The organism is Nonomuraea sp. NPDC003707, assembly GCF_053587055.1.
This window is the reverse complement of the sequence record NZ_JBSFNK010000008.1, coordinates 1-227100: the sequence shown is the minus strand read 5'-3', so window position 1 is coordinate 227100 and position 227100 is coordinate 1. Positions and strand designations below refer to the sequence as shown.

200 protein-coding genes, 2 pseudogenes and 1 riboswitch (1 of these 203 only partly in view) are annotated in these 227100 nt (G+C 71.8%); of the genes and pseudogenes, 106 read left to right on the top strand and 96 right to left on the bottom strand.

Features of this window, described 5'->3' with window-relative positions:
* Positions 1–302 carry the 3' portion of a PP2C family protein-serine/threonine phosphatase gene (locus ACWDRB_RS22855; protein WP_449896614.1) on the top strand. It extends 970 nt beyond the left edge of the window, so the window shows 302 of its 1272 coding nt (coding positions 971–1272); its start codon lies beyond the left edge, outside the window; its stop codon occupies positions 300–302.
* Positions 302–1195, top strand: a complete 894-nt coding sequence (locus tag ACWDRB_RS22850; RefSeq protein ID WP_449896957.1) for a 5'-3' exonuclease — start codon at positions 302–304, stop codon at positions 1193–1195. Before ACWDRB_RS22855 ends, ACWDRB_RS22850 begins: the two co-directional genes overlap by 1 nt.
* Here ACWDRB_RS22850 and menD read toward each other — a convergent pair.
* The gene (gene menD / locus ACWDRB_RS22845) at positions 1192–2853 is read right to left on the bottom strand and encodes a 2-succinyl-5-enolpyruvyl-6-hydroxy-3-cyclohexene-1-carboxylic-acid synthase (RefSeq protein ID WP_449896612.1); all 1662 of its coding nucleotides are present in this window, start codon (positions 2851–2853) and stop codon (positions 1192–1194) included. The genes ACWDRB_RS22850 and menD overlap by 4 nt on opposite strands.
* Complete coding sequence (locus ACWDRB_RS22840) at positions 2850–3743, bottom strand: o-succinylbenzoate synthase (RefSeq protein ID WP_449896955.1); 894 nt, start codon at positions 3741–3743, stop codon at positions 2850–2852. The genes menD and ACWDRB_RS22840 overlap by 4 nt, the downstream gene beginning before the upstream one ends.
* An 81-nt stretch (positions 3744–3824) precedes the next feature.
* Here ACWDRB_RS22840 and ACWDRB_RS22835 point away from each other — a divergent pair, with 81 nt between their 5' ends.
* The 3 genes from ACWDRB_RS22835 to ACWDRB_RS22825 all read left to right on the top strand — a co-directional run bounded on the left by ACWDRB_RS22835 (position 3825) and on the right by ACWDRB_RS22825 (position 6870).
* On the top strand, positions 3825–4970 hold the full coding sequence (locus ACWDRB_RS22835; protein WP_449896610.1) for an AMP-binding protein: 1146 nt from the start codon (positions 3825–3827) through the stop codon (positions 4968–4970).
* A gap of 44 nt (positions 4971–5014) precedes the next feature.
* Entirely contained in the window at positions 5015–5329 is a 315-nt protein-coding gene (locus ACWDRB_RS22830) for a hypothetical protein (protein ID WP_449896608.1), read from the top strand.
* A 167-nt stretch (positions 5330–5496) separates the two neighbouring features.
* Positions 5497–6870 (top strand): RNA polymerase sigma factor, encoded by a 1374-nt coding sequence (locus ACWDRB_RS22825; protein WP_449896606.1) that lies wholly within the window; start codon positions 5497–5499, stop codon positions 6868–6870.
* 213 nt (positions 6871–7083) lie between these two features.
* On the opposite strand, the gene ACWDRB_RS22820 is transcribed toward ACWDRB_RS22825, so the two are convergent.
* A complete protein-coding gene (locus tag ACWDRB_RS22820; protein WP_449896604.1) occupies positions 7084–7461 on the bottom strand; it encodes a hypothetical protein in 378 nt (125 codons plus the stop codon).
* A gap of 135 nt (positions 7462–7596) precedes the next feature.
* Here ACWDRB_RS22820 and ACWDRB_RS22815 point away from each other — a divergent pair, with 135 nt between their 5' ends.
* Both ACWDRB_RS22815 and ACWDRB_RS22810 read left to right on the top strand, forming a co-directional pair.
* Entirely contained in the window at positions 7597–8157 is a 561-nt protein-coding gene (locus ACWDRB_RS22815) for a TetR/AcrR family transcriptional regulator C-terminal domain-containing protein (RefSeq protein ID WP_355198945.1), read from the top strand.
* Between the two features lie 200 nt (positions 8158–8357).
* Entirely contained in the window at positions 8358–8549 is a 192-nt protein-coding gene (locus ACWDRB_RS22810) for a DUF5999 family protein (protein WP_185074362.1), read from the top strand.
* A 1-nt stretch (position 8550) separates the two neighbouring features.
* Here the strand turns inward: ACWDRB_RS22810 and ACWDRB_RS22805 are convergent, their stop codons facing one another.
* Positions 8551–9141, bottom strand: coding sequence for an alpha/beta hydrolase family protein (locus tag ACWDRB_RS22805; RefSeq protein ID WP_364241438.1), 591 nt, complete (start codon positions 9139–9141; stop codon positions 8551–8553).
* Between the two features lie 82 nt (positions 9142–9223).
* Here ACWDRB_RS22805 and ACWDRB_RS22800 point away from each other — a divergent pair, with 82 nt between their 5' ends.
* Positions 9224–9574, top strand: coding sequence for a hypothetical protein (locus ACWDRB_RS22800; RefSeq protein ID WP_449896601.1), 351 nt, complete (start codon positions 9224–9226; stop codon positions 9572–9574).
* Positions 9575–9720: 146 nt separating this feature from the next.
* Here the strand turns inward: ACWDRB_RS22800 and ACWDRB_RS22795 are convergent, their stop codons facing one another.
* The 13 genes from ACWDRB_RS22795 to ACWDRB_RS22735 form a co-directional block, all read right to left on the bottom strand.
* Complete coding sequence (locus ACWDRB_RS22795) at positions 9721–10518, bottom strand: tetratricopeptide repeat protein (protein WP_449896599.1); 798 nt, start codon at positions 10516–10518, stop codon at positions 9721–9723.
* Between the two features lie 49 nt (positions 10519–10567).
* Positions 10568–11158 (bottom strand): hypothetical protein, encoded by a 591-nt coding sequence (locus ACWDRB_RS22790; RefSeq protein WP_449896597.1) that lies wholly within the window; start codon positions 11156–11158, stop codon positions 10568–10570.
* A 141-nt stretch (positions 11159–11299) separates the two neighbouring features.
* Complete coding sequence (gene gcvP / locus ACWDRB_RS22785; protein WP_449896595.1) at positions 11300–14125, bottom strand: aminomethyl-transferring glycine dehydrogenase; 2826 nt, start codon at positions 14123–14125, stop codon at positions 11300–11302.
* A gap of 168 nt (positions 14126–14293) precedes the next feature.
* Positions 14294–14393, bottom strand: a riboswitch (glycine riboswitch).
* Positions 14394–14511: 118 nt separating this feature from the next.
* Positions 14512–15132, bottom strand: a complete 621-nt coding sequence (locus ACWDRB_RS22780; RefSeq protein WP_350734655.1) for a MerR family transcriptional regulator — start codon at positions 15130–15132, stop codon at positions 14512–14514.
* Positions 15133–15279: 147 nt separating this feature from the next.
* Positions 15280–15750: a bifunctional nuclease family protein gene (locus ACWDRB_RS22775; protein WP_090771501.1), complete on the bottom strand. Its 471-nt coding sequence runs from the start codon at positions 15748–15750 to the stop codon at positions 15280–15282.
* 132 nt (positions 15751–15882) lie between these two features.
* Positions 15883–16509, bottom strand: coding sequence for a transcriptional regulator FtsR (gene ftsR, locus ACWDRB_RS22770; RefSeq protein WP_364241452.1), 627 nt, complete (start codon positions 16507–16509; stop codon positions 15883–15885).
* 73 nt (positions 16510–16582) lie between these two features.
* Entirely contained in the window at positions 16583–17095 is a 513-nt protein-coding gene (locus ACWDRB_RS22765; protein WP_185074355.1) for an FHA domain-containing protein, read from the bottom strand.
* A 271-nt stretch (positions 17096–17366) separates the two neighbouring features.
* Entirely contained in the window at positions 17367–19871 is a 2505-nt protein-coding gene (locus ACWDRB_RS22760) for a sugar phosphate nucleotidyltransferase (protein ID WP_449896590.1), read from the bottom strand.
* Between the two features lie 4 nt (positions 19872–19875).
* Entirely contained in the window at positions 19876–20457 is a 582-nt protein-coding gene (locus tag ACWDRB_RS22755; RefSeq protein WP_449896588.1) for a CDP-alcohol phosphatidyltransferase family protein, read from the bottom strand.
* Between the two features lie 88 nt (positions 20458–20545).
* Positions 20546–21370 (bottom strand): GNAT family N-acetyltransferase, encoded by an 825-nt coding sequence (locus ACWDRB_RS22750; RefSeq protein ID WP_449896586.1) that lies wholly within the window; start codon positions 21368–21370, stop codon positions 20546–20548.
* Complete coding sequence (locus tag ACWDRB_RS22745; protein ID WP_355198959.1) at positions 21360–21956, bottom strand: phosphoribosylanthranilate isomerase; 597 nt, start codon at positions 21954–21956, stop codon at positions 21360–21362. The genes ACWDRB_RS22750 and ACWDRB_RS22745 overlap by 11 nt, the downstream gene beginning before the upstream one ends.
* A gap of 116 nt (positions 21957–22072) precedes the next feature.
* The gene (locus ACWDRB_RS22740) at positions 22073–22747 is read right to left on the bottom strand and encodes a response regulator (RefSeq protein WP_192783287.1); all 675 of its coding nucleotides are present in this window, start codon (positions 22745–22747) and stop codon (positions 22073–22075) included.
* The gene (locus ACWDRB_RS22735) at positions 22744–24336 is read right to left on the bottom strand and encodes a sensor histidine kinase (protein WP_350734663.1); all 1593 of its coding nucleotides are present in this window, start codon (positions 24334–24336) and stop codon (positions 22744–22746) included. The genes ACWDRB_RS22740 and ACWDRB_RS22735 overlap by 4 nt, the downstream gene beginning before the upstream one ends.
* A gap of 128 nt (positions 24337–24464) precedes the next feature.
* On the opposite strand from ACWDRB_RS22735, the gene ACWDRB_RS22730 reads away from it, so the two are divergent.
* A complete protein-coding gene (locus ACWDRB_RS22730) occupies positions 24465–25055 on the top strand; it encodes a class I SAM-dependent methyltransferase (protein WP_449896583.1) in 591 nt (196 codons plus the stop codon).
* Between the two features lie 190 nt (positions 25056–25245).
* Here ACWDRB_RS22730 and ACWDRB_RS22725 read toward each other — a convergent pair whose 3' ends face one another.
* The 5 genes from ACWDRB_RS22725 to ACWDRB_RS22705 form a co-directional block, all read right to left on the bottom strand.
* Positions 25246–26028 carry an enoyl-CoA hydratase/isomerase family protein gene (locus tag ACWDRB_RS22725; RefSeq protein ID WP_350734667.1) on the bottom strand — a complete coding sequence of 261 codons (783 nt, stop codon included), beginning with the start codon at positions 26026–26028 and terminating at the stop codon, positions 25246–25248.
* Positions 26022–26939, bottom strand: a complete 918-nt coding sequence (locus ACWDRB_RS22720; protein WP_449896581.1) for an alpha/beta hydrolase — start codon at positions 26937–26939, stop codon at positions 26022–26024. The genes ACWDRB_RS22725 and ACWDRB_RS22720 overlap by 7 nt, the downstream gene beginning before the upstream one ends.
* A gap of 9 nt (positions 26940–26948) precedes the next feature.
* A complete protein-coding gene (locus ACWDRB_RS22715) occupies positions 26949–27635 on the bottom strand; it encodes a gamma-glutamyl-gamma-aminobutyrate hydrolase family protein (protein WP_363968746.1) in 687 nt (228 codons plus the stop codon).
* 379 nt (positions 27636–28014) lie between these two features.
* Complete coding sequence (locus ACWDRB_RS22710) at positions 28015–28314, bottom strand: ubiquitin family protein (protein ID WP_192783282.1); 300 nt, start codon at positions 28312–28314, stop codon at positions 28015–28017.
* 3 nt (positions 28315–28317) lie between these two features.
* The gene (locus tag ACWDRB_RS22705; protein ID WP_449896578.1) at positions 28318–29397 is read right to left on the bottom strand and encodes a WD40/YVTN/BNR-like repeat-containing protein; all 1080 of its coding nucleotides are present in this window, start codon (positions 29395–29397) and stop codon (positions 28318–28320) included.
* A gap of 139 nt (positions 29398–29536) precedes the next feature.
* Here ACWDRB_RS22705 and ACWDRB_RS22700 point away from each other — a divergent pair, with 139 nt between their 5' ends.
* On the top strand, positions 29537–30343 hold the full coding sequence (locus ACWDRB_RS22700) for a helix-turn-helix domain-containing protein (RefSeq protein WP_449896576.1): 807 nt from the start codon (positions 29537–29539) through the stop codon (positions 30341–30343).
* Between the two features lie 12 nt (positions 30344–30355).
* Here ACWDRB_RS22700 and ACWDRB_RS22695 read toward each other — a convergent pair whose 3' ends face one another.
* Together ACWDRB_RS22695 and ACWDRB_RS22690 are read right to left on the bottom strand one after the other, a co-directional pair.
* Positions 30356–31795 carry a sialidase family protein gene (locus ACWDRB_RS22695; RefSeq protein WP_449896574.1) on the bottom strand — a complete coding sequence of 480 codons (1440 nt, stop codon included), beginning with the start codon at positions 31793–31795 and terminating at the stop codon, positions 30356–30358.
* A gap of 66 nt (positions 31796–31861) precedes the next feature.
* Positions 31862–32980: a globin domain-containing protein gene (locus ACWDRB_RS22690; RefSeq protein WP_449896572.1), complete on the bottom strand. Its 1119-nt coding sequence runs from the start codon at positions 32978–32980 to the stop codon at positions 31862–31864.
* Between the two features lie 306 nt (positions 32981–33286).
* Here ACWDRB_RS22690 and ACWDRB_RS22685 point away from each other — a divergent pair, with 306 nt between their 5' ends.
* On the top strand, positions 33287–33577 hold the full coding sequence (locus tag ACWDRB_RS22685; protein ID WP_449896570.1) for a hypothetical protein: 291 nt from the start codon (positions 33287–33289) through the stop codon (positions 33575–33577).
* A 7-nt stretch (positions 33578–33584) separates the two neighbouring features.
* Here ACWDRB_RS22685 and thyX read toward each other — a convergent pair whose 3' ends face one another.
* The 3 genes from thyX to ACWDRB_RS22670 form a co-directional block, all read right to left on the bottom strand.
* Positions 33585–34319: an FAD-dependent thymidylate synthase gene (gene thyX, locus ACWDRB_RS22680; protein ID WP_350734682.1), complete on the bottom strand. Its 735-nt coding sequence runs from the start codon at positions 34317–34319 to the stop codon at positions 33585–33587.
* Between the two features lie 87 nt (positions 34320–34406).
* Entirely contained in the window at positions 34407–35567 is a 1161-nt protein-coding gene (locus tag ACWDRB_RS22675) for an amidohydrolase family protein (protein WP_350734684.1), read from the bottom strand.
* Between the two features lie 50 nt (positions 35568–35617).
* Complete coding sequence (locus ACWDRB_RS22670) at positions 35618–37756, bottom strand: anthranilate synthase component I (protein WP_364241494.1); 2139 nt, start codon at positions 37754–37756, stop codon at positions 35618–35620.
* 311 nt (positions 37757–38067) lie between these two features.
* Here ACWDRB_RS22670 and ACWDRB_RS22665 point away from each other — a divergent pair, with 311 nt between their 5' ends.
* The 6 genes from ACWDRB_RS22665 to ACWDRB_RS22640 all read left to right on the top strand — a co-directional run bounded on the left by ACWDRB_RS22665 (position 38068) and on the right by ACWDRB_RS22640 (position 46900).
* Positions 38068–39258, top strand: coding sequence for a cytochrome P450 (locus tag ACWDRB_RS22665; RefSeq protein WP_449896567.1), 1191 nt, complete (start codon positions 38068–38070; stop codon positions 39256–39258).
* Positions 39255–40085, top strand: coding sequence for an oxidoreductase (locus ACWDRB_RS22660; protein WP_449896565.1), 831 nt, complete (start codon positions 39255–39257; stop codon positions 40083–40085). Before ACWDRB_RS22665 ends, ACWDRB_RS22660 begins: the two co-directional genes overlap by 4 nt.
* Positions 40082–40705, top strand: coding sequence for a TetR/AcrR family transcriptional regulator (locus tag ACWDRB_RS22655; protein WP_449896563.1), 624 nt, complete (start codon positions 40082–40084; stop codon positions 40703–40705). The genes ACWDRB_RS22660 and ACWDRB_RS22655 overlap by 4 nt, the downstream gene beginning before the upstream one ends.
* A gap of 129 nt (positions 40706–40834) precedes the next feature.
* Positions 40835–44329, top strand: a complete 3495-nt coding sequence (locus tag ACWDRB_RS22650; protein WP_449896561.1) for a S8 family serine peptidase — start codon at positions 40835–40837, stop codon at positions 44327–44329.
* Between the two features lie 58 nt (positions 44330–44387).
* A complete protein-coding gene (locus tag ACWDRB_RS22645) occupies positions 44388–45974 on the top strand; it encodes a CocE/NonD family hydrolase (protein WP_449896559.1) in 1587 nt (528 codons plus the stop codon).
* On the top strand, positions 45956–46900 hold the full coding sequence (locus tag ACWDRB_RS22640; protein ID WP_355198988.1) for a helix-turn-helix transcriptional regulator: 945 nt from the start codon (positions 45956–45958) through the stop codon (positions 46898–46900). The genes ACWDRB_RS22645 and ACWDRB_RS22640 overlap by 19 nt, the downstream gene beginning before the upstream one ends.
* Positions 46901–46907: 7 nt before the next feature.
* Here the strand turns inward: ACWDRB_RS22640 and ACWDRB_RS22635 are convergent, their stop codons facing one another.
* Complete coding sequence (locus ACWDRB_RS22635; protein WP_449896556.1) at positions 46908–47798, bottom strand: SDR family oxidoreductase; 891 nt, start codon at positions 47796–47798, stop codon at positions 46908–46910.
* A 78-nt stretch (positions 47799–47876) separates the two neighbouring features.
* Between ACWDRB_RS22635 and ACWDRB_RS22630 the strand changes: the two genes are divergently transcribed.
* The 3 genes from ACWDRB_RS22630 (at position 47877) to mctP (ending at position 50730) form a co-directional block, all read left to right on the top strand.
* On the top strand, positions 47877–48425 hold the full coding sequence (locus ACWDRB_RS22630; protein ID WP_449896554.1) for a VOC family protein: 549 nt from the start codon (positions 47877–47879) through the stop codon (positions 48423–48425).
* A 488-nt stretch (positions 48426–48913) separates the two neighbouring features.
* Positions 48914–49123 (top strand): DUF3311 domain-containing protein, encoded by a 210-nt coding sequence (locus ACWDRB_RS22625; protein ID WP_350734699.1) that lies wholly within the window; start codon positions 48914–48916, stop codon positions 49121–49123.
* Positions 49120–50730: a monocarboxylate uptake permease MctP gene (gene mctP / locus ACWDRB_RS22620; RefSeq protein WP_449896552.1), complete on the top strand. Its 1611-nt coding sequence runs from the start codon at positions 49120–49122 to the stop codon at positions 50728–50730. The genes ACWDRB_RS22625 and mctP overlap by 4 nt, the downstream gene beginning before the upstream one ends.
* Before the next feature lie 43 nt (positions 50731–50773).
* Here the strand turns inward: mctP and ACWDRB_RS22615 are convergent, their stop codons facing one another.
* A complete protein-coding gene (locus ACWDRB_RS22615; protein WP_350734703.1) occupies positions 50774–51118 on the bottom strand; it encodes a DUF6285 domain-containing protein in 345 nt (114 codons plus the stop codon).
* Positions 51119–51179: 61 nt separating this feature from the next.
* Here ACWDRB_RS22615 and ACWDRB_RS22610 point away from each other — a divergent pair, with 61 nt between their 5' ends.
* The 5 genes from ACWDRB_RS22610 to ACWDRB_RS22590 are packed head-to-tail and all read left to right on the top strand — an operon-like array spanning position 51180 to position 55763.
* Positions 51180–51974: a CPBP family intramembrane glutamic endopeptidase gene (locus ACWDRB_RS22610; protein WP_350734705.1), complete on the top strand. Its 795-nt coding sequence runs from the start codon at positions 51180–51182 to the stop codon at positions 51972–51974.
* Positions 51975–52026: 52 nt separating this feature from the next.
* Positions 52027–53217 (top strand): acyl-CoA dehydrogenase family protein, encoded by a 1191-nt coding sequence (locus ACWDRB_RS22605; protein WP_449896549.1) that lies wholly within the window; start codon positions 52027–52029, stop codon positions 53215–53217.
* The gene (locus tag ACWDRB_RS22600) at positions 53214–54179 is read left to right on the top strand and encodes a phosphotransferase family protein (protein ID WP_449896547.1); all 966 of its coding nucleotides are present in this window, start codon (positions 53214–53216) and stop codon (positions 54177–54179) included. The genes ACWDRB_RS22605 and ACWDRB_RS22600 overlap by 4 nt, the downstream gene beginning before the upstream one ends.
* A 22-nt stretch (positions 54180–54201) precedes the next feature.
* A complete protein-coding gene (locus ACWDRB_RS22595; RefSeq protein WP_449896545.1) occupies positions 54202–54921 on the top strand; it encodes an ABC transporter ATP-binding protein in 720 nt (239 codons plus the stop codon).
* Positions 54918–55763: an ABC transporter permease gene (locus ACWDRB_RS22590; protein ID WP_449896543.1), complete on the top strand. Its 846-nt coding sequence runs from the start codon at positions 54918–54920 to the stop codon at positions 55761–55763. The genes ACWDRB_RS22595 and ACWDRB_RS22590 overlap by 4 nt, the downstream gene beginning before the upstream one ends.
* Here the strand turns inward: ACWDRB_RS22590 and ACWDRB_RS22585 are convergent.
* Entirely contained in the window at positions 55717–56346 is a 630-nt protein-coding gene (locus tag ACWDRB_RS22585; protein ID WP_350734713.1) for a TetR/AcrR family transcriptional regulator, read from the bottom strand. The two genes, ACWDRB_RS22590 and ACWDRB_RS22585, sit on opposite strands and share 47 nt — an antisense overlap.
* 33 nt (positions 56347–56379) lie before the next feature.
* Positions 56380–56925 (bottom strand): hypothetical protein, encoded by a 546-nt coding sequence (locus tag ACWDRB_RS22580; protein ID WP_449896540.1) that lies wholly within the window; start codon positions 56923–56925, stop codon positions 56380–56382.
* Positions 56926–56986: 61 nt separating this feature from the next.
* Here ACWDRB_RS22580 and ACWDRB_RS22575 point away from each other — a divergent pair, with 61 nt between their 5' ends.
* The 4 genes from ACWDRB_RS22575 to ACWDRB_RS22560 are packed head-to-tail and all read left to right on the top strand — an operon-like array spanning position 56987 to position 61582.
* A complete protein-coding gene (locus ACWDRB_RS22575) occupies positions 56987–57757 on the top strand; it encodes a hypothetical protein (RefSeq protein WP_350734717.1) in 771 nt (256 codons plus the stop codon).
* A complete protein-coding gene (locus tag ACWDRB_RS22570) occupies positions 57754–58884 on the top strand; it encodes a hypothetical protein (RefSeq protein WP_355199011.1) in 1131 nt (376 codons plus the stop codon). The genes ACWDRB_RS22575 and ACWDRB_RS22570 overlap by 4 nt, the downstream gene beginning before the upstream one ends.
* Positions 58885–58886: 2 nt before the next feature.
* Positions 58887–60308 carry a hypothetical protein gene (locus tag ACWDRB_RS22565; RefSeq protein ID WP_397368500.1) on the top strand — a complete coding sequence of 474 codons (1422 nt, stop codon included), beginning with the start codon at positions 58887–58889 and terminating at the stop codon, positions 60306–60308.
* Positions 60305–61582 (top strand): AAA family ATPase, encoded by a 1278-nt coding sequence (locus ACWDRB_RS22560; RefSeq protein ID WP_449896537.1) that lies wholly within the window; start codon positions 60305–60307, stop codon positions 61580–61582. The genes ACWDRB_RS22565 and ACWDRB_RS22560 overlap by 4 nt, the downstream gene beginning before the upstream one ends.
* Positions 61583–61594: 12 nt before the next feature.
* Here ACWDRB_RS22560 and ACWDRB_RS22555 read toward each other — a convergent pair whose 3' ends face one another.
* Both ACWDRB_RS22555 and ACWDRB_RS22550 read right to left on the bottom strand, forming a co-directional pair.
* Positions 61595–62539 (bottom strand): GNAT family N-acetyltransferase, encoded by a 945-nt coding sequence (locus tag ACWDRB_RS22555; RefSeq protein WP_449896535.1) that lies wholly within the window; start codon positions 62537–62539, stop codon positions 61595–61597.
* Positions 62540–62621: 82 nt separating this feature from the next.
* Positions 62622–64247: an MDR family MFS transporter gene (locus ACWDRB_RS22550; protein WP_449896533.1), complete on the bottom strand. Its 1626-nt coding sequence runs from the start codon at positions 64245–64247 to the stop codon at positions 62622–62624.
* A 50-nt stretch (positions 64248–64297) separates the two neighbouring features.
* On the opposite strand from ACWDRB_RS22550, the gene ACWDRB_RS22545 reads away from it, so the two are divergent.
* Positions 64298–64843 (top strand): TetR/AcrR family transcriptional regulator, encoded by a 546-nt coding sequence (locus tag ACWDRB_RS22545; protein ID WP_449896531.1) that lies wholly within the window; start codon positions 64298–64300, stop codon positions 64841–64843.
* A gap of 93 nt (positions 64844–64936) precedes the next feature.
* Complete coding sequence (locus ACWDRB_RS22540) at positions 64937–65368, top strand: ATP-binding protein (protein WP_449896529.1); 432 nt, start codon at positions 64937–64939, stop codon at positions 65366–65368.
* A gap of 18 nt (positions 65369–65386) precedes the next feature.
* Here ACWDRB_RS22540 and ACWDRB_RS22535 read toward each other — a convergent pair whose 3' ends face one another.
* Genes ACWDRB_RS22535 through ACWDRB_RS22525 form a run of 3 tightly spaced genes read right to left on the bottom strand, consistent with a single transcriptional unit; the run spans position 65387 to position 68003 of the window.
* Positions 65387–65746 (bottom strand): hypothetical protein, encoded by a 360-nt coding sequence (locus tag ACWDRB_RS22535; protein WP_449896527.1) that lies wholly within the window; start codon positions 65744–65746, stop codon positions 65387–65389.
* 58 nt (positions 65747–65804) lie between these two features.
* The gene (locus tag ACWDRB_RS22530) at positions 65805–66767 is read right to left on the bottom strand and encodes a Ppx/GppA phosphatase family protein (RefSeq protein ID WP_350734730.1); all 963 of its coding nucleotides are present in this window, start codon (positions 66765–66767) and stop codon (positions 65805–65807) included.
* Positions 66768–66782: 15 nt separating this feature from the next.
* On the bottom strand, positions 66783–68003 hold the full coding sequence (locus ACWDRB_RS22525; protein WP_449896524.1) for a cytochrome P450: 1221 nt from the start codon (positions 68001–68003) through the stop codon (positions 66783–66785).
* A gap of 154 nt (positions 68004–68157) precedes the next feature.
* On the opposite strand from ACWDRB_RS22525, the gene ACWDRB_RS22520 reads away from it, so the two are divergent.
* Positions 68158–68973, top strand: a complete 816-nt coding sequence (locus tag ACWDRB_RS22520; RefSeq protein ID WP_449896953.1) for a formylglycine-generating enzyme family protein — start codon at positions 68158–68160, stop codon at positions 68971–68973.
* Between the two features lie 4 nt (positions 68974–68977).
* Positions 68978–70108 (top strand): UDP-N-acetylglucosamine--N-acetylmuramyl-(pentapeptide) pyrophosphoryl-undecaprenol N-acetylglucosamine transferase, encoded by a 1131-nt coding sequence (locus tag ACWDRB_RS22515; protein WP_350734736.1) that lies wholly within the window; start codon positions 68978–68980, stop codon positions 70106–70108.
* 177 nt (positions 70109–70285) lie between these two features.
* Here the strand turns inward: ACWDRB_RS22515 and ACWDRB_RS22510 are convergent, their stop codons facing one another.
* The 4 genes from ACWDRB_RS22510 to ACWDRB_RS22495 all read right to left on the bottom strand — a co-directional run bounded on the left by ACWDRB_RS22510 (position 70286) and on the right by ACWDRB_RS22495 (position 74625).
* Complete coding sequence (locus tag ACWDRB_RS22510) at positions 70286–71170, bottom strand: hypothetical protein (RefSeq protein ID WP_449896522.1); 885 nt, start codon at positions 71168–71170, stop codon at positions 70286–70288.
* A 21-nt stretch (positions 71171–71191) separates the two neighbouring features.
* A complete protein-coding gene (locus tag ACWDRB_RS22505; protein ID WP_350734739.1) occupies positions 71192–72100 on the bottom strand; it encodes a hypothetical protein in 909 nt (302 codons plus the stop codon).
* Between the two features lie 23 nt (positions 72101–72123).
* Positions 72124–73011, bottom strand: coding sequence for a hypothetical protein (locus ACWDRB_RS22500; protein ID WP_397368392.1), 888 nt, complete (start codon positions 73009–73011; stop codon positions 72124–72126).
* Between the two features lie 186 nt (positions 73012–73197).
* Positions 73198–74625, bottom strand: a complete 1428-nt coding sequence (locus tag ACWDRB_RS22495) for a phospholipid carrier-dependent glycosyltransferase (RefSeq protein WP_449896519.1) — start codon at positions 74623–74625, stop codon at positions 73198–73200.
* A gap of 152 nt (positions 74626–74777) precedes the next feature.
* On the opposite strand from ACWDRB_RS22495, the gene ACWDRB_RS22490 reads away from it, so the two are divergent.
* Together ACWDRB_RS22490 and ACWDRB_RS22485 are read left to right on the top strand one after the other, a co-directional pair.
* Complete coding sequence (locus tag ACWDRB_RS22490) at positions 74778–75434, top strand: response regulator transcription factor (protein WP_350734744.1); 657 nt, start codon at positions 74778–74780, stop codon at positions 75432–75434.
* 2 nt (positions 75435–75436) lie between these two features.
* Positions 75437–76597, top strand: coding sequence for a sensor histidine kinase (locus tag ACWDRB_RS22485; protein WP_449896517.1), 1161 nt, complete (start codon positions 75437–75439; stop codon positions 76595–76597).
* Here ACWDRB_RS22485 and ACWDRB_RS22480 read toward each other — a convergent pair whose 3' ends face one another.
* Both ACWDRB_RS22480 and ACWDRB_RS22475 read right to left on the bottom strand, forming a co-directional pair.
* Positions 76598–79423, bottom strand: a complete 2826-nt coding sequence (locus ACWDRB_RS22480) for an NACHT domain-containing protein (RefSeq protein WP_449896515.1) — start codon at positions 79421–79423, stop codon at positions 76598–76600.
* Positions 79424–79497: 74 nt separating this feature from the next.
* Complete coding sequence (locus ACWDRB_RS22475; protein ID WP_449896513.1) at positions 79498–81375, bottom strand: propionyl-CoA synthetase; 1878 nt, start codon at positions 81373–81375, stop codon at positions 79498–79500.
* 45 nt (positions 81376–81420) lie between these two features.
* Here ACWDRB_RS22475 and ACWDRB_RS22470 point away from each other — a divergent pair, with 45 nt between their 5' ends.
* Genes ACWDRB_RS22470 through ACWDRB_RS22460 form a run of 3 tightly spaced genes read left to right on the top strand, consistent with a single transcriptional unit; the run spans position 81421 to position 85618 of the window.
* Positions 81421–82059 carry a nucleotidyltransferase domain-containing protein gene (locus tag ACWDRB_RS22470; RefSeq protein WP_449896511.1) on the top strand — a complete coding sequence of 213 codons (639 nt, stop codon included), beginning with the start codon at positions 81421–81423 and terminating at the stop codon, positions 82057–82059.
* Entirely contained in the window at positions 82056–82805 is a 750-nt protein-coding gene (locus tag ACWDRB_RS22465) for a nucleotidyltransferase domain-containing protein (RefSeq protein WP_449896509.1), read from the top strand. Before ACWDRB_RS22470 ends, ACWDRB_RS22465 begins: the two co-directional genes overlap by 4 nt.
* Positions 82802–85618 (top strand): ATP-binding protein, encoded by a 2817-nt coding sequence (locus tag ACWDRB_RS22460; RefSeq protein WP_449896507.1) that lies wholly within the window; start codon positions 82802–82804, stop codon positions 85616–85618. The genes ACWDRB_RS22465 and ACWDRB_RS22460 overlap by 4 nt, the downstream gene beginning before the upstream one ends.
* 1 nt (position 85619) lies before the next feature.
* On the opposite strand, the gene ACWDRB_RS22455 is transcribed toward ACWDRB_RS22460, so the two are convergent.
* Both ACWDRB_RS22455 and ACWDRB_RS22450 read right to left on the bottom strand, forming a co-directional pair.
* Complete coding sequence (locus tag ACWDRB_RS22455; protein ID WP_355199043.1) at positions 85620–86393, bottom strand: arylamine N-acetyltransferase family protein; 774 nt, start codon at positions 86391–86393, stop codon at positions 85620–85622.
* A gap of 36 nt (positions 86394–86429) precedes the next feature.
* Entirely contained in the window at positions 86430–87365 is a 936-nt protein-coding gene (locus ACWDRB_RS22450; RefSeq protein ID WP_449896505.1) for a GNAT family N-acetyltransferase, read from the bottom strand.
* A 130-nt stretch (positions 87366–87495) separates the two neighbouring features.
* On the opposite strand from ACWDRB_RS22450, the gene ACWDRB_RS22445 reads away from it, so the two are divergent.
* Positions 87496–88422 (top strand): hypothetical protein, encoded by a 927-nt coding sequence (locus ACWDRB_RS22445; protein WP_449896503.1) that lies wholly within the window; start codon positions 87496–87498, stop codon positions 88420–88422.
* Positions 88423–88557: 135 nt separating this feature from the next.
* Entirely contained in the window at positions 88558–89073 is a 516-nt protein-coding gene (locus ACWDRB_RS22440; protein ID WP_449896501.1) for a hypothetical protein, read from the top strand.
* Positions 89074–89187: 114 nt separating this feature from the next.
* Here the strand turns inward: ACWDRB_RS22440 and ACWDRB_RS22435 are convergent, their stop codons facing one another.
* Entirely contained in the window at positions 89188–89982 is a 795-nt protein-coding gene (locus ACWDRB_RS22435; protein WP_449896499.1) for a class I SAM-dependent methyltransferase, read from the bottom strand.
* A gap of 146 nt (positions 89983–90128) precedes the next feature.
* On the opposite strand from ACWDRB_RS22435, the gene def reads away from it, so the two are divergent.
* From def to ACWDRB_RS22410, 5 genes are all read left to right on the top strand, one after another.
* Positions 90129–90668 (top strand): peptide deformylase, encoded by a 540-nt coding sequence (gene def / locus ACWDRB_RS22430; protein ID WP_355199052.1) that lies wholly within the window; start codon positions 90129–90131, stop codon positions 90666–90668.
* A gap of 7 nt (positions 90669–90675) precedes the next feature.
* A complete protein-coding gene (locus ACWDRB_RS22425) occupies positions 90676–91296 on the top strand; it encodes a helix-turn-helix domain-containing protein (protein WP_449896497.1) in 621 nt (206 codons plus the stop codon).
* Positions 91289–92710: a pyridoxal phosphate-dependent decarboxylase family protein gene (locus ACWDRB_RS22420; protein ID WP_449896495.1), complete on the top strand. Its 1422-nt coding sequence runs from the start codon at positions 91289–91291 to the stop codon at positions 92708–92710. Before ACWDRB_RS22425 ends, ACWDRB_RS22420 begins: the two co-directional genes overlap by 8 nt.
* 85 nt (positions 92711–92795) lie before the next feature.
* Positions 92796–93212: a CBS domain-containing protein gene (locus ACWDRB_RS22415; RefSeq protein ID WP_350734769.1), complete on the top strand. Its 417-nt coding sequence runs from the start codon at positions 92796–92798 to the stop codon at positions 93210–93212.
* A gap of 10 nt (positions 93213–93222) precedes the next feature.
* Entirely contained in the window at positions 93223–93570 is a 348-nt protein-coding gene (locus tag ACWDRB_RS22410) for an MmcQ/YjbR family DNA-binding protein (RefSeq protein WP_355199057.1), read from the top strand.
* Between the two features lie 15 nt (positions 93571–93585).
* On the opposite strand, the gene ACWDRB_RS22405 is transcribed toward ACWDRB_RS22410, so the two are convergent.
* From ACWDRB_RS22405 to ACWDRB_RS22395, 3 genes are read right to left on the bottom strand one after another with little or no spacing between them, the layout of a single operon-like run.
* On the bottom strand, positions 93586–93813 hold the full coding sequence (locus tag ACWDRB_RS22405) for a tautomerase family protein (protein WP_350734772.1): 228 nt from the start codon (positions 93811–93813) through the stop codon (positions 93586–93588).
* A gap of 33 nt (positions 93814–93846) precedes the next feature.
* Complete coding sequence (locus ACWDRB_RS22400) at positions 93847–94788, bottom strand: phosphotransferase family protein (protein WP_449896492.1); 942 nt, start codon at positions 94786–94788, stop codon at positions 93847–93849.
* Positions 94788–95642: a D-alanyl-D-alanine carboxypeptidase family protein gene (locus ACWDRB_RS22395; RefSeq protein ID WP_350734776.1), complete on the bottom strand. Its 855-nt coding sequence runs from the start codon at positions 95640–95642 to the stop codon at positions 94788–94790. Before ACWDRB_RS22395 ends, ACWDRB_RS22400 begins: the two co-directional genes overlap by 1 nt.
* Before the next feature lie 88 nt (positions 95643–95730).
* Between ACWDRB_RS22395 and ACWDRB_RS22390 the strand changes: the two genes are divergently transcribed.
* Genes ACWDRB_RS22390 through ptsP form a run of 8 tightly spaced genes read left to right on the top strand, consistent with a single transcriptional unit; the run spans position 95731 to position 102228 of the window.
* Positions 95731–96492: a DeoR/GlpR family DNA-binding transcription regulator gene (locus ACWDRB_RS22390; RefSeq protein ID WP_350734778.1), complete on the top strand. Its 762-nt coding sequence runs from the start codon at positions 95731–95733 to the stop codon at positions 96490–96492.
* On the top strand, positions 96489–97445 hold the full coding sequence (gene pfkB, locus ACWDRB_RS22385; RefSeq protein ID WP_449896490.1) for a 1-phosphofructokinase: 957 nt from the start codon (positions 96489–96491) through the stop codon (positions 97443–97445). The genes ACWDRB_RS22390 and pfkB overlap by 4 nt, the downstream gene beginning before the upstream one ends.
* A 32-nt stretch (positions 97446–97477) precedes the next feature.
* Complete coding sequence (mtlA, locus tag ACWDRB_RS22380; protein ID WP_449896488.1) at positions 97478–98587, top strand: mannitol-specific PTS transporter subunit IIC; 1110 nt, start codon at positions 97478–97480, stop codon at positions 98585–98587.
* A 3-nt stretch (positions 98588–98590) separates the two neighbouring features.
* The gene (locus ACWDRB_RS22375) at positions 98591–98899 is read left to right on the top strand and encodes a PTS lactose transporter subunit IIB (protein WP_225963163.1); all 309 of its coding nucleotides are present in this window, start codon (positions 98591–98593) and stop codon (positions 98897–98899) included.
* Entirely contained in the window at positions 98892–99320 is a 429-nt protein-coding gene (locus ACWDRB_RS22370) for a PTS sugar transporter subunit IIA (protein ID WP_449896485.1), read from the top strand. The genes ACWDRB_RS22375 and ACWDRB_RS22370 overlap by 8 nt, the downstream gene beginning before the upstream one ends.
* Complete coding sequence (locus ACWDRB_RS22365) at positions 99317–100321, top strand: zinc-dependent dehydrogenase (RefSeq protein ID WP_350734785.1); 1005 nt, start codon at positions 99317–99319, stop codon at positions 100319–100321. The genes ACWDRB_RS22370 and ACWDRB_RS22365 overlap by 4 nt, the downstream gene beginning before the upstream one ends.
* Before the next feature lie 10 nt (positions 100322–100331).
* Positions 100332–100613, top strand: coding sequence for an HPr family phosphocarrier protein (locus ACWDRB_RS22360; RefSeq protein ID WP_449896482.1), 282 nt, complete (start codon positions 100332–100334; stop codon positions 100611–100613).
* Positions 100606–102228, top strand: a complete 1623-nt coding sequence (ptsP, locus tag ACWDRB_RS22355) for a phosphoenolpyruvate--protein phosphotransferase (RefSeq protein WP_449896480.1) — start codon at positions 100606–100608, stop codon at positions 102226–102228. The genes ACWDRB_RS22360 and ptsP overlap by 8 nt, the downstream gene beginning before the upstream one ends.
* A 55-nt stretch (positions 102229–102283) precedes the next feature.
* Here the strand turns inward: ptsP and ACWDRB_RS22350 are convergent, their stop codons facing one another.
* From ACWDRB_RS22350 to ACWDRB_RS22340, 3 genes are all read right to left on the bottom strand, one after another.
* On the bottom strand, positions 102284–104767 hold the full coding sequence (locus ACWDRB_RS22350; protein WP_449896478.1) for an ATP-dependent Clp protease ATP-binding subunit: 2484 nt from the start codon (positions 104765–104767) through the stop codon (positions 102284–102286).
* Positions 104768–104849: 82 nt separating this feature from the next.
* Positions 104850–105884, bottom strand: a complete 1035-nt coding sequence (locus ACWDRB_RS22345) for an aldo/keto reductase (protein WP_364241630.1) — start codon at positions 105882–105884, stop codon at positions 104850–104852.
* A 5-nt stretch (positions 105885–105889) separates the two neighbouring features.
* Positions 105890–106528: an SDR family oxidoreductase gene (locus tag ACWDRB_RS22340; RefSeq protein WP_449896476.1), complete on the bottom strand. Its 639-nt coding sequence runs from the start codon at positions 106526–106528 to the stop codon at positions 105890–105892.
* Between the two features lie 24 nt (positions 106529–106552).
* On the opposite strand from ACWDRB_RS22340, the gene ACWDRB_RS22335 reads away from it, so the two are divergent.
* From ACWDRB_RS22335 to ACWDRB_RS22325, 3 genes are all read left to right on the top strand, one after another.
* Complete coding sequence (locus ACWDRB_RS22335; protein ID WP_350734796.1) at positions 106553–107245, top strand: HAD family hydrolase; 693 nt, start codon at positions 106553–106555, stop codon at positions 107243–107245.
* A 63-nt stretch (positions 107246–107308) separates the two neighbouring features.
* The gene (gene gndA, locus ACWDRB_RS22330; protein ID WP_449896473.1) at positions 107309–108733 is read left to right on the top strand and encodes an NADP-dependent phosphogluconate dehydrogenase; all 1425 of its coding nucleotides are present in this window, start codon (positions 107309–107311) and stop codon (positions 108731–108733) included.
* A gap of 271 nt (positions 108734–109004) precedes the next feature.
* Positions 109005–109355: a VOC family protein gene (locus ACWDRB_RS22325; RefSeq protein ID WP_449896471.1), complete on the top strand. Its 351-nt coding sequence runs from the start codon at positions 109005–109007 to the stop codon at positions 109353–109355.
* A 27-nt stretch (positions 109356–109382) separates the two neighbouring features.
* On the opposite strand, the gene ACWDRB_RS22320 is transcribed toward ACWDRB_RS22325, so the two are convergent.
* The 3 genes from ACWDRB_RS22320 to ACWDRB_RS22310 are packed head-to-tail and all read right to left on the bottom strand — an operon-like array spanning position 109383 to position 112248.
* Positions 109383–110483 carry a helix-turn-helix domain-containing protein gene (locus tag ACWDRB_RS22320; RefSeq protein ID WP_449896469.1) on the bottom strand — a complete coding sequence of 367 codons (1101 nt, stop codon included), beginning with the start codon at positions 110481–110483 and terminating at the stop codon, positions 109383–109385.
* Between the two features lie 42 nt (positions 110484–110525).
* Positions 110526–111299 (bottom strand): acyl-CoA thioesterase domain-containing protein, encoded by a 774-nt coding sequence (locus ACWDRB_RS22315; RefSeq protein WP_449896467.1) that lies wholly within the window; start codon positions 111297–111299, stop codon positions 110526–110528.
* 4 nt (positions 111300–111303) lie between these two features.
* On the bottom strand, positions 111304–112248 hold the full coding sequence (locus ACWDRB_RS22310) for a helix-turn-helix transcriptional regulator (RefSeq protein ID WP_449896465.1): 945 nt from the start codon (positions 112246–112248) through the stop codon (positions 111304–111306).
* Positions 112249–112299: 51 nt separating this feature from the next.
* On the opposite strand from ACWDRB_RS22310, the gene ACWDRB_RS22305 reads away from it, so the two are divergent.
* Positions 112300–113376 carry an epoxide hydrolase family protein gene (locus ACWDRB_RS22305; protein WP_449896463.1) on the top strand — a complete coding sequence of 359 codons (1077 nt, stop codon included), beginning with the start codon at positions 112300–112302 and terminating at the stop codon, positions 113374–113376.
* A 13-nt stretch (positions 113377–113389) separates the two neighbouring features.
* Here the strand turns inward: ACWDRB_RS22305 and ACWDRB_RS22300 are convergent, their stop codons facing one another.
* Positions 113390–113635 (bottom strand): hypothetical protein, encoded by a 246-nt coding sequence (locus ACWDRB_RS22300; RefSeq protein ID WP_449896461.1) that lies wholly within the window; start codon positions 113633–113635, stop codon positions 113390–113392.
* 13 nt (positions 113636–113648) lie between these two features.
* Positions 113649–114761, bottom strand: a complete 1113-nt coding sequence (locus tag ACWDRB_RS22295; RefSeq protein ID WP_449896459.1) for an anion permease — start codon at positions 114759–114761, stop codon at positions 113649–113651.
* Between the two features lie 179 nt (positions 114762–114940).
* Between ACWDRB_RS22295 and ACWDRB_RS22290 the strand changes: the two genes are divergently transcribed.
* The 4 genes from ACWDRB_RS22290 to ACWDRB_RS22275 are packed head-to-tail and all read left to right on the top strand — an operon-like array spanning position 114941 to position 118421.
* Entirely contained in the window at positions 114941–116050 is a 1110-nt protein-coding gene (locus ACWDRB_RS22290) for a glycosyltransferase (RefSeq protein WP_449896457.1), read from the top strand.
* Positions 116047–116916 carry an SGNH/GDSL hydrolase family protein gene (locus ACWDRB_RS22285; protein ID WP_449896455.1) on the top strand — a complete coding sequence of 290 codons (870 nt, stop codon included), beginning with the start codon at positions 116047–116049 and terminating at the stop codon, positions 116914–116916. Before ACWDRB_RS22290 ends, ACWDRB_RS22285 begins: the two co-directional genes overlap by 4 nt.
* On the top strand, positions 116840–118006 hold the full coding sequence (locus tag ACWDRB_RS22280) for a glycosyltransferase family 4 protein (protein ID WP_449896453.1): 1167 nt from the start codon (positions 116840–116842) through the stop codon (positions 118004–118006). The genes ACWDRB_RS22285 and ACWDRB_RS22280 overlap by 77 nt, the downstream gene beginning before the upstream one ends.
* Positions 117990–118421, top strand: coding sequence for a type II toxin-antitoxin system PemK/MazF family toxin (locus tag ACWDRB_RS22275; RefSeq protein ID WP_350734816.1), 432 nt, complete (start codon positions 117990–117992; stop codon positions 118419–118421). Before ACWDRB_RS22280 ends, ACWDRB_RS22275 begins: the two co-directional genes overlap by 17 nt.
* Positions 118422–118437: 16 nt before the next feature.
* Here the strand turns inward: ACWDRB_RS22275 and ACWDRB_RS22270 are convergent, their stop codons facing one another.
* Together ACWDRB_RS22270 and ACWDRB_RS22265 are read right to left on the bottom strand one after the other, a co-directional pair.
* Entirely contained in the window at positions 118438–119247 is an 810-nt protein-coding gene (locus ACWDRB_RS22270) for an alpha/beta hydrolase (RefSeq protein WP_449896451.1), read from the bottom strand.
* A gap of 358 nt (positions 119248–119605) precedes the next feature.
* Positions 119606–120604 (bottom strand): LacI family DNA-binding transcriptional regulator, encoded by a 999-nt coding sequence (locus ACWDRB_RS22265; protein ID WP_449896449.1) that lies wholly within the window; start codon positions 120602–120604, stop codon positions 119606–119608.
* A 378-nt stretch (positions 120605–120982) separates the two neighbouring features.
* On the opposite strand from ACWDRB_RS22265, the gene ACWDRB_RS22260 reads away from it, so the two are divergent.
* Positions 120983–121564, top strand: coding sequence for a peptidase (locus ACWDRB_RS22260; RefSeq protein WP_449896447.1), 582 nt, complete (start codon positions 120983–120985; stop codon positions 121562–121564).
* Positions 121565–121657: 93 nt separating this feature from the next.
* Here ACWDRB_RS22260 and ACWDRB_RS22255 read toward each other — a convergent pair whose 3' ends face one another.
* Positions 121658–121960 carry a hypothetical protein gene (locus ACWDRB_RS22255; protein ID WP_449896445.1) on the bottom strand — a complete coding sequence of 101 codons (303 nt, stop codon included), beginning with the start codon at positions 121958–121960 and terminating at the stop codon, positions 121658–121660.
* Positions 121961–122398: 438 nt separating this feature from the next.
* Positions 122399–122731, bottom strand: a complete 333-nt coding sequence (locus ACWDRB_RS22250; protein WP_449896443.1) for a hypothetical protein — start codon at positions 122729–122731, stop codon at positions 122399–122401.
* Between ACWDRB_RS22250 and ACWDRB_RS22245 the strand changes: the two genes are divergently transcribed.
* Positions 122730–123005: a hypothetical protein gene (locus tag ACWDRB_RS22245; RefSeq protein WP_449896441.1), complete on the top strand. Its 276-nt coding sequence runs from the start codon at positions 122730–122732 to the stop codon at positions 123003–123005. The genes ACWDRB_RS22250 and ACWDRB_RS22245 overlap by 2 nt on opposite strands.
* 616 nt (positions 123006–123621) lie before the next feature.
* On the opposite strand, the gene ACWDRB_RS22240 is transcribed toward ACWDRB_RS22245, so the two are convergent.
* Both ACWDRB_RS22240 and ACWDRB_RS22235 read right to left on the bottom strand, forming a co-directional pair.
* Complete coding sequence (locus ACWDRB_RS22240; RefSeq protein WP_449896439.1) at positions 123622–124920, bottom strand: UDP-glucose dehydrogenase family protein; 1299 nt, start codon at positions 124918–124920, stop codon at positions 123622–123624.
* Positions 124921–125122: 202 nt separating this feature from the next.
* Positions 125123–127765, bottom strand: coding sequence for an NACHT domain-containing protein (locus ACWDRB_RS22235; protein ID WP_449896437.1), 2643 nt, complete (start codon positions 127763–127765; stop codon positions 125123–125125).
* 221 nt (positions 127766–127986) lie between these two features.
* On the opposite strand from ACWDRB_RS22235, the gene ACWDRB_RS22230 reads away from it, so the two are divergent.
* Complete coding sequence (locus ACWDRB_RS22230) at positions 127987–128583, top strand: hypothetical protein (protein ID WP_449896435.1); 597 nt, start codon at positions 127987–127989, stop codon at positions 128581–128583.
* A gap of 6 nt (positions 128584–128589) precedes the next feature.
* Positions 128590–128817 carry a hypothetical protein gene (locus ACWDRB_RS22225; RefSeq protein WP_449896433.1) on the top strand — a complete coding sequence of 76 codons (228 nt, stop codon included), beginning with the start codon at positions 128590–128592 and terminating at the stop codon, positions 128815–128817.
* Here the strand turns inward: ACWDRB_RS22225 and ACWDRB_RS22220 are convergent.
* On the bottom strand, positions 128808–129854 hold the full coding sequence (locus ACWDRB_RS22220; protein WP_449896431.1) for a LacI family DNA-binding transcriptional regulator: 1047 nt from the start codon (positions 129852–129854) through the stop codon (positions 128808–128810). The two genes, ACWDRB_RS22225 and ACWDRB_RS22220, sit on opposite strands and share 10 nt — an antisense overlap.
* 124 nt (positions 129855–129978) lie before the next feature.
* Here ACWDRB_RS22220 and ACWDRB_RS22215 point away from each other — a divergent pair, with 124 nt between their 5' ends.
* From ACWDRB_RS22215 to arfA, 5 genes are read left to right on the top strand one after another with little or no spacing between them, the layout of a single operon-like run.
* Positions 129979–131319 (top strand): ABC transporter substrate-binding protein, encoded by a 1341-nt coding sequence (locus ACWDRB_RS22215; RefSeq protein ID WP_449896429.1) that lies wholly within the window; start codon positions 129979–129981, stop codon positions 131317–131319.
* Entirely contained in the window at positions 131319–132230 is a 912-nt protein-coding gene (locus ACWDRB_RS22210) for a carbohydrate ABC transporter permease (RefSeq protein WP_350734839.1), read from the top strand. The genes ACWDRB_RS22215 and ACWDRB_RS22210 overlap by 1 nt, the downstream gene beginning before the upstream one ends.
* Positions 132227–133036 (top strand): carbohydrate ABC transporter permease, encoded by an 810-nt coding sequence (locus tag ACWDRB_RS22205; protein ID WP_355199121.1) that lies wholly within the window; start codon positions 132227–132229, stop codon positions 133034–133036. Before ACWDRB_RS22210 ends, ACWDRB_RS22205 begins: the two co-directional genes overlap by 4 nt.
* 3 nt (positions 133037–133039) lie before the next feature.
* Positions 133040–135163 (top strand): family 43 glycosylhydrolase, encoded by a 2124-nt coding sequence (locus ACWDRB_RS22200; RefSeq protein WP_449896426.1) that lies wholly within the window; start codon positions 133040–133042, stop codon positions 135161–135163.
* A 3-nt stretch (positions 135164–135166) separates the two neighbouring features.
* Complete coding sequence (gene arfA, locus ACWDRB_RS22195; protein ID WP_449896424.1) at positions 135167–136633, top strand: arabinosylfuranosidase ArfA; 1467 nt, start codon at positions 135167–135169, stop codon at positions 136631–136633.
* Between the two features lie 104 nt (positions 136634–136737).
* Here the strand turns inward: arfA and ACWDRB_RS22190 are convergent, their stop codons facing one another.
* Complete coding sequence (locus ACWDRB_RS22190) at positions 136738–137721, bottom strand: alpha/beta fold hydrolase (RefSeq protein WP_449896422.1); 984 nt, start codon at positions 137719–137721, stop codon at positions 136738–136740.
* Positions 137722–138029: 308 nt separating this feature from the next.
* Here ACWDRB_RS22190 and ACWDRB_RS22185 point away from each other — a divergent pair, with 308 nt between their 5' ends.
* Together ACWDRB_RS22185 and ACWDRB_RS22180 are read left to right on the top strand one after the other, a co-directional pair.
* On the top strand, positions 138030–139670 hold the full coding sequence (locus tag ACWDRB_RS22185; protein WP_449896420.1) for a serine hydrolase domain-containing protein: 1641 nt from the start codon (positions 138030–138032) through the stop codon (positions 139668–139670).
* 113 nt (positions 139671–139783) lie between these two features.
* Entirely contained in the window at positions 139784–140566 is a 783-nt protein-coding gene (locus ACWDRB_RS22180; protein ID WP_449896418.1) for a MerR family transcriptional regulator, read from the top strand.
* A 33-nt stretch (positions 140567–140599) separates the two neighbouring features.
* Here ACWDRB_RS22180 and ACWDRB_RS22175 read toward each other — a convergent pair whose 3' ends face one another.
* On the bottom strand, positions 140600–141433 hold the full coding sequence (locus tag ACWDRB_RS22175) for an oxidoreductase (RefSeq protein WP_449896416.1): 834 nt from the start codon (positions 141431–141433) through the stop codon (positions 140600–140602).
* 251 nt (positions 141434–141684) lie between these two features.
* On the opposite strand from ACWDRB_RS22175, the gene ACWDRB_RS22170 reads away from it, so the two are divergent.
* The gene (locus ACWDRB_RS22170) at positions 141685–142683 is read left to right on the top strand and encodes an AraC family transcriptional regulator ligand-binding domain-containing protein (RefSeq protein WP_449896414.1); all 999 of its coding nucleotides are present in this window, start codon (positions 141685–141687) and stop codon (positions 142681–142683) included.
* Positions 142684–142740: 57 nt separating this feature from the next.
* Here the strand turns inward: ACWDRB_RS22170 and ACWDRB_RS22165 are convergent, their stop codons facing one another.
* Positions 142741–143637 carry a hypothetical protein gene (locus ACWDRB_RS22165; protein WP_449896412.1) on the bottom strand — a complete coding sequence of 299 codons (897 nt, stop codon included), beginning with the start codon at positions 143635–143637 and terminating at the stop codon, positions 142741–142743.
* A 149-nt stretch (positions 143638–143786) separates the two neighbouring features.
* Between ACWDRB_RS22165 and ACWDRB_RS22160 the strand changes: the two genes are divergently transcribed.
* The 4 genes from ACWDRB_RS22160 to ACWDRB_RS22145 all read left to right on the top strand — a co-directional run bounded on the left by ACWDRB_RS22160 (position 143787) and on the right by ACWDRB_RS22145 (position 148066).
* A complete protein-coding gene (locus ACWDRB_RS22160; RefSeq protein WP_449896410.1) occupies positions 143787–145025 on the top strand; it encodes an NAD(P)/FAD-dependent oxidoreductase in 1239 nt (412 codons plus the stop codon).
* A 206-nt stretch (positions 145026–145231) separates the two neighbouring features.
* Complete coding sequence (locus ACWDRB_RS22155) at positions 145232–145822, top strand: DUF3152 domain-containing protein (protein WP_350740345.1); 591 nt, start codon at positions 145232–145234, stop codon at positions 145820–145822.
* A 162-nt stretch (positions 145823–145984) separates the two neighbouring features.
* Positions 145985–147106 (top strand): MBL fold metallo-hydrolase, encoded by a 1122-nt coding sequence (locus tag ACWDRB_RS22150; protein WP_449896408.1) that lies wholly within the window; start codon positions 145985–145987, stop codon positions 147104–147106.
* 45 nt (positions 147107–147151) lie between these two features.
* Complete coding sequence (locus tag ACWDRB_RS22145; protein WP_350740339.1) at positions 147152–148066, top strand: pirin family protein; 915 nt, start codon at positions 147152–147154, stop codon at positions 148064–148066.
* Here the strand turns inward: ACWDRB_RS22145 and ACWDRB_RS22140 are convergent.
* The 6 genes from ACWDRB_RS22140 to ACWDRB_RS22115 form a co-directional block, all read right to left on the bottom strand.
* Entirely contained in the window at positions 148063–150624 is a 2562-nt protein-coding gene (locus ACWDRB_RS22140) for a protein kinase domain-containing protein (RefSeq protein WP_449896405.1), read from the bottom strand. The two genes, ACWDRB_RS22145 and ACWDRB_RS22140, sit on opposite strands and share 4 nt — an antisense overlap.
* Before the next feature lie 87 nt (positions 150625–150711).
* Complete coding sequence (locus ACWDRB_RS22135; protein ID WP_350740333.1) at positions 150712–151665, bottom strand: ABC transporter permease; 954 nt, start codon at positions 151663–151665, stop codon at positions 150712–150714.
* Positions 151662–152621 carry an ABC transporter permease gene (locus ACWDRB_RS22130; RefSeq protein ID WP_192783201.1) on the bottom strand — a complete coding sequence of 320 codons (960 nt, stop codon included), beginning with the start codon at positions 152619–152621 and terminating at the stop codon, positions 151662–151664. Before ACWDRB_RS22130 ends, ACWDRB_RS22135 begins: the two co-directional genes overlap by 4 nt.
* Positions 152614–154326, bottom strand: coding sequence for a sugar ABC transporter ATP-binding protein (locus ACWDRB_RS22125; protein WP_449896402.1), 1713 nt, complete (start codon positions 154324–154326; stop codon positions 152614–152616). The genes ACWDRB_RS22130 and ACWDRB_RS22125 overlap by 8 nt, the downstream gene beginning before the upstream one ends.
* Before the next feature lies 1 nt (position 154327).
* Positions 154328–155404, bottom strand: coding sequence for an ABC transporter substrate-binding protein (locus ACWDRB_RS22120; protein WP_449896400.1), 1077 nt, complete (start codon positions 155402–155404; stop codon positions 154328–154330).
* A gap of 269 nt (positions 155405–155673) precedes the next feature.
* Entirely contained in the window at positions 155674–158205 is a 2532-nt protein-coding gene (locus ACWDRB_RS22115; RefSeq protein ID WP_449896398.1) for a PA14 domain-containing protein, read from the bottom strand.
* Between the two features lie 162 nt (positions 158206–158367).
* Between ACWDRB_RS22115 and ACWDRB_RS22110 the strand changes: the two genes are divergently transcribed.
* Complete coding sequence (locus ACWDRB_RS22110; RefSeq protein WP_350740321.1) at positions 158368–159168, top strand: DeoR/GlpR family DNA-binding transcription regulator; 801 nt, start codon at positions 158368–158370, stop codon at positions 159166–159168.
* Between the two features lie 266 nt (positions 159169–159434).
* Positions 159435–159734 (top strand): annotated as a pseudogene (locus tag ACWDRB_RS22105) (hypothetical protein); the annotation flags it as partial.
* Between the two features lie 81 nt (positions 159735–159815).
* On the opposite strand, the gene ACWDRB_RS22100 reads toward ACWDRB_RS22105, so the two are convergent.
* Both ACWDRB_RS22100 and tnpA read right to left on the bottom strand, forming a co-directional pair.
* Positions 159816–161105, bottom strand: coding sequence for an RNA-guided endonuclease InsQ/TnpB family protein (locus tag ACWDRB_RS22100; RefSeq protein WP_449896396.1), 1290 nt, complete (start codon positions 161103–161105; stop codon positions 159816–159818).
* 6 nt (positions 161106–161111) lie between these two features.
* Positions 161112–161522: pseudogene (gene tnpA / locus ACWDRB_RS22095) on the bottom strand (IS200/IS605 family transposase).
* Positions 161523–162082: 560 nt separating this feature from the next.
* On the opposite strand from tnpA, the gene ACWDRB_RS22090 reads away from it, so the two are divergent.
* Positions 162083–163564: a sugar ABC transporter ATP-binding protein gene (locus ACWDRB_RS22090; RefSeq protein WP_449896394.1), complete on the top strand. Its 1482-nt coding sequence runs from the start codon at positions 162083–162085 to the stop codon at positions 163562–163564.
* A 59-nt stretch (positions 163565–163623) separates the two neighbouring features.
* On the opposite strand, the gene ACWDRB_RS22085 is transcribed toward ACWDRB_RS22090, so the two are convergent.
* The 9 genes from ACWDRB_RS22085 to ACWDRB_RS22045 form a co-directional block, all read right to left on the bottom strand.
* Positions 163624–164634, bottom strand: a complete 1011-nt coding sequence (locus tag ACWDRB_RS22085; RefSeq protein WP_449896392.1) for an aldo/keto reductase — start codon at positions 164632–164634, stop codon at positions 163624–163626.
* A gap of 12 nt (positions 164635–164646) precedes the next feature.
* Entirely contained in the window at positions 164647–165645 is a 999-nt protein-coding gene (locus ACWDRB_RS22080; protein WP_449896390.1) for a coiled-coil domain-containing protein, read from the bottom strand.
* 113 nt (positions 165646–165758) lie between these two features.
* Positions 165759–167417 carry a protein kinase domain-containing protein gene (locus tag ACWDRB_RS22075; RefSeq protein ID WP_449896388.1) on the bottom strand — a complete coding sequence of 553 codons (1659 nt, stop codon included), beginning with the start codon at positions 167415–167417 and terminating at the stop codon, positions 165759–165761.
* A 137-nt stretch (positions 167418–167554) separates the two neighbouring features.
* The gene (locus tag ACWDRB_RS22070) at positions 167555–168607 is read right to left on the bottom strand and encodes an NAD(P)-binding domain-containing protein (RefSeq protein WP_449896386.1); all 1053 of its coding nucleotides are present in this window, start codon (positions 168605–168607) and stop codon (positions 167555–167557) included.
* A gap of 37 nt (positions 168608–168644) precedes the next feature.
* Positions 168645–172139, bottom strand: coding sequence for a protein kinase domain-containing protein (locus tag ACWDRB_RS22065; protein ID WP_449896384.1), 3495 nt, complete (start codon positions 172137–172139; stop codon positions 168645–168647).
* A 37-nt stretch (positions 172140–172176) separates the two neighbouring features.
* Positions 172177–173190, bottom strand: a complete 1014-nt coding sequence (locus ACWDRB_RS22060) for a LacI family DNA-binding transcriptional regulator (protein WP_355199178.1) — start codon at positions 173188–173190, stop codon at positions 172177–172179.
* Positions 173191–173231: 41 nt separating this feature from the next.
* Positions 173232–173369 (bottom strand): hypothetical protein, encoded by a 138-nt coding sequence (locus tag ACWDRB_RS22055; protein ID WP_449896382.1) that lies wholly within the window; start codon positions 173367–173369, stop codon positions 173232–173234.
* Between the two features lie 99 nt (positions 173370–173468).
* Entirely contained in the window at positions 173469–174038 is a 570-nt protein-coding gene (locus ACWDRB_RS22050; RefSeq protein ID WP_364241799.1) for a hypothetical protein, read from the bottom strand.
* Positions 174039–174040: 2 nt separating this feature from the next.
* Positions 174041–174829 carry a bestrophin-like domain gene (locus ACWDRB_RS22045; protein WP_449896379.1) on the bottom strand — a complete coding sequence of 263 codons (789 nt, stop codon included), beginning with the start codon at positions 174827–174829 and terminating at the stop codon, positions 174041–174043.
* 536 nt (positions 174830–175365) lie between these two features.
* Between ACWDRB_RS22045 and ACWDRB_RS22040 the strand changes: the two genes are divergently transcribed.
* Both ACWDRB_RS22040 and ACWDRB_RS22035 read left to right on the top strand, forming a co-directional pair.
* On the top strand, positions 175366–178047 hold the full coding sequence (locus tag ACWDRB_RS22040) for a helix-turn-helix transcriptional regulator (protein WP_449896377.1): 2682 nt from the start codon (positions 175366–175368) through the stop codon (positions 178045–178047).
* A 448-nt stretch (positions 178048–178495) separates the two neighbouring features.
* Positions 178496–179770, top strand: a complete 1275-nt coding sequence (locus ACWDRB_RS22035) for an MATE family efflux transporter (RefSeq protein WP_449896375.1) — start codon at positions 178496–178498, stop codon at positions 179768–179770.
* A 5-nt stretch (positions 179771–179775) separates the two neighbouring features.
* Here the strand turns inward: ACWDRB_RS22035 and ACWDRB_RS22030 are convergent, their stop codons facing one another.
* A complete protein-coding gene (locus tag ACWDRB_RS22030; RefSeq protein WP_449896373.1) occupies positions 179776–180435 on the bottom strand; it encodes a GNAT family N-acetyltransferase in 660 nt (219 codons plus the stop codon).
* A gap of 298 nt (positions 180436–180733) precedes the next feature.
* On the opposite strand from ACWDRB_RS22030, the gene ACWDRB_RS22025 reads away from it, so the two are divergent.
* Together ACWDRB_RS22025 and ACWDRB_RS22020 are read left to right on the top strand one after the other, a co-directional pair.
* Positions 180734–181513, top strand: coding sequence for a hypothetical protein (locus ACWDRB_RS22025; protein WP_449896371.1), 780 nt, complete (start codon positions 180734–180736; stop codon positions 181511–181513).
* A gap of 96 nt (positions 181514–181609) precedes the next feature.
* A complete protein-coding gene (locus tag ACWDRB_RS22020; RefSeq protein ID WP_449896369.1) occupies positions 181610–182122 on the top strand; it encodes an NUDIX hydrolase in 513 nt (170 codons plus the stop codon).
* Positions 182123–182434: 312 nt separating this feature from the next.
* Here the strand turns inward: ACWDRB_RS22020 and solA are convergent, their stop codons facing one another.
* Genes solA through ACWDRB_RS21990 form a run of 6 tightly spaced genes read right to left on the bottom strand, consistent with a single transcriptional unit; the run spans position 182435 to position 188682 of the window.
* Positions 182435–183625: an N-methyl-L-tryptophan oxidase gene (solA, locus tag ACWDRB_RS22015; RefSeq protein ID WP_449896367.1), complete on the bottom strand. Its 1191-nt coding sequence runs from the start codon at positions 183623–183625 to the stop codon at positions 182435–182437.
* Complete coding sequence (locus tag ACWDRB_RS22010; protein WP_449896365.1) at positions 183622–185154, bottom strand: NAD-dependent succinate-semialdehyde dehydrogenase; 1533 nt, start codon at positions 185152–185154, stop codon at positions 183622–183624. Before ACWDRB_RS22010 ends, solA begins: the two co-directional genes overlap by 4 nt.
* Positions 185129–186391 carry an aminotransferase family protein gene (locus tag ACWDRB_RS22005; RefSeq protein ID WP_449896363.1) on the bottom strand — a complete coding sequence of 421 codons (1263 nt, stop codon included), beginning with the start codon at positions 186389–186391 and terminating at the stop codon, positions 185129–185131. The genes ACWDRB_RS22010 and ACWDRB_RS22005 overlap by 26 nt, the downstream gene beginning before the upstream one ends.
* 53 nt (positions 186392–186444) lie before the next feature.
* Positions 186445–186858: a hypothetical protein gene (locus ACWDRB_RS22000; protein WP_350740211.1), complete on the bottom strand. Its 414-nt coding sequence runs from the start codon at positions 186856–186858 to the stop codon at positions 186445–186447.
* The gene (locus ACWDRB_RS21995) at positions 186842–187423 is read right to left on the bottom strand and encodes a GNAT family N-acetyltransferase (RefSeq protein WP_449896361.1); all 582 of its coding nucleotides are present in this window, start codon (positions 187421–187423) and stop codon (positions 186842–186844) included. The genes ACWDRB_RS22000 and ACWDRB_RS21995 overlap by 17 nt, the downstream gene beginning before the upstream one ends.
* 5 nt (positions 187424–187428) lie before the next feature.
* Positions 187429–188682 (bottom strand): cation diffusion facilitator family transporter, encoded by a 1254-nt coding sequence (locus tag ACWDRB_RS21990; protein WP_449896359.1) that lies wholly within the window; start codon positions 188680–188682, stop codon positions 187429–187431.
* Between the two features lie 454 nt (positions 188683–189136).
* On the opposite strand from ACWDRB_RS21990, the gene ACWDRB_RS21985 reads away from it, so the two are divergent.
* From ACWDRB_RS21985 to ACWDRB_RS21935, 11 genes are all read left to right on the top strand, one after another.
* Positions 189137–189811 (top strand): haloacid dehalogenase type II, encoded by a 675-nt coding sequence (locus tag ACWDRB_RS21985; RefSeq protein WP_449896357.1) that lies wholly within the window; start codon positions 189137–189139, stop codon positions 189809–189811.
* Between the two features lie 16 nt (positions 189812–189827).
* Positions 189828–191108, top strand: a complete 1281-nt coding sequence (locus ACWDRB_RS21980; protein WP_350740199.1) for an NAD(P)/FAD-dependent oxidoreductase — start codon at positions 189828–189830, stop codon at positions 191106–191108.
* Between the two features lie 37 nt (positions 191109–191145).
* The gene (locus ACWDRB_RS21975) at positions 191146–192090 is read left to right on the top strand and encodes an ABC transporter permease (protein ID WP_350740196.1); all 945 of its coding nucleotides are present in this window, start codon (positions 191146–191148) and stop codon (positions 192088–192090) included.
* Complete coding sequence (locus ACWDRB_RS21970) at positions 192077–192997, top strand: ABC transporter permease (RefSeq protein WP_449896354.1); 921 nt, start codon at positions 192077–192079, stop codon at positions 192995–192997. Before ACWDRB_RS21975 ends, ACWDRB_RS21970 begins: the two co-directional genes overlap by 14 nt.
* 113 nt (positions 192998–193110) lie before the next feature.
* The gene (locus ACWDRB_RS21965; protein ID WP_449896352.1) at positions 193111–193914 is read left to right on the top strand and encodes a GntR family transcriptional regulator; all 804 of its coding nucleotides are present in this window, start codon (positions 193111–193113) and stop codon (positions 193912–193914) included.
* On the top strand, positions 193911–194915 hold the full coding sequence (locus ACWDRB_RS21960) for an ABC transporter ATP-binding protein (protein ID WP_350740187.1): 1005 nt from the start codon (positions 193911–193913) through the stop codon (positions 194913–194915). Before ACWDRB_RS21965 ends, ACWDRB_RS21960 begins: the two co-directional genes overlap by 4 nt.
* Complete coding sequence (locus ACWDRB_RS21955; protein WP_449896350.1) at positions 194912–195940, top strand: oligopeptide/dipeptide ABC transporter ATP-binding protein; 1029 nt, start codon at positions 194912–194914, stop codon at positions 195938–195940. The genes ACWDRB_RS21960 and ACWDRB_RS21955 overlap by 4 nt, the downstream gene beginning before the upstream one ends.
* Positions 195937–197430: an aldehyde dehydrogenase family protein gene (locus ACWDRB_RS21950; protein ID WP_449896348.1), complete on the top strand. Its 1494-nt coding sequence runs from the start codon at positions 195937–195939 to the stop codon at positions 197428–197430. Before ACWDRB_RS21955 ends, ACWDRB_RS21950 begins: the two co-directional genes overlap by 4 nt.
* 126 nt (positions 197431–197556) lie before the next feature.
* The gene (locus tag ACWDRB_RS21945) at positions 197557–199092 is read left to right on the top strand and encodes an ABC transporter substrate-binding protein (RefSeq protein ID WP_449896346.1); all 1536 of its coding nucleotides are present in this window, start codon (positions 197557–197559) and stop codon (positions 199090–199092) included.
* Positions 199089–200186 (top strand): tartrate dehydrogenase, encoded by a 1098-nt coding sequence (locus ACWDRB_RS21940; protein ID WP_449896344.1) that lies wholly within the window; start codon positions 199089–199091, stop codon positions 200184–200186. Before ACWDRB_RS21945 ends, ACWDRB_RS21940 begins: the two co-directional genes overlap by 4 nt.
* On the top strand, positions 200183–201460 hold the full coding sequence (locus tag ACWDRB_RS21935) for an amidohydrolase (RefSeq protein ID WP_449896342.1): 1278 nt from the start codon (positions 200183–200185) through the stop codon (positions 201458–201460). The genes ACWDRB_RS21940 and ACWDRB_RS21935 overlap by 4 nt, the downstream gene beginning before the upstream one ends.
* Positions 201461–201511: 51 nt before the next feature.
* Here the strand turns inward: ACWDRB_RS21935 and ACWDRB_RS21930 are convergent, their stop codons facing one another.
* Together ACWDRB_RS21930 and ACWDRB_RS21925 are read right to left on the bottom strand one after the other, a co-directional pair.
* The gene (locus ACWDRB_RS21930; protein ID WP_449896340.1) at positions 201512–205012 is read right to left on the bottom strand and encodes a S8 family serine peptidase; all 3501 of its coding nucleotides are present in this window, start codon (positions 205010–205012) and stop codon (positions 201512–201514) included.
* 8 nt (positions 205013–205020) lie between these two features.
* Positions 205021–207624: a M4 family metallopeptidase gene (locus ACWDRB_RS21925; RefSeq protein WP_449896338.1), complete on the bottom strand. Its 2604-nt coding sequence runs from the start codon at positions 207622–207624 to the stop codon at positions 205021–205023.
* A 290-nt stretch (positions 207625–207914) separates the two neighbouring features.
* On the opposite strand from ACWDRB_RS21925, the gene ACWDRB_RS21920 reads away from it, so the two are divergent.
* Positions 207915–210797 (top strand): choice-of-anchor L domain-containing protein, encoded by a 2883-nt coding sequence (locus tag ACWDRB_RS21920; RefSeq protein WP_449896336.1) that lies wholly within the window; start codon positions 207915–207917, stop codon positions 210795–210797.
* Positions 210798–210898: 101 nt separating this feature from the next.
* On the opposite strand, the gene ACWDRB_RS21915 is transcribed toward ACWDRB_RS21920, so the two are convergent.
* The gene (locus tag ACWDRB_RS21915) at positions 210899–211885 is read right to left on the bottom strand and encodes a polyprenyl synthetase family protein (protein WP_449896332.1); all 987 of its coding nucleotides are present in this window, start codon (positions 211883–211885) and stop codon (positions 210899–210901) included.
* A gap of 499 nt (positions 211886–212384) precedes the next feature.
* On the opposite strand from ACWDRB_RS21915, the gene ACWDRB_RS21910 reads away from it, so the two are divergent.
* From ACWDRB_RS21910 to ACWDRB_RS21900, 3 genes are all read left to right on the top strand, one after another.
* Complete coding sequence (locus ACWDRB_RS21910) at positions 212385–213146, top strand: phosphotransferase (protein ID WP_449896330.1); 762 nt, start codon at positions 212385–212387, stop codon at positions 213144–213146.
* 193 nt (positions 213147–213339) lie between these two features.
* Positions 213340–214458 carry a HesA/MoeB/ThiF family protein gene (locus tag ACWDRB_RS21905; protein WP_449896328.1) on the top strand — a complete coding sequence of 373 codons (1119 nt, stop codon included), beginning with the start codon at positions 213340–213342 and terminating at the stop codon, positions 214456–214458.
* Between the two features lie 54 nt (positions 214459–214512).
* Entirely contained in the window at positions 214513–215241 is a 729-nt protein-coding gene (locus ACWDRB_RS21900; RefSeq protein WP_449896326.1) for an NAD-dependent epimerase/dehydratase family protein, read from the top strand.
* 6 nt (positions 215242–215247) lie between these two features.
* On the opposite strand, the gene ACWDRB_RS21895 is transcribed toward ACWDRB_RS21900, so the two are convergent.
* Positions 215248–216999 (bottom strand): ABC transporter ATP-binding protein, encoded by a 1752-nt coding sequence (locus tag ACWDRB_RS21895; protein ID WP_449896324.1) that lies wholly within the window; start codon positions 216997–216999, stop codon positions 215248–215250.
* A complete protein-coding gene (locus tag ACWDRB_RS21890; RefSeq protein WP_449896322.1) occupies positions 216996–218774 on the bottom strand; it encodes an ABC transporter ATP-binding protein in 1779 nt (592 codons plus the stop codon). The genes ACWDRB_RS21895 and ACWDRB_RS21890 overlap by 4 nt, the downstream gene beginning before the upstream one ends.
* 300 nt (positions 218775–219074) lie before the next feature.
* On the opposite strand from ACWDRB_RS21890, the gene ACWDRB_RS21885 reads away from it, so the two are divergent.
* From ACWDRB_RS21885 to ACWDRB_RS21855, 7 genes are read left to right on the top strand one after another with little or no spacing between them, the layout of a single operon-like run.
* On the top strand, positions 219075–220808 hold the full coding sequence (locus tag ACWDRB_RS21885; protein WP_449896320.1) for a condensation domain-containing protein: 1734 nt from the start codon (positions 219075–219077) through the stop codon (positions 220806–220808).
* Positions 220805–222268 carry an AMP-binding protein gene (locus ACWDRB_RS21880; RefSeq protein WP_449896318.1) on the top strand — a complete coding sequence of 488 codons (1464 nt, stop codon included), beginning with the start codon at positions 220805–220807 and terminating at the stop codon, positions 222266–222268. The genes ACWDRB_RS21885 and ACWDRB_RS21880 overlap by 4 nt, the downstream gene beginning before the upstream one ends.
* Positions 222258–223277, top strand: coding sequence for a MupA/Atu3671 family FMN-dependent luciferase-like monooxygenase (locus ACWDRB_RS21875; RefSeq protein ID WP_449896316.1), 1020 nt, complete (start codon positions 222258–222260; stop codon positions 223275–223277). The genes ACWDRB_RS21880 and ACWDRB_RS21875 overlap by 11 nt, the downstream gene beginning before the upstream one ends.
* Positions 223277–224245 carry a phosphotransferase family protein gene (locus ACWDRB_RS21870; RefSeq protein ID WP_449896314.1) on the top strand — a complete coding sequence of 323 codons (969 nt, stop codon included), beginning with the start codon at positions 223277–223279 and terminating at the stop codon, positions 224243–224245. The genes ACWDRB_RS21875 and ACWDRB_RS21870 overlap by 1 nt, the downstream gene beginning before the upstream one ends.
* A gap of 13 nt (positions 224246–224258) precedes the next feature.
* Positions 224259–225458 (top strand): radical SAM protein, encoded by a 1200-nt coding sequence (locus ACWDRB_RS21865; protein ID WP_449896312.1) that lies wholly within the window; start codon positions 224259–224261, stop codon positions 225456–225458.
* 5 nt (positions 225459–225463) lie between these two features.
* Positions 225464–225721, top strand: coding sequence for an acyl carrier protein (locus ACWDRB_RS21860; RefSeq protein ID WP_355199297.1), 258 nt, complete (start codon positions 225464–225466; stop codon positions 225719–225721).
* Positions 225718–226779: a hypothetical protein gene (locus tag ACWDRB_RS21855; RefSeq protein WP_449896310.1), complete on the top strand. Its 1062-nt coding sequence runs from the start codon at positions 225718–225720 to the stop codon at positions 226777–226779. Before ACWDRB_RS21860 ends, ACWDRB_RS21855 begins: the two co-directional genes overlap by 4 nt.
* Before the next feature lie 37 nt (positions 226780–226816).
* Here the strand turns inward: ACWDRB_RS21855 and ACWDRB_RS21850 are convergent.
* Positions 226817–227100 (bottom strand): hypothetical protein (locus tag ACWDRB_RS21850; protein ID WP_449896308.1); only part of this gene is annotated, 284 nt, incomplete at its 5' end.

Below are 227100 nucleotides of genomic sequence, written 5' to 3'. Positions count from 1 at the left end.
TCGGCGCCGCCTCGGGCCGCCCGTACGAGCTGGCCACCACCCGGCTGCTGCCCGGGGACCTGCTGCTGCTGTTCACCGACGGGCTGGTCGAGAGGCGCACCCGCGACATCGACGTCGGCCTCGACCTGGTCCTGGCCGCCGCCCGCGACGTGCCCGCCCGCGACCTGGACGCCGGGCTCGACCACCTCCTGGCCGACATCGGCGGCCCGAACCCCGAGGACGACGCCTGCCTGCTGGCGGTCTCCATACCGGCACAGAGCACGGAACCGCTCGTCAAGAGTGCGACCATAGACCCGTGCTGATGCTTCTCGACACCCCGTCGCTCTACTTCCGCGCCTTCTTCGGCATACCGGAGTCGATCAAGGGCCCGGACGGCTCTCCGGTCAACGCCGTGCGCGGACTCATCGACATGATCGCCACTCTTGTCCGCCAGCACTCCCCCACCGAGCTCGCGGCCACGATGGACGCCGACTGGCGGCCCGCCTTCCGCGTCCAGGCGATCCCGACGTACAAGGCCCACCGCGTCGCCCACGGCGACACCGAGGAGGTCCCCGAGGCGCTCGTCCCGCAGATCGCCGTCATCCAGGACGTGCTCGACGCGCTCGGCATCGCCCGCCTGGAGTCGGCCGGCTACGAGGCCGACGACGTCATCGGCACCCTCACCCACCGGGCCCCGGGCGCCGTGGACATCGTGACCGGTGACCGCGACCTGTTCCAGCTCGTCGACGATGCCCGTCCCGTACGCGTCCTCTACACCGCCCGCGGCATCCGCAACCTGCAGATCGTGGACGAGGCGTTCGTCACCGCCAAGTACGGCATCCCCGGGCGCGCCTACGCCGACTTCGCCACCCTGCGCGGCGACCCCAGCGACGGCCTGCCCGGCGTGTCCGGCGTCGGCGAGAAGACCGCCGCCGCCCTCATCACCCGCTTCGGCTCGCTCGACGCGCTGCTGCAGGCCCTCGACGCGGGCGTCACCGACGGCTTCCCCGCGGGCGCCCGCACCAAGCTGGGCGCCGCCCGCGACTACCTGAGCGCCGCCCCCGCCGTCGTCAAGGTGGCTCCCGACGCGCCGCTGCCCGACGCCGACCTCACCCTGCCCGCCAAGCCGCGCGACCCCGAGGCCCTCGTGGCCCTCGCCGACCGCCACGGCCTCGACGGCCCGCTCAACCGGCTGCTCGACGTGCTGAGCCGCTAGCTTTCCAGGTAGGAACGGAGGGCCTCCTGCGCGGCCTCGCGCAGGCGGGCGTGCATGACGACGTTCTGCTCGCGGTCGGTGCGCACCTCGACCACGCGCGGCCCCTCGCCGCGCATCGCCTTGGAAAGGTCGGAGATGTCCTCCACCAGCGTGTACGGCGTCCGCGTGGCCGCCGCCACGTAGGCGAGGTCCACCCCGTGCGGCGTGCCGAACACCCGCTCGAACGGATCGCGCACCGCCGCCTGGGGCAGCAGCGAGAAGATCCCGCCCCCGTCGTTGTTGACGACCACGAAGCACAGGTCGGGCCGGGGCTCGCGGGGCCCGAGGATCAGCCCGTTCTGGTCGTGCAGGAACGACAGGTCGCCGATCAGCGCGTAGGAGGGGCCGTTGTGCGCCAGCGCCGCCCCCATCGCCGCGGACACCACGCCGTCGATGCCGGAGGCGCCCCTGCTGGCCATCAACCTGATGCCGCGCCGCGGCCGCATCGCCTGGTCGAGGTCGCGGATCGGCATCGAGGAGCCGCAGAACAGCAGCGCGCCGTTGGGCAGCGCGTCCACCAGGTCCCTGGCCAGGCGCGGCTCGCTCGTGCCCGAGGCGTCCAGCACCGCGTCCGTGGCTGACCGGACCACCGCGTCCGCCTGCCGCCAGGCGTGCAGCCACGAGTCGTCGCCGGCCGCCACCGGGATCTCCACGGCCTGCGCCACCTGCGTGGCCGAGCGGGTGGGGTCGGGCCAGCGGCCCAGGTCGGGCGCCACCACGATGTGCTCGCCGGCCCGCTTCAGCCACGACAGCAGCGGCCTCGACAGCCCCGGCCGCCCCAGCGTCACGATCACGTCGGGCCGGTGGGTGTCCGCGAACTCCGGCATGCCCAGCAGGTAGTGGTAGGTGGAGATCGCGTGGTCGCCGTAGCGGCCGCCGCCGTTGGGCTCCGAGAGCACCGGCCAGCCCGCCATGCCCGCCGCCGCCACGTACCGGCGCACGTTGGCCGCGCCGTCGCCGACCACCAGCACGCCGCGCCTGGTCGGCGCGATGTGCAGGGCGACGGGCGGGGGCGCGACCCGGGCGCGCACCCACGGGCCGTTGCCGCCGCCGTCGAGCGGCTCGGACCAGGCGGTGTCGCCGTCGGGGATCAGCGGCTCCCTGAAGGCCAGGTTGAGGTGCACGGGACCGGGGTCGGACGGGCCCGACGCGCGCTGGTAGGCGCGGCAGGCCAGCGAGCGCCAGTAGGCGACCTGCCCGGGACGGTCCTCCGGCACCCCCACCTCGGCGAACCAGCGGGTCGACGAGCCGAACAGCTTGATCTGGTCGATCGTCTGGTTGGCGCCCGTGCCGCGCAGCTCGGGCGGCCGGTCGGCGGTCAGCAGCAGCAGCGGCACGCCCGACTCGCTCGCCTCGATCACGGCGGGGTGGAAGTTCGCGACGGCGGTGCCGGACGAGCAGATCAGCGCCACCGGCCGCTCGCCGCGCTTGGCCAGCCCCAGCGCCAGGTACGACGCCGACCGCTCGTCGATGCGCACGTGCAGGCGCACCCGCGACTCGGCGTGCAGCGCCAGCGCCAGCGGGGCGGAGCGCGAGCCGGGGGCCAGCACCACGTCGGTGAGGCCGCAGCGCACCAGCTCGTCGACCAGGACTGTGGCCAGTGCGGTAGCGGGGTTCAAAGTGACGCCTCCTGCATCCGGCGAAGCCACTGGGGAGATTCAATCTCAAAAGCCGACAAATGCTGAAAATCCACCGGGGGGCGCCGTACCGTCAGAGATCCCTCCACCGGCACCAGGGAGTCGTCCACCACGTCGCCCGCCAGCAACGCCATCGTGCCCAGCCCGCACGCGTACGGCAACGCCGACAGCGCCGCCGCCAGCGCCAGCCCCGCGGCCAGCCCGACGGACGTCTCCACGGCGCTGGAGACCACGGCGGGCAGCCCGCACGCCTCCACCACCTTGAGCGCCTCGCGCACCCCGCCGAGCGGCTGCACCTTGACCACCGCGATGTCGGCAGCCTCGGCGGCCCGCACCCGCAGCGGGTCCTCCGCCCTGCGGATGGACTCGTCGGCCGCGATCGGCACGTCGCAGGCCCGCCGCACCGCCGCCAGCTCCTCCAGCGTGGCGCACGGCTGCTCCGCGTATTCCAGGTCGAACCGGTCGAGCCGCTTCAGCCGCCGCACCGCCTCGTCCACGTCCCATGCGCCGTTGGCGTCGATCCGCAGCCGGCCGCCCGGCCCGAGCGCGTCGCGAACGGCCTCCACCCTGGCCACGTCGTCGTCGAAGGTCTGGCCCCGCTCGGCCACCTTGACCTTGGCCGTGCCGCAGCCCGAGCGCCGGACGATGTCATGGGCCTGCTCGGGCCCCACGGCGGGCACGGTCGCGTTGACGGGGACGCTGTCGCGCACCGGCTCCGGCCATCCCTCGAAGGCCGCCTCGCGGGCACACGCCAGCCAGCGGGCGCACTCGCGCGGGCCGTACTCGGGGAACGGGGAGAACTCCCCCCACCCGGCGGGACCGTGCAGCAGCACGCCTTCCCTGACGGTCTGTCCACGGAACCGGGTGCGCATGGGGATGCGGAAGACCACGGGAGAACGCGTCACGACCCTCCCTGCGCCTCTGTCCGACCTGTCGCCACTAACCTTACGAGCATGTGGAGGAACCCGTCGCATCCGGACCGTCCGCTGCATGCCATTGTGCAGCCTCCCGGACCCGCCCTGTACACGGCGATCCGCGACGCGCTGAGCGGCGAGGGCCCCGCCGTCCTCCCCCTGGCTCCGGGCCAGTCCGAGGCCGCGCTGGCCGCGCTGCGCCCCACGCACGCCGACGGCGCGCTCCAGAGCGACGGCGAGGGAGTCCCCTCCGACGTGGCGGTCGTGATCGCCACCAGCGGCAGCACCGGCGCCCCCAAGGGCGTGATGCTCTCGGCCGCCGCCCTGCGCGCCTCGGCCGCCGCCTCCCTGCGCCACGTGGCGGCCTCCAAGGGTGAGCGCTGGCTGTGCTGCCTGCCCGTCTCCCACATCGCCGGCCTCCAGGTCCTGGTACGCGCCCTGCTGTCGGAGAGCGAGCCGATCATCCACGCCCGGTTCGACCCGCACGAGGTGCTCGGCTCGGGGGCCGACCACGTCTCCCTCGTCCCCACCCAGCTGCACCGGCTGGTCGAGCTGGGGGCGGACCTGTCGGTGTTCCGCACGATCCTGCTCGGCGGCGCCGCGCCCCGGCCGGGGCTGCTGGAGCGGGCCCGGGGCCTCGGCGCCCGGATCGTGACGACGTACGGGATGAGCGAGACGTGCGGCGGCTGCGTCTACGACGGCCGGCCCCTTCACAACGTGGAGGTCAAGATCGGCGAGGACGGGCTGATCAGGATCGCCGGCGCGGTGCTGTTCTCCGGCTACCGCTTCGGCGCCGCCGACCCGTTCGACGGCGACTGGTTCCGCACCTCCGACCTGGGCGAAATGGCCGGCGGCCGGCTGCGCGTGCTGGGCCGGGCCGACGACGTGATCAACACCGGCGGCGAGAAGGTGGTGGCCGCCGCCGTGGCCCAGGTGCTCGGCACCCACCCGGAGGTGGCCGATGTGGCCGTGATCGGCACGCCCGACGCCGAGTGGGGCGAACTGGTCACCGCCATCGTGGTGCCCGCCAATCCCGACACGCCACTCACGCTTCCTCAATTGAGGGCGTTCTGCCGCGATAGGCTTCCCCCTCATGCCGCCCCGCGCAGCCTGCGCCTGGTGCCCCAGCTGCCGCTGCTGCCGAACGGGAAGACCGACTTCGTCCGGCTCCGGGCAGGAACCTGATGAGTTGCGGCTGCGTCTTAGTTGGGGAGAGGGAGGGAGCCTTCATGGATCAGACCCGCAAGATGTGGGCATCCGCGGCCGTCGTCGGCGCCATCGTCGTCGGAGGCGCCTCAGTCGCGGCGGCCGCCTCGGCGGGCAAGCTCGACCAGGTCGCGAAGGAGACCCGAGCCGTGGTGGAGAAGGCACCGCCGACTTCGAGCCCGACGCCCACGACCAGCGACGGCGGCATCGTGGTCTCCCGCGATGTCAACCCCGACCCCGGCGCGGTCGTCGACTACTGGACGGACCAGCGTCTGCAGGACGCCCAGCCGATGCCCATGCCCGAGGTGTCGCCCGGGGAGATCAAGATCCGGGAATAGGACTGACGGGAGGGGCGGTTCGTCTATCGGGCGATCCGCCCCTTTTTCGTCCCACCGGGAACAAATGACAGCGATTGGCGTTATTGATACTGGTGCGCCGTGCGGACCGAAGCCGCCCCACCACAACCTGCCTGATCGCTTCGACTCCGTACGGAGGAGGTGTCCTCATGCCCAGAACCGCCGTAGCGACCCCATCTGCGACTCTCGACCAACTCATTGAACGAGGGCGAGCCCAGGGTCACCTTTCTCTCGCGGAGCTGCGTGACGCGTTCGCCGACGCCGGCATCAGCCCCTCTGAAGGCCGCACGATCCTGCGCGAGCTCTCGGAGAGCGGTGTGAGCCTGGCCGCCGAGAACGAGCCGTCTCTCAGCAAGACCGCCCCGAAGAAGACCCCCAGGAAGCCCGCGCGTGCAAAGACTACCGGCCGCAAGGCGGCGGAGGCAAAAACCGCCCCGTCCAGGAACGGCACGGTGAAGAGCGCCCCGGCCAACGCCACCGAGGCGGCCGCCAAGGCCGTGACCCGCCCCGAGCCCAAGCCGGAGCACGAGGAGGACGTGCCGGAGGACCTCGAGCTGAGCGCCGAGGACTCCGAGATCGAGAACGAGCAGATCGACCTGGACGACACCCAGTCGGCCATGGGCGACTCCGTGCACACCTACCTCAAGTCCATCGGCCGCCGCACGCTGCTCACCGCGGCGCAGGAGGTCGAGCTGGCCCGGCGGATCGAGGCGGGCCTGTACGCCGAGTACAAGCTGGAGACCGAGCCCGACCTGTCCGTCTCCGCCCAAGATGACCTCCTCCTGGTGATCGAGGACGGCAAGCGGGCCAAGGACCACATGCTGGAGGCCAACCTCCGGCTCGTGGTGTCGGTCGCCAAGAAGTACACCGACCGCGGCATGTCGCTGCTGGACGTGGTCCAGGAGGGCAACCTGGGGCTGATCAGGGCCGTGGAGAAGTTCGACTACACCAAGGGCTTCAAGTTCTCCACGTACGCCATGTGGTGGATCAGGCAGGCCATCCAGCGTGGTTTCGCCGACTCGGCCCGTACGATCCGGCTGCCCGTGCACGTGCTGGAGATGCTGTCCAAGCTGTCGCGCGTCGAGCGTGACATGCACCAGCGCCTGGGGCGCGAGCCCACGCCCGAGGAGCTGGCCGTCGAGCTGGACAAGACGCCCGACCAGATCGAGGAGCTGCTGCGTACCAGCCGCCAGCCGATCTCGCTCAACGCCACGATCGGCGAGGACGGGGAGACCACGATCGGCGACCTCATCGAGGACGTGGACTCGCCCGAGGCTTCGGAGATCGTCGACCGTCAGCTGCTGGGTGACCAGCTGCGCGGCGTGCTCGAGAATCTCTCGCCCCGGGAGGCGAGGATCATGGCGCTCCGCTTCGGCCTGGTGGACGGCAAGCCCCACACGCTGGACGAGATCGGCAAGCACCTGGGGCTGACCCGGGAGCGGATCCGCCAGCTGGAGAAGGAGTCGCTCTCCAAGCTCCGCCACCCCAGCAACACCCGCCCGCTGCTGGACTGGGCGAGCTGAAAACCGAAGCCCCGGCACAACGAGGGAGGCTGTGCCGGGGCTTCTTCATGCCCGTGTTCATGCCCGTGGGTTTTATGCCCGTGGGTTTATGCCCGTGGGTTTATGCCCGTGGGTTTTATGCCCGTGGGTTTTATGCCCGTGGGTTTATGCCCGTGGGTTTTATGCCCGTGGGTTTATGCCCGTGGGTTTTATGCCCGTGGGACGGGCAGGGCGTCAGAGGGTCGCGGGCACCGGGCGCGGCACGCGCGGGATCCCCCACATCCGGTTGTCCTCGCGCAGCGTGCGCAGCCGGTCGACCTCGGCCGTCCACATCGACCCGGCGGGCGTCGCCTTGGCCTTGCGGCGCGCGATCCGGTCGTCGTAGGCCTTCACCCCGAACGTGGCCCGCTGCCCCGCCTCGGCGGCGCGCAGGGCGTCGGTCAGCGCGCGGTCGAAGGCCCGCCCTGCTGCCATCAGCTCGATCTCATCCGCCGCCGCGGCGCGCAGCACACGCAGCGTCTCCTCGGCTTCCCGGGCCTTGTCGAGCAACTCGGGGAAGCTCTTGGAGATCTCCTGGTCCGCGTGGTAGCGAACCTCGGCCTCACGGCTCACCCGCGGACGGAAAAACGCCATCGACCCTGCCCTTTCACACTGCCGGTACTCGTTCAACCGCCAAGGGTACGCCGTCGTACGACACAGCGGGAAATCGACCCGGCGCGACCGGCTTTACGAAGTAAGATGATCTCCATGCCCGCCAAGAGACCGCCCGTACCGCTCTCCCGCGAGCGCATCATCGAGGCCGCACTCCACATCGCCGACAGCCAGGGCCTGCGCCGGCTCACCATGCGCCGTCTGGGCGACGCCCTGGAGGTGGAGGCCATGGCCATCTACCACCACCTGCCCAGGGGCAAGGAGGCGCTGATGGACGCCCTGGCCGAGCACGTCACCGCGGTCCGCGTCGAGCAGGCGGCCACCTGGCAGGAGACGGCCAAGGCCTGGTGCCGGGCGGGGCGGGAGCTGCTGCGCGAGCATCCGGGCGTGCTGGCGCTGGCCCTGACCAAGCCCCCCAAGGGCGCCACGGCCATCGCCATCAGGGAGCAGACCGAGCAGCTCGCCGACGGCGGGCTGACCGACGCCGCGGAGGCCGTACGGGCGCTGAGAGCCTTCGTCTTCGGCAGCGTGGCCGTCGAGGTGCAGCAGTCGGGCTGGGCCGATCCTGAGGTTGATGAATGGGTCAGGCGGGACGAAAGGGCCGATATCGATTTCGAGCGCGGACTCGACGCTCTGCTCAAGGGATTGCAAACGTAGTGCGCGTGTCGCGCTTGGACCGTTATCCTGCATACGGCACGCTGTGTCGAAGGTCACACGAACGGGGATCCCTTCTGTAACAGTCCTGATGGACTATGTCCGGGAGTGTGACATCCGTCGCACACTTGCCAGAACAATTACCCGAGCCGGCTCCCGCCCCTCCCAACGGGAGCATCCCACGAGATATCGGAGGCACGCCGATGTGCCCGCACGACCCGGCCTGTCCGGATGCCGAGGCGCCCGACCGCGAGAAGGCACGCACTCTCGCCTGCCACCCCGAACAGGGGTGGAGCCTGCTCTGCAACGGTGTCGTCCTGTTCGAGGACACCGGGGAGCTGCTGCCCAGCGGCGCCGCCATCGCACCACACCGACCCGTGGTCGGCGCGGCGTGAACTAGGCGTAGTGGACTATCCACTCCGCCACGACCTCGCCCACTCGGGCGGGGTCCTTCTTGAGGTCGTGTCCCTCCCCCGGCAGCACCACCAGGCGTGCCGCGTCAGCGGCGTCCGGCACGCCGAACGGATCCCGGTCCCCGTTGACCACCAGCACGTCCACTCCGGCGCCGCGTAGCTCGTCGGCCCTGGAGCGTTCCGGCTTCCCGGGCGGGTGCAGCGGAAAGGCCAGCGCCACCACGGCCGCCGCGCCGACCGCCCCGGCCGTACGGCAGGCGACCCGCGCCCCGTTGCTCCGCCCTCCCTGCACCAGCGGCAGCCCCGGCCAGAGCGTACGCACCTCCTTGAGGACGATCTCCCACGCCTCGTCCTGTTTGACCGCCGACCCCGGTGCCCGCGCCCCCGCCACCCTGAACGCCTGCGTCACCCTGGCCACGACGGCCCCGGCCTCGATCGCGGCGTCCCGTACGGCGAGCAGGTCGGGAGCGTCCACTCCCCCGGCCGAACCGTGGGTGAGCACCAGCAGCAGCCGCGGGTCCGCCACCTCGTCCACCTGGACGAGCGCGGGCCCTCGCGGGGTCATGACCTCCATGCCAGCACCGTACCTGGGGAGGATCGCGCCTTAGCCCTCAGGTTGGATGACGGCGTGGCGCCGGCGATGGATGATTGCTGTCATGCCAGATAAGCGCCCCATCCGGGATGATCTCCAGGCGACCCTGGACGCCCGCCGGGACCTCGGTCCCGAGTACGAAGCCGCGCTCGTCGAGTCGTTCGTGGAGCGGCTCGACGCCACGATCTCCGCCCGCGTACGTTCCGAGCTGGACCACCACGGCGCCACGCCGCACCGGCAGAAGAGCCCTCCGGGCGCGGCGATGATCCCGATCGCGCTGGGCTCGCTGGGCATCGGCATCCCCTTGACGGCCATCGCGGCCGGCAACGCGGGGCTGGTGGGGCTGACGATCGCGTGGATCGCGATCGTGGTCATCAACGTGGCCTCGGCCGCGGCCATCATGCGCCGCAACTGACCCCGGCGGAAACGCGGCGGAAACCCGGCGGAGGCCTACGGGAGCGCCCCCGCCCTTTCCCCTGCCCGGACGCCTCTCTCCGGTCGGGGGCGCCGAACGGGCTCAGCAGTCGGGTGTGCGTCAGGCGGGCACAGCCGGCCGGCGCGTCAGGCGTCGCGGTGGTAGCGGAGGCGGACCTCGGCGGCGAGGGTCTCGTCCTCGTGCTCCAGCCCGTACGACCACACCCGCCCCGCGTCGTCGGCGCGCCCCCGCAGCGGCAGCGTCCGGGCCAGGAGCTCGATGGCCAGGGCGCTGGTCTGCGGGTCCGCCCCGTACTCGACGGTCTCCGCGAACTCCGCGCAGGCCAGCTCCAGATGCGTGATCCCGAGCTGGACCCGCAGCCCCGGCACCTCCTCGGCCGGTGCGTATTCCAGCGCGTCCAGGAGCACATCGGCCGCCGCCCCCGGCTCCCCGTGCTCCAGCAGCAGGTCGGCCAGCTCCTGGGCCGCCCGCGCGCCGACGCCCGGGTCGCCGCCCTCCATGGCGGCCCGCAGCTCCTTCTCGGCCTCGTCCAGGTCGCCGACGGCCGTCGCGAGCCGGGCCAGCGCGAGGTGGGCAAGCGGCACATATGCGGCCGTTCCGACCCCCAGGACGGCCTGCCAGGCGGCCCTGGCCTGCTCGGCGCGGCCCTCCCGTTCGAACCCCTGGGCCAGGTGACAGGCGGCCTGGGCGGCGTACTCGGGGTGCCCGGTGGCCAGTGCGGCCCTGGCGGCGGCCCTGGCGGCCTCCACGTCGCCGCGCTCCTCCAGCACCACGGCGAGCCCCACCGCGGCCTGGGCCCGATCCGGGCCGTGGGGGTCGGCGGCCAGCTCGGCGAGGATGGCGGCGGCGCCGTCGAGATCACCGCGTTCGGCCAGGCGGCGGGCGGCGTCGAGGGGCGGGGTCTCCAGCTCTGAGGACGTCAAGAGAGCTCCTTCTGGCGACGGTCGCACCGAGCCTAACCATTTCTGTCGATCATGTCTGCTCAGTTGACGCGGAAGGACTGACCGGCTTCGGACCCCTGCGCAGCAGCAGGCGGACGGTCCTGATCATGACCAGCCCGAACGCGAGCTGGAACACCGCCTGCCCCACCACCAGCGGCCCTTCGGCCAGCACGACCGACACGCCGGCGGCCACCCCGGCGGCCACCTGTAAGCCGACCAGCATCGCCCCGGTGGACGCCCACGACACCATGCGCACCGCCAGCACCAGCTCGTGCAGGAACAACGCCGCCCCGAACGACCTGTGAACCCAGTGCACGCCGCTCCCGAGGGTGTAAGGCGTGAGCAGGATCCCGACCAGCAGCACCGCGAACGAGTCCCCGGCCACCGCCACGAACCGCGGCGCGGGGAGGGCGGGCGCGGCGGCCCGCAGCGCTCTCCGGGTGTAGAGGGCCGCGCCGAGGAACCCGACGGCGTACGGGACGACCGTGCGCCAGTGGACGCCGAAGTCGCTCATCCCGCAGTTGAAGGAGAGGCACCCGGGCATGATCACCAGGCAGACGGTCAGCCCGGATAACAGGGACACCTGCCCCTTGACCAGGTCGCCCACCACGCCGTCGCCCATCACCGGCCTCCCAGCCGATGATCCCACGCCAACCCGACCCCCGCGATGCCCGCTTCCGGCGCCCGACGCGGGCATGCGACGCCGAGGGGCAACCGGACGGACGACGGACGCCCGCCCGGCAGAAGAGCCCGCGGGGAGCTCCTAGTCCTCGTAAGCCTCCAGCGGCGGGCAGGAGCAGACCAGGTTCCGGTCCCCGTAGGCCTGGTCGATCCGGCGCACCGGCACCCAGTACTTCCCGTCCCGCACCGACGGCAGCGGATAGGCGGCCTCGCCGCGCGTGTACGGGTGGGTCCACTCGTCGGCGCTGACCGACTCGGCCGTGTGGGGCGCGTTCCGCAGCGGGTTGTCCGCCGGGTCGTAGGCCCCCGACGCCACCTTGTCGATCTCGCCGCGGATGGCGATCAGCGCGTCCACGAACCGGTCGAGCTCCCCGAGGTCCTCGCTCTCGGTCGGCTCGATCATCAGCGTCCCCGCCACGGGGAACGACATGGTCGGCGCGTGGAAGCCGTAGTCGATGAGCCGCTTGGCGACGTCGTCCACGGTGACCCCGGTCTCCTTGGTGATCTGCCGCAGGTCGACGATGCACTCGTGGGCCACCAGCCCGCCGCGCCCCGTGTAGAGCACGGGGAAGTGCGGGGCGAGCCGCCTGGCCAGGTAGTTGGCCGACAGGATGGCCTGCTCGGTGGCCGCCGTGAGGCCCTCGGAGCCCATCATCCTGATGTACGCCCACGAGATCGGCAGGATCCCGGCCGAGCCGTACGGGGCCGCCGATACGGGGCCCACCGGCGTGCCGTCGTGCAGCGGGTGGCCGGGCAGGAAGGCCGCCAGGTGGCCGCGGACCGCGACGGGGCCGACGCCCGGTCCGCCGCCGCCGTGCGGGATGCAGAACGTCTTGTGCAGGTTGAGGTGGGACACGTCGGCCCCGAACTCGCCCGGCTTGGCCAGCCCGACCAGCGCGTTGAGGTTGGCCCCGTCCACGTAGACCTGGCCGCCGGCCTCGTGCACCTTGGCGCACACCTCGGTGATCGTCTCCTCGTACACGCCGTGCGTCGAGGGGTACGTCACCATGATCGCGGCCAGCGCGTCACGGTGCTTGTCGATCTTGGCGTCGAGGTCGGCCAGGTCCACGTTGCCGTCGGAGTCGCAGGCCACGACCACGACCCGCATGCCCGCCATGATCGCGCTGGCGGCGTTGGTGCCGTGGGCGGAGGACGGGATGAGGCAGACGTCGCGCTCGCCGTGGCCGTTGGCGCGGTGGTAGGCGCGGATGGCCAGCAGTCCGGCGAACTCGCCCTGCGAGCCGGCGTTCGGCTGGATGGAGACGCGGTCGTAGCCGGTCACCTCGGCCAGCCAGCCCTCCAGCGTGCCGATCAGCTCGCGGTAGCCCTCGACCTGGTCGTCCGGCGCGTACGGGTGGATCGCGGCGAACTCGGGCCAGGTGATCGGCTCCATCTCGGTGGTCGCGTTCAGCTTCATCGTGCAGGAGCCGAGCGGGATCATGGAGCGGTCGAGCGCGATGTCCTTGTCCTGCAGCTTGCGCAGGTAGCGCAGCATGGCGGTCTCGGAGCGGTGGCTGTGGAAGACCGGGTGGGTGAGGTAGCCGGACTCGCGCGCCAGCGAGGCGGGCAGCGCGTCCGCGTCCAGGGCCACGTCGGCCCGCTCGACGCCGAAGGCGGCCCACACCTTGGCGACCTCGGCGGCGCCGGTCTTCTCGTCGCAGGAGATCGACACGTGGTCGTCGTCGACCCGCCAGAGGTTCACGCCCTGCTCGACGGCGGCGGCGACCACCTCGGCGGCCCGGCCGGGCACGCGTACGAGCACGGTGTCGAAGAACTCGCGGTGCACGACCTCCAGGCCCGCCTGGCGCAGCCCGCCGGCCAGGGCCACGGCGTGGCGGTGCGCCCGGTGGGCGATCCGGCGCAGCCCCTCGGGGCCGTGGTAGACGGCGTACATGCTCGCGATGACGGCGAGCAGCACCTGCGCGGTGCAGATGTTGCTGGTGGCCTTCTCGCGGCGGATGTGCTGCTCGCGGGTCTGCAGGGCCAGCCGGTACGCGGGGTCGCCGTCGGCGTCCACCGAAACGCCCACCAGGCGGCCGGGGAGCTGGCGCTGCAGGCCCTCGCGTACGGACATGTAGGCCGCGTGCGGCCCGCCGAACCCGAACGGCACCCCGAACCGCTGCGAGGAGCCGATCGCGATGTCGGCGCCCAGCTCGCCGGGCGCGGCCACGAGGGTGAGGGCCAGCAGGTCGGCGGCGGCCACGACGAGCGCGCCCGCCTCGTGCGCGGCGGCGGCCACGACGCGGAAGTCGCGCAGCCGCCCGGACGCGCCCGGGTACTGGACGAGCACGCCGAAACACTCGGGCAGCCCGCCCTCGAGGGAGTGCTCCACCAGCGTGATGCCCAGGGGCTCGGCCCTGGTGGCGAGCACGGCCTTGGTCTGCGGCAGCGCGTCGGCGTCCACCACGAACACGCTGCTCTTGGACTTGCCCGAGCGGCGGGCCAGGGTCATCGCCTCGGCGGCGGCCGTGGCCTCGTCGAGGAGGGAGGCGCCCGCGACGGGCAGGCCCGTCAGGTCGGAGACGACGGTCTGGAAGTTCAGCAGCGCCTCGAGGCGGCCCTGCGAGATCTCCGGCTGGTACGGGGTGTAGGCGGTGTACCAGCCCGGGTTCTCCAGCAGGTTGCGCCGGATGACGGCGGGGGTGATCGTGTCGTGGTAGCCCAGGCCGATCATGGAGGTGAGCACGCGGTTGCGCCCGGCCAGGGCGCGCAGCTCGGCGATGGCCTCGGCCTCGCCGACGGCGGCGGGCAGCTGGAGCCGGTCCTTGGCCCTGATGGCCTCGGGGACGGCCACGGCCACCAGATCCGCCACGGACTCGAAGCCCACGGCCTCGAGCATGCGCTGCTGCTCGGTCGCGGATGGGCCGATGTGCCTGGACGAGAACGGCGGAGCTGACAGGTCGGTCATGGACAGTGCCTCCCGAGGCTATGGAGACCGGCGCCGTGGCGCGGGCGAGTGCCGGATCTCCCCCTCTGTCAGCGCGGCGACGCCGCGACCTGAGAGCTTCACCCCGGGAATGGGGCTTGCACCGTCGGTGAGGCGCGCCTGGCGGGCGCGCCTGCTTTCCAGAGTTGCCTCACCCGAGCGGTACAGGGTGCCTGAGAGATTCCGGGGAGGGTTGCTCCTTCGGCGCCCTGAGACCCGCGGGTCCCAGGGACTCTCCCGCACGGGGTCGTCAGCCTTGCTGTCCTAGATTACAACCCTCCGCGTTACGCATGAATTTCCCCGTCGATGCGTTATGTGCGGATTGCCCGGTGGGCCGCGTCCGGCGGCCCACGGCAGAAGGGGGTGTGCTAGCTGAGGCGCCGCGCGCGGCGACGGCGGGCGAGCTCGTCAGCGGGGTGGTCGGCCGGGACGCTGTCCTCGACCGCCGCTCGTTCCCCCGGCAGCTCCGCGAGGGAGCCCTCGACCTCTCGCCAGACCCGGCCGAGCGCGATGCCGAACACGCCCTGACCGCCTTGGAGCAGGTCTATCACCTCGTCGGCCGAGGTGCACTCGTAGACGCTGACGCCGTCGCTCATGAGCGTGATCTGCGCGAGGTCGGCGACCCCGCGGTCACGCAGATGCTGGACGGCCGTACGGATCTGCTGCAGCGACACCCCGGTGTCGAGGAGCCGCTTGACGACCTTGAGCACCAGGATGTCCCGGAAGCTGTAGAGCCGCTGTGAGCCCGAGCCCTGCGCGGCTCTTATCGTGGGCTCCACGAGGCCCGTGCGCGCCCAGTAGTCGAGCTGCCTGTAGGTGATGCCGGCCGCCGCGCAGGCCGTCGGCCCGCGGTAACCGATGTCCGCCGGCAGCGACGCCGGCTGTTCGTCGAAGAGCAGGCCCTGCTCTCCGGCACGCTGCCGCGCGCTCTCGCGCCGAACCGGATCTTCCTGGCCGGCCGTCTTTCCCTCGCCGCTGCTGACCGCCACGCGGACCTCCGGCTTTCTCTCATCCCGCGGCCTGATCTGGGGGTTCGTAAAGGGCGACCACGGGTTTCACTTGCACCGTAGGACCGTGACCATGCTCAGTCAACGATCCGGCTCGGCGCGTCGTGAAGCGTAAATGCACCGAAATACCTACCCCGCCCTGCCGAAGTCTTCGGGAGTGATCGTGTCAAGGAACTCTCTGAACTTCTCCACCTCGTCTTCCTGGTCGTCCGGGATGATCACCCCGGCCTCCTGGACGACCTCCTCGCTGGCGAAGATGCGTGCTCCGGTGCGCAGGGCGAGCGCGATCGAGTCGGACGGCCGCGCGCTCACCTCCACGCCGTTGGAGAAGACCAGGTCGGCGAAGAAGATGCCGTCGCGCAAGGCGACGATGTTGACCGCTCGCAGGCCGACGCCCAGAGCGCTCAGCACGTCTCGGAAGAGGTCGTGGGTGAGCGGACGCGGCGGTGGCTCCTCCGCTTGGGCCAGCGCGATGGCCGTCGCCTCGGTCATGCCAATCCATATAGGAAGGAACCGCTCCCCGTGTGCCTCCTTGAGCAAGACGATCGGCTGATTTGTGGGCATTTCAACTCGAACGCCCACGACCTCCATCTGCAACACGGGCTGCTCCGTATTCCTGACCGGTCACCCGGCACAGCTATTTGCGGGTCGCTACTGCTGACTGGCTACTGCAATTCAACGTAACACCCGGCGGGCATGGAATGCGCCTCCGCCTCCCAGCTCGCCAGGGTCTCAACGCCCCAGTACGGACCGGATCCCCGACCGCACAAGGGATGCGTGCAGGTCGAGCAGGAGTGTGGAAAGCTCCCTGGCGACCTCGTCGGCCTCCCCGATGGCGCCGGGGGCCCGCCGTTTGAGTATGGGCGCGACCGCCTGCTCGACGAGCCCGCACTCGCGCTCGGCCGCGGCCTTGACCGCCCGCAGGTGGCGGGCGCGCAGGCCGAAGCGGGCCAGCGCGCCGATGCTGCGGGCCACGTTGAGCGCCTCTTCGTCGTAGCGCCTGGCCACCGGGGCGAGCAGGCCGTAGTCCTCGAGCTCGGTGAGCGTCTCGTCGTCGATCTCCGCCGCCTCGAGCAGCTCGGCCCGGCTGAGCCGGACCTCCGTCTTCTCCTGTACGGCGCGCGGACGGCCGAAGCTCTCGGCCATCCTGTCCTTGATCACCCGCAGCGGCAGGTAATGGTCGCGCTGCTCGCGCAGGATGAAGCGCAGCTGCTCCACGTGCAGGTGAGTGAACTTGCGGTAGCCGGACGGGCTGCGCTCGGGCTCGATCAGCCCCTCACCCTCCAGGAAGCGGATCTTGGAGATCGTCACATCGGGGAACTCGCCCTGCAGGAGCGCGAGCACCTCCCCGATGCTCATGTGAGAGCGTGCCGCCTGGGAGGTCATATGACCTCCCGGGACGGCGCGTCCACGAGTCGCTCGCTCGGCTCGATCATGCGCCGGCGTGGGTCCGCATCAGGAAGACGAGGCGGAACTTGCCGATCTGCACCTCGTCTCCGGAGTGCAGGGGAACCTCCTCGATGCGTTCCCTGTTGACGTAGGTGCCGTTGAGGCTGCCCACGTCACGCACAGAGAACTGACCGCCGGGGTGGCGGTAGAACTCGACGTGGCGGCGGGAGACCGTGATGTCGTCGAGGAAGATGTCGCTCTCCGGGTGGCGCCCGGTCGTGGTGAGGTTCTTGTCCAGCCGGAAACGGCTCCCCTGGTTGGGGCCCCTGGTCACCGTGAGCAGCGCCGTGCCGGGCGGCAGCTGCTCGACCAGAGCCCGCTCCGCCAGGAGCATGTCGCCTGCCTCAGCCTCGTATGCCTCGATTCCCGCGATGGAGATCGTCGACGTGGTGTCCCCGGAGACCTCGGGTCTGGTCAGCGGTGACCCACAGCGGGAACAGAAACGGGCATCCTCGGGGTTGGCGTGCCCGCACTGCGTGCAGTAGACGCTCGGCATCGATCGGCTCGGCCTCCTACCGCGAAGACGCGGCGACGGTGCTCAAAGACGCGCCTCGCTTCGCTTTTTCAAGTTTGCGAATGCCGCAAGATACGCTGATCAGCGGCAAAGGTCAAGGCGGGGCACTGGACTGTGGTTTGGACGCAGACAAAGTTACCGCCGCTTCCGCCCCGTGGTCCATGCCGCCGCGCGTTTCTACATTACGATCTTGCGGCACTGTCTGGGCACGTCAACCCTAATGGCTTTTTTCCTCACCCTCCGCGACGATTGTTCACATGGCGGCCTGCTCCACGATGCGGGCCCACCGTTCGAGCAGGGCCTGGGCGCCGTCCATGTCACCCGCCTCGGCCCACAAATCGGTCACGGGCTCGGTGGCCGCGGGCAGCACGAGCACCCAGCTCCCGTCGTCGTGGGCCACCCGCACGCCGTCGGTGGTGTCGACGCGCCGGCCCTCGTGCTCGGCCTCCGCCGTCTCGATGACCGAGCGCATGACGGCCCCCTTGGCCGCCCACGGCGTGGGGATCGTGCGCTTGAGCATCTTGACCTCGGGGATCCTGGCGTCGATCTGGCTGAGCGACAGGCGGGTGCGGGCCACCAGCCCGAGCAGGCGCATGAACGAGGCCAGCCCGTCGATGGCAGGGCTGAACTCCGGCACCACGAAGCCGCCGCGCCCGTCCGCCGCGAAGATCATGTCGGGGCCGGCGGCGGCCGAGGTGAGGGCGTCGAGCGCGGTGGAGGTCCACTGCACCTGTACGCCGTGGAAGCGGCAGACCTGCTCGGCGACCCTGGTCGTGGTGACCGGCAGGGCCACCTGACCGCCCCTGCGCTCGGCGGCGACGAGGTCGAGGACGACGAGCAGGGAGCGTTCGTCGTTGATGAGCTGGCCCATCTCGTCCACGAGGGCGATGCGCTCGCCCACCGGGTCGAAGCGGACCCCGAACGCCGCCCGTGACGAGCTGACCAGCTCCGACAGGCGCTGCAGGTCGCGGCGGCGCTCGGCGAGCGTCTCGGTGGGCGAGATGTCGTCGAGGCGGGCGTTGACGGTGAGCACCTCGACCCCGACGCGGCCGAGCAGCGTGGGCAGCACCAGCGAGGAGGTGCCCCCCGCGCAGTCCACGACGACCTTCATGTCCCTGACGTCGCCCACGTCCACGTGCCGCAGGAGCTCGTGGGTGTAGTCCTCGACGGCCCTGGCCGGATACGTGAGCTCGGCGATCTCCCCCGGGAACGCGCGCCGGAACTCCTGCCGGGAGAAGACCCGCTCCAGCTTGCGCTGCGCGGCCGGGGGCAGGTCGGCGCCGCGGCCGTCCATGATCACGATGTCCACGCTCTGCGGGTCGCCCGGGGTGGTGCGCAGGGTGATGCCGCCCGCGGCCGACTCGCGGGCCGTGTGGAAGCGCGTGACCGGCAGCGGGGCGGCCTCCAGGTCCAGGACGTTGATCGCGCCCGCGGTGAGCGCGCCGATGACGGCCCGCTTGAGCGCCCTGGCGGCCAGGGAGCAGTCGCGGGAGGTGACGACGTACTCGCCCTTCTTGAGCGTGGTGGCGTACGCGCTGGCCAGCCGGACGCACAGCTCGGCGGTGATCTCGACGTTGACCAGGCCGCTGACGCCCCTCGGGCCGAACAGGTTGCGCTGGCCGCGCGACTCCCAGATGACGCTGGTGTTGACGACCGCGCCGGCCTCGATGGTCTTGAACGGGTAGACCTTGACGCCGCTGGAGACGTACGCCTCGGGCTCGATGACGCACTCGTCGCCGATGACGGCGTTCTCCTCGATGCGGGCGCCGGCCATGATGTCGGTGCTCTTGCCGATGACGCAGCCGCGCAGGTGGGCGCCGGGGCCGAGGTAGACGTTGTCGTGGACGACCGCGCGGTGCAGGAAGGCGCCCTCGCGGACGACGGCGTTGTTGCCGAGCACGGTGTACTCGCGCAGCTCGGCGCCCGCCTCGACCTTGGCGTAGTCGCCGATGAGCAGCGGGCCCTTGAGCACGGCGTCGGGGTCGACCGAGGCCGAGTCGGCGACCCAGACGCCCGGCGAGAGCTCGAAACCGCCGATCTCCAGGTCGACCCGGCCGGACAGGGCGTCGGCCTGGGCCTTGAGGTAGCTGTCGTGGGTGCCGACGTCCTCCCAGTAGCCGTCGGCCACGTAGCCGTAGATGGCGGCGCCGCTGTCGAGGAGGGCGGGGAAGACGTCGGAGGACCAGTCGACGGGCTCGCCCGCGGCGACGGCGGCGAGGACCTCGGGCTCCATGATGTAGATGCCGGTGTTGACGGTGTCGGAGAAGACCTGGCCCCAGGTGGGCTTCTCGAGAAAGCGCTGAACGCGTCCCCCGTCGTCCACGATGATGATCCCGAATTCGAGAGGGTTCGGGACGCGCTTGAGGCCGATTGTCACAAGTGCCGAATTTTCACGATGAAACCGGATCATGTCGGTTAAATCGATATCCGTCAGGGCGTCGCCGGAGATCACCAGGAAACGGTCGTCGCGGAGCCGGTCCTCGGCGTTCTTGACGCTGCCCGCCGTGCCGAGGGGCACGTCCTCGGTGGCGTACTGGAGGCTCATGCCGAGCTCGTCGCCGTCGCCGAAGTAGTTGCGGACGAGCGCCGCCAGGAACTGGAGCGTGACCACCGTCTCGGTGATGCCGTGGCGCTTCAGCAGGCGCAGCACGTGCTCCATGATCGGGCGATTGACCACGGGCAGCAGGGGCTTGGGCTGGTTGGCGGTCATGGGACGCAGCCGAGTTCCCTCTCCGCCTGCCATGACGACCGCCTTCACCCGATCACTCCTTTTTGGCCGAGGTTACGAGTTGCAGCACCTGTACCACATACAACACGCCTGCCCACCAGTACAGGCCCGTTCCCCAAAGCGCGAATGCCCACCCGACAATTCGTGCTATATCGGCATACCACCCCGTATGGGAGGCAAGGAAGAGGAGAGGGAAGGCGTACATGAGGTTGAACATGGCAGCCTTGCCCAGGTAATGCACCTGAAGTGCCTTGTAGCCATGTTTGCGAAGTACGGGGATGAAACAGGCGACGAAGAGTTCGCGCCCCAGGATGACCACGACCAGCCACCACGGGATCACGTCGCGTAGCAGCAGACCGATGATGGTGGCGAAGACGTAGAGCTTGTCGGCGGCGGGGTCGATGATCCGGCCGAGCCTGCTGGTCTGGTTGAAGGCGCGCGCGATCTTTCCGTCGAGCCAGTCCGTGAAACCGGCCACCGCGAGGACCGCGATGGCCCATCCGTCCGCCTTGGGCCCGAGAACCAGCCAGAGGAAGACGGGGACGCCGAGGAGTCGCAGGAAGCTCAGCAGGTTGGGAACCGTCCAGATACGGTCCTCGGCGGAAGTTTCGCTCACGAGCAGACCCTACTGCGTGGAACTCTGACACAGCGGTCCCGCATGGGGCGCTCACATTTCCGCCCTTCCCGCCCACCCCGGAGTGAGGTCAGGTGCGCAAGAAGGCGTGGGTGCGGCCCAGCGCCTCGAAGCCGAGCTTGGCGTAGAAGTCCTTCGGCCAGTCGGCCGCGTCGGCCACCAGGAAGATCAGCTCGGCCTCCGCCGCCTTGGCGAGCAGCGCGGTCATGAGGGCGCGCGCGTGCCCCTTGCCCCGATGATCCGCGCCGGTGAAGACGCTCTCGATCTGGGCCACGCCGCCGTGCTCGTACAGGTCGGCCCTGGCGGCGACCTCCCCGTCCGGGGCGCGTACCCCCCAGAAGCTCACCGCGTCGGCGCCGCGCAGCCGGCCCTCCACCCGCAGGGCGAGCCTGTCGATCACCTCGTCCGGCGCCTGCGGCAGCGTGTGGCGCCAGTCGCGCCGCAGCACCGGCAGCAGCTCGGCCAGGGAGAGCTGCCCGGCCGGCGCGGAGCCGGGCGGGGTCGCGCCGCGGAAGGCCATGATCAGGTTCGTCTCGTGCTCGTAGCCGGCGGCGAGGAACGCGGGCGCGAGCGCCGTACCGAGCCGGTCGTCGTCCACGCACACCAGCCGGTGCTCCCGCTCCGCGAGCACCTCGTCGGCCGCCCGCAGCAGCCGCTCCGCCGCCTCCCGGGCCTCCTCCGGCGTCTCCGGGACCGGCCCGGGGCCGACGATGAGCTTGTTGTCGTCGTGGGAGCCGGGATAGCGCCCGTCGATCACCGCGAACCCGCCCGGGACGGTCACCTCCCGCGGCGCCCTGCGACGCGCGAAGGCGTGCTGGAAACCCACCGCGCGAGCCAGGTCCGCGGCGCCGGTGTCCAGGTCCGCGTCCAGGTCCGCGGCGGGCTCAGCCGGCACGCCGCGCCGCTTCGAGGAACGCCCGGATGAGCGCCGAGTCCTTCACCCCGGGCGAGGTCTCCACGCCGCTGGACACGTCGACGCCCCACGGGGCGGCCGCCGCGATCGCCTCCGCCACGTTCGACGGGGCGAGCCCGCCGGCCAGCAGCCACTGCCCCGACGCGCGGCCGCGGACGGCCGCCCAGTCCCACGCCTGCCCGGATCCGGCGTGCGGCGCGTCCACGAGGAGCAGGTCCTCGTCGTAGGCCCCGCAGCGCAGGTCGGCCTCCGCGTCGACGGCCCTGATCAGCCGGAGGCCGAGGTCCTTGAGCGCGGTGAAGTCGCCGTGCGGGTGCTTGCCGTGCAGCTGGATGGCTCGTACGCCGGACGCCAGCGCCGCCGCGCGCACCGTGTCAGGGTCCTCGCCGCGGAACACCCCCACGGTCAGCACATGGGCGGGCACCAGCGCGGCCAGCTCCGCGGCCCGCTCGGGCGCGATCCTGCGCGGGCTCCGGGTCATGACGAACCCGATCGCGTCCGCGCCCGCCTCGACGGCGGTGGTCACATGCTCGGGCTCGCTCAACCCGCAGATCTTCACATACACCACACCCCCGACCCTAGCGGCGGCGGGGGCCACCGGTGACCATGCCCACGCCGGTCCACCCGGAGGATGAGCGGCCGTCCCCCGTCCGGCGGACGAGCGGGGCGGGGTCAGGGGCGGGGTCAGGGGCGCGGCAGGCGTACCGGGCGGAAGGAGGCGTCCACGAGGCCGGTGCGGTGGGCCACGACGGCGGCCTGGATGCGGTTGCGCAGCCCCAGCTTCTCCATGGCCGCCGCGATGTGGGTCTTGACCGTAGTCACGCCCACGTGCAGTTCCTCCGCGATCTCCGCGTTGGACAGCCCGGTGCCGACCAGGGCGAGCACCTCCAGCTCGCGTTCGGTCAGCCCGGCGGGCGGGGGTGCGGCGGCCTGCTCCTCGGCGTCCAGGAACCGCTCCACGACCCGGCGCAGCACTGACGGCGCCAGGAGCTGCTCCCCCGCCGCCGCCCGGCGCACGGCGTCCACCATGCGCTCCGGTTCGTCGTCCTTGACCAGGAATCCGACCGCGCCTGCCCGCAGCGCCGCGTACACGTTGGCGTCCTCCGCGAACGTCGTCAGCACCACGATCCGGGCGCCCGGCCGGGCGGCGAGCACGCGTTTGATCGCCTCCAGCCCGTCGACCCTGGGCATGCGCAGGTCCATGAGGATCACGTCCGGCAGGTGGCGCTCGGCCAGGCGGACCGCCTCGGCCCCGTCCACGGCCTCCCCCACGACCTCCATGTCGCCCGTGGCCTGCAGCAGCATCCGCACGCCCGCCCGTACGAGCGCCTGGTCGTCGGCCACCAGCACACGGATCATGCGACGCTCCTGGCCGGGAGGCTGGCGGCCAGGAGCCAGCCGCCCTCGCCGTCGGGCCCGGCGGAGAGGGTGCCGCCGAGGGTGCGGACGCGTTCGCGCATGCCGGCCAGGCCGCGCCCGGACGAGGGCAGGCGCTCGACGACGGTGGGCGGGCGGCCGTTGCGGATCCGTACGGACAGGCCCTCCGCCGAGGGGGTGACGCTGACCCGGACCTCGGTGCCGGGGCCGGCGTGTTTGAGCACGTTCGTGAGTCCTTCCTGGACGATGCGGGCGGCGGAGGCCCTGGCGATGAGGGGCGCCCGGTCGGTGGCGGGGTCGAGTTCGAGGTCGACGACGAGCCCGGCGGCGGCCATGCGTTCGGCGGACTCGCGGACCACGTCGGCGGGGTTGGCCAGCAGGTCGGGCTGGCGTTCGGGGTCGCGCAGCAGGTCGAGCAGGTCGCGCAGGTCCTGCAGCACCTGGTGTCCCGTCTCGCGGATGTCGGTGAGCGCGTCGGCGACGGGGCCGTCGGGGGCGGTGTAGCGGGCGGCGCTGGCCCGCAGGACCATGGCGCCCACGTGGTGGGCCACGATGTCGTGCACGTCGCGGGCGATGCGCTCGCGTTCGGCGAGCTGGTCGGCGCGCACCTGGGCGACGGCCGCGCGGGCCGCCTCCTCCGCGCGCAGCCGCTCGGCGGCCGCCGCGGCCTGCCGCATGCCGAGGTAGCGGCCGATGGCGATCGGCGTGGCCACCAGCGTCATGAGGATCCCGACGCGGAACGGCGTGGTCTGGGTCTCCTGTCCGACGACGGCGATCGCGGTCAGCATGCAGCCGGCGGCGTAGGCGATGATCGTCCACGCCCAGGAGGTCACCCGCATCGCGAACACGCCGATCGCGATGAGCGTGAGGATCACGCAGGTGTTGACGACCTGGTTCAGATAGGTGTCGGCGGAGACGAGCAGCGCGCCCTGCAGCAGGAGCACCACTCCGGGCAGCCGCCGGGCGATGCCCAGCGACAGGCCGCCGACCACGGCGAGCAGGCCGACCACCCAGACGGGCTGGGTGCCCGCGTGCCAGGAGGTCCAGGTGCTGAGCACGGTGATCGCCACCCCGCCCGCCGCCAGCAGCGCGTCGGGGGTGACGTCCCGCTCCTCCAGCGGCCCCGCCGAGCCGCGCAGGTAGGCCCCGAGCACGGCCGGGAAGACCGCCAGGAAGACCGAGTACACCCAGGTGTTCATGACGACCGGGATGCCGGGGTCGACGATGTTCAACGCGGTCGCGACCATCGCGGCGGCCACGGCGAGCACGGTGCCCCGCCAGCCGGAGCGGTATCCCACGACTCCGAGCGCCACGCAGACCAGGATCTGCGCCGTGTTGGATGTGAACGACCCGAGCTGGTCGGTCACCACCAGGAGCCCGGCCAGGTAGAGCGCGACGGGCACCGGCCGGCGCCGGACGAGCCCCATGGGCAGGCCCACCAGCAGCGCCATCGGGATGTTCATCTCGGCGGGCAGGTATCTGGTGTCGCCCGCGTGCGCCGTCGTCAACAGGTCCAGGCCCACACCTGAGACCGCGAGCAGGACATCCAGCGGCAAACCACGCCAACGCATGGACTCACGGTATCCGTGGAGCTTGTCGGCGGGGGTCCTCCTTGCGGAGGACCCCGTCTCCTCCAAGTGGCCGGAGGTCCGCCCGGAGGGCGGAGCGTCCACCCGCGATCTTGCCTTAGGTTCGGGGCATGCCCAACGACTCCGCACTTTTTCTCGGCCAGTTCTTCCGGGCGCCGACCACGATCGGGGCGGTCGCCCCCAGTTCGCGGTGGCTGGCCTCGGCTGTCTGCGCCCCGATCCCCGAGCGCGGCGAACCGACCGTGGTCGAGCTCGGCCCGGGCACCGGCCCGTTCACGGCGGAGATCCAGCAGCGGCTGGGCGGGCGTGGCCACCACCTGGCCGTGGAGGTCAACGAGACCATGGCGCGGCTCCTGGCGGCCCGGTTTCCGGCCGTCGACGTGGTGAACGCCGATGCGGCGCGGCTGGGTGAGTTGCTGGCCGAGCGCGGGTTGCAGCAGGCGGACGTGGTGGTGAGCGGGTTGCCGTGGGCGGCGTTCCCGCAGGAGTTGCAGCATGCGCTGCTGAGTACGGTGACGTCGGTGATGAGCCCTGGTGCGGCGTTCACGACGTTCTCCTACATTCACGCCATCCCGCTGAGCTCGGCGCGCCGGTTCCGGGCGCTGCTGGCCGAGCGGTTCGAGGAGGTCGTGCCGGGGCGTACGGTGTGGCGCAACACTCCGCCCGCCTTCGTCTTCCACGCGCGCCGGCCCCGCCCATAAGAGGGCCCGTAAATCTCCGGCAAAGCTTCGGCGGAGGCGGCCGTGGTGCGCGCAGGCCGGGGTGAGTCTCTGCCTCGTCCCCGGAGCAACGTTCTCGGCCTCGGTGAACAAGCCCTCGACATCCGCGCGGCGACCAGGCCGTCCCCGTCCACCCCCCGCTACCCGGACGCGGGGGAAGCACACCCGCGGATCAGCCGAACGACGGCGGCCGCTTCTCCCGCACCGCGCGCACGCCCTCGACCACGTCGGGGCCGGTGAAACCGAGGAACTCCATGGCCAGTGAGGCGTCGAACGAGGGCCCGGCCAGGCGCAGCCAGTTGTTGAGCGAGTATTTGGTCAGCCTGATCGCCTCCTGAGAGCCGGAGGCGAGCCTGACCGCGATCTCCATGGCCTTGTCGTGCACCTGGTCGTCGTCCACGCACAGGCTGACCAGCCCCATCCGCTCGGCCTGCTCGCCCGTGACGGGCTCGCACAGCAGCAGGTGGTATTTCGCCTTGGCCAGGCCGCACAGCAGCGGCCACACGATGGCCGCGTGGTCGCCGGCCGCGACGCCGAGCCTGGTGTGCCCGTCGATGATCCGCGCCGTACGGCCCGCGACGGAGATGTCGGCCAGCAGGGCCACGGCGAGCCCCGCGCCGACCGCCGGCCCCTGGATCGCCGAGACGATCGGCTTGGAGCAGTTGAGGACGTTGTAGACGATGTCGCGGGCCTCGGCGAACACGCGCAGCCTGGTCGCGTGGTCGCGGGTCATCTCCTCGATCATGGACAGGTCGCCGCCCGCGGAGAACGCCTCACCCTCTCCCCTGACGACGACGGCCCTGACGCTGTCGTCCCGGTCGGCGTCGCGCCAGATCTCGCCCAGCTCGCGGTGGGCGGTCGCGTCCACGGCGTTGAGCCGGCCCGGCTCGCTGATCGTGACCCGCAGGACGCCGTCGGCCGGAGTGTCGATCTTGAGCTTGTCGTACGTCACCATGACCCCCGCAGCCGCTCCGCGACGTACTCGCGGGCCTCGACCGCCTGGTCGAACAGGCCCGGCAGGCCGAAGAAGCCGTGCACGGCGCCGTCCCACCTGCGGCTCTGCGCCGGCACGCCCGACTCCGCCAGGCGCCGGGCGTAGTGCTCGCCCTCGTCTCTCAGCACGTCGTACTCGGCCGTCACCACGGTCGCGGGCGCCAGGCCGGCGACGTCGGGCAGCCGCAGCGGCGACAGCCGCGGGCCGGCGGGGTCGGCGTCACCGGCGTACTGCCGGGCGTACCACGCCAGCTCGGCGGCCCCGAGCGCGTAGCCCTTGGCGTATTCGGCGTGGCTGGGCGTGTCCATGGCCAGGTCGAGCACCGGGCAGACGAGCGCCTGGTGCGTGAGGCCCAGCCCGGCGTCGCGGGCCTGCCAGGCGGCGACGGCGGCCAGGTTGCCGCCCGCGCCCTCGCCGACGACCGCGACGCCGCCGTTGCCCTGGTAGAAGGCCGGCCGGGTGAACAGGTCGCGCACGACGGTCCACGCGTCGTCGGCGGCGGCCGGGAACGGGTGCTCGGGGGCGAGCCGGTAGTCCACGGACACCACCACCGCGCCCGTGCGGATCGCCAGGTCACGGCAGAGCCGGTCGCTCCGCTTGACGCCGCCGTAGACCCAGCCGCCGCCGTGGAAGAAGACCACGACGGGCAGCGCGCCGTCGCCGGGGTCGGCGCGGTAGATCCTGATGGGCACGCCCTCGGCCTGCTCGTCACGGACGAAGGGGAGCTTGGTGAGCGGGCCGCGGTGGATCGCCACCCGGTCGGGCTGCGCGCGCGTCTCCCGGATCTCTTCCGGGCCGAACGCGTCGTAGTCGGTGCCCGCGTCCGGCACGTAACGGGCGAGATAATCCCGCGCCTGAGGATGCAGCGGCATGATCGCAGCCTATCGGGCCGCCTCGATGAACGCATCGAAGATCCGCGCATCTCCGTCACTCTCCGGATGCCATTGGACACCCACACCGAACCGGTGCCCCTGCAACTCGATCCCCTCCACGATCTGGTCCTCGGCCCAGGCCACGGCCAGCAGGCCGGTGCCGAGGCGGCGTACCGACTGGTGGTGGGGGGCGCTGACCTCGACCCGGTCGCCCACCGCCTTGCCGAGCTTGCTGGAGACGCTGACCTGGATCGTGTGGGTCGCGCCCGGCTCGCCGTGGCGGTCGCTGTCGAGCACCTCGGGCAGCCAGGGGATCAGCGTGCCGCCCTGGGCGACGTTGAGCACGTGCATGCCCCTGGCGATGGCCAGGATCGGCAGGTCGGCGCGGACGGCGGCCCTGGCCAGGGCCAGCTCGAACCGGTCGCGGTGCTGCTGCGGCTCGGCCACCCGCTCGTCGGGCTCGCCGCCGTAGTTGCCCGCGCCGAGCTCCACACCGTCGGCCAGGACGATGCCCTGCAGGCCGCTGATGTAGTCCTCGATGGCGGGGGTGCCGATCGGCGGGAGCATCACGGGAGCGCCCCCGGCCCGCCCGACCGCCCTGGCGTAGGAGGGGGGCGACAGTACGGCCTCGCGTACGTAGTCGCTCCAGCGGGCGGCTTCGAAGTAGGCGGTGATACCGATGAGCGGTCGGGACATGCGATCTCCAGGGGGCAAGGTGGAGTCCGTGCCGCCATCAGCCTGTCAAGATGACGGCCGCACGCCCCATCATGGCGCAAGGTCTTTCCGATATGTCAGGTCTCCCAAAGATCTACCACTTCTGTCCCCACCCCGACGCCCCGCCCCCTCCACTCGCACGACGCAACGGGCGGGGCGGGCGCGGGGAGGTGGGGCGCCCAGGTGCCCGAGGGACGCGCGTGGGTGGGGTCCGGGCGGGGCGCTGAGGGGCCGAGGACGGCGCGCGCGGGTTGACCTGGGTGGGGGTCGGGCCAGGGCGGGTGCGGGTGAGGCATGGGGTGTCGAGGTGCGGGGGTGGCGGACCTGGGTGAGTCCAGGGTGGGCGTGGGGTTGGGGTGGGTTAGGTGAGGGTGGGGGTTACGTAGATCTCGGCGCCCGGGGGGAGGGCGCAGTCGAGGTAGCCGAGTCCGTGGGCGTTCTCGCCGCACACGATCATGTTGATGTGCCGGCGGATCCGCCCGTATTCGTCGCGTAGCCGCTCCTCCAGCAGCGGATGCGTACGCCGGAGCATGTCGAGGGCCGCTCCCAGGGTGGGCGGTGAGTCGCGGTCGGCGGCGACGGCGAAGACCTTGACCTCCGAGCGCCCGCTCACCCAGCGCCGCAGCATGCCCGGGAGCACGAAGACGACCATCGTGACCATCGGCTAGAGCACCGCCGCCCGCACGGTGAGCACGTCGGGCAGGTGGCGGACGACCGGTGACCAGGTCTCGCCGCCGTCGCGCGAGCCGTGGACCTCGCCATCGCGCGTGCCGAAGAACACCCCCGCCTCCGAGGCCGTCATCGCGTCACGCAGCACGGCCGCGTGCACGGGGCCCTCGGGCAGGCCCGAGGCGAACGGCTGCCAGGTCGCGCCCGCGTCGTCGCTGCGGAAGACGCGGTAGCGGTGGCCGACCGGGGTGCGGTCGATGTCGGCCGTCAGGGGCAGCACGAAGACCGTGTCGGGCCGCGACGGGTGCACCGCGATCGGGAAGCCGAAGTCGGACGGCAGGCCGGCGCCGATGTCGTGCCAGGCCTCGCCGAAGTCGTCGCTGCGGTAGACGCCGAAGTGGTGCTGGAGGTAGAGCCGCTCGGGCCGGGAGGGGTGCATGGCGACCTTGTGCACGCACTGCCCGAACTCCGGATATTGCGCCCCCTCGGGCAGGAACGCGGCCCGGATGTTGCGGTTGGCGGCCTCCCACGACAGCCCGCCGTCGAAGGAGCGGTAGAAGCCGCCGGTGGAGATCGCGACGCCCACGATCCGCGGGTCGGTCGGGTGCGGGACGATGGTGTGCAGGCACAGGCCGCCGCCGCCCGGCTGCCACTGCGGCCGGTGCGGGTGCTCCCACAGGCCCTCGACCAGCTGGTACGTGACGCCGCCGTCCTCCGAGCGGAACAGCGCGCCCGGCTCGACCCCGGCCCACACCACCCCCGGCTCGGACGGCGAGGGCGCGAGCTGCCACACCCTGGTCAGGGTCGCCTCGGTCTTCTCCGGGAAGGCGATGGGCGGCTGCTCCGCCTCCTTCCACGTCTTCCCGAGGTCATCCGAATACATGACGGACGGACCGAAATGGCCGTATTCGATCCCGGCCAGGAGCCGGGGCGAGGGGCCTCTCGTGTCGATCGCCACCGAGTGCACCCCGACCGTCGAGAACTGGATCGGCTCGACGTCGAACGGACCGCCGCCGGTGGAGCGGGCGAGGAAGAGGCCCTTGCGGGTGCCGATCGCGAGCAGTGTGTCACTCATGGCGTGCTCCCTTGTTGGTCTGCGGCCATCGTGCCACGCAGGGCCGACAGTCTCAGAGGACTGGGAGTTTTCCACCTGCGAAGCCGCATTACCTGGCGGGTAATCGTGACGCTTCCCTCCAGCGGCTACTGTGCCGGGCATGGGAGCAGTAGCCGTAAAAGAAGAGACATTTGGTGAGTTGTTGCGTTCGTGGCGGCAGCGGCGACGGGTGAGCCAGCTGGACCTGGCCATCGAGGCCGACGTTTCGGCCCGCCACATCAGTTTTCTGGAGACCGGGCGCGCCCGGCCGAGCCGCGAGATGGTGATGAAGCTGGCCGAGGAGCTGGATGTGCCGCTACGGCAGCGCAACAGGCTGCTGATGTCCGCCGGGTTCGCTCCGGTCTATCCGGAACGCGAGGTCCGCGCCCCGGAGATGGAGGTCGTACGGCAGGCGCTGGACAAGATCCTGGCTGGGCACGAGCCGTACCCGGCAGTCGTGGTGGACGCGGCCTGGAACCTGGTGGCGGCCAACTCGGCGGCCGCGATGTTCATGGACGGGGTGCCCGCCGAGCTGCTGAAGGAGCCGATCAACGTGATGCGGCTCTCGCTGCACCCCGACGCGATGGGCGGCCGGCTGCTGAACCTGGCCGAGGTCCGGGCGCACCTGCTCTACCAGCTGCGCAGGCAGGCCGAGGGGTCGGGCGACGCGCGGCTGGCCGCGCTGTACGACGAACTGGCCTCGTACGAGTATCCGGGGGTGGACCTGAACGTGGCGCACGTGCCGGGCCCCGCCGACATCCTGGTGCCGCTGCGGATCGCGGCCGGTGACCGGGTGCTGTCGATGTTCACGACGATCGCGACGTTCGGGACGCCGGTGGACGTGACGGTCTCCGAGCTGGCCATCGAGACGTTCTGGCCGAACGACGAGGAGACCGCCGCCGCGTTCCACCAGGGCCTGCGGGGTTAGCGGGCGGGCAGCTCAGCGGGCGGGGGCGGGCGGGCCGGGCAGTTCCTCGCCGGCCGCGATCGGCGCCTCGATGGCGAGTGTGGGGCGGCCTCCGCCGGTGATCGGCAGCCCGCCCGTGACGGTGTAGGTACGCATGTCGAACGCCCCGCCCGCCGGCGCCGCCGCAGCCGTGAAGGCCACGTGGGCGTTGCCGCCGGGGACGACCGAGGTGGAGATGTAGTCGCCCGCCATGCGGCCGTGCGCGGAGTCGGCGAGCCAGTCGAGCTCCATCGGCCCGTGCAGCTCTGCGGGGGCCGACCAGCTCGCCCCGCCGTTGGCGGAGGAGGTGTAGCCGACCGTGAGGCGGCAGGTGGCGGCCGTGCAGGCGGCGGACGGGTAGCGGTAGTAGGCGAGCGCCAGCCTGGCCGTCTCGCCCGCGCCGGCGGGGTCGACGCCGAGGCCGGGGATGAAGTGGTCGCCGCCGTCGTCCGTGACGCGCAGGATGTGGCTCCATTCCGCGCCGGTGGCCGAGGTGCTCATGACGATGTCGTTGCCGCCGCAGCTGAGCTGGAAGCGGCAGTCGGACCAGGCGACGTACACGGTGCCGGCGGCGTCCACCTCGGCCGAGGGCAGGGGCGCGGCCCGCAGCCCGCCCGCGACCTTGTGCCGCTGCACGGTGGCGACGAGCACGCTGCGGCCCCAGCTCTCGCCGCCGTCGCGGGAGCGCAGGGAGCGGATCTGGCCCTCGTCGCTCAGGTACGGGACGACGAGGGCGCCGTTCGGCCGCACGACCGGCTGGCCGCCCAGCCCGGTCGCGGATGTGCCGGTCTCGGCCCAGGTCAGGCCGCCGTCGGAGGAGCGGGCCACCTTGATCGCGTTGCCCGCGGCGACGTCGTCGTAGACCGCGTAACAGCGCCCGTAGTACGGGCTGCGGGCGCCGTTGTCGCAGGCGACCCAGCTCTTGTCCAGGTCGCCCCCGCCCGCGACGGCGGTCGTGACGGGATCGCCCCAGGTCAGGCCGCCGTCGGCGGAGCGGCTGGTGAGCACCGCCGCCCCGGTGACTCCGTCCTGGTCGGTGAGCGCCAGCGAGGAGATCAGCCAGACGCCGTGCCGGGCGTCGTAGGCCACCGACGGGTCGCTGGCCCGCCCGTACCCGCCGCCGGACGTGGTGATCCCCGGCAGCACGCCTCTGGCCCAGGTGGCGCCGTTGTCGGCCGAGGTCGCGTACGCGATGCCGGACGCCCCGCCGTCGAAGAACCTGCCGATCTGCTGGGCGGTCACGATCGTCGTGCCCGCCTGGAACGTGTCGGGCCCCGCCTGGGTTCCTGGCTGGCCTGTGGCGGCGGCCTGCGGGGCGGTCCCCAGCTCCGTCAGCGGGAGGACCTCCGACGACGCCAGGGCGGGCAGCGGGACCAGGAGGAGCACCAGGGTCAGCAGCCCGCCGATTCCTCGGCGCCGGGCGGGGGATGGCACAGTCCACCTCCACGTTGGCGTGTCATCCTCCACCTCGCACCTTTCGACCCGAAGTGTCAAGATCTGTCAGCGTTCGGCCTGGACGATGTCCCGGTGAATGCGCGACAGAGGCACGCCGTCGATCTGGAGGCGGCGTACGGTCTCGTTGACCATGCCGGGCGGGCCGCACACGTACACGTCGTGCTCGGCCCAGGAGTGGAAGCGCTGCACGACCTCGGGCAGGTGGCCGCGCATCCCGCCGTACCCCGGCTGGCCGGACACCACGGGCAGCACCCGCAGCCAGGGGAACGACGACTCCATCCTGATCAGGTCGGGCAGGTCGTAGAGCTCCTCGACCGTGCGCGTGCCGTACAGCAGGTGGATGTTGGGCCGGCGGCCGGAGGCGATGATGTGCTCGATGATCGCCTTCAGCGGGGCCAGGCCTGTGCCGCCCGCCACGCACAGGACGTCGCGCAGGCTGCTCTCGCACGGCCCCATCGTGCCCATCGGCGGGCCCAGCAGCAGCGTGTCCCCGATGCGGGTGTGCCTGATGAGCGTGCTGGACACCCAGCCGCCGGGGACCGCGCGGACGTGCAGCCTGAGCGTGTTGTCGGCGCGCGGCGCGTTCGCGATGGAGAACGTGCGCCAGACGCGCGGCCAGCGCGGGGTCTGCACGTTGAGGTACTGGCCCGGCGTGTACGGCAGCCGCTCGGCCGGCCGCAGCGTGAGGACCGCGATGTCGAGGTGGCGCCGCTCATGGTCGATCACCTCCGCCGGCCACCAGGCGGGCGAGACCCCGGAGTCGGACGCGGCCGACTCGATCATGAGCTTGGCGGCCGCCGTGTAGGCGGCGACCCAGGCGGCCTCGATCTCGTGGTTCCAGATCTCGGCGGCGAAGCGGCGGATGGTGGCGAGCAGGGCGTTGCCGACGGCCGTGTAGTGCTCGGCGATCACGCCGTACTTGCGGTGGTCCCTCCCCAGCTGGCCCAGGTACGTCGCGAGGCTGCCCGGGCTGTCCAGGCTCCACACGATGCGGGTCAACGCTCTGAACAGGCGGTCCCGCTGGACGTCCATGGCGGGCGGGAACATGCCCCGCAGATGCGGGCTCTCGGCGAACAGCCGGCCGTAGAAGTAGGCCGTCGCCTTGTCGGCCACCGGTTCGATGACGGAGAAACTCTCTTTTACCAGGCGCGGATTCAACGACATTTACCAACCCCACCTATGGACCGGAATCGGGTTCCGGTCGTGTCGTTCACCTCCCTGACGGCTCCGGGTCTTGAGCGCGCGGCCCCTCCCCGGTACAACCGATGCGCTCAAAATTGAGTGTTACACCACTGATGACGCGTCACAACCGTTTCTCCTCAATACGGTGCGAAGCCAACCATCTGTAGTTACCTCGTTATGTCTCGCATACGAATTTCGGACGGAAAATGCGAGGAAAAATCGTATTTCCCGGTGGGGTTGGCGCTGGGAGTCATTCCCGTCCCAGCGCGAGGGGCGTACCATCCGGCCATGGCAGCCCTCCATCCCAGGCGCGTGGCCTGGGAAGGCGCCCGGACCTTCGTCTCCGCCGCGAACACGGACGCCTACTGGTGGCTCAGCGACACGGTCGGCCACCGCCTGGGGCCCATGTACCAGTCGCAGCTGTGCGAGACGCGGCTGCGGCTGCGGGCGCGGGCGGACGCGATCTACGCGGAGGCGGGCGCGTGGCGGGCCCGCCTGGACGAACTCCTCGACACCCACCCCGCGACCGCGTCGATCCTCACTCAGATGATCAGCGAGACCACGTCCCGCCTGCCGTGAGGCGAGGTCAGGGGCAGACCCGCCCGTTGGCCTCGAACGCCGCGTGGGTCAGAGGCATGAGCTCCGCCCACAAGGCCTCCATCTTCTCGGCGACCATCTCGATCTCACGCTGCGGGAACGACGGGAACGTGGAGTCCTCGCGCTTGACCCGCAGCGACAGGAAGTTCATCAGGGCGCGGGCGTTGCAGGTGGCGTACATCGAGGAGTAGAGGCCCACCGGCAGCACCGTACGGGCCACCTCGCGCGCCACCCCCGCCTCGAGCATTTCCAGATAGGCCCGATAGGACTGCCGGTAGCTCTCCTGGGTCGCCTCGGTCACCAGTTTGTGCTGCTCGGCGGTGCCGTCCAGGAACACGTACTTGCCGGGCTTTCCTTCCTGCACCAGCTTCCGCTCGGGCCCGGGCACATAGAAAACCGGCGTCAACTTCCGATACCTGCCGGACTCCTCGTTATAGGAAAAGGTCCGGTGCCTCATGAATTCCCGGAAAACGAAGATCGGCGCACTGACGTAGAAGGTCATGGAAGAGTGCTCGAACGGCGTGCCGTGCCGGTCGCGCATCAGGTAGTTGATGAGGCCCTTGGAACGCTGGGGATCGGCCTCGATCTCCTCCAGAGAGCTCTCACCCTTCGTGGAGACGCGCGCGGCCCACAGCACGTCGGCGTCCGACGCGGCGGCCTTGACCAGCTCCACGTCCACGTCGCTGCGGAACGTGATCTCGGCCTCGGGTTCGACAGTGCCCACGAAGAGCCCCCCTGCTCAGGTCGGGTGTTGTGACGGCCCCCAGCAAACCAGGTCAGGGCCGCCCGGCGCGAGTCGGCCCCCCGGGACTCACAGGCGGTAGACGCGTCGGGCGTTCCCCGAGCCGATCATGTGGGCGATCCGGGCGGCGTCCGCGGCGCTCCACTCCCCCGCCGCCAGCCGCGACCCGAGCGCCGCGCCGAGCGCCTGCCGGTAGTAGAGCGCGCCCAGGTAGCAGGTCTCGGCCACCCCGTGGCAGCCGGAGCTGAACAGCAGTTTGTGGAACGGGGCCAGCTCCAGCAGCTCGTCCACGACCCTGGCCGAGGCGGCGGCGGTGTGCGGGAGTGCGAGGCCGACGTCCACGTAGACGTGCGGGTGGACGCCGGCGAGGTAGGCGGCCTGGCGGTGGAACGGGTAGCAGTGCAGCAGGATGAGCGGCACGCCGACCGGCTGCAGCATCCTGGCGAACGCGCCCAGCCGGCCCGGGTCGGTGCGGTGCAGGTCGGGCCCCGAGCCGCCGAAACCGGTGTGGAACTGCACGGGCAGCCCCCGTTCCCTGGCCACGTCGACCGCGCTCCAGAGCAGGTGGCGCAGCAGGACCTCGTCCGTCAGCGGCTGCTTCGGGTCCGACAGCCGCCGGTTGGCCGCCGCGATCACCGCTCCCCTGGTGGGCCTGGCCGGGTCGAAGTCGAGGCCGTACAGCGACGCGACGACGGTCTTCAGCCCGACCGCCCGGGCGGCCCTGGCGGTCAGCTCCTCGCCGACGCCGTCGAGGTAGTCCACGGCCAGCGGCGCGTCCTCGGCCACATCCCGCTCGATCTGCTCGATCCGTACGAGCTCGTCGGCGGCGGCCCCGCCGTGGCGGCCCATCTCGGTGGCGGTCAGCAGGTCGACGTCCCCCGGGCCGATGTCAGCGGGCGCGGTGTCCACCAGGAACGCCACCACCCCGGCCCCGGCCAGCAGCCGCCGGTTGACCTCGGCCGCGCCCAGCTCCTCCCGGCGCGAGACGTAGACGGCCGGCGGGGCGTGCGGTTCCAGGTCGAGCAGCGGCGCGCACCAGCGGCGCACGGCCACCCCGAGCGGCGCGTCGAAGTGGGTGGTGCCGGGCGGAGCCGGGCTGCCGCCCTCGTTGATGAGCAGCTCGAACTCGGCTCTGCTCAGATCGTCCCGCCGCACCCCGTGACAGTGGTGGTCGACGAGCGGGGCCAGCAGCGCGTCACGCACCGTGCCGGGCAGGTCTACGGGGAGCATGCGGAGACTCTAGGGGAGCTCCGCACGCTCCCGCGGCGGTTTTACCGTAGTTATCTGCGGGACAGACGCAGCACGTTCGCGATGACCTTCGCGCCCGCGCCGCCCTCCTGCGTGAGGATCGACTCGGGGTGGAACTGCACGGCGAAGCGCCGCCGTTCGACGTCCTCGATCGCCATGACGTTGCCGTCGGGCGTGAGCGCGGTCGCGGCGAAGCCGACGACGCCGGGTTGCTTGGCGTGCAGCGAGTGGTAGCGGGCCGCGGTGAACTCGTCGGGCAGCCCCTCCAGCAGCGCGCTGTCGGCGATCCGCGAGACCTGGCCGCGCTTGCCGTGCTCGGGGTAGCCGAGCAGCTCCAGCGTGCCCCCGGCCTGCTCGACCATGGCCTGCAGGCCCAGGCAGACGCCGAAGACCGGCAGGTCGCGGGCGTAGATCTGGTCGATCAGCGCCGACATGCCGAAGTCGGACGGCCAGCCGGGCCCAGGCGAGAGCACCACCAGGTCGGGCGCGATCTCGTCGATCATGTGGGCCGGGAAGCCGTGGCGCAGCGTCACCACGTCGGCCCCTTCCTGGCGGAAGTAGTCGGCCAGCGTGTTGACGAAGGAGTCCTCGTGGTCGACGAGCAGCACCTTCATGCCCTGGCCCGGCTGCGGCCTGGGCTCGGGGACCGGGACGGTGCCCGGCCGGTTCACCGCGGCCAGGGCGCCGAGCAGGGCGCTGGCCTTGAGCTCGGTCTCGCGCTCCTCCGCTTCGGGGTCGGAGTCGAACAGCAGCGTCGCCCCGGCCCTGACCGTCGCCACGCCGTTCTTGATCTGGGCGGTACGCAGGGTCAGGCCGGTGTTCATGGAGCCGTCGAAGCCGATGAAGCCGATGGCGCCGCCGTACCACCTGCGGGTCGTGGCCTCGTGGTCCTCGATGAACTGCATGGCCCACGTCTTGGGCGCGCCGGTGACCGTCACGGCCCACATGTGGGTGAGGAACGCGTCGAGCGCGTCGAACTCCGGCCGCAGCCGCCCCTCGATGTGGTCGACCGTGTGGATCAGGCGGGAGTAGAGCTCGATCTGGCGGCGCCCGATGACCTTGACCGTGCCGGGCACGCAGATGCGCGACTTGTCGTTGCGGTCGACGTCGGTGCACATGGTCAGCTCCGACTCCTCCTTGACGCTGGACAGGAGGGTGCGGATGGCCTCGGCGTCCTCGACCGGGTTGCTGCCGCGGGCGATGGTGCCGGAGATGGGGCAGGTCTCGACGCGGTCGCCGCTGACCCGGACGTACATCTCGGGCGAGGCGCCGACCAGGTGCTCGCCCTCGCCGAGGCTGATGATGAACTCGTACGGCGCCGGGTTGCTCTGCCGCAGGCCGCGGTAGAAGGCCGACGGGTCGGCGCAGACGGAGTGGAAGACCTGCCCGGGCACGACCTCGAACAGGTCGCCGCGCTTGAACCTCTCCTTCGCGGCCGCCACGACCTTGGCGTACGTGCCCCTCTCCGGGTTCTCGGGCAGCTCGCCGGGGGTGACGGGCTCTGCGGTGGCGCCGGTGCGCTCCAGGCCGCGGGTGGTGGCGCCGTCGACGGTGAACTCGTAGCGGAACTCGACGCTGGACTCGCGCTGCCGGTCGATCACGATGATGCGGTCGGGCAGGTGGAGGACGAGGTCTCGCTGGTCGTCGGGGCGGACGAGCTCCTGCCTGATGGGCTCGAACTGGAAGGCCAGGTCGTAGCCGAACGCGCCGTACAGGCCGAGGTGCGGGTCGTCGCCCTTGAAGGCGGCGATGACCTCGCGGATCGCGGTGAACACCGTGGGCCGGCGGCTGCGCATCTCCTCCGGCAGCAGGTCCGCCGGATCATTACCGGGTTCGGGGACGTACACCTCGACGCGGTCCGGCGTCGGCTCGGCGACCGGCTTCCCGGCGGCCAGCAGGCAGGAGGCGACGGCGGGCAGCACGACCCTGCCGCGCTCGTTCAGCGCGGTCGCCGAGATGACGCGGCCCTTGGCGACCAGCTCCAGGCACGGGTCGACGTAGCCGAAGGCCCATCGGCTGTAACGGCCCGGGTAGTCCATGCCCGAGGAGAACGCGCCGCCGCGCCTGTGCCCGAGCGAGGTCACGATCTCTTCGAGTGCGGCCTCGTCCACCTCGCGCGCCTCGCGCTCGACACCGATGCCCCCGGCGGTGGTATATCCGCTCGTCTCCACTTCCTGCCCCTTTACCACGTCAAATGATCGAGCCCCGGGGGCGGACACGCGAAAGGCCGCCATCCGGGGCGGCCGTCCGTTGAGGAATGCGAAACACGCGCCGCCTAGGAGCGGCGCCACCACTGGAGCTGAGCGTGACTTCGCATGCGAACAGGTTAACCGGCGGACCATGATCGCGCAACGCCGACCCGCCCCCTGCCGGCGTACGGCGCGCGGACCCCCTCGCGCCCGGTGAGCGGCCGAGGGTGGGGCGGGTGCGCGAGTTTGAATACAGAGCTGTACTGTATTCATGGATCGAGAGGAGAACCACGATGTCCGAGACCGAGGCGATCACCCTCCCCACCCTGCGGCCGAACCCGTTCGACCCTCCCGACGGCCTCGCCGAGCTGCGCGCGACCGCCCCCATCACCCGCCTCGCCTACCCCGACGGCCACCTGGGCTGGCTGGTCACCAGCCACGCGCTCGTGCGCGAGGTGCTGGCCGACCGGCGCTTCAGCACCCGCACCGAGCTGCGGCACGTCCCCATCGAGAGCACCACCACGGGCCGGCCGAGCCCGCCCGGGATGTTCATCGGGATGGACCCGCCCGATCACACCCGGTACCGCCAGTTGCTCACCGGCGAGTTCACGGTGCGCAGGATGCGCATGCTCACCGAGCGCATCGAGGAGGTCACCGAGCGGCAGCTCGACCTCATGGAGCGGCAGGGCCCGCCGGCCGACCTGGTGGAGGCGTTCGCGGCGCCGGTGCCGGCGGTGGTGATCTGCGAGCTGCTCGGCGTGCCCGACGGGGAGCGGGCGGGCTTCATGGCCGAGGCCACCGAGCTGGTGCGCCCGGACGCCCCGCAGGAGCGGAAGGTCTCCACGTTCCTGACGATGCAGGCGCGCATCCGCGACCTGGTCGTGGCCAAGCGGGCCGAGCCCACCGACGACATGCTCAGCGGCCTGACCAGGAGCGACCTCACCGACGAGGAGCTGGCCAACATCGGGTTCCTGCTCCTGGGCTCCGGCCTCGACACCACCGCCAACATGCTCGCCCTGGGCACGTTCGCGCTGCTGCGCCACCCCGGCCAGGCGGCCGTCCTGCGCGACGAGCCCGGCCGGGTGGACCAGATGGTGGAGGAGCTGCTGCGTTACCTCACGATCGTCCCCTTCCTCGTCCGTACGGCGCTGGAGGACGTCGAGCTGGGCGGCGAGCTGGTCAGGGCCGGTGAGACGGTCACCGTCTCGATGCCGTCCGCCAACCGCGACCCGGGCCGATTCCCCGACCCGGACGTCCTCGACCTGCGCCGGGACACCGGCGGGCATGTGGGCTTCGGCCACGGCGTGCACCAGTGCCTGGGCCAGCAGTTGGCCAGGGTGGAGATGCGGGCCGGCTATCCGGCGCTGTTCAGGCGGTTCCCGTCGCTGCGGCTGGCGGTCGAGCCGGAGCAGGTGCCGCTCCGTACCGACATGCTCATCTACGGGGTCCACAGCCTCCCGGTGACCTGGGACGTCCGGGGATGAGCGGCGTCAAGGGCAGGGTCTGCCTCGTCACGGGCGCGTCGTCCGGCATCGGCCGCGCCACCGCGCTGGAGCTGCTGCGCGCCGGCCACACCGTGTACGGCCTGGCGCGCCGCGTGGAGCGGATGGACGCGCTCCGCGACGCCGGCGGCCACGCGATCGGCGCGGACGTGACCAGCGACGCCGACCTGGAGCGGGCCGTGCGGACGGTCCTCGACGAGCAGGGGCGCATCGACGTCCTGGTGAACAACGCGGGCACCTCCGTGTACGGCGCCACCGAGGAGGTGCCGATGGAGCGGGCGCGGCAGGTGTTCGAGGTCAACCTGTTCGGCCTGGCCCGGCTGACCCAGCTCGTCCTGCCGCACATGCGCGAGCGCCGCTCCGGCACGATCGTCAACATCTCCTCGATCGGCGGCGAGATCGCCCTGCCGCTGGGCGCCTGGTACCACGCCTCCAAGCACGCGCTGGAAGGGTATTCCGACTCGCTCCGCGAGGAGGTGGGGCGGTTCGGGGTGCGGGTCGTGGTGGTGCAGCCCGGGATCATCAAGACGGAGTTCGGCGACGACACGCCGCGCGAGCTGCGGGAGATCTCGGGGCACGGGGCATACGCGGACGACGCGGAGTGGATGGCGCGGCGGACCGAGGCGGGGTTCGGGCCGGGCAGCAAGGCGTCGGACCCGAGCGTGGTGGGCCGGGCCGTCGTGCGGATCGTGGCCGCGCGCGACCCGAAACCCCGCTACGCCGTCGGCTACCTGGCCGGGCTGCTGCTGTGGGTCAATAGACTCCTGCCGGACCGCCTCTACGACAAGATGGTGACCCGCCGCGCATGATGACCACCGACGACCTCGGCACGACCGGCACGCAAGCCGCGCGACCGGCCGGGCGGCCGCGCAACCAGGAGGCCGACACGGCCATCCTGGCGGCCGCGCTCGACCTGCTCATCGAGTACGGCGCCCAGCAGACCAGCATCGAGCAGGTCGCCAAGCGGGCCGGCGTGACGAGGGCGACGGTCTACCGCAGGTACACCGACAAGACGGCGCTGCTGGTGCGCACCCTGAAGTGGGCTTTGCACGACAACGACCCGGCGCTCACCGGCTGGCGCGACCTGGACCACATGTTCGAAGAATGGGCGCTGCATCTCGCCGATCCGCGTAACCGGGTCCTGCTCCGGCGGGTCTTCGGCACGGTCGACGACTATCCCGAGCTGGTGCGGACGTACCGGGAGAGCAACGGCGGGCGGCGGGCGGCGGTGGTGCGCGAGGCGCTGACCGCGGCCCGCGAGCGCGGGGAGCTCCCGCCCGACCTCGACGTGGACGTGGTGCAGGAGCTGCTGACCAGCGCGGTGACGGGCCATCTGGTCGGCCGTCCCGACGACGAGGGCGCCGAGGAGATCAAGGCGTACTTCCTTACGATCATGCGGCAGGTCGGTTACCGGCGATATATCAGCTGACCAGATTACATTTCAGGCAGTCACGTTACATTTCGCGACACCTCTTGCTTTCCCGACACGATCTCTTCACGCTTCTCGACAGAAGCGTAAAGATCACCTCTTGTCTCGAGGGACTCGAAGGAGAGTCGCGTGCCCAACACCCCCCGCTGGCGTGCGGTCCTGGCCGGGATCGCCGTCATCGCAGGCTTATGCGTGCCGCAGGCCCCGGCGCTGGCCGCGCCGGAGCCCGCGAAGATCGACGCCGCCGTCCAGGCGCAGCTCGACAAGGACGACAAGGCCACCTTCTGGGTCCGGCTGAAAGGGGCGGCCGACCTGAGCGGCGCCCGCCGGGCCGTCGCCAAGGACACGAAGGCCGAGCTGGTCTTCGAGGCCAAGACCGAGCGGGCCGCCGCCTCCCAGGCGGGCCTGCGCAAGCTGCTCGACTCCCGCCGCACCGACTACACCCCGTACTGGATCGTCAACGCCGTACGGGTGACCGCCGACGCGAAGCTCGCGGGCGAGATCGCCAAGCTGGCCGAGGTCGAGAGCATCCAGCCGGTCCGCACCGTCAAGCTGCCGGACCCCACTCCCGGCAAGGCCGAGGCCAAGGTGAACGCGGTCGAGTGGAACATCGACCGGGTCAACGCCCCTCGTGTCTGGAGCGAGCTGGGCAACCGCGGCGAGGGCATCGTGATCGCCCACATCGACTCCGGCGCCCAGTTCGACCACCCCGAGCTGGTGCAGAGCTACCGGGGCAGGAACCAGGACGGCACGTTCACGCACGACTACAACTGGTTCGACCCGGCGCGCGTCTGCCCGACCGCCGCGCCGTGCGACAACAACGGCCACGGCACGCACACCATGGGCACGATGGTCGGCGCGAACGGCATCGGCGTCGCGCCCGGCGCCAAGTGGATCGCCGCCAAGGGCTGCGAGGTCAACACCTGCACCGACGCCTCCCTGCTGGCGGCCGGGCAGTGGGTGCTGGCGCCGACCGACCTGAACGGCCAGAACCCGCGCCCCGACCTGGCCCCCGACATCGTCAACAACTCCTGGGGCGGCGACGGGTACGACCCCTGGTACAAGGAGACGGTCGAGGCGTGGGTCGCGGCCGGGATCTTCCCGGCGTTCGCCAACGGCAACGAGGGCCCCGCCTGCCGCACCAGCGGCTCGCCCGGCCAGTACGTGGAGAGCTACAGCGCGGGCGGCTTCGACATCAACAACACGCTGTACAACCGCTCCAGCAAGGGTGAGGGCGAGAACGGCGAGATCAAGCCGAACATCGCGGCCCCGGCCGTCAACGTGCGCTCCTCGACCCCGGGCAACTCCTACGAAAGCTTCACCGGCACCTCGATGGCCTCGCCGCACGTGGCGGCCACGGTCGCGCTGATCTGGTCCGGCTCGCCCGGCCTGCAGGGCAAGGTGGCGGCCACCCGGCCGCTGCTCGACAGCACTGCCGTCGACGTCAGCGACACCAGCTGCGGCGGCACCGCGGCCGACAACAACGTCTGGGGCGAGGGCCGGCTCGACACGTACGCTGCCGTGCAGGCCGCGCCGCACGAGGACCTCGGCGACCTGCGCGGCACCGTCACCTCGGCCGGCTCGCCCGTGGCGGGCGTGACGATCACGCTCTCGGGGCCGCTGAGCCGTACCGTGACGACCGGCCAGGACGGCACGTACGCCGTGCCGCGCCTGCTGCCGGGCGAATACCAGGTCAGCGCGGAGAAGTTCGGCTACGAGAAGGCGGGCGCGACGGCCACGATCGCGGCCGGGCAGTCCGCGACCGCGGACGTGGCCCTGACCAGGCTGCAGTCCGGCGTGGTGTCCGGCACGGTCAGCACCGCGGGCACGCCGGAGGCGGGCGCGACGGTGGAGGCCACCGGCACGCCGGTGAGCGCCGTGACCGACGCCTCGGGCCGCTACAGCCTGACGCTGCCGCGGGGCGACTACGAGCTGCGGATCACGCCGGTGTCCCGCTGCTCCAGCGGCACGACGGCGTCCGTCTCGGTGGCCGGTGACGTGACCAAGGACATCGAGCTGCCGCTGCGCGGCGACAACTTCGGCTACACCTGCAGGAGCGGCGCGCAGGCGTACGTGGCGGGCACCGAGAAGCTGGCGCTGAGCGGCGACGACGAGGCCGTGCAGGTGACGCTGCCGTTCCCGATCCCGTACTACGGCACGGGGTACGGGAAGGCGTGGATCGGCACGAACGGGTACGTCTCGTTCGCCACCGACCGGGTCACCACCGGCAGCAACGGCCGGCTGCCGACCACGACCACGCCCAACAACGCGGTCTACCCGTACTGGGACGACCTCATCATGGACGCCCAGGCCGGGGTCTACACCGGGGTGACGGGCACGGCGCCGCACCGGACGTTCGTCGTGGAGTGGCGCAACGCCGGCTTCTACAACGCCGCCGACCTGCGGGTGTCGTTCTCGGCGCTGCTGGGTGAGGACGGCTCGATCGCCTTCCGGTACAAGGACATCGACAGCGAGCGCGAGCAGGGCTCCAGCGCCACCATCGGCATCGAGAACGCGGGCGGCACCGACGCCATGCTCTACTCCTACGAGGAGCCGGTGGTGTCCACCGGGCAGGGCCTGACGTTCACGGCCAGCCGGCACGGCCTGGTCACCGGCGCGGTCACCGACGCCAACGACGGCAAGCCGCTGGCCGGGGCGACGGTGAAGGTGGGCGACGTGGCCACGTTCACGACCGCCGAGGACGGCTCGTTCTACGGGCAGGTGCTGGCCGGCGACTACGAGGTCGTGGTGTCCAAGGAGCACTACGGCACCTTCACCAAGGCCGTCACGGTCGCGCCCACCACGGTGACGCGGATCGACACGGCGCTGGTCACCGGCCAGGTGAGCGCGTCGGCGGGCGAGCTGACCGTGGTGATGCCGGCCGGGTCCACCCGCACCAGGACGCTGGAGCTGACGAACCTGGGCGCGCCGACGCCGTACACGGTGGCCTCGGAGCCGTGGTTCGCCACGACGCCGGCCTCCGGCGAGCTGGCCAAGGGGCAGAAGGTGACCCTGAAGGCCACGCTGTCCAGCGCGGGCGTCGCGCCCGGCACGGTCAAGACCGGCACGCTCCTCGTCCGGTCGGCCAGCGGCCGGCAGCCGACCATCGAGATCAAGGTGTCGGTCGTGGTGCCGAAGCTGCAGGTCGCCATCGACACGGGCGCCACGAAGAACGTGGTCGACGGCGCCGGTGACACCTGGACGCCGGACAAGAAGTACGCGGCGGGGAGCTACGGCTACGTGGCCACCTCGACCAGCACGTCGAGCACGTCCAAGACCATCGCGGGCACCGCCGACCAGGCGCTGTTCAGGACCGCGAGGGAGAAGATGCTGGAGTACCGCTTCGACAACGTGCCCGCCGGCACGTACACGGTCGAGCTGGACTTCGCCGATCTGAAGAGCACGCAGCCGGGCAAGCGGGTCTTCGACGTCCTCGTCGAGGGGCAGCTGGCGATCCCGGCGCTCGACCTGGCCCTGGAGGCGGGCACGTACACGGCGGTGAGCAGGCAGTACACGGTGAAGGTCACCGACGGCCAGCTCAACGTGCGCTTCGCCACCCGGCAGGGCGCCACGATCGTGAACGCCGTCCGCATCTCGGAGCGCCCCGACCGGGCGACCCCGTAGCGGCCCACGGGTGCCCCCGGGCTGTCACGGCCCGGGGGCATCTGTTACTGGTTAGTACATGAGACGCGTGCGGCTCCAGCGGGATCTTCCCGTTCCGATGCCCGACGGCGTGACACTCCTGGCCGACCACTACGCCCCGGCCGGAGGCGAACGGGCACCCGTCATCCTGATGCGCTCCCCGTACGGCCGGCGCGGCCTGTTCGGCTGGTACTACGGCCGCGGCTTCGCACGGCACGGCTTCCACGTCGTCATCCAGAGCTGCCGCGGCGGCTTCGGCTCCGGCGGGCTGCTCGATCCGCTCGGCGACGAGCACGACGACGGCCTGGCCACCATCGCCTGGCTGCGCAAGCAGCCCTGGTACGGCGGCTCGTTCGCGATGTTCGGCCCCTCCTACCTCGGCTACACGCAGTGGGCCGTCGCGCCCTACGCCGGGCCCGAGCTGAAGGCCATGGCCACGCAGATCACCGCCTCCCAGTTCAGGGACGCGGCGTACGTGGGCGGCGCGTTCGCCCTGGAGTCGACGCTGAGCTGGACCACGCTCACCGACGGCATGTCGCGCCGGTTCGGCGGCGCCGCCCTGCTGACCGCGCCCCGGCTGACCCGCAGGGCGGTCCTGTCCGGCCGCCCCGTGGCCGAGCTGGACCTGGCCTCGGCCGGGCGGCCGCTCCGGTTCTACCAGGACCTGCTCATGCACCACGCCCACCCGGACGTCCCCTACTGGGACAAGCGTGACTTCTCACCGCAGGTGGGCGAGGTGGAGGCGGCCGTCACCATGCTGGGCGGCTGGTACGACGTCTTCCTGCCGTGGCAGCTCAAGGACTACACGGCGATGCGGGCCGCGGGGCGGCGGCCGTACCTGACGATCGGGCCCTGGTACCACATCGACACCCGGCACGGGCGGCCCGCCATGGCCGAGTCGCTGGCCTGGTTCCGCGCGCACCTGCTGGGCGACCGCTCCGGGCTGCGGCCCGACCCCGTGCGCCTGTACGTGACGGGGGCCGAGGAGTGGCGTGACCTCCCCGACTGGCCGCCGCCGGGGACGCGGGAGCAGCGCTGGCACCTGCAGCACGGCTTCGGGCTGGGGACGGACGGGCCCCTGGACGCCTCGCCCGACCGGTTCCGGTACCACCCCTCCCATCCGACGCCGGTGATCGGCGGGCCGGTCCTGCTCGGCGACTCCCGGCCGCGTGATCAGCGGCGGCTGGAACAGCGGCGCGACGTGCTGGTGTACAGTTCGGCGGCACTGGAGTCGGACGTGGAGATGATCGGGCCGGTGCGGGGCGAGCTGTTCGTGCGGTCGAGCACGCCGTACGTGGACGTGGTGGTGCGGGTGTGCGACGTGCACCCGGACGGGCACTCGTTCAACGTGTGCGAGGGCGTGCGCCGCCTTTCGGCGTCGGACTCCCTCGACGGGGTACGGCGGGTCTCCGTGGACCTGTGGCCGATCGCGCACCGGTTCGGGCGCGACCACCGGATCAGGGTGCACGTGGCGGCCGGGGCGTACCCGACGATCGCCCGCAACCCCGGCAACGGCGACCCGCTCGGCGGGGGCGACGGCGCGATGGTGCCCGCCGACGTCGAGGTGTTCCACTCCCCCGACCGTCCCTCCGGCGTGGTGCTGCCGCTGTGCGCGCCTCGCGGTTGATGTCGCTGGTCCTGCTGCTGCAGGGCCGGGGCGGGATGACGGCGGCCGAGCTGGCCAAGGAGCTGGAGGTCTCCGAGCGGACCGTGCACCGGGACGTGCTCGCGCTGTCGGAGGCGGGCGTGCCCGTCTACGCCGACCGGGGACGCGGCGGCGGCTACCGGCTGCTGGACGGGTACCGGACGCGGCTGACCGGGCTGGACCGGGCCGAGGCGGAGGCGCTGTTCCTGTCGGGGGTGCCGGCGGCGCTGCGGGAGATGGGGCTGGAGGAGGTGGCGGCCACGGCCCGGCTGAAGGCCGCCGCCGCGCTCTCCCCCGCGTTGCGGGACGCGCCGGCCGTCGCGGCGCAGCGCTTCCACCTGGACGCGCCCGGCTGGTTCGTCGGCGACGACCCGCCGCCGGAGGCGCTCGCGCCGCTGGCCAGGGCCGTGTGGAACGACCGTCGCGTCTCCGCCGTCTACAAGGGGAAGGTGCGCACGCTGGAGCCGTACGGGCTGGTGCTCAAGGCGGGCGCCTGGTACCTGGCCGCGCGGCTCGGGACCCGGTTCCTGATCTTCCGGGTGCACCGGTTCGGCGCGGTGTCCGTGCTCGCCGAGCCGTTCGGCCGGGAGCCCTCCTTCGACCTGGCCGCCTTCTGGGCGGAGCAGTCGGCGGAGTTCAGCCGGTCGCTGCTGCGGGACGTGGTCACGCTGCGGCTCAGCGAGCACGGGGTGCGGATGCTGCGGCACATCGCCGACCCGGCCGCGCTCGACGACGCGCTCGCCTCGCTCCAGCCGGACGGGACGGTGCGGCTGGCGGTGGAGTCGGTGCCGGTGGCGTACTCGCAGGTGCTGCGGTTCGGGCCGGAGGCGGAGGTGCTGGACCCGCCCGAGCTGCGGGAGCTGGTCGCCGACGCCGCCGCCCGCACGTCCGCCCTCTACCGGCCCTGACCGGCATTCAGCGGTACTCGGCCGGGTCGGTGTCCTTGCCCGGCTCCCGTACCTCCGTGATGAAGCTCCACACCCGCGGGCGGCTGCCGTCCACGTCCGTGAAGCCGTACGCGCCGGCCAGGTCCTCGCTGGAGACCGACCTGCCCGACCAGCGCTGCCGGTCGGGGTCGGTGGCGAGGGCGGCGACGCCTCTGCCGACGTACGCGGGGGTCTCGGAGACCATCCAGGTGACGTCCACCTTCGCCTCGCGCCAGTTGTCCTCGGTGACGCCGAAGTTGTCGAGCATGGCCTCCGAGCGCAGGAACCCCGGCGTCACCGCCACCGCGGTCCCCCCGTACGGGCGCAGCTCGCGCGACCAGGCGAAGGCCAGCCGGTTCACCGAGACCTTGGCCAGGTCGTAGTAGACGTTCTCGCGGTAGCGGGTCTCGTTGAAGGCCCAGGTGCCGTCGGTGACCTCGACGACCAGGCCGCCCTCGTTCCTGATCAGCAGCGGGAGCAGGTGGCGGCTGCTGATGATGTGCGTGTCGACCGCCAGCCTGAGCAGCCGGAAGCCCTTGTCCATGTCGTGCTTCCAGACCGGGGTGTCCCAGGCCCAGAGGTGGTCGCTGCCCCACACGTCGTTGACCAGCACGTCGAGCCTGCCCTGCTCGCGCTCCACCCGCCCGGCCAGCGCCTCGACCTGATCAGGGTCCAGGTGGTCGACCTGGACCGCGATGCCCGTCCCGCCGGCCGCGGTCACCAGCTCCGCCGTCTCCTCGATGGTCTCCGGCCGGTTCATCTCCGAACGCCGCTCCCGCGTGCTCCTGCCCGTGCAGTAGACCGTCGCGCCGGCCGCGCCCAGCGCCACCGCGATGCCCCGTCCCGTTCCGCGGGTCGCCCCCGCCACCAAAGCAATCATGTGGCCGATCGTTCCCCGAATACCCGACACCTCGTGTCATGTTTTTTCGTATAACCCTGTGATAAGTACGGAGTTACTATGAACAGCGAATTCGAGCTCCGCGGGGTCAACCATGTCGCGCTGGTCTGCTCGGACATGAAGCAGACCGTCGACTTCTACTCGGGCGTGCTGGGCATGCCGCTGATCAAGACGATCGAGCTGCCCATGGGCTGGGGCCAGCACTTCTTCTTCGACTGCGGGGGCGGGAACGCGCTGGCGTTCTTCTGGTTCCCGGACGCGCCGGAGGGCGTGCCGGGGGTGTCGGCGCCGAAGAACCTGCCGGATCGGGGGGAACTGCTGTCGGCGGTCGGGTCGATGAACCACATCGCCTTCGACGTGCCGCCGGAGCGGATCGAGGAGTACCGGGAACGGCTCGTGGCCAAGGGGGTGGACGTGGGGGTGCTGCTCAACCACGACGACAGCGAGTTCGGGGTGGCGCCGGAGATGCATGAGGGAGTGTTCGTCAGGTCGATCTACTTCAAGGATCCCGATGGGGTGCTGGTGGAGTTCGCGGCCTGGACGCGCCGGGTGGGGCAGCCGGGGGACGTCCACCACGACCCCAAAACCGCCGCCGACCGCACCGTCTGACCCACGAACGCGGGCACCTCGCGCCCGTGGAGGGCTGGGCACCGACGACAGCGCCGAGCTCCACCGCACCCCGACCTGCCGACGCGGCGCTCCGAAGCGCCGGCACCCCACAACGGCCCTACGCCAAGCTGACACGCCACGCGCCGCCCGGTGATGGCCCCACGCCGCCGCCCAAGCACCGCCCCCACGGCGGCCCGCCCCTCCGGTCCCGTTATCCGGGGTCTCGCCGGTGCGGTGGCTTGGTGGGGGTGCGGGACCGTTCGTCGCGGGGAAGGGACCATTCGGCGATCAGGGGGAGGCGTGCGGCAGGTGAGTGTTTATGGTTTCTGTGGCGACGCGTGTGGCCCCCTGTCAAGGGCCAAAGATTTAGGCCAAACCGTAATATTGCCGACATTTGGATTAATACCGCCGCAAAGCTACTCTCCCTCCATTGACTACCCGTCAGGAACCGGTCACAGCCGGCTCCAGATCCACTCATCGGAGGGTTGATGACTACCGGGGAACCCGGGCAGCCACGCACCGACCGCAGCCCCTGGAATTGGCTGCTGATCCTGCCCATCGTGCTGCCGCTGCTGACGTTCCTGTTCAACGCCGACGAGCCCCGCCTGCTGGGCTTCCCGCTCTTCTACTGGCTCCAGCTGGCCTTCATCGTGGTCGGCGTCGTGTCCACGACCATCGTCTACAGGATGACCAAGTGAGCGCGCACACGACCGAGCTGGTCGTCTTCGTGCTGCTGTTCCTCCTGGTCACCGTCATGGGGTTCGTGGCCGCGCGGTGGCGGCGGCCGAACGACCTGGCCAGCCTCAACGAGTGGGGGCTCGGCGGGCGCAGCTTCGGCTCCTGGATCACGTGGTTCCTGGTGGGCGGCGACCTCTACACCGCCTACACGTTCGTGGCGGTGCCGGCGCTGGTGTTCGGCTCCGGCGCGATCGGGTTCTACGCGCTGCCGTACACGGTCGTGGTGTACCCGCTGGTGTTCCTGGTGCTGGCGCGGATGTGGTCGGTGTCGCACGTGCACGGGTTCGTCACCCCTGCCGACTTCGTCCGGGCCCGCTTCGGGTCGCCGACGCTGGCGCTGGTGATCGCGATCACCGGGCTGGTGGCGACGATGCCGTACATCGCGCTCCAGCTCATCGGCATCGAGGCGGTGCTGAAGTCGATGGGCATCACCGGGCACCTGCCGATCGTGATCGCGTTCGCGATCCTGGCCGCGTACACCTACCAGTCGGGCCTGCGAGCGCCCGCGCTGATCGCGTTCGTGAAGGACGCGCTGATCTACATCGTGATCCTGGCGGCCGTCATCTACATCCCGGCCAAGCTGGGCGGCTGGGACTCGATCTTCGACGCGGCCAAGGCCAAGTTCGACGCCACCCCGGCGCCGGGCGACGGCATCCTGCTGAACGCCAACAACCAGCTCCAGTACGTGACGCTGGCCTTCGGCTCGGCGCTGGCGCTGTTCCTCTACCCGCACAGCCTCACCGGCGTGCTGGCCTCGAAGAACCGCAACGTCATCAAGCGCAACATGTCGGCGCTGCCCGCCTACAGCTTCGTGCTCGGCCTGATCGCGCTGCTCGGCTTCATGGCCATCTCGGCCGGTATCAAGCCGGTGGTGAACGAGGCGGGCACGGCCGACACCAACACGATCGTGCCCCTGCTGTTCGACAAGATGTTCCCCGACTGGTTCACGGGCGTCGCGTACGCGGCCATCGGCATCGGCGCGCTCGTCCCGGCGGCGATCATGTCGATCGCGGCGGCGAACCTGTTCACCCGCAACATCTACCGCGAGTACTTCAACAAGAACGCCAGCGACGCCCAGGAGGCCAACGTCTCCAAGGTCGTGTCGCTGGTGGTCAAGGTGGGCGCGGTGCTGTGCATCCTGCTGCTCGACCCGCAGTTCTCGATCGACCTGCAGCTCATCGGCGGCGTGATCATCCTGCAGACGCTGCCGTCGGTGGCGCTGGGCCTGTACACGCGCTGGTTCCACAAGGGCGGCCTGATCGCCGGCTGGGCGGCCGGCCTGGCGACGGGCATGTGGATGCTGTACCTCACCCCGAACCCGGCCAAGCACCAGGAGCACTTCGGCGGCTCGGCGTTCGCGCTGTCGAACCTGGGCTTCGACACCAAGATGACGATCTACACCGGGTTCCTGGCGCTGGCCGTGAACCTGGTGGTGGCGGCGCTCGGCACGCTCCTGTTCCGGGCGACCAAGGTGGCGGACGGCGAGGACGCGACGGCCCGCGACGACTACTTCGCCGACGAGGGCGATCCGAAGGTCAAGGACCTGGACCTGACCGGTTCGCACTGATCCCCCGGGTGACGGCCCGTCCCGCTACGAGCGGGGCGGGCCGTCAGTCTTGCGGGTAGGCGGGGTTGGCGACCGCCAGCTTCGCCCGTACGGCCTGCTCCAGGGCGGTGACGAGCGCGTGGTCGTCCTCGATCCGGCCCTCGCGGATGGCGGCGGCCAGCTCGGCGTCGTCGGCCATGCCGAGCGCGGCCAGCCGCGCCGCGTGCTCGCGGGCCTGCTCCGGGCCGAGCGTGATCTCCCGTTCCACCATGCCGAGCACGTTGATCGCCACCCGCGCGTGGAAGCGCACCCGCCCGTCCACGGCCGGGAGCACGTCGCTCTGGAGGAAGTCGCGGACGGCGGCCACGAGCTGGGCCGCCGTGGGCACGTCGTGCGGAGCAGATGTCATCTGATTTCTCCTCAAGGCACTATTTATTCGCGTCCGATCGATGAACGACTAGCCTGCGGCCATGCGCACAGAGTCTCCCACCGCCTCCCCCCTGGGACCGCCCCCGGCGCTCGGGCCCCGGCTCATCCGGGCCGAGCTGTTCGTCGTGTTCTCGGTCTCCCTCGGCGCCAGCGGCCTGCTGGCGCTGCTGCGGCTGATCGGCTCGCTCACGGCGCCCGAGCAGCTGAAGGGCCAGCAGGCCGTGCTGGTCCGGTCGATGGCGCCCGGGCGGCCGTGGCTCGACCTGGCGTTGCAGCTCGCCGACATCGCCGTCAGCGTGGCGCCGGTCGCGCTGGTGGCGTACCTGATGGTGCGCTCCGGGGAGTCGCTGCGCACGATCGGCGTGGACTTCCGGGAGAAGGGCCGCGACACGGTGCGCGGGGCGGTGCTGGCGGCCGCGATCGGCGGCACGGGGCTGGCGTTCTACCTCGTCGTGTGGGCCACGGGCGTGAACCTGACCGTCGTCGCCGGCCAGCTCCCCCAGGTGTGGTGGCAGGTCCCGGTGCTGCTGCTCGCGGCGGCGCAGAACGGGGTGCTGGAGGAGGTGCTCGTCGCCGGGTACCTGCTGCACCGGCTCGGGCAGGCCGGGTGGTCGCCGTGGAAGGCCGTCGCGGTGTCGGCGCTGCTGCGGGGGTCGTACCACCTGTATCAGGGGTTCGGCGGGTTCGTCGGGAACGTCGTGATGGGTCTGGTGTTCGGGCGGCTCTACCAGCGCTGGGGGCGCGCGATGCCGCTGGTGGTGGCGCACACGCTGATCGACGCCGTCGCCTTCGTCGGGTACGCCTTCCTGCACGGCCGCGTGAGCTGGCTGCCCTGAAACCGTCCCGAAACCGTTGACCTGACAACTGGTTTCGGGTGAGATCCGGAACATGAGCTTCGCCGTTCCCGACGGTGTCCGGCCGGTCCGCGACGCCGTCCACGCGTTCATGACCGAGCGGGTGGAGCCGGCCGAGCCGGTGCTGCACGCGGGCGGGCCCGAGGCCGCGGCGGCCCTGGAGGAGCTGCGGGCCGAGGCCAGGAAGGAGGGCCTGTGGGCGCTCGGCCACCCGCGTGAGCTGGGCGGCGGCGGCCTGCCGTTCCTCGACTACGTCTACGTCAACGAGGTGCAGGGCCGCAGCGAGTACGGGCAGCTCGCGCTGGGCACGTTCACGCTGCAGGACTCGCTGATGCTGCACGAGCACGCCTCCCCCGAGCAGCGCGAGCGCTACCTCGAACCGCTGGTGCGGGGTGACATCTGGCCCAGCTTCGCCATGACCGAGCCGTCGATCTCCAGCAGCGACCCCACCCAGATCAGGACCGCCGCGGTGCTCGACGGGGACGAATGGGTGATCAACGGGCACAAGTGGTTCACGACCGGGGCCTCGCGGGCCGCGTACACGACCGTCATGTGCCGGACCGAGCAGGACGCGCCGCCCCACCTGGCCTTCTCCATGATCCTCGTGCCGACGGACACGCCCGGCTACCGCATCGTCCGCGAGACGCCCGTGCTGGGGCTCGACGGGGCGCACTGCGAGGTCCGGTACGAGGACGTCCGCGTCCCCGCCGCCAACCTGCTCGGCCCGCGCGGCCACGGGTTCGTCATCGCGCAGCAGCGGCTCGGCCCCGGCCGGATCTTCCACTGCATGCGCTGGCTCGGACAGGCGCAGCGCGCTTTCGACCTGATGTGCCGCAGGTTGCAGGTGCGGACCGCGTTCGGCGAGCCGCTGGCCGGGAAGCAGCTCATGCGCCAGCACGTGTTCGACTCCTACGCCGAGATCCAGGCCGCCCGGCTGCTCACGCTCCACGCCGCCGAGGCCATCGACGCGGGCTCCCAGGCCCGGGTGGAGATCGGCGCGATCAAGGTGGTCGGGGCGCGCACGCTGCACAACGTGATCGACCGGGCCATCCAGGTGTACGGCGCCGCCGGGCTCACCCCCGACACGCCGCTGGACCGGATGTACCGGCACGCGCGGGCCGGACGGATCTACGACGGGCCCGACGAGGTGCACATCGACGCGGTGGGACGGCGCATCCTGGGCGAGTACGCGGCGGGCGGCAACTGGGAGTTCGGCCTGCGATGACCCGGCTCCACGAGATCGTCGGCGAGGTGTTCGGGGCAGCCGCGTCGGTGCCCTTCAGCGCCCGGCTGCCCGGCGGGGCGTCCCGGGAGACCTGGGCCCTCGACGTCGTCACGGGCTCCGAGCGGCACGAGCTGATCCTGCGGCTCGACTCCCCCGGGACCGCGCCGGAGGCGGGAGCCCCGCTCGCGTCGGAGGCCACGCTCATGCGGGCCGCGTCCGGCGCCGGGGTGCCGGTGCCCGCGATCGTCGCCGCCGGGGAGTCGTACATCCTCATGACCCGCGTGGCCGGCGAGACCATCCCGCGCAGGATCCTGCGCGACGACGCCTACGCGGCGGCCCGGCCCCTGCTGGCCGGGCAGTGCGGGCGGGCCCTGGCCGCGATCCACCGCATGCCGCCCTCCTGCCTGGGGCAGGAGGCGCCGGAGGATCCGCTGCGGCGCTGGCGGGACGTGCTGGACCTGCTGGGCGAGCCGCACCCGGTGTTCGAGCTGGCGCTGCGCCGGCTGGCCGCCGACCGCCCTGCCGGCCACTCTGGCGGCACGCGGCGCACGGTCGTGCACGGCGACTTCCGCAACGGCAACCTCATCGTCGGTCCCGACGGCATCAGGGCGGTGCTCGACTGGGAGCTCGCCCACCTCGGCGACCCCCTCGAAGACCTCGGCTGGCTCTGCGTGAAGGCGTGGCGGTTCGGCTCGCCGCTGCCGGTGGGCGGCTTCGGCGCCTACGACGAGCTGATCGACGCGTACGAGGCCGCCGGCGGGGACCCGGTGGACCGGGACGCGCTGCGCTGGTGGGAGACGTTCGGCGTGCTCAAGTGGGGGATCATCTGCGTCATGCAGACCATGCGGCACCTGCGCGGCGGCGCCCGGTCGGTGGAGCTGGCCGCGATCGGCCGGCGCGTGTGCGAGAACGAGTGGGACCTGCTGCGCATGCTCCGGGGAAAACCCGTTGCCCCGGCGTGACCCCGGACCGCACGCTTGACCGGTGGCCATCCTGGAAGCGTCCCATCTGGTCAAGCGGTTCGGCGGGGTCACCGCCGTGCGCGACCTCAGCCTCACCGTGGGCGAGGGCGAGGTCGTCGGCCTGCTGGGCCCCAACGGCGCGGGCAAGTCGACCACCCTCCACATGCTGCTCGGCCTGATCACCCCCGACGCGGGCACGATCCGGCTGTTCGGCCTCGAGCTGGCCCGGCACCGCACCGAGACGCTCAGCCAGGTCAACTTCGCCGCCAGCTACGTGGACCTGCCCGGCGTCCTGCACGTGCACGAAGTGCTCGACGCGTTCGCCCGGCTCTACGCGCTGCGCCACCCGCGCCGCCGGGTGGAGGAGATGATCGAGCTGTTCGAGCTGGGCCCGCTGCGCAGGCGGAAGGTGATGGACCTGTCGTCGGGCCAGCGCACCCGCGTGCACCTCGCCAAGGCGCTGCTCAACGCGCCCAGGCTGCTGGTGCTCGACGAGCCCACGGCCAACCTCGACCCCGACGCCGGCGACCGGGTCCGCAGCCTGCTGTCCCGTCTGGCCGGGGAGGAGGGCAGTGCCATGTTGATCACCTCGCACAACATGCGCGAGGTCGAGCGCATGTGCGACCGGATCCACTTCATGTCGGACGGCGTCGTCGTGGCCGCCGGCAGCGCCAAGGAGCTGGCCGGCCGCTACGGGGCCGAGGACCTGGAAGAGGTGTTCCTGAAGGTGGCACGCGGATGACCACGCCGATGACCACGCCGATGACCACGGTGACTCTGCCCCCGTTGAGCCTGGCCGCCCGGCGCACGCGCGTCATGGGCGTGGTCCGGCGCGACTTCGCGGCGCTGCGGCGCAGCCCGGTCAGGATGTTCGAGATCCTGTTCTGGCCGACGATCGAGCTGGTGTTGTGGGGCTTCGTGACGCTGTTCCTGCAGGCGCAGCGGGTGCCGTTCGTGGTGGCGTTCCTGCTCGGGGCGGTGCTGCTCTGGCAGGTGCTGCAGAAGGCCAGCAACGAGATCTCGATCGCGTTCCTGGAGGACATCTGGTCGCGCAACCTGCTCAACGTGCAGGTCAGCCCGCTGTCGAGCGTCGAATACCTGGCGGGGCTCGTCCTGTTCTCGCTGGGCAAGGTGGCGTTCGCGGTCGCGGTGATGGCCGGGCTGGCCCTCGGCCTGTACGGGTTCGGGCTGTCGAGCATGGGCGTGGGGCTGGTGCCGTTCATGGGGATCCTGCTCGTCCTCGGCTGGTCGCTGGGCCTGGTCGGCATCGCGGCGGTGCTCCGCTTCGGCGAGAACGCGCAGGTGATCGCCTGGTCGCTGGTGTTCGTGGTGCAGCCGCTGGCCGGGATCTTCTACCCGATCTCGGTGCTGCCCGAGCCGCTGCGGACGATCTCGTGGCTGCTGCCGGCCTCGCACGTGTTCGAGGGCATGCGCACGGTCATGGGCGGCGGCGCGGTGCCGTGGGACCGGCTGGCCTGGGCGGGCGGGCTCAACGTGGTCTACCTGGCCGGCACGGTGGGGCTGTTCGCCTGGGCGCTCAGGTATGCCCGGCGGCATGGGAAGCTCTCCCGTTTCGGGGACTGACGGCGGCGGGCTGCCGGACGAGGGCCGCGGCGATCACGTCCACCAGGCCCTCGACCACCTGTACGCGGTCCACCTCGGGGTGCTCCAGCCACCAGTCGCCGGTCGTCTGCACCATGCCGACGAACGCGTGCCCCAGCACCTGCGCCCGCACCGGGTCGGGCACCGCGCGCTCGCCGGCCAGCAGGCCGCCGAGCTCCTCGCCCAGCCCCCGCACGAGCGCGGTCATGTGGGAGCGGAACCGGGAGTCCTCGGCGCTGGCCCGGTGGAACAGGAACCGGTAGAGGTTGCGGTTGGCCGAGATCAGGTCGAGGTAGACGCCGATGGTCGCCCGCGCCCGGCCCCGCAGGTCGGCGCCAGGGGCGACGAGCTCGGGGCGCAGCTGGGCGATGACCGTGCGCACGTGGCGGTCGGCCAGAGCCTGGTAGAGGCCGCTCTTGTCGCCGAAGTGGCGGTAGAGGATGGGCTTGGTGATGCCGGCCTCGGCGGCGATGGCCGCCATCGAGACCTCGGGGCCCTGGGTCAGGATGACCCGGTCGGCTGCGTCGAGCAGCGCTCTGCGCCGGTCGGGGTCCCGTCCACTCACTCGCCCAGGATAGGCCGCCCCGGAATCCGCCCTTCACCTGCCCAGGACGGACCGCAACCGGCCGGGCAGCAGCGCCGAGAGCACCAGGAGCGCGCCGATGATCGTGTAGAGGCCGGTCATCCCGGCCATCGTGCCGGGCGGCTCGGTCAGCTCGGCCCAGGGGACGCCGTTCGGCTGCGACCACGGCAGGCCGCCCTCCCTCGCCCAGGGCAGGCTGCCCGCCACGCCGAGCGCGGCGTTCAGGTCGAGGGCGAACACGGCCCCCGCCGCCGCCAGCGGGATGCCGCAGCCGAGGGCCGCCGCGGGCCAGGCGGTCAGGAGGGTGACGATGACGGCCACCGCGACCAGGTAGCCGAGCGCCGCGGGCGACGGCCCGAACGTGGCACTGCTCGTACGCAGGGCTCTGGCGGCCGCCTCGGTCAGGTAGTAGACGGGCACCAGGGCGGCCACGCCTGCGGCGGCTCCCACCAGATGTCGATTCTCACGGGTCACACCGCCTTCGTCCCCGCCTCGTACGCCGATTACGCACGTCAGCCCGCTGTCCACGGGCAGCGCGGCCGCCTTTACGTCGTAGATCACGCGTTCGCCTCGAAATCGCGAAATTACTGGAAAATACTGGGACTGTTGGTACGCTCGCGCCATGAGTGACCGGCTGGACGATCTCGAACGGCGGATCGACGAGCTCCGGGCGGGCGTGCGCAAGGCGATGCGGGTCAGGGACGGCGCCACGGCCCGCGCCCTGCGCGCCGAGCTGCGTACCGCGGAGCGCGAATGGGACGCCCTCGTGAGCGGCGAGCCGGCTCAGGCCAAGCCGGAGCCACCGCGCCTGGTGACCGTGCGCGAGCAGGTGAACCAGGGGCTGCGGCTGCTCGGCGCGGCCGCCCAGCCGCGGCTCGTCGTGGCCGTCAGCGACGTGTTCTTCGGCGGCACGATCCGCAGCGCCCAGCTCACCAGCCTGCGCAGGGACGAGGAGCGCTCGTTCCGGTCGTCGCCGCACGGGCGGCCGTACTACCTGTGCGCCGCGCTGACCGACCGCCTCTCCCCCGCCCGGGGGCTGCTCACGCTCAGCACCTGGCCGCTGGAGCGGCGGGTGGTCGGTCCGCTCAGCCCTCGCGTCGACTTCCTGACCTGCGCCATCGCGGTGGCCTCGCACGAGTCGGCCGACGGGCGGGCCGACCGGTTACTCCTGCGGATGGCCAGGAACATCCCCGGCGCCACTGACGGCACGCTGGGCCCGTCCGACCCGGATCGGGTGATCGAGGCGGCCCGCGCCGAGCTGCGCGTGCACGGCGACCGCGACACGCGGGATCGCGCCGAGCTGGCAGAACGCGCCGCGGCGCAGCTCGGTGACGCCGCCCGCCTGTTCGGCGCCGCTACGCTGAGCACGATCAAGAAGGAGAACGCGAAGTGAGCGGCTTGAAGCGCGAGGGCGAACACATCCAGCGGCTTGACGCGTTGCGCGGCACGACGCCGCCCCGCCCGCACGACGCCCGCGCCATCGCGGCCCTGGCCGCCAATCCCGGCTGCACCCGCCGGGCCCTGCTCGACGGCGCCGGCATCGACAAGGACGCCGCCGCCCGCCACCTCGGCTTCCCGGCGCCGTTCGGCCAGTCGCCGTTCGCGATCACGCGCGGCAACATGTTCGAGGCGCTGGTCAAGGCCGACGGGTGCGCGGAGCTGCTGCGGATGCTGCGCGAGCTGCTGCGCCTGCCGGTCGCCGAGGTCGCCTACCACGACGTCGAGAACGTCGGCGCCCACCTGCGCCACGCCCACACCCGCGCGCTGATCGACCGCGCGGCCCGCGACGGCCAGGACGCGGGCACGCTGTACGACCACCCGCTGCTCACCCTGGAGATCGCCGGCCACACCGCCTACCTGGAGCCCGACGTGGTGGCCTTCCAGCTCGGCGGCCGGTTCCACATCGTGGAGATCAAGTCGTTCGCGGTGATCGACGGTCAGGCCGACCCGGCGGCGGTGGCCGCGGCCGCGCGGCAGGCGGCGGTGTACGTGCTGGCGCTGCGCACGCTCCTGGAGGAGCTGGGCCACGACCCGGCGAAGGTCTCGCACGACGTGGTCCTGGTCTGCCCCGAGAACTTCGCCAACCGGCCCGTCGCGACCCTCGTCGACGTGCGCAAGCAGATGGCCGTGCTGCGCCGCCAGCTCACCCGGATGACCACGCTCGACCGGCTGCTCGAAGGGCTGCCCGACGACCTCACGTTCGACCTGCGGCCCGGCGAGGACGGGCGGCCCACCCGGCCCGTCGCCGAGCTGGGCGACGCGCTGCGCAGGGCGACCGCCCGCTACGCGCCCGACTGCATGTCCGCGTGCGACCTGTGCTTCTTCTGCCGCGACGAGGCCCGCCAGGAGGGCGCCTCCGACCTGCTCGGCCGGCAGGTGCGCGACGAGCTGGGCGGGGTGGCCTCGGTGGCGGAGGCGCTCGGGCTGGCCGACGGCGCCCACGACCCCGCCGAGGGCCAGGAGGAGATCGCCCGGCTGCTCCGCAACGCCGAACGCCTGCGCAGGGAGTGCCTCACGTGAGCATGCTGACCTCGCTCGCGCGGCTGCGGGCCCTGGAGGAGGGCATCGCGCAGCCCGTCGCGACCGTCAGGCACTGCCATCTGTCGGAGCGGCCGATGGTGTTCATCCCGCTCAAGCTCTCGGGCGAGGCCGCCGCGCCGCTGGCCGCCATGCTCGGCACCGACCGGGAACGGCCGCGCCTGCTCGTGGTGACCCAGCCGCGCAACCGCGACCTGCGCTTCGCCTGGGCCGCCGAGCTGGCCGGGGTGCTGCTGCCGTACGTCGAGGGCTTCATGGCCGACACCGAGACGGTGGAGCGCAAGAACGCCGACCCCTACGAGCGGGTGCTGGACGCGCCGCAGCTCATCGTGCCCAACCAGACCGGGGTGGCCTTCACCAGGCTGCTCGGCCGCTCCACGCGCTTCCGCCGGGCCGACGGGCCCTATCCGGTGCCCGAGGCGGTGCCGCTGCTGGGGCGGTGGCTGACGTACTTCGCGGAGCGGGCCGCGTACCCGGGCTCGTCGATGATGCTGGCCGCGACCGAGGAGCTGGGCCGGCACTGGGCGAGCGGGCAGAGCTCGCTGGAGGACGCCAACCTGGCCGCGCTGCTGGCCTGGATCACCAGGGGGCCGGACGACGAGGCCGAGGACCCGCTGATCTGGCCGCCCGCCGGGCCCGCGACCGATCCGGGGTTCGACGCGGAGGTGCTGTCGCCGGCGATGGACAGCGAGTCGCCCGAGCGCATCACCGAGGCGCTGCGCACCCAGCTCGAGCCCACGTGGCGGCTCATGTGGCAGGCCGTCGAGCTGCTGGCCGGGCTGGAGGAGGGTTCGAGCGCCGCGCAGCGGTGGGAGCAGGACCGCGGCTCGTTCAGCGGCATGGCGGTGCACATCGCCGAGGGCGCGCCGCCGCAGGCCAGGCGCGACGGGGCGGTGGCCGCCGCGGCCAAGCTGGCCCGCATGGAGCGGGCCCAGGCCGCGTACGACGTGCAGCGCGCCTATGACGACCCCCTGGTCATGGCCGAGTACCGGCTGACCGGGGAGGCGTTCGCGGGCGAGGTGATCGAGACCGTCCCCGACAACACCGAGGGCGAGGGCCGCTCCCGCAAGCTCCGCCCGCTGGTGGTGATCAAGACCGACGACCCGGTACGCCTGGCGCCCGGCACCTCGCTGGGCACCCCGCAGCGCCGCGGCCAGGGCGCCGAGCTCGTGGAGGCCGGCCAGGGCCTGGTCACCCTGAAGATCACCAAAGGCATGGGCCGGGGCAAGACGGCCGCGCCGGGAGCGGTGCCCGAGGTCGGCGAGCGGGTCTGCTACACCTCGCTGACCGACGACTTCCAGGGCTCCCCCCACCTGCCCGACTCCGAGGCCACGCCGTGGACGCACGGCGGGCCGCCACAGGAGTACGTGCCCGACGACGAGGACGCCCAGGAGGAGTGGTCGTGACCGACAGCCCGGAGCAGGTCATCAGGAACGTCCTCGCCGACCTGCCCCGGCACCGCGGCGTCGTGGTCGACTCGCCGCCCGGCGCGGGCAAGTCCACGCTGGTGGTGCGGGCGGCGGCGCACATCGCGGCGACCGGCGAGCCCCTGATGATCGTCGCCCAGACGAACGAGCAGGTCGACGACCTGGTGACGCGCATCTCCGAGAAGCACCCGCACCTGACGGTGGGACGGCTGTCGGCCGGTGGCTACGTGCCGCCGCTGCGGCTGCTGGAGCTGGCCGGCGTCCGGGTCGGCACCCGGATCCAGGATCTCGGCGACCCGGACATCGTCATCGCGACCGCCGACAAGTGGGCCTGGATCGGCGGCCGGGTGTGGCCGTGGGCGATCGTGGACGAGGCGTACCAGATGCGCTCGGACAAGCTGCTGCGGATCGCGGGGCTGTTCGAGCGGGCGCTGTTCGTGGGCGATCCGGGGCAGCTCGACCCGTTCTCGATCGTGGACGGGGACCGGTGGTCGGGGCTGTCGTGGGATCCGCTGCAGAGCGCGGTGTCGGTGCTGCTGCGCCACAATCCGGACATCCCGGTGCACCGGCTGCCGGTGTCGTGGCGCCTGCCGGCCTCGGCCGCGCCGGTGGTGTCGCAGGCGTTCTACCCGTTCACCGGGTTCCGGTCGGGGACGTCGCACGGCGATCGGCGGCTGGAGCTGGTGACCGGCGGCATGGGGACCGTGCACGACCGGGCGCTGGAGGAGGCCGCCCGGTCGGGGTGGGCGCTGCTGGAGCTGCCCAACCGGCACACCGTGCGTACCGACGGGGAGGCCGTGCAGGCGGTGGCCCTGCTGGCCGAGCGCCTGCTGCAGCGCGGCGCCGTGTCCTCCTCCGAGCAGGGCGAGCGGCCGGTGACGGCGGACCGCATCGCGGTCGGGGCCGCCCACCGCGACCAGGTGGCCGCCATCCGGGCGGCCGGGGTGCCGCCGGAGATCACCGTGGACACCGCGAACCGCCTGCAGGGGCGCGAGTACGACGTGACCGTCGTCCTGCACCCGCTGTCCGGCCGCCGCGACGCCACGGCCTTCCACCTGGAGTCGGGGAGGCTGTGCGTGCTGGCGTCGCGGCACCGGCACGCCTGCGTCGTGGTGGCCCGGGCGGGCATCGCCGAGCTCCTGGACGCCCATCCGTCGGCGGAGCCGGTGCAGCTGGGGGTGCCGGTCAAGTTCCCCGACGGCTGGGAGGCCAACCAGTCGATCCTCGACCACCTGTCCCGCCACCGCGTCTGAGAACGCCGGTCCTCAGACGCGGTGCTGCCAGACGTCGATGACCAGGACGGGGCGCATGCCCGCCGACTCGTAGAGCCCGAGCGCCGGGGTGGTGTTGTTGGAGTCGACGTGCAGGATCGTGCCCTTGCGGCCGCGCGCCGCGTCGGCGGCGAAGGCGTGGCGGAGCAGGAAGCGCCCCAGGCCCCGGCCGCGGAACTCCGGGACGACCGCGAGCGTGGCCACGTAGCCGCAGCCCTCGTCCGGGACGAACTGGTTGTTGGCGATCAGCACCCCCGCGGGGCGGCCGTCGAGGCGGGCCAGGGTGAGCTGGGCCCAGTCCGTCGTCGACTGTGCCTGCCGGCGCGAATACCACACGTCGTAGTCGACCGGCACGAACCCGAAGTGCTCGGCGAAGCCCTCCTGGTGCACCCGGTGCGCCGCGCGCCGCGCGTCGTCGCTCTCCCCCGTGTGCAGGGTCAGCCCGGCGGGCGGAGCGGGCGGCGCCACGGGCGTGTCGTGGTCGATGCGCATGCGGTGGAAGCTGGTGCCGGGCGAAAAGCCGCGTGCCTCGGCCGTGGCCCGCTTGGCGGTGTCGGCGCGGTAGATGCCGATGTGCAGGGTGGCGCCGTCGTGGCCGGCCTCGGCGGCCAGCTCACCGGCCCGTCCGATCACCAGGGGCCAGAGCCGGTCGTCCAGGCCCGCCCGCCCCAGATCAGGGCCGGGCCGTACGATCACCTCGACGTCCACCGTGTCGCTGTCGCCGACGCGGCACGCCCAGGCCCACCCGTCGAGCCGGCCGTCGCCGTCGCGGGCGAGCCAGCCGTCCGTGTCGCGGTCGAAGCCGGGCTCGGCCAGCTCGTCGGCGACGTCGTCGAGCGTCATGTCGGGAGAGCCGATCACCGCGGTGTCGTAGGCCGCGATCAGCTCATGGATGGCCGCGGCGTCTTCCACGCGCGGGCGGCCGAGGGTGTGGTGCATAGCGGGGATTGTCCACAAAACACGGGCCGCGCGCCTCCCATTTTCCACCGGCTTTGACCAGGAGGCGCGCTCGGCCGGGTGCTCAGCCCGCCGCGGGGCTGACGGCCTGCTCGTCCTTGGCGGGCGCCGGGGCGCCGCCGCGCAGCGGGATCTCCTTGACGAACGCGGCCAGCACGGGCACGACGACCGCGAACAGGATGGCCCACCAGAAGACGCCGGAGATGGAGGTCGCCAGCGACTCCAGCAGCCCTGTGCGCATCTGCGCGGGCATCTGGGCGACCGCGCCGGGGTCCATCCTGCCGCCGCTCTTGGCCACCCGCTCGGCCGCCTGCTCGCCGAAGCGGGAGGTCAGCTCCGACAGGAAGTGGTTGTTGAAGATCGCCCCGAACAGCGAGACGCCGAACGAGCCTCCGATCGACCTGAAGAACGTGGTGGCGCTGCTGGAGACGCCCAGGTCCTTCTGCTCGACGCTGTTCTGCGCGATGAGCATCGTGGTCTGCATGAGGAAGCCCATGCCGAGGCCGAGCACGGCGATGTAGACGCCGGTGACCCAGGAGGCCGTGTGGACGTCCATCGTGGACAGCAGCCACATGCCCACCGCCATGCCGATCCCGCCGAGCACCGGGTAGATCTTGTACTTGCCCGTGACGGTGATCGCCTTGCCCACGAACAGCGACACGACCATCGCGGCGCCCATCATCGGCAGCATCAGCAGGCCGGAGTTGGTGGCCGTGGAGCCCTGCACCATCTGCTGGAACAGCGGCAGGAAGTTGATCGCGCCGAACATGGCGAAGCCCAGCAGGAAGCCGATGATCGAGATCAGCGTGAAGTTGCGGTTGGCGAAGAGCTGCAGCGGCATGATCGGCTCCTCGACCTTCCGCTCGACCGCGACGAACAGCGCCAGCGTGACCACGGCGATCGCGACGAGGGAGAGGATCTGCCAGGAGCCCCAGGCGTACTCGTTGCCGCCCCAGGTCGTGATGAGCACCAGGGCGGTGATGCCGACGGACAGCAGGCCCGCGCCCGCCCAGTCGATGCGCACCTTGTTGCGCAGCTTCGGCAGGTGCAGCTGCGTCACGATCATGGCCAGCGCGATCGCGCCGATCGGCAGGTTGACGTAGAAGGCCCAGCGCCAGTCGATGTTGTCGGTGATGAAGCCGCCGACCAGCGGGCCCGCGATCATCGCCAGCGACATGACACCGGCCATGATGCCCTGGTACTCGCCGCGCTCGCGGGGCGGCACCAGGTCGCCGATGATCGCCATGACGTTCACGATGAGGCCGCCCGCGCCGAGCCCCTGGATCGCGCGGAACGCGATCAGCTCGGCCATGCCGCCGTCCGGCCCGCCGAGCAGCGACGAGCCCGCCATACCGCAGAGCGCGGAGCCGACCATGAAGATGACGATCGAGATGATGAAGATGGTCTTGCGACCGTACAGGTCGCCGATCTTGCCCCAGATCGGCGTCGAGACGGTCGTGCCCAGCACGTACGCCGTGACGACCCACGACAGATGCGTCAGACCGCCGAGCTCCCCGACGATGCGCGGCATGGCCGTGCCCACGATCATGTTGTCGAGCATCGCCAGGACCATGGCTAACATCAGTCCCGGCAGAACGACCATGACCTCACGGCGTCGTCCGACTGCCTCCGCCACCAGACACCCCCCATGTGCATTTTGGATCTTGCTTACTTGCCGCCCGGCAAGCATAGAATAAGGTAGATACTTACTTGCCGGCCGTCAAGTCGAAAAGGTGTGAAGTGCGGGAAGACACTCGGACCCGGATTCAGGAGATCGCGCTCCGGCTGTTCACCGAGCAGGGATACGAGGCGACGTCACTGCGGGAGATCGCCGAGGAGCTCGGAGTGACGAAGGCCGCCCTGTACTACCACTTCAAGACGAAGGACGACATCGTCACGAGCCTGGTCGGCAACCGGCTGGTCGAGCTCGAGGAGCTCCTGGAGTGGGCCCGGAGCCGGCCGAAGACGCCGGAGACGCGGCGCGAGCTGGTCGAGCGCTACGCCGCGGGGATCAGGCGGACCCAGCACATCGGGGTGGCCAGGTTCCTGGAGCGCAACCAGACCGCTCTGCGTGACCATCCGACGCTCACCAAGACCCGCGAGCTGATGATGGAGCTCGTGGCCGAGCTGAACGAGCCCGGCGCCACGCCCGTCGAGCGCGTCAGCCGGGCGACGGCGCTGTTCGCGATACACGCGGGGAAATGGATGATCGAGGAGGGCCGGCTGTCCGAGGACGAGGTCGACAAGGCCTCCCTGGAGGTCGCCATGCGCCTGCTGGAGCCATAGCTTCCGGACCCCGAACCTCTTACGGGACGATTGACGCACCGTAACGGGGGAAGGGGACTGAGCACGCATCCGGACGGAAGGAGGAGGCCCCGAATGGAGGCCACGATAGCGCTCCGACTGCCCAGGGATGCGGCGAGCGTCCCCCTGATAAGGAAGATGCTGGACGGCACGCTGCGTTCCCTCGGCGTCGATCCGCAGATCCGTGACGACATCGAACTCATGCTCACCGAGGCGTGTTCCAACGTGATCAGGCACGCGGAGCCAAGCGACGACTACACGGTCAGCGCGTCCGTGCTCGATGACCGGTGCATCATCAAGGTCATCGACAACGGAGAAGGCTTCGACCCGAACAAGATCATCAACCCCGAGCCGGGCTCCGAGCACGGGCGCGGACTGCTGATCATGCGCGCGCTCGCCGACGACATCCGGTTCGTCAACAGGCACGAGCACGGCGCGGTGGTCTGCCTGGAGAAGCGGCTGCGGTACGCGCCGGGGGCGGCCGGGCTCCACCTCATGGCCCTGTGAGCCGGCCCGCCCCATCCTTCAAAGGCGTGTGTGCCGATCCACCGGCCGATGCCCGCGCATCCGCGGACCGCGCGGGTGCCCGTGTCCCCCGGAGCGGGCGGCGCCGAGCAGGAAGCGGCGGCGCGTCCCTGACGTGCTCCCGCTCAGCTCCGCCCGCAATCGGGCGGGAACGGCGTCGCCGCTGCGTTTGAGCGTCAGCCTCGGCCCGCGCCGGGCCAGCCTGGCCAGCCGCCGCCACAGGCCGCGCCAGTCGGCCACCATCGAGCCGGCCAGGCACCCGAGGACGACCAGCGCGACCACGGAGATGGCCAGCACGGCAAGGACGATGAGCAGGAGCACGACGGCGAGGGAGCCGATCGTGCCGAGCACCTCCATCATTCGGCGGAGAATGCCCAGCACCCAGCGCTTTATGCCAATTTTTCGGGATAGATCGTCCTTACTCCAGCGCGCTGTCGCTGCGCAGGTCGAACCGCCCCGGCAGGATGTCGAGCCGGCGCAGTATCACGCCCTCGCGCAACGCCCACGGGCACACCTCCAGCCGGTCCACCTCGAACAGGTCCATGGCCGCGTCGGCGACCAGCGCCCCGGCCGCGAGCTGCGCCGCCCGCCCCTCGGACACGCCGGGCAGCTGCGCCCGCTCGGCGCCGCCCATGGTGGTCAGCTTGACCGCCCAGTCGGCCATGGCCTGCCTGGACAACGGGCGGGAGACGTACGGGCCATCGCTGGAGGGTGCCGCGCCGGCGATCCTGGCGAGCTGCTTGAACGTCTTGGAGGTGGCCACCGCGCGGTCGGCCTCGCCGTTCCTGACGACGTCACCGACCGTGCGGGCGATCTCGGTACGTACGTGCTTGCGCAGCTTGCGCACCTCCTCGGCGGACGGCGGGTCGGCGGTGAACCAGTCACGCGTCAGCCGCCCGGCGCCCAGCGGCAGCGAGACCGCCACGTCAGGCTCCTCGTCCACACCGGAGGCGATCTCCAGCGAGCCGCCGCCGATGTCGAAGACCAGCAACCGCCCCGACGACCACCCGTACCACCGCCGCACCGCCAGGAACGTCAGCCTGGCCTCGTCACGCCCGGACAGCACCTCGATGTGCACACCGCTGCGCTCCTCGACCTGTGCCAGGACCTCCACGCCGTTGGCCGCCTCGCGCACGGCCGAGGTGGCGAAGGCCAGCAGGTCCTCGACCCCCTTGTCCTCCGCCAGGTGCACGGCCTCCTCGACGAAGGCGCCGAGCCGCTCGACGCCCTCGTCAACGAGCCGGTTGTCCTCCCCCAGATATTCCGTGAGGCGGAGCCCCTCCTTGTGGGAGTAGGCGGGCATGGGCCGGGCGCCCCTGTGGGCGTCGACGACCAGTAAATGGACAGTGTTCGAGCCGATGTCCAGCACGCCGAGTCGCATGGGAAAACGCTACCGTTATGCGGCTTTTACAGCGAAGTTGAGTCGGAAGTGGTTGAGCATGGCCGGCAGCGCCCCCTCCAAGCGTACGGACGGTCTGACTGAGCGCTCGCGCAGGACGGCGTCCAGGAGGGCCGCGGCGGTGAACAGCACGAGGTCCTCCCCCGCGCAGCTCGCGAACCCGGCGCTGAACGGCACGCCCGCCCACTCGCCACTGCCGTCGCGCCACAGCTCGGGGCGGTAGGAGTCGCCGGGCTCGGCCCTGTTCACGTACGGGCTGTAGATCGCCGCGGTGGTGCCCTCGGGGACGTCCCATTCGGTCGGGCCGACGGCCTCGCGCACGATGGTGACCGTGATGGGCCAGAGCCGCACGGACTCCAGCACGGTGGCCCTCAGGTCGGCGGACCCCTGATGGGCGGGCTCCTGGTGGGCGGCCAGCGCGAGCGCCCGGTAGGCCGCGGCGGCGGCCCCGTCGAAGGCGAACAGCCAGTGCGGCACCTGCCCCTCGGGGTGCACGTCGGCCGCGGCGTGCGCACGGGCCAGCTCGGCCGCCAGGCTGCCCGGCTCGGCCCGGGCCAGGTGCCCGGCCAGCCGGCGCCGGAAGGCGTTGAACACGTCGGTGCGGAGCCCGCGCAGATCCGACCAGTTGGCGTCGGCGCGCAGCCGGTCGAGCTGCCGGGTGAGGATCACGTCGTCCCGCGCCCCGTCGCCGAGCACGATGCGCCGCACGATCCGCCAGTGCGTGGCGTGGAAACGCGGCCAGGTCAGCAGCCCGTGGCGGGGCAGCGTGGCGGCCTCCTCCTCGATGACCCGGGCGAAGGGGGCGAAACCGGAGCAGAGCACCTGGTCGTTCAGGGCGCGCCGGCGCTCGCGCAGGCCGGGGTCGCGGGTGATCAGCAGGCCGTCGGGCTGGAAGTGGCCGAGCGCGCCGCGTTTCGCCCTGGTCGCCGGGGTGAAGTCCCGGTCGTCGAGCACCGCGCGCACGTCGCGCGCGGCCAGCGGCAGCATCACCCAGCCGCGTCCGGGCACCCGTACGAGCAGCGGGCCCTCGCCGTGCTCGGCGCGCAGCCGGGCGAGCAGCCGGATCGCCCGGCCGTCGGCGTCGGCGAGCTCCGCCAGCCGCACCGCGTACGGGCGGCGCGCGACGAGGCCCTGCGCGATCGACGGCAGCGCCACCGCGGCGGCCAGGGCCAGGGTCTCTTCGGCCGTGACCCGGGGCAGCCGTGTGATCGTGGACATGTTCCAGGGACTACCCTTCCTTGGTGTCGTGGACACGTTTGGGGGACTTTTGAGCACTTGCTGTGGGCCGGGCAGAGACGACGCAGCCGCGCAACCGTACGCGGAGCCCTACGCGCAGCCGGTGATCGCCGTGCGGCGGGAGGCGCCGCGCGGGATGGTGCGCGTGCCCGGCGGAACGTTCCTCATGGGCGGCGACGACCCCGACGGGCGGCCCGAGGACGGCGAGGGGCCGGTGCGCGAGGTGCGGCTGGACCCGTTCATGATCGATCCGACGTGCGTGACGAACGCGCAGTTCGCCACGTTCGTGAAGGAGACCGGCTACGTCACGGAGGCCGAGCGGATCGGCTGGTCGTTCGTGTTCGCCCAGTTCGCCATGGGCGGGGTGATGGACGCCAGTGTGCCCGGCGCGCCCTGGTGGGCGGGCGTCGAGGGCGCCTCGTGGCGCTCGCCGGAGGGCCCGGGGTCGTCGGCCGGCGATCGGCAGAACCACCCCGTCGTGCACGTGTCCTGGAACGACGCGACCGCGTACGCCACGTGGGCGGGCAAGCGGCTGCCCACGGAGGCGGAGTGGGAGATGGCCGCCCGCGGCGGCCTGGAGCGCAAGCGCTACCCGTGGGGCGACGAACTGGCTCCCAAGGGGCGGCAGCGGTGCAACATCTGGCAGGGCCGCTTCCCGGTGGCGCCGAGCAAGGGGACGGTGCCGGTCAAGTCGTTCCAACCCAACGGGTACGGCCTCTACAACGTCTCCGGCAACGTCTGGGAGTGGACGGCCGACTGGTGGGGTACGGCCTGGGAGGCGTTCGCCGACAACCCGGCCGGTCCCGCGCAGGGCGCGGCGAAGGTGATCCGCGGCGGCTCGTACATGTGCCACGACTCCTACTGCAACCGCTACCGCGTGGCCGCCCGCACCTCCAACACGCCTGACTCCTCCACCGGGCACACGGGTTTCCGCTGTGCGGCCCTAGTCTGATCGCATGTCACGAACCCTGCGACTGTTGATCACCGGCGGCGGCACCGGTGGTCACACCTATCCGGCTCTGACCACCCTGTCGGCCGTCCAGCGGCGTCAGGTGCCCCACGACGTGCTCTGGGTGGGCACGGCCAACGGCCTGGAGGCCCGGATCACGTCCGAGCACGGCATCCCGTTCAAGGCGATCACCACGGGCAAGCTGCGCCGCCGTCCGAACCTCAAGGAGCTGGGCACCAACATCGCCGACGTCTTCCGCATCCCGATCGGGGTGCTGCAGGCGGTGGGGCACGCGGCCCGCTACCTGCCGGACGTGGTGTTGTCGACCGGGGGCTACGTGGCGGTGCCCATCGGGGTCGCGGCCAAGCTGATCCGCCGGCCGCTGGTGATGCACGAGCAGACGACCGTCGTGGGGCTGGCCAACCGCATCCTGGCCAGACTGGCGACCAGGATCGCGCTGTCGCACGAGTCGTCGCTGGACTATTTGCCCGCCTCCGCCCGCTCGAGGGCCGTGGTGACCGGAAACCCGATCAGGCCCGAGCTGCTGCAGGGCAACCGGGCGGCGGCGTACGACCTGTTCGGGCTGACGTTCGAGGTGCCGCTGATCTACGTGACGGGCGGCGCGCAGGGCAGCAAGCAGGTCAACACCCTGATCGCGGAGATCCTGCCGCGGCTGCTGCCGCACGCGCAGGTCGTGCACCAGTGCGGGCCGGCGTGGATCGACCAGATGCGGGCCGTGGCGCTGCCCGTGGACCTGGCCGATCGCTACCATCCGGTGCCGTACGTGGGCGGGGAGCTGGCCGACCTGTTCGCCGCCGCCGACGTGGTGATCTCCCGCAGCGGGGCGGGGACGGTGTCGGAGCTGACCGCCATCGGCAAGCCCTCCGTGCTGGTGCCCCTGATCCCCACCGGGGGTGACGAGCAGCGCAAGAACGCCGCGTACCTGGTGTCGGCGGGGGCGGCCCGGGCCCTGCTGGAGCCGCATCCGACGGCTGAGCAGCTGCTGGCCGAGCTGATGCCGTTGCTGGCCGACCCGGGGCTGCGCCATTCGATGGGGCAGGCGTCGGCCAAGCTCGGCCGCGTGGACGCCGCCGACGCCTTGTGCGACCTCCTCCTGGAAACCGCCCGGCCCACCTGACCAGGCGCCCCCTCGTCCGAAGTGCGGACCGTACTCCGGCTGAGGTCCCTTCGAGCGGGGTGGTGCTGCCCCGGAGGTCGGCGCGCGGGGCCGCGCCTCCTGCGGCCCCGAGGACACCGGCCGGGGTACGGCGCGTCGGGGCCGGAGGGACGGCCGCGTCACCGGGCGGCGGAGGGGTCAGGGGTCGAGGTAGCGGAAGGCTTCGTGGGCGGAGGTGACGCTTCGCCGCAGCGCCTGCTCCAGCCGGTCCGCGTCCTGCGCCAGCCGCTCCAGCTCCGGCACCGCGAACCCGTCGGCCCCCGTCTCGGCCACCAGTTCCTCGTACTGGTGCAGCCGCCCCCGCAGCTCCTCGATCTGGTGGTGGGCCTGGTACGCGCGCTCGGCGTCCGCGACGTTGGACGCGTAACGTTCCAGCGCCTCGACGCGGGCCAGCACGGCCGCCTCGCTGCTGTCGAGGGCCCGCGCGAGGGGTTCGGCCACGGCCTCCACCTCGGGGGTGAGCCCCTTGGACACGGTCTCCCTGTGCTTGGTGCGCAGCGCGGACAGCTTGGCCAGCAGGCGGGCGATCTCCCACTCCTGGGCGGGCAGCATCACCGCGTTGCTCACGTCGTCGAGCAGGCCCTCGGCGTTGACCCGGGACTCGGTCACGACGGCGATGGCGCGCTGGGCGCGGGCGAGCAGGCGGGCGGAGGCCTCGTCGAGGTCCTCGGTGAGCACGTAGCGGCCCTCGTACCAGCGCAGCTGCTCGTAGACCTCCCGCTCGTACTCCTCCTCGTCGTCGTCGGGCAGGTCGTTGCGGATGAACAGCACGATCATCATGGGGATGCCCAGCAGGACGAGCATCAGCAGGCCGAGGCCCCGGCCGACCAGCCCGCTGACGGCCATCATCCCGAAGAGCGCCACCGATCCGAACGCCGCGACTATCCGGTACTGCGCGCTCGACAGGGCCCGCCTCGACTCGGGGGCCCAGCCCTGGCGCATCTTGAGCAGCACCAGCCGGCTCTCCCTGAGCAGCTGCGCGTCATCCGGCGGCACCTCGGGGTCTACCACCACATCCGCCACGAAATCGGATCCTAAGGGAATTCACCCCCTCAGGTGGCGAAAAGCTTCGTGCGCGGAGCTGACGCTGTCACGAAGCGCTTGTTCAAGGCGGTCGGCGTCGTCGGACAACCGGCTCAGCTCCGGTACGGACGACCCGTCGGCGCCCGACTCGGCGAGGAGTTCCTCGTAGCGGGGCAGCTTGGCGCTGAGGCGTTCGATCTGGTGCCGGGCGCGGTAGGCGCGCTCGGCGTCGCCGACGTGGCCGGCGTAACGTTCCAGCGCCTCGACGCGGGCGATCACGGCCTGCTGGCTGCTGTCGAGCGCCTGGGCGAGGGGTTCGGCGACGGCGGCCACCTCGGGGGTGAGGCCTTCGGAGACGACCTCCTCGTGCTCGGCCCGCAGCTCCGACAGCTTGGCCAGCAGGCGGGCGATCTCCCACTCCTGGGCGGGCAGCATCACCGCGTTGCGCACGTCGTCCAGGAGGCCCTCGGCGTGGACGCTGGAGCCCATGACCTGGTCGATGGCGGTCTGGGCGCGGATCATGAGGGCCTTGGCGGGCTCGTCGAGCTGTTCGCGTACGACGTAACGGCCCTCGTGCCTGCGGGAGCTGTCGTAGACGGCCAGCTCCAGCGCGTGCGCGCGCTCCACCTCGGCGTCGGGCCTGGGCCTGAGCAGGACGCTGACGACGAGCAGGGCGGCGCCGGTCATGATCACGGCGAAGGGGGTGTAGCGTCCGGCGACGAAGAGGGCCAGGCCGTAGACGGCCGCGACGGCGGCGGTCCCGGTGGCGGCCAGCCTGGTCACGACGCCGACCAGCGGGCGATGGCGCTTGTGCGCGGGCACCCAGCCGGCGTGGATGCGTACGAGGAGCTTGCGGTTGTCACGTAAGAGGGCCGCGACGTCGTCGGCCACCGCCGGATCGACTATCACCTTCGCATGACGTCCGGGCACGTTGTCGATCCTATGTCCGGGCGTCATCCTTCGAGATAGCGGAACGCCTCGTGGGCGGACCGGACGCTGCGTCGTAAGGTGCGTTCGAGCACGTCGGCGTCCTCGGTCAGGCGCTCGATCTCGGGCACGGCGAGCTTGTCCGCGCCCGACTCCGCCAGCAGTTCCTCGTAGCGCGGCAGCCGGGCGCGCAGCTCCTCGATCTGGCCGCGGGCGTGGTAGGCGCGCTCGGCCTCGGCCACGTGGCCGGCGTAACGTTCCAGCGCCTCCACGCGGGCGACGACGGCGGCCTCGCTGTTGACCAGGGCCCGTTCGAGCGGCTCGATCACCGCGGCCACCTCCGGCGCGATGCCCCTGGCCAGCAGCTCCCGGTGTTCCAGGCGCAGCGCCGACAGCTTGGCGAGCAGGCGGGCGATCTCCCACTCCTGGGCGGGCAGCATCACGGCGTTGCGGGCGTCGTCGAGCAGTCCTTCGGCGTTGACGTGGGAGCGCAGCACCGACCCGATGGCCCGCTGCGCCCTGACCAGGACGGCTCGCGCCTCCGGGTCGAAGTCCTCGAGCAGCAGGTAGCGGCCGTCGTACCAGCGGGCCTGCTCGTACACGGCGCGCTCCTGCGGCCGGTCGTCCTCGGGCACCTCGCTCATGGAGGCGATCTTGACCAGGACGATGAAGACGTACGTGCCGAGCAGCACGAACCCGGCCGGCGCGAACGGCGAGGCGAGCAGGAGGCCCATGAGCGCGACCACGAAGGGGGTCGCGGCCAGGAGCATGGCGCTGGACGGGCTCTTGCGGCTGGACGGGGGCGTCTCGGCGGGCGGCACCCATCCGGCTCTGATCCTGGACAGCAGCGGGGCGTTGGCACGCAGCAGTCCGGCTACTTCCGGAGGCACTCCGGGATCGACGACCACACCCACGCTCTGTCCTGGCACCCTGGCGCCCCCAACGCTCGTGATGTACGGATATTACGTAACATTCCGGTGGAGTGTCAGCCTCAAAAGGGTCAGCCGGGGGAATCGGCGGGGGCGATCCCGGGGCGCGTCCATGGCCGGCCGGGGCCATGAGGGCGCCTCGACCAGCGGCGCGGCGGGCCGCCGGGCCCTTCAGGACGCGCGAGACCCGTTCGCCGATGCTCTCGGACGCGCAACATGATCGTAGCCACGGGGGTAACCACCCGCCCGGCGCGGCGCCGGCCGCCGCACGGCCAGGGCGGCGGCCACGCAGGCGACGGGGATGGCGGGCAGGACATAGCGGTGGTCGAAGTCGAGCGCGGCCACCGGCGCCACGAGCAGGAACACCGCGAACGACCACGGGAGCAGCGCCGTGCGCGGGCGCAGCACGGCGCCGGCCCCGCCGGCCAGCAGCAGGACGCCGAACAGCGTGCCGTGCAGGAACCACGGGTACGGGTAGGCGGCCAGGATCGAGGCGAACGGCTCGACGGACCGCATGCCCCGGATGTCCGGGTCGTACTCCTTTCTGACCTGGTCCACGAGGGGCTGGCCGGACGGCAGCGGCCAGGAGCCCCGCTGGAAGGCCGTGGTCGGGCTCATGCGCTTCGGGTGGGCGACGGGCTCCCACGTGAAGGCGAGCGAGGTGTCCCGGACGACCTCGCGCAGGTAGTCCAGGGGCTGCGCGGCAATGGCCCGGAGCGCGAACGCCCTGGCCAGGTCGTTGTGGGTGAACCGGTCGCCGGGCAGGCGGTTGAGCGAGGCCCGCGGGTCCCAGACGTACTCGGAGGCGGCGTCCAGGACGGTGCCGTTCGGGCAGAGCGCGGCCTGGTCCGCGGGCGGCCTGATGATCGAGCAGTCGGCGAAGGTCATGGTGCGGGCCCACAGGGCGACGCCGTCCGAGCCGCTCAGCGCGAACCTGCCGTGGTGCTGGGCGTACCAGCCGGCGTAGGCGGCCAGCGGCAGCGCCCCCGCCACCACCAGGGCGAGGGTCGCACGCCACCGTGCCTGCCACGCGGTCCGCCGCAGCAGGAGGTAGAGGGCGGCCAGGCCGAGCAGCGGCACGGTGGCGGTACGGGTCAGACCGGCCAGCGCGAGGAGCACCCCGGCCACCGCCGCCGCCCGAGTGGACACCTCCCCGCGCCACATGAGCACCAGCAGCGCGGCCACGATGAGGAAGATCACCTGCGTGTCCGACAGCACGGCGTGCTCCAGGCGCACGAACGCCGGGTCGAACAGCACCGGCACCGCCGCCAGCACCGCTCCCCAGGCGGGCAGCGACCGGCGGCGCAGCAGCAGGTAGATCATCACCCCGACGGCCAGCCCCATCGCGTGCTGCACCCCCGCGACGAGCTCCACGCTCTGGAAGGGCCGCAGCGCCCACAGGAACCAGGAGTAGCCCGCCGGGTGGAACGCGCCCTGCGGCCGCAGGCGCACGGCCGTGTCCAGGTAGGTGAACGAGTCGTACCAATAGAGCCGCGCCGTGTCGTACCCCAGCATGACCAGCACGCGCAGCGCGGCGGCGAGCGCGAGCACGCACCCGAACAACCCGTGGTCACGTGGCCCCGCGAGCGTGGGCGCCATGGTCTTCTCCCCCGAGACCGCCAGGCGGATCCCGGCTTCAGGGGGGCCAGTCCAGCGCGCCGCCTATAACCTGAACGTCACCGAATCTGGTTATGCGCGCGTTATGCCGGCCAGAGCAGACTGGCGGGCATTTAACATCTTTTGGGGGCAAGGTGCGCGTTTTGGTCGCTGAGGATGAGCGGATGCTCGCCGACTCGATCGCCGAGGGGTTACGCGGAGAGGCACTGGCCGTCGACGTCGCCTACGACGGGGACGCGGCGCTCGAACGGCTCGGCGTGCACGACTACGACGTGCTGATCCTCGACCGCGACCTGCCGCAGGTGCACGGGGACGAGGTGTGCAAGGCCGTGGTCGAGCGCGGCTGGCTGGTGCGGGTGCTCATGCTGACCGCCGCGAGTGACGTGCGTTCCCGGGTGGTGGGGTTGTCGCTGGGGGCCGACGACTACCTGCCCAAGCCGTTCGCGTTCGAGGAGCTGGTGGCGCGGGTGCACGCGCTCGGGCGGCGGGCCAGGAGGGCCGACCCGCCCATGCTGGAGCGGGCCGGAGTGCGGCTGGACTGGGCGCACCGGCAGGTGTTCAGGGAGGGCCGGTACGTGCCGCTGGCCCGCAAGGAGTTCGGCGTGCTGGCCGAGCTGCTGCGGGCCCAGGGAGCGGTGGTCTCGGCGGAGACGTTGCTGGAGAAGGTGTGGGACGAGCACATCGACCCGTTCACGAACACGGTCCGCACCACGATGATGAAGCTGCGCAAGAAGCTCGGCGAGCCGCAGGTCATCGAGACCGTGCCGGGATCGGGGTATCGCATCCCATGAGCATGCGCCTGCGTTTCGCCCTGGTCAGCGGGGGCGTGTTCTTCGTGGTCGCCGCCCTCGCGGTGGCCGCCGTCTACTTCGTCGTCCAGACGAGCCTCCAGTACCGGGCCTCCGTGTTCACCCCCGACGAGATCCGGGTGGATCGGGACGGCTACAGCCTCTACGCCCCGCGCTACCAGGACGGGTATGAGATAGCCAGGGGGTTCGCGCTCAAGACGCACCTCACCTACCAGACCAGCGTCCTCTCCAACCTGCGCACCGCCGGCGGGCTCGCGGTGCTCGCCGGCACCGGGGTGGCGTTCGGGATCGGCTGGCGGACGGCGGGCATGGTGGTGCGCCCGCTCAGGAACGTCACCGACACCGCCCGCCGGGTCGCCCAGAGCCACAACCTGAGCGAGCGGATCGGCTACGACGGCCCCCAGGACGAGATCAAGGAGCTGACCGACGTCTACGACACCATGCTCGCCCGGCTGGCGCGCTCGTTCGACGGCCAGCGCAGGTTCGTCGCGAACGCCTCGCACGAGCTGCGCACCCCGCTCACGATCAACAGGACGCTCGTGGACGTGGCCGTGCGGCGGCCGGACGCGACCGAGGACGTCAAGCGGCTCGGCGAGTCGCTGCTGCTGGTCAACGCCCGCCACGAGCGCCTGATCGACGGCCTGCTGGCGCTGGCCGAGGGCGAGCAGGCGGTGCTGGACCGGCGGCCGTTCGACCTGGCGGACGTGGCCGAGCACGTGCTCGACCAGGCGGCGGCCGAGGCGGCCGAGCGTGAGGTGACCATGCACCGGCTGCTCGACCCCGCGCCGACGGCGGGCGAGGCGGTGCTGGTGGAGCGGCTGGTGCAGAACCTCGTGGAGAACGCCATCCGGCACAACCACGCCAAGGGCGAGGTGTGGGTGACGACGCGGCGGCGGGCCGATCGGGTCGAGCTGGTCGTGGCCAACTCGGGGCTGCAGGTGCCGTCGTACGAGATCGAGACGATCTTCGAGCCGTTCCGGCGGCTGCACGGCGACCGGCTGCGCTCGGACCGGGGCAGCGGGCTGGGGCTGTCGATCGTACGGGTGATCACCGAGGCGCACGACGGCACGGTCACGGCCACGCCCAGGGACGAGGGCGGTCTGACGATCAGCGTGGAGCTGCCGGTCGGCTCCGAGCCGGCCTGATCAGTCCAGGCCCTGGATCTCCCAGAGCGCCGTCTCCGGGACGCCCGCCTTGACGAGCTGCTCCCAGGTGCCCACCCGGTCGGCCGGGTCGGCGAGCATGGCGCGCAGGAGCGGCCGCAGCTCCGTGTGGTCGGCGCCGTCCTCGGTCCACATCGCGCCCAGGGCCCGGTGCATGGCCGGCGACCGGACGGCCACGGTCCGCACCAGCTCGTCCAGGATGGCCAGGCGGTCCCGGTACGGCAGGAAGCGGCCCTCCCCCAGCGCCGCGACCAGCAGGTCGAGCAGGCGCCGGTGCCGGGCCGAGTGGCCGGTGGCGACCGCGACGACGACGTCGCCCATGCCGCCGGTCTCCGCGCCGCCGAGCACGACGTCCTCCTTGCCGTCCTCGAGCACGCGGTGCGCCGACAGGGCGGTCACCAGCCCGGTCCAGCCCTCCTGCCCGAGCTGCCCCTTCCACAGGTGGCTGAGCGAGGACCACTGCTCCAGGTGGTCGGGCCCGGACAGGATCGACGACACGCGGACCGGCTGCTCGGACGCGCAGACGATGAGCAGGGTGAGGTTGGCCGAGTAGGCGGCCAGGCGGCGGGTCATCGTGTGGCGTACCGGCCGGAATCCGATGAAGTGGCGGCGGGGCCGCTCGTGCAGCGACCGGCGCAGCAGCCCGGCCAGCAGCTCCACGCAGCGCTCGCGTACGGCGGAGGGCACCTCGTCCAGCAGCTCCAGGATGAACCCGACGGTCGGCCCACGCTCGGCCAGGCACGAGTGGGACGTGACCGCGTACAGCAGGTCGTCGTCCACGGCCTGCACCAGCGCGAGCGGCTCGTCGCCGGCCAGGCGGCGGCGGCGGTCGAGGTCGCGCAGCGCGTACATGGTCAGCCAGGCCACCAGGAACTCGCCGAACGTGGCGTGCAGGAAGGCGTGCCCGTTCCTGCGCACGAAGAAGAACCGCTCGGTGGCCTTGCGCGCCCAGTCGACGCGGGCCTCCCCTGGTTGATCGGGGTCGCCGGGGTCCTCCTCGCCGCCCTGGCACAGGGCGGGCAGGTCGCGGTTGAGCGCCTCGTCGGTGATGACCTGGCGGCCGCCGGCCAGCATGGACAGGGCCACCGCGCCGAGCAGGACCAGCTCCTGGTCGATGGCCACCCGGCGCACGCCGCCGGTCTCGCGTTCGGTGTAGTCGCGCAGCAGCACCTCGTACAGGCGGGCGCGCCCGAGCGGGCCGTGGTCGCGCTGCAGCGCGTTGCTGCCCGCGTCGTAGAGGGCCAGCAGCAGCAGGAGCAGCGGCTGCCTGGCCATCTCGCCGTGGACGAGCGCCGCCTCGGCGGGCAGGGGCTTCAGGTCGCGGCGGGCGAGCAGGCCGCGGTTGCGGCGGTCCCAGATGGTCAGCCACTGCCGCACCTGGTCGTCGTCGAACGGCTGGAGCTGCAGCCCCAGCAGTCCCTTGGGGAACCTGATCCGGTCGGCCACCACCGTGCGGCCGGTCACGATCACCGCCACCGGGCGGCCCAGCTCCGCCTCCCTGGTCTGGAACTCCTGCACCCGTTCGAGGTAGTCGTGGCGGTCGACCCCGCCCTGCACCAGCTCGTCGAACCCGTCGAGGAGGATCACCGGCATCGCCCCGTCGGCGGCCGTCACCAGCCCGGCGTAGTCCACCTCCGTCCCCAGCACCGTTCCGAGGGCCTGCTCGACCTGCGCGGTGACGCCCGCCCGCGCGGACACGCCGGCCAGCTCGACCCGGATCGGCAGGAACTCCGACCTGGCCAGCCGCGCGGCGAGCACCTCGGTGAGCTTGGTCTTGCCCGAGCCGGGCTCGCCCAGCACGAGCAGGGGCGCCTGGGTGGCGCGCAGCGAGGTCAGATGGCCCACCAGGAACGCCTCGGTGTCGGGCACCGGCCGCCGGTCCTCCCACCAGTCCAGCTGCGCGGGAGTGGCGTCCCGGGTCAGCTCGGCGACCCGGAAGCGGGGGCTGAGGTAGCCCTCGCCGAGCAGCGGGAGCCAGACGTCCTCGGGCAGCTTGCCGGCGTGCAGGAGGGGCTGGTCGAGCGCGTTGGCGGCCATCCTGGCCTGGTGGATCACCGGGCGGTCGCCCACCCGGGGCGGGGCCAGCTCGGCCAGCAGCCAGGCCACCCGCGACAGCGCCGTGGCGGGCGCCGGCTTCTCGGTGACGAGGCTGCGCACCCCGAACTCGTGGCTGTCGAGCGCCAGCGACCGGTAGTCCTCGTCGTAGATGCGCAGCGCGCGGGCGGGCGGGCCCTCGGCCAGTATGCGGGGCAGCAGGAGCTGGTCGTCGACCGTCAGGTCGTCCCAGACGCTCAGCCCGCCCACGTATCCGGCCATGGCCTCCGACATGCGCTGGTAGGCACGTTCCACGGCGAGGCGGGTCTCGGAGTAGGGCAGATGCGGCTCGGGCGTGGGCAGCCGCTCCAGCAGCAGGCTCGCCACCAGCCGGGCGAAGCGCTCGGCGGTCGGCACGCCGTGCGAGATCTTGCCGCCGCGGTCGAGCTGGTCGAGCGTGAACGGCAGCTTCGCCTCGCCGAGCGCCTCGAAGTAGGCCGAGATGACGATCACCGCGTGCGCGGAGGCCAGCCGCTGGGTGCGGGTGTACCGGTCGACGCCGCTCTTCAGCTCGGGCATGCGCCGCACGACGTCCTCGCCGTAGCCGACGATGCTGTTGCGCATGTCTGTCAGGCCCGTCGCGAGCTGCCCCGCCCCGGCCAGCGCCCAGCCGGTACGCGCCGCCGCCGCGGCGAACCCGACCACCTTGACGAGCCGGGCGTCCTTGCACCCGAGGATCCTCAGGGCATCGGCGTAGCTCGGGGTCTCGATCATGTGCCTTCTCCCGGGGACTGGGAGTCCCATCATGCGCTGTGCGGCCGGGCCTTTTGGCGGAAGTTACCGGGCCGTCATGTTCGCTTCATGGCCTCCTCGATCTCCGGCAGCGCCGCGGGATCCTCGATCGTGGAGGGCGTGGTGTACGGGTTGCCGTCGGCGATGTCCCGCATGGTCGCGCGCAGGATCTTGCCCGAGCGCGTCTTCGGCAGCCGGGCCACCACGACGGCGCGGCGGAAGGCGGCGACGGGGCCGATGCGCTCGCGTACCAGGGCGGTCAGCTCGCGCTCGATCTCCGCCGGGTCGCGGTCGGCGCCCGCCTTGAGCACCACGAACCCGACGGGCAGCTGGCCCTTCAGCTCGTCGGCCACGCCGATCACCGCGCACTCGGCGACGTCGGGGTGGGCGGCGATGACCTCCTCCATCGCGCCGGTCGACAGGCGGTGCCCGGCGACGTTGATCACGTCGTCGATGCGGCCCATGACGTAGAGGTAGCCGTCGGCGTCCACGTGCCCGCCGTCGCCGGTGAGGTAGTGGCCGGGGTAGCGCTCCAGGTAGGAGCGGGCGAAGCGGGCCTCGTCGCGGTAGAGGGTGGGCAGCGCGCCGGGCGGGAGCGGCAGCCTGACGGTGACGGCGCCGTCCACGCCCGGCGGGCACTCGTCGCCGCCGGGGTCGAGGATGCGCACGTCCCAGCCGGGGACGGGCTTGGTGGGCGAGCCGGGCTTGAGCGGCAGCGGCTCGATGCCGACGCAGTTGGCGGCGATGGGCCAGCCGGTCTCGGTCTGCCACCAGTGGTCGATGACGGGGATGCCGAGCAGGTCGGAGGCCCAGTGATAGGTATCGGGGTCGAGGCGTTCGCCGGCGAGGAAGAGGTAACGCAGCCCCGACAGGTCCCACTTTTTCGGGAAAAGGCCGGATGGGTCCTCTTTTTTGATGGCCCTGATCGCGGTCGGCGCGGTGAACAGCGTGCGCACCCCGTATGTGGACACCACCCGCCAGAACGCGCCCGGGTCGGGGGTGCCGACCGGTTTGCCCTCGTACAGCACGGTCGTGCAGCCGGCCAGCAGCGGCCCGTACACGATGTAGGAGTGCCCGACCACCCAGCCCACGTCGGAGGCCGCCCAGTAGACCTCGCCCGGGGCGGCGCCGTACACGTGGGACATGCTCCAGTGGAGCGCGACCGCGTGCCCGCCGTTGTCGCGCACCACGCCCTTGGGCAGGCCGGTGGTGCCGGAGGTGTAGAGGATGTAGAGCGGGTCGGTGGCGGCCACGCTGACGCAATCGGCCGGCTCGGCGTCGCGCACCGCCCGCGCCCAGTCGAGGTCGCGGCCCTCGTCGAGCTCGGCCACGGCCTGCGGCCGCTGCAGGATCACGCACCTGGCGGGCCGGTGCTCGGCCTGCTCCAGCGCGGCGTCCAGCAGCGGCTTGTACGCCACCACCCGCGACGGCTCGATGCCACAGGACGCCGAGAGCACCACCTTGGGCCTGGCGTGGTCGATCCGCACGGCCAGCTCCCTGGCCGCGAACCCGCCGAACACCACCGAGTGCACCGCCCCGAGCCGCGCGCAGGCCAGCATCGCGATCACGGCCTCCGGCACCATGGGCATGTAGATCACCACGGTGTCGCCCGCCGTCACGCCGAGGTCGCGCAGCATGCCGGCCGTCCTGGCCACCTGGTCGAGCAGCTCGGCGTACGTGTACGTGCGGGCCGTCCCGGTCACCGGGCTGTCGTATATCAGCGCCGCCTGGTCGCCGCGTCCGGCCGCCACGTGGCGGTCGACCGCGTTGAAGCAGGTGTTGAGCCGCCCGTCGGGGAACCACCGGCCGCCGGCCGTCACGGTCGCCGGCGCCACGTCCCAGGAGATCCCCAGTGCCGCCTCGGACCAGAACTCGTCGGGTTGCTCGATGCTGCGCCGGTAAGCCTGCCGGTAAGCCTCGCCATAACCGCTCACTTATCGATCAGACCAGTCCACGGGCCCATGGCGCAAGATATCCGGGTGACCGATGACATGATCCTTACCGTCGTCATGGGGTCGAGGGCGTACGGACTCGAGACGGAAGCCTCCGACACCGACCGGCGGGGCGTCTTCGTGGCGCCGACGGCCGCGTTCTGGCGGTTGGAGAAACCGGCGACGCACCGGGACGGGCCGCTGCCCGAGCAGTTCTCGTGGGAGGTCGAGCGCTTCTGCGTCCTCGCCCTCGAGGCGAACCCCACCGCGCTGGAGTGCCTGTGGTCCCCCATGGTGGAGGTGATCACGCCTGCCGGGCGGCGGCTGCGCGAGCTGCGCCGGGCCTTCCTGTCGGAACGGGCGCGGCACTCGTTCGCCGGGTACGCCGACTCGCAGTTCCGCCGGCTCGACCCGGCCGCGCCGAAGTGGAAGCAGGCCATGCACATGATCCGGCTGCTGCTCAGCGGCCTGCACCTGATCCGCCACGGAGAGCCGCTGGTCCAGGTGGGACCCTATCGGGAGCGGCTGCTGGCGATCCGGCGCGGCGAGGTGCCGTGGGCGGAGGTGGACGCCTGGCGGATCGAACTGGCCGCCGAGGTGGGCGCCGCCGGCAGCGTGCTGCCGGAGCGGCCGGACCGGGAGCGGGTGGAGGAGTTCCTGGTCGGCGTGCGAAAGGAGAACTTGTGAAGCTGCCCGATTGGCTGGCCGAGATCCCCGGCGAGCAGCCGTACCCGCTGATGTTCGCGACGGTGAGCGGGGCGCACCTGTACGGGTTCCCCTCGGTGGACTCCGACGTGGACCTGCGCGGCGTGCACGTGCTGCCGGTGGAGGAGGTGGCGGGGCTGCGGCACGGGCCGCAGACGCTGGAGCGGATGTGGACGCGCGACGGCGTGGAGGTGGACCTGGTGACGCACGACCTGGCCAAGTTCTGCCGATTACTGCTGGGGCGCAACGGCTATGTGCTGGAGCAGCTGCTGTCGCCGCTCGTCGTGACGTCGTCGCCGGTGCACGAGGAGCTGGTGGCGCTGGCCCCCGGCTGCCTGACGCGGCACCACGCCCACCACTACCTGGGGTTCGCGCGGACGCAGTGGCGGCTGTTCACCAAGCGCCTGGAGCTGAAGCCGCTGCTCTACACCTTCCGCGTGCTGGCCACCGGGACGCACCTCATGCGCACCGGCGAGCTGGAGGCCGACCTGACGCGCCTGTACGCGTACGGGCCCGCGTACCTGCCGAACCTGGTCGCCCGCAAGGTGGAGGCCGAGCACGTGCGCGCGCCCTCCACGCTCGGCCTGGAGGCGGACGTGGAGCGGATGACGGCCGCGCTGGAGGCGGCGCGTGACTCCTCCGTCCTGCCCGAGCGGGCCACGGCGGAGGCGGCGCTGCACGACCTGGTGGTGCGGGCGCGCGTGCGCGGGTGGAGCTCCCTGACGTGACGCCGACAGGCGCGGAGCCGGCAGACGCGCTCGGCGTCGTCGGCGGGGAGCTGGTGGGCAGGACGGACGCGCTCGGGGTCGTCGGCGGGGTCCTGGCGGCGGGGTCGGGGTGCGTGGTGGTGGAGGGACCGGCGGGCATCGGCAAGAGCCGCCTGCTGGAGGAGGCCGCGGCGCGGGCGCGGGTGCGCGGGACGGCGGTGGTGCTCGGCCGCGCCACCGAGCTGGACCGGGTGGCTCCCCTGTCTACCCTCCTCCGCCCGCTCGCCTCCGGTGGCGGGCCGCTGGGCCCGGGGTTCGGGGGTGACGGGTTCCGGGTGATCGAGCGGGTCGGTGAGGTGGTCGAGCGCTTCACGCGCTCCCGGCCGCTGGCGATCGTCCTGGACGACGTGCAATGGGCGGACGAGCTGAGCTTCCTGGCGCTGCGGCAGCTCGTACCGGGGCTGGCCGGGTCCCCCGTGGTATGGCTGCTGGGGCGGCGGCCGCTGCCCCAGCAGGAGGCGGTGGACCGGCTCATCGAGGAGGGTGCCCGGCGCTTGCCGCTGCCTCCGCTCGGCCCGGAGGAGGCGGCCGAGCTGAGCGCGCGCCTGCTCGGCTCCGCACCCGGCCCGTCGGTGCTGGAGCTGGTGCGGGGCAGCGGCGGCAACCCGTTCCTGCTGGAGGAGGTGCTGACGGGGCTGCGCGCCGAGGGCCGGATCTCGGTGCGCGATGGCGTGGCCGAGGTCGTGGCGGGCGGCGCGCACCCGGTCACGGGCCCAGCGGGTGGCAGGGCGAGTGGCGGGGCGGGCCGCGGGGCGGGCCGCGGGGCGGATGGCGGGGTGGGTGGCGCGGCGGGTGGCGGGGTGGCGTTGCCCGCCGGGTTCGTGGCGGCGGTCGAGATGCGGCTGCGCGACCTGTCCGCCGAGGCGCGGCGGCTGCTGGAGGCGGCCTCCGTGCTGCGGCGGCCGTTCTCGGTGCACGAGGCGGCGGGGGTGCTGGGGGTGACGGCGGGGGCGCTGTTCGGGCGCGTGGAGGAGGCCGTGAGGGCGGGCGCGCTCGTCGGTGAGGGGGATCGGCTGGCGTTCCGGCACGACCTCATCCGGGAGGCCGTCTACGGCGGGCTCGGCGCGCCCATCAGGACGGCGCTGCACCGGGAGGCGGCGTCCGTGCTGCGGGCCGAAGGCCGGCCGCCCGCCGAGCTGGCCGAGCACCTGAGGCATGGCGCCCGACGGGGGGACGCGGCGGCGGTCCGGGAGCTGCGGGCGGCTGCCGAGGAGATGACGGCCGCCGCCCCTTCGGCCGCCGCCGACCTGATGCTGCGCGCCCTCGAACTGGCCCACCCCCGCGACATCGCACCGGAGGCGACGCAAGGCACCACGCCGGAGGTCACACGCCGCACCACGCCAGAGGCCACGCGAGGCACCACGCCGGAGGCCACGCGCCACATCGCCCCGCTGCTGGCCGGGGCCGTGCGGTTGCTGGCTTCGGCGGGGCGGCTGGGTGAGGCCAGGGAGCTCGCCGACCGCCTCGGCGTACCGCTCACGGCGGCCGAGGAGGCGGGGGTCGCGCTCGGGCTGGCCGAGGCGCTCAAGCACATCGGCGACGACCGGGGCGTCATCCGGCGGACCGGACAGGTGCTGGGCCGCTCGGGCGTGCCGGGTCGGGAGCGGGCGCGGCTGCTGGCCGTACGGGCCCACGCGCTGATGATGACCGGCGAGATCGACGCGGCCGCCGAGGCGGCGGCCGGCGCGGTCGCGGAGGGCGAGGTGTTCGCCCAGGTGGTGGGGTTACAGGCGCGATCCACCGTGGCGCTGTTCCGGGGCGACCTCGACGGCGCGCTGCGGCACGCCGAACGGTCGGTGGAGCTGGCCGACGCGGCGGGCGGTGAGGCGGCCCACCGGCATCCGCGGTTGTGGCTGGGCGCGGCGATGGTGGCGCTGGACCGGTTCGAGGAGGCCGAGGGCCTGTACGCGGTGGTCGAACGGGAGGCCGGGCGGCTGGGCACGGCGTGGGCGCTGCCGCTGCTGCACCGGTTCAGGGCCGAGCTGCTGCTGGCCTGGGGGCGGCTCGACGACGCGGCGGCCGAGGCCGAGGCGGGGCTGCGGGTGGCCGGGCAGCTCTCGGCGATGGCGCTGGCCCCGGCGCTGCTCGGCGTGCTCGGCCATGTGGCGCTCCTCCGGGACGAGACGGAGGCGGCGCGTGGATACCTGGATCGGGGTCGCGAGCTGGCCGGGGAGGGGCCCGGCCTGGTGTCCGAGGAGCTGCGGTGGCGGCGCGAGCTCCTCGGCGAGGTGACGGGCATGGGCGCCTCCGATGGAGGCCCGTCCTATGGCGGGGCCCTGGCGTACCTGATCGTGCAGGAGCCGTGGACGGCGGCGCGGTGGCGGGCGGATCCGCGCGTGGTCGCGTGCGTGCGGGACCTCGCCCGCCGCAACCCCGGCGTCACGTCCCTCGCGGCCGGGCTCGCGCACGCGGAGGGCAGGCTGGACGAGGCCGTCGAGCTGTACCGGAGCGCCCCGCGGCCGCTCGGGCTGGCGGCGGCTCTGGAGGAGGCGGGGCGGCGGGAGGAGGCCTTCGAGGTCTACCGGTCGTGCGGAGCCGCGGCGGGAAGAGCGCGGCGGGGGGCGACAGGGCGCGGGTGGGCGGCGCTGACGGCCTCCGAGCTGCGCGTCGTCCGGCTCGTCGCCCAGGGCATGACGAACCGGGAAGCGGCGGCCGCCCTGTTCCTGTCGCCGCACACGGTCGACAGCCACCTCCGCCACGCGTTCGCCAAGCTGGAGGTGAACAGCCGGGTGGAGCTGACGAGGCAGGTGCTGGCGCACGAGCCCGGCCAATGAGTCAGCCCGTGCGGTCGGCCTGGAGCACGGGCAGCAACTCGCGGGCGTCCTCCTCGGTGATCTCGATCCCGAGGCGCTCGCGCAGCCCTTCGGCCAGCTCCGCGGGCGTGCTCGCCGCCAGGTCCTCGGCGCGGACGCGGGCGTCGGCCGTGGTGCGCTGGGCCAGCACGTGGTGGACGAACGGCGAGCGGGGGCTGTTGGCGACGTAGAAGTTGGCCACCTCGAAGTCGCTCGGATAGTGCGGCTCGTCCGGGCGGAACGCGTACAGCTCGGCCGGGCCCGCGTGCAGCACCCGGAAGTCGCCGTCCCGGCCCAGCCGCCACTCCCACGGGCCGGACCGCGCCGTCGCCCCGTCCTCGAAGGCGATCGGCACCACCAGCCCTTCACCTCCGAAGCCCACGTCGGCCAGCCACGTGCGGCCGTCCGCCTCGACGGTGAGCGTGGCGTGCGAGCGCGGCAGGTGGCGGCGGCCCAGCCGGATCCTGGCCAGGTGCCGGGTCAGGACGAAGCCGAGGCGTTCGAGCGCGGCGGCGAACAGCAGGTTCTGCTCGTGGCAGTAGCCGCCGCGCCCGCCCGTGACGAGCTTGTCCTGGAGGCTGCCCACGTCGAGGGCGATGCCCCGGCCGAGGACCACGTCGAGGTTCTCAAAGGGGATGGAGCGCACGTGCGCGAGGTGCAGCGCGCGCAGCGTCTCATATGTCGGCGCGAGCGGGCCGCCGTGTCCGATCCTGGCCAGGTACGCCTCAAGATCGAGCTTGTCGATGTCCCATGTCATGAGATCGACGATCTCGTACGCGACGGCCCGCCCGCATCACGCGTTCACGGGATTCGCCGACAGGACGAGCCTGATGGCGAAGTTGTGATAGCCGGCGCGTTCGAACGCCCTGGCCATCGGCATGTTGCCGGAGTCCGTGTCGGCCAGGATCCGCTGGACCCCGCGCTCGGCGTGGACGCGGGTGATCTCGCCGAGCAGGTCGTCCACGTACCCGTGGCCCCGGTGCTCGGGCACCACGCCGAGGTAGCCGACCACGGGCCCGCCGTCGTTGGCCGACGGCAGGGCGACCCCGACGAGGTCCCCGCTCTTGTCGTACGCCAGCCGCCACCACGACCGGTCGCCCCGCATGGACCGGTTGTCGCGGACGTCCTCGCGCGCCTGCTCCAGGGGGTCCATGGTGACCAGGGCCTGCCGGGTGTGGAAGTCGAGCGTCCCGACGGCCACCCGGCGGAACGCCTCCACGAACACCTCGTCGTCGTCATCCCCACGGAAGACGAGCCGGTCGGACGGCTCGGGGACGGGCCCGGCCGTCCATTCGTACCGGAGCCGTTCCAGCTCCTCGGTCAGCCCGGCGCGACCGGCCGCCTCCCAGCGCCAGGCGATGGCCGCCGATGCCTTCGGGTGGTCGCGCCAGCCGCGGGTGACGAACACGTGGTACTCGATCGCCCGCCCGTACGCGTCGTGGGCGCGGCGCAGCAGCTCTGCGGCCAGCCCCACGCGATCGTCCACCGACGGATGGACGTACACGCAGTCGAGCGCGAGGGGCCTGTCGCCGTCGGGGAAGCCCCACCAGACGGCGCGGGCCAGGATCTCGCCGTCGTCGGCGACGGCGAGCCAGATGCGGTCGTATCGGTAGTTGCCGCTCTCCAGGAACGAGAGCAGGCGTTCGGGATGCGCCCAGCTGATGGACTCGTCGACGACGCAGCCGAGCAGGCGGTCTAGATCGTCCTCGACCGCGGGACGGAAAAGCACAATTCCTCCGAGAAGTAGAAGCGGGCACCGTGAGTGCCCGAAGTAGTGCCGAACATCTCAGCGCCTCCTTTCTTCCGACTTTTCGGCGTCACGGGGCACTGTAGCGGAAATATCGCGACAGGATGGGCTCGTGAGGTCCTACGACGACACCCTGCCCCTGCAGCCCCCGATCCGGCTGCCCGAGGAGGCCACGCTCGCGGCGGCCGTCCGCGCCGCTCCCCTGGCCGAGGAGCTGAAGCCGGAGGGCTCCGACGCGGAGGTCCTGACCTTCTGGGCGGGCCACTGCCGCGAACGGCTGGCCGCCGACCAGGGGCTGCTGCTGGAGCTCATCAGGATGTTCCTGTCGCGTGAGCCGCATCCGGGCGCTGTGCCCGAGGTGCTGACCGGGCTGGGCCTGGTACGCCAGGCGGAGCCGTACACGCTGAGCTGGCTCGGCCTGTGGGCGGCGCGGCTGATCATCGCGGAGACCACGGGGCAGGAGGTGCCGGTCATCGGGTCGCTCGCGGACGCCGACGCCACCAAGCTGCTGCACGGCCTGCGCTCCTACCCGGAGACGGAACGCGGCGAGGAGCTGGCCGGGTGGCTCAAGGGCCGGGACCCGGACGCGGCGGTGGCCGAGATCGCCTCGGCGCTGGCCCCGGTGAGCCCGCTCAGCCGAGCGGTCGGCGTGGAGCTGCTGTCGTCGGACTTCGGCGAGGAGGGGAAGCGGGCGCTGGCCGGGCTGCTGGAGGAGCCCGGGCTCGGGGCGGTGATCGCCACCAGGACGGAGCGCGACGACCGCCCGGCCGCCCCGGAGGAGATCGCCTGGGTGTTCGTGGACATGGCGGCGGCGCTGCTGGAGTTCGGGGGCGAGGCGGGCGAGGTGATCGAGTCGATCGCCATGGGGATGGACGCGGAGGAGCAGGCGGGGACGGTCGCGATCCTGGCGTTCGGGGACCATCCGTGGACGGGGCAGGTGCTGCGGGTGCTCATCGACCACCACCCCGACGAGCGCGTCGCCGCCGCGGCCCGCAAAGCCTTGCGCCGGCTGCACGGGCTCGCGGACCTGCGCGGCTGACGTGCGGCGGCCCGGCGCTCGTACCTGGCGCTCGTGGCGGCTGGGCGCCGCCGACGTGCGCGGCAGGCGGTCCGGGGGTGGCCCGGGGTGCGCCGGGTGCCCGGGACGGCGGCGGGCGGCGGTAGAGTCGGCCCGGTGACGACGCATGCGATCTCCCCGCAGACCGGCATCCTGGGTGACGGGTTCGCCTGTGAGTGCGGCGCCGTGCTCGCCGGGCGGATGACGGCCGAGCTGCACGCCGCCGAGAACGGCCTGTGCTCGGTCTGCCTCGGATCCGGCCAGGAGGAGATGGCGCCCGGGCTGACGCACGGCTGCACGGCCTGCGCGGCCACCGGGGGCCGCAAGGAGCAGGTCATCTGGCAGCTCGCCTACGCCGAGGCCGAGCACCTCATCACGATCGCCGTCGTACGCGGGATCGTGGCGAACTTCGACGGGCCGTTCCACCTGTCGGAGGCCGCCGACGCGGTGCGGACCGGGATGGGGCTGCCCGCCGGACGGCTGCCGGTCGGCCCGCGGGTACGCGACCTGCTGCTGGAGATGCAGGCCGCGGGCGAGATCACCATGCTGTCGGCGCCGGACGAGATGATCGGCTCGGACATGGTCCTCTACCGCGACCCCCAATGGCAGCGGGCCCACACCCTGGGCCTGTGACCCACCCGGCGCGTGCCGGGGACGCGCGGCCGGGGAGGCTGCCGCGCCCGCTGACGCGCACCCAGGGGCTCCACAGCCGGGGACGCTGACCGCGCGCCGCGGCGCCGGGCGTCGTCAGGCGCGGCAGATGATCTCACCGTGGACGATGGAGATCCAGCCGTCCTCGGCCCCCGCCCACTTCAGCCACCCCTGCGAGATCCGCCGCAGGTCGGCCTCCGTGGCCGCGCCGGTCGACAGGGCCTGCTCGGCCATGGCGGAGCCCAGGATGCGGTCCGCCCACATCCCGCCCCACCAGGCCCGGTCCTCCGGCGTGGCGAAGCACCACGTCGATGAGGTGGCGGTGACGTCGGTGAAGCCCGCCGCCCTGGCCCACGACAGCAGCCGCCGCCCCGCGTCCGGCTCGCCGCCGTTCGCCCGCGCGAGCTTCTGGTACAGCGCCATCCACTCGTCCAGTTCCGGCAGCAGCGGATACCAGGCGAACGCCGCGTAGTCGCTGTCGCGCGCCGCCACGTACCCGGTCGGCTTGGTCACCCGGCCCATCTCCCGCAGCGCCCGCACCGGGTCGCCGACGTGCTGCAGCACCTGGTGCGCGTGGACCACGCAGAACGTGTCGTCGGGGAAGTCGAGGGCGTGCGCGTCCGCGACGGCGAAGTCGACGTTGTCCAGCCCCCTGGCGGTGATCTCGGTCCTGGACAGCTCGAGCGCCTCCTCGGTCACCTCCGACGCCGTCAGGTGGCCGACCAGGCCCGCCAGGTCGGCGGCGATCGTGCCGGGGCCGCTGCCCACGTCCAGGACCTTCATGTGCGGCTTGAGGTGGGGCAGCAGGTACGCGGCCGAGTTCTCGGCGGTGCGCCAGCGGTGCGAGCGCAGCACGGACTCATGGTGGCCATGCGTGTACACGGCGTTCATCGGCAAACTCCTTCGTTTCCGCTCCGACGCCGATCACTCTAGCGCTCGTCTCATCATCCAAGAAGAAACGTCTTGAATATCGAGACAGCGAAGAGACCGTAAACTTTGTTGCGAAACGTTCGCAAATTCGGAGAGAGGCGTTGGTCGTGGGAGAGGTCCGGCCGATCGTGCACGTCGGAGACCCGGTGCTGCATCACCCGTGCGAGCCGGTCACCCGGTTCGACGACGCGCTGGCGGCGCTGGTGGAGGACATGTTCGCGAGCATGTACGCGGCGGAGGGCGTGGGCCTGGCCGCCAACCAGATCGGCGTGGCCCTGCGCGTGTTCATCTACGACTGCCCGGACGCGGACGGGGAGCACCACAAGGGCGTCGTCGTCAACCCCACCCTGGAGCTCCCCGAGGTGGGCGAGCGCCATCTCGACGCGGACGACGAGGGCTGCCTGTCGGTGCCCGGCCAGTACGCGCCGCTCCCCCGCCCCGACCACGCCACCGTGCACGGGTTCGACGCCGCCGGGGAGCCCGTCACGGTCGAGGGGACGGGGCTGCTGGCCCGCTGTCTCCAGCACGAGACCGACCACCTCGACGGCTACCTGTACATCGACCGCCTTCCCGCCAAACGCCGCAAGCGGGTGCTGGCCGCCTATGAGGAGGCCCGTTCCACTATCGCGGACAAAGCACCGCTATAGTGGAGGAATGGAAGGCGAAGGGGTCCTGTCGAGCGGCCTGTCAATGGCCGAGCTCGGGCTGCGGATCCGCACGGAGCGGCGGGCGCGCGGGCTGACCGTCGAGCGGCTGGCCACGCTGAGCGGCATCAGCCGGAGCATGGTCTCGGAGGTCGAGCGGGGCGCCAAGACCCCGACGGTGCTGGTGCTCGACCGGCTGGCCACGGCGCTCGGCACGTCGATCGCCCGGCTGCTCGACGAGCCGGCGCACTCGGCGATGCGCGTGCTGCGCCACGCCGGGCAGCGGGTCCTGCGCGACCCGTCCGGCTGGGAGCGCCGCGTGTTGTCGCCGGTGCTCGGGGACGTGGAGTTCGAGTTCATGCGGACGACCCTCGGGCCCGGCGTGGACGCGGGCGAGTTCGCGCCGCACGCGCCGGGGTCGCGGGAGTACCTCGCGGTCGAGCGCGGCAGCCTGCGGCTGACGATCAACGGCAGGCCGTACGAGCTGGCGACCGGCGACTCGGCCTACTACCCCGGCGACTGCCGCCACGCCTTCGCCAACGACGGCGCCGACGAATGCGTCTACTACCTCGCCATGGAGCTGGGCGGCGCCGGACAGCACGACCCCTGGAAGGAGCCCTCCGATGGCTGATCTCCACCCGACCGACGTGGCCGCGGCGGCGGCGATCGCCGCCGAGCACCTGGCGGGCCTCGGCGAGCGGCCCGTGTGGCGGCCCGTGCCGGAGGCCGAGCGGGCCTGGCTGAGCGGTCAGGAGCTGCCCGAGCGCGGGCGGCCCCTCGGCGAGCTGCTCGAGGACGCCCGTACGCATGTGCTGCCGTACCCCATGGGCAACGGCCACCCCCGCTTCTTCGGCTGGGTGAACTCCCCGCCCAATCCCGCGGGCGTGCTCGTCGAGCCGCTGGCCGCCGCCTTCAACCCGAGCTGCGCCGGCGGCGACCACGCGGGCCCGCACCTGGAGCGCGCGGTGGTGCGGTGGCTGGCCGAGCTGGTCGGCTTCCCGCACCCGCCGGGTGGCGGCCTGCTGACCAGCGGCGCCTCCATGGCCACCGTGATCTGCCTGGCCACCGCCCGCCAGCGGGCCGCGCTCGCCGACGGCTGGGACGCCCGCGAGGAGGGCCTGTCCGGGCGGCCGCCCATGGTCATGTACGTCACCGAGGAGGGCCACAGCTGCCTGCACAAGGCCGCCCAGCTCCTCGGCCTCGGATCGCGGCAGGTCCGCGTGGTCCCGGTGGACGGCACGTACCGGATGGACGTGGGCGCGCTCCGCACCATGGTCGAGGAGGACCTGCGGGCGGGCCTGCGGCCGTTCTGCGTGGCGGGCAGCGCGGGCACCGTCAACTCCGGCGCGGTCGACCCGCTCGACGAGATCGCCGACGTGGCCGCCGAGCACGGGCTCTGGTTCCACGTGGACGGCGCGTACGGCGCGCTCGGCGTCCTGGCCGACGGCGCCGCGCCGCATTACGCGGGCCTGCAGCGGGCCGACTCGCTGGCCCTCGACCCGCACAAGTGGCTCGGCGTCCCGGTGGGCTGCGGCTGCGCCCTGCTGCGCGACCCGGGGGCGGCGCGGGCCGCGTTCAGCCTGGTGCCGTCGTACCTGATCGACGACAACGCGGGCGATCTGGGGTGGTTCTCCGAGTACGGGCCCGAGCAGACCCGCCCGTTCCGCGCGCTGAAGACCTGGGCCACGCTGTCGCACCTGGGCCGCTCCGGCGTCGAGCGCCTGGTGAACCACACGACCGGGCTGGCCCGCACGCTCGCCGCCATGGTCGAGGAGGCCGCCGACTTCGAGCTGCTGGCGCCGGTCACCACCTCGATCACCGCCTTCCGTTACCGATCCGGCCCGGACAGGTCGGACGCTGATGACCTGGATGCCCTCAACCGGGCGATCCCGGGCGCGGTTCAGGCGCGCGGGAACGCGTTCATCACCGGCACCCGGCTGGGCGGCCGCGACGCGCTGCGCGCCTGCTTCCTGCACCCGGACACCACCGAGCGGGACCTGACCGTCCTGCTGGAGGAGATCCGCCTGGCGGCCAAGACGTTCTAGCCGAACGCAGAGACCCGGCAAAGGCCGGTGAGCCGCGCATCCGCCCGGGTAGGGGGTCGGGGACCGATCAGGCAGGAGGATCCCCATGGCCGACACCGTGGCAGAGGTCATGACGTCCCACCCGGCGGCGGTCGAGGCCGACCAGCCGGTGTCCGTCGCGGCCGCGCTGATGCGCGATCACGACACCGGCGCCGTGATCGTCAACGAGAACGGCCGGATCCAGGGCATCATCACCGACCGCGACATCGCCGTGCGCGTCGTCGCGGCCGAGAAGTCCTCCCAGACGCCGGTACGCGAGGCGTGCAGCCCGTACGTCGAGGCCATCGACCCCGACACCACCATCGACCAGGCGGTGCGGATCATGCGCTCGCACGCCGTCCGCCGCCTGCCGGTGCTGGAGGACGGCCGCGCGGTCGGCATCGTCAGCCTCGGCGACCTGGCCCTGGAGCGCGACCCGCACTCCGCGCTCGCCGACATTTCGGCCGCGGAGGGCAACCAGTAACGTTTGCCCCGTGTTCACAGTCGACGATGTACGGCAGTTCGCCCGCACGCTCCCCCGCTCGTCGGAGCACCTCATCCGGGACCGGGTCAAGTTCCGCGTAGGCAAGATCGTCTACGTGGCGTTCTCGCGCGACGAGACTCTGATGGGCTTCGGGTTCCCGAAGGAGGAGCGCGCCGCCCTGGTGGCGGCCGAGCCGGACAAGTTCCTCATGCCCGGAGAGTCCGACCTGCGCTTCAACTGGGTGGTGGCGCGCATGGACGCCCTCGACCCGGCCGAGATGCGGGAGCTGGTCCTGGAGGCGTGGCGGATGTGCGTGCCGAAGAAGGTGCGCCTGGAACAGCAGGCCCAGGCCCTGTGACACGCCCGCGGCAGCTCATCGGGGTCGCAGGCCCGCGGCCATCGCCTTCACCTCGGCGGTCGTCACCGGCTTCCCGCCGACGCCCCAGTCGCCGCTCTTGACCTCCTCCACGATGACCAGGGTCAGTGGGCGCATGTTCTCGCCCTCGATGGCGACCATCACGTCGGTCAGCTTCTCCACCATCTCGGCCTTCTGAGCGGCGCTGAACACGCCCTCGATGACCTTCACGTTGATGAGCGGCATGGCTTCCCCCCTCCAGCGGACCTGCCCCCGCGCCTAAGGGGCAAACCCGGTCAGCCGCCGTCGCAGCCAGTGCAGCGACGCCTTGCCCAGCGCGGTGGCCATGTCGATCAGGTGGCGATCGGCGCCCGGCCCGGCGCCGGCCGCCAGCCGCAGCAGGAAGCCTGCGTGCACGGTGAGGAAGGCGTCGATCGCCTCCGGGGGAAGGTCGCGGGTCAGCGGATGCTCCTGGGCGAGCGGCTGCGGGTCCACCCCGCTCAGCGAGGCGCTCGACAGCAGGGTGAGCACGTCGCAGTGCGCGGCCCCGACCCACGCGTGGGGCCAGTCGACGACGAGGACGCGGTCCGGGGTGAGCATGATGTTGAACGGATAGAGATCTCCGTGCAGGAGCGTCTCACCCGCCAGGGACGGAGCGGCCGCCTCCTCCAGCGCGACCAGTTCGTCCAGATGATCGCCGGCCCACCGCGACGGCATGGCGCCGCCCTCGTCCGCCAGCGCGCGCCACCCGCCGAGCCGTGGCCGGGCGAGCATGGCCGGGTCGATCGGCGACGGGGTCAGCACCCGCGCCAGCCCGGTCGCGGCGGCGAGCACCCGGTCGAGCTCGTCGCGTACCCACGGCTGGGCCGGCAGCCGTCCCTCGACGTCCTCGAACACCAGGGCCACCCACGTGCCGTCGTCATGGGCGTGGAGCAGCCGCGGCGCCGGCACCCCGGCGGGGAGCCGCCGGGAGACCCCGATCTCCCGGCGGTGGAACTGCGCCACCCCCGGCGCCACGAGCGAGCTCGCCGCCTTGACGAACGCCCGCCCGCCGTCGGCGAGGCGCAGCCGGGCGGCCACGCCTTCGGAGAAGCCGCCCGGCTGGCCGGCCGCGCCGACCACCTTGCTTCCGAGCAGCTTCTCGATCGCCGTCCGCACCTCGGCGGGCACCTCGGCCCAGGTGATGCGCCGGCCGCCGGTGGCGTGCGGCATGCCCGTCATCAGGAAAGGCCGCGATACAGGTCGCCCGTCAGCTTGGTGACGCGGGTGACCGAGGAGGCCCACGTGCCGCCCGCCGGGTGCGCCGTCAGCACCGCCATGACGTACCGCTCGTTCTTGCCCACCAGTCCCGTCGTGTGCAGCACCGGGCGGCCGTAGTCGGGCACGCCCGAGCCGGTGGCGCGCTGGGCGATCCACGAGATGGGCGCCCCGACCGCCCGGGCGCCGGAGCACCGCGTGGGCGGCGTGTCGCCGAACCCCGACCAGCCCTGCTTGACCGCCCACGGCCGTGGCACCGCGCCGGGGATCCCGAACGTCTGGTCGAAGCCGTCGGTCCCGCACGGCGTGGACTGCCGCAGGTGCCCCAGGATCGTGTCGCGGACCCTGGGCTCGGCCCTGTCGAGCAGGTAGCGGTACGTGCGCACGATGTCGTACGCGCTCAGCGAGGTGTAGCCCCAGAAGCCGGGCTTGGAGGCGGGCGGCGGCGCGGTGTCGGACAGGCCGAGCTTGCGCGCCATCCGCACGATGATCTGCCCCTTTCCGGCGCGGTCCCAGAACGCCGAGGCCGCGTCGTCGTCGCTGGAGCGCAGCATGATCTTCAGCAGCCGCGCGTCGGCGGCCGGCACGCTCTTGCGCCGCTCCAGGTAGTCGATCGCGATGAGGATCTTGACGACCGAGGCCGAGCGGAACTTCCGGTGCGCGTTGCGCGTGGCCACGAACTTGCCCGCCTGCCGGTCGAACACCAGCCACGACGCCGTGGTGCCCGCGGGCACCCGCGGGGCCGCCTGGGCGGGCGTGGCGAGCCCGACGACAAGGGGGACGGCCGCCATCGCGGCGGCCAGGGGCTTGCTTCGCATTCGCCTATACCTACCAAGCCTTGACCCGGCCAACAAAGCGGGTATAAACAAAGATGAAACCAACCCGAAACGGCGGTGAACCAACATCATGTACGCCGAGGAGCGGCACCAGGAGATCCTGCGGAGGGCGCGCGCCGCGGGCCGCGTCGACGTGGTGACGCTGGCCGCCGAGCTCGACGTGACCACCGAGACGATCCGCCGCGACCTGACGTCGCTGGAGCGGGCGGGCGTGCTGCGCCGGGTGCACGGGGGCGCGATCCCCGTCGAGCGCCTCGGGTTCGAGCCCGCGCTGGCCGCCCGCGACGAGGTGATGACGGCCGAGAAGGAGCGCATCGCCAAGGCCGCGCTGGCCGAGCTGCCCGAGGACGGTTCCGTGATCATCGACGCGGGCACCACGACGGGCCGGCTGGTCAAGGTGCTGCCCGCCGACCGCGAGCTCACCGTCGTGGTGAACTCGCCGCCGCTGGCCACCGCCCTGGCCGCCCGCCCCAACCTGCACGTGATCATGCTGGGCGGCCGGGTGCGCGGCAAGACGCTCGCCACGGTCGACGACTGGGCGCTGCGCCCGCTGGCCGACCTCAACGTGGACGTGGCCTTCATGGCGGCCAACGGCTGCTCGCTCGCCAGGGGCCTGACCACGCCCGACCCGGCCGAGGCGGCGATCAAGCGGGCCATGGTCAAGGCCGCCCAGCGCAGCGTCCTGCTGGCCGACCACACGAAGTTCACGAACACGTACCTGGCCAGGTTCGCCGGCCTGGACGAGATCGACGTGCTCATCACCGACACCGGGCTGGACGTCGCGCTCGCCGCCGACCTGGCGGCGGCGGGCCCGGAGGTGATCCGGGCATGATCCTCACCCTGACCCTGAACCCCAGCCTCGACCGCACCATCGAGATCGCCGCGCTCGACCGGGGCGCCGTCATCCGGGCCGCCGCCGCGCACCTCGACCCGGGCGGCAAGGGCGTCAACGTCTCACGTGCCCTGCTGGCCAACGCCGTGGCGAGCCGGGCTGTGGTGCCGTTCGGCGGCGACGAGGGCAGGCAGCTCGTACGGCTCCTCGCGGCCGAGGGGCTCGACATGGTCACCGTCCCGGTGGCCGGCCCGACCAGGTCGAACGTCACCCTGGCCGAACCCGACGGCACCATCACCAAGATCAACGAGCCCGGCACGGCGCTGTCGGCCGAGGAGCTGGACACGATCGCCGACGCCGTGCTCGACGCCGCCCACGAGGCCGACTGGGTGGTCGCCTCGGGCAGCCTGCCGCCCGAGGTCCCGGCCGACGTCTACGCCCGGCTGTGCCGCAGGTTCGCCGGGGCGGGCATCCACATGGCCGTCGACACCAGCGGCCCGGCGCTCGCGTGCGCGCTCGGCGCCGCCCCCGCGCTGGTCAAGCCGAACCTCGAGGAGCTGTCCGCCGCCACCGGCATGCTCATCCGCCACCTGGGCGACGTGGTCGAGGCGGCCGGCAAGCTGCGGGCCGCGGGCGCGCGTACCGTGCTGGCCAGCCTGGGCGCCGACGGCGCGGTGCTCGTCGAGGAGCAGGGCATCTGGTACGGCGAGGCCGCCGTCACCGAGCCGCGCAGCTCCGTCGGCGCCGGGGACGCCATGCTGGCCGGTTTCCTGGCCGGCGGCGGGCGCGGCCCCGACGCGCTGGCGCGGGCGCTGGCCTGGGGCGCCGCGGCGGTCCGCCTGCCCGGCAGCCGCATGCCCGGCCCCGCCGACATCGACCCCGTCGTCGTCGCCGTCCACCCGCCCGACCCGTCCCGCCCCCTCACCTCCCCCCTTGTCCCGCACAGCGGCTGATCAACTGCTCATCCCCCCGAAGGAGCAAGTCCATGGCCGACAGTTACACTCCCCCGGTCACCGGAACCGGTGTCAAGGCCACCATCCAGCGCATCGGCGGCCACCTGGCCGGCATGATCATGCCGAACATCGGCGCGTTCATCGCCTGGGGCCTGATCACCGCGCTGTTCATCCCGACCGGCTGGCTGCCCAACGAGACGCTCGCGAAGATGGTCGGCCCGATCATCTCGACCCTGCTGCCGATCCTCATCGCCTACACCGGTGGCCGGATGGTGCACGGGCAGCGCGGCGCGGTCGTGGGCGCGGTGGCGGTGATGGGCGTCGTGGTGGGCACGGACTCTCCGATGTTCCTCGGCGCCATGATCATCGGTCCGCTCACCGCCTTGATCCTGAAATATGTGGACAAGTTCACGGAGCAGCGGACCAAGGCCGGCTTCGAGATGCTCGTGGACAACTTCTCCGCCGGCATCGTGGGCGGCGCGATGGCCGTGGTCGGGATGTTCGGCATCGGCCCGATCGTCCAGACGGTCACCACGGCCGCGGGCAACGCGGTGAGCTGGCTCATCGGCCACAACCTGCTCCCCGTCGCCTCCGTGCTGATCGAGCCGGCCAAGGTCCTGTTCCTGAACAACGCCATCAACCACGGCGTGCTCGGCCCGCTCGGCGTCGCCCAGGCGGCGGAGACGGGCAAGTCGATCCTGTTCATGCTGGAGTCGAACCCGGGACCCGGCCTCGGGCTGCTGCTGGCGTACCTGCTGTTCGGCCCGCGCGAGCTGCGCCCGAGCACGCCCGCCGCCATGATCATCCACTTCTTCGGCGGCATCCACGAGATCTACTTCCCGTACGTGCTCATGAAGCCCCGCCTCATCCTCGCGGTCATCGCGGGCGGCGCGGCCGGCGTGTTCACGTTCATGGTCACCGGGGCGGGCCTGGTCGCCACGCCGTCGCCGGGCAGCATCTTCGCCTACATCGCGGTCACGCCGAAGGGCGGTTGGCTCGGCTCCAGCCTGGGGATCCTCGTGGCCACGGGCGTGTCGTTCGCCGTCGCCGCGATCCTGCTCGGCTTCGGCCGCGGCGAGAAGAAGGACGAGTCCCCGGACTCGCAGGAAACCGTCACCGAACCCGCCACCAAGGAGGCGTGAGCCATGGCCGGCATCGACAGCAAGGACATCCACAAGATCATCGTGGCCTGCGACGCGGGCATGGGCAGCAGCGTGATGCTCGCGTCCACGCTGCGCAAGCAGCTCAAGGACACCGGCGTCAGCGTCGAGCACACGCCCGTCAACTCCATCCCCGACGACGCCGACGTGGTCCTGTGCCACGCCGGGCTGGCCGCCCGCGCCAGGGCCGCCGCCCCGGGGAAGGTCCTGGTCTCGTTCCAGATCTTCCTCGGTGACCCGGCGGTGACCCGGCTGGTCAACACCATCAAGAACGGCGGCACGGTCGATGCGTGACGGCCTGCTCGACCCGCGGGCCGTGCTGCTGCACGAGAGCGCCCCCGACCGCACCGCGGCCATCCGCCGGTGCGGGCGGGCGCTGGTCGAGGTGGGGGCGGTCGCGGAGCCGTACATCGAGGCGATGCTCGAACGGGAGCGGACGATCTCCACGTACGTCGGCGAGGGCGTGGCCATCCCCCACGGGACCAACGCCTCCAAGGAGGACGTCAAGCGCGACGCGATCTGCGTGGTGCGCTTCCCCGGCGGCATCGACTGGGACGGCGAGCAGGTCACGCTCTGCGTCGGCATCGCGGCCAAGGACGACGGGCACGTGCCGCTGCTGGCGGCGCTGGCCGAGATCCTGCTCGACCCCGACCGCGCCAGGACGCTGCGCGAGGCCACCGAAGTCTCACAAGTGATGAAGGAGCTCACAGCGTGAAAGTCGCCAGATTCCATGCTCCCGGCGACATCCGGATCGAGGACGCGCCGGAGCCCGTCGCCGGGCCCGGCGAGCTGAAGATCCGCGTACGGAACTGCTCGACGTGCGGCACGGACGCCAAGATCCTCAAGTTCGGGCACCACCACATCAGGCCGCCGCGCGTGATGGGCCACGAGATCGCCGGCGAGGTCGTGGACACGGGCGAGCGGGTGCAGGTGATCGCCGCGATCCCGTGCGGCGCCTGCCCGGAGTGCCTGCGCGGCCGCCTGACCGTCTGCCCGAACCAGGAGTCGATGGGCTACCACTACGACGGCGGCTTCGCCGAGTACATGGTGATCCCGGCCAAGGTGCTGGCCGTGAACGGCGTCAACGCCATCCCGCCGGGCGTCGGCTTCGCCGAGGCGTCGGTGGCCGAGCCCCTCGCCTGCGTGCTCAACGGGCAGTCGCTGGCGCGCGTGGGGGCGGGCGACGACGTGGTGGTGATGGGCGCGGGCCCGATCGGCTGCCTGCACGTACGCCTCGCGCGGGCCCGCGGCGCCGCCCGCGTCTTCCTCGTGGACGTCAACCCGCAGCGCCTGGCGATGGCCGCCGAGCTGGTGCGCCCGGACGCGGCGATCGACGCGGACCCGGTCGAGCAGGTGTTCAAGCTGACCGGCGGGCGCGGCGCCGACGTGGTGATCACGGCGGCGGCCTCGGGGGCGGCGCAGGAGCAGGCGGTACGGATGGCGGCCCGGCAGGGGCGCATCAGCTTCTTCGGCGGCCTGCCCAAGGACGACCCGCTCGTCACCCTGGACTCCAACCTCGTGCACTACCGCGAGCTGACCATCGTCGGCGCGAACGGCTCCAGCCCGGCCCACAACGCCGAGGCGCTGCGGCTCGTAGCCTCGGGGGACGTGGTGGTGTCCGACCTCATCACCCACCGGCTGCCGCTGCCCCGGGTGCTCGACGGGATCGACCTCGTCAGCAGGGGCGCGGCCATCAAGGTCACTATTGAGCCCTAGGAGGTTCGGGATGGCACAGCGAACGGTGATCGTGGCCTCTGCCAGCGGCCTGCACGCCCGGCCCGCCAAGCTGTTCGTGCAGGCGGCGGCGCGGCTGGGGGTGCCGGTGACGGTGCGGCTCGGGGAGAAGGCGGTCCCGGCGAAGAGCATGCTCGGCGTGCTGTCGCTGGGGGCCGTGCGCGGCACGGAGGTGACGCTGGAGGCGGACGGGCCGGGGGCGGAGGAGGCACTGGACTCGCTGGCGGCGCTGCTCTCGCGCGACCTCGACGCGGAGGAGGCCCTCGATGCCTGACCGGCCCGCCTTCTCCGGTTCGGGCGGGCTGCTGACCGGCCTCGGGGTCAGCCAGGGGCGGGCGGCGGGGCCGACGATGCGGATGGCCGCCCCTCCGACGCTGCCCCCGCCGCGCCCGGTCGCCGACCCCGCCGCCGACCCCGCCGCCGAGTCGGCCGCCGTCGCCGCCGCCCTGGAGGCGGTCGCCGCGGACCTCACCCGGCGCGCCGCCGGCGCCTCAGGGGAGGCGGCGGACATCCTCGAGGCACTGGCCATGATCGCCCACGACCCGATGCTGCTGGAGGACGCCCAGGGCCGGGCCCAGGAGGGCATGGACGCCGCCCACGCGCTGGACGCGGCCTTCGCGCAGCACCGGGACACTCTGGCCGCGCTCGGCGGCTACCTGGCCGAGCGGGCCGCCGACCTCGACGACCTCAAGCACCGGGCCGTGGCGTTCGCGCTCGGCCTCCCCATGCCGGGGCTCCCCTCCCCCGGCCACCCGTACGTGCTGGTGGCCGAGGACCTCTCCCCCGCCGACACCGCGGGCCTGGGCCCGGACGTGCTGGCGCTGGTGACCGAGCGGGGCGGGCCGACGAGCCACACCGCGATCCTGGCCCGCGGCCGGGGCCTGCCCGCCGTGGTGGCCTGCAAGGGGATCATGGACGTCCCGGACGGCACCGTGGTCGGCGTGGACGGCCGCACCGGCGAGCTCGCCGTCGGCCTCACCGAGCGGGAGGCGGCCGAGGTCCAGGAGGCCGACCGCGCGGAGCGGGCCAGACTGGCGGCCGGCCGGGGCCCGGGCCGGACGTCGGACGGCCACCCGGTGAAGCTGCTGCTCAACATCGGCTCGGCCGGGGACCTGCGGCCGGGCGCCGAGGGGGTCGGGCTGTTCAGGACGGAGTTCCTGTTCCTGGACCGTACGACGGCGCCGTCGTTCGAGGAGCAGGTGGCCGCGTACGCCGAGGTGTTCGCCCAGGCGGAGAGCGTGATCGTGCGGACGCTCGACGCGGGCACCGACAAGCCCCTGCCCTTCCTCGGCCTGCCCGGCGAGCCGAACCCTGCCCTCGGCGTGCGCGGCCTGCGCGTCGACCGGCTGCTGCCGGACGTCCTGGACACCCAGCTCGACGCCATCGCCGAGGCCGCCCGCAAGACGGGCGCCGAGGCGTGGGTGATGGCGCCCATGGTCACCACGACGGCGGAGGCGACCGGGTTCGCGCGGCGCGCCCGCGCCAGGGGCATCACCAGGGTGGGCGCGATGATCGAGGTCCCGGCGGCGGCGCTGCGGGCCGGGCGGCTGCTGCGGGAGATGGACTTCCTCAGCATCGGCACCAACGACCTGGCCCAGTACACCTTCGCCGCCGACCGCCAGCACTCCGCCCTCGCCGACCTGCTCGACCCGCGCCAGCCCGCGCTGCTGGAGCTGATCGCCATGTGCGCCGCCGCGGGGCGGGAGGCGGGCAAGCCGGTCGGGGTGTGCGGGGAGGCGGCCGGAGACCCGCTGCTCGCACCCCTGCTGGTGGGGCTCGGCGTGACCAGCCTCTCCATGGCCCCGGTGTGCGTCCCCGCCGTACGCGAGGCCCTGGCGGACCTCACGCTGGCCGACTGCCGCGAACGCGCCGCGGCCGCCCTCGCCTGACCGCGCCCCCGCCGCGCCCCACCGCGTCCCCGCCGCGGGAGGCCGGGAGCGGCGGTCAGGTGGCGGGCTGCGCGGCGGTGGCGCGGAAGGCGAGGTGGTCACCCTCGACGTCCGCCGTCACCCGGCCCCCCTCCTCGACCTCCCCGGTCAGCAGCATCGTGGCCAGCCGGTTGTCCACCTCCCGCTGCACCGTGCGGCGCAGCGGCCGGGCCCCGAACTCCGGCTGGTAGCCGCGCTCGGCCAGCCAGTCCTTGGCCGCGTCCGTGACCTCCAGCGCGACGCCCTGCCCGCGCAGCCGCTGCCGGGTGCGCTCCAGCATCAGGTCCACGATCTGGCGCAGCTGTTCCTTCTCCAGCCGCTTGAAGATGATCGTCTCGTCGATGCGGTTGAGCAGCTCCGGCCGGAGCGAGTGCCGCAGCAGGTCCATGAGCCGGTCCTCGAGCTCCTTGACGTCGCCCGGCGAGTCCAGGATGAGCTGGGCGCCGATGTTGCTGGTCATGATGACGATCGTGTTGGTGAAGTCCACCGTGCGGCCCTGGCCGTCGGTGAGGCGGCCGTCGTCGAGCATCTGCAGCAGGATGTTCATGACGTCCGGGTGGGCCTTCTCGATCTCGTCCAGCAGGATCACGCCGTGCGGGCGGCGGCGGACGGCCTCGGTGAGCTGACCCGCCTCCTCGTACCCGACGTATCCGGGCGGCGCGCCGATGAGGCGGGAGACCGTGTGCCGCTCCTGGAACTCGCTCATGTCGACGCGCACCATGTGGTCCTCGCCGCCGAACAGCGCCGCGGCGAGCGCCCTGGCCAGCTCCGTCTTGCCGACCCCCGTCGGGCCGAGGAACAGGAAGCTGCCGATCGGGCGGTTCGGGTCCTTCAGGCCCGCCCGCGCCCGGCGTACGGCCTCGGCGATGGCGGTGACGGCCTCCTCCTGGCCGATCACGCGCTCGTGCAGGTGCTCCTCCAGGCGCATCAGGCGCTCGCGCTCCTGCTGGGTGAGCTGGGTGACCGGGATGCCGGTGCGGCGGGAGACGATCTCGGCGATGTCCTCGACCGTGACCAGGGGCACGCTGTCCGTGCCGTGCCTGGCACGTTCGACCTCCGGTCTGATCTTGTCGATCTGCGTGGTGAGGTCCTTGGCGCGGTCGAAGTCCTCGGCCGAGACGGCCTGGTCCTTGTCCCGGCGCAGCGCGTCGAGCCGTTCCTCCAGCTCCCGTACGTCGGCGCCGGGCGTGCGCGAGCGCAGCCGCACCCGGGCGGAAGCCTGGTCCATGAGGTCGATGGCCTTGTCGGGCAGGAACCGGTCGGAGACGTAGCGGTCGGACAGGGTCGCGGCCGCGTCGAGCGCCTCGTCGGTGATGCGGACCTGGTGGTGCGCCTCGTACGCGTCCCGCAGCCCGGCCAGGATCTCGACCGTCTCCTCCACACTCGGCTCGGCGACCAGGATGGGCTGGAAGCGGCGTTCGAGCGCGGCGTCCTTCTCGATGTTCTTGCGGTACTCGTCGATCGTGGTGGCCGCGATGACGTGCAGCTCGCCGCGGGCCAGGGCGGGCTTGAGGATGTTGGCCGCGTCCATGGCGCCTTCGGCGGCGCCCGCGCCGACCAGGTTGTGGACCTCGTCGATGAAGACGATGATCTCGTCGGAGTGCGCGCGCACCTCGTCGATGACCTTCTTGATGCGCTCCTCGAACTCGCCGCGGTACTTCGTCCCGGCCACCATGCCGGTCAGGTCGAGGCCGACGACGCGCCGGTCCTTCAGGGTGTCGGGAACGCTGTTGTTCACGATGCGCTGGGCGATGCCCTCGACGATCGCGGTCTTGCCGACGCCCGGCTCGCCGATCAGGCACGGGTTGTTCTTGGTGCGGCGCGAGAGCACCTCGATGGCCTGCTCGATCTCCTCCTCACGGCCGACGACCGGGTCGAGCCTGCCCTGCCTGGCCTCCTCGGTCATGTCCCTGCCGTACTCGTCGAGCGTCGGCGTGTCGCTCTGGCGGCGCGGCTCGCCGTCGGTCCGGCGCGGGACGGCCGTCATGGCCTCCTGCAGCTCGTTAGCGGAGACGCCCTGGTCCTGGAGGATCCGGGCGGCGCCGGAGTCGGGGCGCGCGGCGATCGCGAGCAGCAGGTGCTCGGGCCCGATGTACGACGACCGCAGCGCACGCGAGATCCGCTGGGCGTCGAGGATGGCCCTCTTGGCGGCCGGTGAGAGCGTGGCGGGCGGCTCGCCGGCCTCGCCCGGCCCGGCCACCTCGTCGATGCGGTCGCGCACCCGGCCCACGTCCACCCCGGCCGTGCGCAGCGTGTTGCGGATGGCGTCGTCCTCCGTCAGGGCGTCGAGGATGTCGAGTACGTCCAGGTCGGGGGCGCCGCGCTGACCGGCGGCGTCCATGGCCCGCGCCAGGACCTCCCTCGCCGAGGCGGACAGCAGCCGGCCGACGTCCACCCGCTGCACGCCGGGCCGGGTCGGCGGCCAGGATTCCATGCCGCCGAACACCCGGCCCGTGAGCTCTTCGAACCCTCTGAACGGGTCCCCACCGAAAAACGACATCGCATGTCCCCCCTCGATTCGGGGGACCCCTACCGCGTACGCCGAACGTCACACCCAGCGTCAGGCAAAGCCTCGGACCAGGTCAGGGACGTCGGCGCAGGCCCGCGTCGCCCAGCTCCGGCGGCTGCCAGCCCCGGTCGGCGGGGTTGAGCGTGACGCCCGGCGGCACGATCTCGTCGATCCTGTCGAGCACGTCGTCCGTCAGGCGCACGTCGGCGGCCGTGAGCTGGCCCTCCAGGTGTTCCATGGTGCGCGGCCCGATGATGGCCGACGTCACCGCCCGGTGCCTGATCGTGAACGCGATCGCCAGCTCGACCAGCGTGACGCCCGCCTCCTCGGCCAGCACGGCGAGCTGCTCGACGGCGTCCAGCTTGCGCTGGTTGACCTCCTTGGTCAGGTCGTACCGCTCGGGCAGCCGGGACGCCCTGCGCGTCTGCGGCTGCTCCTGCCCCTTGCGGTAGCGGCCGCTCAGCCAGCCGCCGGCCAGCGGGCTCCACACGATGACGCCCATGCCGTACTTCTCGGCCACGGGCAGCATGTCGGCCTCGATGCCGCGGGCGAGCAGCGAGTACGGCGGCTGCTCGCACACGAACCGTTCGAGCGAGCGCCGCTCCGCCGCCCACTGGGCCTCGACGATCTGGTGGGCGGGGAAGGTGGAGCTGCCGATGTAGCGGACCTTGCCCTGCCGTACGAGGTCGGTGAGCGCGCCGAGGGTCTCCTCGATGTCGGTGGCCGGGTCGGGCCGGTGGATCTGGTAGAGGTCGATCCAGTCGGTGCCGAGGCGGCGCAGGCTGTTCTCGACCTCCTGGATGATCCAGCGGCGGGAGTTGCCCCGCTGGTTGGGGCCCTCGCCCATGGCGCCGTGGACCTTGGTGGCCAGCACCACGTCGTCGCGTCTGCCCGACTTGGCGAGCGCCTGGCCGACGAACTCCTCCGACTGGCCCTGGGCGTAGACGTCGGCGGTGTCGATGAAGTTGATCCCCGAGTCGAGCGCGCGGTCGATGATCCTGGCGCACTCCGCGGGGTCGGATTCACCCCACCCGCCGAACATCATCGCTCCCAGGCAGAGCGGGCTTACCTTGAGTCCAGTACGTCCAAGTACGCGATATTCAGTCACAGAAGTCACTCTGTCCCAATAGCGGCCTTGATGGGAGTGTCCCCGGAGACGAGTTCCAGGGTCCTGCGGGCCGTACCGGGGGCTTCGAGCAGGGCCGCGATGACGGCGGCCACGTCGTCGCGGGGCACCGCCCCCGGCGGGACCTCGGGGGCCAGCCGCACCAGGCCCGTGCCGGGCTCGTCGGTCAGCCGTCCGGGCCGCAGGATCGTCCAGTCGAGGTCGCGGGCGCGCAGGTCCTCCTCGGCCTCGGTCTTGGCCGTGATGTACGCGGCCCAGACCTCGTCGCCACCCTGCGGCGCTCTGCCCGCGCCCATGGAGGAGACCTGGATGAACCGCCGCACACCCGCGCGCTCGGCGGCGTCGGCCAGCAGCACGGACGCGGCCCGGTCCACGGTGTCCTTGCGGGCCGCGCCGCTGCCGGGACCGGCTCCGGCCGCGAAGACCACCGCGTCGGCGCCCTCGGCGATCGCCGCCACCTCTTCGACGGTCGCCCGCTCCAGGTCGCACACCACGGCCTCGGCTCCGGCGGCCTCGATGTCGGCGACATGCGCGGGATTGCGCACGATGCCGACCGCGCCGGACTTGAGCCGCTCCTCCAGAAGCAGGGCGATCTTCCCGTGACCACCCGCGATGATGATCCGCATAATCCCTCATGGTGTCATGGACCCATGAGCGAGTTTCCGGAGGCCCCGACGCCAGCGTTCCTGTTCGACCTGGACGGCACCCTGATAGACAGCGTTTACCAGCACGTCATCGCATGGCGGCAGGCGTTGTCGAGCATGGGGATCGACCTGTCGGTGTGGCGGATCCACCGGCGCATCGGCATGAGCGGCGGGCTGTTCGTCAGCGCCCTGCTGCGCGAGACCGGGCTGAAGCTGACGCGGGAGCAGATCGAACAGTTGCAGACCACGCACATGGAGGCGTACGAGCAGCAGGTCCACTCCGTCCGGCCGTTGCCCGGCGCGGCGGAGCTGCTGTCGGAGCTCTCCTCGCGCGGCGTGCCGTGGGCGATCGCCACCAGCGGGTACGCCCGCACGGCGCGGCTCGCGCTGGGCATGCTGGGCCTGCCGGACGACACCCCGATGATCACGCGCGACATGGTGCGCCGGGCGAAGCCGGACCCCGACCTGTTCCTGGCCGGTGCGGCACTGGTCCGGGTGGACCCCGCGCATGCCATGGTGGTGGGCGACAGCGTCTGGGACCTGCTCGCCGCCCGCCGGGCCGGCGCGCTGGGCATCGGGCTGCAGTCCGGTGGGTACGGCAGGGACGAGCTCGAACGCGCGGGCGCCTTCAGGGTCTACGCCGATCCGGCTGACATGCTGGACAGGCTCGACGAGCTGGGCGTCCGACAGTCCGACTGATGCTGGAATATCCCCTGGAACCACCGAGCTGGATCATGCGTATCCCCCACAAAGGAGCTTGAGATGGACTTGGCAGACATCGGCGTCACCGGCCTGGCCACCATGGGGCGCAACCTGGCCCGTAACCTGGCCAGGCACGGATACGCGGTAGCCGTGCACAACCGCACATATGGGCGCACGCAGCAGCTGGTCAAGGAGTTCGGCGGGGAGGGCACGTTCGTCCCGTCCGAGGACCTGGCCGCCTTCGTGGCCTCGCTGAAGCGGCCACGCCGGGCGATCATCATGGTGAAGGCGGGGGCGGGCACCGACGCGGTGATCGACCAGCTCGCCGACCTGATGGAGCCCGGCGACATGATCGTCGACGGCGGCAACGCGCACTTCGACGACACCCGCCGGCGCGAGGCGGCGCTGCGCGAGCGCGGCCTGCACTTCGTCGGCACCGGCATCTCGGGCGGCGAGGAAGGCGCGCTGAACGGGCCCAGCATCATGCCGGGCGGCTCGAAGGAGTCGTGGGAGGCGCTCGGCCCGATCCTGCAGGACATCTCGGCCAAGGTGGACGGGGTGCCGTGCTGCGTCCACGTCGGCCCCGACGGTGCCGGACATTTCGTGAAAATGGTCCACAACGGCATCGAGTACTCGGACATGCAGCTCATCGCCGAGTCGTACGACCTGCTGCGCCAGGCCCTGGGCGCGACTCCGGCCGAGCTGGCCACGGTGTTCCGCGAGTGGAACCGGGGTGAGCTCGACTCGTACCTGATCGAGATCACCGCCGAGGTGCTCGACCAGGTGGACGCCGAGACGGGCCGGCCGTTCGTGGACGTCGTGGTGGACCAGGCCGAGCAGAAGGGCACCGGCCGGTGGACCGTGCAGAGCGCGCTCGACCTGGGCGTGCCGGTGACGGGCATCGCCGAGGCGACCTTCGCCCGCGCCCTGTCCGGCCACCCGGAGCAGCGCTCCGCCGCCGCGTCCCTGCAGGGTCCCGGCCTTTCCGGGGTCGGGGGGAGCGAGCTGGTGGAGGACGTGCGGCAGGCCCTGTACGCGTCCAAGATCGTCGCGTACGCGCAGGGCTTCGACCAGATGGCCGCCGCCTCCCGTGAGTACGGCTGGGACCTCGACCTGGGGGCCATGGCCACGATCTGGCGCGGCGGGTGCATCATCCGGGCCAAGTTCCTGGACCGGATCCGAGCCGCGTACGACGCCAACCCGGCCCTGCCGACGCTCCTGGCCGACCCGACCTTCGCGGCCGCGCTGGACGCGGGGCAGGAGGCCTGGCGGCGCGTGGTGACGACGGCGGTGCAGATCGGCGTGCCCACGCCCGGCTTCTCGTCGGCGCTGGCCTACTACGACGGCCTGCGGCGCGACCGGCTCCCGGCCGCGCTGATCCAGGGGCTGCGCGACTTCTTCGGCGCGCACACCTACCGCCGGGTGGACAAGGAGGGCTCCTTCCACACGGACTGGTCCGGCGACCGCACCGAACACCCGGCCTGACCCGCACCCACCACCGCCGCCACCCACGCCGGACCGCCGCCCCGGAGCCCCGGCGGCCACGCCACCCGCCGGCCCAACGATCCGCCCTCCGGCCGCACCGCCACCGACACGCGGCGACCGTGCCGGTGGGCGGCGGCCGTCTCGGGGGGTGTGGTGGTCGTCTCAGGGGTGTGGTGGTCGTGTCGGGGCGGTCGATGTGCGGGTGGCGGTGGTGGGCGGTGGTGCAAGGATGTTCAAGACCCGGCCGCCCGGTCCCCGGGAGGCTGGGCGCATGACAGCGACACTTACCTCCATCGTCATCGACAGCGCCGACCCCGCCGCCCTGGCGTCCTTCTACGCGCAGGCCACCGGCTGGCGGATCAGCCCGGGTGACCCCGACTTCGTCAGCCTCGAGGGCGGCCCGGTCTCGGTCGGTTTCCAGCGGATCGACGGCTACCGGGGCCCGGCCTGGCCGGACAGCGGCAAGCACGCGCACCTCGACTTCACGGTCCCCGACGTCGAGGCCGCCATGAAGGAACTGGCCGATCTCGGCGCCACCGTGCCCGACTTCCAGCCGGGCGGCGGCGACTGGACCGTGCTCCTCGACCCCGAAGGCCACCCCTTCTGCGTCATGGGCGGCTGACTCGTCAGGTGTCCCTCGCGCTCTCGTTCAGGGAGTGCGGGGGGCGAGCAGGCGGCGCAGGGCGGTCGGGGTGTGGCCGACGTGGTGGCGGATCGTACGGGTGAGGTGGGCCTGGTCGGCGAACCCGAGGTCGGCGGCCAGCCCGGCCAGGCTCGGCTCGCCGTCCTCCAGCCGGTCGAGCGCCCGGCCCACGCGCACGCGGTTGCGGTAGTGGGTCAGGGAGACGCCCAGCTCCCGGGTGAACGCCCGGCTGAGCTGGTACGGCGAGACGGCCAGGAGCTCGGCCAGCGACATCAGCCCACCCGCCGCCGGATGATCGGCGGCGATGGCCTCCCGGGCGGCGTCGGCGATCACCGCACCGGGCCTCGGCCCACCGCCGCCCCGGGGGGCGCCCCCCTTGGCTGCACACGCCTTCGCGACACCCCGCCCCCTGGTGTCGGCTCCTCCCACGCCACCAACCCCGGCGTCGTCCGTCCGAGAGGCGGCGGCGTCGGTACCCAGCCGAGGGCCGGGCATCACGCCGGCGGTTGCCTCGGTGCCGCGCGACCCAAGAGCCGGCGCTTCGATGCTTTCCGGCCCAAGGGCAGGCGCCGTGGTCTGGGTGACGGACGTCTCGGTGGTGCTCGTTCCGGGGCGGGGCGCATCCATGGCGCCCGAACCGGAAGAGGCCGGTGTTGGGGTTGGGGTCAGTTGGGCGAGGCTGGTGGCGATGAGGGAGAGCAGGGACTCGGCCAGCTCGAAAGCCGTGTCCCCGCCCCGCGCCGCCACCAGGAACCGCCGGTGGGCGAGGTCGAGGCGGGCGTCCACATACAGGGTCGGCCGGCCTGGCGGGCCCTCCCCCGCGAGCGTGTGCCACAGCTCCGGGGTCAGGGACACCGAGGTGCACACGTCGCCGCCCGCCGGGTGGGCGAAGTGCTCCTCCTCGCCGGGCACCCCGAGGTAGGCCATCGTCGGGTCGATCACGGCGGCCCTGCCGTCCGCCTTGCGCCGGAACAGGCCGCGGCGCACCAGCACCAGGCGGTGCGCGGAGCCCAGCTCCGCCGCCGACCACCCGCGATGGTCGTCGGCGCAGGTCACGGCATCGAGGTGGAACCCGTCCCCGGCGGCGAGACGCGCAGCTGAACGCACCCGCGGAACGTTACGCCGCGGGTACGACATTCTCCTGCGGCACTAGCGGCCGCCGATGCCGATCGTGTTGGCGACCGCCGTCACCACGCAGAACCCGAACGGCCCGCTCGCGTCATGCATGGTGACCTGCCCCGTGGCGACCCCGGCGGCGGACAGGTGGCCGGTGGCCTCGACCCCGATCAGCTCCGCGGACGGGAGCCGGGCGAGCGTCAGCGTGTAGTCGGCGTTGATGAAGCGCAGCCCCTCCACCCCGGAGTTGCTCAGCGGGCTGGCGAAGTCGGCGGCCAGCGCCGCGCGTACGAACGGCGTCAAAGGCTCCTCGTCCACCAGCGGATGCGACTCCCGCATCCACACCCGCCCCGGCCCGGGCGCCGCCCACTCGGTCACGCGCCACAGGTCGAACGGCGGCTTCCACGTGGCCTGCCCATCCACTGGCGGCTCGGAGGGCGCGGGCGTGTCCCACGGGGGCGTGACGAACGTCTGCTCCCCCTCCGGCTGCTCCCCCTGCCGCAGCAGCACCGCGCCGGCCCTCCCGATCACCCCCTGCTCGGTGATGATCACCGCGTCGGCCACGAGGATCCTGCGCCCGGCCCTGACCAGCGAGGTCTCCACCGTGACCGGCACCATCGGGCTGTTGCGGAACAGGTCGACCGTCAGGCGGGCGAAGTGCAGCCCCGGCTGGGCGTAGCGGCGCTCGATGGCGCGGGCGGCGAGCCCGCCGAGCAGGCGGCCGTGGAGCATGTCGGGGGACCAGGGACCTCGGGCGTGCGGCGCGGGGACCAGCTCGCCCTTCTTCTGGGTGAAGAACGCTGACACAGAATCAGATTCTAGAGGAGAGCAGCCGTTCTCCGAGAGCACGCAGGTGTTCCTTCAGCTCCAGGGGCTCCAGCACCTCGAAGTCCACGTCCAGGAAGGCCACCACCATGGCCATCATGCGCAGGTCGTCGCCGCGCAGGGTGAGCAGGCAGGTGTGCTCGTCCACCGGCTCGACGGCGCCCGCCGTCCGGCCCTCGATCCGCTCGGCGGGCGCGCGCAGCAGGAAGCGGCTCTCGTACGGCCACATCTCGTGCGCCAGGCGGTGCTGCACCCAGGCGGCGACGTCGGGGGCGGGCGGCTCGCGCGGCGTGAAGCGCGGGCCGTTCGGGGTCCGAAGACGCATCCGGTCGGCCCGGTACGTGCGCCAGTCGCCGCGGTCGGCGTCCCAGCCGACCAGGTACCAGCGGTTGCCCTTGGTGACGAGGCTGTGCGGCTCGGCCCTCCTGAGCGCGCTCTCGCCCCGGTGGCCGGTGTAGTCGAAGCGGAGCTGCTCGTGGTCGCGGCAGGCGGCGGCCACGTGGGTCAGCACGTCGGGGTCCACGGTGGGGCCCGCGCGATCGATGCGTACGGTGTGCCGCTGCAGCGTGTTGACCCGCTGCCGCAGGCGGGCGGGCAGGACCTGTTCGAGCTTGGCCAGCGCGCGCAGGGAGGTCTCCTCGATGCCGGTCACGGTGCCGTTCGCGGCGGTGCGCAGGCCGACCGCGACCGCCACGGCCTCCTCGTCGTCGAGCAGCAGCGGCGGCAGCTGCGCGCCCGCGCCAAGCCGGTAGCCGCCGGAGACGCCGGGCGTCGAATGGACCGGGTAGCCGAGGCTGCGCAGCCGGTCGACGTCGCGGCGCATCGTCCGGGGGGCGACGCCGAGCCGCTCCGCCAGGTCGGCGCCGGGCCACTCGCGCCGGGCCTGCAGGAGGGCCAGCAGGCGCAGCAATCTCGCCGAGGTGTCCAACACGGACACCATTGTGGCCCGAATCTGGCCGCAATAGCTCCTAGCGTTGCGGGCATGGACGAATTCGTCATCGACATATCCCAGGACCGGCTCGACGACCTGCGTGAGCGGCTGGAGCGCACCCGCCGGCCCGACGCCCTCGACGGGGTCGGCTGGTCGTACGGGGTGCCGCCCGAAGCCGTCGGCGAGCTGGCCGCGTACTGGCTCGACGGCTACTCCTGGCGCGCGCACGAGGCCAGGCTCAACGCGTTCCCGCAGTACACGACCGTGATCGACGGGCAGCGCGTGCACTTCGCGCACGTGCGCTCGCCCCGGCCCGACGCGCTGCCGCTGCTGCTGACGCACGGCTGGCCCAGCACGTTCGCGGACTTCTCGCGCGTCGCCGGGCCGCTCAGCCGGGACTTCCACCTGGTCATCCCGTCCATCCCGGGGTTCGCGTTCTCGGGCCCCACGACGGAGCCGGGCTGGGGCGTGCGGCGGGTCGCCGCCGCCTGGGTGGAGCTGATGGCGCGGCTCGGTTACGAGCGCTACGGCACGCAGGGCGGCGACTTCGGCGCCCTGGTCTCCCCCGCCGTGGCGCGGCTGGCCCCCGAACGGGTGGTCGGCGTGCACGTGAACGCGCTCACCGCGTTCGTCACCGACGACATGTCGGGCCTGACCGAGGCCGAGACGGAGCGGGCCCGGGGCGTCGAACGGTGGCGGAAGGAGTTCTCCGGGTACGCCGCCATCCAGGGCACCAGGCCGCAGACGCTCGCGTACGCCCTGGCGGACTCGCCGGCCGGGCTGCTCGGCTGGACCCTCGACGCGTTCGCCTCCTGGGGGCGGGACGTGGGCGGGGTGCCCGCCGACGACGTCCTCACCGACGTCTCCATCCTCTGGCTCACCGGCACCGCCGGATCCTCCACCCGCATCTACCGGGAGAGCGGCGGCGACTGGGCGGTGCCGGACGCGCCGGGCAAGACCCCGACGGGCGTGGCGGTCTTCCCCGGCGACAGCACGGTCCGGCGGTACGCCGAGCAGGCGCACAACGTGGTCCACTGGTCGGAGTTCGCGACGGGCGGCCACTACGCCGCCCTGGAGGCCCCCGACCTGCTGGCCGCCGACATCAGGACCTTCTTCGCAGGGCTGTGAACGCCCCCGGAGGTCAGTGGAACTGCGGGACGATCAGGTAGATGCCGTACAGCACGACCGCGGCGCAGGCGGTGAAGCACAGGACGGCCGCGGCCAGGCCGCCCGCGCCGGTGCCGGTCCCCCGCTCCTGCGCCGACTGACGGGCCGACTGACGGGCCGCGAGCGCCAGCGCGCCGAGCGAGAAGACCGCGACGACGATCACGCTGACGGCAAGGCTGATGACGAAGACCTGTCCGAGGGCGTCCCATTTGATGTCCATCGGCGTCCGCCCTTCAGACGTGGGCGGGCACGTCGTTGACGTTGCCCGCGTGAACGGGTTCGCGGCGACTGGCCGCGTACAGGCCGCCCGCCGCCGCGATCGCCACCAGCGCGGTGACGGCGACGCCGAGGGTGCCGGTGGTGGCCACGGCCGCCACGACCGCGCCCACCGCGGCGGCGGACGGCAGGGTCAGCAGCCAGGCCAGCGCCATCCGGCCCGCCACGCTCCAGCGCACCTTGGCCAGCCGGCGGCCCAGCCCGGTGCCGAGGATCGCGCCGGACACCACCTGCGTGGTCGACAGCGCGAACCCCAGGTGGGAGGAGGCGAGGATGACCGTGGTCGCGCTCGCCTCGGCGGCGAAGCCCTGCGGCGACTCGATCTCGGTGAGGCCCTTGCCCATGGTGCGGATGATCCGCCAGCCCCCGAGGTACGTGCCCAGCCCGATGGCCAGCCCGGCGGTGGCGATCACCCACAGCGGCGGGTTCGAGCCGGAGGCCAGCGCCCCGGACGAGATCAGCGTGAGCGTGATGACGCCCATGGTCTTCTGGGCGTCGTTGGTGCCGTGCGCCAGCGACACCAGCGAGGCCGAGACGATCTGCCCGAACCGGAACGTGCCCGTCACCGACTCGTGCCGGGCCCTGGCGGTGAGCGAGTACGCCAGGAAGGTGGCGATCATCGCGACGAACCCGGCGATCAGCGGCGAGGCCACCGCCGGGATGAGGATCTTCTGCACCACCGTGCCGAAGTTCACGCCCTGGATGCCGGCGCCCACCCACACCGCGCCGATGAGCCCTCCGAACATGGCGTGCGAGGAGCTGGACGGCAGCCCCAGGAGCCAGGTGAGCAGGTTCCACAGGATCGCGCCGATCAGCCCGGCGAACACCATCGGCGGGGTCACCAGGGTGTCGTCCACGATCCCGCCCGAGATCGTCCTGGCCACCTCGACCGACAGGAACGCGCCCACCACGTTCAGCACGCCCGAGATCGCCACCGCCACCCGCGGCCGCAGCGCGCCGGTCGCGATCGAGGTGGCCATCGCGTTGGCCGTGTCGTGGAAGCCGTTCGTGAAGTCGAACACCAGCGCCGTGATGATCACCACGACGACCAGGAACGTCACATGCTCCATGAGGGTTTCCCCATCGTCTCGACGTCACCAGGACGGTAGACCGGGGCGATGAACCGGCCGTGAACTCCTGTCGGCCATCATGCATACCCGCGGCACCGCCAAATACCGGCCAAGGAGGGTTACGGAGTGGTTCATGGTTAATTAGCCGATTAGGACAGATCTCCGGCCATCATCCAGACGTGCGTATCGTTCGGTTAGCGAACTTCGTCACTCCCACGTCGGGCGGGCTGCGTACCGCCCTGCACGAGCTCGGCGCCGGCTACGCGGCGGCGGGACACGAGCCCGTCCTGGTCGTCCCCGGCGTGGCGGCCCGCGACGAGCGGACCCCGGCCGGACGGGTCGTCACCCTGCCGGGCCCGGTGGTCCCCGGTCTCGGCGGCTACCGGGTCATCGCCGCCCGCGGCACGCTGAGACGCCTCCTGGAGGAGCTGGCACCCGACCGGATCGAGGTGTCGGACCGCACCACCCTGCGCTGGCTCGGCCCCTGGGCCAGGACCGCGGGCGTCCGCTCGGTCATGGTCTCGCACGAGAGCCTGTCGGCGCTGCTGCGCCTGTACGGTCCCCTCGGCCGGCTGGCCGACCCCGTCAACCGCGCCACCGCGGCCCGGTTCGACACCGTGGTGTGCACGACCGCCTGGGCCGCGGCCGAGTTCGCCAGGCTGGGCGTGCCGAACCTGGTCCGGGTGCCGCTCGGGGTGGACCTCGCCACGTTCTCCCCCGAGCGCTTCGACCCCGGCCTGCGCTCCCGCCTGGCCGCGCGGGGCGAGGCGCTGCTGGTGCACTGCGGCCGCCTGTCTCCCGAGAAGCGGCCCGACCGCTCCATCCGCGCCCTCGCCGAGCTGCGCCGCAGGGGTGTCCCGGCCGTGCTGGTGGTGGCCGGCGACGGGCCGCTGCGGCCCAGGCTCACCCGGCTGGCGGACGGACTGCCGGTCCGCTTCCTCGGCCACCTCGCCGACCGGAACGCGCTGGCCGCGCTGCTCGCCACCGCGGACGTGGCCCTCGCCCCCGGCCCGGTGGAGACGTTCGGCCTGGCGGCGCTGGAGGCGCTGGCCAGCGGCACCCCGGTCGTGGCCACGCGCGACAGCGCCCTGCCCGAGGTCATCGGCCCGGCGGGGGCGGCGGTGGCCGACGACCCCGCGGCCTACGCCGGCGCGATCGAGGAGCTGCTGTCCGACCCCGGGCGCCGGGAGCGGGCCCGGGCCAGGGCCGAGCGGTACGGCTGGCCCGCCGCGGTCCGGGGCTTCCTGGACGCGCACGGCCTGATCGGCACGCCCGCGAGGCCGCGATGACGCGGATGGTCTCCCTGGGCGACTCGGTCACGGTCGGACTGGGCGATCCGGTGCCGGGGCGCGGCTGGGCCGGGCTCCTGGCCGAGGCGCTGGCGCCCACCGAGCTGAGCAACCTCGCCGTCTGCGGCGCCCGCGTCGCCGACGTCGTACGCGACCAGCTCCCCCGGGCGCTGGCCCTGCGCCCGTCCCTCGCCACCGTGCTCGTCGGCGTGAACGACACCCTGCGCGGCGACTTCGCCCCCCGCCAGATCCACGCGGACCTGGAACGCCTGATCACCCGGCTGCGCGCGGACCAGGTCACCGTGCTCACCGCCACGCTGCCCGACCCCGGCCTCATGCTGCGGATCCCGGAGCTGCTGCGCCGCCCTCTCGCCCGGCGCGTCCACGTGGTCAACACGATCGTGACCGGCCTCGCGCACCGCCACGGAACCATCCACCTCGATCTCGCCCGGCAACCCGCCCTGTATGAGCGGCGCATGTGGGGCGCCGACCGCCTGCACCCCAGCGAACGCGGGCACCGCCACCTGGCCCGGCTCTTCGCCGCCGAACTGCGCGAGCGCGGCGTCCCCGCGCGGCTGCCCAACCCGGAGCCCGCGAACGCCGAGCCCACCGCCTGGGCCAGCGCCTTCTGGCTGGCCACCGCGGGCACCGCCTGGCTGGTCCGGCGGTCCCGCGACTTCCTGCCCGCCTTCGCGAGGCTCGTCGCCCAGGAGATCTGGCACGAGAAATTCGCCGTACGGGCGACTGCCGGTGAACCGGACGTCGCCCCCAACCGGGATGAAACATCACATGAGGGTCGCCATTGTGGCCGAGTCGTTCCTGCCCCAGGTCAACGGGGTCACCAACTCGGTCTGCCGCGTTCTTGACCACCTGGCCGCCACCGGGCACGACGCCATGGTGGTCGCCCCGGCCCCCGCTCCCCCGTCCTACGCGGGCTTCCCGGTCCACCCGGTCCGCAGCCTCGCCCTGCCGTTCTACCGCTCCGTCACGGTGGGCCTGCCCGGCATGCGCCTGTCCCGTACGCTCGCCGGCTTCAAGCCCGACGTCGTCCATCTCGCCTCCCCCGCCCTGCTGGGCGCGGCCGGGATGGCCGCCGCCCGGCGGCTCGGCCTGCCCACCGTGGCCGTGTTCCAGACCGACCTGGCCGGATTCGCCCGCCAGTACGGCGTCCGCGGCGACCCGGTCATCTGGTCGTGGCTGCGGCGGGTGCACCGGCACGCCACCCGTACCCTCGCCCCCTCCACGCCGACCCTGCGCGAGCTGGCCGGCCACGGCATACCCCGCCTGTCGTTGTGGGGCCGCGGCGTCGACCTCGACCTGTTCCATCCCCGGCACCGCAGCGAGGAGCTGCGCCGCCGGCTCGCCCCGGACGGCCAGACCATCGTCGGATACGCCGGTCGCCTGGCCGCCGAGAAACAGCCTCAGCTGCTCGCCGCGCTCGCCGACGTCCCCGGGGTGCGGCTGGCCGTCGTGGGGACGGGCCCCATGGAGCGGCGGTTGCGCGGGCTGCTGCCCGGGGCGGAGTTCTTCGGCCTGCGCACCGGCCCCGACCTGGCCCGCGTCCTCGCCTCTCTGGACGTGTTCGTCCACACCGGCAGCAACGAGACCTTCTGCCAGGCCGTCCAGGAGGCCCTCGCCTCCGGCGTGCCGGTCGTCGCCCCGGCCGCGGGCGGCCCCCTCGACCTGGTCCGGCCGGGGGCCAACGGCCTGCTCTACGCCGGCGGCGACCCGCCGGCGCTGCGCGCGGCCGTCGCCGCCCTCGCCGGGGACCCCGATCGCCGCGCCCGCATGGCCCGGCAGGCCAGGGAGTCGGTGCGCGACCGCGACTGGGCCTCGGTGTGCGAGGAGCTGGTCGGCCACTATCACGGCGTCGTGACGGGCGAGCCGGCCTCTCCGGGCCCGGCTGGATTTCGGCGGCGCGCCGCCGTAGGCTCCCCCAATGCGCGATCTAGGTGAGGACCCCCGGCCCGTCCGGGGCGCGGTACGCGAGATCCACTCCCTCGGCGACTCGGCCACCCTGTCCTACTCCCCCGACCTCGACGGCCTGGCCGACCCGGGGGAGATCGTCTGGGCCTGGGTTCCTTACGAGGAGGACCCGTCCCGCGGCAAGGACCGCCCCCTGCTGGTCGTGGGCCGGACCGGACGCAGGCTCCTCGGCGTGATGCTCTCCAGCAAGGGCGACGACGGGCCCGACTGGGTGGAGCTGGGTGCCTGGGGCCGGGACGAGCGGGTGTCGTACGTACGGCTGGACCGGGTGTTCGTGCTGGACGAGGACGACATCCGGCGCGAGGGCGCGGTGCTCGACGGCGACCGCTTCGCTCGGGTGGCGGCCCGGCTCATGAAGACCTACGGCTGGGACGCCGGCCGGTAGCCCCCGTCACGGCGCGTCAGCCCAGGAAACCCGCCTGGCCGAGCCAGTCGAGATACCGGTCCGTCCACGAGCTGCTCGGCGGGCCGGGCGGGGCCCCGGCGAACCTGTGGCCGCCCGTGGCGTAGACGTGCATCTCGGCCGGGTGGCCGGCGGCGTGCCAGGCCGCGTACAGCGCGAGACCGGACGACACGACCCCCTCGCCCACGTCGTCACCGGCGAACGCGATGAACAGCGGCGGCGCGTCCGGCGGCACGGTGTACGGGTCGAAGGAGGTGCCGTAGATCGCCGCGGCGAAGCCGGGCCGGGTGGCCGCGTCGTACCCCGTCGCGGTGACGGTCGTGAGCAGGCCGCCCGCGGAGAAGCCCATGATCCCGATGCGCCGCGGGTCGACGCCCCAGGCGGCGGCCCGCTCGCGGACGACGCGCATGGCCAGGAGGGCATCGTCCTTGGCGACGCGGGCGTGCGTCTTGATGGCGCCCGTGATGCCGTTCGACGCCATCCGTACGAATGCGCGGTCGTCGCGCGGCGTCGGCATCAGGTGATATCTGAGGACGAACACGGTCAGGCCCGGCTCGGTGAGCCGGCGCACGATGCCGTCGATCTCGGGGTCGTCCCAGTGCGGGAGGGTGGCGAAGCTGCCGCCGGGGCACAGGATCACCCCGGTGCACGTCGCCACGGACGGATCGGGGGTGTGGACGGTCAGCGAAGGGGCCTGGACATTGCGGATCAGCCGGAGTTCCCCGGCCGTCGTGATCTCGGGGAGGAAGGTCTCGTGACCGAGCATCGCCTCCTGCGAGGCGCCCTCCCATAAGGGGATGAGTTCCATGGCGGTGCCTGCTCTCGTCGATGTCAGGAGTGGACGGGGGTGACGGTTCCCGCGTCGCCGTCGACGGCGACCCGCCGGCCGTCGGCAAGGCGCCCGGTGGCCGCGTGCGGGCCGCACTCCGGCTTAGGTCCCGCGGAGGGGAAGGGGGCGACGGGACTGGGACATGCGCCGCCCACGGCACGCCGCGATGCGGCGGCGGTGGTGGTCGTAGTCACCCGTGAAACGACGAGCAGGCGGCAGCCGCCGATCCCGCGCACGGCCCCGCTGACGGGCGAACCGCCGGGCCGATCACGCGCGCAAGGGGCACCCGCCGGCTGCGACGCCTTCGGAGGGCGGTGCGCACTGCGGCGCGGTGAGGCTACCTGGTGGAGGCGCGTGCCACCAGATCGGGCTGGAAGATCACCTGGCGGTGCTCGTGACCGACCGGCCGGTTGGCCTCCTCCAGCAGCATCACGGCCGCCGTGTGGCCGAGCTGCTCGCGCGGCTGCCGGATGGACGACAGCGGCACGGCGGCCGCCGCGGCGAAGTCGATGTCGTCGTACCCGAGGATGGCCAGGTCGCCCGGGACCCGCAGCCCGCGCTGCGTCATCTCCTGCAGCACCCCGATGGCCACCAGGTCGTTGGCGCAGAAGACCGCGGTGGGACGCTCGGACGGCGGCCGGGTGGCGATCTCCTCGCCGGCCAGCCGCCCGGTGGCGATGGTGAGGTCGGGCAGGGGGATGACAGTGAGCCGGTCGTCCGGCGAGAGCACGGCGGACAGGCCCTCGTGCCGCTCCCGCACCTGGCGGACGGTGAACGGCCCGCCGGCGAAGGCGATGTGGCGGTGCCCCCGCTCGCGCAGGTGCCGGCCGGCCAGCCGCCCGCCGAGCACGTCGTCGACCGCGACCGCGCAGCCGTGGCTGTGCGGGGCCGAGCTGTCGAAGCGCACCACCGGGATGCCGCGCGAGACGAGCCGGCGCAGCCGCTCCTCCTCGGCGCTGTCGTTGACCGGCGTGATCAGCACGCCCAGCGGACGCTGCTCCTCGAACGTCTCCAGCAGCCCCGCCTCGCGGCCGGCGTCCTTGTTGCTGTTGAAGACCATCACGGTGAGCTCGGCCCGCTGCGCGGCGGTCTCGACGCCGCGCAGCACGTCGATGAAGAACGGGTTGGCCAGGTCGAGCGCGACCACGCCGATGGTCCGGCTGTGGCCGGCCCGCAGTTGCCGGGCGGAGCCGTTGCGGACGTAGCCGAGGCGGGCGATCGCGGCCCGCACCCGCAGCCGGGTGTCGGGGGCCACCATGTCGGGCCGGTTGAGCACATTGCTCACCGTGCCGACGGAGACCCCGGCGAGCCGGGCGACCTCTTTGATGCTCGACATCGTTCCTCGTCGCAGGCGTAATGTCGCTTTGATCATAACGCCTTCGACCAGGGGTTCGACACCAGGTGTGACAACCTCCGTCCGAGGCCGCGGCCGGGTCGGTCGAAGAAGCCGGTGCACGGAGCCGGCACCTTGCCGTCACTGCCGTTCGACATCAACCAGGTCGTCGTCTGGCCCGGTGTCGCAGGCAGATCGAGATCGCTTCCGGCACAATGGGCGTGGTCCTGTCCGGGGGCTAGATCTCCTGGACCACGCTCCGGTCGCCGGTCGGCCGCGCAACCGCTGTTGGGAGAGATGGTGGGGTGTCCGGCCTGCACGCCCGGAGCGGGCAGCAGTCAGCAGGCAGTTCATGAGGGTGTCACCCTGTACACCCAGTACATGAGCACAGATCGGATCGGCGCCATCGTCTACGACGGAGCCGATCCCGCCGACGATCCACGATGGCGCCTTTCGGGAGCGCACACCCAGGCGGAGTACGGCCGCTGGTGCCGGCACTGCTGCGGGATGGCCTGCCTGCACATGGCCCTTGATCATCGCGATGGCCATGCGCCGCCCCTTCTGGAGCTTCTGCGCGGCTGCCGCGACTACGGCGGTTATGTCGAGGACGACGACGGCCAGATCAAGGGCCTGATCTACGCCCCGTTCGCCGACTACGTGCGCGCCGAGCACGGCATGCCCGCTGACGTGCACCCGCATCTCGCCGCGGCCGAACTGCCCGACCTGCTCGCGGACGGGCGCCTGGTGATCGCCTCCGTCCACAAGGAGATCCGCCGGCCCGAGGCGCCCGCACCCGGCCGCGGCGGGCACCTGGTCCTCATCACCGGCCACGACCACGGGCTGCTGCATCTGCACAACCCATCGGGACACACCCCCGACGCCCGCCGGGCGAGGCTCCCCATCGAGGTGTTCGCGTCCTTCTTCGCCGGCCGGGGCATCGCCTTGAGCATGCGGCGCGTCTAGCCAGATCGCGTCGCCCGGCAAGGAGCGTTCTGCCAAGCCGGCCGCACCGCTCCGAAAAGGCGCAGTGCGGCCGCGCGGCTATGACAGCGGTGGTCAGGTCATCGCCTCGAAGGAGTAGTGCAGGCCGTATTGGGTTCTGTCGTAGGCGTGCACGAGCATGGGCTCCCCCTCACAAGCATGGTCGGAGTAGACCAAGATCGGGCCGTCGGTCTCGTTGATCACGGCATGGTAGCCCGGGCCGAGGTCGTGGCAATCGCCGGGCCGTGGGTCCCCGATCCCCCACGCAGGCTCGCCGAGGTTGCTGATGATCACGGCTCCCGAGGCGGCGGTGGCCGGGGTGGCGGTGAGCGTGACGGCCGTGGCGGCCACGGTCAGCAGGGCGAGGATGGAACGCATAGCGGATCCCTTCTGAGAAGACAACCCCCTAATCATGCACAGTCAGTAGTTGATTAGTCACTTAAGGCGAGCGACACGGCGACACGCCCAGCAAGATCATTCTGCGAGCCACGGCACTCGCGGGCACCGACCGGCACACCGTCGCCCGCACACCGTGGCCTGCGCCGAACGGCGGCGACGGCCCGTACCCACCTGCGAAAGCCCCCGTCACCTGCGGCGGGCGCGAGGGGCGGTCGCGGGGTTGCGGTCGAAGCAGCCGGCGGGCCCGAGCGTGAAGCCGGCGTACTCCACGGGCATTACCAGGACGTGAGGTCGGCGACCAGCTCGGCGAACTGACGGTCACGCTCCGTGGCGGTGGTGCCGCCGCTCCAGTGGTGCGACTGCACGCCTTATGGCTCGGACCCGGACATTGGGGTCCCAGCCATAAGGCGGAGCGGGTCACCTTCCCTGGCGGGCGGCCTTGCCACCGGCACCGAAGAACAGGATGGTCGCGGCCACACCCAGCACAGCGACGAGCGCGTCGGCGACCAGCGTGAGGGTGGGCAGGGTGATGAACAGGCTCACCACCTTGAACAGGACGGAGAAGATGACGATGATGGTGGCGAAGATCCGGACGGCGGTGCCGCCACGCAGCGCCAGCCAGGCGAGCAGTACGAGCACGAGCGACCAGAAGATCGTGTTGTAGGCGAGCCCGGAGTAGATCATCTGGAGCCCCTCGAACCGGTCGCTCTGGATGTCGACCTCGTCGAGGCTCACGGGGGCAGAGCCCATGTCCGAATTCGCGGCGATCTGTTCTTTGATCGCCTCTGTGCCGGAGACGATGATTCCGACGGCGCTGATCACGTTGAGCGCCGCTGTGGCGATGGCCGCGTACACCGCTCGGGTTAAGTTCGCCGGCCTCTGGGGGGCCATGGCGGCGCGCCGGTCTTCGAATTGGGTGGGGGCTTGCCGTTCGTACATGGACATGCGGATCCCTTTCCGGAACGTTGTGTGTCTCGACGACGCGGTGATTACCGACCTGTGTCAGGCACTCCGCGACCGTTAATGCCACGCACATTTCGCGCGGCCTTGAGAGGTATAGCAGATTCGCCCGACATCTGCGGGCGGCGGCGAATTCTGGAACCGCTCCGATAGCAATCCCCTTCGTTCGACCGGCGGAGGAAAGCGGCTTCCCAGACGGGAATTCCATCGCTCACCTGCGACGGAAGACGGACGGAAGAAAAACGGAAGAGCGGCACTCTAATGTCCTGCGACGTCAGCCGGGCTCACCCCAACGCCTCTTTGGAGCCGAATTTTTCGTGGCATCTCCGCTGAGTCGAGCTCACGGATGAATGACACGCAATAAATGTCTCTTAGGGCGTTCTGTCGAGGGCCTTGCAATCACGGGCAACGGCAAGAGCTATGACGCGACGGCGAAGGGGAGACCCGCGCAGCCCCTGGCCGGCACCGACCTCACGAGTCGGCGCCTCGTGCCGCACATGCCGTCGGCCTGGCAGTGGGGGCGGTGCGTGTGGCCCGGTGTACGTACGCGATGACGCCGCCCTTGGAGACCACCCGGGCGCGGCGGAACTCCGGATGCAGTCCGGTCGCCGCGGCGGGCCGGGCCCACCTGATCCGCCCGCCGGGATAACGGGCGGATCAGCAGGCGAGCGTCATGCCCGTCAGGGTCGGCCGACGCTGAGGTAGTGGTAGCCGGCGGCCCGCATCGTCGCCGGGTCCAGCAGGTTCCGGCCGTCGAACAGCAGCGGCTGGCGCATCGTCGCGACGGCCTGCGCCCAGTCGACCTGGGTGAGCTGCGGCCACTCGGTGACGATGATCGCCGCGTCCGCGCCCTCCAGCGCCTGCTCCACGCTCGCATGGCGCGTTGTCGACGTCCAGGGCTCGGCCGCGGCCGGGCGGGCCATCGGATCCCAGCAGTGCACCTCGGCCCCCTCGGCGAGCAGCCGGGCCGCCAGGACGGTGCTGGGCGCCTCGCGCATGTCGTCCGTCCCCGGCTTGAACGTCAGGCCGAGCAGTGCCACCCGCGCACCCGCCAGCGTGCCGAGCTCGTCCTTGAGCTTCTGGATCGCCCGCCGCTTCTGCAGATTGTTGACCTCGATCACCGCTGACAGCAGCTGCAGGTGGTAGCCGGTGTTGTTGGCCAGCTGCCGCAGCGCCTCGCTGTCCTTGGGGAAGCACGAGCCGCCCCAGCCGATGCCGGGCCGCAGGAAGTGCGGTCCCAGGCGATGATCCAGTCCGACGGCGTGAGCCACCTCCTCGACGTCGGCCCCGGTCTTCTCGCACAAGGTGGCGATCTCATTGATAAAGCTGATCTTGGTGGCGAGCAGTGCGTTCGCCGCGAGCTTCACCATCTCCGCCGAGCGCACGCTCATCACCGCGACCGGCCCGTCCACGCCCTCGTGCAGCTCGGTGAGCAGGCGGGCGGTCGCTTCGTCGGACGTCCCGATGACGATGCGGTCGGGATGCATGAAGTCGCTGACCGCGCGGCCCTCAGCGGTGAACTCCGGGTTCGCGGCATAGCCGACGTGGCCGAGCCCGGCGGCATCCAGCGCGGCTCGCACCCGGCCGCCGGTGCCCACCGGCACGGTGGATTTGACCACCACGGCTCGCAGGTGAGCGGCGTCCTTCAGGGCCGTCACCACCGACCAGACCCGTGACAGGTCCGCGTCACCGGAAGCCGACGGCGGCGTGTCCACGCAGACATAGGCGATCTCGGCACCGGTGACGGCCTCATCCAGGTCCAGCGTGAAGCTCAGCCGCTCCTTGTTCCGGGCGATCATGTCGCCCAGGCCCGGCTCGTAGATCGGCACATCGCCGGCCTGCAACAGCCTGATCTTCTCCGGGTCGATGTCCCGGACCACCACCCGGTGGCCGAGGTCGGCGAGGCAGGCACCGGTCACCAGACCGATGTATCCCGCCCCGAACACAACAACACGCCGGTAGTGCGGCTTTCCCACCATGCGGCAGCCCGTCCCCTTTCTCCGCAACGCGTGGCCGAGCAGAGCCGAGCGGCTCGGGACCTGCGTGCCGGTGTCCCTTCACAAGCTTCACAAGGAGGTCCCACCATAGCCGCCACCTCCTTCATGGCCCGGGCTGGCCCGTGGCTTCGCGGGACTCGGCGAAGCGGCGCGGCGCGGGTGGGCCTGGCGCTCCATGTCGTCTTCATCGCCGGGTCGGCGGCGGAGGCGTCGGGAGGGTGGCCAGATGGTCTTGGAGTTCGGCGTGCCGGAATTGGTAGATCGGGCCGACCGTGCGGAGCAGTCCGAGCCGGTGAGCGTCGTCCAGGAAGGACATCAGCGCGCGGGGAAGGATGCCGGCCAGGGCCAGGCGGGCGGTGGCGATCTGGTAGGCCATCCAGGCGTGGTGATGTCCGGCCGCGAGCCCGGCGGTGACGCCGAAGGTGAGCGCGTAGGTCAGCCCGACGGCGACTCCGAAGGCGGGGGTGTCGACGAGCCCGGCGGCGAGCCCGCCCGCCAGGCCGCCGGTCAGGGCGGCGGTGGCGCCGACGGTGGCGGCCCGGACGAGGTTGAGCGTGCGGTCCGCACGCCAACTGGTCAGGGGGGTGCTGGCCCTTCCGGCCGGGGACGGGGCCTCGGCCCATGCGGCGAATCCGGCCGCGAAACCGTGGACGAGGCCGACCGCCAGGCCGGAGGTGACCCCGGCGACGAGCGCGGCGGCGAGGGAATCGACGGTGAGCCACATCATGACCACCATCGCCAGCCCGGTGGCGAGGCCGAGAAGCAGCCCCCGTACCGGCCTGAACCTGGGTCTGAACCGGCGCCCGCGTAGCCGCAGGTCGGCGAAACCTGGTCTCTGCCGCGCCCAGGAGCGCGCCGCGAACGCGATGACGAGGCCCGCGGTGAGTCCGAACGCCAGCCCGTAGACCAGGCCGAGCGTCGGGAACGGTGCGAAGCCCTCGGCGAGCCCGGTCGCGACCGTGGCGACGGTCGCGATCATGAGCGCGACGATGAGCCCCAGGGCGAGCCGGATCACGGGGGTGACGCTACGGGTGCTGCCGGCCAGTCGCCACCAGGCCAGATCCCGCGTACGAGGGGTGCCGTCCGGGTTGCGGGGATGGGTGAGATGGTGGGCGAGGTAGCCGAGCACGTGCCGGACCTGGGCGGGGTCGTGGCGGCGCCGAGGCCGGAACAGGTCGGTCGGATGGGCACTGGGCGGGCGGGTGTCGATCAGCGCCGTGATGAGCCGGTCGAACAGGTGGGCACGCAGCGTGGCAGGTTCGGGGAACCGGGCGGCGTCGAGCAGGGCGGCCGGGTCGGCGTGCGGGGCGATGTAGACGGCTCGGAGCAGCCACAACCCGAGCGGGGTGGCGGTGACCCCGGCCAGCGTGCCGATGGAGCCCGCGGTGTCGGCGGGGGCGCCGGCCAGCGTGCTGATGGCGTCCGCCGGGTCGGCGGGGGCGCCGGCCAGCGTGCTGATGGGGTCCGCCGGGTCGGCGGGGGTGCCGGCCAGGCCGGTGAGAATGTGCTCCCACGCCGGGTGCGGCCGGCCCGGCAGGCAGCGCCGCAGGTATCCGGCGGCCACGGCGGGGTCCAGCGGGTCGGGCTCGATGACCACCGCCGAAGTGAGCACGTCACCGGCGCCCTCGACGGCGCTGCGGTAGTCGCGGGTGCGGCCGGTCACGATGAGCTGGTCGGTTGCCCCGAGTGAACGGTTGAGCGTGGTGATGACCGCCGCCCGGGCCGCAGCGGGGAGCTCGTCCAGGCCGTCCAGCACCGGCAGGATGTGCCCGCGTGCCGCCAGAACCGCGGACGCTTCGGAGCCCAGGCCCGTGGCGCGCAGCGCCGGGTAGTCCTGCGCGAGCCGCGCCGCCAGCCAGTCGTGCATCAGCGGGAAGACCGCGGTGTCCCAGTCGGCGACCGGCAACAGCACCGGCACCGGCTCTTCCTCATGATCGTGGCGGGTGGCCAGGAGTTCCAGCAGCAGCTGAACGGCCAGCGTGGTCTTGCCCGTGCCCGGGCCGCCCAGGATCACCAGGCGTTGGCGGCGCATCGCGCGTAACCGGTCGGCCAGTGCGGAGACGTCGTCGCTCGAGGCGGTCAGCGGCAACGAGGCGGGGGTGAGGTTGGCCGGATGGTCCATCAGCCGTAGGTCGTCGGTCAGCCGCCAGCGCACCGGGATGGGGTCGGGGTCGTCCAGCGACCGCAGCGTCGCCTCCACGCGCCATTGCTGCCCGACCAGCCCGGCCAGCACCTCCTTGGCGGCCGCTATCGCCTGCGCCGTCACCGGCGCGGGGCCCGTCCTGCGCCGGACGTGGAACGGCGCCGAGGGCGCGGGCCACCACGCCGCCTCGGCCGCCGCGCGAACGGAGGCCGGACCGGCTGAACCGTGGCCGTGCCGGATCCGCTGCCCTGTGCCGTCGCCGGCCGGTTCGCCGGCGGGCCGCGCGGGTGCCTCCGGCATGGAACGCAGCCGCTTGGCGGCCTCGTCGGCCAGCCGCCTGCCGCTGCGGGTTTCGGCCAGTCGCACCAGCAGCTCCCGGTAGGCCGCGTCCCAAGCCTGGGGCTCGCTCAGCTCGGCGGGCAGGCTCCGGCCGGATTGCCGGGCGAGGCGCAGGCAGGTGTCGACGAAGACCTCGACATGCGCCTGCTCCGGCCGAACGGGGCGGGTCTGGCTGATCATTCCGGCGATCGTGCTGCGTTTCAGCGTCAACGGCGGCTGCCCGGCACGACGGCGCGGCGTTCGGCCGCTGGCCGCCTCCAGCTCGCGGACCGAGACCGCGGCGGCGTCCTTCAACGCCCGCAGCCGCCGCGCGAACGGCAGCCGGGGATCCGAATCGTCGAGCACCCGAGCACCTCGCCCCAGCCGACCGCCGACCCCACCAGGTGTCCGGCGGCACCGGACACCCCTCGTGCCTTGAAGCGTAGGCCATCACCTGCGGCTCCACTGCTCGCTCGGACGAACTGTCCGCGTCCGTTGCCGGACAACCTTCCGGACGCCGAATGTCACTTCACACCCCGGTCGCGGCCGTCGGGCGATCCCGCGGCCCCCACGGAAGGAACAACGCCATGAAGCACCCCGCTCCCTGGCTCATCATCGGCGGCCTGCTGCAGGCTGCGGCCGCCTTCGTCGCGGTCTTGGTCTCTCCGCTCGGTTTCGACAGCCGTTCACCCGCCTGGTGGACGGTGTGCCTGGCCGTCATGCACGTGCCCCAGGCGGCCGGGTTCTTCCTGCTGGCACGATCGGCATCCGGCCTGGTCGCCAGGGTCGGCTTCCGGACGACCGCCGTGGCCGTGACCGTGTTCGTTCCGGCCGAGCTCGCGGCCCTCGTCTCGGCAGACGCGGCAGGCATGATCTTCGCGATCGCCTCCCCGCTGTCCGGTCTCGGCCTGCTGGTGGCGAGCGTGGCCACCGTGCGCCGCGGCGTCTGGCCGGGCATCGGGCGCTTCACCCCGCTGATCACCGGCCTGTACGTCTTCGTCGTCCTCACACCATCCCTGGCGATGCTCGGACCGATCGCCGCCGTGCTCGCCATCGGCGGCTGGGGCGTGTGTTTCGCCCTGCTCGGCGCTGCCACCCGCCGGCGACTCCTGGCGGACCGCCTTTGCGCGGACCCGTCCGACTCGCCTCAGTCAATTGCTCGACCGGCCACGGAAAGCGAGTGATCTCTCATGCTTCTCTCCGGCAAGGCGCTCGCCGTCCTCGCGTCCCTCACTCTGATCTTGACACTCCACAGCCCCCGGTTTCCCGCGGCGACCGCCCGGGACGCGGCCGCCTCCGTGGGGCTGCAGTGCCGGGATCTCTCCTGCCGGTATTACTTCAGCCGGGCACAGACCGCGAAGATCAAGACCACCCTGGATGCCAGGGAGTGGCGCAGGCACCAGCGAGATCAAGCGTGAGCTGGGTGCCGGGGATGCTCTTGCCCGGACAAATCCGTACTCTCCCGAAATGCCAGTCGATGCGGCACGCACACCTCGTGTGCCTTGTCCGTCCCGCCGCTCAGCCGCTCGGCCAGCAGGTCCACCGCCGACTGTGCGATCAGCGCCTTGTCGGGCGCCACGGTCGACAGCGTGGGCGTGGCGAACCGGCCGTCCTGGATGTCGTCGAACCCCATCACCAGCACGTCGCCCGGCACCTCGTATCCCCGCTTAAGCAGCGTCCGCAGGGCGCCCAGCGCGAGCGTGTCGTTGAAGCAGAAGACCGCGTCCGGCGCGCCGGAGTCGAGCAGGCGGCTCATGGCCTCGGCGCCGTCGGCGCGCCCCCAGCGTGCGACCGGCGCGACCAGTGACGGGTCGGCGGGGAGGCCGGCCTCGGCGAGCGCCTGCCGGTAGCCCTTCAGCCGCAGGCGGCCCGTCGCGGCGACGGCCGTGCGCTGCACGCCGATGGCGGCGATCCTGCGCCTGCCGCGCTCGGCCAGGTGCAGGGTGGCCGCCCGCGCGGCGGCCACGTTGTCGATGCCGACGTGATCGTACGGCGAGCGGCCCATCCCGATGCGCTCCCCGAGCAGCACCATCGGCGTACGCTCGTCGCGCCCGGCCAGGTCCTTGCCCGTGAGCGCGAGTGGGCTGAACAGCAGCCCGTCGATGAGGTGGTCGCGGATCCCGGAGATCACCACGCGTTCCTTGGCCCGGTCGCCCTGGGTCTGGTCGATGAGCACGGTCCAGCCCCGCCGGTCGGCCGCCTCGATGACGTTCGTGGCCAGTTCGGCGAAGTAGGGGTTGTCCAGGTCGGGCACCGCCAGCGCGACCACGCCGGAGCGGCCCGCGCGCAGGCTGCGCGCCGACAGGTTCGGCCGGTAGGAGAGCTCGGCTATCGCCGCCTCCACCCGGGCCCGCGTCTCGCCACTGACATGGGGATAGTCGTTGACCACGTTGGACACGGTCTTGATCGACACCCCGGCCAGCTCGGCGACGTCCTTCAGCCTCGGCCGCACCATGCCCCCTTCGCCACCGGAACCCTACCTGGTTTACAACGATGTAACGAACTGGCGCCAGGCAATTTACAACGTTGGAACCAACGATGTAAAACGTCCGTAACCTCACGGTCAGGAGTGATCTGGCATGTCCCAAAACGACCTTTCCAGGCGGCGCGCGCTGGGCCTGGGCCTCGGCGCGCTGGCCATCGGCGCCGCGGGCTGCGGCGGAGGCGGCGGTCCCAAGCAGGCGCAGGCGCCGGCCACCGCGCCGGCCACCACGGCGGCGCCCACCGAATACACCGGTCCCTCGGTCTCGCTGGCGTTCTGGAACGGCTTCACCGGCGGCGACGGCCCGGTCATGAAGAAGCTGGTGGACCAGTTCAACACCGAGCACCCGAACATCAAGGTGTCGATGAACGTCTACAAGTGGGAGGACTACTACGCGAAGGTCCCCGCGGCCGTCTCCGCGGGTCAAGGCCCTGACCTCGGCATCATGCACGTCGACAGCGTCGCCACCAACGCGGCCCGCCAGGTGGTCCTGCCCCTCGACGACGTGGCCAACGCGCTCAACCTCACCGAGGCGGACTTCTCCCCGCCGGTCTGGAAGGCCGGCGTCTACAAGGGCGCGCGCTACTCGATCCCGCTCGACGTGCACCCCCTCGGCATGTTCTACAACAAGGCGGTCATGAAGAAGGCCGGGCTCGACCCGGAGCAGCCGCCCAAGACCGGCGAGGAGTACATGGCGGCGCTGGAGGCGCTGAAGAAGGCGGGCATCCAGGGGCACTGGGCCACGCCGTTCCCGTTCACCGGAAGCATGCAGTTCGGAACGCTGCTCTACCAGAACGGCGGCCAGCTCTTCGCCGACGACGCCAGCGTCTCGCGCTTCGCCGAGGACCCCGGCGTGCAGGCCCTGACCTGGCTCGTCGACCTCGTCAACAAGGGCTACAGCCCCAAGAACGTCGGCCAGGACGCCGACTTCATCGCCCTGCAGAACGGCAAGGCCGCCTTCAACTGGAACGGCATCTGGTCCATCAACACCCTCAAGGAGATCAAGGACCTGGAGTGGGGCGTCGCACCGCTCCCGCAGATCGGGTCGAAGCCGGCGGCGTGGGCGGGCTCGCACCAGTTCGTGGTGTTCAAGCAGCGTACGCCCGACCAGAACAAGCTGACCGCGGCCAAGGTGTTCATCAACTGGATCAGCGGCCACTCGCTGGAGTGGGCCAAGGGCGGCCAGGTGCCGGCACGCAAGTCGATCCGCGACGGCGCGGAGTTCGCGGCGCTGAAGGAGCAGGCCACGATCGGCACCCAGATCGACTACCTGTACTTCCTGCCGTCGGTGGCGGGCATCGGGGACGCCTCCGCGGTCGTCGACCAGGCGATCAACGCGGCGATCCTGCTCAAGAAGAGCCCCAAGGACGCGCTCACGGAGGCCGCCGCCAAGGCCGACAAGATCCTTGAGGCCAACCGGAAGAAGTACGGCGCCTGATGGTCGCGATCTCAGCGGAAGAGACGCTGGGGCGGGAGGTGCGCGTTCCCCGATCGGGCAAGGCGACGCCGTACCTGTTCCTGGCGCCGTACCTGATCCTGTTCTCCGTGTTCGTGCTGGCCCCGGCCCTGTTCGGGATCTGGGTGAGCCTGCACGACTGGGACTACCTGCTCGAGGGCAAGCCGTTCGTCGGCCTGGACAACTACACGGCGCTGTTCGACGACCAGTCGCCTGTCTACGGCGACTTCTGGATGTCGATGCGGGCGACCGGGATCTTCACCGTGTTCAGCGTGCCGTTCCTGGTCGTGCTGCCGCTCGGGGTGGCGTTACTGCTCAACCGGCCCTTCCGGGGCAGGACGCTGTTCCGGGGGCTGTTCTTCGCGCCGTTCGTGCTGGGCGTGGCGGTGGTGTGCCTGATGTGGCGGCTGCTGCTCGACCCGAACCTCGGCCTGGTCGACTGGATACTCGGCACGCCGATCCCCTGGACCACCGCGACGCCGTGGGCCTGGATCGCGCTGGTCGGGGTGACGGTCTGGTGGACGCTCGGGTTCAACGCGGTGATCTACCTGGCCGGGATGCAGGACATCCCGCGCGAGCTGTACGACGCGGCGAAGGTGGACGGCGCGGGACGGTGGGGCGAGTTCGTCCACGTCACGCTGCCGGGGCTGCGGCCCGTCGCGCTGTTCGTGGTGACGACGACGATCCTGGCCTCGGCGAACATGTTCGGGCAGTCGTACCTGCTGACCCAGGGGGCGCCGGGCGGGGACACGCGGACCGCGATCATGTACATGCTCCAGCAGGGGCTCAGGGAGTACAAGATGGGCAGCGCCTCGGCCATGAGCTACCTGCTCACGCTACTGCTGATCCTGGTCAGCGTGGCCAACTTCCGGCTGTTCAGGACCCGGTCATGAAGCGCTACACGGGCCTGGTGGCCCTCGCCGTGCTGTTCGTGGGGCCGCTGGTGTGGGCCCTGGGCGTGTCGTTCAAGACGCAGACCGAGGCCACCCGGGTGCCGCCCACGCTGCTGCCCGCCGAGCCGACGACGTCCGCGTACGGGACGGTCTTCCAGGGCACCACGGACACGCCGGTGCTGCGCTGGTTCGCCAACAGTCTCATCGCCGCCACCGGGCACATGCTGCTGGTGCTCGCGGTGTCGTCGCTGGCCGCGTACGCGCTGGCCAGGCTGGAGTTCCGCGGCAAGAAGCTGATGTTCGGGATGATCGTCGGCACGCTGCTGGTGCCGGGGTTCGTCTTCCTCATCCCGCAGTTCCTGATCGTCGACCAGCTCGGCTGGCTGGACAGCCTGACGGCGCTCATCGTGCCGGGGGCTGCGGGCGCGTTCGGGGTGTTCTTCCTGCGGCAGTTCTTCCTCGGGCTGCCGCGTGAGCTGGACGAGGCCGCGCTGATGGAGGGCGCCAACCACTGGCACATCTTCTGGCGGGTCACGCTGCCGCTGTCGCGGCCCGCGCTGGCCACGCTGGCCGTGCTGAGCTTCCTGTCCAACTGGAACGACTTCATCTGGCCGATCTACGTGATCTTCAGTCCCGAGTACTTCACGCTGCCGCCGGGCCTGTCGATCCTGCAGGGGGCGTACACGATCCACTATCCGGTGATCATGGCGGGCGCGGTGCTGGCCAGCATCCCCGTCCTGATCCTCTTCAGTCTGACCCAGCGGTACGTCATCGAAGGCATCTCTCGTAGTGGCCTGAAGGGCTGACACATGCACTTGGCTGTCATCGCCACACTGATCCTCTCCCTCTTCACCAATCCGGTGTCCGGCTCCTTCTCCGACACGTTCGCCGACCCGTCGGTGATCCGCGGGCAGGACGGCTACTGGTACTCCTACGGCACGTCGGACCCGCTGCGCGAGGGCGAGAAGGTCCTGCACAGGCTGCCGATCGCCCGCTCCAGTGACCTGGTCAACTGGACCTACGTGGGCGACGCGTTCGGGCCGGACAACCTGCCGTCGTACGCGGCGCCGGGCAGCCTGTTCTGGGCGCCGGACATCCGGTACCTCGACGGCCGGTACGTCATGTACTTCACCGTCACCGACACCGCCACCACGCCCGCCAACTGGGACTACTCGATCGGCGCCGCCACGGCCCCCACGCCGACCGGGCCGTGGACGCACATCGACGCCCCGGTCGTCGCCCCGCGTCCCTCGGGCAACTCGTACTGGAACACGATCGACCCCTCGCAGTTCACCGACGTGGACGGGCGCAAGTATCTGTACTTCGGCGGGTTCTTCGGCGGCCTGTGGGTGACCGAGCTGTCCGCCGACGGGCTGCGCGCCACCGGGCAGCCGCAGCAGGTCGCGATCGACAACAAGTTCGAGGGCGCGTACGTGGTGCGCCACGACGGCTACTACTACCTGCTCGGCTCCTCGGCGAACTGCTGCGCCGGGCCGACCACCGGCTACTCGGTGCTGGCCGGGCGCTCGACCAGCCCGCGCGGGCCGTTCGTCGACCGCGAGGGCGTGCCGCTGCTGGCCTCACGCGCCGGTGGCACCCCTGTCCTGGACCAGAACGGCAACCGCTTCATCGGCACCGGCCACCACGCCCAGCTCACCGACCTTTCCGGTCAGGACTGGATGCTCTACCACGCCATCGATCGAAGCGACCCGTTCCTGGACGAGCCGTACGGGATCAACGAGCGACCCATGCTGCTGGACCGGCTGGACTGGATCGACGGCTGGCCGGCCGTGCGTGCGGGGGCCGGGCCTTCCGAGCAGTCGCGGGAGACGCCGGTGACCCGCGGGGTCGTGGACGATCGGTTCGCGGGCGATCTGTCGGGCTGGCGGAACACGGCCGGCTGGACCGTACAGGATGGATATGTCCGTGGCCAGGGCACGCTCATCAGCCGCAAGTCGCTCGGCGGGGACGTCCGCGTCGAGACCGACCTCAAGACGGACAAGTCCGCCGGGATCCGCATCGGCGGCACGACCGCGGTCGTTTCGCCCGACGGGCTGACGCTCACCTCGGGCGGCGCGTCCCGTACGGTGACGCTGCCCGGAGGGGCCGCGACCTGGCACAACCTGGCCGTCACCGTCAAGGGACGGACGATCACCGCCGAGGTGACCGAGGCCCGGCTCCGTGACCCGCAGGCGAGCGTCACCGTCACGGGCAGCGCGAACGGCCCGATCGGGCTGGTCTCCGACGGGGGCGCCGACTTCGACAACGTCTCCGCCGCCCCGCTGTTCAAGGCCGTCACCAAGGCGGTGCCGACGCCGCGCACGGGCAGGCTGCTGGACGCCGACGAGTTCGACGGGCCGCTCGACTCCCGCTGGACCTGGGTCCGGCAGGACGCCGCGGCCAAGAACGAGAAGGGCGTGCTGCGCTGGCCCGTCCAGGGCGCCGACCTGGTCGGGACCGGCAACAAGGCGTCGGTGCTGCTGCGCGAGGCCCCCAAGGGCGACTACGTCGTGGAGACCAAGGTCACGCTCGACCTGGGCGAGGACGCCGTACGCAACTACCAGCAGGCCGGGCTGGTCGCCTACGCCTCCGACGACGACTTCGCCCGCCTGTCCCAGGTCGCCATCTGGAACACCCGCCAGGTCGAGTACGGCCGCGAGCTGACCTTCGCCGGCCGCCTGTCCTACGGCGGCAACATCGTCGGCCCGCCCGCGAAGACCACCTGGCTGCGGCTGGCGCACCACGTGGACCCGGCCAACGGGGAGCACGAGTTCCGCGCCGGATCCAGCCGCGACGGCAAGACCTGGACCTGGGGCGGCGTCTGGACCTTCCCCAAGGACACGGCCGTGCGCATCGGCCTGGTCGCCCACGGCGGGGCCCAGCCGGCCGTCAACGCCGACTTCGACTACGTACGCGTCTACCGAGGAGCCTGACCTGTGCCACAAGCACACCTGACCCTTGACCCCTCTTTCCGCATCGCGCCCGTCAACCGGCGCCTGTTCGGCTCGTTCGTCGAGCACATGGGCCGGTGCGTCTACACCGGCATCTACGAACCGGGCCACCCGGCGGCGGACGACAACGGCTTCCGCACCGACGTGCTGGAGCTGACCCGCGAGATGGGCGTGAGCGTGGTCCGCTACCCGGGAGGCAACTTCGTCTCCGGCTACCGCTGGGAGGACGGCGTCGGCCCCGACCGGCCCTCCCGGCTGGACCTGGCCTGGCGGCAGATCGAGACGAACGCGTTCGGGCTCAACGAGTTCATGACCTGGACCCGTGCCGCCGGGGTGGAGCCGATGATGGCCGTCAACCTCGGCACCCGGGGCATCCAGGAGGCCTGTGACCTGCTCGAATACGCCAACCACCCCTCGGGTACGCGATGGTCGGACCTGCGGGTCAAACACGGAGTGACCGACCCGTACGGGATCAAGCTCTGGTGTCTCGGCAACGAGATGGACGGACCCTGGCAGATCGGCCACAAGACCGCGCACGAGTACGGACGGCTCGCGAACGAGACCGCCAAGGCCATGCGGCTCGTCGACCCCGACATCGAGCTGGTGCTGTGCGGCAGCTCCAACAGCGGGATGCCGACGTTCGGCGCGTGGGAGGCCACCGTGCTCGAGCACGCCTACGACGCGGTCGACTACCTGTCGCTGCACAACTACTACGAGGAGAACGGCGACCTGCCCGGCTTCCTCTGCAGCGCCGTGGACATGGACCGCTACATCTCGGCCATCGTGGCCACGGCCGACCACATCGGGGCGAAGCTCCGGCGCAAGAAGAAGATCAACCTGTCCTTCGACGAGTGGAACGTCTGGTACCAGAGCCGGTTCGCCGGGCGCGAGCGCTCGCCGTTCCAGGAGGCGCCGGAGCTGATCGAGGACACCTTCACCGCCGCCGACGCCGTGGTGGTGGGGGACTTCCTGATCACGCTGCTGCGGCACGCCGACCGGGTGAGCATCGCCTGCCAGGCGCAGCTCGCCAACATCATCGCGCCGATCAGGACCGAGCCCGGCGGCCCGGCCTGGCGTCAGACGATCTTCCACCCGTTCGCGCTGACGGCCCGGCACGCGCGCGGCACCGTGCTGCGGGTGGAGCCGTCCGGGCCGCTCCTGGAGACCGAACGGTACGGCGAGGCGCCCGCGCTGTCGGCGGTGGCCACCGTCGACGGGTCCCGGGTGGCGCTGTTCGCCGTCAACCGGTCGCCCGACCAGGACCTCGACCTCACCGCCCGGCTCCCGGCGGCGGTCAGGCCGGTGTCGGCCTCGGTGATCGCCGCCGGGGACGACCCGCACCGGGTGGAGGCCCTTCCGCAGCCGCTGAGCGTGCAGGCTGACGGTGACCGGCTGACGGCGCGGCTGCCCGCCGCCTCGTGGACGATGATTCTCGCGGAGAGTGATTTGTAGACGGGAGGCCTGCCCGGCTCGCTGCTGATCACCGGCGAGCCGGGCATCGGCAAGGCGACGGCCTTGAGCGCCAGGGAGCCTGGGCGGACGCGGCAGAAGGGCCTTTATGCGATGGGCAGGGCCGTGAGCCATTCGGTCAGGAGATGGTTGACCTCCTCGGGACGTTCCTGCTGGATCCAGTGGCCGCAGCCGTCCAGGAGGTGGGAGGAGACCAGCCCGGGAAGGGTGGCCGGGTAGGCGTTGATCGCGTCGGCCATCCAGGTCGTGGAGGCGTCCAGGCTGCCGCCGATGAACAGGGAGGGCTGCTTGATGGGGGCGCCGTTGAAGTCGGCGAGGTCCTTCCAGTCGCGGTCCATGTTGCGGTAGCGGTTGAGCGCGCCGGTCATGCCGGTGCGTTCGAACTCCCCGGCGTATACCTCCAGGTCGTCCTCGGTGAGCCAGGAAGGCAGCCGGCCGCTGGGGAACCGGTCGCATAGCGTTGCGCCGGGGCTGACGAAGTGCGGGTCGGGGGCATCGGGGCCGGGCATGGTCTCGGCCGACAGCGCCGCGTAAAAGCCCGCGAGCCAGCCCCGCACGTCGGGTTCCATCTCGGCCTCGGCGCGGCCGGGCTCCTGGAAATAGGAGACGTAGAACTCCTGGTCACCGCCCATCTGAGCGAAGATGCCGGTGGGGCGGGGGCCACCGGGTGGCGCGTAGGGCACACTCAGCAGCCCCACCGCGCGGAAGACCTCGGGGTGCAGCAGGGCGGACGTGGCCGCGATGTTCGAGCCCCAGTCGTGGCCGATGATCACTGCGGACTCCTCGCCCAGGGCGCGCACCAGCGCGATGTTGTCCTCCACCAGAGCGAGCATCCGGTAGCCGTCCTCCGTGGCCGGCTTGGAGGATCGGCCGTAGCCGCGGACGTCGAGCGCGACCGCCCGGTAACCGGCCTGCGCGAGCGCCGGGAGCTGACGGCGCCAGGAGTACCAGGACTCGGGGAAGCCGTGGACGAGCAGCACCAGCGGTCCGCTCCCCTGCTCCGCGACATGAATCCGGCCGCCCGGCACGGGCACCGAACGATGCGTGATCTCTGCGACATGTTGCGACATGGGTCTCCTCCAGATGGCGTGCCCGCTGCTGCCGGCGGCACCCGCTCCGCGGCCCCTTTTGCTCCGCGGGCGCTACCACCGATCATCCCGCCGGCCTGGTCGGTCGCCTGAATCCTGTTGCCGGATCAGCAACTTCCACGATGCGACTGTCACCCGGCGGGTGACGGCGTCCTCCACCCGAAGCTGTCTCAAACCCCAATGCAGCTGTGAGTTAGATCACGGTTGAGGTTGACCTTGGGTCAGGGTGGAAGCTCGGCGCAGCGGCGCGACGCCGACATGGACATAACAGATTCAAAGGACAAACCACCATGACGATCACCCTTTCCGACCAGGACAAGAGCACCCTGCGGATCGCCGCGTACGGCGCCGTGTCGCTGATGGCCGCCGCCGGCGCCGCCGGCAAGCCCCACAAGATCGCCACCACTGGCAGCATCGCGCTGGGCTCGGCCACCGGCCTGATCGGACACGTGCTCGCCGACTACCCCAAGGGCAAGGACCTGGCCGGCAAGTCCGTGGCCGAGATCGCCGACCGCGTGCTGCCGGCCCTGACCGCGGCCATGAACCTGCTGAAGCAGCAGGACCCGGCCGAGGCCGGCAACTTCCGCAGCACCGTCCTCATCGCCGTCGAAACCGCCCAGACGCACCAGGACCCGCCGAGCCCCGCCACGACCGCGATGGCCCGCAAGATCACCGAAGCCCTCGACGCCGCCAGGGCAGCCACCGCGGACAGCGGGGCCGCAGCGGACAGCGGGGCCGCAGCGGACAGCGGGGCCGCAGCGGACAGCGGGGCCGCAGCGGACAGCGGGGCCGCAGCGGACAGCGGGGCCGTACCGGAAGCCGCGGCCGGGCAGGATCGCCCGGAACTGCAGAAGGCGATCGAGGAGATCGTCGAATCCGGATTCGTCGGGGTGTCGCTGCGCGTGCACGATGAGCGCGGCGAGTGGGCCGGCAGCGCCGGGGTGGCCGAGCTGGGCGGGACCGCCAAGCCGCCGATCGGCGGGCATGTCCGGATCGGCAGCAACACCAAGACCTTCACCGCGACCCTGGTGCTGCAACTGGTGGCCGAGGGCAAGCTCGGGCTCGACACCCCGGCGGCGGACTACCTGCCCGGGTTCGGGCTGGACCGGCGGATCACGGTGCGGATGCTGCTGCAGCACACCAGCGGGCTGTTCAACTTCACCGGCGAGGTCTACGACGACGGGACGATCGTGCACGGGATCCCCATCCCCTACGGCACCACGGGCAAGGAGTGGGTGGACAACCGGCTCAAGACCTACCGGCCGCAGGAGTTGCTGGAGCTGGCGCTGTCCAAGCCGGCGCGGTTCGAGCCGGGGACGGGCTGGAGCTATTCCAACACCAACTACGTGCTGGCCAGGCTGCTGATCGAGAAGGTCACCGGCCGCTCGCTGGCCGAGGAGATGCGGCGGCTGATCCTGGGGCCGCTCAACCTGTCGGGCACCGTGGTGCCGGACACCTCGCCGGAGATCCCCGAACCGCACGCCCACGCCTACTACCGCTACGAGGACGACGGCGAGCAGAAGACGATCGACATCACCCGCCACAACCCCTCCTGGATCTCCACCGGCGGTGACATGATCTCGACCACCCAGGACCTGCACACGTTCATCTCCGCGCTGATAGGCGGCAAGCTCCTGCCGGCCCCGCTGCTGGCCGAGATGTGCACCCCGCACCCGACGGGCATCCCGAACATGGACTACGGCCTGGGAGTGTTCGTGGTGACCACGGACGACGGCGGCACGGTCATCTCCCACAACGGCGCCGCCGTGGGCCACGCGGCGCTGATGTACAGCACCCCCGACGGCAGCAAGACCCTGACCGCCGCACTGAGCTGCGTGGACGACGCCGGCTTGTCCATCGCGGCGGCGTTCCAGAAGGCCCAGCAGAGGCTCCTCAACGAGGTGTTCAGCCGACGAGCTGAGCACCTGTGACCCGTACGCCTCAAGGGGCCACGCCGAGCTCGACGAGCTCGGCGTGGCCCGTCCACCTGCTCGGCCGTGGCCTGCCTGGTCGCCGAGCTCGAGCACAAGGCAGGATTGCGCAGATGAACGGAGTCACGATCGGGCAGGCGGCGGTGTTCGTCGGCGTCACGGTGAAGACGGTGCGGCACTACCACAAGCTCGGCCTGGTGAAGGAGCCGGAACGCGACAGCTCCGGCTACCGGAGGTACGGATCGGCCGAGCTGTTGCGGCTGGTGCAGGTCCGGACGCTGGCCGCCGCCGGGGTGCCGCTGGCCGAGATCGGGCCGATGCTCGACGCCGACCCCGCGCTGTTCGCCGCCGCGCTCGCCGACGTCGAGCGGCAGATCACCGAACGGATCGAGGAGCTGATCGCGCGCCGTGACACGCTGCGCCGGCTCGCCGACGGGGACCGGGCGCTGCTGCCCGACCGTGCTGTGGCGCTGCTGGAGTGGCTGTCCGGCCTCGGCTTCGCCGCGGAGGAGGTGGCGGCCACCAGGGAGGGCTGGGTACTGGCCAGGGCCCTGGTCCCCGAGGGCTTCGACGACTACCTCATCCATGTCGAGCAGGCCCTCGACGACACCCGGTTCGTCGCCTTGATCAAGCGCGGCGCCGAAGCCGCGGCCTGGGAACCGGACGACCCGCGCATCGCCGAACTCGCCACCGCCATGGCCGACCACTTCCTCGCCAACCCCGCACACCTGAAGATCGTGACCGGCCTGCAAGCCCGCACCGAGGCCGCGACCCGGTACAAGCTGATCGCTCTCCACGGCGAAGAGCAGGGATCGGCCGCGGCCCGGGGGGTCGCACTCGTCGAGACCAAGCTCCGCGCCGCCGGCATCCATATCCCCAGACCAGGCACCCACTGACCGCGCCGTGCCGCAAACGTCGTCCGCCGTGCCTCAGGACGCGGGCACGCCGGTGACCCGGCGCATGAACGCGTCGAACGTGCGGTTGGGCAGCACACCGTGCAGGAAGATCATCGGCTTGGCGGCGAAGCCGACCGCGTACCGCGTCCTGGGACGGCGCGCCTTGACGGCCTTCACGATCGTCTTGGCGATCAGCTCGGGTGCCGAGAGGCGGCCCTCGTTGGCCTCGGAGCTGAGCGAATCGGCCACGGCGTTGCCCTGCGGCGCGTAAGGGCCGGTGCCGGAGACGGCGCGGACCTTCTGCGCGGCGATGCCGCCCCACTCGGACTTGACGCCGCCCGGCTCGACCACCACGACGTCGATCCCGAAGGGCTTGACCTCCATGCGCAGGCAGTCGCTGATCGCCTCGAGCGCGAACTTGGTGGCGTGGTACCACGCGCCGAGGGAGGTGTAGATCTTGCCTCCCATGGAGGTGATGTTCACGATCGTGCCCGAGCGCTGCGCGCGCATGTGCGGCAGCACCAGCTGGGTCAGGCGCGCGGCGCCGAAGACGTTGACCTCGAACTGGTCGCGGGCCTCGTCCATGGGCACGTCCTCGAGCGCGCCATAGGAGCCGTAGCCGGCGTTGTTGACCAGCACGTCGATCCGGCCGGTCGCCGCGATGATCTTCTCGACCCCGTCCTGCATGGAGGAGTCGGCGGTCACGTCCATCGCGAGCAGGCGGATGCCCGACTCGGCGAGGTGTTGCATGCGCTGCACCCGCCGCGCTGCGCCGTAGACGATGTAGCCGGCTTCGTGGAGCTTGAGCGCGGTGGCCTCGCCGATGCCGGAGGAGGCGCCGGTGACCAGTGCGACCTTGGTTGTCATGGTGGTTCCTTCGAACGTGTCGGAGCTTGGTTGTCGTCGGCGCGCGGGCGCACCCGTCCTGCCGCTCCCGCCGGCCTTCCGAGGGGATCTCGACCTTCGCCAGCAACGCTAGGAGCCCATCCGGGCTCATCGACTGGCACAGCGCGCCGATCCACTTGCATCTGGCGCCACCGCCCACCGTGACGTGATCGGCAAGCACGGTGGCGTGATCCGTAAGTACCATCGGAGCTCGCGGCCTCTAGGCTGGACCGATGAGCGGCCGGCGATTCACCCTCGACCCGAGCATCAAGGCACTGCTGAACGATCTCGGCGTATCGCCGACACGCGTGCTGCGCCGCGCCCAACTGCCGACCGACCTGTTCGGCCGCGGGCCGATCGCCCTCGCGCCCGAGGAGTACTTCCGGTTCTGGGAGGCGCTCGACGCCGAGGGCGGCGATCGCGATCTCGCTGTCGCGATCGGCCGGTCGATCTCGGTCGAGATGTTCAACCCGCCCATCTTCGCCGCTCTGTGCAGCGCCGACCTCGCGACCGCCGCGCAGCGCATCGCGACGTACAAGCCGCTGATCGGCCCCATGCGGCTGGAGCTCGACCAGGGCGGCGACGGGTTGACGATCACCTGCCACTGGCCCGCGGGCATGACCCCGCCGCAGCTGCTGGCCACGGCCGAGCTGGTGTTCTGGGCCGCCCTGGCCCGGATCGCGACCCGCCACCACGTCCGCCCGGTTGACGTCAGCCTCCCGCAGCCACCCGCAGACCGCCTCGCACTCGAGGGCTTCTTCGGGGTACGCGTACGCACCGGGCCCGCCCACGCCATCACCTTCGACCGCCACGACACGCACCGCCCGTTCCTGACCGAGAACGAGCAGATGTGGCGCTTCTTCGCACCCGAACTACGCAGACGCCTTTCCGACCTGCAGGCCGCGGCCAGCGTCGCCGACCGCGTGCGCGCGGCCCTGCACGAGACACTGCCGGCCGGCGGCGCCTCCATGACGGAGGTCACCCGCCATCTCGCCGTCAGCGCGCGCACGCTGCAGCGGCAGCTGCAACTCGAGGGCACCACCTTCCAAGAGGTCCTCGCCAGCACTCGCGAAGACCTCGCCCGCCACTATCTGAGCCACAGCGCGATGCGCACCGCCGAAATCGCCTACCTCCTGGGCTATGACGACTCCAACTCCTTCTACCGGGCGTTCCGCACCTGGACCGGGACAACCCCGGACACCCTCCGAGCCACCGCCGCCACCGGCGCCTGACCGGATCCGGCGCCGTCGGCCAGGAGGCATGAGTTCGGCTACGGAGGCCCCGGCCGCTCACAACGGCACGATCAGCGCCTGGGGACGGTCGGCGGGGAAGGCCCAGATGTGCTTGCCGGCCGCGACCACCAAGGCCAGGCGGGCCTTCAGCCCCAGCCGGACCACGCGGAGGGCGGGCCCCACGGCCGGATCCAGCACGAACAGGTCGCGTCCCCCGCCCGCCAGCACCCCGTTCGCGCAGACCAGGAACGGCACCGGCCCCTTCGGCACCTTCACGAACCGGCGCGGCTCCCCCGACCAGGCGGACACCCGCTCCAGGCCGCCCGCCACGCTGATCCACAGGGAGCCCGCGCAGACGGTCATGCCGCCGCGCTCGCGGGTCCAGAGGTCCACCTCCCGCGGGCCGCCGCGCAGCCAGGTGTCCCGCTTCGACGTCCACCACAGCCGCTCGCCCTCGACCGCGCACCGGTCCAGGCCGGGTAACTCCACCGGCTCGCCGAAGTCGCCGGGCGCGGTCAGCCTGCGTGCCCGCTCCGCGCCGACAGCCCAGATCTCGCCGCCGCCCGCGAGCACGCGGCCGTCGAAGGACGCGTCGGCGAGCGGGGCGCCGGTGGGGTCGAGCCAGTGGACCCGGCCCTCCGCGGTCCCCGCCAGCGTTCCCCGCAGCGGGCTTTCGGATAACGAGCCCAGGTGGGGCGGCCCAGCGAACGTCCTGGGCACGACCACGGTCTCGGGCAACGTGCCCGGCAGGCCCGCCGTGCGCGGCACGGTCGCCGGGACAGCCGCCAGGGAGCTCAGCTCCGGCAGCCGCACCGCCTCGCCGCCGTCCAGCGGTGTGCCGGAGGCGGTGTAGACCCGCATCCGGCCGGCCGCCGAGCACCAGACCGTGGTCCCGTCCGACGCGGCGACCCGGGCGGGCCACGGCAGATCGATCCTCGTGACGGCGACGTCCATGCGCTGACCATAACCGTCCGGGCCCCGCGCGCCAGCCCCCGCCCCGAGCGACATGCCCGAGCACTGAGAGGCCCGCGCGGGGGTATGCGGTAGGTAAGGGGGCGATCCCCGTATCAGCCGAGGCCAGGCGGACTGGGATCATGGGACGCATGCGTGTTGTGGTGATCGGGAGCGGCATCGTCGGGGCCGGTGCGGCCTACTACCTGAGCCGGCGGGGCGCCGCGGTGACCGTGGTGGACGGCGGATATCCGGGCGAGGCCACCCAGGCGGGGGCCGGCATCGTGTGCCCGTGGGTGGACCACCCGGAGGACGACGACTGGTATCAGCTGACCCGCGAGGGCACCCGCCGCTACCCGGGGCTGGTGGAGGCGCTGGGCGAGGACATCGGCTACGCCAAGGTGGGCGCGCTGCTGGTCGCCGCGGATCCGGTCGATCTGGAGCCGGTACGCGCGCTGCTGCGCCGCCGGCACGCCGGCGCGCCCGAGATGGGCGACGTCGTCGACGTGGCGACCCCGTCCGAGCTGTTCCCGCCGCTGTCCGACGACCTGAGCGCCATCCTCGTGCCGGGCGCGGCGCGCGTGGACGGCTGCTCGGTCCGCGACGAGCTCCTGCGCGCCGCCGTGGCGCAGGGGGCTGAGGTACGTGTGGGCGCCGCGCGGCTCAGCCCGGGCGGCGAGGTGTTCGTGCACGCCCCGGCCGGCGAGGCACACGCCGAGGGCGAGCCGTGGATCCCGGCCCACGCGGCCGCGGGCGTGCCTGACGAGCCCCTCGATCAGGGCGGGTCCTGGCGGCAGGGCGCGCCCACCGCGCGGGCGGCCGAACCTCCCGTGCCGACGGGGGCGCGCCGGTTCGCCGGCGAGGGCGAGCCGCTCGACGCCGACATGGTGATCGTGGCCGCCGGGGCCTGGACGGGCGAGGTGTGCCGGCCCTTGGGCGTGGAGCTGCCGGTGTTCCCCCGGCGGGGGCAGATCATGCACGTGACGCTGGAGGGCGTGGACACCGCGTGGTGGCCGATCGTGCTGCCGAGGGTCGGACCGTACCTGCTGGGCTTCCCCGACTCCCGCGTCGTGATCGGGGCGACCGTGGAGGACGTGGGGTTCGCCCCGCGGGTCACGCTGGGCGGGCTGGACGAGGTGATCCAGGCGGGGCTGCGGGTGGCGCCCGGGCTGTTCAACGCGACCGTCGCGGAGACCAGGGTCGGGCTGCGCCCCGTGTACGCCCCCGGCTCCCCCCTCATCGGGCCGCTGACCGGGCGCGTGGTGGTGGCGACGGGCCTGAGCGCGTACGGCCTGACGGCGGGCCCGTTCACCGGCGAGATCGCGGCCGCGCTCGCCCTCGGCGAGGAGCCGCCCATCGACATCACGCCGTACGCGCCCGCCGTCGGATAATCACAGCAAGCACTCACGTAGCATCAGATTCCTCCCCACCGTGACGCCGTGGGGAGGCCGCGTTGCCGCTGCTCGCTCTCTTGATGTTGCTCCTGCTGGTGACCTCCTGCGCCTCCGCGCCGCCCGCCCCCCTACCTGCGCCGGTGCCCTCGCCCTCACCGAGTCGTCCTTCCCCGACTCCGAGGAAGCGCCCGCCCGCCAAGGAGGTGTGGGTCCCGTACGCCGCCTCGGGCCGGTACACGGTCGTGCCCGGCGGCGCGCCCGCCCGGCCGGGGTCCGGGGAGGTGGTGCGGTACCTGGTGGAGGTGGAGTCCGGCCTGCCGTTCGAGCCGGCCGCGTTCGCCGCCGACGTGCATCGGGTGCTCAACGACGTACGCGGCTGGGCGCGCTTCGAACGCGTCGATCACGGCCCGGTGCAGGTCCGCGTCGCCCTGTCGAGTCCCTTGCTCACGACCCTCCAGTGCGAGCCCCTGCGCACGGGGGGCGAGCTGTCCTGCTGGAACGGCACCCGCTCGGTCATCAACGCCCTGCGCTGGGCGAAGGGCGTCCCGCAGTACCGCGGCGACCTGACCGCGTACCGGGCCTACCTGATCAGCCACGAGGTCGGGCACAGCCTGGGGCACGGCCACGAGCCCTGTCCCGGGCCCGGCCGCCTCGCCCCCGTCATGACCCAGCAGTCGAAGTCGCTGGACCGCTGCCGCCCCAACCCGTGGCCCTTCCCCGACCGGGGCCGTGAACCCGGGTGCGGCGACACCCCGCCCGGTGACGGCAGGGGCTGCCGCGAGGCGCGAGGATGACGACCGGTAGGTTCTTCCGGTCGATGAGGTCGCCGCACGCTGGGGAGCGTCGGCGAAACGATCGAAGCAGCCTGACCTATCGCGATATATCGTAGGACGGGAACACCGGGGAATCCCGCTCGGTTGAGCGGGATGCACAGACTTTCCAGGGGAGTGTGGCTGATGGCAGGAATGCGTACGGCACGGCGGGTCCTCGCGGGCGGCGTGGCCCTGGCGGCTGCGGGCTGGGCGTTGCGCGATGTCCCCGCCGAGCTGGGCGTACGGCCTCTGACGTCGGGGCCGGACCGGGCGGCGCGGATGCGCCGCTCGCCGCAGTTCAGGGACGGCACGTTCTTCAACCCGATGCCGGAGCCGACCAACATGATGACGGCCCCGCCCGCGGGCCTGCTCGGCGAGCTGGCCAAGAACAAGGAGCAGCGCCGCCCCGCGGGCCCCATCCCGCTGCGCGTCCCGCCGTCCGGCCCGCCGCCCGCCGACGGCCTGCGCGCGATCTGGTACGGCCACGCCTCGACGCTGGTGGAGATCGAGGGCAAGCGGGTGCTGTTCGACCCGGTGTGGAGCAACCGGCCCTCACCGTCGCAGTTCGTCGGCCCCAAGCGGCACCACCCGGTGCCCGTCGAGCTCGGCGAGCTGCCGATGGTCGACGCCATCGCGATCTCGCACGACCACTACGACCACCTCGACCTGGCGACCGTGCGCACGCTGCTCAGGACGCAGAAGGCCCCGTTCCTGGTGCCGCTGGGCATCGGGGCGCACCTGGAGCGGTGGGGCGTGCCGGCGTTCCGGATCATCGAGCTCGACTGGGAGGAGGAGGCCGTGGTGGCGGGGCTGCGCTTCGTCGCCACGGCGGCCCGGCACTTCTCCGGCCGGGCCTTCACCCGTAATGACACGCTGTGGGGTTCCTGGGTGGTGGCCGGGGCGAACAAGCGGGTCTTCTACGCGGGCGACTCCGGATACTTCGAGGGCTACCGGGGCATCGGGTCGGCGCACGGGCCGTTCGACCTGACGCTGATGCCGATCGGCGCCTACAGCCCCGCCTGGCCCGACATCCACATGAACCCGGAGGAGGCCGTCAACGCCCACCTCGACCTCGGCGGCTCGCTGCTGCTCCCCGTCCACTGGGCGACCTTCACGCTGGCCCTGCACCCGTGGTCCGAGCCGGTGGAACGGCTGTGGCGCGAGTCCAAGGCACGCGACGTCAAGATCGCCGTCCCCCGGCCCGGCGAGGCCGTCGACACCTCCGCCGCCCAGGTGGTGGAGGGCTGGTGGGAGATCCTCGGCTGAGCCCCTGCCCGCCGGCGGCGCCCCCGCTGCCCGTACAGTCATGGCGTGAGCAACCTGGAGCTTGACCCGCAGGAGATCCGCTGCGGCGCCGAGGCGGGCGCGGACGGCGAGGTGCTGGTGGGGCGCGAGGTGCCGCTGGGCGGGCCACGCGCGATGATGGTGAGCAGGACGCTGCCGGGCGTGCACCGGCGCATGATCGGCGCATGGTGTTTCGTGGACGCCTACGGGCCCCAGCGCGCCACGATGCGGGTGCCGCCGCACCCGCACACCGGGCTGCAGACGGTGAGCTGGCTGGTCGAGGGCGAGGTGCTGCACCGCGACAGCCTCGGCAGCCTTCAGGAGATCCGCCCCGGCCAGCTCAACCTGATGACCGCCGGCCGGGGCATCTCCCATTCGGAGGAGTCGCCGGAGACGGTGCTGCACGGGGTGCAGCTGTGGGTGGCGCTGCCCGGCGAGCACCGGCACACCGGGCCCGCGTTCGAACACCATCCGGCGCTGCCCGTGCTCGCGGGGCCCGGTTTCGAGGCGATCGTCGCCATGGGGTCGCTCGGCGGGGTCGAATCGCCGGCCACCGCGTTCAGCCCGCTGGTGGGGGCCGAGATCGCGGTGGACGGCACGTGCGAGGTGCCGCTCTCGCCCGGGTTCGAGCACGGTGTGCTGCTGCTCGACGGCGCGGTCGAGCAGCTGGAGCCGGGGCCGCTGGTGTACCTGCCGCCGGGGCGCTCCGCGCTGCGGCTGTCGGGGCGCGGCCGGGTCCTGCTGATCGGCGGCGAGCCCTTCGGCGAGGAGATCGTCATGTGGTGGAACTTCGTCGGCCGCTCCCACGACGAGATCGCCGCGTTCCGCGAGGACTGGATGGAGGGCGAGGGGTTCGGCGCCGTCGAGGGGTTCGACGGGGCGCCGCTCCCCGCGCCCGTCCTGCCCGCCATCCGGCTGAAGCCGCGCGGGCGGGTGCGCTAGCCCTTCCTGAACGTGTAGACGACCTCGATGTCGTCGCCCCTGGTCGGGACCTCGGCCAGCAGGCGCACCATCTTCCCGGTGAAGTCGATCACCTGGACCTGCTGCTTGTCGGAGCCGCCGTCCGGGCGCACCCAGCAGAGCAGGTGATCGTCGTCGAACCAGGCGGCCAGGCCGCCGCAGGCCGACTCGATCCGCTTCACCTCGGCGCCGGTGCGGCTGTCGTACACGCAGTTGTTGCCGCTCTCCAGACCCGGGCAGTCGGTGACGAACCGCCTGCCCGACGGCGAGAACAGCTCGTCGGCGACGCCGGCGCCGACGTTCGGGATGCGGCGGACGCGCAGGCCGCTCGCGTCGAAGAAGCGCAGGGCCTGCTGCTCGGCGTCGATCGACATGGCGACCACGCCGGTGTCGGTGTCGTCGAAGCCGTACCTGATGTCCTTCAGCGAGCTCTCCCTGAGGGAGGCGACCGTGGCCTTCCTGGTGGTCACGTCCACGATGGCGAAGCCGGTCGACTGCCAGGTGTCCTTGACGGGGTTGCCGACGTTGAGCAGCACGCGGGTGCTGTCGCGGGACCAGGCCTGGACGTACGCGCTGAGCGGCTGCCGCGAGGTCTTGACCGAGAACCGCTCGCCCGTCGTCTTGTCGGTGACCTCCACGGAGTCGTAGTGGTCGATGAAGTTCTTGCCGCGCTGGGCGAGGTAGCGGCCGTCCGGGGAGAGCATGCTCTCCCACTGGTCCTGATATTTCGTGAAACCTCCCGTCAGGGAGTCGCGGGCGTAGTAGACCCAGTCCTTGGTCTTGGTGTCCTTGACCATGTACGTCGTCAGCCTGACCGGGTCGTCCGGGCTCTCGTACACGGTGGCGTCGGTGTCGGGGAGCCGGACCGGGGTGAGGTTCGCGGTCGGGACCGGGGACACGGTGGGGCTCGGGGACGCCGTCGCGGTGTTCGGAACGGGGGTGGGGAGCGCCTGCGGCTTGGGCGGCAGGTTGATGACGGTCACCACGACGATGGCGATCGCCGCCACCAGCGCCACGCCTGCGATGGCTCCGCCGATCAGCCAGTTCTTCCGGTTGCCGCCGGACGGGGGCGGGCCAGCGTACGGGATGCCTCTGGGTGGGGTGCCCGGCTGCTGGAAGGGGGCGGGCGGCTCGAACCCCGGCCGGGCGCCGGGCGGCGGCGGCGGCTGATCCCCGCCCAACGGCCGATACTGCCCCGGGGGCGGCGGCGGGGTCGGCGGGGGATACGGCGGCTGAGGGTAGGGCTGCTGGGGATACGGCTGCTGGGGATACGGCGCCTGGGGATACGGCGCCTGGGGGTACGGCGCCTGCCCGGCCCACGCCTGCGGCCCAGACCCACCGGCCCGATCACCGCCCGGCGCCCGCCACGCAGACCCCCCACCCCCCGAACCCCCGCTTCCCACCGAGCCCGCACCACCACCCGGCACCTCGCCACTCGCCGAAGGCGCCCCGCCCGCCTGGGACCACCCACCCACCGGAGCGGCGCCACCCGGCGGGGTCGCGCCGCCCAACGGCGACCCGCTCGAAGGCACGCCACGCGCTGAGGGCCCGCCACCCGCCGAAGGCCCCACCTCCGGCGAATACGCGCCACCCGCTGGAGAGCCGTCACCCGGCGAAGCCGCACCACCCACCGGCGGCCCGTCCCCGGCCGAAGGCGCACCGCCCGGCGAAGGCTCGCCACCCGTGGCGCCGAAGGCGGCGGCGGCCTGGTGGAGGGCGTCCGGGTTCGAGGCCGGGTGCTCCAGGAGGCGGTGGATCACCTGCTCGGCAGTCGGCCGCCGCCCGGGATCCTTGGACAGGCAGGCCGCGACCAGTTCGCGCAACGTCCCCGTCAACCGCCCCAGGTCCGGCTCGGCGTTGAGGACGCGCTGCACGGTCGCGGGCAGGTTGCCGCCCGCGAACGGCCCCGCGCCGGAGGCCGCGAAGACGATGGTGCACGCCCAGGCGAACATGTCGGCCGCCGGCCCGGCGGGATCCCCCAGGAGTTGCTCGGGCGCCAGGAACGCCGAATCGCCGACGGGCACGGTCGTGTCGCCGGAGGTCACGTCGAGCGCCCTGGCGATCCCGAACCCGATCACCCTGGGCCCCTCGCTGCCCAGCAGCACGTTGCCGGGGCTGAAGTCGCGGTGCACGATGCCGGCCTGGTGGATCGCGGCGAGGGCGGTGGCGGTGCCGATGGCCAGCCGGTGCAGCGCGGGCCCGGTGCGCGGCCCCTCCTCGCGCACCGCGCGCTCCAGCGCCAGGCCGTCCACGTACTCGCTGACGATGTACGGGCGGCCCTCGTGCACACCGCTGTCCAGCACCTTCGCGGTGCAGAACGGCGCCACCCGCCGCGCCGCCGCCACCTCCCTGGCGAACCGCTCCGCCGCCGCCCCGTCACCCGCCAGCTCAGGCCGCAGCCATTTGACGGCCGCCTGCCTCCCCTGCTCGTCGACGCCCAGATAGACGACGCCCTGAACGCCTTCTCCCAGCCGTCCCCGGATCTCGTAGCCTCCGAGACCGGAGGGATCTCCTGCTCTGAGTTCAGTTATCGGCGGCATGCGCGCATTATGAGCGGCGAATCTTGCAAACGGCTTACATCAATCGTGAGCCTTCCTCCCGTCCGCGTGGCGGCAGAACGGCTCGCCTTACGTCAGCCGCTGCGCCTTGCTCAGCAGCCGCTGCGCCACCACGACCAGCGCCAGGAACATCCCGCTGACCACCTGCTGGAACGCCGACGTCAGGCTCCCGACCTGGTTGATCAGGCTCTGGATGACGCCGAGCAGCAGCACGCCGGCCACGGTCCCGGTGATGCCGCCCGCTCCCCCGGTCAGCAACGTGCCGCCGATCACGACGGCCGCGATGGCGTCCAGTTCGAGGCCGATGCCGAGGATCGTCACGCCGGAGGAGAGCCGGGCGGCGTTCAACGCCCCCGCCAGGCCCGCGAGGAGGGCGGACATCACGTACACGTAGACCTTCGTGCGCACGACCGGGACGCCCATGAAGGCCGCCGCCTGCTCGTTGCCGCCGATGGCGTAGACGTTCTGGCCGAAGCCGGTGCGTTGCAGCAGGACCATCGCCAGCAGGGCCAGGATGATCGTGATGTAGACGGGGTACGACAGGCCGAGAAGCTCGCCCTGGCCGAGGGTGGCGAAGGCCCGATTTTTCACGAGATAGGTGGTGGCGCCCTCGTTCGAGATCGCGAGCATCAGCCCGCGCACGCCGAGCAGCCCCGCCAGGGTCACGATGAACGGCGCCATCCCCGTACGCGCGATGACCAGGCCCTGGAGCAGGCCGACCACCCCGCACACGGCCAGGGGCAGCAGCAGCGCCACGATCAGCCCGTACTGCGACCCGTACGCGGCCAGCACGCCGCCGAGCACGAACAGCGACCCCACCGACAGGTCGATCCCGCCGCTGATGATGACGAACGTCATCCCGATCGCGATGATCGCCAGGAAGGACGAGGACACGACGACGCTGGCCGCGTTCTCCGGCGTGGCGAACGAGTCGAACGCCAGGCTGCCCACGATCACCAGCAGGCCGAGCACCATCATGGCGCCGTGCTGCTGGAGGATGCGGCTCACCTGTTCACGGTTCATCGGCGCTCCCGGGTGGCGTAGACGGCGGCCAGGATGATGACCGCCTGGACCATCTGGGTCCACGACTGCGGCAGGTTGTGCTTGATCAGCGTGGCCGACAGCAACTGCATGAGCAGCGCGCCCATGACCGTGCTCAGCACCCTGATGCGGCCGCCGGTCAGCGGGGTGCCGCCGACCACGACCGCCGTGATCGCCGACAGCTCGATGAAGAGCCCGAGCGAGGTCGGGTCGCTGGCCTGCAGCCGGGCCGTGGCCAGCACCCCGGCCAGCGCCGCCAGCAGCCCCGAGATCACGTAGACGGTCAGGAGCACGCGTTTGACCGGCAGCCCGGACAGCTCGCTGGCCGACCGGTTGCCGCCGATCGCCACCACCTGCCGCCCGAACGTGGTCCGCCGCACCACGAACAGCACGACCACCGTCAGCGCCGCCGCGATGAGCACGATGACCGGGATCCCGGCGACCGAACTGCTGCCGAGCGCGATCAGGTCCGGGTTGCGGAACTCGACGAGCTGCGGCACCAGGACGTTCGCCAGCCCGCGTACACCGACCAGCAGCGCCAGGGTGGCCACGATCGGCTGCACTCCGACGTACGCCACCAGTGCCCCGCCCGCCGCCCCGACCACGGCGCCTCCGGCCACGGCCACGATCAGCGCGGGCAGCCAGCCGTACCCGAGGTAGAGCACGACCAGCGCGGCCGCGAGCGCCATCACCGAGCCGACCGACAGGTCGATGCCCTGGGTGCCGATCACCAGCGCCATCCCGAGGGAGACGATCACGATGGGGGTGACCTGGACGAGCTGGGTGCGGAAGTTCGCGGCGTCCAGGAAGTGCGGGGTGAACAGCACGTTGAACAGCAGCAGCGCCAGCACCGCCGCGTACACGCCGTAGTCCTGGACCCAGGCGAACACGCGCGGTTTGAGCACCGCGACGCGCCCCTGCACGGTGAGCTCAGCCATCGCCCCGCTCCTCGCCCGCCTGACCGACGGCCGTGTGCTCCGCGATCGTCGCCATGATCCTCTCCTCGGTGACCTCGTCGCCCGACAGCTCCCCGACGACCGCGCCCTCGCGCAGCACCAGGATCCTGTCGGCGCCCTCGACCAGCTCCTCCAGGTCGGAGGAGATCAGCAGCACGCCCAGCCCCTCCTCGGCCAGCTCGTCGATCAGCGCCTGCACCTCGGCCTTCGCGCCGACGTCGATGCCCCGGGTGGGCTCGTCGAGCAGCAGCACCTTGGGCCGCACGGCCAGCCAGCGGGCGAGCAGCACCTTCTGCTGGTTGCCACCGGACAGCTCGGACACCAGCTGATGCGGCGACGCGGCCTTGATCCTCAGCCTCCGCATGAAGATCCCGACCACCCGGTCGATCTTCGCATCGGACACCACGCCTGCCGTACCCAGAGTGGGGAGGGCGGCCAGCGCGATGTTCTCCCGTACCGAGAGGGTCGGGATGATGCCCTCGGCCTTGCGGTCCTCGGGCAGCAGGCTCACCCCCGCCCTGATCGCCGCCTTCGTCCCCTTACGGACGGGCCGGCCCGCCACCAGCACCTGGCCGCCGTCGAGCGGGAGCGCGCCGACGATGGCCTTCGCGGTCTCGGTCCGCCCCGCGCCGAGCAGTCCGCCCAACCCGACGACCTCACCGGGCGCGATGGCCACGTCCACGCCGTCGAGAACGTGACGGCGGGTGAGCCCCCGCGCCTCGACCACAGGCGCACCCACCCCGACGCCCAGCCCATCGGACTCGAGCGGCGGCTCAGTCGAGGCGCCGCCGGTCACCGAAGCACCGGAACCGGGCACACCCACAGCCCCCGCCGACGCCGTAGACCCCTCGAAGGCCGCCGGTGCTGTGGGACCCGGTGGGGAGGATGTAGACGATGCAAGGGTGGCGGTGCGGTGGCGGGTGCGGGAGAAGCGGGTGAGGCCGCCCGTACGGACCTCGTTCAGGTCGCGGCCCAGCATGAGCGAGATGAGCCGCAGCCGCTCCACCTCAGCGAGCGGCCCCGAGTGGGCGACGCGGCCGTCCCGAAGCACCGTCACCTGGTCGCACACCCGATACAGCTCGTCCAGCCGATGGCTGACGTACATGACGGCGATCCCCGCGTCCCGCAGCCGCCGGATCACCCCGAACAGCGTCTCCACCTCCCGCGGCTCCAGCGAGGACGTGGGCTCGTCCATGATGACCACCCGCGCGTCCACCGAGACCGCCCTGGCCAGGGCGACCATCTGCTGGGCCCCGACCCCGAGGGTGCGCAGCGGCCGGCGGACGTCGGTCGCGACCCCGTACCCGGCGAGAACGCGTTGCGCCTCCCCGTGCATCGCGGCCGCGTCGATCACCCCGAAGCGGCCGCGCGGCTCGCGGCCGAGCAGCAGGTTGCGGGCCACGCTCATCATCGGGACGAGGTTGACCTCCTGGTAGATGGTGGAGATCCCGGCGCGCTGCGCTTCCATGGGGGTGCCGAAGGCGGCGGGAGCGCCCTGGTAGCGCAGCTCGCCGCCGTCCGGCCGGTATACGCCGGTGAAGACCTTGATCAGCGTGGACTTGCCCGCGCCGTTCTCGCCGACGAGGGCGTGCACCTCGCCCGGGCGGAGGGCGAGGGACACACCGTCGAGAGCGAGCACACCGGGGAAGCGTTTGCTGACCGCCCGGGCCTCGAGAACCGGTTCCAAGTCAGTACGCCTCACCGAGGGAGTCCTTGGCGTTGCCCGTGTCGTAGTCCCGGTCGGAGATGACCACCTTGTCCGGGATGGGCTGCCCGTCGAGGAACTTCTGCGCGGTCTCGAAGGCGAGCGGCCCGAAACGGGGGTTCGACTCGATGACCGCGTGCAGCCAGCCGTCCGCGATGCCCTGGACGGCGCTGCGGGTGCCGTCCACCGACACGATCTTGATGTTGCCGGGCTCCTTGCCCGCACCCTTCAGCGCGGTGACGGCGCCCAGGGCCATCTCGTCGTTCTCGGCGTAGATGCCGTTGATGTCGGGGTTGGACTGGATGAGCTGCTCGGTGACCTGCTGCCCCTTCTCACGGGCGAACTCGCCGGTCTGCTCGAACGAGATCGTGATCTCGGGCGCCTTCTCCTTGACGCGGTCCTTGAAGCCGTTCGTCCGCTCGGTGGTGACGTTGTTGCCCGGGGCGCCGAGGAGGATGGCGACCCTGCTCTTGCTGCCCTCGCCTCCAAGCGCCTCGATCATGCGGTCGGCGGCGCGCTTGCCCTGCTCGTAGAAGTCCGAGCCGATGAACGTCAGGTAGTCGCTGCAGGCCTTGGCGTTGATCTTCCGGTCCACCGTGATGATCGGGATCTTCTTGGCGGCGGCCTGCTGGAGGACCGGCTCCCAGCCGTCGGAGTTCAGGGGCGCGATGACGAGGAGCCGTACGCCCTGGGCGATGAGCTGCTGCACGTCGGTGATCTGCTTGGAGAACTGCGACTGGGCGTTGGTGACCTTGAGGTTCGCGATGCCGAGTTTGGCGGCCTCGTCCTTGATCGATTTGGTCTCGGCGATGCGGAAGGGGTTGGCCTCCTTCTCCGACTGGGAGAACCCGACCGTGGCCGTCTTGAGGTCGAACTTCGTCCCGCCGAACTGATCCAGCGTGCACGTCGGCCCGGCCGAGCCGGAGGGCGACTGCACGACCTGCTGCCCCGCCGTGCTCGCGGCGGCGGGCGCGCTCTGCGGCGCCTCCGCCTTGGCGCACGCGGTCGCGGTGAGGAGGACGGCCAGTGTTAATGCGGCTGTCCGGATATGGGGGGTCATGGCGTTCCTTTCCTATCAGTCCCGGCGCCCGGGCCACAGGGGCCCGGGCGACCGGCGTTCACCCGTGAGCACCGTGTCCACGCCCGCGGTTGAGGCGGGGCTCGGCGCACGCGGTTCGAGCAGGATCTGCGCACGTGGCTCCCAGACGCGGTGTCCCACGCACGGTCTTCCAGGTGCGGCCTTCCACGCACGGTGTTTCAGGTGCGGTGTTTCAGGTGCGGCGTTTCAGGCGCTCCGTGTAACGGGCGCGGTGGTCCAGGTGTGGTGTTTCAGGTGCAGGTTGGGTTGATGGCGCTCGTCAGGGCCGTGTTGGCGTCGTGTACGCGCTTCACGTCCGGCTTCGTGACCGCCCGGTCGTACGTCATCAGGCCGTTCAGCTCGGTCTCCACGTCGGTGGTCTGGGTGTAGATCGCGGCGCTGAGCTGCTCGCAGGCGTGCAGTCGCTCAAGTTCCTTGACCATCCCGACGTACCGCGTGGTGAGGGCCTCCGGGTCGGGTTCGACCGCGTAGCCCCAGCCGCCGCCCGACCAGGTGTGGCCGATCAGCGGCAGGCCGAGCCCGCCGTACTCGCCGAGCACGTTCGCCCGCGTACCCGACGGCTTACCGGGGTTGCCGGGGCCCGGGTAGATGTGGAAGTCCTTGACGTCGCCGTTGCCGCCGTCGACCGCGCCGCAGCAGTTGATCCCGCTCATGTTGTTCACCAGGCGCGACGGGTCCCAGCTCTTGACCAGATCGGCGATGCGCGCCTGGTCGTACTGGCCCCAGCCCTCGTTGAACGGCACCCACATGATGATCGACGGGCTGCTGCGGTGCTGGTCGACGAGTTCGCGCAGCTCGGCCTCGAACTGAGGTCTGTCATCCGTACGGAACGCCGCCGGCATGTCCTGCCAGACCAGCAGGCCGAGCTTGTCGGCGTGGTAGTACCAGCGGTCGGACTCGACCTTGACGTGCTTGCGGACGGCGTTGAAGCCGAGGGCCTTGGTCTGCTCCAGGTCGTACCGCAGCGCCTCGTCGGTCGGCGGGGTGTAGATGCCGTCCGGCCAGAAGCCCTGGTCGAGGGGGCCGAGCTGGAAGACGGGCTGTCCGTTCAGCAGGATGCGGTTGCCGGAGACCGCGATGGAGCGCATCCCGAAGTAGGACTCGACCTTGTCATCCTTGAGTTTGACCTCCAGGTCGTACAGGTGCGGGTTGTCGGGGGTCCAGAGCTTGGGGTTGGGCACCGGGAGTCTGAGCTCGCGGCCCACCGGGCCGGTCACCTTGCCCACGACGCGGCGGCCGTCCCTGGCGGTGACCGTCGCCGTGCCGCCGGTTCCCTGGACGGTCACGTAGAGCGCCTGGCCGCGCAGGTCGGGCACGGTGTCGACGCGGTCGATGCGCTGCTTGGCGACGGGCTCGATCCAGACGGTCTGCCAGATGCCGGAGTTCGCGGTGTACCAGATGCCGCTCGGGTCGAGCCGCTGCTTGCCGATGGCCTGGGTGCCGGCGTCGGTCGGGTCGTACACGCCGACGATCAGCTCCTGCGGGCCGCTGTGCCTGAGCGCGTCGGTCACGTCCACGGTGATCCGGCCGTAGCCGCCCTTGTGGGTGGTGACCTGCTTGCCGTTCACGTACACCGTGGACTGCCAGTCCACCGCGTCGAGGTGCAGCAGCAGCCGCTCGCCGCGCCACGAGCGGGGCACGTCGAACGTCCTGCGGTACCACATGCGCTCCTCGTGCCGGCCGATGCCGGACAGCTGCGACTCCACCGGGTACGGCACGACGATGCGCTCGGGCAGGTCGCGGCCGACGGGCGCGGCCTCGTCCGCCTTGGCGGGGGCGAACTGCCACTTGCCGTTGAGGCTGCGCCAGCGGTCCCGGACGAGCTGGGGCCGGGGGTACTCGGGCAGCGGGCCGGCCGGGTTGACGTCGTCAGACCACTTCGTCCGCAGGATGTAGGCGGAGCCGTTGGCGACGTAGGCGTACGGGAAGGCTTCGACCGCGCTGCCGTCGGCGTAGGTGAGGCCGCCGGTGCCGTTGTAGGCGGCGCGGATGCTGCTGCCGGCCTTGGACGGGATCGGATATTTGAGCTTCAGCTCCACCGTTTGCGGATTTTTCAGGATTACTGAGCTTGTGGGCCACTTGGTGCCTGCGACCGTTATGTCCAGCTTGCTGAGGGCGTCCGCCGGCAGCGCGCCGAGGGGCTTGGCGAACGTCAGCGCCGCGACGTCACCGGCCGCGTTCACCCTGGCGTCGGACGGTCCGGGCGGCGCGAACCCCTCGGGCAGCGTGAACGCCTCCGCGGGCACGATCTGCTTCGGTTGTCTCGGGCTCTGCCAGCGCAGCCGCAGGTTCGCGCCGCCGAAGTGCTCGAAGTACTCGACCTTGACGTCGTACTTCTTGCCCGCCTCCAGGGCGATCGGGGTGCCGGTCTGCTCCCGGTCCCAGTCGTCCACCCAGTGGTCGATGATCGGCTTGCCGTCCACCCAGAGTCGGAAGCCGTTGTCGCCGATGATGGAGAAGGTGTACGTCTCGGAGTACTTGGGCTGGATCTGACCCGTCCACCGTACGGAGACGTCGTCATCCCTGCCGGCCAGCAGCCTGAACGTCGGATTCAGGTCTGTCAGCTCCAGGTTGGGGTCGACGATGCTCGCTTTCAGCTCGGCGAAGTCGAACTTGCCCGCCCCGGAGGCGAGGTAATAGTCACCGCGCAGCCCGTTCGGGGCGGCGGCGGCCTGGTCGGGAGCTGCGGCGGTGGCGGGGAGCGACGGCTGCCATAACAGTGACATCAGTACGGCCAGCGGGAACGCGAGGCGCTTGCGCACGGGGGGTCCTTTCGAAACGCGCCGATCAGGTTCGGACAGCTTTTGACCCTGACACGCTCTCAAGTAAGCACCGATGGACCGAGCCGGTCAAGATTTTCGATCAAATTCGTTCTCATACGATCAGAGGTGAACTCATCTTGGCCTGTCCACTATGATCGGGACGTGAGCGACACGCAGAGCGACGGACGCAGACCCGTGTTCGCCGCTGAGCGCCGGCAGCGCATCCTGGAGCTGGTGCGCGCCAACGGCGCGGTGTCGCTGCGCGAGCTCGCCCAGGCCGTGCACTCCTCCGAGGTCACCGTCCGCCGCGACCTGCGCGCGCTGGAGTCGGAGGGCCTGCTCAACCGCCACCACGGCGGCGCTACCCTGCCCGGCGAGCTGTCGCGCGAGGCCGGATACGCGCACAAGGTGTCACTCGAGTCGGCCGAGAAGGCCGCCATCGCCGACCTGGCCGCCGCCCTCGTCGAGGACGGCGACGCGATCGTGATCGGGCCCGGCACCACCACGCAGGAGTTCGCCCGCCGCCTGACCAGGCACTCCGAGCTGGCCGTGGTGACCAGCTCCCTGCTGGTCGCCCAAGTGCTGGCCGGGACGCCGCGGGTGGAGGTGATGCTCACCGGCGGCACGCTGCGCGGCTCGATCCTGGCCCTGGTGGGCAGCGCCGCCGAGCACTCGCTGGCGGGGCTGCGGGTGCGCCGGGCGTTCATCTCGGGCAACGGCCTGACGGCCGAGCGCGGCCTGTCGACACCCAACATGCAGGTGGCGGGTGTCGACCGAGCGCTGGCGGCGGCCGCGGAGGAGGTCGTGGTGCTGGCCGACCACACCAAGATCGGCGTGGACACGATGGTCCAGACGGTGCCGCCGGACCGGATCGACCACCTGGTCACGGACGACGCGGCACCTCGGGACGTACTCGACGACCTGAGCGCCCGCGGCGTCCGCCTCCACATCGCCCAGTTCTGACCCCCTTCCGGCCAACCGGCCAAGCGCCCCGACCTCGCCCGTACACGCCCCTGGACCCGGCCCCGGTGGGCGACATCCGCGGGCGGAGGCTCGACACGAAACAGGCACAGCGACCATGCCCGGGCGAACGGCCACGCCAACACGGGCGCAGCCAAGCGCGCGAAAGCGGACGAGCAAACGCAGCCGAACACTGACTGGCGAACAGGCGCGGACCGAAGGCGGTTAACGCAGGCTGGCGAACGGGCGCGGGCCGGTTGGTCGCCGCCATGGTCGACCGCCTGACCAAGGCTTTCGACCGAGCTCCGGCCGAGACCGGTGCCGAACCGGGCGACTTTCTGCGCGCTTACCTGAACGCGACGATCCCCGAACAGCACACGGCGGCCAACGCTCCGGCCGACCGGGTGACCGCCGCGCTGCCGGCCGCGGTGCTCGTGGATCCGGCAGGGCTTGCGCCGCTGAGAGAGCGGTTCGCCGCCTGGCAGGCCAGATTGACCGACGACGGCATCGACCCGGCCGCGGCGACGGCGGTACGGCTGGCCATCGACGGCTGGTGGGCGGCCAGGCTACTCGGCTTCGGCAAACCGGACGCGGCCCTGCACGAACAGACCAGACGCTACCTGATGGAGGAATTGAAGCGCTCCCCACGACTAAAGTCGGGGGATTCCAGCCAGCTCGGGGCTCGCCGTAGCGTGGCCCTGAGCTGCTGTTGCTTGGCGGTTCGCCTTCCGGCCCACGCGGTCGCGTGGTTTGCGCGCCCCAGCCCGCACACCCGGTCTGGGTTGTGCGTGCTCCGCCCTCCCGGCGGTGAGGATGTTCTTGGCGGCGTTCACGTCGGCGTGCTCGGCGTGGCCGCACGAGGTACACCGGAAGACCGCTTGGCTCTCACGGGACTTCCGATCCACCACCGTGCACACGTTGCACATCTGACTCGTGTACGCCGGATTGACAGTGATCACACAGGTGCCCGTGTAGCGGGCCCTGCTACGGGTGGCCAACTCGATCCGGTGCCAGCCCTTGTCCAGGATGGACCGGTTCAGACCTGACTTGCTCGCAGCCCCATTGGGCAGGAACGCACCCGGCTGTCCGGGGTCCGGCTTGGGCTCCACTCCGGCGGTCATGTTCTTGGTCGCCAGGGCCTCGAACACGATCAGCTCGAAGCTGGTGGCCAGGGCGTGGGCGGTCTTGGCAGCGAAGTCAGCACGGCGACGCCGCACCTTCGCCAGCGCCTTGCCGAGCCTCGCGGCGGCGTGCTTGCGCCGGACAGAGCCCTTCCGCGTGCGGACCAGGCGACGCTGAAGCGTGGCCGCGTGTTCGACCTCCCGCTCGCGCGCGAACACCTGATGGTGGAAGATGCCGTCCGAGCGGGTGACGACCGTGGCCACACCCCGGTCGATGCCGACCGCGCTGCCCGGGCCGGCATGCCGCTCGGGTGCGAGCGCGCCGTCCTCGACGAGGAAACTCACATACCAGTGCTTGCCGTCCCGGCTGACGGTGGCGTTCCTGACCGTGCCGCCGAGCGGGCGGGTCATGCGGAAGCGGAGCCAGCCGAGCTTGGGGAGCCTCGCCCGCGCCCAACGCCGGTTCAACCGCTCGATGGCGATCTTTCCGCCCTCGGGGAACCGGAAGCTCGGGGCGTTCCTGACCCTCGATTTCCAGCGGACCTTCCACGTACCGTGCCGGCTGCACGCCTGGTCCAGGTCGAGGAGCGTCTGCTGAAGGCAGTGGCCGGGCACCTCTGCCAGCCACGCGAACTCGGCCTTCGCCTCGACGAGTTGGCGGGCCTGTTCGTGGTAGCCGATCCACGCGTCCCGGCGACGGTAGGCGCGGCGCTGCTCCAGGGCGGTGTTCCACACACTGCGGCAGGCCCCGCCGATCCGCTCGGCGAACTCCGCCTGCTCAGGTGTGAGGCCCAGGCGGTACTTACGTCCGGTCAGCATCCGCGATCACCGGTTCTCCTGGTTCTTGACGTACCGCTTGACCACATCCAGGGGAGCCCCGCCCACGGTGGCCACGAAGCAGGTGCAGGTCCACAGTGTTGGAAGTCTGGACGTCAAGCTCGGGAACTCCTGACGCAGGACGCCGGAGGAGCGGCCCTTGATAGCCTTGACCAGCTTGTGGATCCCGAACTGCGGATCCACCTCGACGAGTAGGTGAACGTGGTCGGGCATGACCTCCATCTCCACCAGTCATGCCCCTTTCTCCTCGATCACCTCGCGGATCAGCTCTTTCAGCCGCGCCTTGATCCGCCCGCCCAGCACCCGCCTGCGGCACTTGGGGCGCCACATCACGTGAAAGGTGCACTGGAAGGCGATGTTGCCGTTCGTGCGCGACCGTTGACGCAAGGTCACAGCCACACGGATCAATGTACAGCGCCGATCTATCTACCGCTCAAAGATTCGACAGAAGGGCTTGCCCCCATGGCTGAAGCCAGGGGTCCGCGCCCCAGATTTCCGATCGACCGTGCAACCCGTCACTAAGGCGTTGATGCTGCTCACGGATCTGGCGTTCGTCGCCTACTTCACCATCACCGGGCTGGGGGCTGATCCCGCCCGAATGGGCGTTCGCCGACTACACCAACCCGCTGATGGCTGATTGGAACTCACGCGGTCCCGACCAAGCTTCACCGCCTCATAGGGATAGCCGCTCGCGAGCTCTCTCCCCGAACGCGCTGAAAGGGTTCGGGATTCACCACGCCAACGCCCGGTTGACGGTGTCGGCGTACGGCTTCCAGTGCCAAGCGAGGGGGCTCGGGACTCGACCCCATTGGCGCTGGAGCACCGAGGGTGGACGGTTGGGGTCGTAGCGACGGAGTGGGTGTGACGGGTTGCGCTCGTTTCTGATCGAATGTGACAAGGCCGTTACTGTAATGTTTCCTTCCTCGACCACGATCGAGGCGGAGGCAACCGTGCTACAGGTGGCAGGCGTTCTCAAGACGTTCCAGGGTGTCACCGCCCTCGACCACGTCACCCTGTCCGTGCGCCCCGGCGAGGTGCATGCGCTGATCGGCGGCAACGGGGCGGGCAAGTCGACCCTGGTGAAGGTGCTCTCCGGGGTCCACCAGCCGGACGCGGGCGAGTTGCGCCTCATGGGTGAGCCGGTCAGGTTCGCCAGCCCGGCCGACGCCAAGCGGGCCGGGATCGCCACCGTCCACCAGGAGACGAACCTCGTACCGACCATGAGCGTCGCCCGTAACCTCCTCCTTGGCAGGGAGCCCAGGGGGCGGCTCGGGTTGATCGACTCCGCGGCCGTGCACGCGCAGGCCGAGCGGGTGCTGGCCGCGTACGGGCTGGAGGTGGACGTGCGCCGGCCGCTCGGCGCGCTGGGCGAGGGCGCGCGCCAGCTCGTCGCGCTGGCCAGGGCCGCCTCGGCGGACGCGCGGGTGGTCATCATGGACGAGCCCACGTCGGCGCTGGCGCACGGCGAGCTGGAGACGCTGTTCGGGGCCGTGCGGCGGCTGCGCGAGGAGGGCCGGTCGGTCGTGTACGTCACGCACCGGCTGGAGGAGCTGTACGAGATCTGCGACCGGGTCACCGTGCTGCGCGAGGGGCGGGTCGTGCACACGGGACCGCTGGCGGGGCTCGACCGGTTACGGCTGGTCTCGCTCATGCTGGGACGGCCGTTCCACCCCGTGGAGCCCACCCTGCACACCGGCGAGCCGGCCGAGTCCGCCGACCTGCCCGTGCTCGAGGCCAAGGGTCTGACCCGCCATCACGTACTGGACGGGGTGTCGCTCGCGATGCGGGCCGGCGAGGTGGTCGGCCTGGGCGGGCTGCTCGGCGCGGGGCGCAGCGAGACGGCCCGGGCCATCGCGGGCGTGCTGCCGGTGGACGCGGGCCAGGTGACGGTGGCGGGGGCGCATTCCCGCAAGTGGTCGATCAGGAACGCCATCCGCGCCGGCGTCGGCCTGGTGCCGGAGAACCGGAAGACCGAGGGCATCGTGCCCACGCTGTCGGTGCGCGACAACATCGCGCTGGCGGCCCTGCCCCGGCTGTCGCGGGCGGGGATCGTGTCGGACGCGCGGGTGGACAGCATCGTGGCGACGTTCATGAAGCGGCTCGGGATCAAGGCCGTCTCCCCCCGGCAGCCCGCCGGGGAGCTGTCGGGCGGGAACCAGCAGAAGGTGCTGCTGGCGCGGTGGCTGGCCATGCACCCGAAGGTGCTGCTGCTGGACGAGCCGACCCGGGGCGTGGACGTGGCGACGAAGGTGGACATGCAGGCGCTGCTGGACGAGCTGGCGGTGGACGGGCTGGCGATCCTGCTGATCTCGTCGGACGTGAGCGAGCTGGTGGAGAACTGCGACAGCGTGGTCGTCCTGCGCGACGGGGCGATCACCGATCAGCTGGTCGGGCCCGAGGTGACGGAGGACCGGCTGCTGGCGGCCCTGGCCAAGGACTAGCCCCAGGTCGGGAGCAGCAGCGGGCCAGGGTGGCGTGAGGCATCCACGTGGCGGGAGGGTCAGGCGTCCAGGTGGCGGGAGGCTTCGCCGAAGACCCAGGGTGAGGTCTGTGCGATGAAGTCGGCGGGGAAGCCGAGGGTGAAGCCCGTCGCCTCGTCCAGGCGTCGTACGGCATCCTCCGGAAGGTCGACGTCCACCACCCCGAGGTTGTCAGCCAGCTGCTCCACCGTCCGCGCCCCCACGATCGGCAGCACCGCCCGCGACCGTGCCCGGGTCCACGCGATCGCCACCTGCGAGCTCGACGCCCCCAGCGAGTCGGCCACCTCCTGCACCGCCCGCGCCACCGTGTGGTCGTGCTCGCTGACCGAGTCGGCCGCCACCCGCGTCCCCGGCTGCGCCGTCCCCCGGGTGAACTTGCCGGACAGGATCCCTCCGGCCAGCGGGCTCCAGGCGGTCACGCTCATCCCGTACGACTCGGCCATGGGCAGGAGCTCCCGCTCGATGTCCCGCTGGAGCAGGCTGTAGGGCACCTGCAGCCCCGCGAACGGCGCCCACCCGCGGAACTCGGCGACCGTGTTGGCCCTCGACACCACCCACGCCGGAGCATCGGATATGCCGACATAGAGCACCTTGCCGGACCGCACGGCCTCGTCGAGACCGCGCATCGTCTCCTCGATCGGCGTGTGCCGGTCCCACAGGTGGACCCAGTAGATGTCCACGTAGTCGGTCCGGAGCCGGCGCAGGCTGGTCTCCAGGGACAGCCGCAGGTTCTTGCGGTGGTTGCCGGCCGCGTTCGGGTCGGCGCCGTCCCGGCTGACGGTGTACTTGGTGGACAGGACGAACCGGTCCCTGCGGCCTTCGAGCAGCTCGCCCACGATGGCCTCGCTGGCCCCGCCCCGGTAGTTGATCGCCGTGTCCACGACGTTGCCGCCCGCATCGGCGTACAGGTCGAGCATGCGGCGGCACTCCTCGATCGGCGCGCCCACCCCGCCCTGCTCCCCGAACGTCATAGCCCCGAGGAACAGCTCCGACACCCGTAACCCGGTGTTGCCCAGCAGCCGATAGCGCATCGCCCGAACCCCCTAATAGACCGAAATATGGGGATGATCGTAGTGGTTGGCCGTCGTGCCGCCCCGGTCCGACATGGTGCGCCAGGAGCCCGTCCTGGCGTGCCAGATCCGCTGCCGGTAGATGATGTACATGATCCCGAGCCGCTTCGAGTTCTTGATCGCCCACTCCGCGATCTCGTTGCCGCGCGCGACCTCCGCCCCCGACGGCATCGCGCCGCCGCGGCTCAGCATGAAGTCGCAGGCCCGCCCGAGCGGATGCTCGCCGCCGTCCTGGATCGCCCGGTAACACCCGATCCCGTTCGGGACGCCGAACCGCTCCTGGACGAGCTGCTTGACCAGCCGCATCCGGGGCGTGATGTTGTCGGCCCCGCCGGGCAGCTGCGGCACCCACGTGCCGTCCGGCCGCCGCACGCCCGGCCCGACGTACAGCTGGTCGATCTTCTCCTTGATCCGGTCGATCTGCTTCTCGGCCTTCTTCTTGCGCTTCTCCAGCTCGTCCACCGTCTCGGCGAGCTCCTTGGCGCGCGCGTCGGCCTCGTCCTTGGCCTGCTGGTGGGCGTCCCTGACCTGGGCGTAGCCGCGCAGCCGGGTCTCCTGGAGCACGACGAGGTGCTGGTTGAGCGCCAACCGGCCGAGCAGCGACGTCGGGTCCCGGTCGGAGGTGAGCATGGAGATCTGGCCGGGGTCGCCGCCGATGTACTGGGCGACGGCCATGGCGCGGAGCTCGGCGGACTCGCGATCGTAGACCGCCTGGGCCGCGGCCAGCTTCTCCCGCGCCGACTTTTCCGATTTATCGGCTTTTTGCTGGGCGACTCTGCTGCTGTAGTAGTCGGCGATGAGCTTGTCCGAGTCCTTCTGCAGCGCGGCGAGCTCCTTCTTGAGCTGCTTCACCGTGGGCTTGGGCGCGGCCTGCGCCGGAGCCCCCGCCGTCAGCAGCGCCACGGCGAGCGTCGCCGCGGAGAGCGTACGGACCAGTCCGCGTAGCCGGTCGGCGTGGGACGCAACCGCCACACTTCTCCTCACCCCGAGCCGCAGGGCAGGTTCCGGTCAGCAGTAATCCAGGCCGGGGGGACGCCCTCTATCCGACTGCTGATAGTAGGGGATCATCCCGCTCCGCACACAACTCACAACTTTTCGGTATCGCGCGGCCGTCGTACCCTCCGCGCCACGATCTGCCGTCCGACCAATACCGAGCCCGGTACGACCACCATCCCCAGGAGGCTCGACCCCAGACCGAGGTCGATGTCGGCGTCCAGCAGCCCGTCATCGCCGCCGCCGCCGAGGATCGGCAGGTTCACCGACACCTTGACGGAGACGGAGATGAGCGGCTCCCGGTTCCTGGTCGCGGGCGGCGTGCCGGGGTCGGGCGCGCTCGTGGCCGGAGGCCGGGTGGCGGGCGGCTGGGTGGCCGGCGGCCTGGTCGCCGGGGGTCTCGTGGCCGGGGGTTCGCCGGTGGGCGGCCGCGTGGTGGGCCGCTCGGTCGGCCGGCCGGACCGCGTCGGCTCCCGGGTCGGCTCCCGGGTCGGCTCCCGGGTCGGCTCCCGGGTGGCGGTGGGCGGCCGCGAGCCGGGGCCGCCCGTGGGAAGAGCCGTGGGAGGAGCCGTAGGGGGAGCCGTCGGCTGACCGGCGTACGTGACGGGCGGCGTCCCCGTGACCGACCCGCTCGGGGTGGGCTCGGCGGACGTCGGCGGCGCGGAGGTCGGCGAGGCCGGCGCCGGGGTCCGCGACGGCTCCGGCGCGGCGGACGTGGCGGGCGGCAGCGCGACGCCCGGCCCAGGCCCCGGCTCCGGCGAGTCCCCCAGGATCACGAACGCCGACACGACCGCGGCGGCGGTCGCCAGCACCAGCCCGCCCGTCACCGCGAACTTGGCCGCCGGCGCCAGCGTGCTCTGCACCACGCTGGTGGTGCTCTCGGCAACCGGTTGCGGCTTCGGTAACAGCGCGGCCAGCGGCAGCATCAAGATGCCGAGCCCGGCCCGCCCGCGCGTCTCCCATTCCTCGCCGTACTCGGCGAGCGCGGCCCCCTCCAGCTCGGCCAGGAACGCCTCCGCCGACGCGGGCCGCCCGGCCGGGTCCTTGGCCAGGCCGTGTTCGAGCAGCGGCCGCAGCGGCTCCTCGACCTCCCCAAGCGGGGGCAGGATGTGCTGGTGCTGGTAGGCGAGCGCGGCCACGTTCTCACCCTGGAAGGCGCGGTGGCCGGTCAGGCACTCGAAGAACACCAGCGTGGCGGCGTACACGTCGGTCGCGGCGCTGGCCGGCCCGTCGTCCCACTGCTCGGGCGCCATGTACGGGGGCGTGCCGACGAGCGCGGCCGTCTCCCCGAAGTGGGCCGCCACGCCGAAGTCGACGAGCTTGCTCTGGCCGTCCTGGGTGATGATGACGTTCTCGGGTTTGAAGTCCCGGTGGACGACACCGCGCCGGTGCGCCTCGGCCAGCCCGAGCAGCGCGCCCTTCAGCACCACGAGCGCCGCCTCCGGGCCCGTCGCCCCCTCGTGCTCCAGCAGCCGCCGCAGCGTGACGCCGTCGACCAGCTCCATCACGATGACGGCGTCGTCCTGGCCCTCGACGTATTCGAGCAGGCGGGCGGTGTGCGGGCTGTCGATCTCGCGGATGACCTCGGCCTCCGCCCGGAACCGCTCGACGAAGCCCGCGTCCGCGCGCAGCGGCTCGGACAGGTGCTTGATCGCGACGGCCAGCCCGTCTGAGTCCCGTACGGCGAGCATCACCCGGCCTGTCCCGCCGTGTCCGAGTTCCCGGATCTCGGTGTAGCCGGGAACTTCCATGTGGGACCTCCTGACCGGATAAAGATCCTTATGTCAGGACGCTAACCTGGGGTCACACCCCGTGTCGAGTCCCTTCGCGGGAGTAACCGGACCGCTGCCGCAATCGGTATTCTTACTACTTCGCATAGTAGGTTCGGTCAGGCCGCCTGCCGCGCCAGGTAGCCGTGGACGTTGCGCGCCGCCGCGCGTCCGGCGCGGTTCGCGCCGATGGTGCTGGCCGAGGGGCCGTATCCGACCAGTTGCAGGGCCGGCTCCCTGACGGCCTGGGTGCCGTCCACCTTGATCCCGCCGCCCGGCTCCCTGAGCCGCAGGGGCGTGAGGTGGTCGAGGGCCGAGCGGAAGCCGGTGGCCCAGACGATCGTGTCCGCCTCCAGATGGAGGCCGTCAGACCAGGTGACGCCGTCCGCGGTGATGCGCCGGAACATGGGGAGGCGTTCCAGCGCACCCTTGGCCAGGGCCTCGCGTACGACCGTGCTGTAGCCGAGGCCCGTGACGCTCACCACGCTCTGCGGCGGGAGCCCCGCGCGCACGCGCGCCTCGACCAGCGCGACGGCCTCGCGCCGGGCGTTCTCGCCGAAGTCGTCGTCCCGGAACACCGGCGGCCGCCGCGTCACCCAGGCCGTGGTCGCGGCGACCCCGGCGATCTCCGACAGCACGTGCATCGCCGACGCCCCGCCTCCCACCACGATCACGCGCCGCCCCGCGAACTCCTCCGGCCCCCGGTAACCCGCGTAGTGGAGCTGGCGGCCCGCGAAGTCCGGCGCGCCTGGGTAGTAGGGCCAGTGGGGCCGGGTCCAGGTGCCCGTCGCGTTGATCACGGCGCGGGCCGACCACTCCCCCGCGTCCGTGCCGATCACCAGCCGGCCGCCGTCGCCGTGCCGGACGGAGGCGACCCGCACCGGCCGTACGACGTCCAGCCCCAGCTCTTCCTCGTAGGCCGCGTAGTACGCGGGAACCACCTCGGCGGCGGGACGGCGCCCGTCCACGCCCGGGGGACGGGCGATGCCGGGCAGGTCGAAGATGCCGTGCACCTTGTCCATGGTCAGCGACGGCGACCGGTGGCGCCACGCCCCTCCCGCGCCGTCGGCCGCGTCCAGGACGACCGGCTCGAACCCGTACCGGCGCAGGAAGTACGCGCCGGACAGCCCGGCCTGCCCGGCGCCGATCACCACCACTTCGGTCTCTTCCACGATCAGGTGAAACCGCCGCCGGGCCCGCGCTCTTCCCTCACGTCTTCGCGCACACGTCCCGGTACGGCGTGGCACCCAGATACTCGCGCCACTCCTGGACGCTGAGCGTGCGTCCGGCCCGCGCGCACACCTGGCCCACCATCGCCTCCGGCGCGACCGGCAGGTCGTGAACCCGCTCCGACACGTCGACCACCCGCAGCAGTCTCCCGTCGCCGGTGAAGGCCATGAGGTGCACGCTGCCGTTGCTGTCGAGCCGGATCTCCCCGCCCAGCGGCTGCCGGGTCGCCACGTCCCACAGATGGATCCCACCGCCCGCGTCGGAGACGGCGACCACGTCCCCTCGGGGGGCGAACACGACGGCGTCGAACTCCTGGCCGGGAACGCGCAGGTCGGGTACGAGCAGCTGCCGGGCGCTCAGGTCCCACAGGCTGAGGCGGTGCCCGTCGTGCGTGGCCAGCCGCCGCCCGGCGGGATCGACGACCATGAAACCCTGGTTCCGCGCCGCGCCGAACCCGGTGCCGACGGGCTTGCCGGTCATGATGTCGTAGAACCGCCCGCTCGCCGACGCGATCGTCCTGCCGTCGGCGAGGAAGACGAAGTCGCGGGTGACGAACGGCAGTTTCACGCTGCTGACCTCCTTCCCGGTGCGCGCGTCCCACACCCGCAGGCGGAAGTCATCCTGTTTCTGATTGTTCTGCGCGAAGACCGCCGCGAACAGGCGGCCGTCCCGGCTGTAGGCCCCGCCCGTGGGGAGGAACGCCGGAATGCCCCCGAACGACCACAGCCGCCGCCCGTCGGTGAGGCTGTACGCGATGACCGCCTCCCCGTCCTGGAAGACCAGGCTGTCGTTGGCGGGGCTGAACAGCCACGGCGTCGGGTTGCCGGGATTGGGGTACGACGCGATCGAGCGCCGCGCGGCCACGTCCCACGTCCGGTACTCGGACGACGTGCTGATCAGCAGCCGGCGCGCGTCCGGGCTGATCGCTTCGATCCGCGCTCCGGAGGGCGCCCGGGCGCTCGCGGTGCCGGACCGCAGGGCGAGGCTGACGATGCGCTCGTCCACCCGGTAGCGCAGCGTCCGGCCGGTCGGGTCGAACCACACCTCGGTGACCTCGCCCGGCGCCTCGTATCTGAGGATCTCCTGGTGCGTGGTCACGTTCCAGACCCAGACGCGCTGCCCGCGCGCGCCGGCGACCAGCTGGTTGTCGGCGCTGAGCCGGACCGCCCACCGGGTGCCGGGGGCCGCCTGGCTCACCGCATCCCCCCAGGTCAGGCCGTCCTCCTCGGCCTCCGAGTCGGCGACCAGCCTGCCCGAGGCGGTGTCCCGGAGCTGGAACCGCTCCCCGGCGCAGTACATGAGCCGGCTGTCCGCGCTGAATCCCACGACCGGTTCCATGCCGCAGCTCTTCTCGAGAGCGGGCACGCGCCGCATGCCCGGCAGCCGCCACACGCGGATCGTCTGCCCCGGGGGCGCCACGCTCGCGACCAGCCTGCCCGAGGAGGCGACGGTGAACTGGGGGAGCTCGCCCCACTCCTTGGTGGGGATCTCGCGGCCGCGCTCGGCGTCCCACAGGTCCGTCACGCCGTCGGTGACGCTGATCGACAGCAGCGAGTCCTGGTCGCCGAAATCGGGGTGGAGCAGCTCCGGGTCGTCGCCCGGCTTCTTCTTGACGCCGACGAGGCGGCCGGTGCGCGTCTGCCACACGGTCACGGCCTGGCCGGCCGCGACGGCCAGCAGCCGGCCGGTACGGCTCAGCGCCACCTGGTTCACGCCCTCGGCCAGCCGCGGCGAGGTCCAGGAGGCGACCTGGCGGCCGGTCGCGACCTCGTACACGCGCACTCCGCGCTCGCTCACGGCGGCGAGGACGCGGCCGTCGCCGCTGACCGCCCGCGTGGCCGCGCCCTTGTCGGCGGGCGGGCTGAACGACGTGGTCTCGCGCTGGTAGACGGCCGAGGTGAGGCTGGAGCGGGTGTCGGCGCCCGGGGCCAGCCGCCAGGCGGCGAGGCTGAGCAGCATGGCCCGCACCGGGTTCACCGTGCGCAGGTCGGCGGCCTGGTGGACCAGCTCGCGGCCACGGGCGCGGTCGCGTTCGGCCGCCACCTGGTCGCGCTGCTCGGCGGCCTGGCGTCCCTGCTGGACCGCGACCCCGGCGCCGATCACCGCCACCACCAGCAGTCCCGCCAGCGCCGCGGTGAGCAGGCGGCGGCGGCCGGCCCGGCGCCGGGTGACGCCGCTCGCGGCGCCCAGGAAGTCGCGTTCCAGCGGCGTCAGCGTCACCTGGTTGCGGCCGGTGGCGGCCCAGTCGAGCACGGCCTCGAGCCTGCTGCCCTGGAGCAGGTCGCCGTCCTTGCGGCCGTGGTCGTGCCAGGCGTGGGCGGCGCGGGAGATCTCGGGCAGGACGCCGAGCCCCTGCCGGTCGGCCTCCACCCAGCCGCGCAGCCGGGGCCAGGCGCGCAGCACGGCCGGGCGGACGATGCTCACCTCGCCGTCGCGTTCGGTGAGGATGTAGCCGAAGACGTCCAGGATGCGCCGCCGCTGCGCGGGCCGCTCGGGGAGCAGGTCGTCCACGGACGCGCGCCGTACGGTCTCCGTGCCGTCACCGTCGATCGTGATCAGCCGCAGCAGCAGGTCGGGCACCAGCTCGCGCTCCTCGGGGGCGAGCAGGTCGTACGCGTCCTCGGCCAGGGTGCCGAGCCCCGGGTCGGCCGCCGCGGCGCGCAGGCCCTCGCCGCGCTGGCTGCCCTCGCCGAGCGGGTCGATCGCGCCTCCGACCAGGGCGAGCAGCAGCCCGCGTGCGCTCGGCCGCCGCCCGGGGTCCTTGCTCAGCGCCGCCGCCACCAGCGGCCGCAGCGACGCGGGCAGCGTGTCCAGGTCGGGCTCGAAGGTGAGCACCCGGTGCATGACCCCCGCCAGGGTCTCCGCCCTGAACGGGTCCTGCCCGGTGGCGGCGAACACCATGATCCCGCCCCACGCGAACACGTCGGCCGCGACGCCGGCCCGGTCTCCGGAGAAGACCTCCGGCGCCATGTACGTGGGCGTGCCCGCGATGTAGTCGCCGGCCGTGCGCGACATCTCCTCGGTGCGGGCGATGCCGAAGTCGATCACGCGCGGCCCGTCGGGGCCGAGCAGGACGTTGTCCGGTTTGAGGTCCCGGTGCACGACCCCGGCCTCGTGGATCGCGGTCAGCGCGGTCGCCACGGCGGTGGCCAGCCGGTGCAGGTCGTCGCCCGCGAACCGCCGCCCGGCGCGCCGCAGGTCCACGCCCTCGACGTATTCGCTCACGATGTACGGCGGGGTGGCGGCCGGGTCGGCGTCGATCACCCTGGCGGTGCAGAACGACGCCACCCGGCGGGCGGCGGCGGCCTCCTTGGCCAGCCGGTCGCGTACCTCCGCGTGCAGCACCTTGAGCGCGTACCGGCCGCCGTCGTCGTCGTAGGCCTCATAGACGACACCCTGGCCGCCGGAGCCGAGCCGCCCGGCCAGCCAGTATTTGCCAATCTTGACCGGATCACCCGGCGCCAGACTCTCCACGTGACTTTTGATGCGGATGGGGCTCGATTGGTTGGCCTCACCCGGGCACGGGTGCCGTGGACCCGCGGACGATCAGCTCGGTGGCCAGCTCCACGTGACGGGAGTCGATCCTCTCGCCTGCCGCCAGCCGCAACGCGGTGCGCAGCGCCATCCCGCCCATCTCCCGCAGCGGCTGGCGGACCGTGGTCAGCGGCGGCGAGGCCATCCGGGCGACCTGGGTGTCGTCGTAGCCCACGACGCTGACGTCCTCGGGGATGCGCAGCCCGCGCGCCCGGGCGGCCTCCATGACCCCCAGGGCCAGCTCGTCGCAGCCCGCGAAGATCGCCGTCGGCGCCCGCGGCAGGTCGAGGACGGCCGCGCCGCCCAGCAGCCCGTCGTGGTAGCGGAACTGGCCGGTCCACACGTAGCCGGGGATCACCGGCGCGCCCTCGGCCTCCAGGGCGGCGCGGTAGCCGTGCAGCCGGGCCTGGTTGCAGGCGGCGGTCGCCGGGCCGCCGACGTAGGCGATGCGGCGGTGGCCGAGCGAGAGCAGGTGGCGGGTGGCGGCCAGCCCGCCGGCGAAGTTCGTGGAGCCGACGCTGGTCACGCTGGCGCTCTGCAGGTTGAGCGGGTCGATCAGCACCAGCGGCAGGCGGGCCCGCGCCAGCGCGGCCACCTGCTGGGCGGCCAGCTGTTCGCAGGTGACGGCGATCAGCGCGGTCCGGCCGGCGGCGACCAGGTCGCGGACCCAGGCGGTGCTGTGGCCGGCGTCCTTCTTGATGCTGACGACGATCCCGACGCCGATCTCGGCCCCGGCCTGCACCGCGCCCTGGATGATCTCGATGGAGTAGGCGTTCAGGTCGTCGTCGAACTGCAGCTCGACGCTCCCGCACAGCTCGCGCCGCGCCGTGGCCGGGACGTACTCGTGCTCCCGCAGCAGCGACTCCACCAGGGATCGGGTGGCGGGCGCGACGTCGCTGCGGCCGTTGAGCACCTTGGAGACGGTCGCGACCGACACGCCGGCCGAGGCGGCGACGGTGGCCAGGGTGGCGCGCCTGGGGGTGTCCGGCATCGTGCCTCCTCGCCTCGACGGGCGTGCCGCGGCCGGCCCGATCATCGGGGTGTCACAAGGGCGGACCGGAACGCGGGCTCGCAGCGGGCCAGGTGCGCCATGTCCGCATCGTAGAACCGGCCGTCGCCCCGGACCACGTGGCTGACGCCGCCACCGGTCAGCACCTCTTCGTCGGCCACGGCCGCCTCTCCCGATCACCGCCGGGCCCGGACGATGATCTCCGGGGCCCGGCGGTCAGTGTGTCACGCGGCACCGGGACAGGGCATCCGAATAACGGCTCAGCGGCGGGAGCGGAAGGCCACGGCCGTCGTCGAGGTGATCGCCGACACCACCACGGTCATCACCAGCACGGTGTTGAGCGGGCTCTTGCGCCGGGACGGGCCTGCCGCGGCCCGCTGGTAGCGCGTCAGCGGGACGGCCGCCTTCGGCTTGGGCGTCGTCTTCGTGGGGGTCGGCGTCGGCACCGGCACCGGCGCCGCCCAGGGGGCGGACGGGCGCACCCGGCCCGCTCTCCTGCGCGGGCACTCCCCCACCTGAACATCTGCCGTGCACACGCCGTCCCGGTAGACCGTCACGTGCGGCAGCACGACCGCGGGCGGCGCCCAGCGCTTGCGGGGCGGCACCGAGATCGACACCTTGGGCCTGGGCGAACGCCGAGTCCGGACCCGGGGCACCGTCACCGTGGGGCCGACGGTCACGTTCTTCGGGGGTGCCGGCGGCGCCGGGGGACGTACGGTCACCTTCGGCACCGGGCGCGGCCACGGCACCCCGTCGGCCGCGGCGGGGCCCGCGACGGTCACGGCGGCCAGGGCGACGGCGAACAGCAGCGGAGCACGCCGGACGCCCACGCTCACACTCCCCCGCCGATGCGGGTGAACTCCTGCAGCGCCCCCTGGAACGCCTCGGGCCCGACGGCCAGCGGCCCGGCGAAGGCGTGGGAGATGTCCCACGTCAGGTAGATGCCGAAGCCCAGCAGCGCGGACGTCGCCAGCAGCGGCAGCAGCGCCGGCCCTCTCGGCCTGGCCCCCGCCAGGAACGGGAAGACGGTGACCAGGACCCCGGTGAGGATGGTCAGGTGCAGCAGCCCCGCGGGAGGCGTGGCGGCGGCGTCGGCGGTGCGCTGGGCCCGCGCGGTGGAGATCGCGCTGAGCTTCTCCAGCACGGCGCTCTTGGCGTCGTCCTGCTTGTCGCCGGTCACCTGCAGGTCGGTGACGCGGCCGCGCAGCTCGTCCATCCGGGCGGCGCCGACCGGGTCCATCCTGCCCTCGCCCATGAGCGGCCACTCGTCCCTGACCACGAACGTGATGTAGTCGCGCAGCGCCCTGCGCACGTCCTGCGGTGCGGTGCCCGGCAGGGCGTCGGCCGCCCAGTAGGCGTCGACGGCCGCCTGGCTCTCGGTGTGGGTGTTGAGGCGGGCGGCGTCGGCCGTGGTCCAGGGAACGATGATCGCGATGGCGAAGACCAGCAGGAACATCGCCGACAGCATCGCTCCCGCGTGCGCGACCGACGGCCCGCCGGGATCGCGGTCCTCTTCGGCTCGTTTGACCTTCCTGAAGATCAGCGCGGTGAGCGCCACCGCGCCCACCGCCGCCACGACTGAGAGCGTGTACGCCACCATGAAGAATCTCCCGAAACTCATCGGATACGCAACGTCACATTACTATCACACAGTGCAATGATGGCGCGAAGCACAGATCGGTAAAGGCCCGGGCAACCGCGGGCCCGCGGCCGGGTCTGGCGCGAGTCGATGAACGGGATCGGGGCGGCCACCTGTGGCTACGCTCGTGACCGCCCCGCCGGGCCTCCCGTGTGGCGATGGTGACACGGGTCCGGGAGGCGTGCCCTCCTGCGCGGCGAGGACCGTGACCGTCCTGCGCGAACCGTCGGCAGCCCTCGCCCGCACCCCTCCCGATGAGGCCCGCCTCACATGATCCGCCGGCCCGGGGCCCCGCGCTTCAGGGAGCGCCCCGGGGATTTCCCCTGGAGTACGGGCCTTCGCGCCCGCGCGGCAGATCCGGCCACCCGTACGACGGCGGCGGGGACCCGGACCGGCCCCGGTGACCTGGGGATAACCCCTGGTTTTCGCGCGACCTCTGGACAAGGGGACAGGCAAGTCTTACTTGAGCCGCCTGCCCAGCCGCGCAACGTTGGATTTCCCAGCGTGCGGAGGCCGGTATGACGTTCGTCGGACGGGATCAGGAGCTCCGATGCCTGGCCGCGGAGTTCGAGCGCGCCCGCGCCGGACTGCCCAGGCTCGTCGTGGTCGAGGGACCGGCGGGGATCGGGAAGACGACGCTCGTCCAGCGGTTCCTGGAGACGTGCGGGACGGGCAACGTGCTGTTCACCGACGGCGACGAGGGTGAGGCGCTGCTGCCGTACGGGACGCTGACCAGGCTGTTCGGCGGGCTCCCCGCGCAGATCGAGGCGCCGGCCACGGCGGAGCCACCCGATCCGCTCGCGGTCGGGGCGGCGCTGCTGCCGGAGCTGAGCGAGCGGCAGGCGAGCGAGCCGCTCTGCCTGGTCGTGGACGACGTGCACTGGGCGGACGCGCCGACGTTGCGGGCATTGACGTTCTGCCTGCGCAGGCTGCGCGTGGACCGGGTCATGGCGGTGCTCATGCTGCGCGAGGCCGCCATGTTGCCGGGCCCCGAGGGGCTGCGGCGGCTCATCGCCGCCGACACCACCCACCGGCTGCGGCTGCGCGGGCTGCGGGAGCCGGAGGTGGCCACGCTGGTCGGCGGGCGGGTGTCGCAGCGGGCCGTGGCCAGGCTGGTCGCCCACACCGAGGGCGTGCCGCTGCACCTGCGGGCGCTGCTGGAGGAGGTGCCCCTGGAGGCGCTGGACGACCTGGCCCAGCCGCTGCCGGCGCCCAGGTCGTACACGATGCTGGTGCTGGCCAAGGTGGCCCGGTGCGCGCCGCCGGTGCGCGAGCTGGTCGGCGCGGTCAGTGTCCTGGGCATGTCGTGCCCGCTGCACCTGGCGGCGCGGGTGGCCGGGGTGGCGGAGCCGCTGCAGGCGCTGGAGCAGGCCGTGCGCGAGGGCGTGCTGCTGGAACGGTCCTCTTCGCGCGGGCCCGTGGCGGCGTTCGCGCATCCGTTGATCCGCGCGGCCGTCTACCGCGACCTCGGCCCGGCGCAGCGCTCGGCCCTGCACGCGCGGGCGGCGCTGGTGGCGGAGGGCGAGCAGGCGCGGCTTCGGCACCGCATCGAGGCGGTGGCGGGCCCGAGCCCGGAACTGGCCGCCGAGCTGGCGGAGCTGGGCCGGGCGCAGGTACTGCTGGGTGCGTTCGGCGGCGCGGCCGAGCATCTGAAGGCGGCGGCGGAGCTGTCGGGCGACCCCGCGCCGCTGGCCGCCGAAGCGGTGGAGGCGCTGCTGCTGGACGGACGGGTCGACGAGGCTGCCGGGCTGACCGCGAGCCTGCCCGAGGACGCGCACCCGGCGGTGCGCGGCTACGCGCTCGGCCACCTGGCCATGGTGCGCGGCCAGGTCGAGGAGGCGCGGGCGCAGCTCATCACGGCCTGGGAGCAGGCCGGGCCGCCCGAGTCGGACCTGGCGGCGCGGGCGGCGCAGCAGCTCGCCATGCTCTGCCTGGTCAAGGCCGAGGGCGGGCAGGCCGCCCGCTGGGCCGAACGTGCCCGCGACTCCCCCGGCTACCGCCTCAGCATCGACTACAACCGCTTCACCCAGCTCACCGGCCTGGCCGTCTCCGGCGAGATCGACGCGGCGCTGGCCGCGACCGCCGACCTGCCGCCGCCCGCGTCGGCGACGATCGCCGACCTGGACGCGCTGCTCGGCCGCGGGCTGCTGCGCACCTGCTCCGACGACCTGGCGGGCGGGCTGGCCGACCTGTCGGGGGTGGTGGCGGCGTGCGGGGAGCGTTCGGTGCCGTTCCGCATGCTGGCCATGGCCATGCTGGGGCAGGTCGAGTACCGCTCCGGCCGCTGGGACGACGCCGCCCTGCACACCGAGACCGCGGCGTCCGTGGCCGACGACGCCGACCAGCGGTGGCTCTCGCCCATCTGCCACGGGCTGGCCGCCCTCGTCCCGGCCTCGCGCGGCAACTGGCCGCTCGCGGAGTCCCACGTCCGGGCTGCCGTCGCCGGCGCGGACTCGGTGGCGGCGCTCGCGCACGGATGCAGCGCCGCCGCGCACCTGGCCGCCGCCAGGGGCGACTACGCCGCGACGGTGACGGCGCTGGAGCCGCTGCGGGCGGTGGAGGTGCACGACATCGTGTACGAGCCCGGCGTCGTACAGTGGCTCGACCTGTTCATCGACGCCCTGGTGGGGCTGGGCGAGCTGGACCGGGCCGAGACCTGCCTGGTCGCGGTCGAGCGGCTGGCGGGGCGGCGCGGCAGGCGTTCGGCACTGGCCACGGCGGCCCGCTGCCGGGGCGGCCTGCACGCGGCCCGCCACGAGAACGCCCTGGCCGACACCGCCTTCACCACCGCTCTCGCGCACGCCGGGGCGAGGGCCGGGCTGCCGTTCGACGAGGCGCGGCTGCGGCTGGCGTACGGGCGCTTCCTACGCCGGCTGGGCCGCCGCAGGCAGGCCCAGTCGCACCTGGAACTGGCGCTCGGGCTGTTCACCAAGCTGGGCGCGGCACCGTACGTGGGGCGGTGCGAGCGGGAGCTGAGCGCGTGCGGGCTGCCGCGCGCCGGGTCGGGCGCCTCGCCGCTGCTGCGGCTGACCCCGCAGGAGCAGGCGGTGGCGCGGCTGGTGGCCACGGGGATGACGAACCGGCAGGTGGCCAGGGAGCTGGTGCTGAGCGTGAAGACGATCGAGTACCACCTGGGGAACGCTTACGCCAAGCTGGGGGTGAGCTCACGCGTGGCCCTCACCACCAAACTCATGCACTGAGCCCGGTGCAGGCGTTCGCCGGGGCCGCGCCCACCCGTTGACCGACGAGGCGGTGGGCCGACTGACGCCCACCCCGGCCCGCGATGCCTTGCGGACTTGCGCCGACCGGTGAGTGCCGGCCTCGCTGCAGGCCTATGCGCGCCCGCGGAGTCGTGAGCGCGCCGCCGCACCGGGACGACGACCCCGACACCCCCGTGCATGACCTCGCCGTCCGGCACGCACCCCCAACGCTCCAGCAACTCGGCCACGATCCCGGGCAGTTCGGCGAGCCATGCCGCGCCCGGCTCTCCCTCACGCTCGACCGTGCTCCGCGCGAACACCTCCGGTATCCCGATCATCCGGGCACCCTACGTGCCTGCCGACCGCCGCTGCCACCACCCGGCCCGAGCTCGCCCCGGGGTATAATCACCTTGTCCCGAGTGGTTGGCCGCCCGGGATTTTGCTTTTCATGCCCACTCCTCATCGCGTGATCCTGGACGCGGCCGCGCCTCTCTTCCTGTCCATGAGCGCCGGGGTCATCGCCCAGCTCGTAGGCACCTCCCTGCTCGGACACCAGGCGACGGTTCAACTGGCGGCCTTCGCCCTCATCGGCGCGGTGCTGACCCCCGTCACCGCGGCCGTGTCCGGCGGTCTGCGCGGCATGGCCCCGTTCGTCGCGGCTTGCCGCGATCGTCCCGCCGAGGCGCTGCCCATCCTGAAAGATGCGCGTTGGCTGTGCCTCGTGCTCGGAGCGATCGGCGCAGGCGTCATGCTCGGGGTCCCTCTGATCGCGCGGGTCGGCGGGGTGTCTCGTGAGGTGACGGCCGAGTTCGGGGCGGCGCCTCAGCTCTTCGCCCTCCAGGTGCTGCTGGCCGCCGCGGGCGGAGGCGCCAACGGAGTGCTGATCGCGCTGGGACGCAGCCGGCTGGTGCTCTGGTCCAGCCTGTCGAGCACGGCCGTACAGGTGACCCTGCTCCTCCTCCTGGTGCCCAGGATGGGCATCCACGGCACCGCCATCGCGCTCCTGACCTCCACAGCCCTGGCCGTCACCGTGTCCAACGTTCTCCTGCTGCGCCTGCCGGAACTGGCGGGAGGATCGCCGTGGCCCGGACGCCCCCGCCCGCGCGAGATCTGGCGCATGGCCAAGGTGGGCCTCCCGATGTCGGCCACGGTCGTCATCAAATTCACGGTCATGGGTGGCGCGGCCTACGCCGCCGCGCGGACAGGGGTACAGGGCGCTGCCGCCCACGCGATCCTCACGTCGCTGGCCGGGCCCCTCGGCCTGACCGCCTTCGCCGTCGGACAGGCCGCGACGCCGGAGATCGCCAGAGCGACCTCCCCTGGTGAAGCCCGCCGCGTCAACCGGGCGGCCATGACGGTCGCGGCCATCGGCGTGCTCACCGGCGCGCTCATCGTCCTCTCGCTCGGCGAGCCGGTGTTGGGCCTGTTCACCTCCGATGCCCGGGTGCTTGCCCTGACCCTGCCCCTGTTACCACTGCTGGCGGCATACACCCTGGCCGACAACTGCGGGATCGTGATGGCCACCGGCCTGACGGGTCTCAAGCGCTCGACCTGGACACTGGGCTCGGCCATCGTGGGGAACGGCCTGCTCGCTCTGGCCATGACACCGGTGACGACGGCCTGGGGCCTGGCCGGCCTGTGGATCGCGTTGACCGCCAGTCGCCTGCTCGTTCTGGTCACGCAGACCGTCGGTTTCATGCGGCACAGCGCACGCGATCGATGACGGACTCAGCGGCTCGACGGCACGTCGAGGCCCATCAGGGGCAGGCAGGGCTCAAGCCCGTCGAGCTGGACGGGAACGGTGCGGTGCCGCTCCCACGCGTCCCTGGTCAGGCGCAACCGGTGCTCCACGACCATCCTCCCGTCCAGCGCGTGCCGCCAGTGGCCGTCGGGCTCGTAGCCGAGCTTGCGGGAGACGGCCAGGGAGGCGACGTTGTGCTCGAGCGCGCCCGACAGCGCCACCTCGGCGTCCAGACCGGCGAAGGCGAGGTGGAGTACGGCCGCCCGCATCTCGGTGCCGATCCCCTGCCCCTGGTGGCGGCGGCCGAGCCAGGAAGTGGTGCGTACCTGACGCGTGATGCCCAGGTCCCGGGCGGAGAGGCTCTGCTGCCCGGCCACCACGCCGTCCCGGAACACGGTGAGGTCGAGCGACCACTCCTGCGGCGTCCACGCGCCGAGCTGCCGCCAGTGGTGGTGGACCACACTGCGGGCAACCTCGGCGGGCGGCGCGTCGGTCCACCGCACGAGGAACGGCGAGGCGTCGGGGTCATGGACGCCGTCGGCGGCCAGGCCGGCCAGCTCGGCCAGCTCCTCGGGCGAGGGCAGCCGCAGCTCGAGCCGCGGCGTGGTCAGCCGCAGCCCGGCCGGCGGAAAGTGATCGACCAGCATGACCCCTATCGTGATCGCTGACCGGGCGGCACGTCATCCGAGTTTCCGCCCCTACCGACACCACCTCGCCGGCTTGGACAAGGCGGCCTCGTGGCTGGCCGCGAACGTGTGCGGCAAGGGAGCGGCAGACCGACCGGGTTCGGGAGGCGCTGCTGGTTCACCCGTGGAAGGAGAAGCTCGGACAGCCCGCTCCGGATCGGATCCGCCGCGGTTTCGGGGCTATGGACAGGTCTTTCTGCACGCGATCTGCACGTCCCGCCCGCAGGGTTCTGCACGCAGCCGTGCAAGCATGCCCGGCGTGCGCAGATATGTGATGATCGCCGTGTTGGCGCTGCTGGCGGCGGGTTGTGGTTCGGGAGCGAAGACCGCTCCCGAGGTCGCCGGATATGTCGGGACGTATTTGCAGGCGCACCCTGACGTCAAGCGGGTGGCGAAGAAGGGGGCCCAGAGCGCCACCGTGGTCATCAAGGGGCAGGACCAGGATGTCTCCGCCGATCTGGGCGAGGGCTTGCGCGGACGGCTCATCCGGACGGGCGGTGCCACGTATATGCAGATGCTGGAGGAGGAAGTGGCACCGGGCAAGATCTGGGACAAGATCACCGAAGAGCACGAGCCGTACAATCTCTTGGGCATCAGCGTGCTGACAAGCCAGGCTACGACGCTGGTGAACAGCCACCGGGTGCATGCACTGCTGGCAGCGCGGGGACGAGTGAGCGGCCCCGTACTCGATGGCGGGCTCGACCATTACACGGTCACCATCGACGTGCGGGCGGCACTCGACGGATTGGACCTCAGCGCGTTCCTGGAGGTGTACGACCCGCTGCCGATGCTGCAGGACACCGAGGACGAGTACGCCATGGTCCGGGCCGGCGACAAGGCGGCGCAGGGGCGGCTGCGCGACAAGTTGCTCGAGGAGTTCGGCGCGCAGGCCACGTACGAGCTTTGGCTCGATGGCCAGGGGCGGCCAGTGCGGCAACGGCTGACCGCGAAGACGCCGATGGAGATCACCTTCTCCAACTGGGATGACACGACGGTGGCCGCTCCTCCGGCCGATCAAGTCCGGGTGCTGGCGAAGTGACCCCGCACTATGTGACGGTGTCCCGATGCCGGCCATGGCACGGAACGCGGCATCCCGGGGGCTCCCACTCACTTCTGAAGCTGGGATCGTGCCACTGTGACCGAACTCGTGGAACGTGTCGACGGTCAGGACCGAGTGCTGGGTGTTGTGGACCGGGATGATGCGATTCGTCGTGGCTGGCTACACCGCATCGCCACCACTGTCTGCCGCGATGAGCTGGGAAGATTCCTGGTGTACCGGCGGGCCGAGGGACTGTCCAGATATCCCGGCTATCACGAGGTGACCTTCGGCGGGGCACTCAGTGTTGGGGAGTCTTACCAGGCGGCGGCCTCGCGCGAACTCGCGGAGGAGTTAGGTATCGACGTCCCGGTGCGCGAGGTGGTCAAGTTCCTGTGCCACGGCGAGATCGGCTCGTACTGGCTCGGGGTGCACGAAGCGGTCATCACCGGCGACGTCTCGCCCGATCCCGAGGCGGTGAGCTGGGTGGGCTGGCTGACGAGCGCCGAGTTGAGCGAATTCGTGAAGCAGTACCGGTTCATTCCAGATGGGCAGGAGGCGCTCCGCCGGTACCTCGAGGCACGTTCGGCTTCACCTGGCTCGGCCCGGTAGCGGTGAAGTCGCGCAGCGCGGCCACGACGTGGCGTTCTGGCCGACGAACTGCGCGTGCAAGTCACAGGCGCAGGGCTGCCCATGAAGAACATGGCGTACATAGGTGTCCAGCCGTGAGCCTGTGGCCCCCCGGAACAGGAACGCCAGTGGAGATTTGGCCGCCTCCCGCCCTGCTCCGACATGAGCCCGAGCGGGAAGCGATGTTCCCATCCCTCTCGCGCCCGGCCGGAGTGACGTTCCCCTACGCCATCGCCCTGGCGAACGAAGGGGTTGGGGAACGCCCTCACCGTCCCCTGAGGCTGGGCGATCTGCTCACACCGTCGCCGAGCGGCCCGGTGCGAATTGCCGGATACCGGCCTCGGTAGCACCGTCCGCCAGGAGGTCGCCCAGGGCCTCGCCGATCGCCGGTGCGTACTTGAATCCTCCGCCCGAGAATCCGACGGCGACCGCGACGTGCGCCGCGCCCGGGAGCAGCCCGACGACGGGGCGGCCGTCCGCTGTGTACGACTCCACGTGCACCGAGGTCTGCACCGGACGCGGGTTGAGCCCGGGTAGCCAGCGCCCGACGACATCGCGGATCTCCGCCAGGTGGTCGGCGGCGAGGTGGGGATCGGGTCGCGCCGGGTCGGTCAGCTCCGGGTGCGGGCGGCTCTTCACGCCGATCTTCACCGTGGCGCCGTCCAGGCTGGGAAAGCCGTAGATGGAGGCGCCGTCCGGCATGGCGACGCGTTCGAAGACCGGAAAGCGTTCCGCGCCGTACAGCGAGAGGTCGTCCGGTACGAACCAGGTCTGCGCCAGCCGGCGGGCGGTCAGCCCGGCCACTCCGATCGCCTCCCGCAACCCGTCCGGCAGCAGCGTGGCCGCCCAGGCGCCGGGGGCGATGACCACCGCGTCGAACGTCTCGCTGTGAGGCCGGTCCGCGCCGCCTCGGTAGGTCAGCCCGACCGTCTCGGACCTCACGTCGATGTCGAGGACCTCGGTGTCGTGGCGCACGATGGCCCCGAGCGTCGCGGCCTGTTCGATCGCGGCGAGGATCGCCGGCTCGGGACGGAGAAAGCCGGTCGCGGGGTCATGGACGGCGATGTCCTCATCCTCGACGGCGTGCTGGGGGAAAGCCTGCCGCACGTCCTGTGCGTCGAGGATGCGATGGGCCAGCCCCCAGTTCTCGCAGCTGGTCACGGCCTTCCGGACGGAGGTGCTGCCGGCGGGGCCGAGGATCAGTCCGCCGGTCTGCTCGAGCAGACGCCGTCCGGTCGCCTCCTCCAGCCGGCGCCACAGCTGCTCGGCCCGGAGGACCAGCGGCGGCAGGTCCGGGTCGCCCATGCTGATGACCGCGAACCGGCGGCTCTGCCCGCCGGAGGCCCCGCGGTGGTGCGGGACGCCCCAGCGATCGAAGGCATGCACCTCCAGGCCGCGCTCGGCCAGCTGCCAGGCGGCCATGCTCCCCACCGCTCCGGTCCCGATGACCGCCGCCCTCCTTCGAGCGGTTCCGGCGAGTCTCATGAGGCCAGCGCCGGGGCGGCGAGGTACTTGAGGTTCTGGTATTCGACGAGTCCTTCGGCGCCGCCTTCCCGGCCGAGCCCGGACTCCTTGATCCCGCCGAACGGCGCGGCCACGTGGGACAGCAGCCCCCGGTTGATGCCGACCATGCCGCTGTCCAACCGGCCGGCGACGCGGGCGATCCGGTCGCTGTCGCGCGCCACCAGGTACGCCGCGAGCCCGAACGGGGTGTCGTTGGCCAGCGCCACCCCCTCGTCCTCCGTCCGGAACCGGCGGATGCCCGCGACCGGGGCGAAGACCTCCTCCTGCTGCAGGAGAGCGTCGGCGCTGAGGTGGTCCAGCACCACAGGGGCGAACCAGCTGCCGGGTCCGCCGGGCGCGTCGGCACGCCCCAGAATTGTCGCCCCCTTCGCGACGGCGTCGGCGACCAGCCGGTCGGCCTTGGCGACCGCGCGGTCGTCGATGAGCGGGCCGAGGTCGACGTCCGAGGTTCCCAACCCGACCCTGATCGCGGTGAGCGCCTCGGTGAGGCGGGCCGCGAACTCGTCGGCCACCGGTTCCTGGACGAGGAACCGGTTGGCCGCCACGCACGATTGGCCCCCCAGGCGCATCTTGGCGATGACCGCCTCACGGACCGCGAGGTCGAGGTCGGCGTCGTCGAAGACCAGGAACGGGGCGTTGCCGCCGAGTTCCATCGACGTACGCAGCACGTGCGCGCCGGCCTGCTGCAGCAGCAGTTTCCCGACGGGGGTGGACCCGGTGAAGGACACCTTCCGCAGTCGTGGGTCGGCGATGAGGGTGCCGCAGACCGACCCCGGGTCCGTGGTGGTGACCACGGTGAGGACTCCTGCCGGGACGCCCGCGTCCCGCGCGAGTTGTGCGAAGGCCAGCGTGGTGAGCGGGGTGAGTTCGGCCGGTTTCAGCACGACCGTGCAGCCGGCGGCCAGGGCGGGCGCGACCTTGCGGGTGGCCATCGCCAGCGGCACGTTCCACGGGGTGATGAGCAGGCAGGGGCCGACCGGGCGTGGGGCGGTGACGATGTGCCAGCTGCCGTCGGGGGTCGGGGTGCTGCGGCCGGAGCTGCGGACCGCCTCCTCGGCGTACCAGCGGACGTACTCGGCGGCGTAACGGACCTCGCCGCGCGCCTCGGTGAGAGTCTTGCCGACCTCGAGGGTGATGAGGGCCGCCAGACGTTCCTCGTCGGCGAGCATCGCCTGGTAGAGCCCGTACAGGATGTCCGCCCGCCGCCGGGTCGGGGCGGCCGCCCAGGCGGGGAACGCGTCGTTCGCCGCGGTCAGCGCGAGCAGGGCGTCACCCGGCTCGCAGTCGGCGACGGCGGCGACCGGCCGGCCGAGCGCGGGATCGGCGACGTCGAAGGTCCGCCCGGAGCGCGGCGCCGTCCACTCGGCGGCCAGGAAGCCGTCGGGCAGCGAAGCGGCCGCGGTCTCCGTGAGGTCGCGGTGCCGGGCGATGTCAGCCGGCCGCAGCGCCGACGCCTGCGCGGGCTCAGGCGGATTCGAGGGTACGGGCACGGTCGAGAGCGGACTTGAGGACGTCGGCGGCACGGGAGATCTCCTCGGCGGTGATGACGAACGGGGGACTGACGTGCAGGGAGTTGTCGGCCAGCAGCCGGGTGAGGACGCCCCGCTCCCGCGCGGCGCGCAGTACGGGCCGTGCGTCGACGTCGGGGGCGAGCTGGACCGCCGCGAGAAGTCCGGCACCGGCCCGGACGTCGACGACGGCTTCGTGGTCGCGCAGCGGGGTGAGGGCCTGGGCCAGGACGGGTTCGAGGTCCAGGACGCGCTCCAGCAGACCTTCCTCCTCGAGGATGCTCAGGTTCACCTCGGCGGCGACGCAGGCCGCGGCGTGGCCCGAGTACGTCAGACCGTGGCGGAAGGTCGGGGCGTCGGGGGTTTCGGCGAAGAAGGGCTCCCAGACGCGCTTGGACACCAGCACGCCGCCCAGCGGCAGGTAGCCGGAGGTGATGCCCTTGGCCATGGTGAGGAGATCCGGCTCGATGCCGAAGCGCTGGCAGGCGAACCACTGCCCGACCCGCCCGAAACCGGTGATGACCTCGTCGGCGATGAGCAGGATGTCCAGGCGGCGGCACAGTTCGGCCAGCCCGGTGAGGTAGCCGGGCGGGGGCAGCAGCACGCCCCCGGTGCCGATGATCGGTTCGGCGATGACGGCGGCGACGTTGTCGGGTCCGAGCCGGAGCAGCTCCGCCTCGGTGGCGGCCAGGTCGTTCCACGGGACGCGGGCGGTCTCGGGGATCAGCGAGTCGCTGCCGTACCCGTCGCGGTTGCTCTGGATGCCCGTGATGCTCGTACCGAACCCGTGCAGACCGTGGTAGGCGTGCTGCCGGGAGACGATGACGCGCTTGCCGGGCCGCCCGGCCAGCTGCCAGTGCCGGCGCGCGAGCTTGCAGGCGGTGTCGACGGAGTCGGAGCCGCCGCTGGTGAGGAAGACCTTCGCGTCGGGGATGGGGCTCAGCTCCGCGAGGCGCTCGGCGAGCCGGATGGCGGGGCGGTTCGCCATGCCCTGGAACAGGTGGTACGTCTCCAGAACGTTCATCTGCTGGCGGACGGCGTCGGCGATGCGGGTCCGGCCGTGTCCGACATTGGCGTGCCACAGGCCGGCCGGCAGGTCGAGCAGGTCCTGGCCGTCCTCGGTACGCACCGAGGCTCCCCGCCCCGACGCGATGACCGTGAGGGTTTCCTCGATGGTGGACATCGCGGTCTGCGGATGCCACAGGCTGGTGCTCGTCAAGAAAGGCTCCTCATCACATCGGGGTGGGGACTACGGGTGGGGAACGGTGCAGGTCAGGCGGCGACCACGACGTCCTCGACGACCTCGGCGTGGATGTGCAGCATCCGGGCCACCAGGCCGTTGCCGCGGGTGAACCTCAGGTCCTCCGGCGCCACGGGAGCGTCCGCGCCGGTGAAGAACGCGGCACCCTGGTCGATCGACTTGTCGGACTTGTCATCGGGGTAGAGCGGGTTGATCGTGTTCTCGATCTTCGGCCACAGGGCCCGGGCGGCCTCGGTGCTCTCGAACTCCAGCGTCATCACCAGCGTGTTCGGGATGAGCTCCCCGGCGCACTCGCGCAGGACCGAGCCCCCGAGGTAGCCGGGGTGGCCCTCGAGGCTGCGCAGCCAGTCGACGAGGCTGGTGCGGGCATCCTCGATCTTGGTGGGCTCGGCAACGAAGATGAAGACGTCACGACGCTTGGACATGGTGTTCTCCTGTCTCGCCAGTGCGGTGGGGGCGGCCGTGAGGACTGCGCGGCAGGTCGTAGAAGACAGCGCCGCTGGCTCCCTGCGTGTCGTCATGGACGAGCTGGGCGCCGAAGGACTCCCAGAAGGCGATGGCGCCCGGGGAGTGGCGATAGGTGTGCAGAGCGATGGCCTCGTAGTGCCCCTCCTGGTCCGCGCGGTCGAGCACGGCGCGGACCAGGGTCCTGGCGATGCCGCCGCGGCGGGCCTCCTTACGGACGTAGACGCGTACGAGCTGGCCGTGCCGGCCGTCCTCGTACCGGTCGACGACGTGTTGCGGGGTGAGGCCGGGCTTCAGCCGTCCGCTGCGGATGCCGCCCGTCGCCAGGACCTCACCCGTGCCGTCGTCGGTCACCACCAGGAGGAAGGGGCCGTTTCCCGGGGCGTAGTGGGTCATGGGGTCGTCGACGTCGGCGTGGATCCGCGGGTCGTAGGCGTCGCCGAAGTCCTCGGCGATGCTGCGCCGCATCACCGACTGGGCGCCGGGCAGGGTGCGCTCGCTCAGCGGGTGGATCGACCATTCCATGGGAGTCACCCCGCTCCCTGCGTGGCGAGCTTGGCCCGGTACGCCTCCCGGGCCTCCTTCGAGGCGTGGTGGCCGGACAACTCGTGGAGGTCGTCGGGGATCACGCCGTCGAAGGTGGGATGGACGTGGACGGTGACCCGGTCGAGGTTGCCCACCGCGTGCATCAGGGAGTGCTGCACGTTCTCGGCCACGGCGTGGGCCTCGATCATGCTCAGCCCGTAGTCGAGGCCGATCTCGGCGTCTCCCTCCATGCGGTGACCCGACCAGCGGACGCGGACCTCGCCGACGGACACGACGCCGTCGACGCCCGCGATGGTGGTGCGCATCCGGTCGATCGTCTCCGGCTCCACACCGTCCATGAGGCGGCGGACGATGATGATCAGGGAGTTGACCAGGATGCCGCTGATCGCCACGGCGATGAGGAGGCCGACGATGGCGTCGGCGCGGTCGAACCCGAGCCACACGCCGACCACGCCGGCGATGACGGCGATCGAGGTGTATCCGTCGGCGCGGGCGTGCTGGCCCTCGGCGATCAGCGCGGCCGAGCCGATGCGACGGCCGGTCCGGATGCGGTACACGGCCACCGTCTCGTTGCCGAGGAAACCGACGAGCCCCGCGGCGAAGACCCACCACAGGTTGGTCAGCGGGTGCGGGTTGATCAGCGCGTCGATCGACTCCCAGATGATCAACCCGATCGAGGCGACGATGACCAGGGAGATGAACAGCCCGACCAGGTCCTCGGCGCGCCGGTAACCGTAGGAGTACTTCTTGGTCGCCGCGCGCCGGCCCAGCCGGAAGGCGATGATCAGGGGGATCGTGGTCGCGGCGTGCCCGAGGTTGTGGATGGTGTCGGCCAGCAGGGCGATCGAGCCGGACACCGCGACGATGACCATCTGGCCGATCGCGGTGGCCATCATGCCGGCCAGCCCGATCCAGGCCGTGCGGATCCCGTCCTGGGCCGACTCCTCGGCGCTCTGGATCGCTTCGTTGGCGTCGTGGGCATGCGGGATCAGCGTGTGCTTGACCCTCGCCCACAGGCCGGTGCCGTGGTCGTGGCCGTGGTCGTCACCGTGGCCATGTCCGTGCCCATGTCCGTGGCCGTGCCCGGTGGCGGCCGAAGCCTCGGGCTCGTGGTGGTCGTGATCGGAGTGGCCGTGCCCGTGGCCGTTCACGGCGGCGGCGGGAGCGTCATCGTGCGGGTGGTCGTGGCCATGTCCGTGGCCGTGGCCGTGGCCGTCTGGGGTCGTGGAAGCTCGCATCGAGAGTCCGTTCATGCCGGCGGAGGGTGAGTCGCGGGACTGGGTGAGTGAGTCGCGGGGCCGGGAGGGGGGTCGCGGGGCCGAGAGGGTGAGTCGCGGGACCGGGAGAGGGGCGGTCGGCTGCCGAGTGGCGTCTGCCGCGCCATCACATCTTGTCCACAACAGCCAGCGACGGTCAACTGTTGTCAACAATCTTCCAGAAACGAAGGCCGTACGGGCAGTGAAAATCAGCACCAATACCAGGCAATCAGTTCCCGAAGATCGACAGAAGCTGGGGAAACATACTCTTTACAAGCAGGTGGCTCGGAATTGTTGACAGCAGAGAATCGGATGCTTAGCGTTCCAGACACCACACGGCCAGTCGCCCCAGGCGGCTGACACCGAGCGTGACATCTCGCCGCTCGCACCGACGCTCCCACTCCCACCGGACCGACCCCCACCGGAGGAACTGCTCGTGGACCTGACCAGCGTGCGCCCCAAATACATCACCTTCGACTGCTATGGGACCCTGACCAGCTTCGATCTCAACCTCACCGTCAAGCCGCTGGTCGCCGACCGGATCTCCGAGGAGGACATGCCGCTCTTCCTCAAGGACTACCGCGCGTACCGGATGGACGAGGTGCTCGGCGAGTTCAAGCTCTACCCCGACGTGCTCAAGGACTCCTTCAGGCGCACCTGCGAACGCTGGGGCATCGGCTACCGCCCCTCCGACGGCGAGGCCATCGTGGCCTGCGTGCCGACCTGGGGTCCCCATGCGGACGTACCCCCGGCCCTGGCCAAGCTCGCCGACGCCTACCCTCTGGTGATCCTCTCCAACGCCGTCGACGAGACGCTGCGGCACAATGTCGACCAGCTCGGCGCCCCCTTCCACAAGGTGTTCACCGCCGAGCAGGCCAAGGCGTACAAGCCGCGCTACCAGGCCTTCGAGTACATGCTCGACCAGCTGGGCTGCGAACGCGACGAGATCGTGCACGTCTCCTCGCACATCTGGTACGACCTGATCCCCGCCCACGAGCTGCGGATCCCGCACAAGGTCTACGTCAACCGCGGCTACGACCCCTCCACCCCCTTCTACCGGTACGCCGAGACCGCCGACCTGTCCGGCGTCCCCGCTGTGCTGGGTCTCTGATCGGAAGGAGGACGTCGTGAAGCTGACCAGCTACTGGCTCGACACCGCCGAACCGGCCGGCGACTTCCGCCGTGCCGAACTCCCCGAACAGGTCGACGTCGCGGTCATCGGCGCCGGGTTGACCGGCCTGTCCGCCGCGCTGCATCTCGCCCGCCGCGGCGCCAGCGTCGCCGTGCTGGAGTCGCACACCGTGGGCTGGGGAGCCTCCGGCCGCAACGGCGGCATGGCCACGACCGGCCTGGCCATCTCCTTCCCCGCCGCGGTCAAGCGGTACGGCGCGGAGCGTGCGACGGCGATGTTCACCGCCTACGACGACGCGATCGACACCGTCGAGAAGATCGTCACCGATGAGGAGATCGCCTGCGACTTCGTGCGGTCCGGCAAGCTCACCCTGGCCGCCAAACCGGCGCACTACGCCGCGCTGGAGCGGTCGGCGGAGATGATCGAGAGGCTCATCGGCCGCTCGGTCCAGCTGGTTCCCCGCGGCCGCATGCGGGACGAGCTCGGCAGCGACCGCTATCACGGTGCGCAGGTCGACCCGAACGGGGCGGGCGCCCACGTCGGGAAGCTGGTCATGGGGCTGGCCCGCGCCGCGGTCGGCCACGGGGCCCTGGTGGCGGAGAACGCCGCGGTGACCGGCGTCCGCCGCGTCGGCCCGGGCAACGGGCATCGGGTGCAGACCACGCGCGGCGTCCTGACCGCCTCCGACGTGCTCATCGCCACCAGCGGGTACACGGGGTCGCTGACCCCGTGGCTGCGCCGCCGCATCGTGCCGGTGGGCAGTTTCATCGTCGTCACCGAACCCCTGCCGGACGACCTCGTCGCCCAGCTCATGCCGCACCGGCGGATGGCGTCGGACACCAAGAACCTGCTGTACTACTTCCGTCCCACGCCGGACAACAGGTTGCTGTTCGGCGGGCGGGCCCGGTTCGCCCTGTCGGACGCCCAGTCGGACCTCAAGAGCGGCGAGATCCTGCGCAAGGCCGTCACCGAGGTGTTCCCGCGGCTGCGTGACGTCCGGCTGGACTACTGCTGGGGCGGGCTGGTCGACATGACGATGGATCAGATGGTCCACGCCGGCGTACGGGACGGGATGCACTACTCCGTCGGCTACAGCGGCCACGGGGTCCAGATGGCCACGCACATGGGCAAGGTCATGGCCGACGTCATCGGCGGCGACCCCACGGTCAACCCCTGGAAGGGGCTGGCGTTCCCGCCGGTTCCCGGCCACTTCGGGCCGCCCTGGTTCCTGCCGGCCGCCGGGGCGTTCTTCCGCGCGCTCGACGCCGTGCGCTGATCGATCCGCGAACGTGTGACGACCCGGAGGTACCCGAGTGTTGTACGTGCTGAGACGGTTCGCCGTCCTCGTGACGACCCTGCTGGTCGCCTCTTTCCTGGTGTTCCTCATCCCCTACGTCACGCCCGGCGACCCGGCCGCGCGGATCCTGCGGGCCAGGGTGGGCGACCTGGTCCAGGACCCGCAGACGCTGGCCCGCCTCCGGGTCGAGTACGGGCTGGACCGGCCGCTGCTCCAGCAGTACCTGTCCTGGCTGGGCTCGGCTCTGCAGGGTGATCTCGGCCGGTCGTTCACCAACGGCACGGAGGTCCTCCCCCAGCTGATGCGGGCGTTGTCGGTCACCGCCTCGATCGCCGTCATCGCCCTCCTGCTCGCCCTGTTCGTGGCGGTCCCGCTGGGAGCCGTCTGCGCGGTACGGCGCGGGACCCCGCTCGACGGGGCGATCACCGGCGTCACGCAGGCGTTCGTGGCCGTCCCGGAGTACTGGCTCGGCCCGGTCCTGGTCCTGGTGTTCGCCCTGCAGCTCGGCGTCCTGCCCTCCTCCGGCTGGCACGGGGTGGAGTCGATGGTGCTTCCCTGCCTGACCGTGGCGCTGCGGCCGATGAGCTACTTCACCCAGGTCGCCCGCTCGTCGATGATCGAGGTGCTCGAGGCGCCCTACATCACCGCCGCCCGCGGGCGCGGGCTGAGCTTCGCCCAGACCATGCTGCGACACGGGCTGCGCAATTCCGTTCTGCCGGTCCTGACCCTGTTCGCGGTCTGGCTGGCCGGCCTGCTCGGCGGGTCGGTCGTCGTCGAGGTCATCTTCGCCGTACCCGGAGTCGGGCGGCAGATGTACGACGCGGTCATCAACAACGACGTCCCGCTCATCCAGGGTGGGGTCGTGGCGGTCGTCGGCCTGGCCGTGCTCATCACCACCCTCACCGATGTCCTTTACACCGCCATCAACCCGAACGCGAGGACGAGCCGTGTCCGTGCTTGACGTCTTCGGCGACGACGCCCGTCGCGACGAACCCGGCGCCGCGCCTCCGCCGTCACCGGCCGAGACCGCCGCCGCCCCGGCACGCCGCGGGCGCGGAACGTGGCCGCCGGCCTTGCTGGCCGGGTCCGTCCTGTTCGGGGTGATCGCCACGCTCCTGCTGCTGGCACCGTGGCTGGCGCCCTATCCGCCGGCGCAGCAGGACCTCGTCGCGCGCCTGGAAGGCAGCTCCGCGGCCCACCTGCTGGGCACCGACCACCTGGGCCGCGACGTGCTCAGCAGGCTGCTGGACGGGGGCCGGTTCTCCCTGGCCGTCGCTTCGGTCACGCTGTTGATCTGCGCCGTCACCGGCACTCTCGTGGGGTTCGTCGTCGCGCGGCGAGGTGGCTGGCTCGACACCGTCGTCATGCGCGTCACCGACATCCTGCTGGCCTTCCCCGAGATGGTGGTCGCGCTCTTCCTCGTCGCGATCCTCGGCACCGGTGACCTGACGCTGGTGCTCGCCCTGACCATCGGCGGGTGGACGCCGTTCTGCCGGCTGGCCCGTGGCGTCGCGCTGGAGATCAACGGCCGTGACTTCATCGAAGCGGCTCAGGCTCTGGGGTGCTCGGGGTGGTTCATCATCCGCCGCCACCTGCTTCCCAACGCCCTGCCCCCGTTGCTGGCCCACGCGGCAGTGCGCTTCGGCCACAAGCTCATCACCGTCGGCGCCCTGTCCTTCCTGGGACTCGGCGTCCAGCCACCGTTCTCCGACTGGGGGTCGATGTTGTCCGAGGCCATCCCCTACCTGGACCGCTTGCCGATGCTGGTCCTGGCCCCAGGCGCCGCGATCTTCATCGCCGCTCTCAGCGTCACACTCGCCGGTCGCGGCCTGGAGACGCGCCGGGCCCGGGCAGGGCGGTCCACATGAGCTGCGGAGTCCCGCCGCACCTGCGCGGCGGTCACACTGGAAACGATCACGCGCTCCTGCGGCTGGAGAGCGCGAGCGGTGGGAACGGAACACGAACCCGGAGAAACACACTCATGAGCCAACAGACCCCGGCCCCGGCGGGCAGGACCTCGAAGCGGACGCTGACGGAGGTGGTCACCGGGCTGTTGCGGGACCGCATCCTCGGCGGGGAGTTCCCGCCGGGGACCCAGATGAACGAAGTCGAGCTCGCGGCGTACTTCGAGGTCTCGCGCGGCCCGTTGCGCGAGGCGATGCAGCGTCTGGTGCAAGAAGGCCTGCTGGTCAGCTACCCCCGCCAAGGGGTCTTCGTCCCCACCCTGACCACAGAGGACCTGGAGGACATCTTCGTCGCCCGCCAGGCGATCGAGCGGGAGGCACTGCGCCGGGTCACCGCCCGAGGGGTTTCCGCGGGCCTGGTCGCCGACCTAGAGGTGATCGTCGCGCGGATGAGGGATGCCGTCGGCCACGCGGACGAGAGCGCGCTGGCCGCCCTGGACCTCGCCTTCCATCGCCGGCTGGTCAGCGCCGCCGGCAGCACCCGGCTGGATCGGCTGTACGGCCTCATCGCCAACGAGATGCAGCTGTGCTTCCGGATGATCGTCGACAGCTACAGCGACCGTTCCAAGCTGTGGGCCGAGCACGAGCAACTGCTGCACGTCATCGCCAGCGGTGACAGGTCCGCCGCCAAGGAACTTCTGGACCGTCACTTCGCCGAGGTCGGCGAGCTCCAGCCGAGGGCATCGGACCAGCCGCCCAAGCAGCGCCTTCGCCCTCACTCGCATCACCACCAGGATCCGTCGGCCTCTCATGAACACGCCGACGGCTACCGCCACGGCGACGACCAGGAAGCCCCACCGCATCCCCGGGAGCAGAGATGAGCGCGCGTCTGGAGGTCCGCGACCTGACCGTTCACGCCGGGCGGCCCGGACAGGCCCCACCCATCCTCGACCGCGTCAGCCTGACCCTCGATCCCGGCGAGGTGCTGGCCGTGGTCGGCGAATCGGGGTCGGGCAAGAGCATGACCGCCCACTCGGTGTTGCGCATGCTGCCGGCCGGGTTGCACATGCACGCCGAGGGCCTGCGGCTGGGCGACCTGGACCTGCTCGCCGCCTCCTCAAGGGCGTTGGACGGCGTACGCGGCCGGCGGATCTCCATGCTCTACCAGCAGCCCAAGCGCATGCTCGACCCGACCGCGACGGTCGGCAGCCAGGTCGCCGAGCCGCTGCGCAGGCATCTCGGCATGAGCAGGCAGGCCGCCCGCCGCCGGGTCGTGGAGCTGCTCGCCGCGGTCGGGATCCCCGATCCCGATCGCCGCGCCGGTGAGCATCCACACCAGATGTCCGGCGGCATGGCCCAGCGCGTCATGATCGCCATGGCGCTGGCCGCCCACCCGGACGTCCTCATCGCCGACGAACCCACCACCGCCCTCGACGTCACCGTCGAAGCGCAGATTCTGCGGCTGATCGCCGCCATGCAGGTCGAGACCGGAATGTCGGTCCTGTTCATCTCCCACGACGTCACCACCGTCGCCTCCATCGCCGACCGCATCGCCGTCATGTACGCGGGCCGCATCGTCGAGGACGGACCGGCCGCCGAGGTCATCACCGCCGCCGAGCATCCTTACACCCAGGCGTTGTTGCGCTGCTCCACCCTGCAGACCGACGACACCGGCCATCTGCACACCATCCCCGGCAACGCCACCGCGGCACGCGCGGTCAGTCACGGCTGCCGCTTCCGCCCGCGCTGCGACGTCGCGGCCAGTGACGGGGAACTGGGCTCCCACTGTGACACCGAGGAACCCGATCTCGCCGGCTGCGGCACCCGTCGCAACTCACGCTGCTGGGTCACCATCGACCCCCGACGACAGGTCCCGGCATGAACGACCCCGCGCAGAGCTCCCACATGAGCTCCGACATCGCCGTCATCGACCACGTCACCAAGCACTATCCGTTGGCGCGGAACGGCTTCGGACGCCGGCCGCACGTGCACTCCGTCGACGACGTCTCCCTGACCATCCGCGAGGGGGAGGTACTGGGGCTGGTCGGTGAGTCCGGCTCGGGCAAGAGCACGCTGGCCCGGCTCCTGCTCGGCCTCGTACCGGTCGACTCCGGACGGATCGAGGTCGATCGGCTGAGGGTCGGCAAGCTGCGCGGCGCCCGGCTCCGTCAGCTGCGCCGGTCGGCGCAGCTGGTCTTCCAGGACCCGCACTCCGCGCTGGACCCGCGGATGACGCTGCGGGAATCGCTGCTCGCCCCCCTGCAGCAACACCGCATCGGCACGCCGCAGGAACGCCTGCGGCGGGTGACCACCGCGCTGGCGGAGGTCGGCCTGGACCACAGCTTCCTGGAGCGCCGGCCGGGCGACTGCTCCGGAGGGCAGCTGCAGCGGGTGGTCATCGCCAGAGCCCTCCTGCTGGAACCCAAGCTGCTCGTCTGCGACGAGCCCGTGTCGGCCCTGGACGCCTCGGTGCAGGCGACCATCCTGAACCTGCTGGTCGATCTGCGCCGGTCGCGCGGGCTGAGCATGCTGTTCATCTCCCACGACCTGAGGGTGGTGAAGTTCCTCGCCGACCGGGTGGCGGTTCTCTACCTCGGGCAGATCGTGGAGATGGCCACGCACGACGACATCTTCACGGGCGCCCTGCACCCCTACACCCTGGCGCTGCTGCACTCCGGTCAGGGACACCGCATCGACGCCGGTGAACCTGACCAGCTGAAGGGCGAGCCGCCCAGCCCCGTCTCCCCGCCTCCCGGCTGCCGCTTCAACACCCGCTGTCCGCTGGCCACCGACCATTGCCGCACCGAGCAACCCGACCTCGTCGACAACGGAAACGGCCACCACGTCCGCTGTCACCGCTCCGCGGAGAGCCGGAGCCGGCTGGTCGTTGAGGAGATCCCCGCATGAGCCTGATGACCGGACAAACCGCCCCGGCCGCCGCCACCCGCTGGACTCCGCCCGGTAAGGCGTTCGCCGGCGGACGCTGGCGGGAGACCGAACGGCACACCGCCGTGATCGACCCCGAGACCGGCGCCTTCCTCGGCGAGGTCGCCGACAGCACCGCCGCGGAAGTACGCGCTGCCGTCGACGCGCTCGTGGACACCTTCCGGGCCGGCACCGCCGCCGACCGTGCCGACTGGCCGCTGTGGCAGCGCCGGGAGGCCCTGCACCGTGCCGCCGACCTGCTGAGGCAGCAGTCCGAACGGTTCACCGCCATCGTGGGCTCCGAGGGATGCAAGACGATCAGGGATGCCCGCCGGGAGGTGGCCCGGGCGGCGGAGACCCTGCAGCTGTCCGCCGGTGCGGGACACGCCCTGCAGGGCGCCAGCGTGCCGTTCGAGGACACCTCCCGTGGCGCGGACCGGCTCGGGTGGAGCAGCAGGGAACCGCTCGGGGTCGTCGCCGCCATCACCCCGTTCAACGACCCGCTGAACCTCGTGGCGCACAAGGTCGGCCCGGCGCTGCTGTCCGGCAACGTCATCGCGGTCAAACCGCACGAGGCGACGCCGCTGTCCGCGCTCGCCCTGGCCGAGCTGCTCCTCGAGGCGGGCGTTCCCGGCGACCGGATCGCCGTGCTGCCGGGCGGCCCGACCGCCGGGCGGGAGCTGGTGTCGCACCCCGGCGTCGACGTCGTCTCCTTCACCGGTGGGATCCGCACCGCCGACGAGGTGGCCCGCCTGGCCGGTGCCCGAACCCTGCTGATGGAGCTGGGCGGGTCCAACCCCGTCATCGTCGACCACGGCGTGGACCTGATGGCGGCCGCGCAGGCCATAGCCGAAGGGGCGTTCGGGTGCGCGGGACAGAACTGCCTGTCGGTGCAGCGCGTCTACGTGGTCGCCCAGCACTACGACGAACTGCTCGGCCACCTGACCCATATGACCGCTCACCTGAGCGTCGGCAGCAGGCATGACGAGACGACCGACGTCGGGCCGCTGATCGACGCGGCGGCCGCGCGCCGCGTCGAGCGCCGGGTCGAGGAGGCCGTCGCCCGCGGCGCCGTCGTACGCGCGGGAGCGGTCCGCCAGGACGCCACGTACCAGCCGACCATCCTCACCGACCTCGCCCCCGACGACCCCATCGTCACCGACGAGATCTTCGGCCCCGTGGTCAGCGTGCTGCCCGTGGCCGATCTCGACGACGCCGTGAACCAGGCCAACCGCGCGGCCACCGGCCTTCAGGCCGGGGTCTTCACCCGCGACACCACCGCGGCCCTGCGCACGGCCCGCCGGCTGCGGGCCGGCGCCGTAATGATCAACGACACCTCCGACTTCCGCATCGACGCCATGCCGTTCGGCGGTTTCCACCGCAGCGGCATCGGCCGGGAAGGCGTCACCAGCGCCGTCGTGGCGATGACCGCACCCAAGGTCATCGCGGCCCGGCTGACCTCCATCAGCTGAGCTCCCTCACCGGCAACAACTCCTCATCCACTGCCCATCCGACCGGGACACACGAGCGTCAACCGGTCATGTCGTGGTGCCCACTCCCTTGCTCTCCCCCCAACGACCTTCAGAAGGAACACCAGCATGGCACGCACCTGGAAAACCCTCGCCGGCATGTCGACAGCCCTCGTCGTGCTCGCCGGCTGCTCATTCGACTCCGGCAGCCCCGAGGCCATCGCGAGCGGCGGCGGCGGCTCCAAGCTGATCATCGCCGACCTGTGGGCGCCCGACTCCGGGTACGCCCTGGAGACCGACGACGCCTTCACCCTCACCCGCGCCGGCTGCCTGGAGACCCTGGTGGCCGTGGACAAGGACAACCACGCCCAGCCCGCCCTGGCGACGGAATGGAAGCAGACGGAGCCCAAGTCCTGGACGTTCACCATCCGTGACACCAAGTTCCAGAACGGCACCGCGCTCACCGCGAAGGTCGTCGCCGACGATCTCAACCGGCTGCTGAAGGCCACGGCGCCGCCGCGCAGCTTCGCCCCCAGCGTCATCTCCGCGGTGACCGCCGTCGACGACCGGACCGTACGGATCGACACGCCGGAGGCGGACCTGTTCCTGCCGCTGCGGGTCAGCGTCCCGAACACCGGGATCCTCGCCCCTGAGGCGTTCTCCGGCACCACCACGAACCCGGTCGGCACCTGCACCGGACCGTTCAAGATCACCAGCATCGGCACCGGCCAGTCGCTGTCGCTGGCCGCCAACGACGGCTACTGGGGCGGGGACGTAGCCCTCGGCAGCGCGGAGATCCGCTACGCCGAGAGCGGCGCCACCCGCGCCACGCAGCTGCGTGCCGGTGAGGTGTCGGTGGCCGCCAACCTCCCCGTCACCACCCTCACCACCCTGAAGGGTGACAACAACATCACCCTGCAGCAGGTCGCGCTGCCCCGCACCACCGGCCTGTACCTCAACACCCGCAAGGCCCCCTTCGACAAGGTCGAGGCACGCCGCGCGATCCAGAAGGCCATCGGGCTCGACGCCATCGTCAAGGCGGTCTACGAGGGCACCGCCACCGCGGCCGCCGGACCGTTCACGCCTGACGAGCCCTGGACACCGGCCGGACTGCAGCCCGTGCAGGGAAACGCCGCTGACGCCAAGGCCGCCATGGCCGCCGCCGGCATCGACCCCGGCTCACTCGGCTTCGAGCTCATCGCCTATTCCGACCGGCCCGAGTTCGCCGACCTAGCCCAGGTGATCCAGGCGCAGCTGGCCGAGGCCGGCATCACCGTGAAGATCCGCACCGGGGACTACGCCTCGGTCGAGGACGACCTCATGGGCGGCAACTTCCAGGCGACCCTGCTGTCCCGCAACCACCTCATCGACCTGCCCGAGCCCATCAGCGTTCTGCGCTCGGACGAAACCTGCAAGGGCAGCTTCAACCTCGCCGGTTACTGCAACCCGAAGGTCGACGAGCTCGTCAAGGAGGCCGGGAGCACGGCGGACCCGGCCAAGCGCCACGACCTCTACGGTCAGATCGCCACCCAGCTGGCCACCGACGTGGCCTTCGTCCCGCTCGTCCACGAGAGCCTCACCATGGGCGTCGCGGACACCGTCAAGGGCCTGCCGACCGACCCGCTGGAGCGGACCCTCCTCACGAAGGACACGAAGCTGTCGTGACCACGACTTCCCCGGAACACACCGGCCCCGGGACGGCACGGCGCTACGTCGTCGACGTCGTCCCGGGTGACGGGATCGGCACCGAGGTCGTCCCCGCCGCCGTGCGCTGCGTCGACCACCTGGCCGCGACCTTCGGGTTCACCGTCGAGTGGCGCGAGCGCGCGTGGGGATGCGACCACCACCGGGCGCACGGACGCATGATGCCCGTCGACGGCCTCGAGCAGCTGGCCTCCGCCGACGCCATCCTGCTGGGCGCCGTCGGCGCGCCGGACATCCCCGACGACATCACCCTGTGGGGACTGCTCATCCCCATCCGCCGGGAGTTCGTGCAGTACGTCAACCTCCGGCCGGTCCGATCGTTGCCCGGGATCCGCTCGCCGTTGCGCTCGGACGCCCCGATCGACCTGGTCGTCGTACGCGAGAACGTCGAAGGCGAATACAGCGAGGTCGGCGGCCGGGTCAACCGCGGCCGGCCCGGCGAGTTCGCCGTCCAGGAGGCGGTCTTCACCCGGGCCGGCATCGAACGGGTCGCGCGCTTCGCCTCCGACCTGGCCCTGCGGCGTTCGGGCCGGCTGATCTCGGCGACGAAGTCGAACGGCATCATCCACACGATGCCGTTCTGGGACGAGGTGGTGGCCGAGGTGGCCGACGGCGGCGGGGTGCGGCTGGAGAAGGTCCTCATCGACGCGCTGGCCGCACGACTCGTGCTGCGGCCGGAGAGCGTCGACGTCATCGTCGCCTCCAACCTGTTCGGCGACATCCTCTCCGACCTCGCCGGCGCCCTGGCCGGGTCGATCGGGGTCGCGCCCAGCGCCAACCTCGACCCCACCAAGACGTACCCGTCGATGTTCGAGCCGGTGCACGGATCGGCGCCCGACATCGCCGGCATGGGCATCGCCAATCCGGTCGGCACCCTCTGGGCGGCGGCCATGATGCTGGATCATCTCGGCGAATCCGGCGCCGCGGCCGGTCTCGTGTCCGCCTTCGAGCACGTCCTCCGTGCGGGGACCGCCACCCCCGATCTCGGCGGCACGGCGAGCACCGAGCAGTTCACGACCGCTGTCGTCCACGCCCTCGCCGCTGGAACATCGTGAGCACGCGCCGGCGATCCGGGGCCCGGCCGGATCCGCTGGACGCGACCGCCGTCCGGCGTCAGCTGCACCGGCGGCCCGAGGTCGGCTTCCTAGAGATCGAGACCGCGGATCTCGCCTGGAGCCTCCTGTCCGACCTGGGCTGGCGGCTGCGCGGCGGCGGGGACCTCGTCAACGTGCACGATCACCTCGGCGTGCCGGGCCGCGACGAGCTCGACGCCGCCGTCCGGCGGGCCGCCGCGCAGGGCGTGCCGCCGGAGTCGGTGCACCGTTTCCGTGACGGGAACACCGCCTTCGTCGCGGAGCTGCACGGCACTCGCCCGGGTCCGCTGGTCGGCCTGCGGGTGGACATGGACGCCCTGCCGATCCAGGAGAGCCGCTCCGGTGGCCACCACCCCGCGGCCGGGGGTTTCGGCTCGGACATCGACGGCGCGATGCACGCCTGCGGGCACGACGGGCACGTGGCCATCGCGCTGCGGGCCGCGGCCCTGCTGTCCGACAGGCAGTTCGCCGGCACCGTACGGCTGCTGTTCCAGCCTGCCGAGGAGGGCGTCCGCGGCGCCGCTCCCATGCTGGCCGCCGGGCTGGTCGACGACGTCGACGTCCTGCTGGCCATCCACCTCGGCTTCGGCACCCCGGACGGATGCGTCGCGGCCGCGACCGAGCTGTACGGGACCTCGAAACTGCGGGCGGAGTTCACCGGGATCGCCTCCCACGCCAGCGGGGCGCCCGAACAGGGCCGCAGTGCCCTGCTGGCGGCGGCGTCCGCCGTTCTGGGCCTGCACGCTCTGCCCCGTTACGCGACGGCGACGACCCGCGTCAACGTCGGGACGCTGCACGCGCCCGGTGCGGCGAACATCGTCAGCGCCCTTGCCGTCCTCGGCGCGGAGGTCCGGGCCGACGCCGCCGCCGAGCACGACGATCTGGAGCAGCGGGCCCGCGCCGTCCTCCACGGCGCGGCCGCCATGCACGGTGTCACCGTGGACATCGCCAGAACCGGCTGGGCGACCAGCGCGACCACCGACGGCGCGATCCTCGCTGGGATCGAGACCCTCGCCCCGAGCCACGGCCTGCGGCTTCTGCCGCCGCGTCCCCTGCGCGCGAGCGATGACGCGACGCTGTTCATGCGGCGCGTCCAGGAACGCGGCGGGCTCGCCGGATACCTGCTCGTGGGCGCCGGAACGTACGGACCGCATCATTCGCCGACCTTCGACCTGGACGAGGCCGCGCTGGCCCCGGCCGCCGACCTGCTGGCCGCGCTCATCCGATCCTGGTGACGTCGCCCGGGCACGGCGACCGCCCGTCAGCGGGCGGTCGCCGTCCGGCCTTCAGCTCTGAGGGGCCGGCCGGACCTCGAAGGCCGTCTCGGGGTCGAGCGTGCCGCGGATCAGCAGCACGTCGGGCCCGTAGGCGTTCGACACCGCCACGACGCCCTCCCCGTTGCGGATCCGCGGGTCGTCGGGCAGGTCGCCGTACTGGAACACCATGCGGCCGTCGGGGTGGAGCACCGCCTCGAAGGTGAGGCGCAGGCCGGTGCCCTTGAGCAGGACGCCGCGCCACTCGACGACGAACGCGCCGTTCACCGTCGCGGTGCGCACCGAGGACTGGTCGTCGTAGTCCAGGTTGTCGGTGTACGGGGCGGCCCACGACCACTCGCCGGTCAGCGCGTCGTAGAAGAGCAGCATGCCGAGACCGGTGACGCCCACGCTGGTGAAGGTGTCGCCGGAGAGCGGGAAGGAGAAGGGCAGCGGCACCATCTCGCTGGTGGTCGCGTTGACGTTGCGCACCTCGGTGCCCTCGACCCACGCGCGTGGCTTGCGCGTGCAGGCGAAGCCGGAGTCGTCGACGGGCATGCCCTGGGTCAGGTCGACGACCAGGTCGCCGGTGACCGTCAGCCGTTTCTGGACGATCACCTCGCAGGCCCGGGCGAACACCTGGATCCACTGGGTGCCGCCGTGGACGCCGGTCAGCCGGTAGGCGCCGGTCTCGTCCGTGGTCGCGGCCGCGATGTTGCGGTCCATGACCGCGACGCTCACCCCGGGGAGGGGTTTGCCCGAGCTGTCCCTGATGACGCCGGAGATGTCGCTGCTGCTGGGATACAGGGTGATGTCGAGGTCGATGACCTGCCCCTCTTCGCCAAGCGTGACCTTGGAGGAGTAGTACTCCCAGTCGGCGGCGGCGATCGACACCGTGTACTCGCCCGGCAGGGGGAACAGGCGGTACGCGCCGGTGGCGTCGGTGATGGCCTGCTCCATGAGCGTCGAGTCGTTCGGCATCGCGTAGCCGACCTCGACGCCCTTGAGGGGCGTGCCGGCGGGGTCGCGCACCACGCCCTGGACGACGCCCGCGCCGTAGAAGCGGATGCCCATGCCCGAGCGCAGCACGGGCACGTTGCTGGAGTACTCGAAGCCGAGCGTCCCCGTGCTGTTCTCGATGCCGATCGTGGCCGAGGAGCCGCGTGGCATCAGGCCGCTCGACAGCGACTTGTACTGGATGAGGATCTGCCCGTTCTCGTGCAGTTCCGCGGAGAAGGTGAGGCGCGCCGTGGGCTGGGAGACCAGGGTGACGTTGCGCCACTCGACGAGATAGCGCCGGTTGGGCGCGGCGCCGAGGGTGGCGGTGAGCACCTGCGCCGAGGAGTCCACGACGAGGTCGTCCCAGAAGGCGTAGATCGCGGAGTTGGGCAGGCCGCCGCTCGGGATCGCGCTGTTGATGGACAGGGTGCTGAGCCGCTGGAAGTTGATGAAGCCGTTGGTGGAGATCCACGCCTTGGTGTACGGCTTGCCGTACAGCGGGAAGGAGAAGGGCAGGGTGACCGCGACGCCCGCGTCGTCACCCGTCAGCGCCAGCGGGGTGGTGCCCGACTCCCAGGTGAGCGTCGGGATGACGTCGCACTTGTTGTTGAAGGCGTCCTTGCGAAGCGGGGTGTCGATCTGGAGGACCTCGTCGGAGTCGACCACGAGCGTCACCGTGGTGGAGGCGCCGCACCGGGCTCCCTGCACGTTCACCCGCCAGGTGCCGACGGGGACGCCGAGCATGGCGAAGGCGCCGTCCGACTCGGTGGTGACGGGGTCGTAGGGGGTGCCCTCGATGCTGACCACCGCGCCGGGCAGCGGCTCGCCGCCGGACTGCCGGACCTCTCCGTAGACGTCGTAACGCGGGACCGTGGCCAGCGACAGGTTACGGGTGGCGGTGGCGCCGGCGACCACGGTGGCGGTGCCGGTGGCGGGCGCGAAGCCGAAGGCCCAGGCGGTGACCTCGTAGGAGCCGGGAGGCAGCGGGATGCTGAAGGTCCCGTCGGCGCCGCCGGTCAGGGTCCGCTTGACGCCGGAGGCGGTCAGGGTCACGGTCGGCTTCGGCACGGCCGCGCCGGTGGCGTCGCGGACGGTTCCGGCGAGCGTGCCGGTCTGGCCGCGCGGCGCGAAGGTGACGGCGGCGAAGGCGTCCAGCCGCCCCTGCCCCCACACCCGGTTGTTCGCGCTGTCGCCGCCGCAGCTGTAGTCGGTCACGTCCACGGCGGTCTCGTCCAGCGCCCGCCTGGTGGCGGCGATGTCGCCGCGCAGGGTCGGCGCGGCGGACCACAGCAGCGCCACCGCTCCCGCCACGTGGGGCGTGGCCATGGACGTGCCGCTGTAGGCCGAGTAGCCGCTGCCCGGCACGGACGAGCGGATGGCCACGCCGGGTGCGGCGATGTCAGGCTTGATCGCCGCACCTTCCGGGTCGCCGCGGCTGGAGAAGTCGGCGATCTTCCCGTCGGACTGGTAGGCGCCGACGGCGTAGGTGTTGGCGTAGTCGCCGGGCGAGTGCGCGGTGGCGCATTCGGGGCCGGCGTTGCCCGCGGCGAAGAGCGGGAAGATGCCCGACGCCACCCAGGAGTTCACGATCTCCTGGTAGAAGGGGTCGCCCGCGTCACCGCCCCACGAGTTGCTCACCAGGTGCGGCGCCAGGTCGGGGCGCGGATTGTTGCCTTCCAGGTCGGTGGGCGCCAGCATCCACTGGCCCGCCTCCAGCAGGAAGACGTCGCTGCACCTGCTCGTCTCGCAGCCCTTGGCGCTGATCCAGGTGGCGCCGGGCGCCACGCCGATCCCGCCCGCGCCGACGATGGTGCCCATGGTGTGGGTGCCGTGCCCGTTGTTGTCGCACGGCGTCGCCGAGGGGACGCCGCAGACCAACGTGGGGTCGAACCAGTTGTAGTTGTGGTCGTAGCTCCCATCGGCCTTGCGCCCGCGGTACTGCCCGGCCAGGGCGGGGTGGTCGTACTGTACGCCGGAGTCGATCGTGGCGACGACGATGCCCTCGCCCTTGGCGCCGAAGCCGGACCAGACGCGCGGGGCGCCGACGGAGTCCACGCCCCACTCCACGCCCGCGACCTGGGCCGCTGCCTTGGCCGCGCGCTCGGGCTCCGGCAGCGAGACGCTGCCGGCCGGCCGTACCCGGGCCACGTCGGGCCGCTCGGCCAGTCGCTTGACCAGGCCGGCGTCGGCGCCGCGCACCAGCACGGCGTTGACCAGCCAGTACGGCGTGAAGATCGCCTTGGAGTCCTGGAGGAAGGAGCGCAGGCCGCGCTGGCTGCGCTCGGCGGTCGAGCGCAGCGTGCGGAACCCGTGCTCGGCCTTGGCGGCATGGCCGCGTAGCGACTTCCCGCCGGACAGGTCCGCCTTCTCCTTGAGCATCACGAACACGTCGGTGGTGTCGTGCTCGGCGAGCTTGGCGGCGACCGCGCGGTCGAGCCGGTCGGGCAGGGGGTCGTTCGCGGCGGCGGCCGGTACGGCTGAGCCCAGCAACAACGCGGGCACCAGCCAGAGGGCCGTCAGGAGGCGGCGGCGCATGTGTTTCCTTAGTCGAAGAGTGATTCGAGGTAGGCGTACGCCTCGTTGACCGACATGCCGACCATCGACTGGATGTTGGCGTACTCGAGTTCCGAGCGGGCCAGAGCCGTCCAGGTGCCGTCGCTGCCCGCGTCGATGTCAGCCTCGAGGTAGGCGTCGACCAGTGCGTTGATCTCGTCGATCTGCCCCTGCGTGACGGTCGTCAGGTCGCCCTGCGGCGTGTTGACCGTGCGGAAGGCCGGTTCCATGCTCTGCATGAGATGCGCGGTCTGCCTGCGGAGCGTGTCGCTGGTGGTGAGGAGTTCCATGGCCCGGCTGTTGGCTCGCGCGTACAGCTGCGCGTAGTGCATGACGGCGCCGGACTCGGCGTTCTCGAAGATGTCGCGGACGCGCAGCAGGCCGGCCACGGTCGCGTCGGTGCCGGCGCCGTCGGGGTCCAGCGCCTCCAGGCCGACGCCGGTCAGCGACTCGTCGGCGAAGCACATGCACTCCTGGCGCGGCGACTCGTAGTTGCCGTCGATCCCGACCGCGCCGAAGGCACGCCAGGCCTCCAGCATCTCGGGCGAGTTCTTGCCGTACAGGTCCGAGGCCGCCTGGATGGCGCCGGCGCGCGTGTCAGAGAAGCGCGAGCGCGGGCCGAGCTGGGTGGTGAGGTCGCGGTAGGCGATCTCCTGGGTCTTCTCGATGCCGATGCGGGTGGCCAGGATGTACCAGGCGTGGCTGGGGATCAGGCTGTTGAAGTGGACCCAGCCGCCGTCTGCGCAGCCCAGCCAGTACTTGCTGTAGTGGTCGGGGTGCGGCTTGCCGTCATAGCTGAGCGCGCTGGGGTTGGCCAGGTCGCGGATGACGCCGAGCGAGCTGCCCTCGCCCGCCTTCCAGTTGGTGCTGCCCTTGACCTTGTACTCGGTGAAGGCCGCGAAGACGTCGGAGAAGCTCTCGTGGAGCGAGCCGCCCTGGAAGAAGGAGAACAGGCCGGCGCTGGAGTGGGTGACGCCGTGCTGCCACTCGTGGGAGACGATGGTGAGCGTGGCGGTGCCCTCGCCGAACATGGTCTCGCCGGTCAGCGGGTCGAAGAAGGCGTTCTTGACCGGCTGGTGGTTGCGGTCGTTGGAGTAGCGGGCGTAGGAGTTCATCCTGGCGCCCTCGCCGTCCCAGCTGTCGCGGCCGAAGGTGCTCGCCAGGTAGTCGTAGAAGCGGCCGCTGTGGTCGTAGACGGCGTTGACGTCGGGCTCGGACACCGGGCCCTCGCCCTCGGTCCTGGCCGGGCCGCCGCTGGGACGCGGGTTGTTGTTCAGGTCCCAGACGCTGCGGTTCTTGTACTCCAGGTGGCCGGGCTCGAACTTGACGATCCGCCCGGTGCTGAGCGCGTCGACGTAGAAGACCGTCGCACGGCCGTCGTCGGCGGCCATCGGCACCCGCCAGACCAGCGTGGCCGCCACCGGTTTGCCGGGGTCCGGCTCGTCGGGCAGCAGCAGGAGCTCGGGCGCCGCGCCCGCCTTCGCGCCCGGCATGGCCCGGCCGGCGGCGGTCACGGCGGATCCGGCGTCGAGGGTCGGCTTGGTGCCGGTGGGGGCCAGGTCGGGGATGAAGTTGTTGGTCAGGCTGAGCACGGTCTTGCCCTTGGCGTCGCGGTGGACGCCCACCCGGGCGCCGTACACGGGCACGCCGTCGACCTGCTGCTGGAACCAGTCGTGCTTGAGTCCCAGCGGGTCCTTGGGCCTGGCGGGCAGCTCCGTGAGCTGGGCGACGGGGTCCTTGGACGCCAGGAGCCCGGCGTTGGCGCGCAGCCAGCTCTTGACGTCCTTGCCGGCGGGGCTCTGCAGGCTCAGCATCGTGGGCACGCCCAGCCAGGGGTCCTTGGCCATGGTGACGCCGGTGTCGGCGGCGATCTTCGCTCCGTCGGAGGCGTTGGAGACCCCCACCTTGGCGAGCGCCTCGGTCACGCCCGGACGGAAGTAGCCGACCGGAGCGGGCTCGGGCGGGCCCGCGGCCGCCATGGTCACCGGCAGCTCGGTCTTGGCCTTGGCCGGAGGGGCGGCGACCGCGGAACCGGAGACGGAGAGCTGCGCGAGCAGCAGGACGGCCGCGCCGGCAGCCACGACCTTCACGCGGCGCGCCGCCTGGCCGGCCAGCCCCACGGCGAAGCACCAGGCCAGGGCCAGCACGAACGCGATCGGCCAGGGCGTGCTGACGGCCGCGAGCTCGCCGGGCGCCACCAGGGCGGTGACCGTGGCCGTGGTGGTGATCACGGCGGCGTACCCGACCGAGGCGGCGAGCAGCCGGGCCCTGCCCCGGGTGAGCAGGCCGGCCGTCAGCCCGGCCGCCACGGGCCCGAGCGCGAGCAGCACCATCGGCGAGCCCTGGAGCAGGAAGCGCAGCGGCCAGATCCGGCCGCCGGAGGAGAGCGTGGCCGACCACCAGTCCACCGGCCCGCCGGTGGCGGCGGCCGCCGCGGTGGTGACCCCGTTCACGCTCCTGGCCAGGAAACTCCCGACCAGTCCTTCCGCGCCGCTCACGAGCAGCGCCAGCATCCCCCAGGTCACCGCGACGCAGGCCGCGGCTGCGAGCCCACCCGCCCATAAGGCACGGAAAACGTTTTTGGCCAAGCGCATGGCATGCTCCACACAGGTGCGGGGGGTAACGGGAAGGGTGCGGACCGCCAGCACACAGGCATGCGTAGACCAGTGCTCACGGGGGCTGTAGGGAGGCCAGGGGATTGATCACCTGGAGTATTGAGCCTCCTTCATGTTCCGTCAATATCCATTTTTCGGACTTGACCGCGTACGTGTTGATGTATACGTTTTCTCCGCTTTGATCTTGGTGTCGCTGGTCCCGGCCCGCCGTGACACGAACGCCCGGAGCGAAGTCCGTTCTCACGGCCCGACCCAGCCTGGAGCAGCCGATGCGCCGCAGGTTCTTATTGGTCATGCTCGCCGTCGCGATGGCAGGGACCGGAATGACCGCCCCTGCCCCCGCCCTCGCCGATCCCGTCAGTCCCTCCCCCACCCCGTCCGCCGCCTTGTCCAGCGCCCCCTCCACTGGCGCCCCCTCCTCCGAGCGCCACACAATCTCCGTCGGCAGGCCCACCGACCGCAAGACCGCCCGCGAGCGCGCCGCCAAGGCGCGCGAGGCCCGGAAGACCCGCTCCGCCGACGTCACCACGCTGGACGTCGACGCGGGCAGCGTGACCCCGGTGGACACCGGCGCCGACGGCGCCAGGGCGCTGGCCGGCGCCCTGGTCGGCGACAGCAGCCTGGTCACGGCCTCCTACGTCACCACCCCGCCCGCCACCGGGACCAACGGCCTGGGCACCGGCATCGGCGGCCTCTCCGGCACCGGCGCCCTGCTGACCACGGGCGACGCCACCCTCGCGCCGCAGGCCAACCAGTTCCACTCCGACGGGCGCGACTCGGGCGGCGGCAAGGTCCGCGGCGACAGCGCCTACGACGTCACCGTGCTCCGGGTCGACCTGGACGTCCCGTCCTGGGCCAAGTGCATGACCTTCGAGGTCAAGTACTTCAGCGAGGAGTTCCCCGAGTTCGTCAGGTCCGCCTACAACGACGGCTTCGTCGCCGAGCTGGACCGCACCACCTGGACCACCAACGAGTCGACCATCCTGGCGCCGGACAACTTCGCCTTCGACCCCTCCGGCAACGTCATCTCCACCAACACGACCGGCCTGCTGGCCATGACCGCCTCGGCCTCGGCCGGGACGACGTACGACGGGGCCACGCCGCTGATGAAGGCCTCCACCCCCATCACCGGCGGGTCGCACAAGCTCTACCTGTCGATCTTCGACCAGCACGACGCGGTCTACGACTCGGCCGCGCTGGTGCGCAAGCTCACCTACACCCAGGACGAGCCGGCCGAGTGCGGCACCGGCGCCAAGCCCGTCACCAAGCCGGTAATCTTCGTGCCGGGCATCATGGGGTCCAAGCTGAGGGACGCGAGCACCGAGTACTGGCCGGGCACCCTGACCAAGCTGCTCAGCCTGAGCGACTCGCACCTCGACAACATCATGCTGAACGACGACGGGGAGACCGACGCCAAGGGCAACGGCGTCTACGCCCCCGAGGTCATCATGAAGATCCTCAACATCAAGTCCATCTACGCGGGCACCGTCAGCCACCTGCAGAACGCCGGCTACGTGCTGGGCGACATCGAGAACCCGCAGCCGGGCGAGAACCTCTTCCTCAACCCCGTGGACTGGCGCAAGTCGTCGGACCACAACGCGGACCAGCTGCTGGACCGGATCGAGTCGGTCCTGCAGGCCACCGGCGCCGACCGGGTCAACATCATCGCCCACTCCCAGGGCGGGCTGGTGACGCTGGCCGCCACGCGCATGCAGCGCTCGGTCGGCAAGATCAACCGGATCTCCACCATCGCCACGCCGTACCTGGGCGCCGCGAAGGCGCTGGGCGTCATGCACTACAAGACGCCCTGCGTGATCGACCTGACCGCCGGCCGCTGCCTGCTCAACAGGAACCAGGCCGCGAAGATCACCAAGAACTTCCCCGGCTTCCTGGAGCTCCTGCCTTCCGACAACTACCACACCGTGGTCGAGCCGCCGGTCAACCGCGTACCGGGCGGCCCGCTCACCCCCGACCAGGTGCGTGACATGCTCAGCGACAAGAACCTGGCGCTGATCGACAAGGCCCGCGCCTGGCACCGGGCGTCCGACGCCTGGAACCCCGCCGAGTCCAGGGTCGGCCTGACCCGCCTGGTGGGCACCGGCGTGACCACCCCGGTGAGCTTCGACGAGTTCCCCGAGGCGCACTGCAACGAGAAGAAGGGCTGGTGGGACGGCTGCGTCAACGGCACCGGCGTCATGATCAACTGGAGTGACCTCGGTGACGGCACCGTGCCGCTCGGCTCGGCCCGGCTCACCGCGGGGCTGCGTGGCAACTCCGTGGTCCAGCCCGCCTACTCCGGCATCGGCCACGTCGAACTGCCCAACGAGTCGCAGGTCGTCTACGACGCCGTCAACGCCATCCAGGGCGAAGGACCCGCCACGGCCGCCCTCGCGGCACAGCAGGACGACAGCGTCCAGGCGGCCGCCGCCGGCGGGCTCACGGGCACCGAAGTGGAGATCAGAGGCCCGGTCAACCTGCTGCTCACCGACGCGGGCGGGCTGCGCACCGGGTTCACCGACCCGGCGACCGAGGTCGAGCTGGAGGACATCCCCGGCAGCTCCTACGCCGCGGGCGTCGGCCCGTACAAGCGCATCTCCGCCTTCCTCCGCCAGGGCAGGGCCGCGGCCACGATCACCTCGACGGACTTCGGCTACGTCTACCTCCGGCTGCGCACGTACGAGAACGGCGTCATCACCTCGACCATCCCGTACGAGCCCATCCTCATCGGGCCGAACGACCACATCACCCTCAACGGCGGCGGCGTCACGGTCCCCGCGACCCGCGTCTCCGTCACGCCGTGCGACTCGGGCTGCCCGGCCCAGGACCCGCTGCCCACGGTGACCGGTTCGGCGGCGGACGACGAGACCCCGCCCGACACCGACGTCACGCTCGGGTACGACGAGTACGACGGCAGGAAGCGGGTGCACGTCGACGCCTCCGCGACCGATGCCGGCGGGTCGGGCGTGGGGCGGATCGAGTGGGCCATCGTGTCCAGCGATCCGGACGACACCCCGCAGTACTCCACGTACGGCCTGCCGTTCTACTGGATGAAGCCCACCGGCTCCACCGGGACCTGGACGCTCCACCTGCGGAGCATCGACAAGGCGGGCAACATCGACGGCTCGTACGTGAAGATCCCGCTCAACCTCTGACCGGGACCCCCGGGACGCTGACCCGGCCCGCGGCGACGGTCCCGGGTCAGCGTCCGCGCATCCGGCCCGGCGCGTCCCGGGTCGGTGTTCGCGGGTTCCTGTCAGGCCGCGCGGGAGGACACCAGCTCGCACAGGGCCTCCAGGACCTGCTTGGCCGGGCAGTCACGGAGCCGCCCGGCGGCCGAGCGCGCCTCGGCCGCGTACCTGGCCGCCTCCGACCCGGCGGCGGCCAGACCCGCCGACGAGCGCAACAGCTCCAGCGCCTCGGCGTGCAGCTCGGCGTCCTGGAGCGGGCCGGCGGACAGGAGCTCGCCGAGCCGCCCGCCCTCGCGCAGGGCCAGCAGGGCGGGCAGGGTCAGCACGCCGGCGCGCAGGTCGGTCCCCGCCGCCTTGCCCGCCCTGTCCGCGCCGGAGACGATGTCGATCAGGTCGTCGGACAGCTGGAAGGCCACACCGAGCGCTTCGCCGTACTCCCCCAGCGCCGCGACCGTGCCGGCGTCGGCGCCCGCGCAGATGCCGCCCAGCCGTACGGACAGCGCGATGAGGGAGGCGGACTTGTCGCGTACCACCTCCAGGTGGTGCGCGACGGGATCCTGGCCGGGACGCGGGCCCGCCACCTCCCTGATCTGCCCCATCACCAGCCGCTCGAACGCCTCCGCCTGAGCGCGGCGCGCCTGCTCGTCCAGGCCCAGGCTGAGCGTGGCGGCGCGGGCGACCAGGTGGTCGCCGGCCAGAATCGCGATCTTGTTGTTCCAGCGGGTGTGCGCGCTGGGCACCCCGTGGCGCAGCGGCGCCTCGTCCATCACGTCGTCGTGGTACAGCGAGGCGGCATGGACGAGCTCGACGACCGCGGCCGCGTCCAGCACCGAGTCGCGCTCCGGGTCGCCGAACTGGGCGCCCAGCAGCACCAGGAGCGGGCGCCACCGCTTGCCGCCCGCGCCCAGGAGGTAGCCGGCGGTCTGGCCCACCAGGGGGTCGGGCGATTCCGCGGCTGCCACGTGCAGCCTGGCCTCCACTTCGGCCATGCTCTTGCGCAGGTGTTCCGCCAGGTCAGGGTCGGTTAACTTCAGCTGCTCGATAGCCGACATATCCGCCTTCTCCGTGATATTTCATGATCCGGCAGACTCTAACTCTGAGATCCGCACCACGGGGAGATGTCGTAGTCGGCGTCGAGCTCCGTCCCGCCGAGCCGCTACACGTTCCCGAACAACGCGAACATGAAGGAGCCGGTGGAGCCGAGCAGCAGACAGACCGCGCCAAGGGCCGCGCCCGCCGCAACCGCGAAGATCCGCGTGTCACGAGGCCGCCCTGCCGTGACGGCTCCCCCGACGGCGCCGGACCGGCGGGTGCGCTGATCGAGGGGGGGACGTCATAGCGCCGATGATCGCATGTCATCGCGCCCTTCACGGGATCATGGACAGCCTCGGGCGAGAAAATTAGGGTGGAGATCGCTGGCCGACACATGGCTGACCCCGGGGACCGGTGACATGCGGATTTTGCGGCAGATCTGGCCGGCCGTTCCCAGCCGTCACCCCCGCCCGAACACCGTACGCGCACTCGCCGCCGAGCTAGGGACCCGGGACGGCCATGGCCGCTGACCGGCTCATGGGCGGCAACGACCAGGCCGTGGTGCGGATCGGCGCCACGGTGCGAAGGCCGGTGCGCGCGTGGTCGGCGTCGGTTCACGAGCTCCTGCGGCACCTGGAGTGCAAGGGGTTCGGCGGCGCTCCCCGCGTCCTGGGCGTGGACGCGGAGGGCCGGGAGATCCTCACCTACCTGGCGGGCGAGATCGCCGGCGCGCCGCCGTGGCCCGCGTGGGCGTGGAGCGAGGACGCGCTGGTCCAGGTGGCCCGCTGGCTGCGCGACTACCACGAGGCCGTGGCCGACTACGTGCCCGCTCCCACGGCGCGCTGGCGGCTCGGCGGGTCCTGGACACCGGGAACGGTCATCGCGCACAACGACGCCGGGCCGTTCAACGCCGCGTGGCACGAGGGCAGGCTGACCGGCTTCTTCGACTGGGACTTCGCCGGGCCGGTCACACCGGACTCGGACGTGGCGTGGGTGGCCATCGCCTGGGTGCCGCTGTACGCCCGGCGCGCGGCGACGGCCGACGGATTCCGCGACGAGGCCGCCCGGCCGGAGCGGCTGCGCCTGTTCCTCGAGGAGTACGGCTGGCGCGGCGGCCCCGAGGAGATCGTCCGCGAGGCGCAGGCGCGCCTGCGCGTGCGGGCCGGCCAGATACGCAGATATGGCCGCGGCCCCGACGAGCTTTACGTCCAGCTGTACGAAGGCGGCGTCGCCGACGACCTCGACCAGGCGATTCAGGAGTTGTCCGAGTTTCCCTTGTAAAAAATTCTGGCATGGAGAGAATGCAGTGAAGGAATCCGTCCGGACGTAAGGTGGGGCCATGCGAAGACGTCCTGTCATGGTGAAGCTCGAAGAGACGAGCATGCGCGTCGGCGCCGTCACCGCGTCGAATTCCGCCGGCAACTGACAGCGTGCGGGTGAGGTGTTTTCACCTCACCCGCACTCGGAGGAACACGTGACGGATTGGCGCCCTCGCCTGCGGGAAAGCGTGATCGTCCAGACCGAGGGCGACGAACTGCTCTTCCTCTGCACGGCGGACAGAACGGTGAAGAGATTCGCCGCCGACGCCTTTGTGAAACGGGTGATAACACTTCTGGACGGCACTCGCACATATGCCGAGATCGAGCGGTCCGTCGGTGACTCGCAGCCGCTCGGCGAGGTGCTGCAAATCCTCACGGAAGAGAGACTGCTGAGCCGGGTCGGCCACCTCGAGGGGTCGTTCGCGCGGCTCGGCGACGATCGCGCCCAATTCTACGACCGCCAATTGCGGCTGCTCCAGGATTTCTGTGACCAGGGCCTCACCGACCTTTCCAGCGGCGTGCAGTTGCAGGAGCGCGTCGACCGCTCGACCGCGGTGGTGTGCGGGGTCGGCGGGCTCGGCGGCTGGGTCGCGCTCTCCCTGGCGAACGCGGGCGTCGGCACCATCCGCTTGTGCGACTTCGACCGGGTCGAGCCGTCGAACCTGACCCGGCAGACCCTGTTCTGCGTCGCCGACGTGGGAGCGCCCAAGGTCGAGGCGGCCGCGGCCAGGCTGCGGGCCGCCAATCCCTTCGTCACGGTCGAGACGTTCGACCGGCGCGTCACCTCCGCCGCCGACCTCGCCGACCTGGTGGACGGCGCGGACATCGTGATCAACGCGATCGACCTGCCCACGCCCAACGACACGTCCACCTGGGTCAGCGAGGCCTGCTGGCCGGACGTGCCGCACATCCTGGGCACCGGGTACGCGTACCACATCGGGGTGCTCGGCACGACGGTCCTGCCCGGGGAGACCGCGTGCTGGACCTGCGTCCGCGCCGAGACCTTCGCCGACCACGGGCGCGGCCGGATGGAGTCGCTGGTCGGCAAGAGGCAGAAGGCGGGCGCCATCGGGGCGCTGTGCGGGCTGGTCGGCACGATTCTGGCCTGGGAGGCGATCCGGGTCCTGACGGGGTTGCCCCCGGCGCTGAGCGGGCGGTGGAGCGAGGTGGACTTCTGGCCGCTGGAGATCCGCTCGCGGCCCATCCCGAAGCGGCCCGACTGCCCGAACTGCGGAGAACGGCTCTCTGACGGAAAACGGGAAACAACACCGTGAATCCAGGTCGGGAAACCTCGCCGAATGCCTTTCTTCATACGAGAATAGATTTCCATGGAGGTCGTCGGCGACGGAATGATTGCCCGGGCGTTCGTCAATTCACCGATGCAGATGGATGGCACGGTGGTGTTCGCCGCCGGGGTGTCGCGGTCGACCACCACCGAAGCGACGGAGTTTCACCGGGAAGCCGCTCTGCTCCATGAGGCGATGGGCGACGCCCGCCGGCTCCTCTATTTCTCCACGGCGTCGGCACATCTCTACGGGAACGGCGACGGATCGCCGTGTTCGGAAGAGGACCCGGTGCATCCCACCACCGCGTACGGGCGCCACAAGGTGGAGATGGAGAAAGCGATACGGGCGTCCGGGGTGGACCATCTCATCCTCCGGGTGACGGAGGTCGTCGGGCCGCACCAACGGCGGCATCAGCTGCTTCCCGCACTGGTTTCCCAGGTCAACGACGGCGTGGTGACCGTCTACCGGGGCGCGCGCCGCGATCTCATCGACGTCGCGGACCTCGTGACCATCGCCGCCGAACTCCTCTCCGGCGACCTCCGTCACGCGACGGTCAATATCGCCTCGGGCCATCCGGTGACCGCCGAGGAAATCGTCTCCTATCTGACGACATTGTCCGGCCGGGCCGTCACCAAGGTCTATGTGGACACCCCGGCCAACGACTACAACGTCTCGACGAAGAGAATGGCTCAGCACGCGCCGTCCACGGCCCGGATGGGTTTCTCGCCGACCTACTATCGAAGCGTCATCGACCGCTATTACCGTTTCTGAAGAAGCTCAGGCGTGCGCGGCGGCGTGAATGCCGTAGAGGTCCGCGTACATGCCGTTCCGAGTGAGCAGTTCGTCATGTCTACCGCACTCCACCAGCTTTCCCGCCGCCATCACCAGAATGAGGTCGGCGTCGGCCACGGTGGAGAAACGGTGGGAGACGATGACGCTGATCGCCCCGTTCAAGGCCGCGAGTTCGCGGGAACGCCGCGCGTAGCGGCCGAAGATGGCGTGCTCGCTCGGTGCGTCCAGGGAGGCGGTGGGCTCGTCCAGGACGAACAGCAGGGGCCGGACCCGGGCGCCGGAGCGGGCGAGCGCCACCTTCTGCCACTGGCCCTCCGACAGCTCGATCCCGCCGAAGCGGCGGCCGAGCTCGGTGGCGGGGCCGTCGGGCAGGCGGGAGACCAGCGATTCGGCGTCGGCGTCGCGCACCGTGGAGTTCAGATCGCCTCGGCCGCCCATCAGGACGGAGTCCTCGAAGGTGGTGCAGTAGCGGCCGAAGTCCTGGAAGGCGGCGCTCATCGAGGCCCGCCAGCCGGCGGTGTCCAGGGCCGACAGCTCCACGTCGTCGACGAGGATGCTGCCCGAGTCGGGGGCGTACATCTTCGCCAGGAGCTTGACCAGCGTGGTCTTGCCTGAACCGTACTCGCCGACCACCGCGACCACCGCTCCGGCGGGCAGGTGCACGGACAGGTCCTCGAGGACGGGCTCGGTGGTCCCGGGGTAGGTGAAGGACACGTTCCGCAGCTCGATCCCGCGCCGCAGCCGGACGGGCGGGACCGCGTCGGCGGTGTCGCGGTGCGTCCGGGCGTACTCCATGAGCCACAGGTAGGGCCGCAGCAGCCGGCGGTACCCGCCGACCTGCATGGATCGGTGCAGCGCGTGCTCGACCACGTTGCGGAACTGGACGCCCATGGACACGGCCAGGATGATGTCCCCCGGGTGGCCCGCCGCGGTGACCAGGAAGATCGCCAGGGTGAAACCGGCGCCGAAGACCAGCCAGCCCGCCGACGACCAGCCGGCGGCGACCAGGGCGGCGCGGGCGCGTGAGCGCGTCACCCGGTCCCAGGCTTCGGCCTGCAGCTTGAGCGCCTCCGCCGCGGCGCCGTAGACGCGCAGCTCCTTCAGCGCGGCCGGGTTCACGCAGATGTCGTCGTACAGGTCCCGGTGGAGGCGCAGGTCCTCGGCCGACTCCAGGTCCTCTTCGGCGATCTTCTTGCGGCCGTGCCGTTCCATGGCCAGCTGTACGGCGGCGCACGGCAGCAGCGCGAGCAGCCAGGGGTTCACGCCGCCCAGCACCGCGAGCGCCACCAGCAGTCCGATCGTGGCGGCGACGGCCTGAAGGACCGCCCACGCCCAGTCCACCACCGCGCCGGACTGGCCGCGCAACGTGGTGACCCGGTCCAGGAACTCGGGCTCCTCCAGATGTCCCACCTGTGGCAGTTCGGCGCAGGCGCGCAGGATCCGGGGCTCCACCTCGGTCAGGCTGATCCGCTCCACCAGGTGGATGGTCCGCAGGTAGGCGATGTGCTCGACGCCGAGGTTGAGGGTGAGCACCAGCGCGGCGCCCAGCGCCGCCACGCCTATCGCGGTGGCGGTGCCCGCCTGGGTGGCCTCCACCAGCGCGCGCAGCGTGAGCCCCACCGCCGCGAACATGACCGTCGAGGCCACGTGCCAGCCGATCAGGAAGGCCGTCGCCCCGGGATGGCGCTGCCGGCACAGCACGATCAGCTCACGCCACAGGCGCGCGTACTCCCTCACGCGAGATCTCCTTCGTCCAGCCGGTCGTCGTATCCCTGGCTGAAGCGCTGGGCTTGAAGCGCGTACATGGTGGCGTACTGCCCGCCCTCGGCCATGAGCTGCTCGTGCGTCCCGGACTCGGTGATCCGGCCGCCGTCGAGCAGCACGATCCGGTCCGCCTGCCGTACCGTCGAGAGGCGGTGCGAGATCAGCACCACGCTGATCCCCTCGGTGATGTCCGGCAGGCGTTGGAAGAGATCGTGCTCGGTGCGGACGTCCAGGTGGGCCGTGGGCTCGTCCAGCACCAGGATCCTGGCCCCCCGGCGGGTGGCGTAGAGCGCGCGGGCGAGCGCGACCTGCTGCCACTGGCCGCCCGACAGGTCCACCCCCGCGGTACGGCTGCGCGACAGCGGCGTGTCGTACCCGCCGGACAACCGGCTCACCACGGGGACCAGCCCGGCGTCCCGGACGACGCCGGAGAGCAGATCGGGGTCGGCGGCCCCGAGGGCGATGTTGTCGCGCAGGGAGAGGGGGTACTTCAGGAAGTCCTGGAACACCACGCTCAGCCGGGACTGCCAGTCGGGGATGTCCGCGATGTCCGTCCCGTCGGCGAGGATCCTGCCCGAGTCGGGCCGGTACAGCCCGGCCAGCAGCTTGGTCAGCGTCGACTTGCCCGCGCCGTTGAGCCCGACCAGCGCCAGCGACTCCCCCGGCCTGATCTCCAGGTCGACGCCGTTGAGCACCTGCCGGCCCGGGTAGCCGAAGCGTACGTTCTCGAAGAGCAGCAGCGGCGGCGGGCCCGCGGGGGTTTCGGCGTGCGCGCGCAGCGGGATCGGCGCGGGGTTGATCCGCTCCAGCTCACCGGCGGCCCGCCTGACCGGCCGGGCCCCTTCGAGGGAGATCACGTCGTCGGTCCTGATGGCCACGCTGAACACCGACCAGGCCGCGGTGACCACGGCCACCTCCAGCGCGATGCCGCCCTGGCCGGCCGCCGTGCCGAGGGCCACCCAGGTGAAGACCACGGTGCATCCGGCCAGCGGGAGGAGCAGCGCCAGCCACAACTGGCGCAGCACCCGCCGATCGTCCTCCCACACGGGATCCACGTGGGTGCGCATGTCACGCGTGTAGTGCCCGAGCAGCCATTCGCCCGCTCCGAAGACGCGCAGCTCCCGGCCCGCCGCCGGCGTGGTGGCGACCTCACCCCAGTACTTCCACCGCCGGTGGTACAGGACGCCCTCCACCCAGATCCGGAAATGCCGGACCCACTGGCGGCCGTGCATCATGCGGAAACACAGCGCCGGGATGACCGTCGCCGGCACCAGCCACCACGACCACCAGGCCAGCACCACCGCGGACGACGCCATCCCGACGGCATGGCCCACCAGCTCCAGCTGGCTCACGGCGCCGTCGCCCGACGTCCTGTCGACCCAGTCCCGCGGCTCCGCCGTGGTCGTCTTCACCCGGTCCTGGACGTCCTGCCTCTCGGCCACGTCCACGGTCGGCACGCCCATCACCAGGGCGGCGATCCGCGTGCGGTGCGCGCCGTCGATGCGGTCGGCCGCCAGCCGTCCCACGGGGAGCCGGAACGCCAGCGCCAGCTGCCCGGCCAGGACCACGCCGCTCATGAGCAGCACCGGCGCCAGCGCGGATCGGCCGTCCGCCGCCACCAGTTCCTGGACGGCGATCGCGATGCCCGCGGGCACCACCGCATCGATGAGAACCATCACGGTCAACGCGATGGACACCGCCGGGCCCGCGTAGCGGAAGAACCTCAGCAGGTCCAGCCTTTCTCGCATGGGCATCCCTCAGGCAAGGCCGACGAAAACTTTCCATTCCCTCGCGAAATCTTGCGCAGCGTATGTCCGATTCCGCGGGTCGGTCAATGGAGCCTTCCCGTGCGGCCGGCACCCGCTCCATGTCCTTGACAAGGCTTCCGATGGCTCTTGACGATCAAAAAATGCTCACATACGCTCCGGCTAGCTTATCGGGGGCAGTCCGAAAGTTTCGGCAGCTTGGGCTCTGCGATGGGCTGAGTGCAGAGGAACAAGGTCCTTCGGTCCACGCGAAGCACGTGTCTGCGAGGGTGATCTGCGTCGATGCCGAATGTCTTCACCGCGCTCACTCACGAGCTCACGCTGACGGAGTGCGAACCGATCGTCGTCTCCTTCCAGGGCGATCGCGCCGGTGACGGGCCCCTGACCCTCGGCCAGCTGAACATCCTGCGGTGGCTGGACGGTTTTCCCGACGCGCACGGCTGGATGCGGTGGGCGCTGGAGCTGCCCGAGGGCACCGATCTGCACGACGTCACCGAGACCTTCGCCGTTCTGCTGGCCCGTCATGAGGGGCTGCGCTCCACCTACGCGGCCGGCCCTCCCCCGGCCCAGCGGGTCGCCGCGGCGGGTGAGCTGATCATCCACCGCTTCGACGCCGGCGCCGGGCCGGTGGAGTCCGCCGCATTGGCGGCGGAGCTCGGAACCCTCCTGGACACGCGCCCGCCGTACAGTCCCAAGACGCATCCGCTGCGCGTCGCCCTGGCCACGCGCGGCGGCAAGGTCCTCGCCGGCGTCATGGACCTCTCTCATCTGACCGCGGATTTCCTCGGCCTCGCCGTCTTCGGCCGCGAGTTCGCGCACCTGGTGCGCCACCCCGCGGAGCGTGAGATCGGGCAGGCCCGTCATCAGCCACTGGACCAGGCCTGGGCCGAGCGGCGTCCGCCGTTGGAGCGCCGTACGGCGAGCGCTCTGGCGCTGTGGGAGAGCGTGCTGAACCGGGCGCCGCACCACCTCTACACGGCCGCCTCCACGGGCTCGCCGCGCGACTCGGTCGCCGCCGAACTGTGCTCGCAGGCGGCGGCGACGGCCTTGGCCGAGATAGAGGCGCGCGTCGGATCCGGCCGCCCGGCGATCGTCCTGGCCGCCATCTGCGCCGTGCTCTCCCAGCGCACCGGGCACTCCGCCGGTGACTTCCTGACGCTTTCCAGCAACCGGTACGACAGCCGTTCGGCGGACTACCTCGGGACTCTGGTGCAGTCGGCCCCCATGCGCGTGGACCTGGAATCCATGAGTTTCGACAGATGTGTCCACCAGGCGTGGCTGGCGACCGTGAAGGCGGGCAAGCACGGGATCTACGACGTCGAGAAACGCTCGCAGATCTCCGAACGAGCCGAGCACCGGCGAGGTGTCCGCTTCTGCTTCGAGCCCCTGTTCAACAATCTCGTGGTGGGCCGGCTCGACTCCCAGCCTCCGGAAGCGCCGGCCGACACCTCTCTCACCTGGACACCCATGGTGGAGACCGACGTCATGCTCAGGTTCGACCTGTTCGCCGCTGAGGAGACGCTCCGCCTGCGGCTGTGGACCGGCCACCTGGACCGGGTCCCCAGGGACGAGCTCGAACGGATCCTGCTGGCGATCGAGCACCTCCTCCTGTCGGCGGCCTCGGAGGATCTGAGCCGCCCGCGGATGGACGAGGTCACCGGGCTGGGCCCGCTTCCACGGGACGGCGACTGGCTGCTGGTCGACTCGTGCTGGATCCAGGTCGGCGAGGTGCAGCGACTCCTGGACGAGGTCCTCACGCCGCTTCCCGCCCGGGTCTTCCCCAAGGTCCGGGGCGAGCCGCTGGTGGCCTTCCTCGCCCGCGGCCCGCGGGTCCGATCCGCCGAGGAGGCGCACGCGCTCTGCATGGAGGGCCTGCGCCGCCGTCCCACCGCGATGACGCCCCGCCGCTATGTGCTCTGCGATCACGCCCCGGACGACGTGGGTGACCTGGACGCCTGGCTGGGCCGCCCCGTGGTGGCGGAAGGCGCGGGCCGTACGACAGGGCAGCCGGGATGACCGGCGTCGTCGGCCGGTGGATGCGCCACGTTCGGGCCCATCCCCAGGACATCGCGATCCACGGCAGGAGCCGGGTCGCCACCTACCACGACCTCGCGGTCCGGGCCTCGGGACACCTGGCGGAACTCGATGCCGTCCCGGGCGGCGACCCGGTGCTCATCGCGTGCGCCGATCCGGTGGAGACCGTCGCCGCGATGCTCGCGGCCATGGCCTGCGGCCGCGTGTTCGCTCCGGTGGACGTACGAACGCCGCCCGCGCGGCTGGCCATGGCCATCGACGACCTGCGGCCGGGAGCCGTCGTCGTCGACCGGGCCGGAGCTCCTGTTCTGGCCGGAACCGGCAGGAAAGGGTTCCGGACCCTGGGCGCCCGGGACGTACGAGACCAAGCGGTGGATCCGGCACGATGGGACCCCGGCGAGCCGGACGGCCCCGGCTACGTCTACTTCACCTCGGGAACCACGGGCCGGCCGAAGGGGGTCGTGGGAAGCCTCCCGGCGATCACGCACTTCGTCACCTGGGAGATCGACCTCGTGGGCGCGGGCAGGGGGACGCGCGTCTCCTCGCTCACCTCCGCCGGATTCGACGCCTTCCTGCGCGACGCCTTCGTCCCGCTGTGCTCCGGCGGGACGATGGTCGTGGCCCCGCAGAGCGCCCGCAGCGGCCAGGGGCTCGCCCACTGGCTGGAGACCAACCGCGTGCAGATCCTCCACTGCGTCCCCACGGTTTTCCGCACCCTCCGAGCGGCGGACCTGACACCCGGGTCGCTGCGCGAACTGCGCGCCGTCCTGCTGGCGGGAGAGCCGGTCCGCCCCTCCGACGTCCGCTCCTGGCAGGAGCTCTTCGGGACGGAGAAGGAGCTGATCAACCTCTACGGCCCCACCGAGACCACGATGACCAAGCTCTTCCACCGGATCACCGCCGCGGACGCGACGGCGGACTCGGTCCCCGTCGGCGAACCCCTCCCAGGTGTGACGGTGCGGCTCCTGGAGTCGGGCGAGGTCGAGCTGCGCACGCCGTTCCCGCTCCACGGCTACCTCGGAGGACGGCAGGGCGGCTTCGACCCGTCCGATCCACACCGGTTCCGGACGGGCGACCTCGGGCGGTTCCGGCCGGACGGCTCCCTGGAGCTCCTGGGCAGACGCGACCGGCAGGTCAAGGTGAACGGCGTGCGCGTCGAGCTCGACGACGTGGCGAACGTGCTCATGCGCTCCCCCGGGGTCCACGACGCCCACGTCGTCCTCGTGGATGAGAAGCTCTGCGCGTACGTGGTCGCCGATGACGGCCGCCGCCAGCAGGAGGTGCTGCGCCATCTGCGTGAGCATCTCCCGCCGGGCGTCGTTCCCACCGTGTTCGTGTGGCTCGACGAGCTGCCACGGACCTTGAGCGGGAAGGTCGACCGCCCCCGGCTGCCCCAGCCTCCGGAGAAGACCCGCGGAAGAGAAAGAGCCGATGCGTTTTAGTCTGTTCTACTTCGCCGACGACAGCACGCAACCTTCCGCCAACCGCTACGAGCTGCTCCTGGAGGGGGCACGCTACGCGGACGCGCACGGCTTCACGGCCGTGTGGACGCCGGAGCGGCACTTCCACGCGTTCGGCGGGCTCTATCCGAACTCCGCGGTGACCGGCGCGGCCGTCGCCGCGGTCACCGAACGCGTGGCCGTCCGCGCCGGCAGCGTGGTCGCCCCGCTGCATCACCCGATCCGCATCGCGGAGGACTGGGCCGTGGTCGACAACCTGTCCGGCGGGCGGGTGGGGGTGTCCTTCGCCTCCGGGTGGCACGCGGTGGACTTCGCCTTCAACCCCGACAGGTACGCCGACAGAACCCGCGTCACCGTCGAGACGCTGGAACAGGTCCGCCGCTTGTGGCGGGGGGACGAGGTGAGCGTCGTCACCGGCGTGGGCGAGGAACAGCGAGTCCGCATCTTCCCGCCACCCGTCCAGCCGGAGCTCCCGGTCTGGCTGACGAGCTCCGGCAGCGTCGAGACGTTCCGCACGGCCGGCACTCTCGGCGTCGGCGTCCTGACCAACCTGCTCAGCCAGAGCGTCGACGAGCTGGCACTCAAGATCAAGGAATACCGCGCGGGACTCGACGGCAGGCCCGGCGACGTGGTGGTGATGCTGCACACCCACCTCGGGCCGCCGACCGACGCGGTGCGGGAGGCGCTGACGGCGTACGTCCGGAGTTCGGTCGGCCTGCACCTCGGTTCGAGCGCCGGCTCGGCGCGCGACGTCGACCCCGCCGCGCTCGGTCCCAAGGGCGTCGAGTTCATGACGCGCAGGGCCGTCAAACGGTTCTTCGACGAGGCGGGCCTGCTGGGCGAGCCGGCCGTCGCGGCGGAACGGGTCCGTCGGCTGGCGGCGATCGGCGTGGACGAGATCGCCTGCCTCATCGACTTCGGTCTGGAGACGTCCGCGGTCCTCGGGAGCCTGGACCTGCTGGGCAAGCTGCTGGACAGCGGTGATCATTGATGGACGCGCACACCAAGAGGCGCCTGCCCGAGGCCGAGGTCCGAGGGCTCGTCCAGCGCACCCTCGGACGCCGCGCCGTCGCCGCGCGAGAGCTGGGAGCGGGTACGTTCGCCGCGCTGTGGCGCGTCCGGCTGGACGACGGTTCCGAGGTCGTCCTCAAGCTCAGCCCTCCCGGCGATGCCGGACTCCTCGCCTACGAGCGGGACATCATCCGGACGGAGGCGCTGTTCTACCCCCTCTCCGAGGGGGCCGGCGTCCCGCAGCCCCGGTTGCTCCACGCCTGCCTCGATGGCCCCGTACCGCATCTGATCATGACCGCGGTCGAGGGAGTCCCCTGGTCGGACGCGGCCGAGCGGCTGGCCGAGGAGGAGTCCCGGCAGTTGCGCTCCACGCTCGGGGAGTACGTCGCCGCGCTGCATCGCATCAAGGGGACGGAGTTCGGCTACCCGCATCTGCCCGGGATGAGGGCCGCCACCTGGCGGGAGGCCTTCCTGGCCATGGTCGACGGCCTCCTCGCCGACGCCGTCCTGTTCGACGCCGACCTTCCCTGGCCGGCCGGCGAGATCGCGCGTGCCGTACGGGCCGACGCCGGCGCACTCGACGAGGTGACCGAGCCCGCCCTGGTCCATTTCGACCTGTGGCCCGGCAACATCCTGCTGGATCTCGACCGCCGGCCGCCGCGCATCGCGGCGCTGATCGATCATGAACGGGCGTTCTGGGGGGATCCGCTGGCCGACTTCGTCTCCCTCGACGTGTACGGCCGCGCCGAGCACGACCCGGACCTGCTGCGGGGCTACCGGCAGGCCGGCGGGCGCCTCGAGCTCACCGGGAGCGCGCGAACCAGGCTCGCCCTCTACCGGACCTACCTCTACCTGATCATGATCATCGAGGAGAAGCCCCGGGGATTCGATGACGCCGACCGCCATGACCGCGTCGTGAAAGTGCTCCTCGAACAGCTGATCCGCTGAACCGCGCAGGGAGATGACCAAGGTGGAAAGAAAGCTGACGGAGAATCGATCCAGCAGGACGCTGACCCCGGCCGAGTTCGCCGACGTCCGGCGCAAGCTCACGGTGCGGTCGCGGACCAGGAGGGGGGTCGGAGCCGATCCCGGCTATGCGACCGACCTGCCCGGCGAGCTCAGCCTCCAGCTCACCTACTCCTGCAACCTGCGCTGCGATCACTGTTTCCAGTGGAACGACCAGGGCTTCCTGCGCGACTACAGCAGAGACCGGGTCACCGCCGAGCTGGACATCGAGGTGCTCGAACGGCTGCTCCGCGAGACGGACGCGACCAGGCCCAAGACCTGGCTGTGGGGCGGCGAGCCGCTGATGTACCGCCGCCTGCCCGAACTGGTCGAGCTCCTCCTCCGCTACCCCCGCAAGGTCAACATCTGCACGAACGGCCTGCTCATCGAGCGCAACCTGGAGCACCTGCTCAAGCTCGGCAGCAACCTCAACCTGACGGTCAGCCTCGACGGGCTCGAAGCCGACCACGAGGCGCTGCGCGGGCCCAGGTCGTTCTCCAGGACGGAACGCAACCTCAAGACCCTGCTCGACCTGCGCAGGAGCGGGGAGTACCAGGGCGAGGTCACCGTCAACTCCATGGTCAGCAACGCGACGGCGGGCCGCCTGTACGAGTTCATGGAGTGGGCCGAGGAGCTCGAACTCCACTCGGTCTTCTTCCAGCTGCCCTGGTGGATCACTCCCGAGGCCGCCGAGCGGATGGACGAGGTGTACGCGCGCGACTTCGCCTGGCTCAACCCGCCGCCCCCGCCCGGGCAGGCCACCTGGCACTCCTACACCTACCACCTCGAACCGGACAACATCCCCGTCCTGCTGGAGTCGATGAGAAGGCTCGCCGGACGCGTGTGGAAGCCCTGGATCCGCTACACGCCCGAGGTGACGCTCGACGACGTCACCGACTTCGCCCTCGGCCGCAGCCGGCTGGTCGCGGGCAAGTCCACCTGCCTGGCGGTCTCCAGCCGGTTGGAGGTGCACGCCGACGGCAAGGTCAGCTCGTGCAAGTTCTTCCCCGAGTTCATCGTCGGGGACATCAGGGACGGGACGCTGGCGGAGGTCTGGCACAGCCCCGCCTTCCGCCGGGTGCGCACCACGCTGCGCGCGACGGGCCTGATGCCCGTCTGCTCGAAGTGCTCATCGCTCTACGAAAACGGAGTGTGAACGAGATGGACGACCTCCTGCCGCAGATCAAGTCGATGCTGGCCGAGGCCCTGGGCGACGACTGGGCCGCGGAGGAGCTCGGCGACGACGCGGACATCATCCGCGAGCTGGGCATGGACTCCATCCAGTTGATCAACTTCCTGTTCATGGTCGAGGAGAGGTTCAACGTCGAGCTCGACTTCGACCGGCTGGACATCGAGGGGCTGTACTCCATCCGCGCCTTCTGCGGTTTCGTCCTGTCGCATGTCAACGCCCTGGCATGATCGCGATCCTGACGGGTGGCCCGGGGCTCGGCGCCCACGTCACCGGCCTGCTGCTCAGGCGACGGCTCAAGGAGCTCGGGGCGTCCGGCGAGGTCTTCCTGGCCGAGGCGTTCTGGCAGCCCGAACGGCGCGACAGGATCTCCGCCAGCAAGGAGGCGTACCAGCGGGACTTCCGTCTCGCCCGGGTCGGCCAGCGCCTTTTCCGCAACCTGTCGGACGCCTTCGACCCGATGCTGCTCGAATCGGCGAAGAAGCGCTGGCATGACGGCGCGGTCCACCGTTTCGTCGTCTTCAGCGGTCTCTGGCTGCCCGTCGTGGAGAGTTACGCGGAGGAGTTCGGGGCCGTACCCGTTGACGTGTGCCATGCCGACTCGGCCAACTCGCCGTCCTTCGCCCGCCGGGCCGAGTCGCTGGACAGGCATCGGGAGGTGTGGCTGTTCGACTCCGCCGGCAACGACATCCCCTGGACGATCAGGGCCACCACCGAGCCGCCGCTGCGCTGGGAGGATCGGGACAGGCGTGTCCTGGCGCACGGCGGCGGCTGGTCGATGGGCACGTACCTGGAGCGGGCCGCCGAGCTGAACGCCGCGGGCCTGCCCCTCGACCTCGTGGTGCGCGACGTCGGCGAGGCCCCCGACCTCGCTCCCGGCTCGCGTCGCTTCATGATGGATCCGTCCTGGAATCCCTGGCACGACGACGGCTTCCCGCCCTTCGGCGAGATCGTCGCCGACGCGCCCCCCGTGTACGAGCAGGCCGAGGACCATCACCAGGCGCTCGACCTGACCAGGCACGCCGTGGCGATCATGGCCAAGCTGGGCGGAGGCACGATCCTCGACGCGTTCACCGCGGCGACGCCGATCATCTGCCTGGAGGGGTACGGCGAGCACGAGGATCGTAACGTGCAGTTCTGCGTTGACCTGGGCATCGGCATCACGTTCGAGGCGTGGCGGGACACCGGCTTCTCGATGGAACCGCTCGCGCGGATGCACCGCCGCCTGCTCGACCTGCGCGACCGGCCCCGTGATTACGCGCGGGAGTTGGCGGCGGTTGCCAGCTGATCGCCGTGCTCGCTCCCCCGTCACGAGCCGCCCAGCATTACCTCGGGCAGCTCCGGGGGCCGCTGTCCTGCCCGGCGCCGACGACGGTGACCTGGCCAGGGGTTTCCGGTGCCATGGCGGCGGCCGTGCACACGATCTGGTCGATGGCCAGCGCGGGCAGTTGGCCGGGCGGGGTGGACAGGGTCACCACCAGGTGGCCGCCGGGTTCGGCGGTCATCGAGAACGGGCCGGCTTCGGGTGGGACGTCGGTGGTCAGTCCCCGGGTTCGTTCTCTCGGGGTGGGTCCGGCTGCCAGCAGCGCGAGCGTGTCGGTTGGGGACA

Bases quoted from the DNA above. Each gene is read 5' to 3' on its own strand.
- ACWDRB_RS22850 (WP_449896957.1), top strand. From the start codon at position 302: ATGCTTCTCGACACCCCGTCGCTCTACTTCCGCGCCTTCTTCGGCATA.
- ACWDRB_RS22840 (WP_449896955.1), bottom strand. From the start codon at position 3,743: ATGCGCACCCGGTTCCGTGGACAGACCGTCAGGGAAGGCGTGCTGCTG.
- ACWDRB_RS22835 (WP_449896610.1), top strand. From the start codon at position 3,825: ATGTGGAGGAACCCGTCGCATCCGGACCGTCCGCTGCATGCCATTGTG.
- ACWDRB_RS22830 (WP_449896608.1), top strand. From the start codon at position 5,015: ATGGATCAGACCCGCAAGATGTGGGCATCCGCGGCCGTCGTCGGCGCC.
- ACWDRB_RS22825 (WP_449896606.1), top strand. From the start codon at position 5,497: ATGCCCAGAACCGCCGTAGCGACCCCATCTGCGACTCTCGACCAACTC.
- ACWDRB_RS22815 (WP_355198945.1), top strand. From the start codon at position 7,597: ATGCCCGCCAAGAGACCGCCCGTACCGCTCTCCCGCGAGCGCATCATC.
- ACWDRB_RS22810 (WP_185074362.1), top strand. From the start codon at position 8,358: ATGTGCCCGCACGACCCGGCCTGTCCGGATGCCGAGGCGCCCGACCGC.
- ACWDRB_RS22805 (WP_364241438.1), bottom strand. From the start codon at position 9,141: ATGGAGGTCATGACCCCGCGAGGGCCCGCGCTCGTCCAGGTGGACGAG.
- ACWDRB_RS22800 (WP_449896601.1), top strand. From the start codon at position 9,224: ATGCCAGATAAGCGCCCCATCCGGGATGATCTCCAGGCGACCCTGGAC.
- ACWDRB_RS22790 (WP_449896597.1), bottom strand. From the start codon at position 11,158: ATGGGCGACGGCGTGGTGGGCGACCTGGTCAAGGGGCAGGTGTCCCTG.
- gcvP (WP_449896595.1), bottom strand. From the start codon at position 14,125: ATGACCGACCTGTCAGCTCCGCCGTTCTCGTCCAGGCACATCGGCCCA.
- ftsR (WP_364241452.1), bottom strand. From the start codon at position 16,509: ATGAGCATCGGGGAGGTGCTCGCGCTCCTGCAGGGCGAGTTCCCCGAT.
- ACWDRB_RS22765 (WP_185074355.1), bottom strand. From the start codon at position 17,095: ATGCCGAGCGTCTACTGCACGCAGTGCGGGCACGCCAACCCCGAGGAT.
- ACWDRB_RS22740 (WP_192783287.1), bottom strand. From the start codon at position 22,747: ATGATCCGTGTGCTGGTGGCCGACGACCAGGCGCTCGTACGGGCGGGC.
- ACWDRB_RS22735 (WP_350734663.1), bottom strand. From the start codon at position 24,336: ATGCGTTGGCGTGGTTTGCCGCTGGATGTCCTGCTCGCGGTCTCAGGT.
- ACWDRB_RS22730 (WP_449896583.1), top strand. From the start codon at position 24,465: ATGCCCAACGACTCCGCACTTTTTCTCGGCCAGTTCTTCCGGGCGCCG.
- ACWDRB_RS22725 (WP_350734667.1), bottom strand. From the start codon at position 26,028: ATGGTGACGTACGACAAGCTCAAGATCGACACTCCGGCCGACGGCGTC.
- ACWDRB_RS22720 (WP_449896581.1), bottom strand. From the start codon at position 26,939: ATGCCGCTGCATCCTCAGGCGCGGGATTATCTCGCCCGTTACGTGCCG.
- ACWDRB_RS22715 (WP_363968746.1), bottom strand. From the start codon at position 27,635: ATGTCCCGACCGCTCATCGGTATCACCGCCTACTTCGAAGCCGCCCGC.
- ACWDRB_RS22710 (WP_192783282.1), bottom strand. From the start codon at position 28,314: ATGGTCACGATGGTCGTCTTCGTGCTCCCGGGCATGCTGCGGCGCTGG.
- ACWDRB_RS22705 (WP_449896578.1), bottom strand. From the start codon at position 29,397: ATGAGTGACACACTGCTCGCGATCGGCACCCGCAAGGGCCTCTTCCTC.
- ACWDRB_RS22700 (WP_449896576.1), top strand. From the start codon at position 29,537: ATGGGAGCAGTAGCCGTAAAAGAAGAGACATTTGGTGAGTTGTTGCGT.
- ACWDRB_RS22690 (WP_449896572.1), bottom strand. From the start codon at position 32,980: ATGTCGTTGAATCCGCGCCTGGTAAAAGAGAGTTTCTCCGTCATCGAA.
- ACWDRB_RS22685 (WP_449896570.1), top strand. From the start codon at position 33,287: ATGGCAGCCCTCCATCCCAGGCGCGTGGCCTGGGAAGGCGCCCGGACC.
- ACWDRB_RS22675 (WP_350734684.1), bottom strand. From the start codon at position 35,567: ATGCTCCCCGTAGACCTGCCCGGCACGGTGCGTGACGCGCTGCTGGCC.
- ACWDRB_RS22665 (WP_449896567.1), top strand. From the start codon at position 38,068: ATGTCCGAGACCGAGGCGATCACCCTCCCCACCCTGCGGCCGAACCCG.
- ACWDRB_RS22660 (WP_449896565.1), top strand. From the start codon at position 39,255: ATGAGCGGCGTCAAGGGCAGGGTCTGCCTCGTCACGGGCGCGTCGTCC.
- ACWDRB_RS22655 (WP_449896563.1), top strand. From the start codon at position 40,082: ATGATGACCACCGACGACCTCGGCACGACCGGCACGCAAGCCGCGCGA.
- ACWDRB_RS22645 (WP_449896559.1), top strand. From the start codon at position 44,388: ATGAGACGCGTGCGGCTCCAGCGGGATCTTCCCGTTCCGATGCCCGAC.
- ACWDRB_RS22635 (WP_449896556.1), bottom strand. From the start codon at position 47,798: ATGATTGCTTTGGTGGCGGGGGCGACCCGCGGAACGGGACGGGGCATC.
- ACWDRB_RS22630 (WP_449896554.1), top strand. From the start codon at position 47,877: ATGAACAGCGAATTCGAGCTCCGCGGGGTCAACCATGTCGCGCTGGTC.
- ACWDRB_RS22625 (WP_350734699.1), top strand. From the start codon at position 48,914: ATGACTACCGGGGAACCCGGGCAGCCACGCACCGACCGCAGCCCCTGG.
- ACWDRB_RS22615 (WP_350734703.1), bottom strand. From the start codon at position 51,118: ATGACATCTGCTCCGCACGACGTGCCCACGGCGGCCCAGCTCGTGGCC.
- ACWDRB_RS22610 (WP_350734705.1), top strand. From the start codon at position 51,180: ATGCGCACAGAGTCTCCCACCGCCTCCCCCCTGGGACCGCCCCCGGCG.
- ACWDRB_RS22605 (WP_449896549.1), top strand. From the start codon at position 52,027: ATGAGCTTCGCCGTTCCCGACGGTGTCCGGCCGGTCCGCGACGCCGTC.
- ACWDRB_RS22600 (WP_449896547.1), top strand. From the start codon at position 53,214: ATGACCCGGCTCCACGAGATCGTCGGCGAGGTGTTCGGGGCAGCCGCG.
- ACWDRB_RS22590 (WP_449896543.1), top strand. From the start codon at position 54,918: ATGACCACGCCGATGACCACGCCGATGACCACGGTGACTCTGCCCCCG.
- ACWDRB_RS22575 (WP_350734717.1), top strand. From the start codon at position 56,987: ATGAGTGACCGGCTGGACGATCTCGAACGGCGGATCGACGAGCTCCGG.
- ACWDRB_RS22565 (WP_397368500.1), top strand. From the start codon at position 58,887: ATGCTGACCTCGCTCGCGCGGCTGCGGGCCCTGGAGGAGGGCATCGCG.
- ACWDRB_RS22555 (WP_449896535.1), bottom strand. From the start codon at position 62,539: ATGCACCACACCCTCGGCCGCCCGCGCGTGGAAGACGCCGCGGCCATC.
- ACWDRB_RS22550 (WP_449896533.1), bottom strand. From the start codon at position 64,247: ATGCTTGCCGGGCGGCAAGTAAGCAAGATCCAAAATGCACATGGGGGG.
- ACWDRB_RS22540 (WP_449896529.1), top strand. From the start codon at position 64,937: ATGGAGGCCACGATAGCGCTCCGACTGCCCAGGGATGCGGCGAGCGTC.
- ACWDRB_RS22535 (WP_449896527.1), bottom strand. From the start codon at position 65,746: ATGATGGAGGTGCTCGGCACGATCGGCTCCCTCGCCGTCGTGCTCCTG.
- ACWDRB_RS22530 (WP_350734730.1), bottom strand. From the start codon at position 66,767: ATGCGACTCGGCGTGCTGGACATCGGCTCGAACACTGTCCATTTACTG.
- ACWDRB_RS22525 (WP_449896524.1), bottom strand. From the start codon at position 68,003: ATGTCCACGATCACACGGCTGCCCCGGGTCACGGCCGAAGAGACCCTG.
- ACWDRB_RS22520 (WP_449896953.1), top strand. From the start codon at position 68,158: ATGGTGCGCGTGCCCGGCGGAACGTTCCTCATGGGCGGCGACGACCCC.
- ACWDRB_RS22515 (WP_350734736.1), top strand. From the start codon at position 68,978: ATGTCACGAACCCTGCGACTGTTGATCACCGGCGGCGGCACCGGTGGT.
- ACWDRB_RS22495 (WP_449896519.1), bottom strand. From the start codon at position 74,625: ATGGCGCCCACGCTCGCGGGGCCACGTGACCACGGGTTGTTCGGGTGC.
- ACWDRB_RS22485 (WP_449896517.1), top strand. From the start codon at position 75,437: ATGCGCCTGCGTTTCGCCCTGGTCAGCGGGGGCGTGTTCTTCGTGGTC.
- ACWDRB_RS22480 (WP_449896515.1), bottom strand. From the start codon at position 79,423: ATGATCGAGACCCCGAGCTACGCCGATGCCCTGAGGATCCTCGGGTGC.
- ACWDRB_RS22455 (WP_355199043.1), bottom strand. From the start codon at position 86,393: ATGACATGGGACATCGACAAGCTCGATCTTGAGGCGTACCTGGCCAGG.
- ACWDRB_RS22435 (WP_449896499.1), bottom strand. From the start codon at position 89,982: ATGAACGCCGTGTACACGCATGGCCACCATGAGTCCGTGCTGCGCTCG.
- ACWDRB_RS22425 (WP_449896497.1), top strand. From the start codon at position 90,676: ATGGAAGGCGAAGGGGTCCTGTCGAGCGGCCTGTCAATGGCCGAGCTC.
- ACWDRB_RS22420 (WP_449896495.1), top strand. From the start codon at position 91,289: ATGGCTGATCTCCACCCGACCGACGTGGCCGCGGCGGCGGCGATCGCC.
- ACWDRB_RS22415 (WP_350734769.1), top strand. From the start codon at position 92,796: ATGGCCGACACCGTGGCAGAGGTCATGACGTCCCACCCGGCGGCGGTC.
- ACWDRB_RS22405 (WP_350734772.1), bottom strand. From the start codon at position 93,813: ATGCCGCTCATCAACGTGAAGGTCATCGAGGGCGTGTTCAGCGCCGCT.
- ACWDRB_RS22400 (WP_449896492.1), bottom strand. From the start codon at position 94,788: ATGACGGGCATGCCGCACGCCACCGGCGGCCGGCGCATCACCTGGGCC.
- ACWDRB_RS22395 (WP_350734776.1), bottom strand. From the start codon at position 95,642: ATGCGAAGCAAGCCCCTGGCCGCCGCGATGGCGGCCGTCCCCCTTGTC.
- ACWDRB_RS22390 (WP_350734778.1), top strand. From the start codon at position 95,731: ATGTACGCCGAGGAGCGGCACCAGGAGATCCTGCGGAGGGCGCGCGCC.
- pfkB (WP_449896490.1), top strand. From the start codon at position 96,489: ATGATCCTCACCCTGACCCTGAACCCCAGCCTCGACCGCACCATCGAG.
- mtlA (WP_449896488.1), top strand. From the start codon at position 97,478: ATGGCCGACAGTTACACTCCCCCGGTCACCGGAACCGGTGTCAAGGCC.
- ACWDRB_RS22375 (WP_225963163.1), top strand. From the start codon at position 98,591: ATGGCCGGCATCGACAGCAAGGACATCCACAAGATCATCGTGGCCTGC.
- ACWDRB_RS22370 (WP_449896485.1), top strand. From the start codon at position 98,892: ATGCGTGACGGCCTGCTCGACCCGCGGGCCGTGCTGCTGCACGAGAGC.
- ACWDRB_RS22360 (WP_449896482.1), top strand. From the start codon at position 100,332: ATGGCACAGCGAACGGTGATCGTGGCCTCTGCCAGCGGCCTGCACGCC.
- ptsP (WP_449896480.1), top strand. From the start codon at position 100,606: ATGCCTGACCGGCCCGCCTTCTCCGGTTCGGGCGGGCTGCTGACCGGC.
- ACWDRB_RS22350 (WP_449896478.1), bottom strand. From the start codon at position 104,767: ATGTCGTTTTTCGGTGGGGACCCGTTCAGAGGGTTCGAAGAGCTCACG.
- ACWDRB_RS22340 (WP_449896476.1), bottom strand. From the start codon at position 106,528: ATGCGGATCATCATCGCGGGTGGTCACGGGAAGATCGCCCTGCTTCTG.
- ACWDRB_RS22335 (WP_350734796.1), top strand. From the start codon at position 106,553: ATGAGCGAGTTTCCGGAGGCCCCGACGCCAGCGTTCCTGTTCGACCTG.
- gndA (WP_449896473.1), top strand. From the start codon at position 107,309: ATGGACTTGGCAGACATCGGCGTCACCGGCCTGGCCACCATGGGGCGC.
- ACWDRB_RS22325 (WP_449896471.1), top strand. From the start codon at position 109,005: ATGACAGCGACACTTACCTCCATCGTCATCGACAGCGCCGACCCCGCC.
- ACWDRB_RS22305 (WP_449896463.1), top strand. From the start codon at position 112,300: ATGGACGAATTCGTCATCGACATATCCCAGGACCGGCTCGACGACCTG.
- ACWDRB_RS22300 (WP_449896461.1), bottom strand. From the start codon at position 113,635: ATGGACATCAAATGGGACGCCCTCGGACAGGTCTTCGTCATCAGCCTT.
- ACWDRB_RS22295 (WP_449896459.1), bottom strand. From the start codon at position 114,761: ATGGAGCATGTGACGTTCCTGGTCGTCGTGGTGATCATCACGGCGCTG.
- ACWDRB_RS22285 (WP_449896455.1), top strand. From the start codon at position 116,047: ATGACGCGGATGGTCTCCCTGGGCGACTCGGTCACGGTCGGACTGGGC.
- ACWDRB_RS22280 (WP_449896453.1), top strand. From the start codon at position 116,840: ATGAGGGTCGCCATTGTGGCCGAGTCGTTCCTGCCCCAGGTCAACGGG.
- ACWDRB_RS22275 (WP_350734816.1), top strand. From the start codon at position 117,990: ATGCGCGATCTAGGTGAGGACCCCCGGCCCGTCCGGGGCGCGGTACGC.
- ACWDRB_RS22270 (WP_449896451.1), bottom strand. From the start codon at position 119,247: ATGGAACTCATCCCCTTATGGGAGGGCGCCTCGCAGGAGGCGATGCTC.
- ACWDRB_RS22265 (WP_449896449.1), bottom strand. From the start codon at position 120,604: ATGTCGAGCATCAAAGAGGTCGCCCGGCTCGCCGGGGTCTCCGTCGGC.
- ACWDRB_RS22260 (WP_449896447.1), top strand. From the start codon at position 120,983: ATGAGCACAGATCGGATCGGCGCCATCGTCTACGACGGAGCCGATCCC.
- ACWDRB_RS22255 (WP_449896445.1), bottom strand. From the start codon at position 121,960: ATGCGTTCCATCCTCGCCCTGCTGACCGTGGCCGCCACGGCCGTCACG.
- ACWDRB_RS22245 (WP_449896441.1), top strand. From the start codon at position 122,730: ATGTCCGAATTCGCGGCGATCTGTTCTTTGATCGCCTCTGTGCCGGAG.
- ACWDRB_RS22250 (WP_449896443.1), bottom strand. From the start codon at position 122,731: ATGGGCTCTGCCCCCGTGAGCCTCGACGAGGTCGACATCCAGAGCGAC.
- ACWDRB_RS22240 (WP_449896439.1), bottom strand. From the start codon at position 124,920: ATGGTGGGAAAGCCGCACTACCGGCGTGTTGTTGTGTTCGGGGCGGGA.
- ACWDRB_RS22230 (WP_449896435.1), top strand. From the start codon at position 127,987: ATGAAGCACCCCGCTCCCTGGCTCATCATCGGCGGCCTGCTGCAGGCT.
- ACWDRB_RS22225 (WP_449896433.1), top strand. From the start codon at position 128,590: ATGCTTCTCTCCGGCAAGGCGCTCGCCGTCCTCGCGTCCCTCACTCTG.
- ACWDRB_RS22220 (WP_449896431.1), bottom strand. From the start codon at position 129,854: ATGGTGCGGCCGAGGCTGAAGGACGTCGCCGAGCTGGCCGGGGTGTCG.
- ACWDRB_RS22215 (WP_449896429.1), top strand. From the start codon at position 129,979: ATGTCCCAAAACGACCTTTCCAGGCGGCGCGCGCTGGGCCTGGGCCTC.
- ACWDRB_RS22210 (WP_350734839.1), top strand. From the start codon at position 131,319: ATGGTCGCGATCTCAGCGGAAGAGACGCTGGGGCGGGAGGTGCGCGTT.
- ACWDRB_RS22205 (WP_355199121.1), top strand. From the start codon at position 132,227: ATGAAGCGCTACACGGGCCTGGTGGCCCTCGCCGTGCTGTTCGTGGGG.
- ACWDRB_RS22200 (WP_449896426.1), top strand. From the start codon at position 133,040: ATGCACTTGGCTGTCATCGCCACACTGATCCTCTCCCTCTTCACCAAT.
- ACWDRB_RS22190 (WP_449896422.1), bottom strand. From the start codon at position 137,721: ATGTCGCAACATGTCGCAGAGATCACGCATCGTTCGGTGCCCGTGCCG.
- ACWDRB_RS22185 (WP_449896420.1), top strand. From the start codon at position 138,030: ATGACGATCACCCTTTCCGACCAGGACAAGAGCACCCTGCGGATCGCC.
- ACWDRB_RS22180 (WP_449896418.1), top strand. From the start codon at position 139,784: ATGAACGGAGTCACGATCGGGCAGGCGGCGGTGTTCGTCGGCGTCACG.
- ACWDRB_RS22175 (WP_449896416.1), bottom strand. From the start codon at position 141,433: ATGACAACCAAGGTCGCACTGGTCACCGGCGCCTCCTCCGGCATCGGC.
- ACWDRB_RS22170 (WP_449896414.1), top strand. From the start codon at position 141,685: ATGAGCGGCCGGCGATTCACCCTCGACCCGAGCATCAAGGCACTGCTG.
- ACWDRB_RS22165 (WP_449896412.1), bottom strand. From the start codon at position 143,637: ATGGACGTCGCCGTCACGAGGATCGATCTGCCGTGGCCCGCCCGGGTC.
- ACWDRB_RS22160 (WP_449896410.1), top strand. From the start codon at position 143,787: ATGCGTGTTGTGGTGATCGGGAGCGGCATCGTCGGGGCCGGTGCGGCC.
- ACWDRB_RS22150 (WP_449896408.1), top strand. From the start codon at position 145,985: ATGGCAGGAATGCGTACGGCACGGCGGGTCCTCGCGGGCGGCGTGGCC.
- ACWDRB_RS22140 (WP_449896405.1), bottom strand. From the start codon at position 150,624: ATGCCGCCGATAACTGAACTCAGAGCAGGAGATCCCTCCGGTCTCGGA.
- ACWDRB_RS22135 (WP_350740333.1), bottom strand. From the start codon at position 151,665: ATGAACCGTGAACAGGTGAGCCGCATCCTCCAGCAGCACGGCGCCATG.
- ACWDRB_RS22130 (WP_192783201.1), bottom strand. From the start codon at position 152,621: ATGGCTGAGCTCACCGTGCAGGGGCGCGTCGCGGTGCTCAAACCGCGC.
- ACWDRB_RS22120 (WP_449896400.1), bottom strand. From the start codon at position 155,404: ATGACCCCCCATATCCGGACAGCCGCATTAACACTGGCCGTCCTCCTC.
- ACWDRB_RS22100 (WP_449896396.1), bottom strand. From the start codon at position 161,105: ATGCTGACCGGACGTAAGTACCGCCTGGGCCTCACACCTGAGCAGGCG.
- ACWDRB_RS22085 (WP_449896392.1), bottom strand. From the start codon at position 164,634: ATGCGCTATCGGCTGCTGGGCAACACCGGGTTACGGGTGTCGGAGCTG.
- ACWDRB_RS22075 (WP_449896388.1), bottom strand. From the start codon at position 167,417: ATGGAAGTTCCCGGCTACACCGAGATCCGGGAACTCGGACACGGCGGG.
- ACWDRB_RS22060 (WP_355199178.1), bottom strand. From the start codon at position 173,190: ATGCCGGACACCCCCAGGCGCGCCACCCTGGCCACCGTCGCCGCCTCG.
- ACWDRB_RS22045 (WP_449896379.1), bottom strand. From the start codon at position 174,829: ATGAGTTTCGGGAGATTCTTCATGGTGGCGTACACGCTCTCAGTCGTG.
- ACWDRB_RS22040 (WP_449896377.1), top strand. From the start codon at position 175,366: ATGACGTTCGTCGGACGGGATCAGGAGCTCCGATGCCTGGCCGCGGAG.
- ACWDRB_RS22035 (WP_449896375.1), top strand. From the start codon at position 178,496: ATGCCCACTCCTCATCGCGTGATCCTGGACGCGGCCGCGCCTCTCTTC.
- ACWDRB_RS22030 (WP_449896373.1), bottom strand. From the start codon at position 180,435: ATGCTGGTCGATCACTTTCCGCCGGCCGGGCTGCGGCTGACCACGCCG.
- solA (WP_449896367.1), bottom strand. From the start codon at position 183,625: ATGAGACTCGCCGGAACCGCTCGAAGGAGGGCGGCGGTCATCGGGACC.
- ACWDRB_RS22000 (WP_350740211.1), bottom strand. From the start codon at position 186,858: ATGTCCAAGCGTCGTGACGTCTTCATCTTCGTTGCCGAGCCCACCAAG.
- ACWDRB_RS21995 (WP_449896361.1), bottom strand. From the start codon at position 187,423: ATGGAATGGTCGATCCACCCGCTGAGCGAGCGCACCCTGCCCGGCGCC.
- ACWDRB_RS21990 (WP_449896359.1), bottom strand. From the start codon at position 188,682: ATGCGAGCTTCCACGACCCCAGACGGCCACGGCCACGGCCACGGACAT.
- ACWDRB_RS21965 (WP_449896352.1), top strand. From the start codon at position 193,111: ATGAGCCAACAGACCCCGGCCCCGGCGGGCAGGACCTCGAAGCGGACG.
- ACWDRB_RS21960 (WP_350740187.1), top strand. From the start codon at position 193,911: ATGAGCGCGCGTCTGGAGGTCCGCGACCTGACCGTTCACGCCGGGCGG.
- ACWDRB_RS21955 (WP_449896350.1), top strand. From the start codon at position 194,912: ATGAACGACCCCGCGCAGAGCTCCCACATGAGCTCCGACATCGCCGTC.
- ACWDRB_RS21950 (WP_449896348.1), top strand. From the start codon at position 195,937: ATGAGCCTGATGACCGGACAAACCGCCCCGGCCGCCGCCACCCGCTGG.
- ACWDRB_RS21945 (WP_449896346.1), top strand. From the start codon at position 197,557: ATGGCACGCACCTGGAAAACCCTCGCCGGCATGTCGACAGCCCTCGTC.
- ACWDRB_RS21930 (WP_449896340.1), bottom strand. From the start codon at position 205,012: ATGCGCCGCCGCCTCCTGACGGCCCTCTGGCTGGTGCCCGCGTTGTTG.
- ACWDRB_RS21925 (WP_449896338.1), bottom strand. From the start codon at position 207,624: ATGCGCTTGGCCAAAAACGTTTTCCGTGCCTTATGGGCGGGTGGGCTC.
- ACWDRB_RS21920 (WP_449896336.1), top strand. From the start codon at position 207,915: ATGCGCCGCAGGTTCTTATTGGTCATGCTCGCCGTCGCGATGGCAGGG.
- ACWDRB_RS21915 (WP_449896332.1), bottom strand. From the start codon at position 211,885: ATGTCGGCTATCGAGCAGCTGAAGTTAACCGACCCTGACCTGGCGGAA.
- ACWDRB_RS21910 (WP_449896330.1), top strand. From the start codon at position 212,385: ATGGCCGCTGACCGGCTCATGGGCGGCAACGACCAGGCCGTGGTGCGG.
- ACWDRB_RS21900 (WP_449896326.1), top strand. From the start codon at position 214,513: ATGGAGGTCGTCGGCGACGGAATGATTGCCCGGGCGTTCGTCAATTCA.
- ACWDRB_RS21890 (WP_449896322.1), bottom strand. From the start codon at position 218,774: ATGCGAGAAAGGCTGGACCTGCTGAGGTTCTTCCGCTACGCGGGCCCG.
- ACWDRB_RS21885 (WP_449896320.1), top strand. From the start codon at position 219,075: ATGCCGAATGTCTTCACCGCGCTCACTCACGAGCTCACGCTGACGGAG.
- ACWDRB_RS21880 (WP_449896318.1), top strand. From the start codon at position 220,805: ATGACCGGCGTCGTCGGCCGGTGGATGCGCCACGTTCGGGCCCATCCC.
- ACWDRB_RS21875 (WP_449896316.1), top strand. From the start codon at position 222,258: ATGCGTTTTAGTCTGTTCTACTTCGCCGACGACAGCACGCAACCTTCC.
- ACWDRB_RS21870 (WP_449896314.1), top strand. From the start codon at position 223,277: ATGGACGCGCACACCAAGAGGCGCCTGCCCGAGGCCGAGGTCCGAGGG.
- ACWDRB_RS21865 (WP_449896312.1), top strand. From the start codon at position 224,259: ATGACCAAGGTGGAAAGAAAGCTGACGGAGAATCGATCCAGCAGGACG.
- ACWDRB_RS21860 (WP_355199297.1), top strand. From the start codon at position 225,464: ATGGACGACCTCCTGCCGCAGATCAAGTCGATGCTGGCCGAGGCCCTG.
- ACWDRB_RS21855 (WP_449896310.1), top strand. From the start codon at position 225,718: ATGATCGCGATCCTGACGGGTGGCCCGGGGCTCGGCGCCCACGTCACC.